Annotated in this window: 183 protein-coding genes and 2 tRNA genes (2 of these 185 running past the window's edge); 111 read left to right on the top strand and 74 right to left on the bottom strand. The window is 44.6% G+C overall.

The window, feature by feature from the left end:
* On the bottom strand, positions 1-353 hold the 5' portion of the coding sequence (locus tag ACYTPF_RS05900) for a hypothetical protein (RefSeq protein ID WP_461851505.1). Its footprint begins 118 nt before the window's first position; only the first 353 of its 471 coding nucleotides appear in the window; the start codon lies at positions 351-353; the stop codon falls past the left edge of the window.
* Between the two features lie 244 nt (positions 354-597).
* Positions 598-1,743 (bottom strand): methionine adenosyltransferase, encoded by a 1,146-nt coding sequence (gene metK, locus ACYTPF_RS05895; RefSeq protein WP_461851504.1) that lies wholly within the window; start codon positions 1,741-1,743, stop codon positions 598-600.
* A 427-nt stretch (positions 1,744-2,170) separates the two neighbouring features.
* On the opposite strand from metK, the gene tkt reads away from it, so the two are divergent.
* From tkt to ACYTPF_RS05850, 9 genes are all read left to right on the top strand, one after another.
* Positions 2,171-4,162 (top strand): transketolase, encoded by a 1,992-nt coding sequence (gene tkt, locus ACYTPF_RS05890; protein ID WP_461851503.1) that lies wholly within the window; start codon positions 2,171-2,173, stop codon positions 4,160-4,162.
* Between the two features lie 18 nt (positions 4,163-4,180).
* Positions 4,181-5,191: an erythrose-4-phosphate dehydrogenase gene (gene epd, locus ACYTPF_RS05885; RefSeq protein WP_269917316.1), complete on the top strand. Its 1,011-nt coding sequence runs from the start codon at positions 4,181-4,183 to the stop codon at positions 5,189-5,191.
* Between the two features lie 117 nt (positions 5,192-5,308).
* Positions 5,309-6,484, top strand: coding sequence for a phosphoglycerate kinase (locus ACYTPF_RS05880; RefSeq protein WP_461851502.1), 1,176 nt, complete (start codon positions 5,309-5,311; stop codon positions 6,482-6,484).
* Positions 6,485-6,785: 301 nt separating this feature from the next.
* Positions 6,786-7,685 (top strand): fructose bisphosphate aldolase, encoded by a 900-nt coding sequence (locus ACYTPF_RS05875; protein WP_461851501.1) that lies wholly within the window; start codon positions 6,786-6,788, stop codon positions 7,683-7,685.
* A gap of 165 nt (positions 7,686-7,850) precedes the next feature.
* Positions 7,851-8,165, top strand: a complete 315-nt coding sequence (locus ACYTPF_RS05870; RefSeq protein WP_015066299.1) for a hypothetical protein — start codon at positions 7,851-7,853, stop codon at positions 8,163-8,165.
* Positions 8,166-8,398: 233 nt separating this feature from the next.
* Entirely contained in the window at positions 8,399-9,487 is a 1,089-nt protein-coding gene (locus ACYTPF_RS05865) for an efflux RND transporter periplasmic adaptor subunit (RefSeq protein ID WP_461851500.1), read from the top strand.
* A gap of 10 nt (positions 9,488-9,497) precedes the next feature.
* Positions 9,498-12,683: an efflux RND transporter permease subunit gene (locus ACYTPF_RS05860; protein ID WP_461851499.1), complete on the top strand. Its 3,186-nt coding sequence runs from the start codon at positions 9,498-9,500 to the stop codon at positions 12,681-12,683.
* Positions 12,673-14,178, top strand: a complete 1,506-nt coding sequence (locus tag ACYTPF_RS05855) for a TolC family protein (protein WP_461851498.1) — start codon at positions 12,673-12,675, stop codon at positions 14,176-14,178. Before ACYTPF_RS05860 ends, ACYTPF_RS05855 begins: the two co-directional genes overlap by 11 nt.
* A gap of 186 nt (positions 14,179-14,364) precedes the next feature.
* Positions 14,365-16,491, top strand: coding sequence for a prolyl oligopeptidase family serine peptidase (locus ACYTPF_RS05850; protein WP_461851497.1), 2,127 nt, complete (start codon positions 14,365-14,367; stop codon positions 16,489-16,491).
* A gap of 112 nt (positions 16,492-16,603) precedes the next feature.
* Here ACYTPF_RS05850 and ppx read toward each other — a convergent pair whose 3' ends face one another.
* The 3 genes from ppx to ACYTPF_RS05835 all read right to left on the bottom strand — a co-directional run bounded on the left by ppx (position 16,604) and on the right by ACYTPF_RS05835 (position 20,937).
* A complete protein-coding gene (gene ppx, locus ACYTPF_RS05845; protein WP_461851496.1) occupies positions 16,604-18,166 on the bottom strand; it encodes an exopolyphosphatase in 1,563 nt (520 codons plus the stop codon).
* A 16-nt stretch (positions 18,167-18,182) separates the two neighbouring features.
* The gene (ppk1, locus tag ACYTPF_RS05840) at positions 18,183-20,255 is read right to left on the bottom strand and encodes a polyphosphate kinase 1 (protein ID WP_179982479.1); all 2,073 of its coding nucleotides are present in this window, start codon (positions 20,253-20,255) and stop codon (positions 18,183-18,185) included.
* A 175-nt stretch (positions 20,256-20,430) separates the two neighbouring features.
* Positions 20,431-20,937 (bottom strand): glycine cleavage system transcriptional repressor, encoded by a 507-nt coding sequence (locus ACYTPF_RS05835; RefSeq protein WP_179982480.1) that lies wholly within the window; start codon positions 20,935-20,937, stop codon positions 20,431-20,433.
* Between the two features lie 209 nt (positions 20,938-21,146).
* Between ACYTPF_RS05835 and ACYTPF_RS05830 the strand changes: the two genes are divergently transcribed.
* The 5 genes from ACYTPF_RS05830 (at position 21,147) to ACYTPF_RS05810 (ending at position 28,197) form a co-directional block, all read left to right on the top strand.
* Positions 21,147-23,324, top strand: a complete 2,178-nt coding sequence (locus ACYTPF_RS05830; protein WP_461851495.1) for an ABC transporter permease subunit — start codon at positions 21,147-21,149, stop codon at positions 23,322-23,324.
* Positions 23,317-24,876 carry a phosphate ABC transporter permease PstA gene (gene pstA, locus ACYTPF_RS05825; protein WP_461851494.1) on the top strand — a complete coding sequence of 520 codons (1,560 nt, stop codon included), beginning with the start codon at positions 23,317-23,319 and terminating at the stop codon, positions 24,874-24,876. Before ACYTPF_RS05830 ends, pstA begins: the two co-directional genes overlap by 8 nt.
* A gap of 15 nt (positions 24,877-24,891) precedes the next feature.
* Complete coding sequence (pstB, locus tag ACYTPF_RS05820) at positions 24,892-25,698, top strand: phosphate ABC transporter ATP-binding protein PstB (protein WP_179982483.1); 807 nt, start codon at positions 24,892-24,894, stop codon at positions 25,696-25,698.
* A gap of 170 nt (positions 25,699-25,868) precedes the next feature.
* Positions 25,869-26,585, top strand: coding sequence for a phosphate signaling complex protein PhoU (phoU, locus tag ACYTPF_RS05815; protein ID WP_014948403.1), 717 nt, complete (start codon positions 25,869-25,871; stop codon positions 26,583-26,585).
* Positions 26,586-26,925: 340 nt separating this feature from the next.
* A complete protein-coding gene (locus ACYTPF_RS05810) occupies positions 26,926-28,197 on the top strand; it encodes an inorganic phosphate transporter (protein ID WP_334057181.1) in 1,272 nt (423 codons plus the stop codon).
* Positions 28,198-28,284: 87 nt separating this feature from the next.
* Here ACYTPF_RS05810 and ACYTPF_RS05805 read toward each other — a convergent pair whose 3' ends face one another.
* On the bottom strand, positions 28,285-29,262 hold the full coding sequence (locus ACYTPF_RS05805; protein ID WP_461851493.1) for a universal stress protein: 978 nt from the start codon (positions 29,260-29,262) through the stop codon (positions 28,285-28,287).
* A 310-nt stretch (positions 29,263-29,572) separates the two neighbouring features.
* On the opposite strand from ACYTPF_RS05805, the gene ACYTPF_RS05800 reads away from it, so the two are divergent.
* A complete protein-coding gene (locus tag ACYTPF_RS05800) occupies positions 29,573-30,481 on the top strand; it encodes a hydrogen peroxide-inducible genes activator (RefSeq protein WP_179982486.1) in 909 nt (302 codons plus the stop codon).
* A 58-nt stretch (positions 30,482-30,539) separates the two neighbouring features.
* Here ACYTPF_RS05800 and ACYTPF_RS05795 read toward each other — a convergent pair whose 3' ends face one another.
* The 3 genes from ACYTPF_RS05795 to ACYTPF_RS05785 all read right to left on the bottom strand — a co-directional run bounded on the left by ACYTPF_RS05795 (position 30,540) and on the right by ACYTPF_RS05785 (position 32,330).
* Positions 30,540-31,055, bottom strand: a complete 516-nt coding sequence (locus ACYTPF_RS05795; protein ID WP_461851492.1) for a protein-tyrosine phosphatase family protein — start codon at positions 31,053-31,055, stop codon at positions 30,540-30,542.
* 24 nt (positions 31,056-31,079) lie between these two features.
* Positions 31,080-31,736, bottom strand: a complete 657-nt coding sequence (gene trhA / locus ACYTPF_RS05790) for a PAQR family membrane homeostasis protein TrhA (protein WP_461851491.1) — start codon at positions 31,734-31,736, stop codon at positions 31,080-31,082.
* Between the two features lie 153 nt (positions 31,737-31,889).
* The gene (locus tag ACYTPF_RS05785; protein ID WP_461851490.1) at positions 31,890-32,330 is read right to left on the bottom strand and encodes a MarR family winged helix-turn-helix transcriptional regulator; all 441 of its coding nucleotides are present in this window, start codon (positions 32,328-32,330) and stop codon (positions 31,890-31,892) included.
* Between the two features lie 139 nt (positions 32,331-32,469).
* Here ACYTPF_RS05785 and ACYTPF_RS05780 point away from each other — a divergent pair, with 139 nt between their 5' ends.
* From ACYTPF_RS05780 to ACYTPF_RS05770, 3 genes are all read left to right on the top strand, one after another.
* On the top strand, positions 32,470-32,898 hold the full coding sequence (locus tag ACYTPF_RS05780) for an organic hydroperoxide resistance protein (protein WP_461851489.1): 429 nt from the start codon (positions 32,470-32,472) through the stop codon (positions 32,896-32,898).
* Positions 32,899-33,042: 144 nt separating this feature from the next.
* A complete protein-coding gene (locus ACYTPF_RS05775; protein WP_461851488.1) occupies positions 33,043-34,983 on the top strand; it encodes a M1 family metallopeptidase in 1,941 nt (646 codons plus the stop codon).
* Positions 34,984-35,213: 230 nt separating this feature from the next.
* Positions 35,214-35,750 (top strand): peroxiredoxin-like family protein, encoded by a 537-nt coding sequence (locus tag ACYTPF_RS05770; protein ID WP_461851487.1) that lies wholly within the window; start codon positions 35,214-35,216, stop codon positions 35,748-35,750.
* Positions 35,751-35,900: 150 nt separating this feature from the next.
* On the opposite strand, the gene ACYTPF_RS05765 is transcribed toward ACYTPF_RS05770, so the two are convergent.
* Positions 35,901-36,503: a YigZ family protein gene (locus ACYTPF_RS05765; protein ID WP_461851544.1), complete on the bottom strand. Its 603-nt coding sequence runs from the start codon at positions 36,501-36,503 to the stop codon at positions 35,901-35,903.
* 328 nt (positions 36,504-36,831) lie between these two features.
* Between ACYTPF_RS05765 and ACYTPF_RS05760 the strand changes: the two genes are divergently transcribed.
* Entirely contained in the window at positions 36,832-37,155 is a 324-nt protein-coding gene (locus ACYTPF_RS05760; protein ID WP_179982493.1) for a DUF3718 domain-containing protein, read from the top strand.
* Positions 37,156-37,274: 119 nt separating this feature from the next.
* Here the strand turns inward: ACYTPF_RS05760 and ACYTPF_RS05755 are convergent, their stop codons facing one another.
* Positions 37,275-38,573: a methyl-accepting chemotaxis protein gene (locus tag ACYTPF_RS05755; protein ID WP_461851486.1), complete on the bottom strand. Its 1,299-nt coding sequence runs from the start codon at positions 38,571-38,573 to the stop codon at positions 37,275-37,277.
* 208 nt (positions 38,574-38,781) lie between these two features.
* On the opposite strand from ACYTPF_RS05755, the gene ACYTPF_RS05750 reads away from it, so the two are divergent.
* The 5 genes from ACYTPF_RS05750 to sstT all read left to right on the top strand — a co-directional run bounded on the left by ACYTPF_RS05750 (position 38,782) and on the right by sstT (position 48,532).
* Positions 38,782-40,074 (top strand): TMEM143 family protein, encoded by a 1,293-nt coding sequence (locus tag ACYTPF_RS05750; RefSeq protein WP_461851485.1) that lies wholly within the window; start codon positions 38,782-38,784, stop codon positions 40,072-40,074.
* 259 nt (positions 40,075-40,333) lie between these two features.
* Positions 40,334-41,920, top strand: a complete 1,587-nt coding sequence (gene sbcD, locus ACYTPF_RS05745; RefSeq protein ID WP_461851484.1) for an exonuclease subunit SbcD — start codon at positions 40,334-40,336, stop codon at positions 41,918-41,920.
* 4 nt (positions 41,921-41,924) lie between these two features.
* The gene (locus tag ACYTPF_RS05740) at positions 41,925-45,650 is read left to right on the top strand and encodes an AAA family ATPase (RefSeq protein WP_461851483.1); all 3,726 of its coding nucleotides are present in this window, start codon (positions 41,925-41,927) and stop codon (positions 45,648-45,650) included.
* 124 nt (positions 45,651-45,774) lie between these two features.
* Complete coding sequence (locus ACYTPF_RS05735) at positions 45,775-47,196, top strand: S41 family peptidase (protein WP_461851482.1); 1,422 nt, start codon at positions 45,775-45,777, stop codon at positions 47,194-47,196.
* 115 nt (positions 47,197-47,311) lie between these two features.
* Positions 47,312-48,532, top strand: coding sequence for a serine/threonine transporter SstT (gene sstT, locus ACYTPF_RS05730; protein WP_461851481.1), 1,221 nt, complete (start codon positions 47,312-47,314; stop codon positions 48,530-48,532).
* Positions 48,533-48,550: 18 nt separating this feature from the next.
* On the opposite strand, the gene hutG is transcribed toward sstT, so the two are convergent.
* Entirely contained in the window at positions 48,551-49,519 is a 969-nt protein-coding gene (gene hutG, locus ACYTPF_RS05725; protein ID WP_461851480.1) for a formimidoylglutamase, read from the bottom strand.
* Entirely contained in the window at positions 49,512-50,783 is a 1,272-nt protein-coding gene (hutI, locus tag ACYTPF_RS05720; RefSeq protein ID WP_461851479.1) for an imidazolonepropionase, read from the bottom strand. Before hutI ends, hutG begins: the two co-directional genes overlap by 8 nt.
* A 166-nt stretch (positions 50,784-50,949) precedes the next feature.
* On the opposite strand from hutI, the gene hutC reads away from it, so the two are divergent.
* The 4 genes from hutC (at position 50,950) to ACYTPF_RS05700 (ending at position 55,746) form a co-directional block, all read left to right on the top strand.
* The gene (gene hutC / locus ACYTPF_RS05715; RefSeq protein ID WP_461851478.1) at positions 50,950-51,672 is read left to right on the top strand and encodes a histidine utilization repressor; all 723 of its coding nucleotides are present in this window, start codon (positions 50,950-50,952) and stop codon (positions 51,670-51,672) included.
* 106 nt (positions 51,673-51,778) lie between these two features.
* On the top strand, positions 51,779-53,539 hold the full coding sequence (hutU, locus tag ACYTPF_RS05710; protein ID WP_461851477.1) for a urocanate hydratase: 1,761 nt from the start codon (positions 51,779-51,781) through the stop codon (positions 53,537-53,539).
* Positions 53,540-53,541: 2 nt separating this feature from the next.
* Positions 53,542-55,134, top strand: a complete 1,593-nt coding sequence (gene hutH, locus ACYTPF_RS05705) for a histidine ammonia-lyase (RefSeq protein WP_461851476.1) — start codon at positions 53,542-53,544, stop codon at positions 55,132-55,134.
* 69 nt (positions 55,135-55,203) lie between these two features.
* Entirely contained in the window at positions 55,204-55,746 is a 543-nt protein-coding gene (locus ACYTPF_RS05700) for a CreA family protein (RefSeq protein ID WP_179982502.1), read from the top strand.
* Positions 55,747-55,901: 155 nt separating this feature from the next.
* Here ACYTPF_RS05700 and ACYTPF_RS05695 read toward each other — a convergent pair whose 3' ends face one another.
* A complete protein-coding gene (locus tag ACYTPF_RS05695; protein WP_461851475.1) occupies positions 55,902-56,669 on the bottom strand; it encodes a MipA/OmpV family protein in 768 nt (255 codons plus the stop codon).
* Positions 56,670-57,080: 411 nt separating this feature from the next.
* Between ACYTPF_RS05695 and ACYTPF_RS05690 the strand changes: the two genes are divergently transcribed.
* Positions 57,081-57,977, top strand: a complete 897-nt coding sequence (locus ACYTPF_RS05690; protein ID WP_461851474.1) for a hypothetical protein — start codon at positions 57,081-57,083, stop codon at positions 57,975-57,977.
* 117 nt (positions 57,978-58,094) lie between these two features.
* Here the strand turns inward: ACYTPF_RS05690 and ACYTPF_RS05685 are convergent, their stop codons facing one another.
* Positions 58,095-59,687 carry an ABC-F family ATPase gene (locus ACYTPF_RS05685; RefSeq protein WP_461851473.1) on the bottom strand — a complete coding sequence of 531 codons (1,593 nt, stop codon included), beginning with the start codon at positions 59,685-59,687 and terminating at the stop codon, positions 58,095-58,097.
* A gap of 531 nt (positions 59,688-60,218) precedes the next feature.
* Here ACYTPF_RS05685 and ACYTPF_RS05680 point away from each other — a divergent pair.
* The 4 genes from ACYTPF_RS05680 to ACYTPF_RS05665 all read left to right on the top strand — a co-directional run bounded on the left by ACYTPF_RS05680 (position 60,219) and on the right by ACYTPF_RS05665 (position 63,243).
* On the top strand, positions 60,219-60,599 hold the full coding sequence (locus ACYTPF_RS05680) for a PA2779 family protein (protein ID WP_118490142.1): 381 nt from the start codon (positions 60,219-60,221) through the stop codon (positions 60,597-60,599).
* A 31-nt stretch (positions 60,600-60,630) separates the two neighbouring features.
* Complete coding sequence (locus ACYTPF_RS05675; protein WP_461851472.1) at positions 60,631-61,545, top strand: PA2778 family cysteine peptidase; 915 nt, start codon at positions 60,631-60,633, stop codon at positions 61,543-61,545.
* Between the two features lie 98 nt (positions 61,546-61,643).
* Positions 61,644-62,048: a hypothetical protein gene (locus tag ACYTPF_RS05670; protein WP_461851471.1), complete on the top strand. Its 405-nt coding sequence runs from the start codon at positions 61,644-61,646 to the stop codon at positions 62,046-62,048.
* Between the two features lie 94 nt (positions 62,049-62,142).
* Positions 62,143-63,243 carry a mechanosensitive ion channel family protein gene (locus ACYTPF_RS05665; RefSeq protein ID WP_461851470.1) on the top strand — a complete coding sequence of 367 codons (1,101 nt, stop codon included), beginning with the start codon at positions 62,143-62,145 and terminating at the stop codon, positions 63,241-63,243.
* Between the two features lie 155 nt (positions 63,244-63,398).
* On the opposite strand, the gene ACYTPF_RS05660 is transcribed toward ACYTPF_RS05665, so the two are convergent.
* The 4 genes from ACYTPF_RS05660 to ACYTPF_RS05645 form a co-directional block, all read right to left on the bottom strand.
* A complete protein-coding gene (locus ACYTPF_RS05660) occupies positions 63,399-63,977 on the bottom strand; it encodes an outer membrane beta-barrel protein (protein ID WP_461851469.1) in 579 nt (192 codons plus the stop codon).
* A 173-nt stretch (positions 63,978-64,150) separates the two neighbouring features.
* On the bottom strand, positions 64,151-65,326 hold the full coding sequence (locus ACYTPF_RS05655) for an MFS transporter (RefSeq protein WP_461851468.1): 1,176 nt from the start codon (positions 65,324-65,326) through the stop codon (positions 64,151-64,153).
* 589 nt (positions 65,327-65,915) lie between these two features.
* Positions 65,916-66,059 (bottom strand): hypothetical protein, encoded by a 144-nt coding sequence (locus tag ACYTPF_RS05650; protein WP_179982514.1) that lies wholly within the window; start codon positions 66,057-66,059, stop codon positions 65,916-65,918.
* A gap of 23 nt (positions 66,060-66,082) precedes the next feature.
* Positions 66,083-66,211: a class IIb bacteriocin, lactobin A/cerein 7B family gene (locus ACYTPF_RS05645; protein ID WP_461851467.1), complete on the bottom strand. Its 129-nt coding sequence runs from the start codon at positions 66,209-66,211 to the stop codon at positions 66,083-66,085.
* A gap of 1,022 nt (positions 66,212-67,233) precedes the next feature.
* Between ACYTPF_RS05645 and ACYTPF_RS05640 the strand changes: the two genes are divergently transcribed.
* From ACYTPF_RS05640 to ACYTPF_RS05615, 6 genes are all read left to right on the top strand, one after another.
* Positions 67,234-68,538, top strand: coding sequence for a tyrosine-type recombinase/integrase (locus tag ACYTPF_RS05640; protein WP_141151648.1), 1,305 nt, complete (start codon positions 67,234-67,236; stop codon positions 68,536-68,538).
* 225 nt (positions 68,539-68,763) lie between these two features.
* Positions 68,764-68,979, top strand: a complete 216-nt coding sequence (locus ACYTPF_RS05635; protein ID WP_100973171.1) for a helix-turn-helix domain-containing protein — start codon at positions 68,764-68,766, stop codon at positions 68,977-68,979.
* Between the two features lie 156 nt (positions 68,980-69,135).
* The gene (locus tag ACYTPF_RS05630) at positions 69,136-71,130 is read left to right on the top strand and encodes an AAA family ATPase (protein ID WP_461851466.1); all 1,995 of its coding nucleotides are present in this window, start codon (positions 69,136-69,138) and stop codon (positions 71,128-71,130) included.
* Positions 71,131-71,501: 371 nt separating this feature from the next.
* Positions 71,502-72,218 carry a hypothetical protein gene (locus ACYTPF_RS05625; RefSeq protein ID WP_141151650.1) on the top strand — a complete coding sequence of 239 codons (717 nt, stop codon included), beginning with the start codon at positions 71,502-71,504 and terminating at the stop codon, positions 72,216-72,218.
* A gap of 31 nt (positions 72,219-72,249) precedes the next feature.
* Positions 72,250-72,681, top strand: a complete 432-nt coding sequence (locus ACYTPF_RS05620; protein WP_141151651.1) for a DUF5681 domain-containing protein — start codon at positions 72,250-72,252, stop codon at positions 72,679-72,681.
* Positions 72,674-73,108 (top strand): hypothetical protein, encoded by a 435-nt coding sequence (locus tag ACYTPF_RS05615; protein WP_419227366.1) that lies wholly within the window; start codon positions 72,674-72,676, stop codon positions 73,106-73,108. Before ACYTPF_RS05620 ends, ACYTPF_RS05615 begins: the two co-directional genes overlap by 8 nt.
* 188 nt (positions 73,109-73,296) lie before the next feature.
* Here the strand turns inward: ACYTPF_RS05615 and ACYTPF_RS05610 are convergent, their stop codons facing one another.
* The 3 genes from ACYTPF_RS05610 to ACYTPF_RS05600 form a co-directional block, all read right to left on the bottom strand.
* Positions 73,297-73,689, bottom strand: coding sequence for a HEPN domain-containing protein (locus tag ACYTPF_RS05610; RefSeq protein ID WP_141151653.1), 393 nt, complete (start codon positions 73,687-73,689; stop codon positions 73,297-73,299).
* Positions 73,689-74,474 carry a hypothetical protein gene (locus ACYTPF_RS05605; RefSeq protein ID WP_141151654.1) on the bottom strand — a complete coding sequence of 262 codons (786 nt, stop codon included), beginning with the start codon at positions 74,472-74,474 and terminating at the stop codon, positions 73,689-73,691. The genes ACYTPF_RS05610 and ACYTPF_RS05605 overlap by 1 nt, the downstream gene beginning before the upstream one ends.
* A 270-nt stretch (positions 74,475-74,744) precedes the next feature.
* Positions 74,745-74,821: transfer RNA gene (locus ACYTPF_RS05600), tRNA-Ile, on the bottom strand.
* 594 nt (positions 74,822-75,415) lie between these two features.
* Here ACYTPF_RS05600 and ACYTPF_RS05595 point away from each other — a divergent pair.
* Positions 75,416-76,225 carry an MbnP family copper-binding protein gene (locus ACYTPF_RS05595; RefSeq protein ID WP_461851465.1) on the top strand — a complete coding sequence of 270 codons (810 nt, stop codon included), beginning with the start codon at positions 75,416-75,418 and terminating at the stop codon, positions 76,223-76,225.
* Positions 76,226-76,412: 187 nt separating this feature from the next.
* The gene (locus ACYTPF_RS05590) at positions 76,413-76,742 is read left to right on the top strand and encodes a hypothetical protein (protein ID WP_179982531.1); all 330 of its coding nucleotides are present in this window, start codon (positions 76,413-76,415) and stop codon (positions 76,740-76,742) included.
* A gap of 46 nt (positions 76,743-76,788) precedes the next feature.
* Here the strand turns inward: ACYTPF_RS05590 and ACYTPF_RS05585 are convergent, their stop codons facing one another.
* Entirely contained in the window at positions 76,789-77,508 is a 720-nt protein-coding gene (locus ACYTPF_RS05585) for a hypothetical protein (RefSeq protein ID WP_461851464.1), read from the bottom strand.
* A 315-nt stretch (positions 77,509-77,823) separates the two neighbouring features.
* On the opposite strand from ACYTPF_RS05585, the gene ACYTPF_RS05580 reads away from it, so the two are divergent.
* The 9 genes from ACYTPF_RS05580 to ACYTPF_RS05540 all read left to right on the top strand — a co-directional run bounded on the left by ACYTPF_RS05580 (position 77,824) and on the right by ACYTPF_RS05540 (position 85,614).
* Positions 77,824-78,150: a DUF3718 domain-containing protein gene (locus ACYTPF_RS05580; RefSeq protein ID WP_461851463.1), complete on the top strand. Its 327-nt coding sequence runs from the start codon at positions 77,824-77,826 to the stop codon at positions 78,148-78,150.
* 137 nt (positions 78,151-78,287) lie between these two features.
* Complete coding sequence (locus tag ACYTPF_RS05575) at positions 78,288-79,055, top strand: LytR/AlgR family response regulator transcription factor (RefSeq protein WP_461851462.1); 768 nt, start codon at positions 78,288-78,290, stop codon at positions 79,053-79,055.
* A gap of 94 nt (positions 79,056-79,149) precedes the next feature.
* A complete protein-coding gene (locus ACYTPF_RS05570; RefSeq protein ID WP_269918739.1) occupies positions 79,150-79,551 on the top strand; it encodes a CidA/LrgA family protein in 402 nt (133 codons plus the stop codon).
* Complete coding sequence (locus tag ACYTPF_RS05565) at positions 79,548-80,258, top strand: LrgB family protein (protein WP_461851461.1); 711 nt, start codon at positions 79,548-79,550, stop codon at positions 80,256-80,258. The genes ACYTPF_RS05570 and ACYTPF_RS05565 overlap by 4 nt, the downstream gene beginning before the upstream one ends.
* A gap of 278 nt (positions 80,259-80,536) precedes the next feature.
* On the top strand, positions 80,537-81,532 hold the full coding sequence (locus ACYTPF_RS05560) for a response regulator (protein WP_179982537.1): 996 nt from the start codon (positions 80,537-80,539) through the stop codon (positions 81,530-81,532).
* The gene (locus tag ACYTPF_RS05555; RefSeq protein WP_118490128.1) at positions 81,532-82,044 is read left to right on the top strand and encodes a PAS domain-containing protein; all 513 of its coding nucleotides are present in this window, start codon (positions 81,532-81,534) and stop codon (positions 82,042-82,044) included. Before ACYTPF_RS05560 ends, ACYTPF_RS05555 begins: the two co-directional genes overlap by 1 nt.
* A gap of 111 nt (positions 82,045-82,155) precedes the next feature.
* Positions 82,156-83,934 (top strand): Lcl C-terminal domain-containing protein, encoded by a 1,779-nt coding sequence (locus ACYTPF_RS05550; RefSeq protein ID WP_461851460.1) that lies wholly within the window; start codon positions 82,156-82,158, stop codon positions 83,932-83,934.
* Positions 83,935-83,936: 2 nt separating this feature from the next.
* Entirely contained in the window at positions 83,937-84,509 is a 573-nt protein-coding gene (locus tag ACYTPF_RS05545) for an Lcl C-terminal domain-containing protein (protein ID WP_461851459.1), read from the top strand.
* A gap of 310 nt (positions 84,510-84,819) precedes the next feature.
* Positions 84,820-85,614: a YggN family protein gene (locus ACYTPF_RS05540; RefSeq protein WP_014975812.1), complete on the top strand. Its 795-nt coding sequence runs from the start codon at positions 84,820-84,822 to the stop codon at positions 85,612-85,614.
* Between the two features lie 111 nt (positions 85,615-85,725).
* Here the strand turns inward: ACYTPF_RS05540 and hemW are convergent, their stop codons facing one another.
* The 5 genes from hemW to ACYTPF_RS05515 form a co-directional block, all read right to left on the bottom strand.
* Positions 85,726-86,865 carry a radical SAM family heme chaperone HemW gene (hemW, locus tag ACYTPF_RS05535; RefSeq protein WP_461851458.1) on the bottom strand — a complete coding sequence of 380 codons (1,140 nt, stop codon included), beginning with the start codon at positions 86,863-86,865 and terminating at the stop codon, positions 85,726-85,728.
* Positions 86,858-87,460, bottom strand: coding sequence for an XTP/dITP diphosphatase (locus ACYTPF_RS05530; protein ID WP_461851457.1), 603 nt, complete (start codon positions 87,458-87,460; stop codon positions 86,858-86,860). Before ACYTPF_RS05530 ends, hemW begins: the two co-directional genes overlap by 8 nt.
* Positions 87,461-87,680: 220 nt before the next feature.
* Positions 87,681-88,907, bottom strand: coding sequence for an ATP-dependent RNA helicase SrmB (srmB, locus tag ACYTPF_RS05525; RefSeq protein WP_461851456.1), 1,227 nt, complete (start codon positions 88,905-88,907; stop codon positions 87,681-87,683).
* Positions 88,908-89,146: 239 nt separating this feature from the next.
* A complete protein-coding gene (locus ACYTPF_RS05520) occupies positions 89,147-90,181 on the bottom strand; it encodes a WD40 repeat domain-containing protein (protein WP_461851455.1) in 1,035 nt (344 codons plus the stop codon).
* Between the two features lie 13 nt (positions 90,182-90,194).
* Entirely contained in the window at positions 90,195-91,373 is a 1,179-nt protein-coding gene (locus ACYTPF_RS05515; protein WP_461851454.1) for a CCA tRNA nucleotidyltransferase, read from the bottom strand.
* Between the two features lie 218 nt (positions 91,374-91,591).
* On the opposite strand from ACYTPF_RS05515, the gene ACYTPF_RS05510 reads away from it, so the two are divergent.
* The gene (locus ACYTPF_RS05510) at positions 91,592-92,503 is read left to right on the top strand and encodes an ExeA family protein (RefSeq protein WP_461851453.1); all 912 of its coding nucleotides are present in this window, start codon (positions 91,592-91,594) and stop codon (positions 92,501-92,503) included.
* Positions 92,496-93,671, top strand: coding sequence for a general secretion pathway protein GspB (locus tag ACYTPF_RS05505; protein WP_461851452.1), 1,176 nt, complete (start codon positions 92,496-92,498; stop codon positions 93,669-93,671). Before ACYTPF_RS05510 ends, ACYTPF_RS05505 begins: the two co-directional genes overlap by 8 nt.
* Before the next feature lie 122 nt (positions 93,672-93,793).
* Here ACYTPF_RS05505 and ACYTPF_RS05500 read toward each other — a convergent pair whose 3' ends face one another.
* From ACYTPF_RS05500 to ACYTPF_RS05475, 6 genes are all read right to left on the bottom strand, one after another.
* A complete protein-coding gene (locus ACYTPF_RS05500) occupies positions 93,794-94,990 on the bottom strand; it encodes an HD-GYP domain-containing protein (protein WP_461851451.1) in 1,197 nt (398 codons plus the stop codon).
* Positions 94,991-95,326: 336 nt separating this feature from the next.
* Positions 95,327-95,932 (bottom strand): 3-isopropylmalate dehydratase small subunit, encoded by a 606-nt coding sequence (leuD, locus tag ACYTPF_RS05495; RefSeq protein ID WP_461851450.1) that lies wholly within the window; start codon positions 95,930-95,932, stop codon positions 95,327-95,329.
* A gap of 3 nt (positions 95,933-95,935) precedes the next feature.
* A complete protein-coding gene (gene leuC / locus ACYTPF_RS05490) occupies positions 95,936-97,336 on the bottom strand; it encodes a 3-isopropylmalate dehydratase large subunit (RefSeq protein ID WP_461851449.1) in 1,401 nt (466 codons plus the stop codon).
* A gap of 9 nt (positions 97,337-97,345) precedes the next feature.
* The gene (gene leuB / locus ACYTPF_RS05485) at positions 97,346-98,443 is read right to left on the bottom strand and encodes a 3-isopropylmalate dehydrogenase (RefSeq protein WP_049585949.1); all 1,098 of its coding nucleotides are present in this window, start codon (positions 98,441-98,443) and stop codon (positions 97,346-97,348) included.
* Positions 98,444-100,003, bottom strand: coding sequence for a 2-isopropylmalate synthase (gene leuA / locus ACYTPF_RS05480; RefSeq protein ID WP_461851448.1), 1,560 nt, complete (start codon positions 100,001-100,003; stop codon positions 98,444-98,446).
* A gap of 433 nt (positions 100,004-100,436) precedes the next feature.
* On the bottom strand, positions 100,437-101,189 hold the full coding sequence (locus ACYTPF_RS05475) for a hypothetical protein (protein ID WP_461851447.1): 753 nt from the start codon (positions 101,187-101,189) through the stop codon (positions 100,437-100,439).
* 520 nt (positions 101,190-101,709) lie between these two features.
* On the opposite strand from ACYTPF_RS05475, the gene ACYTPF_RS05470 reads away from it, so the two are divergent.
* A complete protein-coding gene (locus ACYTPF_RS05470) occupies positions 101,710-104,667 on the top strand; it encodes a TonB-dependent receptor (RefSeq protein WP_461851446.1) in 2,958 nt (985 codons plus the stop codon).
* Between the two features lie 417 nt (positions 104,668-105,084).
* Here ACYTPF_RS05470 and eno read toward each other — a convergent pair whose 3' ends face one another.
* The 3 genes from eno to mutS all read right to left on the bottom strand — a co-directional run bounded on the left by eno (position 105,085) and on the right by mutS (position 110,837).
* Complete coding sequence (gene eno / locus ACYTPF_RS05465) at positions 105,085-106,377, bottom strand: phosphopyruvate hydratase (protein ID WP_269918844.1); 1,293 nt, start codon at positions 106,375-106,377, stop codon at positions 105,085-105,087.
* Positions 106,378-106,436: 59 nt separating this feature from the next.
* Positions 106,437-108,068: a CTP synthase gene (locus ACYTPF_RS05460; RefSeq protein ID WP_461851445.1), complete on the bottom strand. Its 1,632-nt coding sequence runs from the start codon at positions 108,066-108,068 to the stop codon at positions 106,437-106,439.
* Positions 108,069-108,224: 156 nt separating this feature from the next.
* A complete protein-coding gene (gene mutS / locus ACYTPF_RS05455; protein WP_461851543.1) occupies positions 108,225-110,837 on the bottom strand; it encodes a DNA mismatch repair protein MutS in 2,613 nt (870 codons plus the stop codon).
* Between the two features lie 144 nt (positions 110,838-110,981).
* Here mutS and ACYTPF_RS05450 point away from each other — a divergent pair, with 144 nt between their 5' ends.
* The 4 genes from ACYTPF_RS05450 to ACYTPF_RS05435 all read left to right on the top strand — a co-directional run bounded on the left by ACYTPF_RS05450 (position 110,982) and on the right by ACYTPF_RS05435 (position 115,161).
* Positions 110,982-111,521: a CinA family protein gene (locus tag ACYTPF_RS05450; protein ID WP_461851444.1), complete on the top strand. Its 540-nt coding sequence runs from the start codon at positions 110,982-110,984 to the stop codon at positions 111,519-111,521.
* A 286-nt stretch (positions 111,522-111,807) separates the two neighbouring features.
* Complete coding sequence (gene recA, locus ACYTPF_RS05445; RefSeq protein ID WP_179982559.1) at positions 111,808-112,854, top strand: recombinase RecA; 1,047 nt, start codon at positions 111,808-111,810, stop codon at positions 112,852-112,854.
* Between the two features lie 305 nt (positions 112,855-113,159).
* Positions 113,160-113,981 (top strand): ATP-binding cassette domain-containing protein, encoded by an 822-nt coding sequence (locus ACYTPF_RS05440; protein ID WP_118490106.1) that lies wholly within the window; start codon positions 113,160-113,162, stop codon positions 113,979-113,981.
* Positions 113,965-115,161, top strand: a complete 1,197-nt coding sequence (locus tag ACYTPF_RS05435) for an ABC transporter permease (RefSeq protein ID WP_179982560.1) — start codon at positions 113,965-113,967, stop codon at positions 115,159-115,161. The genes ACYTPF_RS05440 and ACYTPF_RS05435 overlap by 17 nt, the downstream gene beginning before the upstream one ends.
* Before the next feature lie 241 nt (positions 115,162-115,402).
* Here ACYTPF_RS05435 and ACYTPF_RS05430 read toward each other — a convergent pair whose 3' ends face one another.
* A complete protein-coding gene (locus tag ACYTPF_RS05430) occupies positions 115,403-115,720 on the bottom strand; it encodes an EscU/YscU/HrcU family type III secretion system export apparatus switch protein (RefSeq protein ID WP_461851443.1) in 318 nt (105 codons plus the stop codon).
* Positions 115,721-115,731: 11 nt separating this feature from the next.
* On the bottom strand, positions 115,732-118,293 hold the full coding sequence (locus ACYTPF_RS05425; RefSeq protein ID WP_461851442.1) for a flagellar hook-length control protein FliK: 2,562 nt from the start codon (positions 118,291-118,293) through the stop codon (positions 115,732-115,734).
* Between the two features lie 259 nt (positions 118,294-118,552).
* Between ACYTPF_RS05425 and ccmA the strand changes: the two genes are divergently transcribed.
* The 10 genes from ccmA to ACYTPF_RS05375 all read left to right on the top strand — a co-directional run bounded on the left by ccmA (position 118,553) and on the right by ACYTPF_RS05375 (position 126,933).
* Positions 118,553-119,176: a cytochrome c biogenesis heme-transporting ATPase CcmA gene (gene ccmA, locus ACYTPF_RS05420; protein WP_461851441.1), complete on the top strand. Its 624-nt coding sequence runs from the start codon at positions 118,553-118,555 to the stop codon at positions 119,174-119,176.
* On the top strand, positions 119,176-119,841 hold the full coding sequence (gene ccmB / locus ACYTPF_RS05415) for a heme exporter protein CcmB (RefSeq protein WP_179982563.1): 666 nt from the start codon (positions 119,176-119,178) through the stop codon (positions 119,839-119,841). Before ccmA ends, ccmB begins: the two co-directional genes overlap by 1 nt.
* Positions 119,841-120,629 (top strand): heme ABC transporter permease, encoded by a 789-nt coding sequence (locus tag ACYTPF_RS05410; protein WP_461851440.1) that lies wholly within the window; start codon positions 119,841-119,843, stop codon positions 120,627-120,629. The genes ccmB and ACYTPF_RS05410 overlap by 1 nt, the downstream gene beginning before the upstream one ends.
* A 1-nt stretch (position 120,630) precedes the next feature.
* Positions 120,631-120,840 carry a heme exporter protein CcmD gene (gene ccmD, locus ACYTPF_RS05405; protein WP_461851439.1) on the top strand — a complete coding sequence of 70 codons (210 nt, stop codon included), beginning with the start codon at positions 120,631-120,633 and terminating at the stop codon, positions 120,838-120,840.
* Between the two features lie 73 nt (positions 120,841-120,913).
* On the top strand, positions 120,914-121,408 hold the full coding sequence (gene ccmE / locus ACYTPF_RS05400; RefSeq protein ID WP_461851438.1) for a cytochrome c maturation protein CcmE: 495 nt from the start codon (positions 120,914-120,916) through the stop codon (positions 121,406-121,408).
* A 3-nt stretch (positions 121,409-121,411) separates the two neighbouring features.
* Positions 121,412-123,469: a heme lyase CcmF/NrfE family subunit gene (locus tag ACYTPF_RS05395; protein ID WP_461851437.1), complete on the top strand. Its 2,058-nt coding sequence runs from the start codon at positions 121,412-121,414 to the stop codon at positions 123,467-123,469.
* Positions 123,469-124,125, top strand: a complete 657-nt coding sequence (locus ACYTPF_RS05390; protein WP_461851436.1) for a redoxin family protein — start codon at positions 123,469-123,471, stop codon at positions 124,123-124,125. The genes ACYTPF_RS05395 and ACYTPF_RS05390 overlap by 1 nt, the downstream gene beginning before the upstream one ends.
* Before the next feature lie 2 nt (positions 124,126-124,127).
* Complete coding sequence (locus tag ACYTPF_RS05385) at positions 124,128-124,679, top strand: cytochrome c-type biogenesis protein (RefSeq protein WP_461851435.1); 552 nt, start codon at positions 124,128-124,130, stop codon at positions 124,677-124,679.
* Entirely contained in the window at positions 124,676-125,986 is a 1,311-nt protein-coding gene (ccmI, locus tag ACYTPF_RS05380) for a c-type cytochrome biogenesis protein CcmI (RefSeq protein ID WP_461851434.1), read from the top strand. Before ACYTPF_RS05385 ends, ccmI begins: the two co-directional genes overlap by 4 nt.
* A 2-nt stretch (positions 125,987-125,988) precedes the next feature.
* Positions 125,989-126,933 carry an MlaA family lipoprotein gene (locus tag ACYTPF_RS05375; protein ID WP_461851433.1) on the top strand — a complete coding sequence of 315 codons (945 nt, stop codon included), beginning with the start codon at positions 125,989-125,991 and terminating at the stop codon, positions 126,931-126,933.
* A 201-nt stretch (positions 126,934-127,134) separates the two neighbouring features.
* Here ACYTPF_RS05375 and galE read toward each other — a convergent pair whose 3' ends face one another.
* The 8 genes from galE to ACYTPF_RS05335 form a co-directional block, all read right to left on the bottom strand.
* On the bottom strand, positions 127,135-128,157 hold the full coding sequence (gene galE / locus ACYTPF_RS05370) for a UDP-glucose 4-epimerase GalE (protein ID WP_461851432.1): 1,023 nt from the start codon (positions 128,155-128,157) through the stop codon (positions 127,135-127,137).
* Positions 128,154-128,456: a DUF6170 family protein gene (locus ACYTPF_RS05365; protein WP_179982573.1), complete on the bottom strand. Its 303-nt coding sequence runs from the start codon at positions 128,454-128,456 to the stop codon at positions 128,154-128,156. Before ACYTPF_RS05365 ends, galE begins: the two co-directional genes overlap by 4 nt.
* Positions 128,457-128,569: 113 nt before the next feature.
* Positions 128,570-130,090, bottom strand: a complete 1,521-nt coding sequence (locus ACYTPF_RS05360; protein ID WP_461851431.1) for a peptide MFS transporter — start codon at positions 130,088-130,090, stop codon at positions 128,570-128,572.
* Between the two features lie 214 nt (positions 130,091-130,304).
* Complete coding sequence (locus tag ACYTPF_RS05355) at positions 130,305-131,423, bottom strand: capsule biosynthesis protein (RefSeq protein ID WP_179982575.1); 1,119 nt, start codon at positions 131,421-131,423, stop codon at positions 130,305-130,307.
* Positions 131,424-131,435: 12 nt separating this feature from the next.
* A complete protein-coding gene (locus tag ACYTPF_RS05350; protein WP_269918828.1) occupies positions 131,436-132,110 on the bottom strand; it encodes an ABC transporter ATP-binding protein in 675 nt (224 codons plus the stop codon).
* Positions 132,107-132,886 carry an ABC transporter permease gene (locus ACYTPF_RS05345; RefSeq protein ID WP_179982576.1) on the bottom strand — a complete coding sequence of 260 codons (780 nt, stop codon included), beginning with the start codon at positions 132,884-132,886 and terminating at the stop codon, positions 132,107-132,109. The genes ACYTPF_RS05350 and ACYTPF_RS05345 overlap by 4 nt, the downstream gene beginning before the upstream one ends.
* Positions 132,887-132,888: 2 nt before the next feature.
* Complete coding sequence (locus ACYTPF_RS05340; RefSeq protein WP_461851430.1) at positions 132,889-134,718, bottom strand: polysaccharide biosynthesis/export family protein; 1,830 nt, start codon at positions 134,716-134,718, stop codon at positions 132,889-132,891.
* A 4-nt stretch (positions 134,719-134,722) separates the two neighbouring features.
* A complete protein-coding gene (locus tag ACYTPF_RS05335) occupies positions 134,723-135,121 on the bottom strand; it encodes a hypothetical protein (RefSeq protein ID WP_461851429.1) in 399 nt (132 codons plus the stop codon).
* A gap of 519 nt (positions 135,122-135,640) precedes the next feature.
* Here ACYTPF_RS05335 and wecA point away from each other — a divergent pair.
* From wecA to galU, 4 genes are all read left to right on the top strand, one after another.
* Positions 135,641-136,702 carry a UDP-N-acetylglucosamine--undecaprenyl-phosphate N-acetylglucosaminephosphotransferase gene (gene wecA, locus ACYTPF_RS05330; RefSeq protein WP_461851428.1) on the top strand — a complete coding sequence of 354 codons (1,062 nt, stop codon included), beginning with the start codon at positions 135,641-135,643 and terminating at the stop codon, positions 136,700-136,702.
* A gap of 113 nt (positions 136,703-136,815) precedes the next feature.
* A complete protein-coding gene (locus ACYTPF_RS05325; protein ID WP_461851427.1) occupies positions 136,816-137,703 on the top strand; it encodes a glycosyltransferase in 888 nt (295 codons plus the stop codon).
* Positions 137,700-138,572, top strand: coding sequence for a glycosyltransferase family 2 protein (locus ACYTPF_RS05320; RefSeq protein ID WP_461851426.1), 873 nt, complete (start codon positions 137,700-137,702; stop codon positions 138,570-138,572). Before ACYTPF_RS05325 ends, ACYTPF_RS05320 begins: the two co-directional genes overlap by 4 nt.
* Before the next feature lie 296 nt (positions 138,573-138,868).
* On the top strand, positions 138,869-139,762 hold the full coding sequence (gene galU / locus ACYTPF_RS05315) for a UTP--glucose-1-phosphate uridylyltransferase GalU (protein ID WP_118490083.1): 894 nt from the start codon (positions 138,869-138,871) through the stop codon (positions 139,760-139,762).
* 132 nt (positions 139,763-139,894) lie between these two features.
* Here galU and ACYTPF_RS05310 read toward each other — a convergent pair whose 3' ends face one another.
* The 7 genes from ACYTPF_RS05310 to queF form a co-directional block, all read right to left on the bottom strand.
* Positions 139,895-140,206 (bottom strand): ComEA family DNA-binding protein, encoded by a 312-nt coding sequence (locus ACYTPF_RS05310; RefSeq protein ID WP_461851425.1) that lies wholly within the window; start codon positions 140,204-140,206, stop codon positions 139,895-139,897.
* 337 nt (positions 140,207-140,543) lie between these two features.
* On the bottom strand, positions 140,544-141,551 hold the full coding sequence (locus ACYTPF_RS05305) for an isocitrate dehydrogenase (protein ID WP_012517475.1): 1,008 nt from the start codon (positions 141,549-141,551) through the stop codon (positions 140,544-140,546).
* A gap of 219 nt (positions 141,552-141,770) precedes the next feature.
* Entirely contained in the window at positions 141,771-143,381 is a 1,611-nt protein-coding gene (locus ACYTPF_RS05300; protein WP_461851424.1) for a histidine kinase, read from the bottom strand.
* Positions 143,382-143,392: 11 nt separating this feature from the next.
* Entirely contained in the window at positions 143,393-143,767 is a 375-nt protein-coding gene (locus ACYTPF_RS05295) for a DUF3192 domain-containing protein (RefSeq protein ID WP_269918820.1), read from the bottom strand.
* Positions 143,768-143,964: 197 nt separating this feature from the next.
* Positions 143,965-145,326 carry a nucleotide 5'-monophosphate nucleosidase PpnN gene (gene ppnN, locus ACYTPF_RS05290; protein ID WP_179982585.1) on the bottom strand — a complete coding sequence of 454 codons (1,362 nt, stop codon included), beginning with the start codon at positions 145,324-145,326 and terminating at the stop codon, positions 143,965-143,967.
* A gap of 10 nt (positions 145,327-145,336) precedes the next feature.
* Positions 145,337-146,893, bottom strand: a complete 1,557-nt coding sequence (locus tag ACYTPF_RS05285; protein ID WP_461851423.1) for a GGDEF domain-containing protein — start codon at positions 146,891-146,893, stop codon at positions 145,337-145,339.
* Between the two features lie 73 nt (positions 146,894-146,966).
* Positions 146,967-147,827: an NADPH-dependent 7-cyano-7-deazaguanine reductase QueF gene (queF, locus tag ACYTPF_RS05280; protein WP_461851422.1), complete on the bottom strand. Its 861-nt coding sequence runs from the start codon at positions 147,825-147,827 to the stop codon at positions 146,967-146,969.
* Positions 147,828-147,989: 162 nt separating this feature from the next.
* Here queF and syd point away from each other — a divergent pair, with 162 nt between their 5' ends.
* Complete coding sequence (syd, locus tag ACYTPF_RS05275; RefSeq protein WP_461851421.1) at positions 147,990-148,532, top strand: SecY-interacting protein; 543 nt, start codon at positions 147,990-147,992, stop codon at positions 148,530-148,532.
* A gap of 65 nt (positions 148,533-148,597) precedes the next feature.
* Here the strand turns inward: syd and ACYTPF_RS05270 are convergent, their stop codons facing one another.
* On the bottom strand, positions 148,598-148,906 hold the full coding sequence (locus ACYTPF_RS05270) for a hypothetical protein (RefSeq protein WP_461851420.1): 309 nt from the start codon (positions 148,904-148,906) through the stop codon (positions 148,598-148,600).
* Positions 148,907-149,282: 376 nt separating this feature from the next.
* On the opposite strand from ACYTPF_RS05270, the gene ACYTPF_RS05265 reads away from it, so the two are divergent.
* Both ACYTPF_RS05265 and ACYTPF_RS05260 read left to right on the top strand, forming a co-directional pair.
* Complete coding sequence (locus ACYTPF_RS05265) at positions 149,283-149,648, top strand: DUF3192 domain-containing protein (protein WP_461851419.1); 366 nt, start codon at positions 149,283-149,285, stop codon at positions 149,646-149,648.
* A 228-nt stretch (positions 149,649-149,876) separates the two neighbouring features.
* Positions 149,877-150,524, top strand: a complete 648-nt coding sequence (locus ACYTPF_RS05260) for a GNAT family N-acetyltransferase (RefSeq protein WP_461851418.1) — start codon at positions 149,877-149,879, stop codon at positions 150,522-150,524.
* Positions 150,525-151,503: 979 nt separating this feature from the next.
* Here the strand turns inward: ACYTPF_RS05260 and ACYTPF_RS05255 are convergent.
* Positions 151,504-151,806, bottom strand: coding sequence for a DUF3301 domain-containing protein (locus tag ACYTPF_RS05255; RefSeq protein WP_179982592.1), 303 nt, complete (start codon positions 151,804-151,806; stop codon positions 151,504-151,506).
* On the bottom strand, positions 151,807-152,856 hold the full coding sequence (locus tag ACYTPF_RS05250; protein ID WP_461851417.1) for a DUF3549 family protein: 1,050 nt from the start codon (positions 152,854-152,856) through the stop codon (positions 151,807-151,809). It abuts the gene before it with no gap.
* A gap of 236 nt (positions 152,857-153,092) precedes the next feature.
* Between ACYTPF_RS05250 and ACYTPF_RS05245 the strand changes: the two genes are divergently transcribed.
* The 3 genes from ACYTPF_RS05245 (at position 153,093) to ACYTPF_RS05235 (ending at position 154,788) form a co-directional block, all read left to right on the top strand.
* Complete coding sequence (locus ACYTPF_RS05245) at positions 153,093-153,437, top strand: YqcC family protein (protein ID WP_461851416.1); 345 nt, start codon at positions 153,093-153,095, stop codon at positions 153,435-153,437.
* Between the two features lie 68 nt (positions 153,438-153,505).
* On the top strand, positions 153,506-154,285 hold the full coding sequence (gene truC / locus ACYTPF_RS05240) for a tRNA pseudouridine(65) synthase TruC (RefSeq protein ID WP_461851542.1): 780 nt from the start codon (positions 153,506-153,508) through the stop codon (positions 154,283-154,285).
* A gap of 53 nt (positions 154,286-154,338) precedes the next feature.
* Positions 154,339-154,788 carry a flavodoxin gene (locus tag ACYTPF_RS05235; protein WP_179982595.1) on the top strand — a complete coding sequence of 150 codons (450 nt, stop codon included), beginning with the start codon at positions 154,339-154,341 and terminating at the stop codon, positions 154,786-154,788.
* A gap of 93 nt (positions 154,789-154,881) precedes the next feature.
* Here ACYTPF_RS05235 and dapD read toward each other — a convergent pair whose 3' ends face one another.
* The 3 genes from dapD to map form a co-directional block, all read right to left on the bottom strand.
* The gene (gene dapD / locus ACYTPF_RS05230; RefSeq protein WP_118490066.1) at positions 154,882-155,706 is read right to left on the bottom strand and encodes a 2,3,4,5-tetrahydropyridine-2,6-dicarboxylate N-succinyltransferase; all 825 of its coding nucleotides are present in this window, start codon (positions 155,704-155,706) and stop codon (positions 154,882-154,884) included.
* A complete protein-coding gene (glnD, locus tag ACYTPF_RS05225; protein ID WP_179982596.1) occupies positions 155,703-158,354 on the bottom strand; it encodes a [protein-PII] uridylyltransferase in 2,652 nt (883 codons plus the stop codon). Before glnD ends, dapD begins: the two co-directional genes overlap by 4 nt.
* A 249-nt stretch (positions 158,355-158,603) precedes the next feature.
* Positions 158,604-159,398, bottom strand: coding sequence for a type I methionyl aminopeptidase (gene map / locus ACYTPF_RS05220; protein ID WP_179982597.1), 795 nt, complete (start codon positions 159,396-159,398; stop codon positions 158,604-158,606).
* Positions 159,399-159,809: 411 nt separating this feature from the next.
* Here map and rpsB point away from each other — a divergent pair, with 411 nt between their 5' ends.
* From rpsB to tilS, 17 genes are all read left to right on the top strand, one after another.
* Positions 159,810-160,541 carry a 30S ribosomal protein S2 gene (rpsB, locus tag ACYTPF_RS05215; protein ID WP_015066407.1) on the top strand — a complete coding sequence of 244 codons (732 nt, stop codon included), beginning with the start codon at positions 159,810-159,812 and terminating at the stop codon, positions 160,539-160,541.
* A 121-nt stretch (positions 160,542-160,662) separates the two neighbouring features.
* The gene (tsf, locus tag ACYTPF_RS05210) at positions 160,663-161,535 is read left to right on the top strand and encodes a translation elongation factor Ts (protein WP_071958698.1); all 873 of its coding nucleotides are present in this window, start codon (positions 160,663-160,665) and stop codon (positions 161,533-161,535) included.
* Between the two features lie 238 nt (positions 161,536-161,773).
* Positions 161,774-162,511 (top strand): UMP kinase, encoded by a 738-nt coding sequence (gene pyrH, locus ACYTPF_RS05205; protein ID WP_069943865.1) that lies wholly within the window; start codon positions 161,774-161,776, stop codon positions 162,509-162,511.
* A gap of 23 nt (positions 162,512-162,534) precedes the next feature.
* Positions 162,535-163,092 (top strand): ribosome recycling factor, encoded by a 558-nt coding sequence (gene frr / locus ACYTPF_RS05200; RefSeq protein ID WP_014948555.1) that lies wholly within the window; start codon positions 162,535-162,537, stop codon positions 163,090-163,092.
* Positions 163,093-163,101: 9 nt separating this feature from the next.
* Entirely contained in the window at positions 163,102-163,884 is a 783-nt protein-coding gene (uppS, locus tag ACYTPF_RS05195) for a polyprenyl diphosphate synthase (RefSeq protein ID WP_269915913.1), read from the top strand.
* Between the two features lie 54 nt (positions 163,885-163,938).
* Positions 163,939-164,802 carry a phosphatidate cytidylyltransferase gene (locus ACYTPF_RS05190; RefSeq protein WP_179982600.1) on the top strand — a complete coding sequence of 288 codons (864 nt, stop codon included), beginning with the start codon at positions 163,939-163,941 and terminating at the stop codon, positions 164,800-164,802.
* The gene (ispC, locus tag ACYTPF_RS05185) at positions 164,802-165,989 is read left to right on the top strand and encodes a 1-deoxy-D-xylulose-5-phosphate reductoisomerase (protein ID WP_461851415.1); all 1,188 of its coding nucleotides are present in this window, start codon (positions 164,802-164,804) and stop codon (positions 165,987-165,989) included. Before ACYTPF_RS05190 ends, ispC begins: the two co-directional genes overlap by 1 nt.
* On the top strand, positions 165,983-167,335 hold the full coding sequence (rseP, locus tag ACYTPF_RS05180; protein ID WP_461851414.1) for a sigma E protease regulator RseP: 1,353 nt from the start codon (positions 165,983-165,985) through the stop codon (positions 167,333-167,335). The genes ispC and rseP overlap by 7 nt, the downstream gene beginning before the upstream one ends.
* Before the next feature lie 58 nt (positions 167,336-167,393).
* The gene (gene bamA, locus ACYTPF_RS05175) at positions 167,394-169,871 is read left to right on the top strand and encodes an outer membrane protein assembly factor BamA (RefSeq protein WP_179982603.1); all 2,478 of its coding nucleotides are present in this window, start codon (positions 167,394-167,396) and stop codon (positions 169,869-169,871) included.
* Positions 169,872-169,932: 61 nt separating this feature from the next.
* A complete protein-coding gene (locus tag ACYTPF_RS05170) occupies positions 169,933-170,448 on the top strand; it encodes an OmpH family outer membrane protein (RefSeq protein ID WP_179982604.1) in 516 nt (171 codons plus the stop codon).
* Positions 170,449-170,683: 235 nt separating this feature from the next.
* A complete protein-coding gene (gene fabZ, locus ACYTPF_RS05165; protein WP_118490056.1) occupies positions 170,684-171,133 on the top strand; it encodes a 3-hydroxyacyl-ACP dehydratase FabZ in 450 nt (149 codons plus the stop codon).
* A gap of 1 nt (position 171,134) precedes the next feature.
* The gene (lpxA, locus tag ACYTPF_RS05160) at positions 171,135-171,905 is read left to right on the top strand and encodes an acyl-ACP--UDP-N-acetylglucosamine O-acyltransferase (RefSeq protein WP_179982605.1); all 771 of its coding nucleotides are present in this window, start codon (positions 171,135-171,137) and stop codon (positions 171,903-171,905) included.
* Between the two features lie 2 nt (positions 171,906-171,907).
* Entirely contained in the window at positions 171,908-173,056 is a 1,149-nt protein-coding gene (lpxB, locus tag ACYTPF_RS05155) for a lipid-A-disaccharide synthase (protein ID WP_136780681.1), read from the top strand.
* Positions 173,049-173,621 carry a ribonuclease HII gene (rnhB, locus tag ACYTPF_RS05150; RefSeq protein ID WP_014997575.1) on the top strand — a complete coding sequence of 191 codons (573 nt, stop codon included), beginning with the start codon at positions 173,049-173,051 and terminating at the stop codon, positions 173,619-173,621. Before lpxB ends, rnhB begins: the two co-directional genes overlap by 8 nt.
* A 4-nt stretch (positions 173,622-173,625) precedes the next feature.
* Positions 173,626-177,090, top strand: coding sequence for a DNA polymerase III subunit alpha (gene dnaE, locus ACYTPF_RS05145; RefSeq protein WP_461851413.1), 3,465 nt, complete (start codon positions 173,626-173,628; stop codon positions 177,088-177,090).
* Positions 177,091-177,158: 68 nt separating this feature from the next.
* Positions 177,159-178,115: an acetyl-CoA carboxylase carboxyl transferase subunit alpha gene (gene accA / locus ACYTPF_RS05140; RefSeq protein WP_012517579.1), complete on the top strand. Its 957-nt coding sequence runs from the start codon at positions 177,159-177,161 to the stop codon at positions 178,113-178,115.
* A gap of 272 nt (positions 178,116-178,387) precedes the next feature.
* Positions 178,388-179,713: a tRNA lysidine(34) synthetase TilS gene (gene tilS, locus ACYTPF_RS05135; protein WP_461851412.1), complete on the top strand. Its 1,326-nt coding sequence runs from the start codon at positions 178,388-178,390 to the stop codon at positions 179,711-179,713.
* A 164-nt stretch (positions 179,714-179,877) separates the two neighbouring features.
* On the opposite strand, the gene ACYTPF_RS05130 is transcribed toward tilS, so the two are convergent.
* Positions 179,878-180,777 (bottom strand): GGDEF domain-containing protein, encoded by a 900-nt coding sequence (locus ACYTPF_RS05130; RefSeq protein ID WP_461851411.1) that lies wholly within the window; start codon positions 180,775-180,777, stop codon positions 179,878-179,880.
* A gap of 301 nt (positions 180,778-181,078) precedes the next feature.
* Here ACYTPF_RS05130 and ACYTPF_RS05125 point away from each other — a divergent pair, with 301 nt between their 5' ends.
* A complete protein-coding gene (locus ACYTPF_RS05125; protein WP_461851410.1) occupies positions 181,079-183,013 on the top strand; it encodes a cation:proton antiporter domain-containing protein in 1,935 nt (644 codons plus the stop codon).
* A 69-nt stretch (positions 183,014-183,082) separates the two neighbouring features.
* Here the strand turns inward: ACYTPF_RS05125 and ACYTPF_RS05120 are convergent, their stop codons facing one another.
* Positions 183,083-183,310: a hypothetical protein gene (locus ACYTPF_RS05120; RefSeq protein WP_118490048.1), complete on the bottom strand. Its 228-nt coding sequence runs from the start codon at positions 183,308-183,310 to the stop codon at positions 183,083-183,085.
* A 535-nt stretch (positions 183,311-183,845) separates the two neighbouring features.
* Here ACYTPF_RS05120 and tadA point away from each other — a divergent pair.
* The gene (tadA, locus tag ACYTPF_RS05115; protein WP_461851541.1) at positions 183,846-184,385 is read left to right on the top strand and encodes a tRNA adenosine(34) deaminase TadA; all 540 of its coding nucleotides are present in this window, start codon (positions 183,846-183,848) and stop codon (positions 184,383-184,385) included.
* 133 nt (positions 184,386-184,518) lie between these two features.
* On the opposite strand, the gene ACYTPF_RS05110 is transcribed toward tadA, so the two are convergent.
* Both ACYTPF_RS05110 and mltF read right to left on the bottom strand, forming a co-directional pair.
* The gene (locus tag ACYTPF_RS05110) at positions 184,519-184,674 is read right to left on the bottom strand and encodes a hypothetical protein (RefSeq protein WP_012517585.1); all 156 of its coding nucleotides are present in this window, start codon (positions 184,672-184,674) and stop codon (positions 184,519-184,521) included.
* 249 nt (positions 184,675-184,923) lie between these two features.
* On the bottom strand, positions 184,924-186,327 hold the full coding sequence (gene mltF, locus ACYTPF_RS05105) for a membrane-bound lytic murein transglycosylase MltF (RefSeq protein ID WP_461851409.1): 1,404 nt from the start codon (positions 186,325-186,327) through the stop codon (positions 184,924-184,926).
* Positions 186,328-186,503: 176 nt separating this feature from the next.
* Between mltF and purL the strand changes: the two genes are divergently transcribed.
* Together purL and ACYTPF_RS05095 are read left to right on the top strand one after the other, a co-directional pair.
* Complete coding sequence (purL, locus tag ACYTPF_RS05100) at positions 186,504-190,391, top strand: phosphoribosylformylglycinamidine synthase (protein ID WP_461851408.1); 3,888 nt, start codon at positions 186,504-186,506, stop codon at positions 190,389-190,391.
* 257 nt (positions 190,392-190,648) lie between these two features.
* Positions 190,649-190,789, top strand: coding sequence for a hypothetical protein (locus ACYTPF_RS05095; protein ID WP_162889815.1), 141 nt, complete (start codon positions 190,649-190,651; stop codon positions 190,787-190,789).
* A 128-nt stretch (positions 190,790-190,917) separates the two neighbouring features.
* Here ACYTPF_RS05095 and smrA read toward each other — a convergent pair whose 3' ends face one another.
* The 4 genes from smrA to ACYTPF_RS05075 form a co-directional block, all read right to left on the bottom strand.
* Positions 190,918-191,505 (bottom strand): DNA endonuclease SmrA, encoded by a 588-nt coding sequence (gene smrA / locus ACYTPF_RS05090; protein ID WP_179982613.1) that lies wholly within the window; start codon positions 191,503-191,505, stop codon positions 190,918-190,920.
* Between the two features lie 158 nt (positions 191,506-191,663).
* On the bottom strand, positions 191,664-191,789 hold the full coding sequence (locus tag ACYTPF_RS05085; protein ID WP_461851407.1) for a hypothetical protein: 126 nt from the start codon (positions 191,787-191,789) through the stop codon (positions 191,664-191,666).
* A gap of 132 nt (positions 191,790-191,921) precedes the next feature.
* Positions 191,922-191,996 (bottom strand) — tRNA-Arg (locus tag ACYTPF_RS05080).
* A gap of 192 nt (positions 191,997-192,188) precedes the next feature.
* A complete protein-coding gene (locus tag ACYTPF_RS05075) occupies positions 192,189-210,872 on the bottom strand; it encodes a BapA/Bap/LapF family large adhesin (RefSeq protein WP_461851406.1) in 18,684 nt (6,227 codons plus the stop codon).
* A 247-nt stretch (positions 210,873-211,119) separates the two neighbouring features.
* Between ACYTPF_RS05075 and ACYTPF_RS05070 the strand changes: the two genes are divergently transcribed.
* The 4 genes from ACYTPF_RS05070 to ACYTPF_RS05055 are packed head-to-tail and all read left to right on the top strand — an operon-like array spanning position 211,120 to position 217,203.
* Positions 211,120-213,066, top strand: coding sequence for a TolC family outer membrane protein (locus ACYTPF_RS05070; protein WP_461851405.1), 1,947 nt, complete (start codon positions 211,120-211,122; stop codon positions 213,064-213,066).
* Positions 213,067-213,083: 17 nt separating this feature from the next.
* Entirely contained in the window at positions 213,084-215,243 is a 2,160-nt protein-coding gene (locus ACYTPF_RS05065) for a type I secretion system permease/ATPase (protein ID WP_461851404.1), read from the top strand.
* On the top strand, positions 215,240-216,607 hold the full coding sequence (locus ACYTPF_RS05060; protein ID WP_461851403.1) for an HlyD family type I secretion periplasmic adaptor subunit: 1,368 nt from the start codon (positions 215,240-215,242) through the stop codon (positions 216,605-216,607). The genes ACYTPF_RS05065 and ACYTPF_RS05060 overlap by 4 nt, the downstream gene beginning before the upstream one ends.
* Positions 216,607-217,203 (top strand): helix-turn-helix transcriptional regulator, encoded by a 597-nt coding sequence (locus tag ACYTPF_RS05055; RefSeq protein ID WP_461851402.1) that lies wholly within the window; start codon positions 216,607-216,609, stop codon positions 217,201-217,203. The genes ACYTPF_RS05060 and ACYTPF_RS05055 overlap by 1 nt, the downstream gene beginning before the upstream one ends.
* Here ACYTPF_RS05055 and ACYTPF_RS05050 read toward each other — a convergent pair.
* The 3 genes from ACYTPF_RS05050 to ACYTPF_RS05040 all read right to left on the bottom strand — a co-directional run bounded on the left by ACYTPF_RS05050 (position 217,178) and on the right by ACYTPF_RS05040 (position 221,148).
* A complete protein-coding gene (locus ACYTPF_RS05050; RefSeq protein ID WP_461851401.1) occupies positions 217,178-219,112 on the bottom strand; it encodes a bifunctional diguanylate cyclase/phosphodiesterase in 1,935 nt (644 codons plus the stop codon). The two genes, ACYTPF_RS05055 and ACYTPF_RS05050, sit on opposite strands and share 26 nt — an antisense overlap.
* A 6-nt stretch (positions 219,113-219,118) precedes the next feature.
* Positions 219,119-219,799: a transglutaminase-like cysteine peptidase gene (locus ACYTPF_RS05045; protein WP_179982619.1), complete on the bottom strand. Its 681-nt coding sequence runs from the start codon at positions 219,797-219,799 to the stop codon at positions 219,119-219,121.
* A gap of 167 nt (positions 219,800-219,966) precedes the next feature.
* Entirely contained in the window at positions 219,967-221,148 is a 1,182-nt protein-coding gene (locus ACYTPF_RS05040; RefSeq protein ID WP_461851400.1) for a flagellar assembly protein T N-terminal domain-containing protein, read from the bottom strand.
* Between the two features lie 333 nt (positions 221,149-221,481).
* Here ACYTPF_RS05040 and ACYTPF_RS05035 point away from each other — a divergent pair, with 333 nt between their 5' ends.
* Entirely contained in the window at positions 221,482-221,919 is a 438-nt protein-coding gene (locus tag ACYTPF_RS05035; RefSeq protein ID WP_269915934.1) for an LPP20 family lipoprotein, read from the top strand.
* Positions 221,920-222,061: 142 nt separating this feature from the next.
* Here ACYTPF_RS05035 and flgN read toward each other — a convergent pair whose 3' ends face one another.
* The 3 genes from flgN to flgA all read right to left on the bottom strand — a co-directional run bounded on the left by flgN (position 222,062) and on the right by flgA (position 223,728).
* Positions 222,062-222,493, bottom strand: a complete 432-nt coding sequence (flgN, locus tag ACYTPF_RS05030) for a flagellar export chaperone FlgN (protein ID WP_179982622.1) — start codon at positions 222,491-222,493, stop codon at positions 222,062-222,064.
* A 71-nt stretch (positions 222,494-222,564) separates the two neighbouring features.
* Positions 222,565-222,894, bottom strand: a complete 330-nt coding sequence (flgM, locus tag ACYTPF_RS05025; protein WP_461851399.1) for a flagellar biosynthesis anti-sigma factor FlgM — start codon at positions 222,892-222,894, stop codon at positions 222,565-222,567.
* 102 nt (positions 222,895-222,996) lie between these two features.
* On the bottom strand, positions 222,997-223,728 hold the full coding sequence (flgA, locus tag ACYTPF_RS05020) for a flagellar basal body P-ring formation chaperone FlgA (protein ID WP_461851398.1): 732 nt from the start codon (positions 223,726-223,728) through the stop codon (positions 222,997-222,999).
* Positions 223,729-223,998: 270 nt separating this feature from the next.
* Here flgA and ACYTPF_RS05015 point away from each other — a divergent pair, with 270 nt between their 5' ends.
* From ACYTPF_RS05015 to flgG, 8 genes are all read left to right on the top strand, one after another.
* A complete protein-coding gene (locus tag ACYTPF_RS05015; RefSeq protein WP_179982624.1) occupies positions 223,999-224,928 on the top strand; it encodes a chemotaxis protein CheV in 930 nt (309 codons plus the stop codon).
* A gap of 15 nt (positions 224,929-224,943) precedes the next feature.
* Positions 224,944-225,774: a CheR family methyltransferase gene (locus ACYTPF_RS05010; RefSeq protein ID WP_179982625.1), complete on the top strand. Its 831-nt coding sequence runs from the start codon at positions 224,944-224,946 to the stop codon at positions 225,772-225,774.
* 203 nt (positions 225,775-225,977) lie between these two features.
* Positions 225,978-226,412, top strand: a complete 435-nt coding sequence (gene flgB, locus ACYTPF_RS05005; RefSeq protein WP_179982626.1) for a flagellar basal body rod protein FlgB — start codon at positions 225,978-225,980, stop codon at positions 226,410-226,412.
* Positions 226,413-226,414: 2 nt separating this feature from the next.
* Positions 226,415-226,837 carry a flagellar basal body rod protein FlgC gene (flgC, locus tag ACYTPF_RS05000; RefSeq protein ID WP_179982627.1) on the top strand — a complete coding sequence of 141 codons (423 nt, stop codon included), beginning with the start codon at positions 226,415-226,417 and terminating at the stop codon, positions 226,835-226,837.
* A gap of 31 nt (positions 226,838-226,868) precedes the next feature.
* Positions 226,869-227,555, top strand: coding sequence for a flagellar hook assembly protein FlgD (gene flgD, locus ACYTPF_RS04995; protein ID WP_179982628.1), 687 nt, complete (start codon positions 226,869-226,871; stop codon positions 227,553-227,555).
* Positions 227,556-227,569: 14 nt separating this feature from the next.
* Positions 227,570-228,955 carry a flagellar hook protein FlgE gene (gene flgE, locus ACYTPF_RS04990; RefSeq protein WP_461851397.1) on the top strand — a complete coding sequence of 462 codons (1,386 nt, stop codon included), beginning with the start codon at positions 227,570-227,572 and terminating at the stop codon, positions 228,953-228,955.
* A 225-nt stretch (positions 228,956-229,180) separates the two neighbouring features.
* A complete protein-coding gene (locus tag ACYTPF_RS04985; RefSeq protein WP_179982630.1) occupies positions 229,181-229,924 on the top strand; it encodes a flagellar basal body rod protein FlgF in 744 nt (247 codons plus the stop codon).
* 46 nt (positions 229,925-229,970) lie between these two features.
* Positions 229,971-230,686, top strand: the 5' portion of a protein-coding gene (gene flgG, locus ACYTPF_RS04980; protein WP_015066437.1) for a flagellar basal-body rod protein FlgG. It continues 73 nt past the right edge of the window; only the first 716 of its 789 coding nucleotides appear in the window; the start codon lies at positions 229,971-229,973; its stop codon lies off the right edge, out of view.

Raw genomic sequence — 230,686 nt, 5'->3', positions numbered from 1 at the left:
CGCGTAAAAGTACCTACATCGTGCGGTAAATAAAGCCACTCGGCATAATGTTGAAAAGCGGTATTATTTGTTTTGTAGGTTGCATAAACCTTCTGCGGCACCCAAGTGTTGAAACGCCGGCTGGCGCTAAACATACCTTGTGAGCCCGCTGGATAGGTATAAGTGTTATCGTAGAGGTAGGTTTCGGTCGTGGATTGAACGCGGTACATACTGTTTAGCTGCCACCGAGCTATCTTCTTGCTCTTAAACTGAATTGGGCTGTAGTTGGTATTATTTACTTCCGCGAACGCGGGCAAAGCCGTTATTGAGACAGCCAGTGCAAAGGCGAGGAAAATACCAGTAACCATATTCATGGAAGAGCCCAAGATGTTGTTATCATGGCTTGTAAACAACCAGTAACTACAAGCAATAGTGTGTTCGTTATTTAAGCATAGACCCAAAAACAAAGGTTGGAAATAGCCTTTACCGTTTTTAATCTAGCTGGCTAGCTTGTTTAACTTGAAAGACTTCAACGAAAAACGCCGCCAGGCTGCATAGCTTCAATGTAAAGCGTAACAACCTAGCGGCGTTTTCAATAAGCGTTATATGCTTATTGGGTTAGACCGAAGCTTTCAGTGCTTCTGCTTTATCCGTTGCTTCCCATGGGAATTCGTTACGACCAAAGTGACCGTATGCAGCAGTTGGGCGGTATATAGGGCGCTCAAGGTTAAGCATTTGGATAAGGCCGTAAGGGCGCAGGTCGAAGTGTTTACGCACTAATGCTACCAATGTTTTTTCATCTACTACACCTGTACCAAAAGTATCGATGCTGATAGAGGTCGGCTCTGCAACACCAATGGCGTAAGACACTTGGATTTCACAGCGCTTTGCAAGACCTGCTGCAACAATGTTCTTAGCAACATAACGGCCCGCGTATGCTGCGCTGCGGTCTACTTTTGATGGATCTTTACCAGAGAACGCACCGCCGCCGTGACGAGCCATGCCACCGTAAGTGTCTACGATGATTTTACGACCTGTTAAGCCACAGTCGCCCATTGGACCACCGATAACGAATCGTCCCGTTGGGTTAATGTGAAAGCGTGTATTTCCATCAATCCATTCACTGGGCAGCACTGGCTTAATAATTTCTTCCATTACCGCTTCGCGAACTGTTTCAGTGCTTACTGAATCACAGTGCTGGGTTGAAAGCACAACCGCGTCGATGCCAACAGGCTTGTCGTTTTCATATTTGAAAGTAATTTGGCTTTTAGCATCTGGGCGTAACCAGTCTAGTTTGCCAGATTTACGTACTTCCGCTTGTTTTTGTACAAGGCGGTGAGAGTACGTGATAGGTGCCGGCATAAGTACATCAGTTTCATCGCTAGCGTAACCGAACATTAGGCCTTGGTCGCCCGCACCTTGTTCTTCTAGGCTTGCACGGTCGACACCTTGATTAATATCAGGAGACTGTTTACCAATAGCATTTAATACGGCACATGAATCGGCGTCAAAGCCCATGTCTGAGTGCGTATAGCCGATTTCTTTTACTGTTTTGCGAGTAAGCTCTTCAATGTCTACCCATGCAGAAGTGGTAACTTCACCACCTACTAAAACCATACCGGTTTTTACATACGTTTCGCAGGCCACCCGAGCGCGAGGATCTTGTTCTAAAATAGCGTCAAGAACCGCATCTGAGATCTGATCAGCAATTTTGTCCGGATGTCCTTCAGACACTGACTCGGATGTGAATAAATGCGTGGCCATAAATGCTCCGTAAGCGTTAAATTATCAAAATAGTCGTATATTGTACTAAAACAAGTTATAAATACCAGTCTTTACTTCTAGACGTCTAAAAGTCTCTTTGTTACGAATAGTTGACACAACCCGATCACTTATAGGGTTATTCAGGTCGTAATTGACGAAGTTAATGATGTATAGACAAAACTAGGTGTTAGTTATCACCGTTTTCGCTGTAGTGGGAGTACGTAATGGTCAGGTTATAGACCATTTTTTACTATAACTTTCACTATTGGCAATCAAAACCCATTGAACTGAAAGGTGGCATAGGTAAGAATAACGCCACATTCAATCGTATAAAGAAGTAGAGCGAACGCCTTACCTCTACGCTCGTCTAGCTTGGCTAGCCCGCTAAAATACGAAACAAAAGATACGAAATAAATCAGGAGACAACATGCCCTCTCGCCGTGAACTCGCCAATGCTATCCGTGCATTAAGCATGGATGCCGTTCAACAAGCTAAATCTGGTCACCCAGGCGCCCCTATGGGGATGGCTGATATCGCGCAGGTATTATGGGGTGATTTCTTATCACACAACCCTGCGAACCCGTCTTGGGCCAACCGCGATCGCTTTGTACTTTCAAATGGTCACGGCTCGATGCTGTTGTACTCTCTGCTTCACCTTTCAGGCTATGAATTGCCAATTGAAGAGTTAAAGAACTTCCGTCAGCTACATTCTAAAACGCCTGGTCACCCAGAGTATGGTTATGCGCCGGGTGTTGAAACTACTACTGGCCCACTAGGTCAAGGTATTAGCAATGCAGTGGGTATGGCGCTTGCCGAGAAAGTGCTAGCGGCACAGTTCAACAAAGACGGTCACACTATTGTTGATCACCACACCTACGCGTTCTTAGGTGACGGCTGCTTGATGGAAGGTATCTCACACGAGACATGTTCACTAGCCGGCACGCTAGGCCTTGGTAAGCTCATCGCATTTTGGGATGACAACGGCATTTCAATTGATGGTGAAGTAGAAGGCTGGTTCACTGACGATACGCCAGCACGCTTTAAGAGCTACGGTTGGGAAGTGATTGAAGGCGTTGACGGTCACGATGCGGAGCAAGTAAAAGCCGCCATTGAGAAGGCACAAGCGAACACCGCGCAGCCTACGCTTATTTGTTGTAAAACCACTATTGGCTTCGGCTCGCCTAATAAAGAAGGTACGGAGTCTTGTCACGGTGCACCACTAGGTGATGACGAAATTGTCGCTACACGTGAAAAGCTTGGCTGGAGCCACGGCGCGTTCGAAATTCCAGACGATATCTACGCAGGCTGGGATGGTAAAGACAAAGGCTCAAAAGCGGAAAGCGCGTGGAACGACGCTTTCGCAGCATACGAAGCCGAATACCCAGAGCTTGCAGCAGAATTCAAACGCCGCGTAAATGGTGAGTTGCCAGCAGATTTCAGCGACAAAGCAGACGCTATCATCGCTGAACTTCAAGCTAATCCTCAAAACATTGCTTCACGTAAAGCGTCGCAAAATGCATTAAACGCGTTTGGTCCGTTACTTCCTGAGCTATTAGGCGGCTCTGCCGACCTTGCTGGTTCTAACCTAACCATTTGGGAAGGCAGTAAAGGCGTTGAAGCAAATGATGCATCAGGTAACTACATTTATTACGGTGTACGTGAATTTGGTATGTCTGCCATGATGAATGGTATTGCCCTTCACGGTGGCTTTAAGGCATACGGTGCAACTTTCCTAATGTTTATGGAATATGCACGTAATGCGGTACGCATGGCGGCGCTAATGAAGCAGCCTGCAATTTTCGTTTACACCCACGATTCAATTGGTCTAGGTGAAGACGGCCCAACGCACCAGCCGGTAGAGCAGGTGGTTGCGCTACGAGCTACGCCTAACCTTGATAACTGGCGTCCTTGTGATCAGGTTGAGTCTGCTGTGTCGTGGAAGTCTGCCATTGAGCGCATTGACGGACCAACAACGCTAATCTTCACGCGTCAAGGCTTAGCCCAGCAAGAACGAACGGCTCAACAAGTTGCAGATATTGCTAAAGGCGGTTACGTACTTAAAGATTGCGAAGGTACACCAGAGCTTATTCTTATTGGTACCGGTTCTGAAGTTCAGCTTGCCGTTGAAGCAGCAGAGAAACTTACCGAGCAAGGTAAGGCCGTTCGCGTAGTATCTATGCCATCAACTGACGTATTCGACCGTCAGTCTGCTGACTACCGAGAAAGCGTACTGCCGTCTAGTGTTGTAAAACGTGTAGCGGTTGAAGCCTTGTCTAAAGACAGCTGGTATAAGTACGTCGGCTTTAACGGCGCTATCGTAGGTATGGACACCTTTGGTGAGTCTGCACCTGCAGGCGACCTGTTCAAGCACTTCAACATTACCACTGACGCTGTAGTAGAGGCTGCACTGTCTCTGTAAGAGGTAATAGATAAGCCTATGGTAAATATTGCCATAAATGGGTTTGGTCGTATTGGTCGTAACGTATTGCGCGCACTTTATGAAAGTGAGCGCAATAACGAATTTAAAATTGTGGCCATTAACGACATTGCTAAACCCGAGGGCATAGCACATTTACTTAAATACGATACCGCCCACGGGCGGTTCCGTTTTGATGTGGCCTTAGAAAACAACACGCTTAATGTGGCAGGCGACGATATTACGTTGCTCGCGATAAGCGATATTAAAGACCTACCCTGGAAAGACTTAGGCATCGATATTGTGCTTGAGTGTACGGGAAAGTTCGATGACAGAGCATCGGGGCAAGCCCATTTAGATGCTGGCGCTGGCAAAGTGCTGTTCTCGTCACCCGGATCACCAGATTTAGACAATACGGTCATTTTCGGAACCAACGAAGACACGTTGACCAGTGAACAAAAATTAGTCTCCAACGGCTCTTGCACCACAAACTGCATTGTTCCGGTTATTCAAGCGCTAGACGCCGCGTTCGGTGTTGAAAGTGGTACGATCACAACCATTCACGCGTCTATGCACGATCAGCAAGTTATCGATGCTTATCACGAAGATTTGCGTAGAACCCGTGCCGCGAGTCAGTCAATTATTCCCGTTGATACACGCCTTGCCGCCGGTATAGAGCGTATTCTGCCTAAGTTTGCGGGTAAGTTCGAAGCCATTGCCGTACGTGTACCTACTATCAATGTTACTGCTATGGACTTAAGCGTAACGCTTCAGTCTAAGGTAACTATTGAACAAGTGAATCAAGCACTGCGCAATGCAAAAGCAGGGCGATTGCAGGGCATTTTGGACTACACCGAAGAGCCTTTGGTGTCGGTAGATTTCAATCACGACCCTCACTCGTGTATTGTAGATGGCACACAAACGAGAGTCAGTCACAAACAGCTGGTTAAAACACTGGTGTGGTGTGACAACGAATGGGGTTTTGCAAACCGTATGCTCGATACCGCTAAAGTGATGTTCGACGCAAAATAAAGCATTGATGCTGCCAAGGGTTGGTAGCACCAGCCCGCGCAGCTTTCACAGTTAATTTGAGCGTGTTTCACTTGTTTTAACACGTTCTACTGAATTTAAATTAACATAGGAAAGACGATGGCAATTCCAAGCATGAGCGATATGGCCCTAAATGGCCAGCGCGTATTAATTAGACAAGATTTAAATGTGCCGGTAAAAGACGGCAAAGTAACTTCTGATGCGCGTATCAAAGCATCAATTCCTACGATTAAAGCAGCCCTAGACGCTGGCGCGGCAGTTATGGTGATGTCTCACCTTGGCCGTCCTACTGAAGGCGAGCCTGCTGATGAGTTTTCTCTTCAACCTGTGGTTGATTACCTTAACGACGCCCTAGACGTACCGGTTAAGCTTGTTAAAGACTACCTAAACGGCGTTGAGCTTGCAGACGGCGAATTGGTTATCCTTGAAAACGTACGTTTTAACAACGGCGAAAAGAAGGACGACGAAACGTTAGCGAAACAGTACGCAGCACTTTGCGATATTTTCGTTATGGATGCCTTTGGCACCGCTCACCGTGCACAAGCGTCTACTCATGGCGTTGCTAAATTTGCGCCAAAAGCCTGTGCTGGCCCATTACTTGCTGCTGAATTAGATGCACTGGGTAAAGCGCTAGACAACCCTAAGCGCCCAATGGTTGCTATTGTCGGTGGTTCAAAAGTATCGACCAAGCTAACCGTACTAAAAACACTGGCTGAAAAAGTAGACCAGCTAATTGTTGGCGGTGGTATCGCTAATACCTTTATTGCGGCACAGGGTCACAATGTCGGTAAATCTTTGGTGGAAATGGATTTAACCGAGCAAGCCACGCAGCTTATGAATGAAGCTCAAGCGAATGGCGGTAATATTCCAGTGCCAACAGACGTAGTCGTAGGCAAAGCGTTTGATGAAAATACCGAAGCGACGCTAAAAGTAGTCAGTGATGTTGCTGACGACGATATGATTTTTGATATCGGCCCAGATTCGTCAAAAGCGTTAGAAGATATTATTAAGAATGCGGGCACTATTGTTTGGAATGGCCCTGTAGGCGTTTTTGAATTTGAACAGTTCAGTGCAGGTACGAAAGCGCTTTCAGAAGCGATTGCAGCAAGCGACGCATTCTCAATCGCAGGTGGTGGTGATACACTAGCAGCAGTTGATAAATACGGAATTGCCGATAAGGTTTCTTATATTTCAACAGGTGGTGGCGCGTTCCTTGAGTTCTTGGAAGGTAAAACACTACCAGCGGTAGCAGTACTAGAAGAAAAAAATAAATAAGCCTAAGCGCTGTATAAAAACACAGCGCATAAAAGCTCTCGATAGCTAAGGCCTAGTGCAAAGTTGCCCCAACATGCGTCACGCTCAGTAACAGCATTTTTGAGCGTGACCATTTAATCGGAGACGATTACCCCAGCGAAACAGTGAAGTACGCTGGCATAAATACCAATTTTATTACAGATGTGTTTACTCTAGGTGCCGGCTAGCCGTGTAAGAGACAAACAGATCTTTAATAGAATTGGTATAACAATAAACCCTACACCTGTCTATTAAGGCAGTAATATACAAAAGGAGTGTTGCAATGGCATCACAAGCTCAGCAGGCAATGCTGGATAAACTGAAAACACAAACCGGTTTTATTGCAGCGTTAGATCAAAGCGGCGGTAGTACACCTAAAGCGTTACGCTTATATGGCATCGAAGAATCTGAATACAGCTCAGACGAAGAGATGTTTAATCTAGTTCACGAAATGCGTACACGCATTATCACCAGCACCCCTTTTAGCGGCGAACGCGTTCTTGGCGCAATCTTATTTGAAAACACCCTTGATAGAGAAATTGAAGGCATGTCTACTGCACACTTCTTGTGGCAGAAAAAGCGTGTCATCCCTTTCTTAAAAGTTGATAAAGGATTGGCCGAAGAGAGCAATGGTGTTCAAGTGATGAAGCCTATGCCTGGCCTTGATGCTCTGCTTGCTAAAGCGGTAGCGCAAGACGTATTTGGCACTAAGATGCGCAGTGTGGTAAAGCTTGCGAATCATCAAGGTATTAAAGATGTCGTTGCTCAGCAATTTGAAGTAGGTAAGCAAATTCTAGCTGCTGGCCTTGTCCCAATTATCGAGCCAGAGGTTGATATTCACAGCCCGCAAAAAGCAGAAGCTGAAGCGCTACTTAAGTTAGAGATCCTAACCCAGCTTAATCTTCTTAGCGAAGGTGAAGAAGTGATGCTTAAGTTAACGCTACCAACCGAAGCTAACTTTTATAAAGAGCTTGTTGATCACCCTCGCGTACTTAAAGTGGTTGCACTGTCTGGCGGCTACAGCCGTGACGACGCAAACGCAAAACTATCAGAAAACCAAGGTATGATCGCGAGCTTCTCTCGCGCATTAACCGAAGGTGTATCTGCACAGCAATCTCAAGAAGAGTTTGAAGCAACGCTAGATAAAGCGATTGAAGGTATCTACCAGGCGTCTAAAGCCTAGACTTTCTCTTAACTTGTTTATTACAAAGAGCGCTATTCAGCGCTCTTTTTGTTTAGATTAACGCATTCAATTCAAAGCCTGTTGTCAAAAAAAAGCGGACTGTGTAGCATCTCGCGCCATTGTCATTGCTTGATATCATTGAAGCCTAGTATTGGAAGTAAACTGGTGAATTTCCAACACATAAATACTCAACGCTTTTGCTACGGTTTAGCGCTGTTATTGTTTACGTGCTTGCTTACCATTAAACAAGATATTAAGCCCATCTCGTTTAAGCATCAGCTTGATGCATCCGTCTCGACCCTATCAATAGAAAGTAGCGCAGAAGAAAATGGACAAGACGACCTATTTTTGTCCGTTATCAATACGTTTGGTAACGCTGCGATTATTAGTTCACTTAGTGAAAACCCCCTCCCGTATTTAGTCTCTTGGTCTAAGAAGAGCTACGTCACCCCACTTACAAGAGCGCCACCTGCTGTTTAAGCTTTTCCTCTTGCTTTAATTTTCGAGAGAAAAGCCTTTCAATTTCAAAATTTTCACAAACGTCAGTTCTCTTCAGAGCTGGTTATATTCGTGCGTGCATGGCTGAGTGATTGAGAAGCCCGATCGGCAATAAAACTGACCGGTAAACAAAAACGAGCAGTAAATTACTCGCTATGCCGTACTAATGCTGTTGCCTGTCTATAGGCAATACCTATAAGAACGATTTTAAAATTATGAGCAAAAAAACGCTTTTAGCAGCAAGTATTCTTACCGTCATTTTAACTGGGTGTGGTCATCAAGAGCACGAAGCTCATCATAGTGGTCCGCTAGAGTTCAATGTCTCGCATCCAATAAACAAAGATACAGTTCTTGTTAAAGAGTACGTCAGTCAAATTCGCGCCATTCAACATATTGAGTTAAGAGCAATGGAAAGAGGGTACCTCGCCTCTACGTTCGTTGATGAAGGTCAGACCGTAGAGAAAGGAAGCCCTATGTTTAAAATAGTGCCTACTATCTACGAAGCAGAACTTAAGCGAGCTCAGGCAGAGGCTAAAGCTGCGCAAATGGAGCTCAAAAACACCAAATCGCTAGTTAACCAAAATATAGTCTCACCTAACGAGCTTGCTGTTGTAGAAGCTGAGTATCAAAAAGCGCAGGCTGAAGTTGAATTAGCAGAAGCACATTTGGCATTCACTGATATTAAAGCACCCTTTACTGGGAAAATGGACCATTTAGAAGCAAGAACAGGTAGTCTGCTCGAAGAGGGAGAGCTTCTTACAACCATGTCTGATTTAAGCCAAATGTGGGTTTACTTCAATGTGCCAGAGTCGGAGTATCTAGATTATGTACAAAGCGGAAAAGCAAATGAAGGGACGAGCGTTCGCTTAAAGCTCGCAAACGGCACAATTTATCCTTACGAAGGAGTGATAGATACCATTGAAGCCGATTTTGATAATCATACTGGCACAATCGAAATGCGTGCTTCATTTCCTAATCCTGATGAAATGTTACGACATGGACAAACCGGTAACATACTTGTCGACGTTGACTATCCAAACGCGCTGGTCATTCCCCAAAAGGCGACTTTTCAAATATTGGATCAGAACTATGTATATGTTCTAGATGCTGACAATACCCTTAAAACACGACATATAGAGATTGCAGCTGAGTTACCGCACATCTTCTTGGTATCAGAAGGGCTGAAAGAAGATGACACTATTCTTCTTGAGGGTTTGAGACGAGTAAGTAATGGCGATCACATAAAGCCGAACCTTATTTCTTCTGACGATACGTTAGCTGAACTAGCACTTCAGGCAGAGTAGGGGATTAAGTATGTTTGGTGTATTTATTAAACGTCCGGTGATGGCGATCATGCTATCCCTTATGATTATCTTCTTAGGCGCGCTTTCGGTTTTTACCTTACCGACTTCTCAATTTCCAGATATCGCTCCCCCCAGGGTTTTAATTTCATTGGCATACCCTGGTTCAAGTGCTGATGTACTCGTAAAGTCATCTTTGGTGACCATTGAGCGTTCGATAAATGGTGTGCCTGGCATGAAGTACATTGTGTCTGATGCCACAAGTGCCGGTGAAGCTACTATCCAAGTTATCTTTGACTTGGATGTTGACCCTAACCAAGCGCTAATAAACGTTAAAACGCGGCTTGATCAGGTAATGAACCGGCTCCCGCAGTTGGTACAACTTGAGGGAGTAGTACTTCAAAGGGTGCAGCCAAGCATGTTGATGTATATCAACGTCTACAGCACAGACGAAGAGGCCGATGAGAAGTTTCTTTATAACTACTCGAACATTAACGTTATACCAGAAATACAGCGTGTTAACGGTATTGCCAGCGCTAAAATATTGGGTAGTCGGCAGTATGCTATGCGCATCTGGTTAAAGCCAGATCGCATGCGAGCGTATAACATTTCAGTCGATGAAGTGATGGAGTCGATTGATGAGCAAAGCCTTATTGGTCGTCCAGGCCGACTCGGACGAAGCTCGGGAATAAGTGCGCAGTCTAAAGAATATGTGCTTGTTTATGAAGGACGGTACGACGAGCCTGATGAATACAAAAATATCATTATCAGAGCGGATAGTGACGGCAAGCTGCTTAAGTTAAGTGACATAGCAGACGTAGAGCTTAGCAGTGAGTTTTTCGATATCTATTCAAACAAAGATGGGTATCCTTCTGCGGCAATCGTGTTAAAGCAAAATTATGGCAGTAGCGCTAATGAAGTGATATCTCAAGTAAAAGCTAAAATGGCAGAGCTTGAAGAAACCTTTCCCGAAGGCATGAAATACGAAATTAACTATGACGTGTCTAAGTTTCTCGATGCATCGATAGAACAGGTACTGCATACCTTATTTGAGGCATTTATCTTAGTTTCGCTGGTGGTTTTCATCTTTTTGGGAGACTGGCGTTCTACCTTGATTCCTCTATTGGCCGTCCCCGTATCCTTAATTGGTACCTTCTTTTGTATGCAAGCGACGGGGGTAAACATTAACCTAATCACCCTTTTCGCGTTGGTATTGGCTATAGGGATAGTGGTAGATAACGCCATTGTTATCGTCGAAGCTGTGCATGCAAAAATGGAAGAGAGCGCTAGCTTAACGCCCTATATGGCTACGCAGCAGGTATTAGGTGAAATGGGCGGCGCTATTATTGCTATCACGCTTGTGATGACAGCGGTATTTGTGCCTTTAGTGTTTATGACTGGGCCAGTGGGCGTCTTTTATCGTCAATTCTCTATCACCATGGCATCGTCTATTATCATCTCTTGTATTGTAGCGCTTTCGCTAACGCCAGTGTTGTGCGCGATGCTACTTAAAAATCCGCACACACACACCAAAAAAGCCACGCCAATTAGTAAGCTTATCGATGTATTCAATCATTGGTTCGACAAGCTCACCGGGCGTTATACCAGCATCATAAAAGCGTTAGTAACCCGTCGCGTGGTGACTATTTTGTCGCTTTTTGCGTTTGTCGCAGGCACGATTGGTTTCAATCACATTCTTCCGACTGGTTTTATTCCCGGAGAAGATCAGGGGCAAATTTACGCCATTATTCAAACCCCTCCAGGAAGCACCCTTGAAGTAACAAATGAAGTAGCAAGAGAGCTTCAAACCCTTGCCCTAGATGTCGAAGGGGTGTCATCAGTTTCTTCACTCGCAGGTTATGAAATCTTAACGGAAGGTCGTGGCTCTAATGCGGGTACTTGTCTAATTAACCTTAAAGACTGGGCAAATAGAGACCAGACGGTAGAGGAAATCATTGAAGAGCTTGAAGCTAAGACCCATCACCTTGGCGCTGTGGTTGAATACTTCGAGCCCCCTGTAGTTCCTGGCTATGGTGCGTCATCTGGGCTGTCGTTCCGTTTGCTCGACAAAACAAATACGACGGATTACCAAGAGTTTGATGAAATAAATCAAGCTTTCATGGATGAGCTGTCAAAACGTAAAGAACTCAAAGGGCTATTTACTTTCTACGCGGCTAATTACCCGCAATATAAAATTGAAATAGACAACCAAGCTGCGATGCAAAAAGGCGTATCAATTGGTAAGGCAATGGAAAACCTTAATATCCTAATTGGTAGTACCTACGAGCAAGGTTTTACCCGTTTCAATAACTTTTACAAGGTGTATACCCAAAGTGCTCCAGAGTATCGTCGTTATCCGAGTGACTTGATGGACTACTACGTTAAAAATGAGGAAGGTGAAATGGTGCCTTACTCTGCGTTTATGAAGCTGATTAAAACGCAAGGGCCTAATGAAATCACTCGATACAATCTTTACACCTCTGCAGCCATTCGTGCGGAGCCCGCAAAAGGCTATACCTCTGCCGAAGCTATTAAAGCGGTTGAAGAAGTTGCTGCAGCAACGTTACCTAAAGGCTATGACATAGGCTGGGAGGGGTTATCGTTTGACGAGGCCAAACGCGGTAGTGAAGCCATCGTCATATTCGGTGTAGTTCTACTATTTGTATATATCGTATTGGCGTCGCAATATGAAAGCTTGCTGCTTCCTCTTGCCGTTATTTTGTCGTTACCAAGTGGCCTAATCGGATCTTTTATTCTGCTTGACCTAATGGGCTTAGCGAACGATGTCTACGCGCAATTAGGTCTTGTAATGCTGGTTGGATTACTGGGCAAGAACGCCGTGCTGATTGTTGAATACGCGGTACAGAAAAACCAGCAGGGTTTATCTATCGCAGAAGCCGCCGTTGATGCGGCGAAGCAGCGATTCCGCCCTATATTAATGACTTCATTTTCGTTTGTGGCTGGGCTTATACCCTTGGTCGTCGCTACAGGAGCAGGTGCGGTAGGAAACCGTACTATTGGTGCTTCAGCACTGGGAGGCACACTTTGCGGTAGCGTCTTCGGCATAATAGTTATTCCAGGCTTGTACTACCTTTTCGCTAAGCTAGAAGAGGGTAAGTCATTAATTAAAAACGAAGATCATGTTCCACTTACAGAAACCTACCACTACAACGATGAGGTGCTAAGCGATGAAAAATAACACGCGTCTTTTGAAAAAGCCTCTTTTTGTGGCAATTGGCAGCGCACTACTTGTTCAAGCGTGTGCAATCCCGTCAATAGAAACGCGGGACCCAAATGTAACCATGCCGGATCAGTTCAGTGTAAGCACTGAGCTTGGTACTGAGAACAGTACAGGCTTAAACGCCGACAAAAACAACGATGCCAGTAATGGTGAAGCAAAAATTGAATGGGAGGCGTGGTTCAACGACCCATATTTGACAGCGTTAGTTGAAACCGCTGTAACTAATAACAAGGAAGTTGCCGTACTTGTACAACGCATTAATATGGCGTCTAACGAGGTGTATGCGCGCGAAGGTGAGTATTTACCAAGCGTGTCTGCAGGTGCTGCTATTGAAACCGAAAAAGTGGGTGAATATACGCGAGAAGGCGCGGTGGAAGAGCAGCTTGATATCAGGGAAGGTAAAGCTTTCCCTGATCCTTTAGCTAATTTAGAGCTTGGTCTAAACGCCTCTTGGGAAGTAGATGTCTGGCATAAACTCAGGGATGCCTCGAAGGTGGCATCACTTGAATTCTTAGCTTCTATTGAAAGTAAGAATTTCTTTATCACTCAACTTGTTTCTGAAGTGACTCGTAGCTACTACGAACTATTAGCTTTGGATAACAAGTTGGCTAATATTGATGCCACCATAAAGCTACAGCGCAACGTTATTCAAACTATAAACGCACTGAAAGAATATGGTCGAGCTTCTTCCTTGCCCGTAGCACGCTTTAACGCCGAGGTGAAAAAGAACGAAAGTGAACGCTTTCTCATCAAACAAGAAATTGTGGAGAAAGAGAACACAATCAATCTATTGTTAGGGCGCATGCCTCAGCCTATTCAACGAAATAGTAACGCTTTGTTTAGCGAAGACATTGTTAAGCCTAATATTGGAGTGCCTGCTTCACTGTTAGAAAACCGACCCGATATTCGAGAGGCTGAACTTACGCTGCAGGCTGCAAACTTAAATATAGATGTAGCTAAAGCGAACTTTTACCCTTCATTAGAGCTTAAAGCAGGGGTAGGGTTGTCAGCGTTTGATAGCCGGTATTTGTTTAATGTACCAGAGTCACTGGCCTATTCGCTATCTGGCGATATTTTTGCCCCGCTAATCAATCGACGAGCTATTGAAGCTGTTTATAAAAATGCGAGTGCCGAGCAGGTCCAGGCCGCCTATGAGTATGAGCTTACGCTGCTAAAAGCGGTGACAGAAGTGTCTAATAGTTTGTCTAAGCTTGATAATCTCGAAAAAAGTGCCGACGCTAAAAAATCGCAAATTGCGTCTTTGGAATCGTCAGTGGATATTGCAAATCGGTTGTTTACGTCAGCGCATGGTGAGTATTTAGAAGTACTATTGGCGCAGCGCGAAGCATTGGAAGCACGCAGTGAGTTTATAGAAACTCGTCAGCAGCAACTGGCTGCGCTTGTTGACTTATATCAGGCCCTAGGAGGAGGCTGGCAATCTTCGTCGACCTAACCTAGATTGGCTAAGTTAATAACTATTTAAGGAGAGCAATTGCTCTCCTTTTTTTGTTTTATCGTCTTCTTTACGCATCTCAACGTTTAATTTTTATAGGCGGTGATATTTAAGTAAGATGAAAAAATTGAGCGATCACCGCCAAAAAAAACCGGTAAAACAATAACCATAATCTAAAGGTGAACTATGTCTTTTTTTAAAATCCGAGGATTACAGCAAATGAGTAAGCGGCATTGTGGGGCGTTGACGCTATTTAGTCTTGCTACACTGGTGCTGTCTTCCCCTGTGATTGCAAATTCTCAGTCGGATGAAGCTACCCCAGAGAAAAGTGCCTTTTTCCAATCGGAAGATATTTTTAACCTTGAATACGTGAGTGAAGTTCAGGTATCTCCAAACGGTAAACATATCGCCTATGTGCGCCGTTCAAACGACATCATGTCAGACAGTAGCCGGGCAAATGTCTGGCTAGCGTCGGTTGATGGCAAGTCAAACCGCCCCTTACTATCGTCGAAAAAAAGTTACTATTCTATTCGCTGGTCACCAGACGGTAGCCGATTGGCTTACCTTTCTAATGAAGAAGGCAAACCGCAATTGTATGTACGCTGGATGGATACAGGGCAAACAGCGTTAGTTACCAATGTTACTTCAAGTCCCAGTAACATTACGTGGTCACCTGACGGTAAATACATTGCTTTCACCATGAGTGTAGATGCCAAGGAAAAGCCGCTAGACGTTAAAATGCCTAAAAAGCCAGACGGTGCAAAGTGGTCTCCTAGCTTTGAATATATCACTAAGGCGCGTTACCAAGCAGATGGCAAAGGTGTGCTCGACCCGGCCTATACTCATATCTTTATTGTCCCTTCAGACGGAGGCACGGCAAGGCAGTTAACCTCGGGTAATTATCATCATAAGGGGCGTTTAAGTTTTGCGCCGAACGGTAAGAAGATTTATTTCTCTGCTAATCGCAGTGATAACTGGGAGTATGAACCCCTTGAGGCTGATATATTTTCTGTTGATATGAAGGGAGATATTGAACAGTTGACGCAGGCTAAAGGGCGAGAATCGTCACCTATTGTATCGCCGGACGGAAAGCATATTGCTTATGCGTATCGTGACGACGAAAAAGTGATGTACAAAAATAGCTATTTGTATGTAATGAATAGCGACGGCTCTGAACAAAGAAATATAACCAAAGACATTGATAACTCGGTGTCTAATTTTTACTGGAAAGACAACAAACGTATCTACTTTCAACAATCAGTTCGTGGTCTAGTACAAGTTAATACAGTGTCTCTGTCGGGCAGAGTGAAAACAGTGGCTAGTGGATTAGGTGGCACTACACTTGGTCGACCTTATGTGTTTGGTACTTATCATGCGGTAGGCGATGTCGTCGCTTACACCAAAGGGCGTACAGACCGTCCTGCAGATTTGTTTGTCACTACAAAAAACGAACGACAACTTACGGCACTTAATGAAGACGTTTTAGGACACAAACAATTAGGTGAAGTTAAGGAAATAGTCTATCAATCTTCTATTGATGGCGAAGAAATACAAGGTTGGTACATCCTGCCGCCTAACTATGACAGCTCGAAAACCTATCCGCTAATTTTAGAAATTCACGGCGGACCTAATCTCGCTTATGGCCCTGTCTTTACCGCTGAGCTACAGCGCATGGCAGCCGAGGGCTATGTGGTGTTTTATGATAATCACAGAGGCAGTACGGGTTATGGTGAGCGCTTTGCACTGCTACTTCAGGGGAAATATAGCTCTGAGTACGACTTTGCCGACCATATGTCTGGAGTAGACGCGCTGATTGAAAAAGGCATTGCCGATCCAGAACGTTTATTTATAACGGGTGGCTCAGCAGGTGGTATTGCATCAGCCTATGCCATTGGACTTACAAACCGTTTTAAAGCAGCCGTGGTTGCAAAACCCGTTATTAATTGGTTATCGAAGGTATTGACTGCCGATTCGGGCCTGTACCAGATACCTTTCCAATTCCCTGGCAAGCCTTGGGATAACGTAGAGCACTATTGGAAGCGCTCGCCATTATCGCTCGTGGGCAATGTAACTACCCCCACTATGTTGATTACTGGAGTGGAAGATAAACGCACGCCAATGTCCGAAACTGAGCAGTTCTATCAAGCGTTAAAACTTCAAAAGGTTGATAGTGTACTGGTGAAAGTACCCGGCTCACCTCATGGTATTGCCTCTAAACCTTCTAGAATGATTGGTAAAGTGGAAAACATTTTGGCGTGGTTTAAAAAATACGACAGCGCGCACTTTGATGATGCCAAAGCCAAAGCCGAGTAACTAAATCAACGTTTAGAAACGTTAGTTTCGCAAGGCTAGAGATAAATGGGGCTACTGTTCCGATTCAATCGGTTCAAGGCCCCATTTTTATAATTCGAGCCTAACGTTTTTGTCATTCTACAGTGGGATGTAACTGCGAAATATCCGGTACAACCGTAAGTTTTAGATCGAGCGCCTTCCAGTAGTGGCTTTCTCTTAACAAGTCTGCAGAGATAATAGGTTTTTCATCTAACCAGCCTTCTGGAAAAGTAATGACCAGCTCGTTCTTTTCTACGTTAACAACGAGAGCAGGTAAAAAGCCCTCTTGGCGTTTAATATTAAGCAGTACACCCAAACGAAGTAACGCAATTAAATGTTTTACCGACTGCTCGTCGAAAAGGTTGAACGTAGGGAGTTCATTAGTACGGATTTTCTTTCTATGAAAACGCACGAGTGTAGCGAGCAACAACTGTTGTTCTTGCGTAAACCCAGGCATGTCCACGTTGCCAAGAATATAGGCACTGTGTTTTTGAATACCCCGAGAGTTAATTTGCATGCCTACTTCATGAAGTAAAGCAGCCCAACCAAGCATACTTTTAAAGTCACGCCCTTTAAGTTTCCATTCTTTTTCAACATCATCGAAAAGTGACAGCGTTGTGTTAAGCACCATGGTGGCTTGGGTTGTATCTACATCGTAACGGGTTGCCAAGCTACTTGCTGTTCTGCCGCGTATATCAGCGTGATGAAGCTCATCTTCCATCTGATAGAGCACACCTTCTCGCAAGGCGGCAGGCGAATAAACCAAGCCTTCAATTTCTAGCGCTCTGAAAACAGCAATAAGAATAGCGAGGCCGCCGGCAATAACAACACGACGATCTTCACTTAAATCTGGATAGCTTAATTTGTCTATATGGCCTGCGCTTATGAATTGCTTCATTAAATTGCGCAAACTTTTAAGCGTTACCGGAATATCGTGGCCATTAGGTCTGTCTTGTTGACAAAGAGTGAACAGCGAACGAATAGTACCTGACGTACCAATACATTGAACCCAGCCAAGTCTGCGATACTTATTGTCAATTAACTCAAGTTCTTGTTGCGCTGCCGTGATAGCGCGGTTGAACGCTTTAGATTTTAGCTCTCCATTTGCAAAAAAGCGTTTGGTATAGCTAACACACCCCATTTGAAGGCTGCGGCAAAGCAAAGGCGTAAACCCTTCGCCAATAACAAATTCCGTTGAACCACCGCCAATATCAACTACCAGCTGTTGACCGTCTGCATGATTAGTATGGGCTACGCCAGAGTAAATAAGACGCGCTTCTTCTACACCAGAAATCACCTCTATAGGGTAGGGGAGGATGTCTCGTGCTGCGCTAATAAAGTCCCGGGCGTTACGGGCCTTACGCAGTGTGTGAGTGGCAACGATTCTAACCGAGTCAGGCTCAAAGCCTTTCAGACTTTCTGCCACTACCTTAAGCATAGCTAGCCCGCGCTCCATTGCCTCATCAGACAACAGGTCGTCTTCGTTGAGCCCTTCGGCCAAGCGAACTTTTTGTTTAACTCTATGCAAAATTTGCACAGACCCAGCAACAATACGTGCTACTACTAAGTGAAAACTATTCGAGCCAATATCGAGTGCTGCGACTTTACTGACTTCGCGGGTTTCCACGTCATTAAAAACTGATTCGTGCTGGGTCATGTACTAATTTTATATCCTACATAGTGTCTTCTAGCTTCTTCAAATAGTCATATATTTCTATTTGCGAGCGAAGTTTTTTGCGATTTCCCCTCGCAACGTACTTGTTGCTCTGATCCTTGTCAATCACTCGAGCTTTCAGGGTATCTTTAAATTGTAGTTCCATTATATCAACAATGCGCTGTTGAAGACCTTTATCGTAAACCGGGCATCCAACTTCTATGCGGTTGTCCATGTTTCGGGTCATCCAATCAGCAGATGAGATATACACTTTTCTCTCGCCGCCGCCTTCAAAAATCATCACGCGAGGGTGTTCAAGGAATCTATCAACGATAGAGATGATTTCGATGTTTTCACTTATGCCTTTTATTCCGGGATTAAGTGAGCACATACCACGCACAATACCGCGGATCTTTACCCCGGCTTGGCTTGCGCGATATAAATCATCAATAAGTTCTTTATCAACAAGATTGTTAATCTTAAAAGTGATTTGGGCATCTTGGCCCTGATTCAGATGTTGAATTTCTTGACGAATTAACGACTGAATTTTGGTTCTGGCATTTAAAGGTGATATTTGTAGGTGCTGGAATTTATAACGCCGGTAAGGGTATTGAATAAGATCGAATACCGCCACCCCTTCATTAGCCAACTCTTGGTTGCGGGTGAATAAGCTGTAATCGGTATAAATTTTCGCGGTTTTCTCGTTGAAGTTACCCGTACCGAAATGGGCATAGTTCACCAAACTGCCCCGTTCTTCGCGAGTCACAATGCACAGCTTGGAGTGAATTTTTAGGGTGGGCACACCAAGCACTACACGAATGCCCGCATCTGTCATGCGCTTAGACCATTCAATGTTTGCTTCTTCGTCAAAGCGCGCGCGAAGCTCTACGACTACGGTTACTTTTTTACCGTTATCTACCGCGTCAATTAACGAGTTTATTATGCGCGAATTACTCGCCACCCGATAAATATTAATGCGTATGGTTTTAACGTTCGGGTCGAAAGCGGCCTGACGCACGAACTCAGTAAAGTGAAGGAAGCGGTGATACGGATAATACAACAGAATGTCCCGTGCGGTTATCGCATCAAATACCGTGTTGTGTTTAGAAAATGCCTTGCTGTCGATAGCGGGGAGCGGTGCGTGTTCAAGATAATCCCGCCCCACATTTGGAAAACCTATGAAGTCTTTAAAGTTGCGATAGTGCCCTGCAGCGTGCATGGTATCGAGCTTGGTAATTTTAAGGCGCTTGCGAAGATCTGTCTGCATATCTTCTGGCATGTCAGTGTCGTAGATAACACGCACAGGCTCAGCAATGAGACGCTGCTTCATGCTTTCTGACATTTTTTCAACGAAACTTTCGTCAATTTCTTCGTTAATCGAGTATTCCGCGTCGCGGGTCATTTTAAATGAGAAAGCTTCAATTTCGTCAAATTTCACAAAACCGCGGAAAATATCTTCAATGCACAGCTGAATCATGTCATCGAGCATAACAATGCTCTTTTTCTTACGGCTCTTTTGCGGAGGGATCAGCATAAAGCGCGACATCTCAGAAGTGGGAACTTGAATAACGGCGAATTTAGGGTTGCGTTCTTTTCTACGTAACGCAACGTACAAATAGACAGAGTTTCCGTTTAAACGGCTTAGTAGATCTGTCTTCTTATCAATAAGAATAGGCGCAATATGGCGCAATGCTTTGTTGATAAAATAATTGCGTACCCACTGCTTCTGATAATCGTCTAAGTCATCTTTACGCAGGATATGAATATTGTAGCGGGCAAGGGTTTTGACGACGTCTTTATGGATTTGGTCAAATTTTTCAGAAAGCTGTACTACTTTCTTTTGTATTTGCGCCATAAGTTCGGTGAGGCGCTCTGCTTCTTCTTCGTTCCCGTCGTTTTGCGCAATAGTGATAAGGCGTTTAACATCCGCCGCGCGTACCCGATAAAATTCATCAAGGTTATTAGAGTAAATACCAAGAAAGCGAATGCGTTCTATTGCAGGGTTATTCTTATCCGCGGCTTCTTGCAATACACGCTCGTTAAACGATAGCCAGCTTAGCTCTTTGGGATAATATAAAACGTCGTTATCCATAATGTCTCAATTCACGTTCATAAAAATGGTCAAAGACTGCCACCAGTCAGTGACACTACTGTGACAACACGTATCCCGGCACTGAAGCCTACGTAATACGCTGCGGTGATTCCGTTACCTATGGGCATGATTCTGAGACACTGCGGTAGTCCCTCGCGCATTCATACCCCTATATTTATCGCGTTGCGGTAATATCTACGACTAAGTCGTTAGCTAACGACTCTAGTGCATCTTGTAATGCGCCGTCGTCGAAGTCTTCCGTTACCGCAATTTCAGCTTTTGCTTTGAAAATCAGGCTACCCCAGTTAGGCGCGCTTTCACAATGAGAAGCAAAAGTGAGAATATTTAAGTTAAACTGGTTAAGTACGGATGTTAGTTCCTGAACAATACCTGTCTTGTCATTGCCCATTACATCTACGGTTAGCTTAGTTGTGTTGTTATTTTTATTGCTTGCAACAGCAACAGATTGAACAGACAAGTCTTTGATGGCGTCTAGCGAATCTACTAAACCTTGCTTATTTTCATCGGCAACATGTACTTCTACAAAGCCGGTAAACATACCCGCCATATGCGCAAAGCTTGACCCTTGCCAGTTGCCTTCATGCTTATATACACACTTAGCGAGTGCGTCTACCAAACCAGGCTTGTCTTTACCCATGATGCTGATAACCAGTGATTGCATGCAAAGCTCCTTATTGGGCGTGTAGAGAAAAACTTTGATCGTCTTCCTGTAGGGTAATACCATAAGCGCCGAGTAGGTTGCGCGAAGGTAATGCTATAAACTTTTGCTTGCTATTAGCATAACAAAACTTACACTGCTCACCAGTGCAATTTAGGGTTATTCTTCTTAAAAAAGAAGAATTTCGAAAATAAAAATGACTAAACAGCCCCATGACTTTCGACAGCAACAGCACAAACAGAAAACGCCAGCGTAGAGATAGTTGGTCGCGCTATGTAGTGACGGGCTTTGGCGGCCTTGTTTTGTTGACCCTGGTTATTCTTATTACCCATCTCATTAGCCAAGCGCTTCCCCTAGCTTACACTCCTACCTTATATCATCAGTTAAGTGTTGAAACACCAGACAATGAAAAGGTGATAAGTGCAGGTGACATTATCAATAGCCAGCCTATGCTGGTTAGAAAATCAGACTGTCGATTAGGTCTTAAATTGCTCCAAGGCAAGGATCTGGTAAGTAACCACGAATATATTCGTCCATGCGAACATAGATTGTCGGCTCACAGCGTGATGGGGGAGAACTATATTGTCGACGTTTCTCCCAACGCGCAGGTACGGGTCTTACCGGTAAGGTCTTTTAACCTGTCAGGCAGTAAGGCAGTGGATATCGCCACTAATGCACCCCAAACAGCCCTATCGAATAGCATTACGTTCGCGCTTCCCAAAGATGAGTGGGATAAGCGCAGTAGCTGGAGCATGGCATTGTCTTCAAAGTGGGCTGTAGCCTCTATCGCTCAAGACGACAGCTTTTTCATTCGTTGGGTAAATCGGCATCGCCCTACGCAGGTGATAGATAAACGTTTTTACAATATAGACAGACTAGTATTGTTACCTGGCAGCGAGAGTGTGTTGCTTCAAGTAGATGACGCCCTTTACCTTAACCGGCTTAATGATAAAGGCGCTTTACTGCTTCCTATCGCGGGAGGCATATCCGGGTCATTAGATGAAACAATTATTTTTCCTTTAGCTAAAGACCGCACCTTCTTCCTAATGGATTCAGAAAATCAAACATTGACCCGCTGGGTGCTCAGTAAAAGTGAAAAAGGTCTCACCTTTGAGCAAACTTATCAGATAGCAGTTCCGGGTGAAAAAGTAAAAGCGGTAACAGAGCACGCCAGTATGAACTTAGTGGCCGTGCTAACTGACAAAGCACGTGTATTGCTAGTAAATAGGGTGTCTGGCGATGTGGTGGCTTCTCAACAAATAGAACGCACCGCTGATAATATCATTTGGTATGGAAATAAGCTTTACAGCTACTCTGACAACACCTTGTCGGTGTGGGAGGGCAAGCATTTAAGTGGTATTACTACGTGGGCATCGCTTTTTGAACCTCAGCACTACGAGGGATATGAAACGGAAGAAACTGTATGGCAAACTACCAGTGCCTCTGACTTTCAAGAGGCAAAATTCAGCTTAACCCCACTTTTAATAGGCAGTATCAAAGCGTCTCTTTTAGCACTGCTTATAGCGATACCTGTTGCTATCGGCGCTGCAATTTACACCGCGTTTTTCGCTAAAAACCGATTGCGCAACATTGTTAAACCTGCCATCGAGCTGCTTGAAGCTATTCCCAGTGTTCTTATCGGTTTTATCGCGGCCATTTGGTTATCACCAAAGGCTGAGCAGTTTTTATTCTCTTTTGCATTTTTTCTTATTGTTATTCCCTTCGTACTTATCGCGGTTGCTTTAGTGCAGCGCCCCGTTGCAGAACATTTACCAAAGAAGTTTAGGCATGGTGCAGAGCTGTTTTTTGCGATCAGTGGCGTGTTCCTTTTAGGTTTTGTCAGTGTGGAATATGCGCCATCGCTCATCTTTTCGCTGATGGGGGTTGATGGTTTTACGTTGCTAGCGGCAGAATCAGATAGTCCTATTGGAAAAACGACCATAGTGGTAGCCCTAGCGTTGGGGGTAGCTATTTCACCCAGTATTTACTCGCTAGCTGAAGATGCCATCAATGGCGTGCCTAACGACTTAAAACATGCTTCATTCGCATTGGGAGCGACCCGGCTACAAACTTTGCTGTATGTTGTTCTACATGTTGCCCTACCAGGTATTGTTGCCGCAATAATGTTAGGCTTCGGGCGCGCGTTTGGCGAAACTATGATAGTACTTATGGTAACGGGGAATACGCCAATCTCCAGCTGGGGCCTTATAGAAGGTTTGCGAGCACTCACTGCTAACTTGGCAATTGAACTTCCTGAGGCTGATGTTTCATCAGCGCATTACCAGATTTTATTCTTCACGGCGTGCATTTTGTTTGTGTTTACCTTCGTAGTAAATACCATAGCAGAGCTATTGCGACAACGTATAAGAAGAAGGGCGTACTATGGCTAATCAAGCATCTTTTGGATTAAATCCAGTCCAACGTCAATCGCTAGTCATTAGTTTAACCGCCTTTTTCACTAGTCTATTGCTGATCGCGCTCGTAAGTGTACTTATACTGATCAGTTTTCGCGGTACCGCCTATTTTTGGCCAGAGCCTATTTACACGGTAAAGGGCGAATATCAAGACGGCTCCACGTTCTCAGTACTTGCAAACCTCTTTGATGAGCCATCAAATAACGACATTACCCTTAAGTATTCTGATGCTCAGCATCCTTATGGTTTTCAAATTCAGTTATCCCGCGGCCAGGTAAGTGATACGCGACTTGCGAAAGAGAGCGCTGAAATTAAGCTGATAGATGGTAGGCGTATTTTAGCGGTACCTGAATATATCGTTGTACCGTCTAAGCCACCGCAAACCCTAGATAATATTGATGCAGTAATAGAAGAAGTAGCACAGATTAGTGCACAAATTGAAGCGCTCAATACTCGTCACCTTGCGCCTATACATGAAGCGCTATCACAGTTTGATAAACGTAACGTAGTAGAAGATGCGCCGGCAAGAGAGCGCTTAGTTGCTTCATTTAATGAATACCAAAAACGAGTAGAGGCGCTGGAAAGAACACGCGCTGAATATACCTTGCTGGTGAGTTTTGCAGACGGTGCGCCCTTTGTTATCCCCATTTCAAGCATTCAAGATGTGGATTTCGTAAGCCGTTTGAGTACATTCGAAAAATGGCAGGTAGTGTTTTCAGAAATTGGGGTGTTTCTTACCGATTCTCCTAAGCAAGCTAATACTTCTGGCGGCGTATTTCCCGCCTTGTTTGGCACTGTCCTCATGGTTTTTTTAATGACCATAATTGTAACGCCTTTTGGGGTGCTAGCCGCTATTTACCTAAGTGAGTATGCGCCCAATACCGCGCTAACTACCATTATTCGTGTGAGCGTAAGTAATATGGCGGGGGTACCTTCGATAGTATACGGGGTATTCGGACTTGGTTTCTTCGTTTATACCCTAGGTGGCAGTATTGATGAGCTATTGTTTAGCGAAACACTACCCGCGCCAACCATGGGCAGTCCAGGTGTGTTTTGGGCGGCGTTGACCATGGCAATTTTAACTTTGCCTGTGGTTATTGTTGCTACAGAAGAAGGCTTACGCCGTGTACCAGAAGGGTTGAAAGCAGGCAGCTACGCATTAGGTGCAACTAAAATTGAAACCATAGTGCGTACCGTTTTGCCTATTGCGTCTCCTGGCATTATGACTGGCGTAATTTTAGCTATTGCAAGGGCGGCAGGAGAAGTTGCACCTTTAATGCTTGTAGGGGCGGTTAAGTTTGCGCCAACGCTGCCCATAGACGGTGAATTCCCTTATCTTCATCTTGATAGACAGTTTATGCATTTGGGCGTGCTTATTTATGACGGTGCTTTCCACAGCCAAACCGATGGGAAAAGTGCAAGTATGATGTTTGCTGCCTGCTTGCTTTTACTCGTCGTGGTCTTTGTATTAAACATACTGGCAGTGGTACTTAGAGCGCGTCTGCGCAAACGCTATATCAAAGGATAATACAGGTTTTATTACATGTTGAAGTTGTTTGAACACAATACGCTAAACGTTAATGATATTAGTGAAGCACAAACTGCAGTTGAGGTGAAAAACCTCAACTTATGGTTTGGTAATAAGCATGTGTTAAATGACATCAGCATGCGAATACCCAAAAACAAAATTACGGCGTTAATTGGTCAAAGTGGTTGCGGCAAATCAACGCTAATAAGTTGTTTTAATCGCCTTAACGACTTGTATGACGGCTGTAAGTATGAGGGCGAAATTATAATAGACGGTCGAAATATCAATAGCCGTAAAGTAAACGTATCACGCCTTAGATCTAATGTAGGTATGGTATTTCAGCGCCCGAACCCATTCCCTATGAGCATTTATGAAAACGTGTGTTACGGGCTCAAGCTTCAAGGGGTGAAGGTTCGCCGACACTTAGACGATGCTGTTGAAGGCGCATTAAAACAAGCTGCATTGTGGGATGAAGTAAAAGATCGCTTATTTGAATCTGCCCATGTTCTATCTGGCGGACAGCAGCAGCGCTTAGTGATTGCCAGAGCGTTGGCGTTAAAACCTGACATACTTCTGCTAGATGAGCCCACGTCAGCGCTTGACCCCTTAACCACACTCTTTATTGAAGAGCTGATGGACTCGCTAAAAAAGCAGTGCACCATTATTATTGTTACGCACAACATGCAACAAGCAGCGCGGGTAAGCGACTATACCGCCTTTTTCCATCAGGGCAGGCTAATAGAGTATGCCGACAGTGACACTCTGTTTACTATGCCGGTTAAAAAGCAAACCGAAGACTACATTACGGGTCGATATGGATAATCAGAAATGAGTGTTTGTTCATATACGGAATTTTGCATCAATACTGTGTTTCAACGCAGCTCTTTTGACTGCTTTGAGGGCAAAGGGATTTGTGAGATCGATCAAACGGGAATTATTAGCACTTTAATCAAATGCTACTTACCAAGCTTAAGCCGCGAGGAGACATTGCCATGCGACAAGTAGCCTTAAATACGCACATCTCAGGTACGTTTAATATTGAGTTAGAAAACTTGCGTAACTCGGTATTGACCATGGGCGGTGAAGTTGAACAGCAGCTGGTGGATACCTTAAAAGCGGTAAAGCACAACCATGCCGCACTGGCTGAGAAAGTGGTGTTAAATGATTTAAAAATTAACTCCATGGAAATTCAAATTGACGAAGAGTGCTTGCGCATTATTGCCAAGCGTCATCCTACCGCAAGCGATCTGCGTTTAATTATGACCATTTCAAAAGCCATAACCGATATAGAAAGAATGGGTGATGAGATTGAACGTATTGCCAAATTAGTAACGCGCAATAAGCTGCCAAGCTCAGATACCATTAAAAGCAGCATGTTGCTTATTGGTGAGAGGGTAGCGGCTATGATGCGTGGCACATTCGACGCCTTTGCCCGCCAGGATGAAGCAGCGGCACTAGAAGTGTACGACCAAGACAACCGCATTGACAGTGAGTATAAGCGGTTATTGTCCTACACCACGTCAGAAATGCAGAAAAGCACAGACGATATGCAGGATTGGCTGGATGTTTTATGGGCAATGCGTTCGTTAGAACGCATTGGGGATAGATGTAAAAACGTGTGCGAATATGTGGTTTATCTTACTCGCGGCACCGATGTAAGGCATACGCCGCTGGAAAACATGCAGCAAAAACTGGAAGATTTGACGTAATCCTGTCCAAATGGTCAGTGTTATTTTGCGTGTCAGTATCTAAATATGAATGTTTGCGAAATTTATTTGTCATAAAACTGCAATATTTGGTGAATTTATCATCGCATTCAAATAATTCCGTATACTTTTATCGTTTTTCAGTGATTTTCGCTATGGCTTCTATGATGATTACGTTATCATGCGCCGCAGCCAAGAACAGATCGTGCAAAATTTAATCGAACCTTATGATAAAACACAATTTGTCTTTAACTTCTTTCTCTAACCCTTGGGGTGAAGAGATCATGCTACTTACTCAAGTAGCGTCCAGCCTAAATCGCGTTTAGATCGGGAGCGATTATCCGTGGAATTTTTTGAAAGTTATGGCCTAATTCTTATAATCCTTGCCGCCGGCGTTGGTTTCGTCATGGCATGGGGTATTGGAGCGAATGACGTTGCCAACGCAATGGGTACGTCAGTGGGTTCTAAAGCTTTAACCATAAAACAAGCCATTATCATTGCAATGATATTTGAGTTTGCTGGCGCCTACCTAGCAGGTGGCGAAGTAACGTCTACCATTCGAAAAGGGATTATCGACTCAACCTTTTTTATAGACATACCTGAATACCTAGTATTAGGCATGATCTCGTCACTACTTGCGGCTGGAATATGGCTAGCGGTAGCGTCTTGGTTGGGATGGCCTGTATCTACAACGCACTCTATTATTGGTGCCATCATCGGCTTTACGGCAACTGGCGTCAGTATGGACGCAGTGGCGTGGGATAAAGTGGGTGGTATTGTAGGTAGTTGGGTAGTAACACCGGCTATATCGGGCATCATTGCTTACCTTATCTTTATGAGCGCTCACAAGCTCATCTTCCAAACCGCTTCTCCGTTTGCCAATGCCAAGCGTTATGTGCCGTTTTATATGGCATTAGCGGGCTTTGTCATGTCCCTTGTCACTATTAAGAAGGGGCTTAAGCACGTAGGTTTAGAACTTAGCGCTGTCAACGGTTATTTGCTAGCAATTGGCATAGCTGTAGCACTGGGTTTCTTGGGTAAATGGTTTATAGGCCGTATGAAATTCAGCGGTTCTGAAGATGCAGACTTACAGGCAGCAAACGTTGAAAAAGTATTTGCTCTGCTCATGGTAGTAACTGCGTGCTGTATGGCATTCGCCCACGGCTCTAATGATGTAGCTAACGCAATTGGTCCTCTTGCGGCTGTAGTAAGTGTTGTTACCAGTGGCGGCGAGATTAACTCAAGTGCCACATTGGCTTGGTGGATTTTACCACTAGGCGGTCTAGGGATTGTTGCAGGTCTTGCGTTATTTGGTCATCGCGTTATTAAAACCATCGGCCAAGGTATCACACACTTAACGCCAAGCCGTGGCTTCGCCGCAGAACTTGCCGCAGCGTGTACGGTAGTTATTGCATCAGGTACTGGTTTGCCTATTTCAACTACGCAAACGTTAGTGGGTGCAGTTTTAGGTGTAGGTTTGGCACGTGGTGTATCTGCACTGAACCTAGGTATTGTTAGGAATATCGTTGTGTCTTGGATTGTGACCTTGCCAGCAGGTGCCCTACTTTCAATTATCTTCTTCTTTATATTGAAAGCAGCGTTTGGCGTAGCTTAGTAAGCTCACCTGATTGTTACATGCAAAAAGGCCGCGCTTTAATGAAGCGCGGCCTTTTTAGTTTAAATCGATAGTTAATTAACCGTATCAATCTCGTGAGATTGGCGATTCAAATCCTCTTGGTTTAACACCTACCACAGCACACTTTAACTGGTGAATAGTTTCTTCGGCAGTATCACCCATGATGTAGCCGGGCACGCCAAGGCGCGATACTGTGCCCATAACAATTACATCGGTATCTAGCGATGTGGTTGTAGCTGCAATTTCTCGACGGGGGTAACCGTGCACAATATGGTTCTTGGGCTGTAAGTATTCCCAGACATTGTCGTCGAGTTCATCAGAAAGTTCAGAAAGTAGCTTCTCTAATTCCTGTTCACGCTCAGCGTGAATTTTCGCTAGATCAGTTTCCATTCTGTCGTTATCGACGGTAATAAAGCCATCTCTGGCTATATTTTCCGGTACCGCATCAAATACGTGAACAATATGCAGCTGGGCAAATTCTAATAAGGCTATTTGGCTAGCGTGTCGCAGTATATCGCGGTTAAGGTCGCGTCTTATTGAAACTTCGTGTTTCGGGTAATGATAGTTAAGATCTAGTGCGGCTACTACGTTCTTGTATTGGCTGCGAGGCTTGTGGTTTATCACCCACAAAGGGCAGGGGCATTTGCGAAACAGCTGCATATCTAAACTGCCAAACAGTTTATCTAAAAAGCTTTCTTCTGCTCGCTTTATGACTAAGTCGATATTGTTATTCATTACATAGCGAACGATATCAATTAACGGGTGCCCCACCGTTACTGCTGTTGACACTTCATATTGTTTACTCCAGCTTTCAGCCTGCTGCTTCAACCAAAGCTGAGCCTGAGTTTCCATGGTTTGCTGAGAGTCCACGTAAGAGAATGACTCCATGACCATACTCGCATTAGGTGGAAGTGATTCGAGAGATAGCATAATGGTAAGCGAGGCTTGGTGAGCTTTGGCGATATGCAGTGCTTGAGCAACTGTGTCATCTTGACGATGTGAGTCGCTCAACACACATAAAATGTTTTTATAATGTCCTTTCATACTGCCCTCAATAGTGGTTCGCTTAATTGATTGAATGATACAAGAGCGGGTCTTACTTCGCTGTAAAAATATGTGGTAATTAACGCACTTCTTTAATCCTAACGTTACTTATAGGGGCTTTCCAGTTGGGAATGGCAAATTCTTAAAAGCTTCTTATAGAAGGAAGCAGACAAGCTAATATACAAACGCGTTCTTAAATAATAACTTGTAAGTGTGGTTAACCGTAAGCAACAGCCCTAGGCTGTATTTAATCTTTATGTTAGATTAATCCAATATTTTTTAATCCCTTTTTAATCATTGTGAGATATTCATGAAATGGCCTAATCTTAAGCACCTGCACTATTTGGTGACGCTACATCAAGAGCAACATTTTCACCGTGCTGCCCAGCGCTGTAATGTAAGTCAGTCAACACTGAGTACGGCCATTCAGAACTTAGAAGAACACTTTGGAAGTCAGCTTCTAGAACGTGAACACAAAACGTTTGTGTTTACTTCACTGGGTTTAGATATTGTTGAGCGCAGTAAGGTGCTACTCCAAGAAGCCGGTGAGCTAGTTGAATATGCGCAAAACGCGGGTAACTGGCAGCGAGGCACGTTAAAGCTAGGTGTTATACCAACCATCGCGCCGTTTTTATTCGAAGGTATGATGGGCGCGTTTTCTGCGTTTCTACCTGAGATCAATCTAGAAATGCAGGAAGACACCACAGAGAAGTTACTACAGCAATTAACCGACGGTAGGTTAGATTTACTAATCTTAGCGCTGCCAATGGACACCCCTGGGTGTAAACAAATGGTGTTGGGACACGACCCGTTTCATCTAATCGCTCATGAAGATATGGCCGAGCAACTGCCTAACCCTGTCGATATCTCGAACTTGCCTAAAAAGAGCATTTTCTTACTTCAGCAAGAACACTGTATGACAGGCCACGCCGTAAGCGCGTGTAACCTTCAGCATAGCGACCAGATTAGCAGCGTGGCAGCAAGCAGTCTGTACACCCTGGTGCAATTGGCGAATAGCAAAATGGGCTACACCTTTTTACCTGAGCTGGCGATTAATCAATCTATTCTTGAGCACACTGGCCTTAAAAGCTTCCCAGCAGAAGAACAGGGCTTTAGAGAAATTGGATTAGTATGGCGTTCAGGCACAACGCGTATGCAGCTGTTTCGTCGTATTGGAGAAATCATCTCGCCTCTACTGCCAAAGCCAACGTTGAAATAGTTATCGCCTAACAACACGCGCGGTTTAGTAATGTTTATTGCCGCGCGTTTTTAATGGCCTACATTTTAGGTGCGATATGCCCTAATTCTGCAGCCCAAGTGAGTTCGGATCTTTTAAGATTATTTGCCGCACTAGCGCCAAAGCTGTGCAGCGCATTGTAAGCGCTGTTTGATGGAACACGACAATAGTGGCAAAGTGCGTAGAACAAAAGACTACAGCGGTGTTGTGAACCGTCGCAGTGTAAATATATTTTAGCCCCCTCAGTCAGCATTTGAGACAACTCATGAAGGTATTGATGTAGATGTACATCTTCGGTGGGGGACTCAGAAGACGGGTGTAAAAAAGGAACCCATAACCACTCTAACCCGGCCGCATTCGAACGGTCCCGAATAACCGGTGCATTTTCTTCACTGGTCTGTACCGTAGCAATGTGAGTTACGCCAAGTGATTTAAGTCTTTCAAAATCACTTTCAACAGGTTTTTTACCAAGGCATATATGCCCGGCGCGCAAAGAAAACCACGCGATATTTGGTTTTGCTGTTGTACTATCTTCTTGTTTCTCAGCTTCTTGCATAGCTGTGTTATCTAAAACCTTTTGTTAAACGACGAAATAATAAATAGAAAAGTAATGGCAACTGCATCCACCAATTACGAATAAATGCCAAATTGCATGGGTATACTTTACCTTTTTTGCCACGTAAAAGCACACGCCTACGCTGAAACACAGCCCGCCTGCTACCAGTAACCAGAGTCCAGCGCCTGGCATGGCGACATAGAGTGGGTAAATAAGACCTAGAGCAATCCATCCCATTAATAGGTAGGTCATTACCGACACTTTTGGAAACCTGTGCTGAGCGATAAGTTTAAACGCGACGCCACCTAGCGCTAAGCTCCAAATAATAGCGGTCATGGTAATACCTAAGACGCCACCAATTGAAACCAATAGTAAAGGTGTGTAAGTACCTGCTATCAATAAATAGATTGCACTGTGGTCGAATAACTTAAGCCATCCCTTAGCTTTTTGGTGCGAAATTGCATGGTAAAGCGTGGAGCTTAAAAAAACGAGAATGAGGGTAGAGCCGTAAATGGCGGCTGTGGTTAGCGCTAATGTATCTTCAGCGCGGTACAGCATAAATATTAAACCCACAATAGCCGCTATAAAGCCAATACCGTGAGTAATACTATTCAACCACTCTTCTAAAACGGAGTAGGCTTTGGCAGAAATAGCTTTTGTTTGTTCTTTTACGTCTGTCATCACGTCTCCTGCTTTGTAATCAGTAGAAATATGCGCACCTCTTAATTATCTATCGGCATATCTATGACAATTATAGCGCACACTTGTTCGCTGAATGTGAAAATATTAACAGAATACGCCAATGGTTTAATGACGATAAAATTACAAAGGGGATTATAAATCGGGGTTTTCGAAGCAGCCGCTCAATTTATCCAGAAGGTGTTTTAATGTTCTACTTTCTTCTGTACTCATACCATTGAACTTGCAAAGCATTTGCGTGGGGACGTCTTCTGCTATGGATTTCTGTTCCTTCCCCATTTTTGTAAGCTGTACACGCTTAACGCGTTTGTCGACCTCATCTTTAGTCACGACTAAAAAGCCCTTTTCTTCTAGCTTTTTTAAGATCAAAGACATGGCTCCACCGTCAATCACTGTTTTTTCAAGGAGCTCAGCAATAGTGATGTCATCGGTTTCCCACAGGGCCATTAAGGTTACGTATTGAGGGTAGGTGATATCTAATGCTTTAAGAAGTGGACGATAAGCGCGAGTGAATGCATTCGACAGCGTATAAAAACGATGACAAAGCTGATTTTCCAACTTTAATAATTCTGACATGACACTTAACCCTTATTGTTACTAGTCTCTGAATACCATTTATATTTTGCATACAAAGTACTTGATCTGCAACTGGGGTCGGTGTTAATTTATTTTGCATGCAAAGTAAATTAACAGTTCATTATTGAGGAGAGCAACTATGCATAAGCTTCAACAAGTCGTTTATACCGGAACCGCAACAGCAACCGGCGGTCGCGAAGGTACAGCAAAATCTAGCGATGGTAATTTAAACCTTAAATTGTCTACGCCTAAAGCGCTAGGTGGCGCTGGCGGTGAAGGTACTAACCCTGAGCAAATGTTTGCGGCAGGTTATTCAGCGTGTTTCATTGGTGCGTTAAAGCATGTGGCAGCATCGCAAAAGATAAAAGTGGCTGATGACATTAGCGTAACGGGTGACGTTTCAATTGGCCCTATCGAGCAAGGCTTTGCTATTGCGGTTAAACTAACCGTAGATTTAGGTGATATGGATAAAGCTCAAGCACAAAGCTTAGTCGATACTGCCCATCAGGTATGCCCATATTCAAATGCGACTCGTGGCAATATTGAAGTAGAAATTAGCCTAGCCTAATTTCACTTCCATTTGTTTAGGTGTTAACGCCAATAAACACAATAATAACGCCCGCCGTAGCGGGCGTGCTTATTGAATTAGATTCGCCAGTCATATAACAGCTTGATACACTAATTTAGTATCAATCATCCTTTAGGAAGTTATATGAAAAAGTACGGATTACTGGCTACGTTCTTGTGCGTGCCTGTGTTATTCGCCTGCAGTGACAATAGCAATGTAGACACAGCAACAGCAGCAAAACAACAAGCCGCTAATGTAAGCGCAAACGCTACAGACGAGAATGCAAATGTGGAACAACGGGCTGATGCAGCCATTGCTTCTGGCGTAGATTACCACTCATTTGCGAACCCAAGTGAAGTCAAGGTTACCCACTTAAATCTAAATTTAACTGCTAACTTTGAGACCAAGCAGCTTGTTGGTGACGTAACGCTTGATATAAAGCGCACAAAGCCTGAAAACAATACACTAATCCTAGATACCCGAGCTCTAGACATTAAAAGTGTAACCGTTGACGGTGAAAGCGTTCCCTTTGAAATGGGAGAGACGGACGCGGATTTAGGTACGCCGCTTAGAATTACACTGCCTACCGCGGCAAACTCGGTGACGGTAGCGTATTCAACCTCGCCAGACGCGTCTGGCGTACAATGGCTAACGCCAGCGCAAACTGCGGGTAAAAAGCACCCGTTCCTGTTCACTCAAGCACAAGCAGTGCATGCGCGAAGCTTTATTCCGCTTCAAGATTCTCCACAAGTACGGGTAACTTATGACGCAACCATTAAAACACCTGAAGCGCTATTGGCGGTGATGAGTGCGTCGAACGACCCTACAACTGCGCGCGATGGAGAATATGAGTTCACCATGCCGCAACCTATCCCTTCGTATCTTATTGCGTTAGCAATAGGTGATTTGAAATTTAAAGCCATGGGCGAGCGTACGGGTGTGTATGCAGAGCCCGCACTTCTTGAAAGCGCCGCAAAAGAATTTGAAGATACCGAAGCCATGTTGGAGGTAACTGAAGAAACCTATGGTCCTTATCAGTGGGACCGTTACGACCTTCTTATTCTCCCGCCGTCGTTCCCGTTTGGCGGTATGGAAAACCCTCGTTTGTCGTTCATCACGCCGACAGTTATCGCAGGGGATAAAAGCTTAGTGTCGTTAATAGCTCACGAACTGGCACATAGCTGGTCTGGTAACACCGTCACCAATGCTACATGGCGCGACCTTTGGTTAAATGAAGGCTTCACGACCTATTTAACCTACCGCATTATGGAGATGATCTACGGACACGATCGCTTCAAGAAAGAAGCCGTGCTGGGTTATCAAGATTTAGAGAACGATATTGCAGCCTTAGATAAGAATGATGAAATCCTTGCCATCGACCTTCGTGGCCGTAACCCAGACGATGTTTTCTCTAATATTCCCTATGAAAAGGGCGCACTTTTCCTACGTGAAATTGAAAAAAAGATTGGTCGCGAAAACTTTGACGCATTTTTAATGCAATACTTCAAAGACTTTGCCTTTAAGAGTATTACCACCGATACATTTATCGCCTACTTAGACGATACGTTATTGAAACAGTACCCAGATAAGCTAGACGCAGAGCGAATTAATACTTGGATCTTTGAGCCTGGTATTCCAAAAGGCGCACCGCAGCCAGAATCTGATGCTTTCACTAAAATCGATGAAACACGAAGCGCTTGGCTTTCAGGCGATGTGAAAGCGGCAGATATTGAAACAGCACAGTGGACTGTACATGAGTGGTTATATTTCTTAAACAACATGCCTGAAACGTTAAGCAAAGCCCAGCTAGCTGAACTTGATTCAGCGTTTTCATTAACCTCGACCAAAAACAACGAAATTGCGCATAGCTGGTTGATGATCGCGGTAGAAAATAACTATCAGCCTGCGTTTGAACGTTTGTATAGTTACCTGGTTTCGATTGGTCGAAATAAACTGGTTAAGCCGCTTTATCGTGAGCTTTCGAAAACGCCAGAAGGCAAAGCGTTTGCAAAGCGCGCTTTTGAAGAAGCCAAATCGGGCTACCACCCACTTACGGTGAAAGCGAATGAAGGCTATGTGAATTGATCATCAGTCGTTCTGTTAAGTGAGTAACAATTAAAGCAGCGCATTAGGCGCTGCTTTTTTATTTCTACTAAGAGTAAAACTCATATATAAAAATTGAACGATTGTTCAAAAAGGCGATCTTAAAGTTAAGACAAGCGTATTAACGTTACCTAGTGTAATTCAAGTGCAGCTGAGTAACTTATTTGCTAGCCGCACGCTGAAGGATTTGGATTAATCGTTAAGGAGTTTTTATGTATACACAAAAGATGCACCCAGCTACTACTTTTCCTGAAGTAAAAGCGACGCTATCAACTGGTGAAACTATATCACTGGCTGACAAGGGCGAAGGATGTGACTGGAAGATGGTGGTAGTGTACCGTGGTAAGCATTGCCCGATTTGTACTAAATACCTAAACAAACTTGAAGATTTCACAGGTCGACTACGTGAGCTTAATATTGATGTTGTTGCAGTAAGTGGCGACAGTAAAGACCAGCTAGAAGCGCATCTAGATGACTTGTCGATAAACTTTCCTATTGCATACGGATTGTCGCAAAGTGATATGGAAAAGCTAGGTTTGTATATTTCCGAGCCACGTTCAGAAAAAGAAACGGATCATAATTTTGCAGAACCAGCGTTGTTCGTGCTTAACGGTGATAACGAAATTCATATTGCTGAAATTGCTAATGCGCCTTTTGTTCGCCCTGATCTAGAGCAACTAGTATCTGGACTAGAGTTTATTCGCAACCCAGAGAATAACTATCCTATTCGCGGTACGTTTAAAGGCTAAGATTACGAGTCAGTAATAGTGATATGTCGTTCAAAAGTGCGGCTCTAGTGTTTATGAAATATCCCCATACAGTTGAGCTCATTTTTTAAACGGCAACCAAGGCCTGATTTCGATATTGTATCGGACTCAGGCCCTTTAGTGTTTTTGAGCTTACTCGTTTTTAGCAGATACTGAAAAAGCAATGGGCGCCATCTGCTTTCTAAAGTCACCCAGTGCATCTAAAGGTAGCTCAACCTCTATTGCTACACTGCTTCCATAGTTGCAATTGGCAATTTTACCTTTGGCTTGTTCTACCAAGTGACGTACGAACTGTTCATGTTTAAAGTCGATATCCACGCTAAGTGCTTCTAGCTTAATTTCTTGTCTTATTTCAAGAACGTCAATGGCTTGCTGAGCCGCTGCGGAGTACGCGCGAACCAAGCCTCCTGCACCTAATTTAACGCCACCAAAATACCGCGTAACAATAACCATAATATCGCCAATATCTTTGTGCTGAAGCACATTCAATATGGGTTTTCCTGCTGTTCCGCTAGGTTCGCCATCATCGGCCATAGCCGCACTAGTAGGCGCGTTAGGGTTTCCGAAGACATAAGCCCAGCAGTGATGTCTGGCGTCAGGATACTGCTGTTTAACACTTTCCAAAAGCGCCATTGCACTTTCACGAGAGTTGGCAAAGCCGGCACAAGCAATGAACTTGCTTTTTTTTATTTCGTACAGGGTTTCAACCTGTTTAGAAGGAACGGGATAAGTCATCGACACATTGTAAGCCAAGTCCGTTTTTTATTTAAGCTCAATCAGCCAGGTGAAGCAATCTGTCGTCGAATAGCGGATAGTTCCAATAGCAGGACGCAATTATGAAAATAGGGTGGTCAAAAATACTACTATTTGGCTAATTATCTTGAAAGATGGTTTTTCATATGCGGTAAAGAGGAAAAATTTTTGTTATTGTTTTAGTTAAATTTATGAATTTATTGAATTTATCAAAGTTGGCGTAGTGATTGTAATAGCAATGTTAGTTGTGAATGTGGCTAAGAGGTAATGCCACAACAAGGTAACTTCATCTCCAAAAGGAAATAATGCTATGAAATCACGTACCACTGCTATTGCTATTATTACTCTTACAACACTTTTCACTGGAAGTGCTTTTGCTTCCGTAAAATTTACCCCTACTGACGACTCGGTAACGTCTAACCTTTGCGTAACGGCGGCTTCGGGCAACGTATTGAAGTTGCACAATCAAATAAAAGATTCAGCATTAGGCAAAAAGTACGTTGCAAAAGAAATGACATGTAACGGATTAACAGTCTCTGCCTTCGTCGATCAGTACGGTAATAACGCAGATAGTATTAAAAAATACCTGAATATTCACCAGCAGCATATCGCCAGTGTCGAATACAATAAATAGTACTGTCGACTTAAGTTATTGCGCAATTAATAGACTTAAAAAAGTAAATACCATCGAGACTTAACAAGAAAGGGGCTATTGAATATCAATAGCCCCTTTGTATTTCTCACCAACGTTTCTTAACGCAATATACCCGAAACCGTCTCCGATACATTCAACGCACCTTTTTGAATTTCGTCAATTATGCTTTGAACTTGCGCAATTTGCTGACTGTTTTGGTCCACGCTATCTTTTACTCCGGCCATCTTCTTCGTAGACTTGTCTGCAAGTTTCCTGTTCTCTGCAACCACGCTTTCTATTTCCACCGTCGAGTCGCTAGTGCGTTGTGCAAGCTGTCTCACTTCATCTGCAACCACGGCAAAACCTCTGCCTTGATCGCCAGCTCGTGCTGCTTCAATCGCAGCATTTAAGGCTAACAGGTTGGTTTGCTCTGCAATACCACTAATGGTCGTAACGATGGTTTCAATCTTAAGCGACTGTTCACTGAGCTCGTGCATGAGTAAATTGGTTTCTTCAACTTCTGAAAGAGCAGCGTCGAAAGTCTCTACGCTGCGCTGTAAAGAAGAGGCACCATCGGCAGCGATCTGCGAGGTTTCTTCTGCTGTTGATACCGCTAACTCTGCCGCTTGAGCAATGGCATGTTTTTCGTTCACTGCTTCGGTAATATTTGAAGCGAATTTAATAACTTTAGTAACGCGACCTGAGGCATCGAAAACAGGGTTGTACGTTGCTTCTAACCACAACGTATTACCGTTAGCATCGACGCGTTCGAATTGACCTGAAGAGAAGTTGCCGCGAGCAAGGTTATCCCAGAAATTGGGATTATCTTGATAAAATTTATCATTGCAAAACATGCGGTGGTGTTTGCCCTGAATGTCAGACAAACTGTATTTTACTGTGGCAGTGAAGTTTTCATTCGCCGTGATAATTGTGCCGTCTGGTTCAAATTCGATAACTGCCATTGATTTGTTTAGTGCATCAGTGACTGCTTTACCTTCAAAGTACGCTTGTTCGTGCTCAGTAATATCGTGATAAATAGCGTGTATTTCCACACTACCGTTTCTATTCACGGTAACATAGCTTGCTTTAAGCCATTTGGTTTCACCAAGTGCTGACTTTCTTGCAACCGTGTCGCTAAAACTGCCACCATTCACAAGTTGTTGCCAAAACGCTTTGTATTGAGACTCGGTTTGAATACCTTCCACACGCATCGCAGCATGGGAAAACGAAGCTACAGTGGAGTTTGGATAATTCAAAATGGAAAGTAATGCTTGAGAGGCATAGGTACACTGCCCATCGGTGCTGTAGATGGCATAAGCCATATTATTTTTGAACGCATCCAGCGTACCAAGCAAACCTTGACTCTCATCCCTAAGAGCCGACATGTCATTATTGTATCGAGAGCTTGATACGAACATAACGTCTCCTGAAGTTATATGCATAGTTTTGAATAAGTGTAGTATAGATTATCTATGTTGAAGAAATATTTCGTTTAGACATTAGACGGATTTCAAGCTTTACGTATTATCCATTGGGCTTAATTCCGCCAAGAATGGTTGTGTTTTGATTACAGTGAAGTAACTATCTGCATTGAGCTAGAATTTATAAAACTGATAAGACCGCCCGATGCCATTAGAACGATTTATTCCTTTTCGTAAACGCGATGTCGCTAATTTATGTGAGGGATTGCTCTCTCTCGATTCTGCGGTTTTCCGCACTTTCTCTACGTTGTTAGTCAGCCGTATACACTACCAGTACCATGAACAATTAGAGGCGTTGAAAAACAGCTATAGCCATTTCGACCCTAATAAAGACACACGTGAATTACAGCCTTCGAATGAAAGGGTACGCAAGCAGAACCAAAAAGCGTTTGCAAAGGGGTTTGCGAGCCTCTTAAACGCAGCAAATTTTGAAAAAGTCACAGACGAAGATTTGGAAGCTGCACTGAATGAAGAATCCTTGTTCAAAGTACGTCTCGCGGTAAGCTTCGATGACTTTGAAGATGTAGTGTTTTATCGCCGGGGCGAGTCTATAAAAACGGAAACTGTGCGTACTTTTTTCGGGTTGCGAAAAAAGCAGGTGTCATTTACCAACTACGACAAAGTGGCTGTTTATATCACTTTTAAAGATGAAGCCTACTTCAAAGAGAAAGGGCAAACGCCAGTTACCTTTAAACCTGGTTCCACCATAGTAAAGCTGTTCCAAAACGTACCTAAAGCAGACTTGGAGATGCTGTTTCCCAATAGCGAAGTCAAAATGCGTCCGCTAGATAAGTTGATCATTAGTGCATCGGCGGCAATAGGTGGCACCGTGGTGCTAGTGACTAAGTTAGGCGCATCGCTACTTCTCATGGCATCTTTTCTGGCCTTTTGGCTTGGCTTTAAAGACGATGAAGTGGAATTGACTAAGCAAAGCCTAATAACTTTTGGTATTGGCATGGGTGTATTCGGCAGCTTTATCTTTAAGGAATGGACAAAGTTTAAAAACAGAAAAATCAGGTTTATGAAAGCCTTGTCTGACAATCTCTATTTTAAAAATTTAGACAATAATGCAGGCGTGTTTCATACGTTAATTGATGCAGCAGAGGAAGAGGACTGCAAAGAAGCTTTGTTAGCTTATACTTTTTTACTGAAATGCAGTCGTGTATCCGGTGAAGGCTCTGCGGCATTTTGTAAGATGCAATCAGACAGTGAAATAGCTGCTGGTGGAATGACATTAGCAAACCTTGATAGCGCAATAGAAACCTACTTTTTAGAAGAACTCAACTGCGCTCTCGATTTCGACGTTACCGATGCAATTGAAAAATTGGTCGCCATGCAGTTGGTCGAGCAAAACGGTGATGTTTTTGTCGCTCGAACGCTGAAAGATGCTGTGAAGATACTCGATGATTTCTGGGATAATATATATCAACCTGTTTGATTGTTTATAGTACCGACTAATAGGTTGTGCACACTAGGTTGTTCCGTCTAATTTTCTTTCAAAGTCTACGCTTAAATAGGCGAGGCGTTAAGCAGGTATTAAGATAGGCGACAGAGTTACCAAACCATTGTCATAAAACCATAAAATCTCTATAGTTGCTGTACGGTGCGTTGATCAACATCGACACTCCATAGCAGCAGCGCCATTGCGCCGAATGCGTTTCTCTATCTCCAATGTAACAAGCCTGGTTCACTTCTACATGAAAATATTGCATACATCTGACTGGCACTTAGGTCAGAGTTTTTTTACGAAAAGTCGCAAAAACGAACATGCCGCCTTCCTCAAATGGCTTCTTCAACAAGTAGAGGCGTATCAAATAGATGCGATTATTGTCGCAGGTGATGTGTTCGACACGGGCACGCCGCCTAGCTACGCCAGAGAGCTTTACCATGCGTTTATCGGTGAACTACAGGGCATGCAGTGTACATTGGTGGTGCTGGGGGGAAATCACGATTCAGTGTCGGTGTTAAACGAAAGTAAGGCGCTACTGAAATACCTAAATAGCCACGTAATAGCCAGTACCTATGGCGAAATAAGTGAACAAGTCATCACGCTGAATAATCGCAAGGGGCTGCCCGGTGCCGTATTGTGTGCTGTACCCTTTATTCGCCCACGTGATGTGCTAGTCAGTGAGGCAGGACAAAGCGCCACTGACAAGCGTCAAGCGCTGGGCGATGCGATAAAGCAACACTATGCCTCACTTTTTAATGAGGCCTTGTCATTGCGTGCCTCAATAGAAGAAAAGCGAAGAGAAGAAAGTAGTGAAAATAGCGCAGCCATTCCTATTATCGCTACAGGGCACTTAACCGCTTTAGGCGTGAGTCAGTCAGAGAGTGTGCGAGATATCTACATTGGTACTCTTGAAGGCTTTGATGCCAAAGGGTTTCCGCCAGCTGATTACATCGCGTTGGGACATATTCACAGGCCACAAAAGGTAGCAAAAACTGAACACATTCGCTATTCAGGCTCTCCCATACCGCTTAGCTTTGACGAACTGAATACACAAAAACAAGTGGTGCTAGTCTCGTTTGAATGTGAAAGCACTACGCCCACAATCTCAACCCTTCCAGTTCCACGCTTTCAAGCCATGGAAGTTATAAAAGGTGACTTAAAAGCGATTGAGGCGGCCATTAATAAAAGCGAGGCCATCGCCTTAGCTTCTCAAACAGATGATGCCGTTAGCGAAGTGGATAAAGCCGTTAGCGAAGTGGATAAAGCCCTTAGCGAGGTTAATAAACCCCTTAGCGAGGTTAATAAACCCCTTAGCGAGTTTAATAAAGCCATTAGCGCAACGGATAACGCCATTAGTCCTAAAGATCCTGTGTGGTTATGCATTGAAGTTGAAACAGAAGACTACCTGACTGATTTGCAGCAGCGTATTCAGGGCTTGTTAGAAGGGAAAAACGCTGAGATTTTACAGTTGAAACGCAAGCGTAAGCGCATGGTAAATAGCCTAACAGAAAAGCAAAACGTTCAGCTTAGTGAACTATCGGTAAACGATGTATTTGAAGCGCGTTTGGCATTGGAGAGCATAGAAGATAATCCAACAAGTGAGTCGGCACAGAGCGGGTCGGTATCAACTGAGTCGGCACAAGCAACCCTGCTAGATGACGACCAAAGCACCCGAACAATGGAACAAGCCGGTTCAGAGAAAAACGCTCCACGCATTAACCGGATAAGGCAGCTGTTCAATGAAGCAGTAGAGCAAGTGCACACTAATGATGAAGATGCTGAAGTACCAGTAGAGACCTCATTGGCAAACACAACAGAAAATAAAGGCGAGTAATACAATGAGAATATTGACCTTACGCCTTAAAAACCTAAACGCCCTAAAAGGGGAGTGGAAGATAGATTTCACCCAGTCGCCGTTTATCGACAATGGCCTGTTTGCCATAACTGGCCCAACAGGGGCAGGTAAAACCACGCTACTTGATGCCATTTGTTTAGCGCTTTATCACCAAACCCCTCGCTTGGGGCCAATTTCAACGTCTAACAACGACATCATGACCCGCGGCACGGCGGAGTGTTTGGCGGAGGTTGAGTTTGATATTAAGGGGAAAGCATACCGTGCGTTTTGGAGTATGCGTCGGGCCAGAGGGAAAGTTGACGGTAACCTGCAAAGTGCTGATGTTGAGCTGGCCGAAGTTGAAAGCGGCAAGGTATTGGCTACCCAAGTTAGGCCGAAAAGCGAAGAGATTGAAAAGCTGACTGGCCTTAATTTTGCCCGTTTCACCAAGTCTATGATGTTGTCGCAAGGGGATTTTGCTGCGTTTTTAAATGCTAACGAGGCCGACCGAGCCGAACTGCTTGAAGAGTTAACTGGCACCGAAATTTACGGGCAGATATCACAGGCAGTACATCAGCAATTTAGTGACGCTAAACAAAAGAAAAAAGAGTTTGCGATAAAGCTAGAAGGCGTAACTTTGCTAAGCGATGAGCAAATTACCCAGTTGGAAGAAGAGCAAACTCGTATCAATGGTCAAGTTTCAGCGTTCAATCAAACACTTGCTGAATTACAGCAACAGCAGCAGTGGCAACAATCATTCAACACTAATGAACTCGCGCTTAAAGAGGCAAAAGAAGCCCAGCTCGCTGCGAATAACGCCATCAATGAGGCGAAACAAGAGCTTGATCTTCTAACTCAAAGCGAGCCGGCTGAAAAGCTTCGCCTGCCATTTTTGCAAAAAAGCGGGCTTCAGCAAGACGTAACTCGTTATAAAGAAAGGCTCGATGAGAAGGCGGCTCAACTGCCCGACTTAAAAACGAAAAAGGCACAGCTTAGTACAGAAGTAGCTAATGCTGAACAAGCGCTAGCTCATACAAAGCAACAAAGCAGTGAGCTTGAAAAGCGCATAAACGAGCAGGTGGTTCCGCTAGATAACCAAATAGCGCAGCTGACTACTGAACAGCAAAAAGCAAACGAAAGCGCGGCAAGTTTAAGGCAGTCAATAAACGCGTTAACACTAAAGCGCACAGAAATCGAAAACGCCTCGGCCGATAATAAGAAAAAACTGAGTGAACTGGAAGCATACCTAAATGAACATCACTCACTAAGCAAAATGGCTGAGTTTATCAGCGGCTGGAGTGAAACTGCGCGGCATATTGAGAGTGATCAGCAGCAATTAGCGACAGTTAAACAACGCGCGGAAGACGAGCGCCACGCGCTATCGTCACTTGATGAAGCTATTGCAAAGACGAATCGATCGCTACAAACATTAACGCAAACTTTTGATAATAAAACCGCCCAGGTAGCTGCTTGTGAAGAGTCGTTAAATGCTGCGCTTTTTAACGCTAATGAAAATAGCGATACTAGTAAGGCAAGTCTTCAGCAAGAGCGTAATACCAAGCTTGATCATTGGGATAACGTGTTACAGATAGGGCATATTCAACAGCAATATTTGGCACTAGAGCAAGACAAAGTATCGCTGAGTACGCAGAAGGAAGACTTGGCGAAGCAACTAGCGAAGCAGCAATCTGAGCGCCAAGCCTTGGTTGATGCTTACAAGCAAACTCGCAGTAATTTAAAAGACATAGAGGCGCTTATCGCTCTAGATGCTGAAGTTGCACACCTGCGCGCCCAGCTAAAAAGTGGCGAGCCATGCCCAGTATGTGGGGCTAACGAACACACCACGTCTAGCGTGGCGATTGATGTACCTGAAACTATCCAAAAGCGAGATAGCTTAAAGCAGCAGTTAGATGATATTGAGCAGCAGGGGGCGCGGGCAAAAGAAAGTGTTACCCATACTGAATTCACACTTGCTCAGGTTAATAAGCAGCTAGAACAGGCAAGCGGGCAACGAGATACGCTGTTAGAAAAGTGGCAGCAGATTTCAAGTGTACTTAGCGCTGATATACCAAGCTTTGATAACGTCGACATTAATACATCGCAAAGCGTAGCCCAATTCACCGAGCAGTTTAAAACCCGACTTGATGACATTAGCGCACAGTTAGCGCGTATAGAGCAATGCGAGCAAGCCCTCAATGCCGCAGTGCAGAGCAAAAATGAAGCACAACAAGCGTTACAAACCAAACAGTCTGAACTTGCAGTTTCTTTACAGCAGCGCGAAACCTTGGATAAGCAATACACTTTACGCAATGCAGAGTTGGCGGATAAAACCAAAGTGGTTAACGATAGGATCGCAACGCTTCGTGAGAGCATGACATCGCACAATGCTGAAGTTCACAACCTGACTATTGATGCTATTGCTACGTGGTTAAATGAAAAAGCCGAAGCGCTTAAAACCTATAAACACAATCATCAGCTACACGCCAAACTTAAAGATGAGTTGCAAGGGGTAAGTAGCACCTTGCTTGTGGTTAATCGTGATATCGAGAGCGCCGAAAATCAGCTTAAGGGCGTATGCGAAGAGCTTGTGCAGCTAGATAATAGGCTAAAAGCGCTGCAAGACTCGCGCAAAACCGTATTCCCAGAAGGGGATATTGCTGAAACAAGGAATAAGGCAAGCGCTGCCCAAGAAATGGCTGAGCGAAACGTAAATGAATGCAAATCTCGCCTGCAACAAACGGACACTATTTTGTCTCGTTTAGAAGCAGAAATTGCCCAGCTTAGTGAACAACTAAACGAGAAAGAGCTGGCGCTTAAAGAGGCAACAGAGCACTTTAACCGTCAGTTGGCGAGTAGCCCATTTACCGACGAGCAAGCGTTCAGTAGTGCGCTTTTAGACGAAGATACTCGCAACACCTTGCTTGAACTGCAAAAGCGATTAACACAGCAAAAACAACAAGCAGACTTAAAGCTAGAAAATGTGCTTGCTACACGGCAATCGCTAAAAGCCCATGCTAACGCAGCGCAGTGGCAGCGAGAGTTAGAAGAACACGGTGCACAGTGGCTTGATACGAAAATATCCCAACTAGCACAGCAGCGGGATACATTGTTATCTTCCTTAGGACAAATTGAACAGCAGCTAAACGCTAACAATCAAGCCCGCGAAAGGCAGCAGCAGCTTGTGGATGAGATGGCCGCGTTTGAGGCCTATTACGACGATATTACTTACCTGCACTCGTTAATTGGTTCGGCCAGCGGCGACAAATTCAGACGGTTTGCCCAAGGGCTTACGTTAGACAACTTAGTGCAGCTTGCAAATCAGCAGCTTGATAAATTACACGGTCGCTATCAGCTAATGCGAAAAGAAAACGAAGGGTTGGGTTTAAGTGTATTAGACACCTGGCAAGGTGACGTAGTGCGAGACACCAAAACCCTGTCTGGCGGAGAAAGCTTTTTGGTGAGCCTTGCACTGGCATTAGCTTTATCTGACTTGGTCAGTCACAAGACCAGTATCGATTCACTGTTTTTGGATGAAGGCTTTGGCACCCTTGATGCAGAAACGTTAGATGTGGCCCTTGATGCACTAGACAACTTAAATGCCAGCGGAAAAATGATTGGTGTGATAAGCCATATTGAAGCCATGAAAGAGCGTATTCCTACTCAGCTTAAAGTGATCAAACGCAATGGCGTAGGTTTAAGTGCACTAGAAAAGCCTTATGCGGTGGGGTGACCTCACCGCACAAGGTAAAATTTATCAAATGTTTACTTACAAATAAGTGCGTAGCAAACACTCGCAAATTCATGGATGTATGATACGTTATTCGTCCTAAATGTAGATATGGACATCATAAATAGTGAAACGATTTGCAATATTTCCTCTTGTCGCCTCTTTCTGTTCGTTTGGTAGTACCTTTCAGTGCGAAAGTGAGTTTAAATGGCTAAAAGAGACGTTCGAAAATAACGATGCCGGTTTTCAATATAGCGTCGAGAAAAAAGGACAGGACCTTTATTCCGCCCACAACAATGCCATCTTGGCTCGGGTACAAAGCGCGAAGAACGAACCGCAATGCCACACAGTACTTATCGACTGGCTTGAATTTTTTCGCAAGGGGCATATTGGTCTTGCGCTAAATACAAATAATTCAAACGAAACGGTAACCGAATCGAAAGTACATGATTTCGACTTATCAGCATTTAAACAGCATTTAGAAACTAAAAGTGATGAACCTCTTGAGGGGATTTGGCAATTTTCCAGCTATACGGTTGCGTTAAAAAAAGAAGGCAATGTCCATAAAGGCTATATCGTTGAAAGTACCAATCCGTCATGGAAGGCAGGGCAAGTAAAGTTCATTGTTAACGACCCTGAAGACGACAATGCCGCAAAAGTAACGTTTTTTATGGGCGATCACTCTGCAAGACAAATAAATAACATGATGTTCTTGGGTAATAATCATGTGGTACTGGGAAACAGCTTTATCGTTATGTCCCGTCAGGAACCGCGACAAGAATCATCGCCTGAAGTAAAGCGTTATGTAAGCCTACTTAGTGCAAAAGCCCCGCTATTTGAGAAAATTTCTGAGAACACAGTGCTAGTTCGCATACCGTCTTTCAACCATGCCTTCAAAAAAGATATCGACGCCGTTATCGCTGAGCACCTGGACACAATTATAAAAACCGAAAACCTCATCATCGACATCCGGGGAAACGGTGGTGGTAGTGATGCAAGCTATGCTTCTTTACTACCAATTTTATACACCAACCCTATTCGCACTGTAGGCGTGGAATACCTATCTACCGAGCTTAACAACTCTAGAATGCTCGGCTTTTTGCAAAACCCTCATTTCAGTGAAGAAGAAAAGCAGTGGGCTAAAGACGGATATGACATTCTTCAGCAACATATTGGTAGCTACATCAATATTGGTGAAGATGTAACGGTAGAGACATTTGATAAAATTGAACCCTTGCCAAAAAGTATAGGCGTACTTGTTGATTCAAGTAATGGCAGCACCGCTGAGCAGTTCTTGCTGGCGGCTAAACAAAGCAAGAAAGTAAAGCTGTTTGGGCAGACCACTGCGGGTGTGCTCGATATCTCTAATATGTATCAAACTAATTCGCCGAGCGGTGCTTTTACCTTGCATTACAGTTTAACCAAAAGTTTGCGTATTCCCCACATGGCCATTGATGGAGTGGGCATTCAGCCAGACTATTATATTGACGAAGAGATTCCTATTTACGAGTGGACGTCTTATACGCAAAAGATACTTGAAGGCATGTAAACCCTTATAAACGGCAAGCATACGGTTATTTGCGAGTAACTAAGACCAAACTGGTTCATTTGTCTGGGGTTTTACATTATGGTGCGTCGTCAAAAATAATAATGGACCAACATTTATGGATTCAACGTCACGCCCTAGCCTGTTTCAGCGCTACATGAATGGCAGTTTGGTACTGCAAATTATCATCGGTATTGTATGTGGTATTGCGATAGCGAGTTTTTCACCTTCAGCTGCTCAATCTGCAGGGCTGTTGGGGAGTTTATTCGTAAAGGCCCTTAAAGCGATAGCGCCTCTATTAGTGTTTGTTTTGGTCATGGCGTCCATTGCTAACCACAAACAAAACGAGCAAACTTTTATAAAACCGGTACTAGTACTGTATTTATTAGGTACGTTACTGGCTGCGCTAACTGCCGTATTAGCAAGCTTTGCTTTTCCCACAAGTTTAAGTTTAGTGACCTCCGACATTAGCCAAGCTGCACCAAAAGGGGTGTCGGAAGTGCTTACCACCTTGCTTTATAACATGGTGGATAATCCGGTAAATGCATTAGTAAATGGAAATTACATTGGTATTCTCACGTGGGCTGTAGGTCTAGGTTTAGGTCTACGTCATGCTAGCGAGGCAACGAAAGCGCTACTTCAAAACATGGCAGATAGCGTAACAACCGTAGTGAGTTTTGTTATCAGGCTTGCGCCATTTGGTATTTTCGGTTTGGTAGCTAACACTATTGCTACAACAGGCTTCGAAGCTTTGCTTGGCTATTCCCACTTATTAACGGTACTCATTGGCGCAATGTTATTTATCGCACTTGTAACCAACCCGCTGTTAGTCTTTTTAGCAACGAAAAAGAACCCCTATCCTTTGGTGTTCAAGTGCCTGAAAGAAAGCGGCATTACGGCATTTTTTACCCGAAGTTCGGCAGCGAATATTCCGGTAAACATGGCGCTGTGTAAACGTTTAAAGCTTGATGAAGACACCTATTCGGTATCTATTCCGTTAGGCGCCACCATTAATATGGCTGGGGCTGCGATCACAATTACCGTGTTGACGCTAGCTGCGGTTAATACCTTGGGAATTTCTGTAGATTTCCCTACTGCTGTATTGTTAAGCGTTATCGCTGCGGTATCAGCATGCGGAAGTTCAGGCGTTGCTGGCGGTTCGCTATTGCTTATTCCGCTTGCCTGTAGCCTGTTTAATATACCCAATGAAGTGGCTATGCAGGTGGTCGCGGTGGGCTTTATTGTTGGCGTATTGCAAGACTCTGCTGAAACCGCATTAAATAGCTCTACCGATGTCTTGTTTACCGCCGCTGCGTGTGAAAGGGCGGGTGGCGAGTAAACGCAAATGTTTAACGCATCAGGTTTGCGAACTTATTGCATCTACCGCCTCAAAAATTAGCCGTGCAGCCAGCTTTGCTGTACGGCTATCAATATCATAATTGGGGTTCATTTCCGCAATGTCACACAGTCTCCATTGATACCCGTAAGTAAGTTGGTGCTGTGCTAAATAGTGTAGTGTGTTAATAACAAGAGCCGGAGAAATACCCAATGCGCTGGGAGCACTAACACCAGGTGCTTGTGCTGCTGGAAATGCATCTAAACACACCGTGATGTAAAGCTCATCGATGTCTTTTAGCATGGGAGATAGCAGCTCATCTATTCGCTGCATACAAAGCGATTCATCACTTAATGCTACGTCGGTTAAATAGCGCGTGTTAGATGTGTTAGCAAAGTCAAACAGTGCTGGTGTATTAGCCGCTTTCGATACGCCCAAACAAGCATAATGAAACGGTGTATCGTGTAACTGGCAGTGCTCATACACTTGCCTGAACGGCGTACCTGAACTGGTGTTGGGAGAAGGTTTTCTTAAATCAAAATGGGCGTCGAAATTAATAATACCAATGCGAGATGTTTTAGACTTAGCATTGAAAACGCCTTGATAGCTACCCCAAGCAATTTCATGTCCCCCTCCCAGCCCAATGACCAATCCATCACTTTGCTTGAGCGCATAACAAATGGCGTCGGCATATTGGGTTTGTGCCTGGGCTAAGTTCTCCTTGGCGGTAACATTCCCTAAGTCAGCTAATGATGCGCTTGGCCAGTGCCAGGGTAAATTTGCAAGCGCCTGGCGAATAGCGTTTGGACCAGCAGCTGCACCTACGCGGCCTTTGTTAAATGCCACACCTAAATCACTTTCAAAACCAACAAGGGTAACGGCGTTGGCTAATGAATCATCTTCGCCCACTTCAAGTTCGTTAACTTTTTGATGCCAACGTAGGCCCTCAATGCCGTCTTCACTGTCTATTCTGCCTTGCCACCTAAACATGTTTCCCCTCCTTGTACACGGCAATAGGGCGATGGCCATTAATACAGTAGGTAAGCTCTGCGGGGGTTTCGACATCCCATAAGGTGAAGTCTGCCAGCCTTCCTACATCGATAATACCTCGGTCTTGTAGCCCAAGTGCGCCCGCTGCATGCACTGTAGCGCCGCGAATTGCTTCTTCTGGGGTTAACTGAAACAACACGCAACTCATATTCATCGCGGTAAGTATAGAGGCTAACGGTGAACTTCCAGGGTTAAAGTCTGTCGCTATCGCCATTGGAACATTGTGGGCCCGAAGTGCATTTACCGGCGGCTTTTGCACTTCACTTAGATAATAAAACGCGCCCGGAAGCAATACGGCAACGGTACCACTTTGGGCAAGTAAGGGGATATCGCTGTCAGCTAAGTATTCGATGTGATCTACTGATAGTGCACCGTATTTAGCCGCCAAGATAGCACCTTTACTGTCGCTAAGCTGCTCTACATGAGCTTTAATTGGCAGGCCATGCTTTTGTGCACTGGAAAATACACGTTCTGTTTGTGAAGTTGAAAAGCCGATGGTTTCACAAAATACATCAACGGCGTCAGCCAATTTTTGCGAAGCAATATGAGGAAGTGCCTCATTGCAAATAAAATCAATATACCCGTCTGGGTCATCAGTAAATTCATTTGGCAGGGCGTGGGCGCCTAAATAGGTAGTTTGAATATTCACAGGAAGGTGTTGCTCAAGGGATTTAGCCACACGCAACATACGCGCTTCAGTGTCTAAGTCTAATCCGTATCCTGATTTTACTTCAATGGTGGTAACACCTTCTTCGCATAGTCGCTTTGCTCGCTTTATCGCTGTATTACGCAAAGTGCGCTCATCAGCACATCGCGTTTTTTCCACTGTACCTTTAATGCCGCCGCCTCGCTGGGCTATGTCAACGTAACTTGCGCCCTGTAAACGCATCTCAAACTCTTCAGCGCGGTTACCGCCGTACACTAGATGAGTATGACAATCGATGAATCCAGGCAATAACCATGGGGGCTTGGCGTTTGCTCCTTCATCTTCACCTTCATCTTGAGAAATAAGCGTAGTGGCATCAAGTACGTTTTTGGCTTGCTTAAGCACGTCGCTTAGTGAATTGTCGCAGGGAATTAGTGCAGCAATTTTTCCGTCCTTTAGAGCAATGGCATGTGAAGGTAATTCGCCATAAGGCAACCCATTGTTTTGCATAGATGCAATGCGAACGTTGTAAATAACCGAGTCGTACTGATAAGCCATAACGTGTTCCACCTTAAGTCACCTATTGCCTAGCTCTTTGCCTAGTTCTACCCAGTGCCATCACTGAAACATAGCGCAAATTTTAAAAATCAGTGTACTTGTGCATACTTGTATATACAAGTATGCTGTTAGCATATTATTAACAATTTAGTTGTGAACCCACGATATGCAACCTCGATACAGGGTAATTAAAACGGCAATTTTAGATGCTATTGAAAGTGGTGTAATGAAGCCGGGTAGTCAAGTGCCCTCAGAAAACCAACTTGCTCAGCAACATGGTGTTAGTCGAATGACTGCACGACGTGCGTTAAGTGAAATGGTGGACGAGGGCATTTTAATGCGCAGCCAGGGGATTGGCACGTTTGTGTCAGATAGTCGCCCTATGAGCTCAATGCTTGAAATCAAAAGCATTCGCGATGAAATAGAGCGGCGGGGGCATAGATACACTAACGAGATATTGGTGCTTGAAACTACACCTGCCAGTGATGCTATTTCACAGCGCCTAGCCGTTGATGTAGGAGAGCCTGTATTTCACAGCATTATCGTTCACTGTGAGAACAACTTGCCCGTTCAGTACGAAGACAGGTGGGTTAATCCAGCTTGGATTAACGACTACTTAGATAAGGATTTTAAAGCGCAAACCGCAAACTTTTATCTGAATCAAGTCGCGCCCCTTTCACAGGCGGACCATAGCGTAGAAGCTGTAATTGTTGAAAGAGATATTGCACAAGCGTTACTGATAAAGCCTAAAGAGCCTTGCCTAAAGATTACTCGAAGGACATTTTCCCGTGGGACGGGGAATGAAAATGGGTCAGCCGCTGTGGTTAGCCACGCTGTGTTGTTCCACCCTGGCAGTAGATACCGACTGGGAGGACACTTGGAGTTTTAAGTGTAAACGCGCCTAAGACGCTAACTCTGAAGTCGCTTTTTATAAAGCTACTGCTTCTTATAACAACAATATTTCAGTAAAAGAAAAAGACGCCTAGGAGAAGTTTATGAAACGCCTCGACCCTACAAGAGAAATTCGTGCCCCAAGAGGCAGTACGTTAAACGCAAAGAGTTGGCAAACCGAAGCGCCGCTTCGCATGTTGATGAATAACCTGGATCCAGACGTGGCGGAACATCCACAAAACTTGGTAGTTTACGGCGGCATTGGGCGCGCGGCCCGAGACTGGGCGTCATACGACAAAATTGTTGAAGTGCTTAAGCGCTTAAATACTGACGAAACATTACTTGTTCAATCAGGTAAGCCTGTTGGCGTCTTTCCCACCCATGAAAACGCACCTCGCGTGTTAATTGCTAACTCTAACCTTGTTCCGCACTGGGCGAATTGGGAGCACTTTAACGCTCTAGATAAAGAAGGTTTGATGATGTATGGGCAAATGACGGCAGGGTCGTGGATATATATAGGCTCTCAAGGCATTGTGCAAGGCACGTATGAAACCTTTGTGAGCGTGGCTAAAACCCATTTTGAGGGTAATGCTGAAGGGCGCTGGATTTTGACGGGCGGCTTAGGCGGTATGGGTGGAGCACAGCCACTTGCGGCTTCCATGGCTGGCTTTTCAATGGTGGCAGTGGAAGTTGATGAAACCCGTATAGATTTCAGAATTCGCACAGGCTATCTAGATAAAAAAGCCCATTCGTTAGAAGAGGCGATACAACTACTAGAGAAAGCCAAACAAAACGGTAAACCAGTCTCTATAGGCTTGCTCGGCAATGCTGCTGAGGTATTTCCCGATATGCTAGAGAAAGGGATCATTCCTGATGTTGTGACCGATCAAACCAGTGCTCACGACCCGCTTAATGGCTATCTGCCGGTTGGATGGACGCTAGATCAAGCCGAAGCGCAGCGTACAAAAGACGAAGCTTGTGTGATTAAAAAAGCGAAGCAGTCGATGGCATTACAGGTTAAAGCCATGCTGGGTTTTCAACAGGCAGGCGCGGCAACGCTCGATTATGGCAACAACATTAGGCAAATGGCTCTGGAAGAAGGCGTTGAGCATGCTTTTGATTTCCCGGGTTTTGTACCCGCTTATATTCGCCCGCTGTTTTGTCAGGGTATTGGCCCCTTTAGATGGGCTGCTTTATCTGGCGACCCAGAAGATATCTATAAAACGGACGCTAAAGTTAAAGAGCTTATACCCGATAATCCGCATCTACATAACTGGCTAGACATGGCCAAAGAACGTATACAGTTCCAGGGCCTGCCTGCGCGCATTTGTTGGGTTGGACTAGGTGAAAGACAAAAGCTTGGACTGGCCTTTAACGAAATGGTGCGCCGTGGTGAGCTAAGCGCACCAGTAGTGATTGGTCGAGATCATCTCGACTCTGGTTCGGTAGCTTCCCCAAATAGAGAAACCGAGGCCATGCTCGATGGTTCAGATGCGGTTTCGGACTGGCCGTTATTAAACGCGCTATTAAACACAGCAGGTGGTGCGACTTGGGTGAGCCTTCATCATGGTGGTGGCGTAGGAATGGGCTTCAGCCAACATTCCGGCGTGGTTATTGTCTGTGACGGTACTGATGCCGCGGCCGAGCGTATAGCTCGGGTACTTCATAACGACCCCGCTACAGGCGTAATGCGTCATGCCGATGCTGGCTATGACATTGCAAAAGATTGTGCCGCCAAACACGACCTTGACCTTCCTATGGTAAATTCCATGGCTAATAATCAAGGGGCTGGCAATGAAGGTTCGAGTTCTAGCTGTCATTCACACCAAAATAGCTCACACCAAAACTTAGGCGGGGAGGCGTAGTTATGTCCCAGACGTCTTTTTTCACTAAGCAAGACGGTGTTCAAAAGCTAACCCTTGTTCCTGGCACACTGACCCTAGAACAGTTAAGAGAAGTGCATCGAAACCATATTTACTTGTCGCTGGTTGAAAGTGCGATACCTGCCATAAACGCTGCCGAGCAAGTAGTGCTGAACGTCATAGAAGAAAATCGAACCGTGTACGGCATTAACACGGGCTTTGGGTTATTGGCTAATACGCGAATTGATGCCGATGAACTGGAGTTATTGCAGCGCAGTATAGTACTTTCTCATGCGGCAGGTACCGGTGACTTTATGCAAGAAGATACAGTGCGTTTACTTATGCTGCTGAAGATTAATTCGCTAGCACGGGGTTATTCGGGCATTCGGTTGAGCGTAATAGAGGCGCTGATTACCTTATTTAACGCACAGGTTTACCCTGCCATTCCTGAAAAAGGGTCGGTAGGGGCTAGTGGAGACTTAGCGCCTTTAGCACACATGAGTGTAGTGCTTTTAGGAGAAGGGGAAGCCTTCTACAAAGGAGAACGTATTAGTGCGGCCAAAGCATTAGAAATAGCTGGTATGCGGCCCATTGCGTTGGCACCCAAAGAGGGCTTGGCACTGTTAAACGGTACACAGGCATCAACAGCGTTTGCACTTCAGGGGCTGTTTTATACTGAAAATGCGCTTCATAGTGCTATCGGTATTGGTGCGCTCACGGTTGAAGCCGCGTTAGGTTCTCGGGTGCCCTTCGACCCGCGCATTCACGAAGTACGAGGCCATAAAAGCCAGTGTGATGTGGCGACTGCGTTTAGAGCATTGTTAGATACCTCAGAGATTGGTAACTCACACCAAAGATGTGAAAAAGTGCAAGATCCGTATTCACTGCGCTGTCAGCCGCAAGTAATGGGGGCCTGTTTACAGCAAATGCGATACGCCCAAGATATTCTAGTGACTGAAGCGAATGGCGTTAGCGATAACCCGCTAGTTTTTGTTGAAAGCAGTGATGGTTCGAATGTTAGCGAAGCGACCGCTGGCGATATTTTGTCTGGCGGAAACTTTCATGCGGAAACGGTGGCGATGGCAGCAGACATGTTGGCTATAGCGCTGTCTGAAATTGGCGCACTGTCAGAGCGCAGAATGTCGCTAATGATAGATACTCACTTAAGCGGCTTGCCTCCATTTTTGGTTGAAAACGGTGGGGTAAACTCAGGGTTTATGATTGCGCAGGTGACCTGTGCTGCACTTGCTAGTGAAAATAAAACCTTGGCGCACCCAGCATCCATTGATTCTTTGCCTACGTCTGCTAACCAAGAAGACCATGTGTCTATGGCGACATTTGCGGCAAGGCGATTAAGAGACATTTTTGACAACGTAGCGGGCATTTTAGCCATTGAATGGTTAGCGGCCTGCCAAGGTTTAGATTTTAGAAAACCCTTAACAACGAGTGAAAAGCTGCAGAAATTAATGCAGCTACTAAGAAAGCAGGTGCCTTTTTACGACAAGGACCGCTATTTCGCGCCAGACATAGAAAAAGCCAAGCAACTTATAAAACAATATGCGCTTATGGATAAAATACAGCTTAACCTGTTAGGCTAAAATGATCACAGACTCGGTAATTCGAGTAGGTACATAAAAGGTTATAATTAGCATAGAGGCGATAAAGGTATGAAAACAAGCGGACGTTGGATGAAGCGTAAAAAACACCGTGCTTTTTCAAATAAGATTTCAATAAAAAGCACCGCTTTCAAAGGTTCTGTACTTGGGCTACTCACTGCTTCGCTTTTTACATTAGCAGGCTGTAGTGATAGCGAAGTTGGCGATGTATCGCTTGGGCTCTTTACCACAAAAGATATCAAAATTGATGCGCTTCAAGACCCTGTTGTCACTGGCGTTACCTGTCATATTTCAAGTATTGAAGCGAATTTGGATTTGTCTGACCCATCAGACAGCTCTATTGCGTGCAGACAAACCGGCCCAATCACAGCAGAGATGCTAGAGGCTATTGATAAGTCAGATTCTGGTGAAGTGATATTCAAAAAATCTAAAAGCGTGTTTTTCAAAAATATGAAGCTTCGACGAATTTATGATGCAGACTCGAAGACGCTGATTTACTTATCTTACAGTACTAAAGAAACATCAGGAAGTTACAAACATAGCTTGTCTACTGTTCCCCTGTGGGAGACGCTTGCCTTCAAAAAGTCAACGTAAATACAAACGTGTAAATAACGCGAATGCCCTCGAAAGTGAGGGCATTTTTGATGATGTTCATAGCTTTTGATGCTAAGCGTGATAGCGTTTATGTACTAGTAAAGGAAGCTCAGCTATGAAACTTTACACATCTTTGGTGAGAAGGTGGCAATCGCTTAGAAAAAGCGCGTGTAAACCAGCATGGCGTTTAATGCAGTGTCATCGTCGGTTAGCGGGCTATCGCTAATGCTATCGTCAAAGAAAGTAGCGCCAACCTCTAAACGCGTCATACCGCCTAGAAACTGGCGGGTAGAAACAGCAATGCGGACTTCTGTATTAAGTGCGCTATCGCCGTTATATGTGTTTCGAAACGCAGTAGTTTCCTCGGGACGTACACCGTAATAATAGTCGACATAATTACTGTCTTGGTAGGTAACGCCGACTGATGGCTCTATCATGAAGTTATCTACTCTAAACTGTTTGCCTATTCGAGCAGACGCTTGATAGCCGTCGAACTTACCCAAAATATCCGCATTGGTTGATAATGAATATACCCAGCTGCCCGCATTATAGTTGAGGCCAACGCCAGCCGCATAGCTAAAGTCTCTATCTTCCATGCCGGTAAACACGGCGCTGTCATCTTCTTCATAACCTGCAAATACCGGCACAAGTTGGGCATCAAGGGTGAGGCCCTTTTCTCTAAATAACTCGTAACCTATGAATGGCCCGTAAACCCTAAGCTTTTCACCTGTGTAGCCAATAATAGGAATAGGCACAATACGGTTATCAAAGTCGGTATAAACGTCTTGAGATGCGGCAACACCAAAACCCCACATCCAGCCTTGAGGCTGTTGTGGTCTTGCTGACTGCTGTGCAGAAACGGTGGAGGAGAACACGAGTAATGTTGACAGGCTTACTGAGCCTAAACACTTTAATAGAGTCATTAATTAATTTCCTTTTTAATCACAATACAGCCTAAACTTCAGGTTCGATCAATTCTTTGCCTGCTCTTCACGTACAGTGTTTATTCAAAGGTGTAATCCAAAAGGGCTATATCTTTCTCAAAATGAGTGGCTACTAAATCAACTAACTCACTATTGCAGTAGCGGCGATAATCCCCCTCTATTGTTAGCTTTTCCTTTATGAAAAATGAAATCACTGGAAGCAGTGTGAAGGTTGTTTGTTACAGTCAAATTTAAAGCGATTTGGAAAGTTAAACTGTGCGCGAGAATGCTTAAAGTAACTTTCTATCGATAGAGAAGATTGCTTGTAATAAACTGAGAAGAGGTTTAGTGCAAAACCAGAATAGTCTAAATTCAGTATTAAGCTCATTAGCTTTGAAATAGGGAAGTGTTATGAAGTTTGTGACAAAGTTTAGTGTGCTGGTTGCCATATCAATGCTGGCAACAGGATGTGTAACGCAAAGAGGTGTGGAGCCAAGTGAAAGTGTTCCTACCGAGATTAATGTCGATAAATCAAGTTCAGGTGATCAAACAAATAATGATGCGCTAGATAAAGAGGTTGATGGTTCAGAGCAAGCAAGCGAGGACGAAGCAGATAAAGCTAATGAGCCGACAGAATTACCGAAGCAAAAGATAGGGGTTTTCATCAATGCTAATGAATTCCCATCGCACACCCATGTTGGTACGACTAAGTTTAATAACTTCTCGAAAGAGTACGCATACGACTGGCAGATAGCATCTACGCTTTTTACTAAACTTAAAGCAGCAATAGAGCAATCAAGCCGCTTTGAAGTGGTTGATGTATCACCCAAAGTTAAAGGAGCATGGCAACTAGATTTTGTGGTGAAGCAAGACAATAGTTGGTCTTTTAATGAAAATCAAAATGCACTTAGAAAATCGCTGTTAGCTGACGGTGTTACAAAAATTATTATTGTTCAAGAGGCACCAACAGTAGCCATCACAGAATGCGGTACTTATGGTTGCTCAGAACATCAAAGTGAAGGTTTCGGCCTTTTTACGCGGAGCTTCTTGGGAACCGATTATTACATCGCGTCTGCAAGTTTTGACATCAGCATTGAAAGCTTAGACAAGCCCGTAGACATAGCGTCGAAACCTTTGTTTAAAGAGTTACAAGATGACGCAATGAAGAACGTGCGCATTGAAGAATTTGTCCCACCTGAAGATTTTGATGAAGTGACAGAAAAAGAGCTAGCGCCTATCAAAGATTCAATCATTAGTTACTTCGATCGTTTAGCTGAAACGGCGGCCAAGTACTTTTCCAATAAATAGATTATAAAAAAACAAAAACGGGCACTTAATTAAGTGCCCGTTTTTTTGGGGTTCACCATCCAAACCTAAAAAGCGTGTAGGTAACGTTAGTGATTTTTACGCCCCTTTTTACGTTACTTATGCGTTTTCTTTATGGGCCAAAAACTCTTCGTAGTTTCCGTCGAAGTGGTTCAGCTGTTTGTCTTTTATTTCAATGATCTGGGTAGCCAGTGATGAAACAAACTCGCGGTCGTGGCTAACGAAAATCACTGTGCCATCAAACTTATAAAGTGCATTGTTTAGCGCTTCAATCGATTCCATATCCATGTGGTTGGTAGGCTCGTCCATTACCAATACGTTGATGTCTTCAAGCATAAGCTTTCCGAACAATAAACGGTTTTTCTCACCACCAGAACATACCTGCACACGCTTATTGAAATCATCAGAAGTAAACAATAAACGGCCTAACATGCCCTTAATTTGAAGGTCGTCGTGTTTCGGACTGCGCCATTGGCTCATCCACTCAAACATAGTGATATCTTCAGCAAAGTATTTGGCATTGTCCTGCGGAATGTAGCCGATTGCGGCATTTTCTGCCCACTTATAGCTACCAGCGGTAGGCTCAATGTCATTCACTAGGCATTTTAAAAGCGTAGTTTTACCTGCGCCATTTTCACCGATTATGGCTAAGCGCTGCCCTGCTTCCAACAATAAATTAGCGTTGTCGAACAACGGAAGGTCTGGATAGCTATGTCCCAGTTCTTCAAGGGTGATAGCAAGGCGGTGAAGTTTCTTGTGCTGCTTAAACACAATATAAGGCTTACGACGGCTGGACGCTTTTACTTCAGCCAGTTCAATTTTCTCTAGACGACGTGCACGCGAGGTAGCTTGTTTTGCTTTCGACGCGTTGGCAGAGAATCGCGCTACGAAGCTTTGCAGCTCTTCAATTTCCGCTGATTTTTTAGCATTTTCTGCATGAAGCTGCTCTTGAACTAGCATGGCTGCCTGAATGTAATCGTCGTAGTTACCTGGGTAAACACGTAGTTCACCATAATCGATATCGGCCATATGTGTGCACACAGAGTTTAAGAAGTGTCTGTCGTGCGAAATAATAAGCATAGTCGACTTACGCTTATTAAGTTCCTCTGCAAGCCAGCTGATAGTGTAGATATCTAAGTTGTTGGTTGGTTCGTCTAAAAGCAGAATATCAGGCTCAGCAAATAGGGCTTGGGCTAAAAGTACACGTACTTTTTTACCTGGAGCCACTTCTTTCATTAAACCGAAGTGATAATCTTCATCAATGCCAGCAGATGTTAGAATTTCACCGGCGCGGGATTCGGCTGTATAGCCATCCATTTCGGCAAACTGGGTCTCTAAATCTGCTACGCGCATACCATCTTCTTCGCTCATTTCAGCCTTGCTGTAAATGGCGTCGCGCTCTTGCTTAACTTCCCATAATTCACGGTCACCCATGATCACGGTGTCAACCACACTGTATTCTTCGAACGCAAATTGGTCCTGACTTAATATACCTAGCTTCGTACCCGGTGCCATCGAGACGTTGCCCGAGGTTGGCGTAAGTTTACCGCTCAAAATTTTCATAAAGGTAGACTTACCACAACCGTTTGCGCCAATAAGGCCGTATCGGTTGCCGTTGCCGAATTTTGCGGAAATATTTTCAAATAATGGCTTAGAGCCAAACTGCATTGTGATATTTGCGGTGGTAATCAAAACAGGTATCCAGGGGTAAAACGATGAGAAGAGATAGTAGTGAAAGCGTTTATCGCTCCACTAATATATAAAAGCGCGCGCACTATAAGGAATTGAGCGCTTTATGTCGAGGAAATTTTGAGCAGCTTTTGCACGGGGTTCACAAGAAAGAGTGACGCGTTGTATTTGTTTACCGCCTAATCTCTATATTAACGTTGAGCAAATCATTCCATCATAAAGAAAATATTACATAAAAGTGACTGCATGGTGAATGCTTAATTCAGGAGGGAATGAATTAAATTTTTCATCCGTCTTGGTGCTAAGAGTTCGCTTAAACTACTATTTTAGCATGAAAAAAGTAGAGCCTTGTCTATTATAAACAATAGACTTTATTAGTTGGTCTTAATCTTGCTGCATCTATCGATTGAAAATAAACCGCAGACTGCAAACGCGTCTGCTGAATCAGTGCGAAGTTTTATTTCACTCTTGTTTACCGTGCGATAGGTAATGCAAAAGAAGAATAAAACTGTGCATTTTATAGAGGGAAACATCATGAAGTTTTTGAAAAAAATTGCGATTGGTTGCTTTTCGGCAACAGTTCTAATGTCTGGTAGTGTTCACGCAGAAGCAATTAGCTCAGACTCTGTAATGCAAACTCAAGCCGCTCACTACAATAAGCAGCAGCTTATTGACATGGTCAACCGTTCAGACGTGCAGAGTAAACTAGTGAGCTTAGGTGTAGATAGCAACCAAGCTATTGCCAGAATCAACGGTATGACCGACAGCGAGATTGCGCAACTAAATGATGAAATCAATCAAGCGCCAGCGGGTGGTGTTGTAGGCGCAGTGCTGACTGTACTTGCCATTATAGCAATTTTGGATCTCATTGGTGTAACTGACGTTTACCCATTTATTCGTCCAGTTAACAGCTAATTGGATGATAAATTCAGCTAAAAAGGCCTGCATGTTAGCAGGCCTTTCGCTTCTACTTTTGCTTTCAGGTTGTCAGTCCACTCCTCAAGCTGACAAACTAAGGCAAGAGGGACTCGCCTCATTGCCCGATTCCCACACTATTGAGTCTGTACCGTTTTTTCCCCAAGAACAGTTTTATTGCGGGCCTACCACACTTTCTGAAGTGTTTGGTTACTATGGAAAAAGTACCTCACCAAACGACATTGCGCCTAAGTTGTTCATTCCCAATAAAGAAGGGAGTCTGCAGCTAGAAATGGTTAGCGCCACACGACAATTTGGTTTCTTGCCATATACTGAGCGAGGAACATTATCGTCCATTATGTCGTTAGTTAAAGAAGACATCCCGGTGATTGTTTTTCAAAATTTATCTATCCAATTAATACCCCAGTGGCACTACGCCGTTGTTATCGGGTTCGATAGTGATAGGGGAACGGTCACTTTACATACGGGCCTTACGCCTAATCACGAAATGTCGCTTGAGCTTTTTGAACGAACCTGGGCAAGAGGAAATTACTGGTATTTAGCTCCGGTTCCTCCCAAAGTGACGTCTTCTGAGATGACGCCTTTTACTTATGTAAGTGCAGCCTACGATATGCTTAAAGTAGGAGACAAAGCGCAGTCGCTAGCGTTTTTAGAAACCGCATCCCAGACCTGGCCTTCTTATTGGTTAAGCTACTTTCTGATTGCTAATTATTATCTCGAACACCCTGATATCGAAGGCAACAACAAACTGGCGATAACCTGGTTTGAAAAAGGATATGACGTAGGCCAACATCAACAAGCATATGTGCATAACTATGTTATTGCATTGCGTAAAGGCAATAGACTTGAGTCAGCAAACGATGTGCTTAAACAAGCACTTGCACGCTTTCCAGATAACGACAGGTTGCTAGCACTAATAGAGTAGCAACTTTCAGTGAACCTTAGTGAGAACTTTACGAATTCAATGCCAACGTTATTTTTTCAGCTATCCTTTAGTAGGGTTTAGAAAAACTAACGTTGTATATGTCAAAGAATTTAAGCAACGCTTCGATATCCCACGCAAATGGGATTATTACAACTAAGCTTTATGGCACTTTTAATGAAAGTAGCGCCGAAAGCTATCGAGCAGAGCTTTTCAAATTAGTTATGGGGTTGAAGGGAAAGCCTTTTGCCTTACTTGCCGACATTAGCCAAGTAGAAGGCGCTACGCCCGAAGCGTTTGATATGGTTAAGCACATTATTAATCGTCTTCCCGAAATGGGGCTCGTTGCAAAAGCCTATGTATACAAAGGACCAGTGATCCGCGGGATAATGTATCAACGTATCCCAGAGCTTGCTTCAATGGATTACTTGTTTTTTACGGATAATGAAGAAGCTTCTCAATGGCTTTCAAACGAATATCAACAAAAGCTTTCTAAACATCCCTAGCAACAATTGGTGCATCTTTTGCGTCTTCTTTCCCGTATTAACGTATAGCTAATTATAAAAGCACCATACTTTTTACGCAGGAGCATAGTCAGCCGTGGATAGCACCCAACTTCTTGAAAATAAGCAGGTACTTGCAATAGCCGGATTAGTCGGTGTTGTTATTGTGCTTTTCATCATTAAGCGCCTTATATTGGTGCGCTTGAAAGCCAAGGCGCGTTCTGAAAGCAGCAGCATGTCTGATATTTATCGCGTGCTAGTTCTATCACTCAATGCCCCGCTTAATTTGCTTATTTGGGTTATCTTTTTGCTGTTAGTGAAAAGTATTGTTTCAGTATTTCAGATAGAAGATGAAAGGGCTATTGAGGCGTTAACTATTGTTATTGAAGCAGGTCTTATAATTACCCTGTTTCTTTTTTTCGAGCGCTTTGTTACCTATTCCTTAAGTCGCTATCGCGACCAATCAACTATTGTAAAAAACACCAGCGCTATTGCTGGTGGTGCAGTAAGAGCAGTGTTTGCCGTACTCGCCATTTTAATCATATTAAGCACAATGGGAGTATCGATAACGCCCATTGTTGCTTCATTAGGTATTACGTCTCTTGCAGTAGCATTAGCCTTACAGCCCACGCTTGAAAATTTCTTTTCAGGCATTCAACTAGTAATGGATAAGCCCATTCGCATAGGCGACTTTATTGAACTGGATTCGGGGGAGCAAGGATTTGTCGAGAAAATAGGGTGGCGCTCTACGTGGGTAAGAATGCTGCCTAACAACATTGTTATTATGCCGAACAGCAAGCTCTCTAATTCAAAATTAATTAACTACTATTATCCTGAACGCGAACTATCAGTACCCGTTGAAGTGGGCGTGCACTATAGCTCTGATTTAGACCATGTTGAAAAGGTCTGTTTAGAGGTGGCCAATACGATTTTAGAGCAGCATGAATTTGGTGTTGAAACCTACCAACCTTTTGTGTTGTTTCACACCTTCGACAATTCGAGTATTAACTTAACTGTTATGCTGAGAACCCGTGAATACTTTAATCGCTTCTTTATAAAAAGTGCGTTTATCAAAATGCTGAAAAAGCGGTTTGATGAAGAGGGTATTGTAATACCATTCCCAATTACTGCGCTCAATATGGATCAAGAAGGCGCGGCTAATGGGTTATCGACAGCACATGAGCATACAAGGCCATGAGGCTGAGAAAAATTGATGGTATTAACGTAGCACTTTGCAAATTGCAGATTCGTACCGCGTTATCTCATCAATAAAGGGTAATAACCTCTGAGCATAAAAAAGCCACGTTTGAAAACGTGGCTTTAATGCGATTACGCCTTCTTACTGTTAGCGTATTAGAAAGTGTAGCGCGCTGATACACCTAGTAGGTCTACATCGTCAGCGATGACATAAGTTGCACCGAATGAAAACTGCGGCGTAAAGAAATAGTCTGCGCCAATTTCAAAGGCAGTATCATCTTCTTCAATGTCGATATAGCGAATCGCACCGCGAAGCTCAAACTGCTCTGTTAGCATTGAGCGTATACCGGCAGTAATGCCATAGCCGTTATCGTCAGCTTCAGCAGAAGCAAAGCTTGAATCTAGGTCAACATCTACATACTCATACGTTAACTCACCAAAAAAGTCAGTTGTTGTAGTTAAACCATAGCGGTAACCAACCCCTGCAGAGATATAGTCAAGTTCACCGTCAACACCATATTCGTCTTCACTTAACTGACCATAACGACCTGTCAGGTATACATTTTCATTAAGTGATTTAAAGCCCTGAATTTGAAAACCTGTTGGCTCGAAGTCGCCTGCGTCTTCAATATCTGCTTGTACATATCCAGCTTTAACGAAGTCATATGAAGGCGAAGCTGCGAATGCATTTAAAGAAAGCGCGCCAAAGATACTGGCGAGAATAGTACGTTTCATTGTTTCTAATATCCTTTTAACAAAAAAATTCCAACCACTTTTGGAAGCTTCAACATTATGGGGATGAGTTTTGAGAAACCAAATAGGTTAGTACAAGAAGTTTTCGTTTATTGGCTATAGCCAGCGCGGTTTTTAACGCGTGATTGTAATTACCTTGTCGGGAGAATGATCAATTAGAGCTTTTTCAAAGTGAAGCAAATAGCGATACTGGCAATACTTAACGCGCTAGTCGCTAAACTAAAAGCCTCGGTAGGCCCTAGAGTTAGTAGCGTCACTGCGTAAGCGCCTATGGCGGCCCCTGTCAGATGGAAAAAACCAGTGAGTGCAGCTAAAAAACCAGCAGATGTTTCAGAATAGCCCAGCATAATAGTTACGCTACAGGGCATAGCGATACCGATGAAAAAGAACGTGACATAGCAGTAAGCCAAAATACTGACTAAGCCACTTTGGGAACTCAAGAAAACGGTCAAAGCAAAAAGTACGGAAAGAGCCGCTAAACAGAGACTAGATACCCTGAACTTTTGCAAAGGCGACAAAGACGTCCGCCGAATATTGAATACGCTGCCTGCAACGAACGACAAGGTGGCTAGCAGTGAGTATACCGAGAACAGAGTTTTAGAAAGCCCGAACTGCTGCATTACCATAGAGGGCGCGATGGTAATGAAGCAAAACACAATGCCATACAAAAGCCCGCTAGCCATGCCTACTGTAACAAGCTTTACTATTGTGCTTTTTATAAGTACTAACGTATGACTAAAAACGTTATCAGATACTGGCGGCGTAAAATGTCTAAGAATGCTGGAAACTGAGAATAGCAAAAATAGGGCGAGTAGCCCCATTAACAGCACGAAATAAAAAATAGCGGAAATACCCAATGACTCGCCAATTATAGTGCCTATTAGCGGTGCTATTGCTGGGGCAATAGCAAAGGCAATATTGATGAGCGAAAGTGAAGTATTTAGCTGCTTTTCGCTAAATATTTGACGTGACAGCCCTCGCGATACTGATACGCCAACGCCCCCACCTAAGCCTTGCACCACACGTCCTATAAGAAAAGTAGACTCTTCACTGGCAAGCGCCACCATAAGTGTACCTGCAATAAATACTAAAATTCCGCAGAACAAAAATTTTTGCTTGTTTACGTAGTCGCACACTATGCCAGAGGTTAACTGTGAAAGTGAGAAGGCGACTAAAAACACAGCTACGCTCTGCTCAATTATGCTCACCTGACTGCCATACATAGTCGCTAAGTCAAAAAAGAAGGGGCTATAAATGCTGGTAGAGACTTGGCCAAGAACAGACAAAATAGTGAAGGTAACCGTTAGCGAGTAAAACGCATGGCGCGACATGGGGTGCTTCATCTAATTAGAAACCGGTAACAAAGTAGACTAATAATAAAGATAGGCTACAGATGAGGTATTACAGTTTTAATAAAGGTGCAGCCGTGAACTGAACCATTGTGAATTATTGGCTGGAAAGATATTTTTAAACTCTCTAAAGCAGAAATTGAGCGGGATCCGGTTTTGCACAATACCTAACCTAGTTATTCATCAACTTTATGAGCCGCTGTACGCCATTGATTAAAAAGTCATTCAGGCCCTCCGGAAAAGTTTGAAAACAATCTACAAAAAAATAGTGGAATTATAGGGCCTAGCCGAAGCGTCGATTATCTTTGTTTAGAGAAGTGCAATTTGAACGGCTAATCTTTCTGTTTGGAAACTATTTCCTCAGTAGGTGCATATAACTTGCCTGTAACCACAAAAAGTAAAGCAGTTTGAAGTTCTAACAAATATAATTGCCTATCCCCTATTACAAAATAAGTCCATATAGCACTTAGTAGGTATATTCCAGATGCAATGTTAAAACCAATACTTGCGTGTTTCCTTTCCATTTTTTCTTCTCTCCAAAAAAGGGGCATTTCGCCCCTAGATACTGCATTTACCAGTGATTTTTATTTGTATTTCCGTACTGCGCATAAATTGCATCACTTGCGTTTGAAACTTCAGCAAAAAATGCGCCTAAATCGTAGAAAAAACCAGCACCAGATATTGATTCTACTTGGGTTGTGTTTAGTTCAATCATTTTAACTTCCTTATTGTTGAGTGTTATTTTCTGTGGTCTGAATAACCTTGATAAAAATCGTATGCTGCATCTGCTATAGCTACAGCGATTGCGATTTGGTTCCAATAACCGCCAGAAATGTTACGCAGCTCTTCTATTTTGATTTCTTCCATAATTCATTTTCCTTTAGTAACGACCCGAATTGGTCGAAAACAATAATTGCAGTATCTTTCGCTTGATTAAACTGACCCATGTAACTGTTTTTATGTTTCTTAGATCTAAACTGCACTTTTCAGGATGACCAACGGTAATGAGATATGCCACCACAGCGGTGGAGGGAGTTAAAAATACAGTGGCAGCCAAACGTCGCTAAATTAACTATATTTAGCGTCACGGCATTGGGGTAGGGAAATAACCATGCTTGTATAAGCTAAACTAAGTATTTTGATAATTGCAGTTAAATTTTTTGGTCTCATGAGAAACATCAATGTCAGGTACACCAATTGGCACCTATAACGACGCTATCATTACCAGTTTGTGACTGGCTACTGATATCAATATTCATATAAGAGCAAATACTTGACGACGCATCCGAGAGTTTAGGCGCAACACGCAAACTTGAATTCAGCCAATGAAGGAGGAGCATTTTAAGAACGCTTTTTCATATTTTCCCTCAGTTTGCCCCATTGTAGAGCTGTACTAAGAACTTATACTTACCCGACTCAAGCTGAAGTGTAAGGTGAATGCTGATCCCCCGTTTATGGGGTAGAGCCGGTGTTATCAATCGTGTAAGGTGAATGCTGATCCCCCGTTTATGGGGTAGAGCCCTATCGTCGAAGAGTAGGAAAAATGGTGGCCCCACCCTGACTTGAACAGGGGACCTGCCGATTATGAGTAAGTTGCGTTGTGGTTATTTGAACTTATATGTAATTCGTTGTCTTTATAAATTCCAATAAATTCAGCGTCTTATTTTTATATGTAGTAATGCGTTCTAATGTGTCTTTATAATAAAAATGCTTACACGGGGCGTACATGAGTCTCTGGTGTAAGTAAACAGAAGCGGCCGGCGACTGCTGCAACAGTCCCGACCGCATGAGCGACGATAGACATAGGAGAACCGCCGATATGGCAATTCTAACTCATCTTTTAGTTATTTCAGAGCAGCTAACTCCTAACCACAAATTAGGGGTTACATATGAGTAAGAAATACAACATCACTGATACTAGAGCAGCTAGTTTCCCTATCCCCGAAAAAGGGCAGGCAATCTATTGGGACGAAAAGCAAAGTGGTCTTGGCTTACGTGTAACAGCTAATGGCGCAAGAAGTTGGATCGTTCAAGGTTACGTTAATGGAAAGTCGAAGCGCTTCACATTAGGGTTGCTAGATGAGCTTGATTATAAAGAAGCAAGGGAAGAAGCTAGCTCTACAAGAGCATCTATGCGCAAAGGAGTAAATCCTTTAGAAGAGAAAAAGAAGCGGCAGAATGTGAGTGAAGCTGAAACCGTCACCTTGGCTGAAATCAAAGACGACTATGTGAAACACAAAAGAACAAAGGGGATGCCTCTACGCCAAGCTTCTATTAACGGCATTGAGAGCTGTGTTAAGAACGAGTTTTCAGACTGGGCAAGCAAACCAGTGGCAAATATTACCCGAGATGCGGTAATTGAACGTTTCAGGAATATCTCCAAAAAAGCCCCAACACAAGCGAACCTAGCATTTAGAAACTTACGTGCCTTGTTAAACTGGGCTAAGGAGAAGTATACCGCTCCTGATGGAAGTTACACGATATTGAACCCAAACCCCGTGTCACAAGCAATCAAATCTAATGGTCTTGCACAATGGAACAAAGAGACAAAACGAGATACAAGGATTCCAGAAGATAAAATAGGGGAGGTGTGGTTAGCGCTAAACGCTCATGCAGACCCAGAGAGAAATATCGCTACGACTTGCACCAGTGCTGACCTCATAATGTTTATGCTCCTAACTGGTACACGTATCAGCGAAGCAAATCAGCTCACTTGGGACAGAGTGAAATTGCATGACGACGTTCCAACTTTTCATTTGGATGTCACGAAGAACCACAATTCGATAACTCTCCCAATTAGCAAGGAACTCAGGAAAGTATTGTTAAGACGAGAATCTCAAAAATTGTCTAATAACCCCTATGTCTTTCCTGCTAAGCGGGGCAAAGCTGGTTACCTCAAAGACCCCCGTGCTTTATTCGTCAGGGTTTCAGAGATTACGGGGTGTCATATTCATCCTCATGCAATGCGTCGAACCTTCGAAGAACTTGCGGTAAGGTCAGGTGTGGATTCAGATAGGCGTCGAATATTGCTTAACCACATATCAGGTGATGTTCATGCTCTGCATTACGGTAATAACAAAGACCCGAAAGTGTTGATTCAAGAGGTGAATAAAGTTGGTGACTTTGTACTTCGTTTAGCCCAAATAGCTGAGTCGGCAGCTAAAGCTGATAATGTTGTGCAAATGGTGAAATAATTCTCTTTGCAAATGAATATAAAATTGTATAACTTAATACGCAGTTACCTAATGTAGGTAACACACCATTCCAACTCTTTGAAAGTGAGCGTGATGCTTTGTCACTCCGGTGATTCGCTTCAAAGAGGCAAAGATCTGCATGGGCAGTGTCGCGGAGTTCATAATCGAATTCGCTGCATTGCCTTTTTTGTTTTGGGCTAGCGGCAAGTGAATATAGGCAACCCCATGACAACTCAAACTATAACCACAGTTAATACTCAACAAGCAGCCGAGCTCCTTGGGCTTTCTCCTAATACTCTGAACCAATGGCGACACATTAAGCGTGGCCCAGCATTTCATAAATTCGGCAAATCAGTTCGATATAGCTTGCAAGAATTAGAGGCTTATATGGAACAAACACGCCGAGAAAGAACATCCCGTTTTGGTGACCAATCCTATTAGAACGACTTACTAGTTGTAATGGGCGTTCACCGAGAAAACTAGAAGTTTTTCATACGCATTTGAATGCTCTCGCATCAACAAGTAATTCACCTGTAACTCATTCAAAAAAAAGCGCTGTGCCCATCGTGGGTTAGACAAAGCGCTTTGGAGTGATTCATGTTAAACAATAATGATGAAACTAATTACAAACAAGATAATACGTGGGATCCCACAAAAGCTGTACATGCAGAGATCGGCAGCCAGCAATACAATAGGGATAGCGAAAGTGAAAGCGCAGCCACAGCCAGCGTACAGCACGAACAATTTCTTAAAATCCCGCAGGAATTACGTAATAGAGCCCAGTGGTGTTTAGCTGGGGATGATAAACGCCCTCTTCAGCTTAATAAGACAAATGCGAGCACCATTGATCCTAGAACTTGGTCTACATTCGATGCGGTCTATGCCAAAGCTTTAGAGTACAGTTTGGGCATGGGGTATGTGCTTTCTAAGCTCGATCCATTCACATGTATAGATCTAGATATAAAAGCTAATAGCTCCGATGAGCATAAAAACCGAGTTCATAAAATCGTTAATGAATTCGCCAGTTTCACAGAAAGGTCAGTAAGTGGAAATGGATATCATATTTGGTTGAAAGGAAATGTAGAGCAAGGGCGCAAAAAAGACGGAGTAGAAGTTTATTCATCTGAACGGTTTATTGTATGTACTGGCAACATTGAAAAGAATTTTCCTATTGAGAACAGGCAACCATTACTTGCAAGTTTGTACTATCAGATGTCGCCAGAAAAAGAGGGGGTTGAGCTGCCCCCAGATCAGCCACAAGTACAATCAGATGACGAAATACTTCAAAAGGCATTTAACTCTGAAAATAAAGACAAGTTTATTAATCATTGGAATGCAAATTGGGATCAGATAGGCCATCAAGATCACAGTTCTGCTGATATATCATTACTTCAAATGCTAGCTTTTTACACTCCTAATAATGAGCAGCTTAAGCGGCTATTTTTATTATCAGAACTTGGTAAGCGCGATAAAGCTAAACGTGCAGATTATCTCCCTAGAACTATCCGAAGAGTAAGGTTGAATCAGGCAAAGGAAAGTCAGGAGAATAGGAAAGCTATTGAACATGGAAAGCAAAATGCTGAGGCAATAATAAGAAACTGGAAAGCTAAGCGAAGCAGCCGTATCAAGGTCTATTCACCACAAGAATTAGCCAAGCGTCCATCGTTGAAGTGGTTAGTCAAAGGCATATTACCTGAAAGTGGATTGGTCTCAATCTACGGAGCGCCCGGTGCAGGTAAATCATTCCTCGTGTTGGACTTATTAGCTCATGTGGCTGCTGGTGACTATTGGTTTGGCCGAAAAACAAAAGTATGTAATGTTGCTTACGTTGCTTTTGAAGGGATGGGCGGTATACCGCAAAGAGCGCAGGCTTTCAAAAAACATTACCGACCACTTAAAAGCATTAAGTTCGTTGAAGCCCCAGCCATTAACCTACTAGAAGACAATGACAGAAAGGACTTTATTGCTGTATTGAAAGAGCATTTATTAACGAATGGTGTTATTTGCTTAGATACTCTAGCTGCAAGTGCGCCTGGGATGGATGAGAACTCAAGCGAGGGTATGGGCAAGCTAATAGGAGAAGTTACTAAAATACAACAAGAGGTTGGCGGATTAATTATTTTAGTTCACCACAGTGGTAAAGACGATAAAAGAGGGCTGCGAGGTTGGTCGGGTCTGCTTGGGGCTTTGGATTGTGCCATTAAAGTTACTAAAAATGCTGATGGAAGATGTTATTGGGAGGTCACCAAGTCAAAAGATGGTAAAGACGGTATAGGCAGACCATTTCAATTAATCACAGTGCTGTTGGGACATGATGAAGATGGTGAGCCTATTACATCATGTGTAGTGGCTGGATCTGACATCGGAGATAAATTAGAGAATATAAACGAAGAAGATGATAAGCATGTTTTCGGTGTTATTGAGTGTCAGCTAAAAGCTGGGAATCCAGTAAGTCAAAATAGACTTGAAAAAGGCGACTTAAAACAGCTCATTAAAATCCCTCAAGCTCGCTTAAGAAGTTCTATAAAAAGGCTTAAAAACAAAGGTAAGATCTCTGATTCAGGTAATGATGGTTTTAAACTAGGGCGTTAGCGCGTTGGGGGGCGTTAAGGTGCGTTAAGCGATTTACAACGCCCCTAACGAGCACAGCCAAACGCACAGCACCCAAGGGTGCGTTGGTGCGTTAACCCTATATAACGCCCCTATTTTAACGCACCAAACAGGTGTGGTTAATTCTGTTATCTCCAACCTTTAGGGGCGTTAAAGTTTTGCCCCTACTTATTGGTAGTAGTGTGCTTTAATTTTTAAATTTAGAAGTAGGTTATTGTTACCTAAATAAAAAGTTTGTAGATGTTTTTTGTTTTAGTGTAACGTGTAACTGTTATGTACTGTTAACAAGCGTAACCACACTGTTTTTCACGTGTTCCTTGCTTATTTTTTTTCGAAACAGCGAGGAATACAAAATGGAAATCAATTCAAACATCACTCCTTCATTACACCCTCAGAATATTACTTCAATTGATGGGTATGACGACACGACAGCAGGCTATGTTGAAAGCGCTAAAGCTGCACTAGAGTTAGCTTATAAATCTCTTGGCGCGGTTCATAGTGCGCGAGCAAAAGTTAATGCTAATTCTGCGTGGTCAAAAGAAAAGAAGATCCTAGAACTTGCTGAATTTGGTGAAAAGAATATGGACAGAATTTTGCCCGTATTTGATCGCACAAGAACTAATCTTGAATCTGGTATCAAAAGTGTCGAGCAGGCAATGAGCGAGTCACTAAGCAAAACTACCCCTGCACTTGCCCAAGAAATCAGATCGCACATTAAAACTTTGGACAGAACAGCAAGAGCTGAATTAGTGCAAAAGCTATTCGCAGAAAAGAATTACGATGTAGTGACTGCAATAATTGATGCACCAGCATTTTTGTCTGGGATTACCACAGAAGAACGTGAGAACTACAAACGCAAGCTACACGAGACTACTAACCCCGAGCTAGTTAAACGCGTAAAAGTTATGAAGTCGGCACTTTCTATTATTGAAAGTAGAGGCCCACTTGTGATGCTCCAAACCGAAAAAGCTATTGGCGCTAACTTTGACTTAATTGCCAAGTTACGCAACGAAGAAAGTGCAACACGACGCGCCCTTATTATTAAAGACCACGAAGAAAACCAAGCCTGATCTAGTGTTGATCTTATCAAGAGGGGGAATTATGTCAGAGCCAGCAGTAAGTGGAAATAAAGCTTGGGTGAAAGGAATGAAGTCGCCTAATCCTAAAGGTCGTCCAAAGGGAATAGTAGACCGAAGAGCTAAGATTACCGAAAGCATGTTAACCGATGCTTCGGATATAGTTGAAGCTGTTGTAGCAAAAGCAAAGCAGGGTGATGTGCAAGCTGCACAATTAATTATTTCGCGGGTATTACCCACATTAGCAGCACAGAGCGAAAAGGTTGAGTTCGAGCTCGATACCGCTGCTTCTCTTGCTGAACAAACGGAGCAAGTGTTAGCGGCAACCTCAAAGGGGGTATTGTCACCTGACAGTGCGCAGCGAATAATTCAGATAATTGGGGCGCTTGGTGAAATCCGACACCTTGAAGATATTGAGGATCGTTTAGCTGCTTTGGAGGGGAATACTAATGCCTAAGATAAATATAGAAGAACGCTTCATCATCCCAACGAATCATATGAAAGAGTTTGCACCTCTCTTATACAGATATGCGCCAGAGGACTGCTTTCGGCTGACTAAGTTCTATGATGATTGTGGTCAAATGTTCTGGCCGCATGACAAGCATCTGCGGACAGTGCGTTGCCTATTTCTTCAAACAGGGCAGGGTGAGTTTAAGTTGGTAGTGGCAGAGGACATAGAAAAGTTATTCGATTACAGTGATAAGAATATTCCAGCTACTTGTATTCGCTGTGATGTACCTGCAAATGAGCTTGCCAGTTTTATGGAACCAGAGCTTGGGATTGCCAGTTTTATTTCTGTTCGCCATCCACATCACAACCAGCGTGTTGAGATGCTATGTATGCTTGCTGATATTTACTTCCCGAGTAAAGATAATGCGGCATAGTGCTAGAACAAAAGTGCTGCAACGAATTGCAGCACTTGAGAATCAGCAGCATAAGGACTTAAACAAGCCTTATGCTCTTTTTCCTGTCAGGAAGTCACTTGTGGAGTGGGAACTACTTGCTGCCCCTATGCAAGCTCACCTGAAAGCGAATATTAAGACAGGTGAGCCTGTTTATTACACAGATTACTTTAGGCGGCTTGACTAGAGAGTGATTGACAAATAGAGCACACCTTCATCGCTTGCTCAATACAGTCTTCAGCCGTAGTTTTCGTTATTGTGTCTAAGTCAAGCTCGTAGTCAGCATCGCAGCGAAGATCTCTCTGTTGCCTTAAAATGTAGCTAAGCCGCCTTAGCTGGCGTTTATCAAATCTTTCTGGGCAGCTTGGGTCACCCAAGTATTGAATCAAGCTAGAATGAGAGCCGCCGCCAGAATAGTTTGGAATTTGTTGTTCAACTAAAGATAAAACGGTGTGATAGATTGAGTAATAAGATCGGCTGACTGCATTTCTGTAACCAATTTCAGTGCCATTAGCTACTGCGTTCTTCGCAAAATCTAAGAAATCCTTTCCTTCGACAGACATTATATTATTCCAACCTCAGATTTACACACTTCAGTTGGAAGTCTTACAAACTTAACTACGACTGGAAGTCTATCCAAGTCCTTATCGATTAACGCATCCGCAACGTCAAAGTTTAGTTCACAAACTTGTGATGAAGTGTAGCGTTCTTCATCAATACCATAGGTGACCGCTATATGATTACGTTCTTTAAGATGTTCTGATACACCAAATGATATCTTTATTCCCTTACTCTCAATGAGTGACAGGACAGCATTACCAATAGAGTTCAGCTCTTCCTTCGGAAGATTTCCCTTAGTGAAGAATTTGTCTAACATATTAAGTTCCATCTCAACCGAATCGATTGCTTCGGCATAATTTTCATCATTGAACGAACGACAGAATTCAAGTAACTCAGCAGCATCATCAAGTTGGAATAATTTGGTATACCAACTAACTAACTCGACACCTAGTTTGAGATGCGTGTAAGAAAGAGTTAATTCCTTAGCTCTTTTCAGGCATTCAGGTGTTAGTCCTACTAGTTTCATCGATACCCAGTAGTTCCAAACATCAGTCTCGTCTGCCATGCTTGATAACAAAGCGTTCTCAAAAGCTTGCTTCATCTCGGCTCGCTTTTTTTGTGCAGCGTAGAGCATTCCAAAAGCGTGCTGTTGCTCGTTCACTGTTGGCAGCTTCAATATATCTCGTCTTAACGATGCGACTTCGAAAGGGGAAACATCTCCGCCTTTATTATGAATGTCAATTATAGATGATAAAATATCATTCAAGATCGTTTGAGTTTGCTGCACACCAATTCCTTCAGATTACTTCAAGCAAATTCCACCAACTCCAAAGTTTAAACTACTCTGAAATTTTGAAATGGGCAAGTATTATAAGGTTATTACAGCTAAATCCAAGATAAAGTCTATTTAATAAACAAATTGAAGTTGTTGTTTTTCGTTACTTACTGATTTTCTTGTTTATTATTTTGGTGGGAAGGTTTTCATCAGAAATACTGAAAATTTAGTCTAAGCGTTAAATAAAAAAGCCCCGCGAATTTAGAATCGCGAGGCTTTATATGGTGGCCCAACCCTGACTTGAACAGGGGACCTGCCGATTATGAGTCGGATGCTCTAACCAACTGAGCTATTGGGCCGAAAACTTTTTATCTTGCTTACAACAGGCTTACATGATTTTCGAGTTGGTTTTTACTCTTTAGTAACCTATTGTATTTAATCTATTTTATCTCTAACTAAATGACCAGTGCAACTTATTATGAGTCGGATGCTCTAACCAACTGAGCTATGGGGCCATTTTGAGATGTGCTGTGTAATTACGTCCGCAAATTGTTTTGCATAACAATCACAAGCGAGCGCAAGTATAAGCAGTTTTATTTACCTTGTCACGCCTAGCTGATGGCTTTGTGAATTGTTTGCTTTATTTTTGTTCATTTTGTCGCTGTTTTGCTTGTTTTATGAATAGAGTTAGCAAACGTTATTCGAAATCCAATACTTTCTACCCCCTAATTACTAGAAGAAAGCACTAGAAAAAAGTACTGGAAGAAAAGCTAACACTTTCTTTGCCCAATAACGCTTATTTACTCTTTTTGTATGTTAGTCCGCCTTGACTCACAAACGCTAAAAGCAGCACTATTGCGTTTAATAGTCATGCACTCATTTTATCGATTATATGGTGGGTGAAAGTGCAGCGGTTTCTGGCTGCGGAATATTTGAAGGAATTATTGAAGTAAATGAAGATACCTTTTCGCATGAAAGCTGTATATACGTTGCTTTTCCCTGCATTGCTTACATTGGTAGGGTGCGACGTGATTAATCTGAAAGGACGCGAAGCTGGAGAAATACCCTTTAAACTTGTGGGTGTAGACACAGGCGCGTGCCCAATGATTATGAGCATTGGTCAGCAGCGTTGGAATATCGATTATTTCGGGTTCTATCTTAGCAAACCCGAAGTGCGCATAGATGGAAAATGGCAGCGGGTGAAGTTCAAGCAAACACAGTGGCAAACTCCAAATGAAGCACTGTTGAAATTTCACAATAAGTGCAGCAACCCAGACGATGCTAACAGCAAAATAGTGTTAGATGTGTCAGAGGAACTCTTAAAATTAGCAACTAACCTTCGTTTTACTATGGGGCTACCTTTTAACGTTAACCATGCTGACCCCCTTACGCAACCAACGCCATTAAACGATAAGTCAATGTTTTCGAGTCGTCAAAACGGGCACCGGTTTTTAAGGTTAGATGTTTCAAAAAGCGGTAAAGAAACACCTAAATGGTCTTATCACCTAGGAAGCGTAGGGTGTGCATCTGAATCAGCGTCGACTGCACCTGAAAAGTCATGTGCATTCACTAATCGCGTTGAGTTTATTTTGCCAATGACTCAGTTAGATACTGACTTAGACTTAGAGGTTTCTGTTTCCAACATAGTAGCTCAAGTTGATATCAACGAAGCTGAAAGCTGTGTTTTTAAGTCTCCTGAAACTAAGCCCTGTGAGAAGCTTATTCATAATCTGGTTTATAGACCGTGGATAAAATGGCAGTAAAATTGAAATAAACCTACTTAAACACTAAAAATTAGCGATTTATTGCTCACATTTCGTAATTTATGTTTATACTTTGCACACATATATCAACCAAATGCTTATGTGCTGATTATTAACATCGTGATAGACTCAACCCTCACATTCTATGTTAATTATAAAAAGCAGGTAAGCGGTCGCGGAGATGAGAATGACTGAAAAACCCTTCATTACAAGTGGTCGAAACACCATCATTCATAAAATTAGAAAGTTAGATTTATTGGTTATCAATGGTGATGAGCACCCGCCAATTCTTGTAACTTACAAAGGCATTAAGCAATATGAAGGTAAAATACCTGAGAATAAGCGCGATGCGAAAATGATGGATATGGAACTAGTTGATGTAACGACTAGCGACGTTTTCGGTGACGAAAAAACTTTAGTGTTTATTCAAACGCTAAATGGAAAAGAATATAAAATTGACTACTCGAAAATTGGTACGGGTATGTTTATTAAAATTCACCAAGACAGTATTTTCTAAAAGCAGAACTGCCTTTTCAGGTAAATGAGCTTTTAGCGAGGTGGGGTTAGGCAATCTGACCCCAATTGTCTGGCACTAAAGAATTAAAGCCTGCAATAACTCGACCTTCCCCTTTAAGCTGCACATAACGTTTTTTAAAGATATTGAACCGGCAGATGTCAACTGGGGTTACCTCGGATGAGTTTACACCTGTTACCACACCCGCGGTCTTTAGGCCTTCAGCAATAAGCTCTGAACAAAACCAACTGCTAAAATCCTCGTTATTATAGCTAATACTACTAAAAAGAGGGTGATCATCGAGTGCGTCTACAGCCGAACCGAATAGCTGGAGTACGTCGTAGGGCTTTCCTTCTTGCTCGCACATAAAGTTAAAGAATTTGTGTTTGTTTTGTTCGAATATACTACGCGATGCTCTTGATAGGGGCAGCCACCAAATATCACCGTCATACGACGCAACACGCTCGCTTAGCCGGTTTGTCATAACGCCCCGTTTACCCTTGAAAGACGTAGCCTCCATAACATGATTGTAATACTGGCTTCTTTCCTGGGCGTGCACCATGGATTGTGTAGCTTGGGTATGCGTAGCTGTGGTGTGCGTAGCTTTAGTATGTGTATTTTTAATATGTGTAACTATGGCAACATGGGTAACGGCGGAGCGCGTAGTAAGCTTTGTCCATCGGGAAAACAAACTGTTTCCGCCAAACGCAATGATGTCGCCTGGCTGCATGTGTTCTCTTATATGGTGATAGTGCTGCTGCTCTAACATTTCTCTTCCTTGAATTAATGCTATTGGCTTACGACATGCCTACTTTAGATTTACGTTTTTCGATATTTTAGCGCTTCTTAACATTAGCTAGCAATTTTAAAATTGTTAGGTTGTTTCAAAGTGTGTGTTAAGCGCGACTAATAACAGTTTAGATAGATAGTTAAACCTTATCTTTTGTGCGCTTATCGCTACAACTCAGGTAACCGTATTTTAACGCTTCTGTAGCGTAAACATCATAAAACTTAACTAGCTTATGGGGGCGGCGACAAGTAGAGGTCGTCACCGCGTTGCCTAATACTATCAGAGGAAATTGTTATGTTTACGTTACGCCGTGTTACCCAAATCGCTTTACTAGGAACCACACTTTCTTTAACTGCTACTGCTGCAAATGCTAGCTCTTACCCAGCCGAGATAGAAGATAAGCTAATTGCTGTATGTGAAGCCGTAAAGAGCGACAGCCGCTTTAAACTACATCGCGCGGTAAAAGCAACAGGCTTGAATATAAAACACCTGCACGAAGGTTTGGTTTGTAATGGCCAAGATATGTTGACCTTTGCAGCTACTCATAACGCGTCTAGAAATGCTCAGCATATAGCGCGTCGTGTTAATGCAAGCCAAAGCGTATTGACCGCTAAACGCTAATTTGAGTTTTCGCCCTGGACTTAGGGCTATGTTTTGCATAGCCCCTTTTTTTCATCTTTCTTCAGCTATTCCTTTAAACCGCAGTGCCATAGGGCCTAGAAAGTTATAGCATCAATTAAATTGCAAAGGGAGTGCAGATGATCTCATTAGTATTCTTACAATCTGCATCTAAGCAAGCTTCACTTTGCAAAATCTTGAAGCAACTAAATCTGTTTAGCAATGTGTTTGGGGCTGAGTCGGTGGGCCACTGTTTAGCTTTGGCTGAAAAGTACCCTCAATCAATCGGTTTCTATTCAGTTTCAAAGTCATGTCGTAATCTAGCTTCAAAGTATTGGTTGGCGGTGGGCGACAATGATGAAGAGGCACTTTTGGCGTTCTCGCACAACGCATCGGGTTTTATTACACCGCCTTTTGAAGAGGACCAGCTAATACGTGCTATCGGATACGTTAAAAGCAAATTTGACTGTTTTGAGCGTGATTTCCAATTCAACACAATGGTAAAAGGGCTGTGCAAACAGTACGGTGTATCTAAGCCCGCATTATTAGCGACATTACGCCAACAGTTAAGCAAGACTAACAAACCTAATGTGGTTGGTATTAGAACTGAAAATGGATGGTGTTGCTTAAACCCTGCCGATATTAAATGGATAGAAGCAGCAGGGGATTACATGTGTGTACAAACACTATCTGAATGTTATGTGGTTCGCACAACCTTGTGTGAATTACTGAAACGTCTTGGCGAGCAGCATTTTAAGCGCTGTAATCGTTCAGTAGCAGTAAATGCCAAACACGTGGCGCATTTAGAGCAAAGGTTAAATCAGCAAAGAGTGGTTATGCAAGGTGGCGAGATCTTCAAAGTTACCCATAAATATTACTATCAGTTTTGGCATGTAGAAGGTCAATAAAAATCGAGGAAGATCATACGACCATGGTCCCGCTGGTGGTGGAACTCGCTAATCGTTACACTTAGTACTTTATACTTAAAGGCAAGGATAGAAAGTGCGAAATGTAAGTAACGCGGTAGTGGGTGCCATAGTAGTTTTCGCTGCGTATTATGCTGGGCTTTTCGCCGTTACCATGTTGGCGTTACCTATTCCAGGGCCATTGGTTGGGCTTTGTCTGCTGCTTGGTATGCTCTTCACTTTTCCAAAACTGGAAGTGCCTACAGCTAGGTTTGTTACCTTTCCCTTAAAACATATGTCATTGTTTTTCGTTCCAGCAGTACTAGGGGTGTCTATTTATTGGGACGATATTCAAGCCAATGGGCTGGCAATCGCCATTGCCATTATTCTTACTACCTCATTAAGCTTAGGCGTCACCGCTTGGTTCGCACAGAAGTTATTTTGTAGCAAATTGGATAAACCTTCCAGCGCTTCACAAAAGGAAGGGGAGCTTGAATGATTGATGCATTAAATCAAGTGATTAGCTTTAATGGGCTGTTATGGCTATGTATCACTGTTATCGGTTACCTTATTGCGCTTTGGATTAATAAAAAGTGTAACGGTCACCCCATTGCACACCCCATTGTCTTTACGGCTGTCTTTGTTTCTGTATTTCTCTATTTGACCAATACTGAAGTGGTGAAGTATCAGCATTCAGCTTCATTACTTCACTGGCTCTTAGGGCCTGTCACTGTAGCGCTCGCATTACCAATTTATCGCCAATGGCAGTGTTTAAAACACTACGGATGGAGGTTAATAGTCAGTATTGGCTTTGGTGGAATAATTGCGCCTGTTACCGCATGGCTCACGCTTTTTGCGTTAGATGCACCATCGGCCCTAAAAATGACCATGTTAGCTAAATCAATCACCACTCCTCTTGCGATGGAAGCTAGTGCTCATATTGGCGGGATTCCAGCGCTAGCAGCTGTTTTTGTTATCACTACAGGCATTGTGGGCGCTATTGTAGCGACCGGGGTATTCTCTGTATTCGACGTGCGTGACCGACAGGCACAGGGCATTGCTTTAGGTACTGTTGCGCATGCTATTGGCACTGCTAAATCAATACAAATGGGTGAGGACGTCGCCGCTATGGCTACCCTTGGGCTTTGTGTTAACGGGATATTTACGGCTTTGATACTCCCCCTAGTCTTTGGAGCTTTTGTTTAAACTTTCAGCCAGAGACTTCAAACTTATAGCTTTATCGTAAGCTGACAGCTAAATACAAAACACGCTGGCAATATTCCCCAAAAGTGCTATTTCTTAGTGAGGTGTTTCGTATCACCATATAAGGATTATCTGTTTATAACATCAATAGGGCACTACCGCTTACTGTACCTGATACAAAAATCATTACTTCAGTTCACAGTAGTCGTGCCGATACAGTTGAAATTACTAGAAAATACCAGCGGTAGCTGGTTGTTAAAGCTAGGTGGTAAAAGAACTTAATGTTTTCAGTACTCGTATGTGACGACTCTTTAGTTGCGCGCAAGCAAGTGGCTAAGTGCCTTCCTCAAGATTGGGACGTAGCCGTGCACTTTGCAAAGAATGGCCAAGATGCTTTGACTGCGCTCGCCGATGGTAAAGGCGATCTTTTACTCTTAGATTTGAACATGCCTGTTCTTGATGGATACGGCACGTTAGAAGCAATTCAACAGCAAGGCCTTAAAACTAAGGTTATTGTGGTGTCTGGTGACATTCAACCGGAGGCGCACGAAAGAGTGACGTCGCTGGGGGCGTTAGACTTTATCCGCAAGCCAGTGGACCCCAAAAAGCTTGCTGAGGTTCTTGATAAATATAATATTCTTCACGCCGAGGAAGAAGAGCCAGAAGAAATTACGCCCCTCGACCCTGATATTCGCGATTGTTACCAAGAGATAACTAATATCGCAATGGGCCAAGCAGGCGACCACCTCGCGCGCACCATGAATGTCTTCGTAGAACTTCCTATACCTAACGTTAATCTCATTGAAGTTTCAGAGCTTCATATGATGCTTTCTGATATAGAGAGCCATGAACAAGTTACCGCGGTTTGCCAAGGTTTTTTGGGGCCGGGGGTAAGTGGCGAAGCACTGTGTATTTTGAGCGATTCAAGCTTTGACGATGTTGCAAAGATTTTAAACGTTGAAGGCGAAGTAGACGATCAACTTCAATTAGAGCTGCTTATGGATGCAGCTAGCATTCTAATTGGAACCTGTTTGACTGGGTTAGCAACTCAGATGGATATTAACTTCAGCCAAGGTCACCCTATTGTGCTTGGTCAGCACCGTGCCATCACTGAAATTATTAGTATGAATCAAATTAAGTGGAAGCGAACATTGGCGATAGAGCTTAGCTATGGGCTTGAAGGCTATAACGTTCAATGCGATTTGATTTTACTATTCACGGAAGAGTCCATGAAAATGATGAATTCAAAGCTTGCCCACTTGTTGGAGGATTTCTGATGAGCCAGCATCTAGATGAGTTACAAGAATTCCATTGGATGATGGACATGCTGCAAACGGTAGATGTGGGGATCGTTGTACTTGATCGTAACTTCACCGTACAGGTATGGAATGGCTTTATGGAAAGTCACAGTGGACTTTTACCAAGTGAGGTAAGAGACAAAACATTATTTTCGCTTTTCCCTTCAATTAAGCAAGACTGGTTTATGAAAAAAGCTAAGCCCGTCTTCGACTTAAAAACTCGCGCTTTCATGACCTGGGAGCAGCGCCCGTATTTGTTCAAGTTTCCTAACTACCGGCCGATTACAGGTAGTGAGTCATTTATGTATCAAAACATCACGCTATCTCCACTTACCTCGACAACAGGAAAGGTGGACTTCATTAGCATGATGATTTACGACATGACTGATGTGGCGGTAGGTAAAAAGCAGCTCGAGGCTCTGCAAGTTACGATGTCCGAAGAGCAAGAAGCGAGATTAGTCGCGAGTAAATTGAAACACACCTTATCTTAACCGCTATTTGTACCGCAGCAGAGGCTGAAAGCCGCTTTGCGATTCCATCTATATAGAGTTTTTTCATGCACTGTGCCTGGGGTTTCAGCATCAAGTGCGATGGGAGTATGTATGCAATTAATTATGTCTTCATTTTTAGGCTATTTACCACGTAATGTGGCGCGTGGGCTAGCCATTCTTGGCGGCGCATTTATTCTGGCTGCCTGCGGTGGTGGCGGAGGCGGTGATGGTGACTCAAGCGATGGGGGATCGGGCAATGGTAATTTAGTGATAAATGCTGGCCCTGATGCAACAGTAACAGAAGGCGTAACCTACTCGCTAAGCGCGGAAATAAGCGGAGGCGACGGGACATACACTTACAACTGGAGTGCGTCTCCTTCATTAACGATTACTCATGAAGATACAAGCGCTTCTGCTGCAAGCTTCGTTGCGCCACTAGTGGATAGTGCTACTGAATACACGTTGACCGTATCGGTTAATGATCAGAGCGGTAATACAGCCAGTGATTTTACCGTTATCACGGTTGCGCCTGTGAATATTGCCCCTGAAGCCAGTATAGAGGTGCCCGAATGGGACGATTTGCCGGCTAATACATTCCCTGGTGGGGTAGAAATTGTCTTTGATGGCACTGGAAGTAGTGACGCGGATTCCGATGCCACAGAAGGTGAAATAGCCGATTACATGTGGTCGCAAACCAGCGGGACTAATGTGATAACTGGCGTGGAAACTAACCTTTCTACGTTGACTATCGTAACGCCCATCGCCAATGATGCACAGCAGCTTACTTTTCAGTTAGAGGTGACCGACAGCGAAGGCGCGACTGATACTGATACCGTCACTATATCCGTTCAGTCAGAAACTGAAACCTTGCCGGTTGTTGATGCGGGTTATTCTCAAGGCGTATTCAGTGGAGAAGTCGTTATTCTAGATGGCGAGGCCAGTACTAGTATTCCTAGCGCGTTACCGCTTACCTATTCGTGGGAGCGCAGTGCTAATATTTCCTCAAGCACTACGTCAGCTTCAAATGCCGAAATTAGCGCAGTAGATGACAATGATGCACTATCCACATTTGCTATAGCACCTTCGGTATCGTCCTCTACTGTTGTGGCCTATACCCTTACTGTCACCGACGCCAACGGCAATAGCGTTGAAGACACGATTAACGTAAATATACGCCCAATGCCAACACCGCTTTTAAACGATACAGGTTTTTTACAGCAAGCGACCAATAATGCATTAACCGAGGCACAGCAAAACGACTTTCCTGGGCAGGACGGGCAGCGTGGCGCTGATATTATCGAGCAAAACGGTTTGATAGAAAAAGCAGGGCGGGGTAAAGCTGGGTTTGACTTCACGCGCTTAAACGCTAACGGTGATGAGCAGGATGCCAGTGCTGATACATGGTCGTGCGTTCGCGATAACGTAACTGGGTTAGTTTGGGAAGTGAAGACCGACGACGGTGCATTTCAAGACAAAGACTATACATATTCTTGGTATAGCGACGAGGTGAATGGTGGCTTTGAAGGTGATGAAACTGGTTCGAATGCGACCTGTTTATTAACTAATTGCAATACCTCTGCTTATGTTGAAGCGGTAAATGCGCAAGGCTTGTGTGGCTTTTATGACTGGCGTTTACCTACTCATCATGAACTGTTCTCTTTAATGCACTTGGGCATTGCCGATGATGTTGCTATTGATGAAGATTATTTCCCTAATACAGGTGCAGTATCAACCGAACCGCTTTGGTATTGGACATCCGTGCCTAGTGCTGACGGGGTAAATAGCGACGACGCGCAAAATGCCTGGGCATTAGACTTTGACTCGGGCGTAGATAACTTTCTTAACAAGTCGTCAGCCGCACGTGTTCGTTTAGTAAGAGCAGGGAGATAGTCATGAGTAAACCAGTTAATACGATCGCCAAAAAAGTGATGAAAAAAACAATGATTACTTCAATTAACCTGTTCGCTGCATCAGCATTGCTTATAGGTGCTTCGATCTCAGTTCATGCTCAGGAATGTCTATCTGATGGGCTTGAAACAACACCAGATGATAATTTTGAAGCGGTTACCACTAGTACCTTACTAGATACCACAACAGATTTGGTGTGGATGCGTTGTTCGGAAGGTCAAACGTGGGATGGCTCTACGTGCAGCGGTGAAGCGGTAAAATATACGTGGCAGCAAGCTTTACAGCTAGCGCAGCAAGCAAGCAACGATGATTTATTGGGGTGGCGCTTGCCTAACGTTAAAGAGTTGGCAACGTTAACAGAACGAGACTGCGTGCGACCCGCCATTAATAGCTCACTTTTTCCGGCAACGCCGCCAGATGACTTTTGGACTTCTACCCCTTCAGCGGACGATCCAGACCGAGCATGGGTTGTTGCGTTCTTTAACGCTAGCCATTCTATTAAGGAAAAAGACCGATTCATATATGTACGTTTGGTGCGTACTTACACCGATGAATAGGTGTAGGGAAAGATCTACATCCTTTCTTATTAGTCTTTCGTCTAGTATCTGATGCCGAGACTTTTTATCAACAAAGCACGCTCTATAATGCGTGCTTTGTTTTTTGGTTTGAACGTCAATTTTAAAGAAAATCGACACTCTTGCTTAGAGCCTGTTGACCTTTGGTGAATAACAAAAGTCTACAGGCCCTAGTATCAAGCTGCGTTTTGAGTAGATTGATAATATCGACATGTTCAACCTGATTTTTAGCACGTTAGACTCATGATGGCTTTTTATTTCCCAGTAAGCTAGCCACAATGTTGGTATGAAAATGATATCGAGCCTTAAGGCTGCCCTTTTTACAATTTGTTTATTCGCTGGACTTAGCACATCGGCGCAGGCTGAATATACCTGTAATATCGATTTTGCTTACGGTATTGCCGTTAATAACGAACAGCTTCGCGTAATGGATAAAACCCGCACCGTAGTTCAGATTAATGACCAAAACCAGCTTTTTGTAGGTGGACGTTGGCAAACCTTGAATGAGCAAGAACGGCAGTGGCTAGAAGAGTATTCTTCAGGGTTACACTATGTAGTACCAAAAATGATTATTTTGGCCACCGAAGGTGTAGATTTAGCTATTGATACCATTGAACACGTGTATTTAGGTTTAGTTGGTAGCGACCACGATAGCTATGAACGTTTAAACGCTGCTATGAAGCGCGTTCAAAATCGCGTGAAAGATAAATTTAGGCACGCCAGCAATCATTACTTTATCGGCCCTGGGTCGCTGGAAAGCGTGGATGAATTTGTCGATAGTGAAATTGAAGCGCAGCTTGAGGAAGCAATTTCTACTTCAGTAGGCGGTATATTATCGGCGATCAGTGGTATCAACACTGGAAGTGGTGAAGTAAATCAAGAGAAAGTAGCGGAAATTACTCGTCAGCTTAACAACGTAGGTGAGCACCTTGATGTAGGTGATAAAGCTACGACATTGCGTAAAAAGGCAGAGTGGTTTTGTGAAAAACTCAAACGCTTAGACGTAGCGGAAGAGAACCTTCGAGCAAGTGTGCCTGCTTTTAAGCCTTACAATATCATTACGCGACATGATAAGAGTGAAAACTAGCTGAAATAAGTATTACGTGTACTAATTCTGGTTAAAGAATGATTAAGACAGAAAAGCCTGCGTGAGCAGGCTTTTTTGATCTAGCTTTTTGGTTGGCTCAAAACGGCAAGATTATACGAAACACGACAGCAGAGAGTTGAGATATCTACGTCCTTTAGCAGTTACCTGCCAGTGGCTATCTGAAATAGAAAGTAGCCCTTGTTGGTGAGCATCAGACAGTGCGCGTTTAACATCGCTGGTAAGCTCAATCCCCGTAAAGTCACTGAAATCGCTGATAGGGCAGGGCTCTACTAAACGAAACCTATTCATAAAGAACTCAAACGGCAGGTCGTCTGCGTTAACCTGCGTTTGCGTATCTAAATACGGTCGGCTCATTTCCATGTAGCCTCTTGGATGCTTCACTTTGACGGTACGGTGAATTGTGCCATTAGCGGCATCGGTAATCTTTCCGTGGGCACCACAGCCAATGCCTAAGTAGTCGCCAAAGCGCCAGTAATTCAGGTTATGGCGGCATTGATGCCCTGCTTTAGCGTAGCCTGAAATCTCGTACTGGTGATAGCCCGCACGCTCTAGAAGGCTGTGGCCTTTTTCCTGTATTTCCCACAGAATGTCGTCGTCAGGTAGCTCTGGTGGTTTTGAATAGAAAGGCGTGTTTGGCTCTATAGTAAGCTGGTACCAAGACAGATGGTAAGGGGCTAGCTCAATGCCTTGCTTCAAATCTGCCATGGCATTCTCTACGCTTTGGTCGGGTAGGCCATGCATGAGGTCTAAATTAAACGTGGGTAGCCCTGCGCTGTGAGCCTGTTTTACCGCATTTTCAGCTTGGCTTTCATTGTGAATACGGCCTAGCACTTTTAAATGCTTAGGCTGGAAACTCTGAATGCCCACCGATATTCGGTTTACGCCTGCCTGATAAAAGCCCGCAAACTTGCCGGCTTCAACGGTACCAGGGTTGGCTTCCATGGTTATTTCAGCTGTGTCACTTAAATTAACACGCTGCTTAACGCCGTTTAAGATGTCAGCCATGGCCTCGCTTGAAAACAAACTGGGCGTGCCACCGCCTATAAAGATTGTCTCGACAGGGCGGTCGCCAATACGTTTTGCATCAATGGCTAAATCGTCCAGTAGATGCGCCACATACTCTTTTTCGGGTAAGTCAGACTTAAGCCCGTGAGAGTTAAAATCGCAGTACGGACACTTTTGAACACACCAAGGGATATGGATATAAAGGCTAAGCGGGGGATTACGCAAAAGTCGCTCTCATATTATCAAGCAGAATCGCTAGGGCGTTGCCGCGATGGCTAATGCGGTTCTTTTCGGCTTTCTCCAATTCTGCGGCAGTGCAACCGTGAGTTGGCACGTGAAATACCGGGTCGTAACCAAAACCGTCGTTACCAGAGCGAGCGGTTAAAATTTCACCTTGCCACTTACCTTGACTAACTAATGGTACTGGGTCGTCGGCATGACGCATAAACACCAAGGTACAAAAGAAGTGCGCTTTACGCTGAGTCTCACCATCAAGGGCAGCTAATAGTTTGTCGATATTGGTATCGTCAGTAGCATCAGGGCCAGCATAGCGGGCTGAATAAATACCAGGTGCACCGCCAAGCGCGTCAACCACTAAGCCTGAGTCATCAGCAATGGCGGGCAGGCCAGTTACTTGCGCCGCATGACGCGCTTTAATAATGGCATTTTCAACGAATGTTGTGCCTGTCTCAGGTACATCAGATACACCTAATTCTTTTTGCGCCACAACGTCTACGCCGTAGTCTGCAAACAAGGATGCAAACTCACGTACCTTGCCTTGATTACCTGTGGCTAAAACAATTTTTTCTGGGAATTTCATTGTGCCAGACTCCTCGTTTTTTCTTTGCTCCTGAAATAAGCTCAAACACATTCATCGGGTTACTTTAGGTTATTCAGGACGAACGTTGGGAGTGGTTTGAGCAAACCCTCTGCCGCAGGGATGCGGCAGCGGAGCGCACATGGATGTGTTTACCGCGTGCTTGCGAAAGCCACTCCCAACCTTCGGCCATCGCATCGCTCACCCTCTACGTGCTCAAGTTTTACTTTTTCTTTTTAGGCTTAGCTTTTGCCTTGGCTTTGTCTTTGGCCTTCACTTTCTTCTTTTTCGGGCCAATTTTAGGCGTTTTGTTTTTAGGGCGTAGCTCGTCAATAACGCGAGCTTTAAGTGGCTCGCCCATGTAACGTGCGGTTTTGGCCACCATATCAAAATCGTGGGCTTCAACCAAAGATATTGCAGTACCTTTAGCACCAGCACGACCGGTTCTGCCAATACGGTGTACGTATATGTCAGCTTTGCGTGGCATGTCGAAGTTAATAACGTGGCTTACATTAGGCACATCAATACCGCGGGCAGCAACATCCGTTGCCAGCAAGATAGGTACTTCACCACTTTTGAAACGGGCTAGCGCTGCAATACGTTTGTCTTGTGGCATTTCACCCTGTAGCCAGCACACTGGAATATCTTTCGAGGCTAAGAAGTCCTTAAGCATTTGCAGGCGTTCGCGGGTTTTCACAAACACAACCGCTGACGTCGTTGTTTCTTGCTTCAAAATATTCACCAGCAACGCTTGCTTGTGATTCATGTCGTCAGCAAGGTGATACCACTGATGAATTTTGTTCTTCTCTTTGCGCGATGGGTTCGCTTCAATCACTTCAGGATTGTTAAGAATGTCATGAGCGAAAGTCTTAACGCCTTTGCCTTCAAGCGTGGCTGAGAACAATAGGTTTTGCTTGCGCCAGCGCGCTTCGGCAGCAATTTGGTTAACTACCGTTGAGAAACCCATATCCAACATGCGGTCAGCTTCATCAAGGATCAAACACTCGATATCACGGCAATCTGCGGCTTCTTTTTCGATATGCTCAAGCAAACGACCTGGCGTGGCCACAAGAATATCGAGATTCTTGCTTAAGGTTTCTTTATCGGTACCGTAGTTAATACCACCGGTTATTACCCCGCACACAATTTGTGTATGCTTTGTTGTGGCTAGGGCTTGTTCGTAAACCTGTAGCGCTAACTCGCGGGTAGGCGTTAGGATCAAAATACGTGTAGCACCAGGCTGTCTACGCGGGTAATCAAGTAAAAACTGGCACGCAGGCAATAAGAATGCGGCAGTTTTACCGGTACCCGTAGGAGCAGAGGCCAAGATATCTCGCCCATCTAAGGCATGGGGGATGACCAGTTCTTGAATGCTAGTTGGAGTTTCAAACCCCATATCGGCAGCTGCGTGACACAGTGCTTCGTCTAATTCGAGTTCTTCGAAAGTCATAGTATAAAAAACGCTCTAAATGAATGGGGCGTATTGTAGCATTGCTACACCAAAACATTGAGAAAAACTGGCGTTAAATTCGCACACCGTAGGTAAATACACATTCTGACGCTAACGGGTTGGTACTATTGGCGTTACGCTCATGCATTTGCGTTAAATCGAACTTACTCATTTTACTTTCAATTTCAGGCTGCAAGATTTCAAAATAGTAGTCAGTTTGCAGCCCTTGCCTGAAGGAATTAAAGGGGGTTGGCTATTGTGCGGTAATCCCAGCTTTGAAGCACGCCATCAGAGGAGAGGGTAGCAACATCACCATCCTCGTTAAGTGTAATAGCGTGAGTGGTGGCTTCGCTTGAGTAGCGTTTAATTTCCCATGAGGCTATCTCTTCGCCAGAGTTAGTATGCCATAGCGTCACCACTGATTTGGGTGATGTTGTTATTAGGTAGTCACCGTTCTCTAAAAATAACCCTTTTCGGAAAAAGCGGAAACGTTCCATAAATTGCAGTTCAGACACTACTTCATGGGTGGCGAGATCAATAATTTCGTGGCTATTTAGCGCATCGGAGATAAAAGCGAGTTGAGCTCTATTGTCTAGTACAGAAGCGGTAACTCGACTGCGATATTGCCTTTCCAGCAACACATCGTTTTTGTCTAAATCCCATAGAAACCAGCGCTTATCTATCCCTCCAGAAAACGCATAGTCATCAGAAAAATAGCCGACATGAAGCACTTTCATTGTATTGTGCTGGTATTGCAATGCAGTGCCGTTATCAAAATTTAGTAGCAATACGGTACCATCGGTCATACCAACTAGTGCGCTGTCACCATGGTGGGATAGGGAAGTTGATGACGCTGTGGCGCCGGGATCTTTACCACTAAAATGCCAACTACCTACCACATCACCTGAGTGCAAGTTAATCAGTGTAGTGCTCCAATAGCCTGTGAGCGCTAACCATGCCTTGTCTTTGGAAAACGAAATGAGGTGCAGTGACTCTTCATCAAGCTCGTCACTATGCCACTTGTAGCGCTCTCGTTTTTCATCAACATCCCAAACAGACACCGAGGAGTCGTCGAAAATGAATGCCGCAAGACGGGCATCCTCTGAAAGCGCAGCTTTCCTCACTGGCTTTTGGGTAAAGCGAAACTCGTGAACAGGTAATACGCGCGTCTCTTCAGTGCAACCAAAAAGCGCTAGGAGAACGGTGAAAAGTAAATAAAAAAGTCGTGACGCTAAAGGTGAGAGAAAGCGTCCGTACGTTTTTCTTTCGATCATTGCTTTAGCACAATTATGTATTAATAGAGGCAATAGCGGATAGCTTTGCTTGGTTAAGCGCGTCTTTTATTTCAGGGCCTTTAACGCCCGTGGCAATGATGTCTTGCACGTTCACTTGGTTGGCGGCGGCTAACGCATTTTCAATGCGTTTTTGTTGGTGTTGCCAATCTACGCCCTTGTTGTGAGCATAAGGCGCAAAAGCGCTAAGTAATAATGTGAAACGTTCCTCTCTACGCCACGCATCACAGCCATTAAACAAGGCCAGTAAATCGGCGGGCGAGTTCTGCGCGTTTAAAAGAAAGCCTTTGAATTTACAGGCAAGGCTGACGATTTCACTAACTTGGTTTTGCACTTTGAGCCGACTGCATAACTGTTTCGCTTCTTCCTCATTAAGGTGAGTGAGCAGGGCAGTAAACCTTGTTATCAGCCTAGCGGTTTCTGAATTGCTGCTTTCAGGTAATGGGGTTTCTGAACCCGTGTCTTTAACAAGGCTCTCGTTTTCAACCTTTTCTAGGTCTACCGCCGTTTTTAACGTTTCCAGAGCAGAATCTACGTTTCTTTCAAGCTCAGTAAACCAGTCATTGAGGCCATGGGCTTGGTGTAATACCGTGAAAAAAACATGCGGTGTTTTCTCTAAAAGACTGCGCTTTGTTTCTTGCCATACCCGCTCTGCACTTAGCGTGCTTAGCTCGCCGCTTTGCGCCATAGACTGCATAAGTGCCATGGTTTCAGTGGCGATAGTAAATCCTAAATAAGCATAGCGGGTTGCAAACCGAGCAACGCGAAATACGCGTAGAGGGTCTTCACTAAAGGCTTCAGATACGTGGCGAAGTATGCGGTTTTCTAAATCTTTTTTACCACCATAGGGGTCGATAAGGTTTCCAAGGTTATCTTGCGCTATCGCGTTAACGGTAAGATCCCTGCGTAACAAATCTTCTTCTAACGTGACCGAGCTTGACGCATCGCACACAAAGCCCGTGTAACCTTTTCCTGACTTACGTTCTGTACGTGCAAGTGCGTATTCTTCCTGTGTTTTTGGATGTAAAAAAACAGGGAAGTCTTTGCCTACTTGGGTATAACCCTGGCTGAGCATTTCTTCTGGCGTGGCGCCCACCACGACATAGTCGCGTTCAACAACTTTTCTGTTTAACAGTGCGTCACGTACTGCGCCACCAACGAGATATACTTGCATGCTCTTCCAACGATTTTTTATCAGTAATACTTTTTAGATTGGGAATGCATCGACTTATGACGTGTAACGAAAATCAACCCTCCCAAGGTAACAGAGGCGCAGTATAGCAATGTTACAAATAAAATTCGTCGCCACATCGTTATGCGCTTTCACTTCAAGGTTGCGTCTGGTAGTTTAATCGTCGTTAAAAATTAAAACAGATAGGCGCTTCAGCAACCATGTATTTGAACTACTTCGGGTTAAATGACAATCCTTTTTCGATTGCGCCTAACCCCGATTATTTGTATATGAGCCCAAGACACAAAGAGGCATTAGCCCATTTGACCTTCGGCCTTAGGGAAAGCGGTGGCTTCGTGATGCTTACCGGAGAAGTGGGCACTGGGAAAACCACAGTTTCAAGAAAATTGTTGCAGCAGCTACCGGACAATACCCAGGTAGCTATGATATTAAACCCTACCTTATCTGCTCTTGAGCTATTAGCTACGGTTTGTGATGAACTAGGCTTACCCTATACACCAGAGAAAGCCAGCCTTAAGTATTTTACTGATTTAATTTTGTCTAAACTGGCAGAAAATCACCAAGCAGGCATTAACACGGTACTTATGGTAGATGAAGCGCAGCATCTACTGCCTGAAGTATTAGAGCAACTTCGTTTATTGACCAACCTTGAAACAAACCGTGAAAAGTTGCTGAAGGTCGTACTGATTGGTCAGCCTGAATTACAGCAGTTGTTAAAGCGCAACGAGTTACGCCAGCTTGCCCAGCGTATTACTGCTAGGTATCACTTACTGCCCTTAACTGCGCCCGAGGTAAGTGCCTATATTGCTCATCGCTTGAGCGTAGCCGACGGTGATATCAGTATTTTCAGTAAGTCTACCTTACGCGCGGTGCATCAAATTACTGGTGGAATTCCAAGGGTAATTAATTTGCTGTGCGACCGAGCCTTAACCTTATCTTTTACTAAGCAGCATGCCGTTGTGCAAAAGCCTATATTCTTGGCCGCGGCAGAGCAAATTCTTGGCGCAGATGTAGTAAGTCAACGGGTGCAAAGTCAGCGTAAATGGTATTTAGCATCGGCGTTTGTTTTGGCCATTCTTTTTGGTTACGGGTTAGGGAGCTTGTATGTCTAATATCGTTACCATTGAAAATTTAACGCCCGGCATGGTGATTGTCCAAATCATAAAGCAGAACGGGCCTGTGAAAATTAGGAAGTCGGGCTTAGTGACCAGCGAGGCCATGGTACAGGGCCTGTCTGAAATGGGTGTGCAAGAAGTTGAAATAGACCCTGAGCAAACCGTGGAAATAGCACCTGCAACAACACACCACAGAACGCAAACCCAAGCTTTGCTTCGCGGAGAGCACGATACAAGCGCCACGTTTGATAAATCGCTTAATGAGCAGTTTAATCGCAGTTTGTTTTTGCCAACAGTAGAGGGATTACCGTCGGCCTGGAAGCTGTACACCAAGCAAGTAGCGCTTTTTGCTATAGTTATACTTGGCGGCTTATGCATTGGCTTTTCCGCAGCTACCGCCAAGCGCTGGTGGCCGATGTTAACGGCGCCCGCGGCGGCACCTACGACAGCGTCCGAAGCCAGTGCTTCAAAGAAAGACAAAAGCGATGACACTTCGGAGCTTGTCGCTACGCAAAAAGGTAGCGAAATGCCCGCTACTTCGAAAAATCAAAGTGAACAAACACAACCTACAGACCAGACAGGTACACAAAGCGGCAGTTCGAATGTTCCTAAAGACGAAGCTGTCGATATAGTTGCCAACACGCCCTCTTCTAGCGAAGCAGCCATTGAGCCAAATACCCAGTCTGACATTGCGCGAAGCAATAAAGCAGATGAAAATGTAGCGGCTACAAAGGGTGATAATTCAAGCGACACTCTGTCTTCGCAAGATTACGAAGGAAAAGTGTTAAACGAATCCGAAGCTCAATCTGACGTATCGGTGTCGCCAGAGCTTATGGCGCGCTTTAACGCTGCTGTGGCAGCTTTGGATTCAAAAGCGCAAGACGATACACCCGCCGAGGAAGAAACAAAAATCACAGTTAAGGACGACCTGCCTCGTGTCGACCAGTTGCCCGTTCGCTTATTAACGCACCTTCCTACGATGAATTTTAGTGCGCACATGTATGCTTCTCGACCAGCCGATAGGTGGGTCAGAGTAAATGGGCGTCAGATAGGCGAGGGCGACTGGATTGCCGATAGAGTGCAAATTGTGAATATTGAAGCGCAGCGCGTGGTGCTTTCTTTTGAAGATGAAATTTTTACCATGGCTGCATTAACTGACTGGTAGTCGTTTCATCGATTAGAGTAGAAATACCCGTCAGAAATACTGTGCTTACTATGTAAAAAAGGCCCTGTATCCAGGGCCTTTATGCAATATTTTTCTTTGCCAACAATATGCCTGAAATGGGTTTACCGCGGCATTTGATTTACGAAAACGTCTTTGAAAAATTTAGGCAGGTTTAAGCTGAACTCTTCTGGGCGCACCCCTGAAACAATCTCATCATCATATTGGCTTAAATCAATTCGTTTCACTTCATTAAAATGTTGTGAAGTAACGCTGTAGAAAGTCATAACGTGAGGGCTTACTGGATCTTTAGGGTTAATTTTACTTACGATCCCTAACTTTCCGCTTTTAAGGCGAACCAATGAACCTACAGGGTGCACACCAATACATTGTATAAATTGCTTTACCAGCTCCTGATCTAAGTTCTCCGTCGCCGTAAGGCGTTTAAGAGCTTGTGTAGGAGTAATGCTTTTTTGATGAATGCGGTTAGATGTCATGGCATCGTAAGCATCTACGATAGCGGCAATACGGGCGAACTCTGAAATCTCGTCACCGACCAGCCCATTAGGGTAGCCGCTACCATCCACGCGCTCGTGATGTTGTTTGATAATGCAAAGCGATAAATCAGATATATCACCGAATTGTTCGACTAAGTCTGCACCAATTTCAACATGGGTTTTCATTACTTCCCAATCGTTGCTAGACAATTCACCTGTGTTGTTGCGAATTTCATCAGGTAGTGAAGACATGCCGATGTCCATTAAAAGAGCACCTAAACTCACCTGCTCAGTAGTGTCTCTGTCAAAACCTAGAAACTCACAGAAAATACCGCTAAGTACACTGCAATTGATGCTGTGCTCTAAAAGGTATTGGTCGGTATCTTTGATCATGGTAAGGCAGCTGAGCGCGTCCTTATTGTCAAATACACTTTCTATGAGGCTGTGGGATAGCGACTCCATGGGAGAAAGATCGGTCACTGCACCTTTTTGAAGTGATTTTAGAAAGCTACTCTGTATAGTAAGCGCACTATTGTAAAGTTCACTAGCCTCATTAATTGAATCGCGGCCTAATGACTTAACCGGTGCTTTTGTAGGTTGTGGTGTTTCTTCTTTTAATGGCTCTGGGGCTTCTGGCGTTCTAGGAAGCTTTGACTTGGCTAGGTCTACTTCTACTGTAAGAATTCCCTTAGCTCTAAGGCTATCAATGATAGCTTGAGTTTTTACAATGCCCTTAGAGCGCATTTTAAGTGAACCCGTTTGTTCAAGTACTTGATTGACGTACATCCCAGGCTGCAAATCATCAATGGGTACCTGTTCTAACATTATCTCTCCTGTACGGCACAGTGTTGCCATAGCCTTTTACTACATTAGAGACAAATAATACGATATTCCAGTGGAAAAAGTGAGGGGTTTATTAACCTTTAGTATAGTTAAGTCTTGCTGTTTCAATGCATATGCTTTTTATTAAGGCACACAAGAAATAAGAACCGTTGCTTCTTATTAGGCAGCAACATTTAGCATTTAGTCGTGACACACTTCGAAGCAGCGAGAAGTTTAGATAAATGCTTGGAAGGAAAAAATAAAAAAGCGCTACCTTGCGGTAGCGCTCTTTTTCAAGCTCTAGACGTTTTATGTTTTACGTCACACGTTGTTTAGCGCTTACAACCAAGCTGGCTGCTTGCCTTCAAAAGCTTCAATTGTACTTGCAAGCTCCAATGTTTGACCGATGGCATCTAAACCCTTAATCAGGTTGTTCTTGTGATGCTCTGCAATGTCAAAACTGAAGCTAGTATCGTTAAAACTCACGGTTTGCGCAGGAAGGTCAACAGTTATCTTGGTTGTTGGATCTGCTTTAACAGCCGCAAATAATTCGTCCATTTGTTCGCTAGATAGCGCCACGGGAACTAGCTGATTGTTAATGCAGTTGCCGTAGAATATATCAGCAAAGCTGGTGGCAATCACAGTTTGAAAACCAAAATCGGCCAATGCCCATGGCGCGTGCTCACGACTAGAGCCGCAGCCAAAATTCTCTCGCGCTAACAAAATGCTCGCGCCTTTGTGCTCAGGCTTATTAAGCGCAAAAGCTGGGTTTGGCTCTTTCTCTTCTAAATCCAAATAGCGCCAGTCGTGAAACAAATGTTTACCGTAGCCTGAACGTGTAACACCCGTTAAGAACTGCTTCGGAATTATTTGGTCGGTATCGACATTGGCCTGATCAAGTGGCGCAGCAATGCCTGTGTGTTGTGTAAAACCTTGTTCAGACATAACTTACTCCTGATAATCTCTAACGTCAGCAAAGCGACCGGTAATTGCAGCAGCGGCAGCCATTGCTGGGCTTACTAAATGAGTACGTGCTCCACGACCTTGACGGCCTTCAAAGTTACGGTTGCTGGTAGAAGCACATCTATCGCCTGCCACTAGCTTGTCATCATTCATACCAAGGCACATTGAGCAGCCCGGCAAGCGCCATTCAAAACCTGCATCGGTAAAAATTTTATCTAAGCCTTCAGCTTCTGCTTGGCGTTTAACATTACCTGAGCCTGGTACTACAATGGCAGTCACTGAGTCAGCGACTTTACCGCGCTTGGCGATGTGTGCTGCTGCACGCATATCTTCAATTCGACCGTTGGTACACGAACCGATAAACACGTGGTTTACTGCAATATCGGCAAGCTTTTCACCAGGTTTCAAGCCCATATACTCTAGAGCTTTTACCGCGCTTTCTTTTTCAATCGGGTCGCTAAAATCTTCAGGGGCAGGTACAGGCGTGTTTACGCCAATAACCTGACCTGGGTTGGTACCCCAAGTAACCTGAGGAGCGATACCCGCCGCCTCAAGTTCAACCACAGTGTCAAAGGTAGCGCCTTCTTCGGTGTAAAGGGTTTTCCAATAAGCGACAGCGTCTTCCCAGTCTTGTCCTTTAGGCGCGTATTCCCGACCTTCAAGGTAAGCAAAGGTTTTTTCGTCTGGCGCAACAAGGCCAGCTTTTGCGCCAGCTTCAATACTCATGTTGCACACAGTCATGCGCTCTTCCATGCTTAGACCGCGAATAGCTTCACCCGCGTACTCAATAACATGACCAGTAGCGCCAGCGTGACCAATTTTGCCGATGATGGCAAGAATGATGTCTTTTGCGGTAATACCGACAGGAAGCTTGCCATTTACGTTGATAAGCATGCTTTTCGCGCGGCTTTGTTTCAACGTTTGTGTAGCCAGAACGTGCTCTACCTGAGAGGTGCCAATACCAAAGGCCAGCGCACCAAATGCACCGTGGGTTGCAGTATGTGAGTCACCACACACCACCGTCATACCAGGCTGAATTAGACCTAATTCAGGGCCCATAACGTGCACAATACCTTGCTTCTGGTGGCCCACTGGAAATAGCTGAATGCCGTGTTCTTCACAGTTTTTTGCCAAGGTTTGTAGCTGAAGCGCATTGGCTGGTCCACAGGCATCAATTGCCAGTGAACGAGTCGAAATGCTGTGATCCATTGTGCCAACCGTGCGATCAGGACGTCGTACTTTACGGCCTTTTTCATTAAGGCCAGCAAATGCCTGAGGAGACGTTACTTCGTGAATTAAGTGACGGTCGATATAAATTAAGCTGTCTTCACCGATTTGGTCAATAATGTGGGCTTGCCACACTTTGTCATATAAGGTCTTGGCCATGAGGTTTTTTTACTCCTGCGCCATTAATTGTTTAACGATTTCATCGCCCACTTGCGACGTGCTTGCCGCTTGGCTGCGTTTGTCTGCAGGTAATAACTCGCCTGTAAGTACACCTGCTTCTAGCGTTGCCACTACTGCCTTTTCAATTGCGTCGGCAGCATCATTCAAGTTCATGCTGAAACGCAGCATCATGGCGGCTGATAAAATTTGTGCGATAGGGTTAGCAATGCCCTGACCAGCAATATCTGGGGCTGAACCGCCTGCTGGCTCATAAAGGCCAAAGCCATCTTCGTTCATACTTGCCGATGGCAACAAGCCCATAGAACCGGTCATCATAGCGCATTCATCAGAAACGATATCGCCAAAAAGGTTTGAACACAGCATCACATCGAACTGCGCTGGGTTCTTCATTATTTGCATAGTGGCGTTGTCGATGTAGATGTGGTCTAGTTCTACATCTGGATAGTCTTTTGCTACTTCTTCAGCAATTTCACGCCATAAACGGCTGGTTACCAGTACGTTAGCTTTGTCTACTGAAGTCACTTTGCCGCGACGCTTCTGTGCCGCTTCAAACGCTGCAATCGCAATACGGCGAATTTCACGTTTACTGTAGCGCATAGTGTCATACGCGAATTCTTCTTCGCCTTCACCTTCTCGGCCCTTAGGCTGACCAAAGTAGATACCGCTGGTTAGCTCACGCACAACTAAAACGTCTACGCCTGATTTAGCAATGTCTTCACGAAGGGGAGACAGGCTTTCAAGTCCCGGGTAAATACGAGCAGGACGTAAGTTACTGAACAGGTCAAAATGGCTGCGAAGGGTAAGTAGTGCGGCGCGCTCTGGACGTTGTTCAAGCGGTAAGGTGTCCCATTTAGGGCCGCCAATACTACCAAACAAAATTGCATCGGCTTGCTCGCAACCTAATAGCGTTTTCGAGGGAAGCGCTTCGCCTTCAGTATCAATGGCGTAGCCACCTACAGGATATGCAGTACGGTTGAGGGTGACGTTAAACTTCTTTTCAACAGCATCTAAAACCTTATTGGCTTCCTGCATAACTTCTGGGCCGATACCGTCTCCGGCTAATACGGCAATTGAATACTGGCTCATTTATACTCCTGCAACGCGTTCTTGTTGGTTTTTTTGCTGATCAATTTGATCGGCCAAATAAGTGTTATTTAATACGAAGATCAAAGCTTTTACGCCGGCTTCTACAATGTCTGTAGCAAGCCCGATCCCGTGGAAACGGCGACCTTTATATGTGGCGATAACGCTCACTTGCGCCAAGGCATCGGCGCCTTCACCTTTTGAATCTAGTTTAAAGTCGACAACTTCTAAATCTTCGTGACCCAGTATAGACATAATAGCTTTATACGCCGCATCTACAGGTCCATTTCCAATACTGGATTGGGTAATTTCTTCATCGCCCACTTTCATTTTGACCGTAGCGCTTGGGATGATTTCACGGCCTGAATTAGCTTGAAGATAAAGCAACTGGAAGTGTGCTTGGTCGTGCTTTTGCTTATCGAAGAACAACAAGGCTTCAAGGTCGTAATCGTATACTTGACCTTTCTTATCCGCTAGTTTCAAAAAGGCGACGTACACTGCTTCTAAATCGTAGTCTTCAGCTTTATAACCAAGCTCAGTCAATCGGTGCTTGATTACATGACGGCCAGAGCGAGACGTTAGGTTTAGGTTATTCTTATTAATGCCCACACTTTCTGGGGTCATAATTTCATAGGTATTTTGCGCTTTTAAGACACCATCTTGGTGAATACCTGATGAGTGACTAAACGCATTGGCACCTACGATGGCTTTGTTTGCCTGAACCGGCATATTACAAAGCTGGCTCACCAATTTAGAGGTACGTGAAATTTCGGTTGAATTGATATTGGTGTCAATGCCTAACATGCTCTTACGGGTTTGTAAGATCATGGCTATCTCTTCAAGCGATGCATTACCAGCACGCTCGCCAATACCGTTTATCGTACATTCAACCTGTCTTGCACCTTGCTCAACGGCTGCCAATGAATTCGCAACAGCTAAACCCAAGTCGTTATGACAGTGAACAGAGATTGTGGCTTTGTCGATATTAGGTACACGGTTAAACAACTGCTGGATGATACCGCCAAACTCTGTGGGGGTAGTGTAGCCCACTGTATCTGGGATATTAACGGTAGTTGCACCGGCATTAATCGCAGCTTCTACCATGCGGCATAGATAGTCGATGTGAGTACGGCCAGCGTCTTCACACGAAAATTCTACGTCATCTGTGTATTGACGAGCATGCTTAACCGCCTTCACCGCCATTTCAACAATTTCATCTTGTGACTTGCGAAGCTTAGCGCCAACGTGAATTTCGGAGGTAGCAATAAAGGTATGAATACGGAATTGTTCGGCAACGCTTAGCGCTTGACCACAGGCATCAATATCGCCTGGCAAAGCACGAGATAGGCCACAAACAACGGAGTTTTTAACCTCTTTTGCAATCATTTGTACAGAGCGGAAGTCACCAGGAGAAGACACGGGAAAACCCGCCTCAATAATATCTACGCCTAAGCGTTCGAGCGCCAGCGCGATCTGTAATTTCTCTTTGGCACTTAGGCTTGCAGGTAAGGCCTGCTCACCGTCTCGCAATGTGGTATCAAAGATCTTCACTTGATTTGTCATGACGCTCTCTCAGTTGAATAGTTAAAAAAAAACCCGTGCTGAGCACGGGTTTTTGTGAAATTAAATCGCTGGTCGCAATCTACCCGTGCAGTCTGGCTGCCATAAGGAGTAGAGATAGAAGAAGAAAACGAATACGCATTTGCTGTTGTTTCTTTGCTGACCAAGTTGATAGCGACAATGTACCCATGTGACGGGGAGAGGTCAACCATTGTTTACGATAATGAGTATATTTTTCGTATATAAAAGCTATCTTTTAATTATTTAGGATGATCATCCTAATATCTGCTCTTTAGGCTGAAGGTGTTTCACACTTTACGTTGTATTCGGCAAACCTTAATATTGCTTAAGCAAATCGTTAGGATGCATATACTAAAAAGCTTAAAAAGATGATATTTGGATTGGTGGGATACCATGCAGTAAAAGTGAATAATTATTACTTATTACGTGTTGAAGTGAAACTTTTCCAATCGAGCCGGGTGGATAAGCGCATTTCTCGTAACGAAAGAGAACGCGGGTTAGTTTTTGATTTATAGTTCCACATATGACCGCAGCAAGCACTACTCATTATAGCTTTAGTAGGTTTTAACAACGTAAGTGTGGTGCATGATAGTTGGGACGAAGAAAATACGCTTTTTGATATTTCATCAGTAGGTTGAGTGTTAATAGTATCTAGTGTCGAACATTTTTTAGTTAGTTGGCCTTCGCCTAAATCGAACCAACCATGTTTATTTAAATGAATCTTGTCTCTGGACTCCCGAAACATATCAATAGAGTCAAGTTCAATGGTAAGCCCTTCAATGCTTTGAACAAGTACAGGAACAACTAAACCGTAATCCGTATTTTTCTTAAACCATTGTACACATTTTTCATTATCTTGCGTTAAACCAGGGCACTTACCCGGTTGCTTAGAAAACCAACTTCCGTTGTGCGTATCGACTTTCAGCGGAGGAGACAATTGAAGTTGTGTAACCATAAAGCGAGCAACGCTTCGAATATGATAGGGCAGACCGCCCATTCGACGTTTCAACATTGACGCGTTGTTTGTGTTCATATGAGCGAGTGTCAATAATTCTCTCTCATAGAGCGCAGTACAAATTTCGGTGAACTGCGCATGGCTTCCCCCTAATTCACCCGATTCACTGAAAAAGCCTGTTTGAGATCGAGAAGAAGGTTTCTCTGATGTCATTACTTATCTGCACATGTGTTTGATTATTGTTTAACCGTACCAAGAAACGGCAATAAGCGCCACATAGCGATTTCAATAGGCATTGCCTCCAATGAGCTGAGCGATTGACAAACTTAAGTTTCATCCATTTTTTAACAATGGATTGGCATACTACTAATTAACGAAAAATCTGTATGACCAATTATGTTGCAAGGATTGCGGCATGTATAGGCAATGTTAAAAAATAAGAATAATACGTTTAAAATGTATAACCTGTTGTATTTTAGAGTTTATTTTATATTTAATATGACGTGGAACCTTATTGAATTATCCTTTGTAAATATTGGTAATGCCAAAAATATAAACAAAATTGACCATTTTTTAACATTTTGTGTTGACCAATGTAAAAACTTGTCTTACTTTTGTAACTGTCTTGTAAAGTAGGTGTAAGACAAGTTTGCAGGGCGGGTAAGTTGCAAATCAATTAAGTGGTAAGGAATGAGTGATTAGACATTCCTCAATCCTTAAGAGGAAAACACACATGGCACACAAGTTATCAAAGATTACACTTGCGGTACTTTCGGCTACGACACTAAGCCTAACCGCATCAGTAAATGCACAAGAAACACAGCAAGAACAAAACGAAGATGTAGAAGTCATTGAGGTATCGGGTATCCGTGCGTCGCTCGCGAGCGCAATGAATGAAAAGCGTTTTAAAAATAACCTTGTTGAGGTTATCGAAGCAGAGGACATTGGTAAGTTACCAGACCAGAACTTAGCAGAAGTATTAGAGAACATTACCGGTATTCAGATTACGCGTGAAGCGGGTGTTGGTACGGGTGTTCAAATTCGTGGTACCGATGCCAACCGTACTGAAATCAACGGTGTTTCAACAGTTGGCTCAGGTGCAGGTCGAAGTGGTATTGACTTTGAGGACGTTTCAGCAGCGATTATAGCAGGCCTAGAGGTTACCAAGTCACCTGATGCAAAAACCATTGAAGGTTCAGTGGGTGGTACGATCAACCTAAAAACAATCCGCCCCTTACAGCTTAATGAACAGCTTGCAGCATTTCGTGTACAAGGTGAGAACAGCAGCCTAACTACTGATAGCAACTTTCAACCTCGTATTTCAGGCACGTTTGGTGATAACTGGGATACCGACCACGGTACCATTGGTGTTGTAATAAGTGGTAGTTATGCTCAGCAAGACGTAACTGCATTTCGTCCTCGCGCAGATAGAGATAACTTAGTTGCTTCAGATAGTGGCGTAGCAAGTGCTCAGTCTTTTGATTTTCTACCTATCCAGTTCTTCGTTCAAGATTATGATAACTTCGAGTACGAAACTAAAAACCTAGTAGGTACTATTGAATGGGCGCCGAATGACAACACTAAGTTTTTCTTTGACGCCATTATTAATGATCAAGAACGTTTGCAAGAGAGTTCTCGAGTTCAAGCATCGGGTGTAAGTGCGCTAAATGACATTTCTGTTCCAGACGAGTTTGAAACTATCGATTTTGGTTCTTTAGGTGGTACAAACCTAGGCTCTATCCAGGCGGCACTACGTGGCGTTATACCTGTAAACCTGGAAAACGATGACGACGATCCGAACCTACGTTTATCAACAGATACAAATTCTCGTGTAACGAAGAGTGAAATTTTCCGTCTTGGTGGAGAATGGCAGGGCGAAAAGTGGAGCGTATTTGCAGAGGTAGCCTCTTCATCGTCTGATACTACTACGCCAAGCTTTAATACAACGCTTAACTTTATCAACCCGAATGCGCCGTTAGATGCCGGTGGTGCGAACGATAACTCAGTACCATTTGCGTACGATCTTAGCGGAGGTGCACTAACATTTGGTATTGCTGAGGGAGCAGAATATGCCCCAACTGTAGAGCAATTATTAGACCCTTACAACGTAGTACTTCGTGACGTTAACATCGGGCGTGATGTTGTTGAAAATTCTGAGGATGCGTTCAGAGTCGATTTCACCTATTACGTTGACTCGCTTATCACATCTGTTGATTTTGGCTATCGTTACAACAAGTCTAGCAGTATGATGCAGGACATCAGTACTAGTGTAGGTTTGCGAACAATGGAAGATAGTCCGCGTGGTGACCTCTTCTCTGATTTACTAGTGGCTGGCCCAGACAACTTTAACGAAGCTGATGGTAGAGAGTTATACGTAAAAGATTTTCTTCTCATCGATCCTGAACTGGTTTCTTCTGACCCAGACGGTGTATTAGCAACGCTACAAAGTGCGCTTGAAGCACACGGCTCTTCACGGTCATTAGGTCAACCAACGGCAAGTTCGTCAGGTTTCTTTGATATCGAAGAAGATACGCACGCACTTTATGCTCAAGCTAACTTCGAGTATGAAATGTTTAGAGGTAACTTCGGTTTTCGTTACGTTCAGACTGATCTAACTTCAACGGGTAACTCTGTAACAGAGGATGATGCTGGCAACGATATTGTTTCTACAATTGTATCTGAATCTGATTATAACTACTTCTTACCACGTTTTAACTTAGTTGCTGATGTGGCGGATGATGTTGTGTTGAGGTTTGGTGCGGGTAAAGATATTCGTCGTCCTAACTTTGACGACCTTTCTACATCGGTAACATTCAGTACTAGCCCTAACCCGAACGTAGCTATCGGTAATCCTAACTTGAAACCTGAAGAGGTTATTTCTTACGACATAGCCGCTGAATGGTACTTCGCTGAGGCGAGCGTGTTGAGTGTTGGCTTTTTCCACAAGACGCGTAAAGAGTTACACGTAGACCAAATCGTAAGTGCTTTTGAGGATCCTACAACCGGTTACCGCGATCTCACTGACCCATGTGAAGGCGGTGGTATCTTCAACCCTATCGCTGATATTAACGTGTTTGGCCCAGAACTAGGTACAGGTGTTTGTGTTGGTACTGAGACAAAAGTGAACGATCCTGCTGAAACAACACAGAAGGGTATCGAAATTGCTGTTCAATATGACCTTTCCAGCTTTGAACAAGAACTAGGCTGGGCATCAGGGTTCGGTGTGCTTGCTAACTACACAATACAAGAATTCTCTGGTGGTAAACTAGAAAATTCTGCGACAAGTCGTGCAGACGCGGTATTCGCTGCTACTACGGGTGTCGAAGATATCGACGTAACGGCAGTTCAAGGTCTTCTTAACCTTTCAGAAAACGCTTACAACATTACGCTTTACTACGAGAAGTTCGGTTTATCTGCTCGTATGCGCTACACATGGCGTGAAGCTTACCGTACCAATGACTTCGGCAGTACGTCTAGCTTCCCATGGGGCTTCCCTGCGGTACAAGCTGACCGTGGTCAGTTAAATGCAAGTGTGACTTACGATGTTAACGAAAACCTTAATATTGGTGTTGAGGCAGTAAACATTACTGAGTCTGAAGTAGAGCAGTACTGTGTCAACGAAGGCTCACTTCTGTGCTTCCAAGGTCTTACTGACCGAAGAATTACTGTAGGTGCAAACTATCGTTTTTAATTTGTAAAACAACTGCCGTGGCACGCGGCAGTATATACACCCTGGATCACAAAGTGTGGTTGTGATGTGTGCATTAGCCCTAACGCCAGTTAGGGCTTTTTTTGTTTTTTTAAAAGCCCTTATATTGTCGCTATTTATCTATTTTTGACGACTTGCCTTTCCTATTGAATTCATGTGCGAATGTAGTTAACTGAAATTCTCATATCGTCACTGAGCTAGGCAACTTCACTGAGTAGCTAAAAACCATAAGTGATTGGTTGAAGGGGCTGTGATTCGCTTTAAGCTTTCTGGAGAACAGAGAACAGAGAACAGAGAACAGACTCGACGAGAGTATTGTTGATTATCAAATACAAAAAAGGCACCGCGTATTACGCTGGTGCCTTTTAAAAAGTGAGTTAAGCCACTTTGGGGCTAAACTTATTGACCTTTAATTTCGCTGCGGCCTTTATAAGTTGCTGCGTCGCCAAGTGCTTCTTCAATACGAAGCAATTGGTTGTACTTAGCAACACGGTCAGAACGACATAGTGAACCAGTCTTGATTTGACCCGCCGCTGTACCTACTGCAAGGTCAGCAATGGTCGCATCTTCAGTTTCTCCAGAACGGTGAGAGATAACCGCTGTAAAGCCAGCGTCTTTCGCCATTTTAATCGCGTTAAGGGTTTCAGTTAGTGAACCAATTTGGTTGAACTTGATAAGGATTGAGTTACCAATACCGTTATCGATACCGCGCTTAAGAATCTTAGTGTTGGTAACAAATAAGTCGTCGCCAACTAGCTGTACTTTGTCACCAATCTTTTTAGTTAGGCTTGCCCAGCCGTCCCAGTCGCTTTCGTCTAGGCCGTCTTCAATTGATACAATTGGGTACTGTGAAGAAAGGTCTGCAAGATAGTCGCCAAACGCTTCTGAATCGAAGCTCTTGTCTTCGCCAGAAAGTACGTATTTGCCTTCTTTGTAGAATTCAGACGCCGCACAGTCTAGTGCTAGCGTGATGTCTTCATTCATTTTGTAGCCAGCATTTTCAACGGCTTCTACGATTACCGCTAGTGCTTCAGCATTTGAGCTAAGGTTAGGTGCAAAACCACCTTCGTCACCAACTGCCGTGTTAAGGCCTTTAGCAGAAAGTACTTTCTTAAGTGCGTGGAAAATTTCAGCACCCATACGTAGTGCTTCTTTGAAGCTCTTCGCGCCAACTGGCTGTACCATGAACTCTTGAATGTCTACGTTGTTGTCAGCGTGCTCACCACCGTTGATGATGTTCATCATAGGTACAGGCATTGAGTATTGACCAGCAGTACCGTTTAGGTCTGCAATGTGCTCGTAAAGCGCTACGCCTTTTTCCGCCGCTGCCGCTTTAGCTACAGCAAGAGAAACAGCCAAGATCGCGTTTGCACCAAGTGTTTCTTTATTTTCTGTGCCATCAAGGTCAATCATGATGCCGTCGATATCAGCTTGTGCTAGTGCATCTTTGCCGATAAGTGCTGGCGCGATGGTATCGTTAACTGCTGCAACTGCCTTTGTTACACCTTTACCTAGGTAACGAGACTTGTCGCCGTCGCGTAGTTCTAGTGCTTCGCGGCTACCAGTAGAGGCACCTGATGGTGCTGCAGCTCGGCCCATTACGCCCGATTCTAAATATACGTCTGCTTCTACAGTAGGGTTACCGCGTGAATCTAAGATCTCGCGTCCGATAATGCGACTAATTTTCGCCATGTTTTTTCCTCAACAATTGAATGGGGCGCAACGGGAGAGAGCGCCCCTTTTATTAGAAATTAGTGATTTTCTTTCTGGTATTTTCCTGCCGCAGCAACGAAACCAGTAAATAGTGGGTGTCCATCCCGAGGAGTTGATGTGAACTCAGGGTGGAATTGGCCCGCAATGAACCATGGATGATCAGGGATTTCCACCACTTCTACAAGTCGCTTGTCAGTGGACAAACCACTTACCTTTAATCCTGCCGCTTCGATTTGGTCGCGCAGGTTGTTATTTACCTCGTAACGGTGACGGTGACGCTCGTAAATCTCAGCATCGCCATACATCTCGTGAACTTTTGTGCCTTCAATAAGGTGGCAAAGCTGGCTACCTAAGCGCATAGTGCCGCCCAAGTCAGACGTTTCGGTACGTACTTCAGTGGTACCCGCAGCGTCTAACCACTCGGTAATAAGACCTACAACAGGATAAGGTGTGTCTGGATTAAATTCAGTACTGTTCGCGTTTTCCATACCTGCCACATTACGTGCATATTCGATAAGCGCGACTTGCATACCTAAACAAATGCCTAAGTAAGGCACCTTGTTCTCTCGAGCATAACGGGCTGCTGCGATTTTACCTTCAATACCGCGTTCACCAAAGCCGCCAGGTACTAAGATAGCGTCCAACTGCTCTAGAATTTGCGTGCCCTTGCTTTCCACATCTTGTGAGTCGATGTGATGGATGTTCACGGTAAGGCGATTTTTAAGACCGGCGTGCTTAAGCGCTTCATTAACTGACTTATAGGCATCAGGCAATTCAACGTACTTACCAATCATACCGATATTTACTTCAGCTGTAGGGTTAGACTCAGCGTAAAGCACTTGTTCCCATTCAGATAGGTCTGCTTCGTTGCACTCTAAACCAAAGCGGTCTACAACCAGCTGGTCCATACCTTGCGCTTTAAGTGCAGCAGGAATACGGTAAATGCTGTCTACGTCTTTAAGTGAAATAACCGCTTTATCAGCAACGTTGGTGAACAGCGCGATTTTAGAACGTTCGCTGGCTGGTAATGCACCAACTGAACGGCACACAAGAATGTCTGGCTGAATACCAATAGAGCGCAGTTCTTTTACCGAGTGCTGTGTAGGCTTAGTTTTTACTTCACCTGACGCTGGCATATAAGGTACTAGCGTTAAGTGCATGAACATAGCGCGCTCACGGCCCACTTCCGTACCAAGCTGGCGAATTGCTTCTAAGAAAGGTTGTGACTCAATGTCACCCACGGTTCCGCCCACTTCAACAATAGCCACATCGTGGCCTTCAGCACCTTCAATTACACGGCGCTTAATTTCATTGGTAATATGAGGGATAACCTGAATAGTTGCACCAAGGTAATCACCGCGACGCTCGCGCTTTAACACTTCCTCATATACACGGCCGGTAGTGAAGTTATTGCGCTTTGTCATGCGGGTGCGAATAAAACGCTCGTAGTGACCAAGATCGAGGTCGGTCTCAGCGCCGTCATCAGTAACAAATACTTCACCATGCTGGATAGGGCTCATAGTGCCCGGGTCGACATTGATGTAAGGGTCGAGTTTTAACATGGTTACGGTGAGACCGCGAGCTTCCAGAATTGCGGCCAGCGATGCTGCAGCAATACCTTTACCTAGCGATGAAACTACACCACCTGTGACGAAAATATAATTTGTCATGCGAAACCTAGAACGTTTGGGTTGTATGGTAAATATAGGCTGAGTTTAGAACAAAACCAGCTACACTTTGGACGGGGCGATAGTATACGCAAAATCATGTGGGCAGACAATCAATTTGCCCACATGATGCGCAATTTATACGCGCTTAAGCTTGGTTTAAGACTGGCTTAGACGCTTAAGTGTGTAAATAAGGTCTAGCGCTTGGCGCGGTGATAGCTCATCGGGCGATAAGTTTTCAAGTGTCTCTACCACTGGGTGTGGTTTATCTGGAAATAGCATTTCCGCTTGGCCTTTTGAGTTTGTCTTGGCTTTGCCTGAGGCGCTTGTTTTACTTAGGTCTTTACGAGTACGCTGTGACTCAGTTGATTTACCAGCAGTTTCAGCCTCGTCACTGGTCATGAGATGTGACGACTCTAATACGGCAAGCTTTTGTTGGGCCGCTTTTATTACCGCTTTAGGCACACCTGCAAGTTGAGCAACCTGCAAACCGAAGCTTTTACTCGCTGCGCCTTCTGATACCGTATGCATGAAGCGTATGGTATCTTCAAATTCTATCGCGTCTAAGTGCACGTTCACCACGCCACTTTGTGTTTCAGGAAGCTCAGTAAGTTCGAAATAATGGGTAGCAAAAAGCGTATAAGCATTAAGCTGCTTTGCTAAGTAACTTGCACAGGCCCAAGCCAGTGATAAACCATCATAGGTACTGGTGCCGCGTCCTATTTCATCCATTAATACTAGCGAGTTTTCTGTGGCATTGTTTAGGATGTTCGCCGTTTCTGTCATCTCGACCATAAAGGTAGAGCGACCTGAGGCTAAATCATCCGATGCGCCAATACGCGTAAATATGCGATCAAGCTTTCCTATATGGGCGTTTTCAGCAGGTACAAAGCTACCAATACAGGCTAGTAACGCAATCAGCGCAGTTTGTCGCATGAAAGTTGATTTACCGCCCATGTTAGGACCGGTAATGATTAACATGCGGCGTTCGGTATCTAGCTGAAGTGGGTTAGCAATGAAAGGGTCTTTCATCACGTTTTCAACTACAGGATGGCGACCAGCGTCATAGGTAAGTACGCATTCTTGGCTTAGGTTTGGGCGATACCAATCAAGTGACACGGCACGTTCAGCAAAACAGCACAGTACATCAAGCTTAGCTAGCGCAGAAGCCGTTTCAATTAACCTGTTTAGGTATGGTGCAAAATTGTCGAACAGTGCTTCATAAAGTTGCTTTTCAAGGGCAAGTGCAGCGCCTTGGCTACTTAATACTTTGTCTTCGTGCTCTTTAAGTTCTGGTGTTATGTAGCGCTCAGTGTTTTTAAGGGTTTGTCTGCGAATATATTCAGCAGGCGCTAATGCACTGTTGGCCCGGCTAATTTCAATAAAGAACCCGTGAACTTTGTTATATCCCACTTTTAGCGTAGAAATGCCGGTGCGCTCGCGCTCACGTTGTTCCATAGCGTCTAAGTAGTCGGTAGCTCCTTGTGATAGCTTACGCAATTCATCAAGTTCGGCGTTGTAGCCCTCGGCAATTACGCCGCCATCGCGTATTACCACTGGTGGGTTATCGATAATGGCATCATTTAACAGGGCTTGAAGCTCAGGGTAAGTGCCAATGGTTTCGCTAATACTTCTGATTTGGCCTGTGTCGAATCGAGCTAGGGCATCTTGTAAGTCAGGCAATGCATTAAACGCATTTTTTAGGCGAGCAAAGTCCCGTGGCCGCGCTGAACGAAGGGCTAAGCGCGCCATAATACGTTCTATATCACCAATGTGCTTTAACGCGGTGCGAATATCTTCAGGGTCATCATTAATGAAAGTTTCAACAGCATCTAAGCGGCTGTGCAGTTCGTGCTGATCGGTCAACGGCGAGTGAATAACACGCTGTAGCATACGACTACCCATGGCCGTAGTGGTGGTATCCATCACGCTGAACAGCGTATTTTCCTGTCCGCCCGACAAATTATGGGTAAGTTCTAGGTTTCTGCGGGTGGCAGCATCAAGCTGAACGCGGCTGTCTTGCTGTTCGGTCTGGATGCGGCGAATGTGAGGCAGAGCAGTGCGCTGGGTATCCTTTACATATTGTAAAACACAGCCGGCTGCGCCTAAGCCTTTAGTGACGCCTTTTATTCCAAAGCCATCTAATGTTTTGGTTTCAAACTGTGCGTTTAATTGCTCTGTAGCGGTGTCTATGTCGAATTCCCATTCAGGACGGCGTCTAAGCCCTTTGCGGTTTTCAACCAATGCCAAACTTTCAAACCCTTCAGGGTAAAGAAGTTCTGCTGGGTTAATGCGCTGAATCTCCGCCAATAGGCCTTCATCACTATCGCTTTCAAAGATAACGAACCTGCCACTGGTGACATCTAATGTTGCCAAACCATAATGCATACTATGACCGCACACTGCCGCAAGAATATTGTCGCGACGTTCTTCTAGTAGCGCTTCATCGGTCACTGTGCCGGGAGTAACAATACGCTGCACTGCGCGTTCAACAGGGCCTTTACTGGTGGCAGGGTCGCCAACCTGTTCACAAATGGCAACCGACTCGCCCATCTTGACTAAGCGCGATAGGTAGCTCTCAACCGCATGGTAGGGCACACCCGCCATAGGGATAGGTTCGCCGCCAGATTTCCCTCTTGCTGTTAGCGATATATCCAGTAATTCCGCAGCTTTTTTGGCATCGTCGTAAAACAACTCATAAAAGTCGCCCATGCGATAAAATAGTAGAATATTCGGATGCTGCGCCTTAATAGTCAGGTATTGGCGCATCATAGGAGTATGTGATTCCAAAAAAATGCCTCTGCGAATTTGTTGCTGGGTTTAATGCCTGTTAAGGGGAATAAATGATAAACTCACGCCCACTAAGATCAAGCGAAGATCTGATAAAGCACAACAGGTGTAACTAGGTATATCCAAATGAGCACAACATTTTCAACTGATTCGACGGCAAACGCCAGCCCTTTAAAGCTTGATAGCGCATTATCTGCGCAAGTTCAGGCATTAGGAGATGCACTTAGAGCAAAAGGTTGGAGTGTATCTAGTGCAGAATCCTGTACAGGTGGGGGGATTGCTTTTGCTTTCACCAGTGTGTCGGGAAGCTCTGACTGGTTTAATCAATCTTGGGTGACCTACTCAAATGATGCGAAGCAGAACATATTAGGCGTTACCGAGCAGACGCTTAATGAGCACGGTGCAGTGTCGAAGCAAACGGTAAAAGAAATGGCAGAAGGCGTGCGACGTAATAGCGGTGCGCAGTTAGTTGTGACCGTAAGCGGCATCGCTGGACCTGGCGGAGGCAGCGAAGAAAAGCCAGTAGGCACTGTGTGGTTTGGCTTTTTATGTGATCAGAAAGAAGAACAAGTTAAAAAGGTGTTTAGTGGCGATAGAGACGAAGTGCGAGAGCATGCTATTACGTTTGCCATAACACACTTAGTTAAAATGTTGAGCGAAATTTAAAAACATTGGTTGAAACTGTATGCTTGTACAGTATAGAATGTGATCATTATTTGGTACGTTTACTTTCTAATTAGCGAAATCATTAACGCAAGTATGTAACAAGTAATTGAGTGTTCAGGCTATTGAGTGTTACAGGCAATTGATTAATGTGTAGCCAGTTAACGAACAATTAGTTGATTAAGGTGAAGCAGGTACAGCGTTTTCCAACATTACAGCTGCCTTCGTCATCAAGAACGTAAATTAGTACTAAGAAAGAATTTAACCGCAAATCCTAGAGGATACATACGTGGACGATAACAAATCAAAAGCTTTAACCGCCGCAGTTGGCCAAATTGAAAAGCAGTTTGGTAAAGGCGCTATTATGCGCTTAGGCGACAATCAAGCCATGGATATTGAAGCGATTTCTACTGGCTCACTAACCATTGATATCGCTCTAGGTATAGGTGGCTTACCTTGTGGACGTGTAGTAGAAATTTACGGTCCTGAATCGTCAGGTAAAACAACGCTTACGCTTCAAGTTATTGCTGAAGCGCAGAAGAAGGGTAAAACCTGTGCGTTCGTAGATGCTGAGCACGCTCTAGACCCAGTTTACGCTGAAAAGCTTGGCGTAAACATCGATGAACTATTGGTATCTCAGCCTGATACTGGTGAGCAAGCGCTAGAAATTTGCGACATGCTAGTACGTTCAGGTGCAGTAGACGTTGTTATCGTTGACTCGGTAGCAGCGCTTACACCTAAAGCGGAAATTGAAGGTGACATGGGTGATTCTCACGTTGGTCTTCAGGCCCGTCTAATGTCACAAGCGTTGCGTAAGCTTACGGCTAACATTAAACGCTCTAATACGCTATGTATCTTCATCAACCAAATTCGTATGAAGATTGGTGTAATGTTCGGTAACCCAGAAACCACTACCGGTGGTAACGCGCTTAAGTTCTACTCTTCTGTTCGTTTAGACATCCGCCGTATCGGCGCAGTGAAAGAAGGCGACGAGGTAGTAGGTAACGAAACCCGCGTGAAAGTAGTGAAGAACAAAGTCGCGCCTCCGTTTAAGCAAGCCGAGTTTATGATTCGCTACGGTGAAGGTATTAGTAAAGAGGCTGAGCTTATCGACCTTGGTGTTAAGCAGAAGCTTGTTGATAAAGCCGGCGCTTGGTACAGCTACAAAGGCGATCGCATTGGTCAAGGTAAAGCGAACGTAATGAAGTATCTTAAGGAACACCCTGAAACCGCTAATGAGATCGAAACCAAGATCCGTCAAGAGTTATTGCTCTCTAAAACCATGCAGGCTGAAGAAGCCTTGCCACAGGGCGAAGACGACGTTCTTCCTGAATAAGATAGGTTTTACAAGTATCTTAAAAACCCACCGAAAGGTGGGTTTTTTTATGCCTTTGCTACGCAGGGTATATTAAGAAATATTTACTAACACTTAATATCCGGTTGAAACTTGTACAAAAAATAAAAACAGGGAATGCTGTAATAAAGTACGATAAGCGAAGACTACAAAGAAAGATTGGCTTTTGGGGTATTTCCAAGGTTCAACATTTCGGAATATGAATAAGGGAAATTTGCGGCTACAGCAAATAATGCCTTGAACAACGATTAATATTGAGAACAGCTTACATCAAGAGGGAAAAGGGAATGATTGAAATATCAGGTCTCGCTAAACGCTTTACGGTGGAAAACCCGAAAAAGCTTAGCGAACAAGAGAAGAAGGACCCGCGTTTAAAAGGGCGTTATTTTCAGTCAGTAAGGGATGTGTCTTTTACTTGCGAAAAAGGTCAGGTTCTGGGACTGCTAGGGCCTAACGGCGCAGGTAAAACCACTACATTGCGTATGCTTTCAACAGCGCTTAAACCCGACAGCGGTAAAGTGCTCATAGGTGGCGAAGACGTACTTTCTAACCCAAACATTGCGCGAAAAAAGATTGGTTTTCTTTCCAGTTCAACGGGTCTATACGGCCGTTTAAGTGGGCGTGAAAATATTAGCTACTTCGGTGAGCTACACGGCATTTCAAAAAATGTGATTAATGCACGTATTGAAGAGTTAGCTGACTTGCTCGATATGCAAACCTTCCTTGATAGAAGAGCGGAGAATTTTTCATCAGGCATGAAACAAAAAGTGTCGATTGCCCGTGCGGTTATTCATGAGCCAGAGTTGGTGGTTCTCGATGAGCCTACAACTGGCCTTGATATTATGGCGACTAGTACCGTAATGGAATTTATCCAACGTCTTAAGGATAAAGGTACACCGGTAATTTTCTCTACTCACCACCTCGACGAAGTACAAGCTCTTTGTGACAAAGTAACAGTCATTAATCAAGGAGAAACAGTATTTAACGATTCGCTTGCCGCCTTTAGTGCACTTTCTGGTAATGGTGCAGAGGCTGGGCAAATGCACAAGAGCTTCCTAAAAACACTTTCAATGGATTCTGAGGAGATGGGTAATGTGGTTAATCTTTAAAAAGGAGTTCAAAGAGCTATTACGGGATAAGAAAACCATCATATTTATGATTGGTTTACCACTTTTATTATTCCCTGCCATCTTTGGTGTCGCATTCTTTTTTATGAGTTCAGCGGCGGACAAAGCAGAGAACGCGGTGTTGAAATACGCGATTGTTGGCGAAACCTATGCACCGGAAATTGTGCAGTCTTTTAACGACGCTTCTGATAAATTCGAGCCAGTTATGATTGGCGATGAGACTGACTATGCCAAACTCATTAAAAACGAAACGTTGGACTTTGTGTTGGTTATACCAGAGAGTTTCGATAGTGATGTATTAAGTTCAGGGCAACATAAGATTCAGCTTTATTTAAACGATGCAGGCCTAAACAAAGTTATGGGGCGTGTTTCCGATATTATTGATGAATATACAGACGCGTTTCAGCAAAGCGCGTTTGCACAGCTAAACCTTGATGAAACCCAGCAAGAGGCTTTACTAAAGCCCATTAAAATAGAAAAGCAAAATGTGGCGGATGATCGCGAAGTGTGGGGTGAACGTTTAGGCGGTATGCTGCCTTACTTTATATTCATCTTGTGCCTACAAGGTGCCATGGCGCCAGCCTCAGACTTGGGCGCAGGTGAAAAAGAACGTGGTACCTTAGAAACCCTGCTTATATCGCCAATGGATCGTCACAAGTTGGTATTAGGTAAGTTCTTTACGGTAGCTACCGCAGGTATTGTTACCGCGCTAATAACGGTGTCTTCCATGGCGATATGGGGGCTAGTGTTATCCCAAGGCATGGCTGTTGAATTCGTCGTTGAGATCATGTCAATGATAGGTCTTGTAGACTTCTTACTGATTTTCTTGATGTTAGTGCCAGTGGTCGCAGTATTTGCGGCGGTATTGTTATCGCTTTCTATTTATGCCCGCTCTTTTAAAGAAGCGCAAAGCTATATGGGGTCACTAATTATGGTGGTTATCTTCCCCGTAATCATTGCGATGATGCCGGGAGTAGAGCTAAAAGGTGGCTGGGTTTGGGTACCGCTTACTAACGTAGCCCTTGCCATGAAAGAGCTGTTCAAAGGCACTATGGATTACTTCGCGCTATTTGGCATATTTACGTCTACAGCAGTCATTGCGGCAGGTCTTATTTTCTTTTGTATCCATTGGTTTAACAAAGAAAAAGTACTGTTTAGATAGTCTGAAAAGTATTGAGTGAATAGCAAAAGAGCTCGCTTAACGCGGGCTCTTTTTTAAATAGATGTCCCGTCCTGAAATACGTTGACATAAAGAGGATTTCTTTATGACAACTTCAAGTAGTCAAAGACCTAAGCGTACACAGTAACGAGCTTGTCATTAACCAATCACTTATGAAAAAGAAGTGGGTAGTTTGTCGATATAAATGACGTTGTGTAATTACCTATTGAAATTGGTATTACCCTCACACTTCAAAATCCACCCGTTTAATAATACCTTCCCACCCAGGAGGAATTTTTCCCTGCAAAACGTACGAGTAAGCAAGAAGTTCAGCGATGACGTAATAAAGTGACTCGGGTATGTCTTGTCCTACATCTAATGTGTTGAGAACTTCACTTAAGTAAGGGTCTTCATGAATAAGAATTCCAGTTTCTTCAGCCATGGCGATTATTGCCTCAGCTAAGTCTCCATATCCCTTAGATACTACCTTCGGCGCATTTTTCTTGTCGCCGCCATCGTATTTTAGGCCAATAGCGCGTTTTGTCTTTTGAGAATCAGTCATACTCCTTCTACCTAAACCCTAGCTTCAAATATCTGATGAGGGCGTGTGTTTAACGTTTCAGGGATATGGCCTCGCTGGTAACTTGTGTTTTCAACCACAAGTCCGAGAGAGGAAAGGCGTTTATGCAGGTAGGGTAGTGTGTCGCCAATACGCCTGAGCACTTCATCGTTCGATGCATATAAGTCTAAGTTAATCGTGTCTTTATCAATCTTTGACTTCGCCAATACTTGCCCGCTATCTCCAATGTCTAGTTTCATCGTGATATTCCAAAGCGAGCGCTGGCCTATTTGTGCGTGTTTATGTTTCTGCCCGCTTTGGTCTCGACTTATCAAGAGCTCGGGCGGACTGTGATGTTGTGAAAGCGACGGTAAAACGTAATAGAAACTATCTTGTCCTTGAATACGGGAATCGACATTCGCTACTTTGCTTTGCTGATGACTGCTTAGCAAGGTTTTGAGTTGAGAAAGCAACTGCTGGCGCCCGTCTAACTGGTTCATGTCTTGGCTAACGCGACTTGGTTGAGTGGTCACTCCCATATTCGATAGCGTCTTTGAAACGATAGAGTCAGGTGCATCTATTTGGGTTTTTAAGCTAGGCTGTCTTTGCATGGCTCGGCCTGCTAGCGCCAACTGAACTAAAGCAACCATGCCTTGTACGAAGCTCGATGAACTTACAGGCGATGTTAAATTAACCGGAGTAGTCACCAAGGCTTGTGTTGAGATAAGCTGCTGCAAGCGTTGAGATAATCCTTGGTCGTTCATGTCTAGTGCGAGCTTTTTAGGCCCGCTATTAACGTCGTTGGCAGTATTTACGCTCTCTCCCACGAAGCTTTCGCTTGCTTTTACGCCAGCAAGAAGCTTGTCGGTGTCTGAAATAATAGGGGAGGCTTCTGCCCCCTTACTTTGTATAGCTGCCAACTGTTGAGCAATACTACTCAGTAAACTATTTGATAACCCTTTTGCTTGTGTGCTTAAAGACTGAGCTAGGGAGGCAAGTGATACCTGTGATACAGAGGGTGATTTACTTCCACTATCCTTTCCTTGTATTCCCCCCGTTTCTTCAGACCCATTGGTCTTCGATTGCTTTAACGCATTTGACGCCGCCATCAATTGCTCAATAGTAGGCTTGGGTGGTCCGATAAAGTCCCCATTAAACGCTCTGGCTTGAGAAGGTTTGCTGTTGAGCGCATCAAGGCCTTTTAGCTGCTGTAATATCTTATCAATATGCTGTACATCAGGCGCTTTGGTCGCACCGACATCTTGAGATAACTTTCCATTCTCAACGATAGTGACAAGCTGGCTTAACGCTTGGTTTGTATTGCCCGTCTGGCTTAGTAAGACTCGGGAAAGGGCGGTGATCGCCCTGTGTACATCCGAGCCTTTAAGTGATGTGGGGGCTTCTTTATTAATGTGCGCAACAGTAAATGGGATACTTCCAGCACCCTTATCTAAAACGGTATCGATGCCTTTTGCGGTTACTTTTGGGAGTTGTGATAGGTCGAGTTTGTTTACCTGTTCTGCCTTTAAAGAAGGAATGGCAAAGGAAGATGAGCTGCTCTGAGGCAAGCTTATTTGTACCACCGGACTTTGTTGCACTGTACGTATTGAAAGCTTGCTATCAATCAAGGTTAGCGCAGATACAGCTTTTAATGCGTCGGGTTTGGTGCCTAAACTTTTTATAACAGTATTAAGACTGGGAGGGTTATTGGAATTGTGTTCAATGGCGACGCCACCTTGTCTAATCGAACTTGCAATAACCTGCTGTTGCAAATTAGCACTTATATTTTTGTGTGTAATGGTGGCGAGATTACCGGCGTTAACTCTTGGATCATTGCCTGCTTTTGAGAGCTCCTGAGAAACCTGAAGTGTGATATGACCATTACTTTCTCTACTTAGACTTAAGACAACTTGCTGTCCAAGCAGCTTTTGAAGTGCGGTTTTAGCACCACTATCAAGCTTTTCAGTACTAATGCCGTTAAGGGGCAGGACGTCGCTTTTGGAAGTGTTAATTTGAAGCTGCCCGAAGCTCTCGCTTTTTGTTGAAATAGCGAGTTCACCTTTAAGGGTCACGGCAGCATTATTTGCAGCGAGCGCCTTTGCCACGGCTTTGAACAAATTCGCTTTATCAGAGGGCGTTAATACGACGTTCTGTTGCGAGGAACGTGTAAAAAGCAATACCGCACGCTGAGAACCAGATTGGTCAGATAGAGTACTTTGAGGCACGAGAGCAAGCTGAGCATTGTTAATTGCTTGCTTTGGCAGTTTTGCATCTGTCTCGGCGGGTAAAACAATATTTAGTGTTTGCGGTGCTGAAACAGCGCTACTTGAAGGAATATTATTTACCGGGGCGCTTATCGCTAATACGCGTTCGGGCAAGCGTTCAACTATTACTTTTGCCGCATTATCTAACGCGGCTGCCTGAGACAATGTGGCATTAGTAATAGCGGGAGACGTACTTCCTTTTTGCCCATGAGCCGCAGCGTTTACACTTCCTGTTTGTGATAAGGATTCTGAAGCCGAGCCAGAAGATGGATTCGAAGCGGCTGCCAATAGTGATGATAATGGTGTTGTCATGTTTGTAATATCGGCACGGTGGCGCTTTTCCTTACTAATTAAAGTATAGCAAAGCTATTAAGGGCTGTTTCCAATTTACGCAGGGCCACCAATAGGAAAAAGAAAAACTTCCCATCAAAGGCAAGATAACCTAAGTGAAAATGCCTTTGTCGTTGAAGTAAATCATATTTAATTGGAATTCGCGACTGCGAAAAAGCGTTCATGTGGTAGACTAGCGCCATTTTTTATAACCTCTTCTGAACGTTGGAGTAGCTAGGCAGTGTTAGAGGCGCGCGGGTTAACATGCAGCAAACGAGACAGAACCCTTTTTGAGGGTCTTTCACTTGTCGTTAGTGCTGGTGAATTGCTGTATTTGCGTGGACCTAATGGCGCGGGGAAAACCAGCTTGCTTCGCATTCTCACCGGGCTAAGCTCACCTGATCTAGGTACCGTTTTTTATCAAGGAATAGACGTATCTAAGGACAAGTCAGGCTATTACCATGATCTCCTTTATCTAGGTCACAAAAGCGGCACTAATGGTAGCCTTTCGGCATTAGATAACCTGTCGTTCTGGTTAGCCCAGCACAAGGTATCGGTACCAGTTAATACACTATATGACGTTTTAGAAAAAGTGGGGTTAGTTGGTCTTGAAGACGTGCCGGTAAGGTATTTATCTGCAGGGCAACAACGTCGTGTTGCGCTATCAAGACTGTGGCTAAAGCCGTCAAAGGTATGGATATTGGATGAACCGTTTACGGCGCTAGATGTGAAAGGGGTTCATATGCTTGAAACTAGTATGGAAGAGCACATTAGCGGCGGCGGTCTCATTATCACCACTTCACACCAACCTTTGTCAAAGACGGCAGGTGAACACCGCGTATTCGATTTGGAGTATCGCTTCTGATGTCACTATACCGAGGAATTTTCAAGCGCGATATACAGATTGCGTTTAAGCAAAAAGCAGAGTTAGTGCAGCCACTAATGTTTTTAACCATGGTAGTGACTTTGTTTCCGTTAGGCGTTAGTCCGTCCCCCGATACCCTTCAGCGCATTGGGCCAGGGGTAATTTGGATTGCCGCCATACTGTCCTCTCTCATGGCGATGGAAAGGCTGTTTCGCGATGACTTTCAAGACGGTTCGTTAGAGCAGTACATACTTTCTGGCATGGCGTTGCCAGCGGTAAGCGCGGTGAAAGTGACCGTACATTGGCTGGTTAGTTTCGTGCCCTTATTTTTGCTTTCCCCGTTATTAGCAATGTTCTTGAATTTAACAGTGGATATGTATATCGCGCTTGTTTTAACTTTGCTGCTGGGTACGCCGCTACTTTCTTTAATTGGTGCCATTGCGGTAGGGCTTACCGTTGGATTGCAAAAAGGCGGGGTACTTTTAGCACTGTTACTTATCCCTGTCTTTATTCCTTTACTAATATTTGCCACGTCGGCTGTGGATTCTGCCGCACTGCAATTACCTTATCATGCGCAACTTGCTATTATTGCCGCCATGCTTTTATTGGCTGCGGCATTGGCACCGTTTGCCATCGCGTATTCTTTAAAAGTGAGTCAAAACTAATGTGGAAGTGGTTACACCCCTACGCAAAAACAGAGCGTGCTTACCAGCTTTGTCTAACTTTACAGCCTTGGTTTTGGGTTGGTGCTTTAGTGTGTTTGAGCATAGGCACTATATGGGGGCTTGCCTTTGCGCCCCAAGATTATCAGCAAGGTGATTCGTTTCGTATTATTTACATTCACGTGCCTAGCGCCATTTTATCTATGGGAACTTATGTTGCTATGGCAATTGCAGCCCTCGTCGGTATGGTTTGGCAGTGGCGTACTGCTTATATGAGCATGATTGCCATGGCGCCCATTGGCGCAGTAATGACCTTTATCGCTTTGTTCACAGGGGCGGCTTGGGGTAAACCTATGTGGGGTGCTTGGTGGGTATGGGATGCGCGCCTGACATCAGAGCTTATTCTACTTTTCTTGTACATGGGGGTTATAGCCCTTTACGGTGCATTTGAAGACAAGCAACAGGCTGGTAAAGCCGCAGGCGTAATGGCTCTTGTTGGTGTTGTTAATATCCCCATTATTCATTACTCAGTAGAGTGGTGGAACACGTTACATCAAGGCGCAACAATCAGTAAATTTGACAACCCTTCGATTGCGCCTGAAATGTTATGGCCGCTGTTAATTAACTTACTGGGTTTTGCTTTCTTTATTGGTGCTGTGACCACAGTGCGTCTACGCAACGAAATTGTATTACGAGAAATGCACAGGCCTTGGGTACAAACGTTGGCAATGAAAGCAATGTCAAAGCAGCAAAGCGATACGGCAAATACATTTGGAAAAGAGGGCAATTAAGATGCAGTTTGAGTCCTTTGCCGATTTTTTAGCTATGGGCGGCTATGCGTTTTACGTGTGGCTGTCGTTTGGCGTTACTTTTGCGGCAATGGCTATTGTCGCCGTACAAAGTTTTATTAAACATCGCGGCCTTTTAAAGCAGGTGGTGGTGGAAAAAGAACGCAAAGCGCGCATTAAAAAAGCGCGACAGCAACAGCGAGATAACGCTTAGTTTAGCGTTAAAATTTAATTTGGCATTTGTTTGCGTTTTTATCGTTTATTAGTTTTTTCGAAGTGAGAGTTGCATGAACCCGAGACGAAAGCAGCGATTGGCCGTAGTAGGAATTATCGGTTTTTTAGTAGTAAGTGCAATTGGATTGATGCTTTACGCTCTAAACGACAGTATTGACCTTTTTTATACGCCCAGCGAAATTATTGAAGGCAAAAATGGACAAAAACCACAGGTTGGCCAGCGTCTTCGTATAGGCGGTATGGTGGTACCTGGCAGTGTGAAAAGAGATCAAGAGAGTTTGGCTGTGAGCTTCGACCTAATCGATACTGGTCCAACGGTTACTGTGACATATACAGGCATCTTGCCTGATTTGTTCCGCGAAGGTCAGGGCATTGTGGCAACGGGGATACTTACCGGCGAGAAGAATATCAAAGCGCAGGAAGTACTTGCTAAACATGATGAAGAATACATGCCACCTGAGCTGGCAGAAAAAATGAAAGGCATTAAACACGTTAAACCTGACAATATGCCTTCCTACGAGTCGTCTAACGGCACTGGAGGCAAATAATTTATGGTGCCTGAGATTGGAAATATAGCGCTAACGCTAGCGTTGGTATTGTCTATTTTATTAGCGGTTTATCCTTTATGGGGGGCGCATCGTCAGCATGAAACGTTAATGGCTACTGCCAAGCCGTTAGCTATTGGCCTATTTACGTTTACACTTATTGCCTATGTCTGCTTGACCTATGCGTTTGTTACCGATGATTTCAGCGTGGCTTACGTTGCGCAGCATTCAAATAGCCGGCTTCCTATCTATTATAAAATTACCGCTGTATGGGGCGGCCACGAAGGCTCTTTCCTACTGTGGGTACTGATGCTTTCAATCTGGACAGTGGCTGTGGCGATATTCAGCAAGGGTATTCCACTTGCTATGGTCGCTAGAGTACTGTCGGTGTTAGGCATGGTAGGCATTGGTTTTTACTTATTTATGCTGCTTACCTCAAACCCTTTTAACAGCATGCTGCCGTTTTTCCCAGTCGACGGGCGAGATCTGAATCCGCTGCTACAAGATTTTGGTATGATCATTCACCCGCCTATGCTTTATATGGGCTATGTTGGCTTTTCTGTCGCGTTTGCCTTTGCAATTTCAGCATTAATTTCAGGTCAGCTAGACTCAACCTGGGCACGCTGGTCAAGGCCTTGGGTTATCTCTGCCTGGGCTTTTCTTACCGTAGGTATTGCGCTGGGCAGCTGGTGGGCGTATTACGAACTTGGCTGGGGTGGCTGGTGGTTCTGGGATCCAGTAGAGAACGCCTCTTTCATGCCTTGGCTGGTCGGTACTGCGCTAATGCATTCGTTAGCCGTTACCGAAAAGCGTAAGGCGTTTAAGTCGTGGACCGTACTGCTTGCTATTGCCGCATTTAGTTTGAGTTTACTTGGCACTTTCCTAGTGCGTTCAGGGGTAATTGTTTCGGTGCACTCGTTTGCAAGCGATCCTACTCGAGGCTTATTTATACTGGGAATATTGATTGTACTTAGTGGCTTTGGCTTACTGCTTTACGCTATGCGTGCTGCTTCACTTAAAAGCCCAGGCCGCTATCAAGCGTTTTCCCGTGAAGTGTTGTTAATGGGAAATAATGTCTTTTTATGCGCAGCAACACTGGTTGTATTGTTGGGTACCCTGTTGCCACTTGTACATAAAGAGTTAGGCCTAGGCAGTATTTCGGTAGGCGCTCCGTTCTTCAATCAAATGTTCACCTTATTGATTGTGCCTTTTGTACTAATGCTAGGTCTTGGCCCGCTTACGCGCTGGAAACAGCAAAAAGCCAGTGAATTACAAAAACAGCTATTAATCGCTGGCGGTATTGCGCTAAGTGCAGGTGTGTTAGTGAACTTTGCCTATGATGAACCAACTTATATGGGCGTTTTAGGCATGGTGTTGGTGTTTTGGATCTTAGTCACTACAGTGCAAGAGGTGATGCAGCGTCTATCGGCTATGCCATCAAGTAACAGTGATAATGCATCGGTGCTAGCTAAACTTCGCAAGCTTACGCCAAGTCACTGGGGAATGGTGCTGGGCCATGTGGGTTTTGCTATCTGCATTATCGGCATTACGCTGGTTTCAAACTACGAAATGGAGCGCGATGTGCGCATGGACATCGGCGATACCGTTTCTCTTGGCGGTTATGACTTTAGTTTTAGAGATGTCGTCAAAGTTCAAGGTCCGAACTTTGAGGCGGACAAAGGCGTATTCGACGTTTATCAAGACGGTGAATTAATCGCGCATTTAGAGCCGGAAAAGCGTTTGTATATCGTACAGCGTATGCCAATGACAGAAGCGGCTATACATTCAAACCTAGCACGAGACTTATTTATTGCTATGGGTGAACCGTTAGACAACGGTGCTTGGGCCATTCGTATTTACATTAAACCGTTTGTTATCTGGCTATGGGCTGGCGCTGTAGTAATGGCGATAGGCGGCATTTTTTCCATTAGTGACAAGCGTTACCGTATGGCTAAGGTGAAAAAGATAAAGCGAGTATTTGGTGGCAATAATGACGTGAACTCATCGACAGGCAATGAGCAAGCATCCGTTGTTTCAAATACTTCAGTGAAAGGAGACGCGTAATGAAAAAAGCTCCACTTGTTGCGATTCCATTGGTGTTGTTTTCTTTGCTGGTTATTTTCTTATTCAAAGGGCTTTTTTCTGACCCTAGAGAGCTAGACTCTCAAGTTCAAGATAAAACATTACCTGCTTTCTCACTTCCAGATCTTATGCAGCCAGATATAATCTATACCCCAGAAGATTTAAAAGGAAAGGTGACTATCTTAAATGTATGGGGGGTGTGGTGTGTGACTTGCGCTGTCGAAATGCCGTATCTTACCCAGCTTAAGAATGAGCAAAATGTTCACATTGTGGGGTTGTATTTCGACCAGGATTTAGACCCAGACTTTGGCACAAAAACACTTAGTCGCGTTCAGCAAGAAGTCACAGACATGCTCAGCCGCTATGGCAACCCCTACGCGTACAATATCTTCGATGTTTATCGCGATACCTCCCTTGACCTTGGCGTTACTGGTGCACCAGAGCACTTTGTGATTGATGCTGAAGGCATTATACGTATGCATCACATAGGCGATATTAATGAGCGCGTGTGGAATTCAAAAGTTGGTCCGCTTTACAATAAGCTAGTTGCCGAAGCGTCTGGCAAAGTAAGTGAAGATAGGAAAGTGGACGTTGACGCTGTAATGAGTGACGCCCAAAGTGTTCAAGGAGGTGAGTGAGGATGTTAGCTAGCAAAGCTACCCATATACCTTGTGAAGCCTATAAGGTTGATACAGATGTGCATGTTGCTAACAATATAACTATCAACTTTTCCGTTTTTAAAACGCTAGTGACTAGGGTTTTTGCCCTTTTGCTGATAGTTGGCGCTTTCTCGGTACACGCCGCTGAAGATAAATTTACCTTCGACACTTCAGCGCAACGTGAGAGCTTTTTAAAACTTACCGCTGAACTGCGTTGCCCAATGTGTCAAAACCAGAATATTGCAGATAGCGACGCCATGATTGCCCACGACATGCGCCGAAAAGTATACACCTTACTTAAACAGGGCAAAACAGAGCAGGAAGTCATTGAATTTATGAAGTCGCGCTATGGCGACTTTGTACATTACCAACCGCCTGTTACGGCTGCGACACTGTGGCTTTGGGCTGGCCCCGTATTGTTTATATTCATTGCCTTGTTGGTTGTAATTCGCCGGAAATCGGTAACGCCACCTGAAGATATGGCCGCTAAGTTAGCCAAAGCAGACAAAATGTTGGAGCAAGAGAAAGAATGAGTTGGTCTGAGTTTTATATCATTGTTTCAGGCTTAATTACGCTTGTTCTATTAATTGTCGCTTTCCCATGGCTGCGTAATAAAAATCACGCAAAACAAGATAGTTTAAGCAATACGCAAATTGTTAAGCAGCGCCTTGCAGAGCTCGACCGTGAAGTGCAAGAAGGTTTGATCAGCGAACATGATAAGCGCCAAGCTGTTGATGAACTCAAGCTTGCGCTGGTAGATGAAAGCGCGTTCCAATCTCATAAAACGGGTAATGCAAAACTTCCGCTCGCGATTGGCGCCGTGCTTTCGATAGCCTGCGGAGTGATTGTATATGCACAGGTAAACCAAATGGGCCGTGTTGCCCAGGCAGCACAAGCCATTGAAGCGTTACCCGAATTGAGTAAACAGCTTGCCAGCGGTAATGCGAATAACCTGACCCAACAAGACATTGCTAGCCTTGCTCTTGCTATACGCCAGCGTTTGAGAGAAGAGCCCGAAGATGACACCGGGTGGATGTATTTTGGCAGATTAATGCTCAGTATTGGCCAAGAAGTACAGGCCATTGAAGCTATTGATAAAGCGGTAAGTTTGGCACCGTCTAACTCTGCTAATCGCATTACGCTTGCTCAGGCCTTGATGACCACAGGGGATGTAAACAACTTAGAACGTGCACAATCTATCTTGTTGGGCTTGCTAAACGACAATCCTGAGAATGATAATCTTGCGCTGATGATGGCGGTGGTCTCTGCTCAACTTGGCGACCTTGAAAATACTCAGCGTTTTTATAAGCAAGTTGAAGGTAAGTTGCCAGCTGATAGCGATATGGCGCAGCGTTTAGTTGAGCGTATAAAAGAGCTACAAGGGAATACCAGTGAAATGGCAGCGCTACAAAATACAGCTGCTGAAATTACTGATACACCAACAGCGCAAAATGCCAGTAGCGAAGCGAAAAATACTAGTAGCGAAGCGCAAACCGGCTTTAATATTACGGTGAATTTATCTGACGACGCTTACATAAAAGCGCCTAAAGATGGTTTCTTGATAGTGTTCGCTCAAGATGCGAACTCTGACAACAAAATGCCTGCTGCTGTGGTTAAACTGCCGATAGATGACTTCCCCGTTTCCGTTACTCTAACCACAGAGAACGCAATGATGCCACAATTCACGCTGGCCACACTTTCTGATGTGATGGTTACCGCAAGACTATCCAAAGATGGTAATGTGGCAGTTTCAAAAGGCGAATGGCAAGGTAGTGTGAGTGCAAGCGTTACTGCCAACGAAATATCTTCACTAAGCGTTATTATTGATAAGGAATTATAAGTATGGAACTGTCTAAATCACTCGCAACCGGGTTGATTATTGCCGCAAGTCTTTTAGGTGGCTGTGCGAGTAACCATACTCAAGATCAGGCTCAAGCGTATTCTCAAGACGCTGGGGCGAACCAGGCTGTAGTGGATACTTCAGACCCCCGTGACCCATTAGAGTCAGTTAACCGCGAGATTTGGGATTTTAACTGGGATGTGTTGGATGCCTATATCTTGCGCCCAATAACGGTTACCTACGTGACTGTGATGCCTCAGCCTGCGCGAACTGGTTTGGTGAACATCACGGACAACCTACAAGAACCTGCGAACTTTTTGAATAATATGTTTCAAGGCAAGGTTGATGATGGCTTAGATAGCTTGGCTCGTTTTTTAATTAACACCACAGTAGGATTAGTTGGCACCTTTGATGTTGCGTCAAAAATTGGCATTGAGCGCAAGCGTGAGCAGTTTGGCGAGACACTGGCCGTGTGGGGTTTAGATACTGGGCCTTTCTTAATGTTGCCCTTTTTAGGTCCAAGCGACCCGCGAAGCTTTACCGGTGACTATGTTGACGGTTTTGCTTTTCCTATGTCTTTGCTCGAAGGGTCAGTAAACTTAGCGCGTATCGGTATTTCGGTGCTTGAAACAAGAGCGCAATTACTTGATCAAGAAGCGCAGCTTGAGCAGTCGGTGGACGATTATGCGTTCGTTAAAAATGCTTATTTTGAGAATCTAGAATTTCGCGTTACAGACGGTAAAAGCGGCGATAAAGCAATTAATGATGAGCAGCTAGACGACTTTGCTGATTTTGAAGCAATGTTAGAAGGTAATGACTTTGATAGCTATGAAGAATCGTCGGAAGAAGCAGTTGATGAGCCTACAGATTCAGAAGACACGTCAGCTGATGGTAGTGAGAAAGCTAAGCTAAAAGAAAAAGACGTTAAGTCGAAAGACGATAAATAGAGAATAGAGCAATAAATTGAACGAAGTCGGATAAAGTTCGGGGGAAGGGGTTATTTATTATTATCTAATCTCAACCCCAACCTCAACCTTTACTTCAACGTCACCCAAGCTATATATGCTCAAACAAAAAAGCCATGCAACAGCATGGCTATTTTATTCTTGGTATGTGAACATGCCTACTGGCAGCGTTCAAACGACAAACTAGTCCTTTGGATAGCCCATCGGGTTTTGCGACTGCCAGTTCCATGTGTCTGCGCACATGTCTTCTAAGCCTTTTTCAGCATGCCAGTTAAGTTCTGTGGCAGCTTTAGTTGGGTCGGCATAACAGGCTGCCACATCGCCGCTTCTACGGGGTGCAATCTTATAAGATACGGTTTTACCCGAACCTTTTTCGAACGCTTTAATCATTTCGATTACAGAATAGCCTTGACCCGTACCTAGATTGTACTTATCTAGTCCCATGTTTAGGTTAAGTCGATCGAGCGCTTTTAAGTGACCGTTTGCGAGATCTACAACATGGATGTAGTCGCGAACACCAGTGCCATCAACGGTATCGTAATCATCACCAAATACGCTTAGTTGCTCTAGCTTACCGGTAGCAACCTGAGAGATATAAGGCATTAAGTTGTTCGGAATGCCGTTAGGGTCTTCACCAATTTGGCCCGACTCGTGCGCGCCAACTGGGTTGAAGTAGCGAAGCAACACTATGTTCCAATCGCTATCTGATACATAAAGATCACTGAGCATATGTTCAACCATCAGCTTAGACATACCGTAAGGGTTTGTCGGTTGGCCTGTAGCCATATCTTCTCGTAGCGGAAGCGATGCAGGGTCACCGTAAACCGTAGCAGAGGAGCTAAACACAATATTTTTCACATCGTGCTTCTGCATGGCTTTACATAGCGTAAGTGTACCGTACACGTTGTTTTCGTAGTACGAAAGGGGCTTTTGTACAGATTCGCCAACGGCTTTTAAGCCCGCAAAGTGAATAACAGCAAAAATACTATGCTCGCTGAAGATGTCATCTAATACAGCAGTGTCGCGAATATCGCCTTGAACAAATGTCACCGACTTGCCCGTCAGTGTTTCCACGCGACGCAGCGACTCAGCACTTGAATTGGCTAGGTTGTCGAGTACGACAACACCGTAGTTTTGTTCAAGTAACTGTAGAACTGTGTGGCTACCTATATAGCCGGCACCACCAGTGACTAGGATGGTCTTCATGCATTCTCCTTGCTAGACGGTTGCGCAATGTATTTAGCGCATATGGAATATTGAATAGGTTTTATAACCAATGGATAAACTAAAAATACCACAAAAGCCCAGAGTAACGAGGTCCAATTTGATGCGGTTTGAAGAATAAGAGCAAACACAGGCACGATAACGAGTAGCTTTAGAACATTCAGTAAGGTCTTTTCTGGAACAGTAAGCCGTTTTGCTGCCTTGTCGAGCAACTTAACGCGCTCTGTTAAAGGAAGACCTTTTAAAGCAGGAATGTCTCTTGTAGAAAAATAAAACTTCATAGGTTTGCTCTAAGCCTTTATTTCGAAACCTTAAATAAAAAACCGCCGGAACGTTACGTTGCGGCGGTTATTGTAGGGTAATTGGTTAACACTTAAAACATGCTAACAATAAATTACGCTTTTTCTTCAATACCTGCTTTTTCCCAGAAACGAGACTTAAAGCTCATTAAACCAATCACGATAGCAATAGCTATACTGAATAGGGCAATTTGAAGATACAGGTCAGGCATTTGCTCAACCTTCTCTGGATCAAAGTTACCAGAAAGCAGGCCAGCAATAATGTTACCGATAGAGTAGGTTAGTACAAACACACCCATCATTTGCCCTGCAAAACGCTTAGGCGAAAGCTTACTTACGGCGCTTAGTGCAACTGGGCTTAGGCAAAGCTCACCAACCGTATGCAAGAAGTAGGTTGTAACAAGCCACATAGGCGCAACTTTAAGGCCTTGAGCAGCGTATTGTGACGCCATAAACATTACCAAGAAGCCCGATGCCATAATAACGATACCAATAGCACACTTAATGGTGTACGACGGGTCTATCATTCGCTTAGCAAGGTTAATCCAAAGGGCGGCGAAGAAAGGCGACAAAATTATAATGAATAGCGAGTTTGAAAGCTGGAACCATACGGTTGGAATTGCATCCATTCCGAATAGAGAAGTGATAAGCGAACCGCTTTCAAGTACACGGTCGGTATAGTTCTGCGCGAATAGGTTTAACGAAGAGCCTGCTTGCTCAAAACCAGACCAGAAGCACGCAGATGCAACACAGACTAGGAACAGCGCCCACATGCGCTTCTTCTCGTTGTCGCTTAGTTGGCCTTTAAAATAAATAAAGCCGAAGTAAAGGAAGAAGATGACCGTAAAAGCAACGGCAACTTGCTGAGCAAGGGCAACAGGCTCAATAACGATGGTGCCCATGTGCGCAAGAACTATAACCACAAAAGCTAGTGCTACTACTGCCCATACGCACATCCATGCACGCTGTTTGGCCGCTCCTTGATAAGGATTTGCTGGCGCCACAGAATCAGCCGATAATGAGCGGTTGCTGAAGTAATATTGAATTAGGCCAATAGCCATACCAATAGCAGCTGCACCGAATGCATAGTGCCAACCCCAGTTTTCTTGTAAATAACCAGTCACTAGGTAGGCGATAAGAGAACCAATGTTAATACCCATGTAATACAGCGCATAGCCACTGTCACGACGGCCATCATCCTCACCATATTGCTGACCAACCATGGCTGAAATATTGGGTTTAAGTAAGCCTGTGCCGGAAGCAACAAGAATAAGACCCACGAAAAATAAGTTTTGTAAGTCTATAGCAAGTACTACGTGACCTGCGAAAATGATAATGCCGCCGTACCATACAGCGCTTTTACCACCGATTAAGCGGTCAGCTAGCCAACCTCCAGGCAAACCTAAAAAGTATACCGCACCAGTATACAGGCCATAGATAGCGCCAGCGGTTGCAACAGTAAAGCCCAAGCCTTGAGTTTGTAAGCTTGCTGTCATGAAAAGAACAAGTAGCGCGCGCATACCGTAGTAACTCATGCGCTCCCACATTTCTGTAAAGAATAGCGTTCTTAGGCCCCCTGGATGGCCGAAAAAGCTAGTATCGTTAGATGGTTTCATAATTATATTTTAATTCCATATTGCTTATGGTTGTTATTGTAGAGCACTTATAGGATAGGCTCTTTGATAGTCGTCCGTAAGGCGGATAGCTTCTTATACTAGAGCTTGCTTAAAGACACAAGATTTGGGCGACAAACTTCATTAAAGCGGTGTCAATTGACTAAGTCTTAATCGACTTAGCCAATTGATATAAGGGTTTGGTGAAAGGTAGACCCTAAAGTTCGCGTATGGTAGCAACTACGATTCTTACAATTCCGTAAATAAGCAGCAATGACACACCGAAAAGAACCAGGTTATAGATTACCGTTGGGTAAGCATTATCGTCTGGAAGGGTAGGCGATTCTACCGTGACCAAATGTTGCAACTTTTGATACGCCTCTACACGTGCATTTTCGAGGGTGATAAGCGATGAAGAATACGCTTGAATGGCGAGCTGTAGCTGAACCTGAAGGTTACTGTATTGCGCCATAAGCTCACTCACTGACAGGGCCTCGCTTTCCCCTTCAGCGGTACTGATACGCTCTTTCTGCTTTTCTACTTCTTTTTGTAGGGCGGCTATTTCACGTTTGATGTTAATGACTTCAGGTGCGACGTTAGACATCATAGTGGACATGGTGCTTAGCTCGGCCTTTTTCTGGGCAAGGGTTGCTTCTAATGAAAAAGCAATCTGTTGAAACGCTGCGCCTTCAGCTGTAGGGTCAAGCACGTTGTATTTAGATTGAAAACCTAAAATTTCCGTCTTTGCTTGTTGAAGCTTTTGCTCAACAATCTCATGCTCGCCTTTGGCAAAGGTAAGCTTTGATTTCGCTAAGTTGTTATTGATGTTGTTGATAAACTCTTCTGCCTTATCAACAATAGCTTGGTTGATAATTTGGGCATATTCTGCGTCAAAAGCACGGGTACGCAGGCTAATTACGGAAGACGCTGAATCGACGCTTACCTCAATATGGTTTAAGTAAAACTGATAAAAGTCTTCTTGCTTATGAGAGGACGATAGGCCGCTAAACATATCAGCTTTGTCTGACATGTAATGCTCTCGAAGACCAATAGTGTCATCCAGATACTTAATCATATCGGCAGATTGAATATACGCTTCCACTAGCTGACTTTCTGTACCGCCAGATGCGCCAGATACGCCGGCTGCCATTAATAGAGAAGACGGGTCAAAGCTGCTGCCGCCATCGCTTGATTTAACGATAAGCTGACTTTTACTTTCGTATTGCGGTGCCGCCCATAGAACAAGATAGGCGGCATACAGTACCCAAGGAAGTACAAGCAACAGCATTTTGTGTTTACTTAGAAGGGCATTGAGCTGTGTAAGAGATTTTTCCACTGTGATTTGAACCTATTTAAGTGATTTCTTATTGTCTGCATCCTGCGTATAAACGTCGATGCCTTCTTCGAGATCGTGATAATAAGTGAGTTTTCCATCGTCAATGATGACGGCAGAGGTACAGAATTCGCGAATTTGGTCAAGCTCATGGCTCACCATGATAACGCCGGCCTGCTCGCTTTTTTCCTTAAGCGATAAACGCGCTTTTTTTCTGAAAAGCGGATCGCCTACTGATGTCGCTTCATCGATAAGGTAAATATCGAAATTAATATTCATGCAGCATGCAAACACCAATTTGGCGCGCATGCCTGACGAGTAAGTTTTGACCGGTAAATCAAAGCGTTTGCCCAACTCAGCGAACTGTTGCACCTTTTCTTCGTATTCAGGAAGCGATTTAACATTGTTGATTCTTCCCACAAAGCGCGTGTTTTCACGCCCGGTCATTTGCGGGTGCACACCCGTTTGCAGAGCCACCGGCCACGACATAGATTTGTTTGTTAAAACGCGGCCTTTGTCGGGGTATTCACTTTTCGCTAGCATGCGGAAAAGGGTTGACTTACCCGCACCATTTTTACCTAAAATTGCGACGTTATTCTCGGTTGGAAAATCAAAATTTAAGTTTTTAAATATATACTGAGGGCCCATTTTACTGGGATAGCTCTTTGTTAAGTTTTCTATTCTGATCATCGAGATAGCACCCTCTTCCACGTGATGTGGTACATCGAAAGGCTTAGAAATAGGGCAACCGTTGTTACTTCTAAAATATAGCCTAACTCAACGCCGTGTTTCCCGTATGACTCGAAGCATGCGAATCTGGCTAACTCGTTAAAGTGGACTAAAGGGTTCCAAGTTAAATAAGGCCAAACTTCTTCAGGTACGTCCTGAAGGCTAAAAAATACACAAGAGATGAATAGTAGAGGCCTAGATAGCATAGACTTAATTTTGTCTACTTCGGGAACAAATGCGCTGGCGATAGCGAATACTATACCAACCGCGACACCGAACACCCACAATAACGTGAAGAGAAATATGAGAAGTAGAGGATCATTAAGAACAAATGTTTCATCTAAAAGGTACAGGGCAATGTACAAAAGGAAAACCACGGTAGTTTTTATTATTAACTCTAGAAACCCAGCAGTTAAAATTGCAGCAAATGGCTGAACTTGTCTAAAAGCGTAGAGCGGTTTATTCCTTCGTATTGAAGTAGAAACACCATTCATACAGGAAGTGAACGTTTGCAGCCCCATCAATCCAATCATCATAAATATAAAGAGTGGTATTGAATGAACATCTCCGTCGTGTAGAAGGCTTCTAAAAAATGAAAGAGCAAAAATGAAAATAAAAGGTTCGAGGAATGCCCAGCCCAAGCCAAACTTATCGTTAAATTTACTTTGAAGCTCACGCAGGAAAAGCGCAAAAATTACGCCCCTCCATGCATAGAGCTGATCTTTAAACGTTACCATGTCTAGTTAGTAGCAACGTTAGCTGCAATAGCAATTTGATAAACGATTTGGGTGATATCTTTAACCGCTTGCAGTACTTTGGTATCAATTGCAGGCAGAACGATAATCTGATCCCCCGGCTCAAGCTTGTTTTCGTCGCTTGAAAGGAATGAGTCGCTCACACTTGAAAAAGTGACGTTACCGTTTTTGCGAACAATAAGTATACGCTCGTCTTCAGCGCGTTCGGTAAAGCCGCCAGCCCAAGCTACATAATCTTCAGTCGTTGCATCTGGGTTAAATACTACAGATTGCGGTAGTAGTACTTCACCGCCTACATGTATCAAGTCAGTTACTTCAGGAATGACGATAGTGTCGTTAGGTTCAAGCAAAATATTAGCTATGTCGCCGTTTTCAGATACAACAACACGGCCTTGGGGCTCTACTTGCCTTGCTCGAGCAATAAAGTCTGCAACAAGCTGTGCTTCTTGAGCGCGTATAGCACCTTCACCAGTCGAGCTTATCGGTGCGGTATACATGCTTCTCTCAAGACGCTGTAGGCCTTCTTCAATAATTTCCTTTTGTTTGACGGCAACACTTTCTCTAAGTAGGTAGATATTTTGTGTGTCAGAGAGCGTGGTATCAGCTTCAATATGGTCTAACACGTCAAGTAAGCGTGCGCCTTTATCAACCATGATTTGTGATGCGCCTGCGAAAGCGCCTGCAACATTGATTCGGTATATTTGCGGCTCATGATCCGCAATGTATTCTACCGTGTCGCCTGCGCTTAGCTCTAAAGAAGCGAACTCTTTTAAATCTAAATAACGTGCGAACTGTTTATTATTGCGAACACCTGATACTGAGGCATGAGAAGCGAATTCACCGGGACGTGCAAAGTAGTTAACCACACCACCGTTAAGCTCTTCATTTAAAAATTCAAAGGTAAAGCTATTACGGGCTCCGGTTTCAACAACGATAGTGTTGCCAATTGGGTGCACTAAAATGGTGTCGCCGTCTTTAAAGGATACCTCTGGAAGCTTTCCACTTCTAAAAAAAGCATACAAGTCTGCAGATGCGACGACCTTACCATTGCGAACGACATCTATTTGCCTAAAACTGCCGCGCTGGAAGTCGATGCCGCCTGCACGTTTTAAATAATAGAGCACACTATCTGAAGCAAGGCCTGCGTATTGGCCGGGGCGCAATACTGGCCCTGATACAAATATAGATACTGGTGTCGATGTCAGTAGGTTTACGTAGACATTCACGTCGTTTGTGTAGACTTGTCTAATTTTTGCAGTAACTGTCTGGTTTACACTACCTGCCGGTGTATTCGCAACGCGGATAGGACCGATGTTAGGAATAAAGATATTGCCTTGGTTGTCGACGGTAACTACGCTAGAGAAATTGACTGCGCCCCATAACCAAATATTTATCTTGTCACCAGGCGCAACCAAGTAATTGTCGTTTAAGCCTGAACTGCGCTCTGACTCAAAGCCACCAATAAATAGGTTCGCAGCAAATGGAGGATTTTCCATAGGGGGTTGGGCAGGGAAAACCGTATCAATAGTAGGCTCTCCAGGTAAATTTACACCGTTTCGCGGCTGAGTAGAAAATTGCCCCATAGAACTTGCTGAGCCTGTAGCGCCAGGTAAAGTTCGTTGCGTTGATATACTCAGAGGAGAGACCGATTGTGTAACACCTCCGCTCTGCGATTGTTGAGCCCTTTCTCTTAGCTGCTGCAGTTGTTCGACACTTTGTGCGAAAACAGGTTGCAAAAGAAGGCAGCCAACTACTGCTGAACACGCTGTTACTGAAAGCGTTTTGATTGTGTTTTTTATATCCATAAACTTCATTAACTTATTCACCTTGCGCGGCTGTCGAAACTACGAGAGGAGAAACGACTTTCCATCGCCCATCTCGCTGGCAAGTGGTTACTTTGCGCTGCGCGCCCGGTTGAACAGAGTCACCGTCTTGTAAAGAAAAGCGGATACACTTGTTGCCGGTGGCTGAAATGTAGTGTTTGGTGGCTGCGTAATCATAGCCGCCAAAGCGTATTGAAAAAGATTCTTTTTTATCAAAATAAATATTGGCTTTTGGAATATTTATTGCAGACTCTTTTTCCGGTGCTAGGGAATATGCAAGAGAAGAGTGCACCAAGGGTATGTCAGCTTCGGTAACTGTAGGTGAGTTAGTACACCCTGCGGCGCTCACAATTAGTGCGAACGGCAAAATTAAACGTTGGAATTGTTTGAACATTAGCTTTCATATCCATATAGCAATTTCGCGCTAGGATAACATAAGTTTTAAAAAAAGCATGTTTGCTATCGCAGTGGCGCTAAGGTTTAAGACTTCAAAATGACTATATTGTTAGTGGAAAGTTCACAATGAGTAGGAAATTTAATACTTAGTGAAATAATTGCGCTTGTGGTACGTCTACATTTTGTATTTGCGAGTAACTGAAATATCACGAAACGGCTTCATGTGGCAATTAGCGTAATCGCTGTGCGGGGAGATCGCAGCTGTAACTGTAACTATTAAGAAATGTTTTGAAACGATAATTTTGTAATTGGGGTGGTTACTTAAACAAATGTTTTATATCATATGGCAGTTTTCGACCCGCATAGTTATAAAGATAAACCCTCACCGCGCTGGAAGAAATGGAAGTTGTAAAAATATGGAATCGATATTGAGCTTTTTAAACAAATTTACAAGTGCATTGGTCAAGCTGGAAAACTCGCGTGTTTCGGTAACCGGTGACGAGAGGTTGTGTGTTTTATGCTAGCGTACTTGCAGTTCGTCCCGCTTTTTACTGCATTTTTCGTAGCCCTAATTCTTTTAGTGGTGATGACGCCTCTAGCGCATCAGTTTGGCTTAGTTGATCAACCTACAGCACGTAAACGCCACGCAGGTATTGTCCCTTTAACAGGTGGCGTGGCTATATTTATGGCCGTACTTGTCGCAAGCGTCGCCACCGATGTGTGGATGAAAAATAACCCGCTGTTCTTTACCGCATCTGCTTTCGTAGTATTGCTTGGTATGCTGGACGACCGCTTTGACTTAAGTGCGAAAGGTCGCCTTATGTGTCAATTTGGCGTGGCTGCCATTATGGCATGGAGCGCGCAAAATTATATTACGTCATTAGGCGACATCTTTGGCACCGGCGAGGTGCTGCTCGACCTAGGCGGGTATTTCTTCACCATCATTTGTGTTGTTGGCGTTATCAATGCATTTAACATGATAGACGGTATTGATGGTCTTGCAGGCGGTATGAGCTTGGTTATATTGCTTACTGTGGCAGGTTTTTTAATTTTCACTGGTAATGGCGCCTCTATTATGGAGCCACTTATTATTGTAGCAGCTATCGTTCCTTTCTTGGCGTTTAACCTGAGTTGGAAAGGGTTCAAAGGGAACAAGATATTTATGGGCGATGCCGGCAGTATGTTTGTCGGTCTCACTATTGTATGGCTGCTTGTTGATCATACCCAAGGTGAAACGGCTGCGTTTAGGCCTATAACGGCAGTGTGGCTTGTTGGGCTTCCTTTGATGGATATGGCTGCAATCATGTATCGCCGTGCGCGCAAGGGGCAGTCTATGTTAAAACCAGACAGGCAGCATCTTCACAATATTTTCATGCGAGCAGGGTTAAGCAGTCGGCAGTCATTGGTAGCAATATTGTGCCTAGGTGCGTGCTATTGCCTTATCGGTATTCTAGGCGAAGTTTATCAAGTACCTGAAGCGGCTATGTTTTATGGTTTCATTGGGCTTCTAATTGTTTATAGTCTAGTGATTCAGCATATATGGAGCGTACTTCGCTTTATTAAGCAAGTCAGGACGTAGATTCGGTAAAACTCATAGCAGGTTGCATGAAATCTCTGTAACATACCGTCGAAAAAGAAGCGCATAAAAGCGCTTTTATTTTCTCTGTTATTTTTATTGCTGGTAAATAATTCTTGATAAATCAATTCTCCGTCATTCACAACGAAAACAAAAAAAAGCATGTTGAATCGATTGTCGCAATGGCCGTTTATCAAGCCGACAATGCGAGATGGCTGCGAGAGGCCGTCGAAAGTATAACAGGCCAGACCTATACCGATTTTCTCTTCATCATTGTTATTGACGGGCCGGTACCAGAGCCTATAACTCAAGTACTTCAAGAAGCTGCAGAGAATGACGATAGAATTATTTTAGCGCAAAATAGCCAAAATATCGGCCTTGCAAGTAGCATGAACTCTGCTATTGATTTTGGTTTGCAGTTTGACCCCTCTTATTTCGTGAGAATGGACGCAGACGATATCTCTGAAGAGTATCGACTTTTGCGCCAAATCACTTACCTAAATCGGCATAGCAATATTTCCGTACTCGGTTCAGCGCTTACTGAGATAAACGAAAGTGGAAAAAAGGTGGGTGCGAGAGTAATGCCCTCTTCGCACAAACAAATAACCCGAATACTACCTAGGCGCTGCTCGCTAAATCACCCTACAGTGGTGATCCGTTACAGTGTGTTTCATGATGGCCACAGATACAATGGCGATTTACTTAACACGCAAGATTATTTTTTCTGGGTTTCGCTAGCTTCGCAAGGTTATATCTTTAGAAATCTGAAGGACCGATTATTAAAGTTTAGAAGAGTGAATAACTTCTATAAGAGACGTGGGCTAAGCAAGTCTCTCAATGAGTTTAAAGCGCGCATCTTTGCGATCACCAAATTAAAACAGTTTTCACCCTATAACTTTTTTTATGCTTGCGGTGTCTTATCACTGCGCTTAATGCCAGGGAAAGTGGTTAAATTAGCATACAAACTCGACAGACATTTGTTAGAGAGGTTTGGTAAGCATTGAAAACAGGGATTGTCGTAATACTCTATAACCCCGATATAGGGCATCTTACTAATGTGATTAAGGCTTTTTCGGCGCCTAAGTGGGATTTAGTATTAGTTGATAATTCTGCCAATGCTGATGAGCGTTTGAATACATCTCTCTGCACTTACATTCATTGCGGAACCAATTTGGGTATTGCGAAAGCTCAAAACATAGGTTTGAAAAAGCTCTTTGATAAAGGTGTTGAATACGCTTTCCTGCTCGACCAAGACAGCCAGTTTACACCTAGCATTGCCAATGAATTATTACGCCAGTTTACTACTTTGGAGCAAGAAGCGCCTATCGCCGCAATAGGCCCCTCTATTTACTGTCAATTTTCTGATTGTGTTGATCAGGGTGTGCTTCAAAAAGGTAAAAAAATTTCCAATAGCTTGAAAGAAGTGAAACAAATTATTGCCTCGGGCATGCTTATCTCTCGTCGGGCTTTTGAGAGAGTGGGCGGAAAGGAAGAGGCACTTTTCATTGATGGTGTTGATCATGAGTGGTGCTGGCGAGCTCGAGCAAAGGGTATGGCCATTTACCAGTCATTAAGTGCTTGTATGCCTCATCGGCAAGGCGATGATAGGGTAAAAGTATGTGGCGTTATGTTTAAACAAGGTGCTCCAATTAGACTCTACTATCAATTTCGCAATGTGCTTATTCTAGCCCGACGTAGCTACGTTCCGCTTTATTGGAAACTTCGTCATGTTTGTGCAATACCCTTAAGGTATCTTGTTAATCGATTTTGCTTTAAGCAGGGTAAAGCGAGAGGTCAGTATATGCGTCACGGGTTAAAAGATGGTTTTATGCGCACCGGCGGTCCTATTCAATCAAGCAAGTGTGCTAAATAAGCGTCGCTAATCAGCTACTTCTAAACGAATGGTTCGTAAGTAAAGTGAAAAATATACTCACTGCACTTTCACTGTATTGGTGCATTAGATATTATTTATCCCAAATTTTGTGCATTAATGAGTGAAAAATAACCGTAATGCCCATTTTCAAGACACAAATGCTCTAAAAGGGTAATTGGAACATCGATTGCATTACTCTTTTGTATAATAGCGAATATAGATAAGCTTAAGAAATAAGTGACGGCAAAGCGCCGTCTTAAGCGAGTAACTAGGATTTTAAAAAAGGATATTAACTTATGAGTCAGGTTAAAAAAGCGGTAATTCCTGTAGCAGGTCTTGGGACGAGAATGCTTCCGGCAACGAAAGCTATCCCTAAAGAGATGTTACCTGTGGTTGATAAGCCACTAATTCAGTACGTTGTTAGTGAATGTGTTGCGGCTGGTGTAAAGGAAATTATTCTAGTAACTCACGCTAGTAAGAACAGCATTGAGAACCACTTTGATACTTCATTTGAACTTGAAGCAACGCTTGAAAAGCGTGTTAAGCGTCAACTTTTAGAAGAAGTTCAGTCAATTTGTCCGAAAGACGTGACTATCATGCATATCCGTCAAGGCGTAGCTAACGGGTTAGGTCACGCTGTATTATGCGCTCGCCCGTTAATCGGTGATGCTCCATTTGCTGTCGTGCTTCCTGACGTGATAATTGACGATGTGGCAAGCGATCCTAAGAAGGATAACCTTGCTGATATGGTAGCTAAATTCAATACCAGTCGTGTAAGCCAGGTTATGGTTGAGCAGGTACCAGAAGAAGATATTTCTAAGTTTGGTATTGCTGATCTAGACGGCGCCGCGATCACTCCAGGTGACTCAGCGAAAATTCACGCAATGGTTGAAAAACCACCTCGTGACGAAGCGCCTTCAGACCTAGCAGTAGTAGGTAGATATGTGCTTTCAGAAAAAATTTGGGATTTGCTAGAGTTCACACCACCAGGTGCGGGCGGCGAAGTTCAACTTACCGATGCTATTGATGCACTGATGAAGCTTGAACAAGTAGATGCTTACTACATGAAAGGTAAGAGCCATGATTGCGGAAGCAAGCTAGGCTACATGAAAGCTAATGTCGAATATGCACTACGTCACCCATCTTTAGGTGATGAGTTTAAAGAGTACCTAGCCTCTGTAGTGAAATAATAGAATATTTCGGAAGCTACAAGAAATATAAAAAATGCGCCAATATTGGCGCATTTTTTGTTTTTTAACACTCTTTGAACGCAGCTACTATAACTATTAGATTATCGTTTAGAGTCGTTAAGCAAATGTCATTTACTTAACACGCACATAATTTTCTATCTTGCTTAGCATTTTTTCGCCAATGCCTTTTACTTGGGTTAGCTGCGCGACTTCTAGAAACGGCCCCACTTCCTCGCGGTACTTAATAATCGCTTTTGCTTTGGACTGACCGACACCTGGTAGCGAAATTAACTGCTCCACGGTCGCTGAGTTTAAGTCGATGCGCTGCTGTAGGTTTGTTTCTTTATGCTGTGTTTGCATACTACTTTCTACTGCAGCATGAACCACAGGAGTTTGAATAGCTATCGCTGATAGAACGAGTAAGCCAGAGATTAATTTTTTCATCATCTTTCCTTGTATGTGTTGCTAAATACGCGACCTTTTTTTCTGGTATTACGTTTTAGCTAAATGGGATTAAAGTTATGTACCCACAGTGCTCGACGCTTTCTAGTCTTAAAACTATCGAATCTAACTTGGCATAAAGATTAGAGTCTATTCGATGTAGCTATTAGTAATAAAGCGCGAAGCACCTTTGCGTGTACAAGCAAGATAATAGAGGCGGGCTAAAAAAGCGGAAGTCCAGTTTTAGTACAGTTTTTATTTGGGAAGTGGAGGGTAATGTATAAAAAAACGGGCTAGAAAGCCCGTTTTAAAATAATAACAGTGCTACAGCATAAGACGCTTATAGGCGATCAAGAAGCGCTTGGGTAAATTCTGTTGTACCGGCTTCACCACCTAGGTCGCGAGTGGTGCGGTCACCAGATTCAATAACGTCTTTCAATGCTGCGCGAATTTTCTCTGCTTTATCACCCATGTTTAGGTATTCAAGCATTTGCGCTGCAGCAAGTACTACAGATGTAGGGTTCGCAAGGTTTTTACCCGCGATATCTGGAGCACTACCGTGAACAGCTTCAAAGATTGCACAGTCTTCACCAATGTTTGCGCCTGGTGCCATACCAAGACCGCCAACAAGACCCGCACACAGGTCTGAAAGAATGTCACCGAAAAGGTTAGTGGTTACGATAACGTCAAACTGGTGAGGATTCATCACAAGCTGCATGCAGCAGTTATCGACAATCATTTCAGCAGATTCGATGTCTGGGTAACGCTCGCCAACTTCACGGGCAACTTTTAGGAAAAGACCTGACGTCGACTTAAGAATGTTTGCTTTGTGAACCGCTGTTACTTTCTTACGGCCTTCACGACGTGCTAGCTCATAAGCGAAAGTTACGATTTTCTCAGCGCCGTCACGAGTAATCTTACTCATTGCTTCAGCTTCGTTGCCGTCTTCTGAAACAACTTGCCCAAGACCAGAGTACATACCTTGCGTGTTTTCACGTACAGTGATGATATCAATATCTTCGTAACGTGCTTTTGTGCCTTTAAAAGACATTACTGGGCGTAGGTTAGCGTACAGCTTAAACTGCTTGCGAAGACTAACGTTGATAGACGTAAAGCCTTCACCAACTGGCGTAGTTAAAGGGCCTTTAAGCGCAACTTTATTTTTTGCGATAAGGTCTAGTGTTTCTTGAGGTAGAAGCTCGCCATGTTCTTCCAGTGCAACTAAGCCCGCATCGGCATAGTCATAGGCAAAGTCACAGCCAACCTTATCTAAAATTTTTGTGGTCGCATCGATAATGTCCGGGCCAATGCCGTCACCGCGAATGACTGTAATACGTTGCTGAGTCATGTGGAGGGATCCTCTGGTAATTCTGTTATCAAAATCGTTAGGTTTATTCAGTTATTAGTTCGGCGCGTGAAGTGCCAAATTTTGCCTGCTTATATATTATAATGGAAAATGTAGGGAAAAAGGGTAAAGCACAGCAAAAGTAGCAGTATTTTACCCGATAGCTGGCCCAAGTTATAGCCATTCGTAAAGATAAATTGAGGTGGTAAGGTTCTCAATCCGCTATAAAGGGAGGGGACAAAAAAGTAGCTGTCCGTTAGACTCAAGCGCACTGAGAACATCATTGGGTTCTAAGCTTAAAATCCTTAAAAGGGTTTTCACGTTAATATCTTGCAGTAACGTATAAACATCCTGATTAAATAAGCATGCTTTCGCAAGTGAAAAGCTCAACACTAAGACTGCCTGTTCTTTTTGAATCGATTTTGGAACTTCGGTGCTCGCTTTTCCACATTGATGTATTACCGCGCGCCAGGTAGAACTCTGGTGCCAACTACCAGCGAGTTCCGACGCTATTGCTAGCCAAGGCGTATCGGACTTCACTTTAAACGCGTTATTAATAGATACGATATTGTCGAGGCGAACAGGCAAGGATTTAGATACTTTGAAACCTGGGAGTGTGAATAGGGGAGTGCAAATAAAAGTCATCGTTAAGGCTGCCGACTGCGGCGTAAACTTCGAATCTACAATTTGTCCAAAGTAGCTAGAAAATGAGCACGCTAGTAAAGTTACTTGCTTACACATTCCCATAAGTGGAAATTGATTTTGCGTAAGCCGCTCTAAAAGAGCGAACTGAATAAGCATGTCGCCCACTCGTTCTATACCGTAGGTTAATACAGCCTGTTTTATGCTTTTTACTGGCAGTTGTAACCTGTTGTCTTGACTCGCAGTGAGCATCAAAAAATGATTAAAAGTGGGGACTTTTTCAATTTTTTCACACAGCTGTTCAATCACCACATCTTGCTTTTGCAATTCGTCAATAATGGTAATAAGCGCTTTTGGGGGGTGTTGAATAGCGAATGTTGAAGGCAGGTACGGAGTGCCGCCCTGATTCGCTCTGGCATTGGCAGTGTCTGTATACAGTGCTATAAAGTGCTCAAAGGGTAATGATAAATGCACCGGAGCTTGAATAGCCGATAAAGGAAGCCATTTACCATCTTCGTCATCCTTGCTGAGCGTAAATACATAACCATGATTTTGCTGCACATCTACCAACGCGCCAGGCACACCATTAGCAAAAACTTTTGCTCCAGGAAGCAAACCTTCGAATAGCTGAATAAGCGGTGCAATATGATGGCGATGATAGGCAGGTAGGCGACAGGCTATGTGGGTAAACACCGTTTGGTAATCGTTTTTTTTCGCATTTGTTGCGAAAACACCAGAGAGAAGGCTAAGTCTCTGCGCTAGGTTTAGTCGGTTATCTGCAATAAAGTTAATGTGTTTTCCCGTCTGAAAGGCTTTTTGCAATTTTACCGTATCTTGCCAAATGGCCAGATTGTGTTTACGCAAAAAGCGAATGACTTCAGGAATGCTATCTCGTGGTGTTTTAGCGCTTGATAGCCAAAAGGTGGCAAGTAGAGACGCGAGAACGTGCTGTAGGTAATGGTCGTTAAATCGACAGAGCTTGCCAAACAGTGCCAATAGCAAAAGTTGTTGCGTGTCTTTAGGTAAGTCGTTATCGATGTGAAGCGTGGCCGCAGCTAGGGCTGGGTTTGCATTAACTAACGTCAATATCCGTTTTGCGTTTTTTAACCAATGATTAATACGCTGCTCGACTGATAACTCAGCTTCGCCTATATGAATAAGGCGTTTAAGTGTGGAAATGATGTCGGTCACTCCCCATCCTTTTAACTTTTTTGATAGCTAGAGTAAGCCCCTTCACCCCAAGCTATAAGCTTATCGTTTTCGAACAGTAAAGGCGTACACTCATCTTGTGTTGTTAATCCGTCTGCACGTACATGCTGGGTTCTAAAAAACATAACCTGAATTGCTGTAGCACCTTGCCTTTTAGCTTCTGTGATGTCAGGAGAGCCAAGCAAAGCAAGTACCTCTTCTCGTGTACTGCCCAACTTCAGCTTAGTAATTTGAACGCGGTTGTACTCTTCACGGTCTTTCCAATCCATATTTTCAGGTTTATCAGGGTAAAAGGCGATGACCATAAAAACAAACACCGCGTATAACGCGACGCCAGCTAAAATTAGACGAATAACCTTGGTATTCATGACCGTTACTTCTCGTTTTCTGTACTCAAATGTTAGTGAGGGACATCAGTGCCCAAAAGCATGACCATTTAACAAGGTAAACTTGCAGCTCGTAACATTTTTCTGTTTAACAATACACTAGGCAAGTGTACCTTAAAACGCCTATTAAACATAAGTAGTAAACGTAAGCAAATGCGTCACCTTCTTAATTTGCTTGGTTAGCCATTTTTTACAACATAACAAGGTTCGTAGGCACTGCCGGGAAGCTTCATTCTGTGCTGTTTTACAAATGACTCTAATAATGTATCCACTTTGTCCATAAGTGTACTATCGCCGGTAAGCTCGAAGGGACCGTGTTCTTTAATTTGTGCGATGCCTTCGGCCTTTACATTCCCGGCAACAATGCCTGAAAATGCTTTACGCAAATTTGCAGCAAGATCGCTTTTACTTTGATCTAAATGAAGCTGTAGTGCTGCCATGCTTTCGTGAGTGGGTATGAAGGGTTGTTGGAAGTCCTGTTCGATTTTAAGTGACCAGTTAAAGCTGAAAGCATCACCCATCGCCCCTCTAAATTTTCGGACTTTTTCAAGGTGTTTACTCATAGTACGGGCGACTTCTTCAGGGTCATCCACGATAATCTGATATTTTGACTGGGCTTGTGCGCCTAGCGTGGCCCCTACAAAAGTATCTATAGCTTCGAAATACTCTTCGCTGCCTGCAGGACCGGTTAGTATAAAAGGGAATGGTTGTTGCGCATTGCGCTCATTCATCAATATCCCAAGTAAATAAAGCAGTTCCTCAGCTGTTCCTACGCCGCCCGGAAATACAATGATACCGTGCCCTAATCTCACGAAGGCTTCTAAACGCTTTTCAATATCTGGCATGATAATGAGCTCGTTCACAATTGCATTAGGTGGTTCTGCAGCAATAATACTGGGTTCAGAAATACCAATGTATCGACCGGATTTGTGACGTTGCTTGGCATGACCTATCGTCGCCCCCTTCATAGGGCCTTTCATTGCGCCCGGTCCGCACCCAGTGCAAATATTCATATCGCGCAGGCCCAGCTGATAGCCTACTTCTTTCGTGTATTTATATTCGACTTGACTGATAGAGTGGCCGCCCCAGCATACTATAGTATTCACGCTATCGTTACCTTCAAGGGCTTTAGCGTGACGTAGCATGTCAAACACCATATCGGTGATCTCACTTCCTTCAGCAGGCGCTGTTTGATGGAGAAATGCATACTTGTTGCCCATGTAAAGTAAATCACGCAGTACAGCAAACAAGTGTTCATGAACACCGCGAACAAGCTTTTCGTCTACAAATGCAACTTCTGGTGGATTAATAAGTTCGATCTTTACGCCTCGCTCACGGCGGATGAGTTTTATTTCAAAATTTTCAAAAGGGGCGAAAAGCGCTTCAAAATTGTCTTCATCCACACCGCTGTTTAATACTGCGAGGCTGCAGTTTCTAAACATGGAGAAGAGCTCGCTATTTGTTGCATCTTGGAGGCGGGATACTTCCACTTGCGAAAGCTGACTCATTGAGCCAACGGGATTGAGCTGAACTTTCTTCATACTTCACACCTTATAAGTCAGTGCTTAAATCAGTTACTACAAGATTGCGGCCGTTTCGCTTCGCTTTGTAAAGGTATTCATCCGCGCGTTCGAAAACCGTTTCTGTTGTGTCTTCTTTACCAAAGCAGGTCGCGCCAAATGATGCAGTAATTTTGACTTTCTCTTGCTTAAATTTAAACGGCATAGCAGCTAGTTTAGTTCTAATTTCATTAAGCTTTTCGTCAATCTCTGTCATCTGTGATTCAGGCAGTAGCATCACGAACTCTTCGCCTCCCCACCGTGCGACAAAGTCTTTTTCAGAAAGGTTCTGTTTCAAAAACTTACTTACCACTTGAAGGGTTTTGTCACCGGCGGCATGACCAAATCTATCGTTGATCGATTTGAAATGATCGATATCTACTACGGCAACGGCGAGTGTTGTCCCATCTTCCTTATAGTTAGCGAAAGCGGCATCCAGTTTCTCGTTATAAGCTTGTCTATTTGGTAAACGAGTGAGCGGGTCGGTACGACTTTGCATCGCTTGTTCAGCTAGCTTCTTTTTATAAACGCTGGTTTGCTGTTGCAATGTATCAATGCGCGATTGCATGGACGATAGCAGTGCCAAAAGCGCTTCTTGCCCCTGCTCGTCGTTGTCTTGCTGTTCGCTTAACGTTGCTACAAGTTTTTCTACGCGAAGCTGGGTTTGCTCTTTCAGTGATTCTAATGACTCACTCTCTGAAACAGATTCTTCAATATAACTAATGTGCCGTTTAATCTGTTCTGTACCGGCTTTGCGCTGTTCGAACTGCGCTTGGCTATCTTCTATAGCTATATTAACGTCGTTACTGACTTCACCAAGTGAACGATGAAGGCTCTGTATAACTTTACCGGTCAGGCTTGCTTCAGACATTGCATCTTGCACAATCATTCGCAAAATAACTACGCAGCTTTTAAGCAACTGGTCTTCACTCATGCCCTCATCAAGACGTTGCTTGATATCGTTTAGCTGCTGGTCGTTCTGTTTCTTTTGTGCATAAGAAGCGATGAGATGATTGAGTTCAACGAGAATTGAACGGTAATGTGGGTTGTCGTCTTGTACCGAACGAGCAGGGACATTTTGCTGTACCTCTGCGGAGCCTCCAATCTCATTAGAAGGTTCAAGCCCTATCATTTCTTTATTCAGCGCAATGCGGTGAAGCGCAATGGCTTTGGCGTAAAGCTTATAGATACTGAAGATATCGCCTACAGGCTGGTTTAGTTTAATTAACTCTTGTGTAGTAAGGCTTTTCAATTCGTTGTCTTCAAAGACAATTTTCTGCAACTGTTTCATTGCATCTTCCAGCGACGAAACGGTGTCAACACTGTACTTTCTTAAAGTGATTTCTTGACGCTGAAGAGATTTGTTGAGCTTCTCAATGCTTACAGCGGCAAGGCTAAAATTAGGCGTACCTGAAAGATGACCGCGCAGCACTTTGAGTTCGGAATCTATTTTATCGGAAAAGCCCTCATAAAATGCTGAGAGCCTCACGATAAACTGACAAAGAAGCGCGTTATTTTGTTTTAGGGCTTGTAGTTGTTTTGCTTCCATAATCTCGTCTTTGTTCTAACTCGCAATTAACGTTGCGATTTAGTTAGCTTTGTTTGTGTGCTTCATCGCTGTATTACTGACGCGCCTGACGATGGTTAGCATAAGGTGCTTCGAAATTCGAACGGAAAGGGTTGATATCTAACCCCCCGCGCCGGGTATAACGAGCACACACTGTTAACTTAGCGGGCTTACAATGCTGCATAATATCGTTGTAAATACGCTCAACGCATTGCTCATGAAATTCATTGTGCTGCCTAAAGCTAATCAGATATTTTAAAAGCCCTTCGTGATCAATGGCTTTTCCTTCATATCTAATCTGAATACTAGCCCAATCTGGCTGACTTGTGATTAAACAATTAGATTTAAGTAAATGAGAAACCAAGGTCTCCTTGGTATCAGCATTATTCTCGGCAACCGCTAAATATTGTGTGTTAGGTGAGTATTGCTCGATTTCCACATCAAGGTTATCTAATAAAATTCCCTCGAATTCCTTAAACTGCAATGCGGTAAACTGTTGAGGAAGAATCAGTTTTACCTGAACCTGCTCCCCTGCACATTTAGATAGATCAGCTTGAAGAACGTTTTGAACCTCTTCTGGTGAAGCAAGCTTTGATTGGTTGAAACTGTTCAAATATAGCTTGAACGACTTTGATTCAATAAGGTTTGGGGAAGTAATTGGAACGTGACACTCCAAAATTGCCACATTAGGCTTCCCTTTTTCATTAAGCCAAGAAAGTTCATATCCCGTCCATGTGTCTATTCCGTCAAACGGTAATTCAGAATCGTTAAGGGATAACGTATCTCGACTTAAACTGCGAGGTACCCCTTGCAATAAGCTTGGGTTGTATTCAAATTCATAATCGACCTGTTTGCCCAGAGACAGGTCATCAGGTGCGGAGATAATAATTTTTTGAGGCGAATTGTCAGTCGACATAAGAACCTTTCATCTATCTACTTAAAGTGCTAACTGGCGTGCTGCTACAGCGTAATTTTACGAGGGTGCGTTATGAACTAGCAGCACAGCCTAAGAAAGCCGAGTATTGACTTAACTGTTTAGTTGTATAGTGTACCCCAAAAATACGAGGGTAACGTCAAAATGGCTCTAACAATTCCTGCACAATTAGATAAATTTGTATCATCTTATGTCGAACAAGCTGAAGCTAAGGGATTAAAAATCGCATTTGACAGCGAGTGGCCATCGCCTTGCTATAAAAATAGTGTAAATGACGGCGAGCTTGTCACTTGGGCTCCCGTGCTGCAATCTCCTCCACACTCTTTCGATAATGTTGAAGATGCACTGGCCTTAACGCTCAACCCAGATTATTGTCAGTTTTTCACTCGTTATTACAGTGACAATTTAAAGGCAATGGCACCTCAAGGTAACTGCGAATTGCTTCAAGTGTTTAATAGCGAAGACTTTGAAAGGCTACAACAGAATTTAATCGGCCACTTGTTAATGAAGCAAAGGCTCAAACAAGCACCTACGTTGTTTTTCGGCTTAACAGACGAAGAAGATTTCATATTAACGGTTGTCAACGAAAGCGGTGAAGTTGCATTGGAACAAGTAGGAAGAGAGCCTGCTAAAATACTTGCCCCGTCTCTAGCCGTATTTCTTGAGCAACTCACTCCTCGTGCTTGAAAATAACGCCTTTATACAACCTACCTACAAACAGTCACTACTTTCTTTGTTCGCATTAGTGTTTACTAAGCATGCATCAATTTAAGTAGTGCCTGTTTTAATTCAGCGACTTCCTTTTCTAATGTTTCCACACGCGCTTGAAGACTGTCTGGTCGATGTGTATTTAACGAAGTACTTTGTGAAGGTTGAGCTTCTTTGCCCGTGGCGTCAAACTGAGGCTTATGTGCATTGAAACGCTTAATTGCTTCAATAGCTTCTGTTACTGACACCTTGAATGGGGCTTTAGACCTTAAAATGCCTACCGTTGGCGTTTTGCCCTCTTGATACATTTGAAGACATAAAACGTGAAGTTGCTGTAAGTTCGAATTTGACATGAGAGTAAAAAGTTTTTAGATCGCGATTATAGCTAGTGTAGCTTGTTCACATAGTCAATTTCACTAATAAGTTGCTAATTTCACTATTTTTCAAATGTGCAAAAGTTGAGTGGTAAATAAAGTTTATATAAATCAGAGGGATATGCTTTTGGTACTATTCTTGTTTATTTAGTTTTGCATCACGTTTTTTCACACCATCAAGTGGATGAAAAATAAACGGTGCAGTCAGTATTCAGTGTCGATTCACATAGTAGGCGTAATAATCTACATGGTTATAAGTACTGACAATGTTTGCAATTGTAAGGTTTGCAAACAAAAGGCCATTAGGCTGTTAATTTAAAAATAAAAAACAACACACAATATTTAAGGAATTCACATGAAAACGGTTCTTCTTTCTGTAGCTTTAACATCTTCTGTTTTGCTTTCTGGCTGTGTCGTATCTGTAGGGGGCGGGTCAGATAGCCACTATGGCGCTGATTGGGAAGATAGAGAGTTTAATAATCGCAAACATATCGCAAATCTTGAGACGGGCACGAGCTATGAAAGTGTTTTAAGAAAAATGGGCGTTGCAGACTTTAACGAGCTGTTTGAAAAGCAAGATGGTACATATCGCGTACTATATTACCGCACGCAAAAAACAATGGGCGATGGTATAACAACGAAAGATGAGTGTACGCCCCTTGTTTTTAGAAATAGTAGCTTAGTCGGGTGGGGCGATAGCGCATACAGCCTAATGCACTAATTGGTGATTTTGCGAATGTATAGCGATGTAGAAATTGATGAAAAAGTTAAATGTTAATTAAAAGTTAACATGAAAGGGGTTTTCAAGTAGGCTAAAGTTTAGACAGTGTGAGTGGGTGATGGCGCGAAGATAAAGTGAGTGCCGTGTTGACCACTTTTTCTTATTTTACCGAGCTTTTACCGAGTCTGGTAAAAATAACTAAACAGCTTTGCGTACAAGGAGCCCCTTATGAATACCAATGCCCGCAATAACGCGTTAGCCCCCTTGCAAGACACAGTCAAAGCGATTTACCTTTCAGTCGACGATCTCAAAGTTGCAGCATCCATACTTTACAATGCGTATGTGGACGACCCCTTATTTATCGATATCTTTCAGGCTGAAAAAGAAGGTTATGAAAGTCGCCTTCGTTCAGCCATTCGCGAGGAACTTAACGCATTTTGGGTAGCAGAGCAGCCCATGATTGGTTTATTTGACGAAGATAGATTGATTGCAGTGGCATGCCTTACCGCACCAGATGCGGCATTTGGTGCAGGGCGTTACTGGCACTGGCGATTGAGAATGCTGCTAACCGCAGGTTTATTCGGCACCAAACAAATGCTGGAAAAAGAAGAGAAAGTAAGAGCGTTAGTACCTGCAGATAATTTTCATATGTTGAGTTTTATTGCGGTGCATCCTGATTATCAACACCACGGTCTTGGGCATATATTGCTAGGCGCCATCGACAGTGTTGTCGAAGAAGACGACAAAAGCGAAGGCGTTTCGGTATTTGTGACCGTAGATAAACATCGTACGTTTTTTAACGACGATAACTACCAGGTTGTTGGACAACTAAGCCTTTCCCATGTTCAAGGGGAAGTTATGTTTAGACAAAAGTGATGCTTTTTTATTTAACATGTTACCCCTATTAGAATATCGCCGAAAACAGTTCCAATCTTTACGCCAAATTTACCACAGCGTTTGTAAGACATTTCCTACAAATGCTGTGAGTGATCTTACCTAAATTCTGAAAGAATAATTCATACTAAAGTATATAGACCTTGTTTTTAAAAGGTTTTTTTTCGTTAGCCAAAAGTCGTACAAAAACTTTTCTTAAATCTCTGTAATTCAATATGGCGGTAATATTTGGAAGGGATACTATGAACATGTCACAAGGAAACACGACGAGTCAGGGATTGAGTCAGGAATTCATTAAAGGATTAAATTAGGACAACTTAAGGAAGAGATTCTCACAAGGTTGTGAGTAAAAGGAAGGGACGCAGTAGGGAGTTGCGAAACAAGGAAGTGACAAAGGATTGAAGGGAACGAACGGATTTCATGGATGGCATGTGTGATAGGAATGTCACAGACAGGACGTAGCATGGATAAGGACAAAGCTAGCAGGGAGCTAGTGGCACGGAGCCAAGGGCAAGGCGGCCTTAAAGGGATTTCTAGTTTGCATGGACGAGCAAACCAAGGATGAAAGAGGGACATGCTAAAGGATTAGCAAAGCTGTAGCAGGATGTGCAGCAAACAAAGGACGAAGGAAGGGAAGGTCAGCGGAGTCTGACAAGGACAGCCTCAGGATGAGGAACACTGCATGTAGGATGTGCAGTAACAAAGGAAAAAAGGAAAGGGACCTACGCATGGAAGTGTAGCTCGCACAGGAAGTCGCGAGAGTAGATGGAAAGGGGCGTATACGGATTTTAATCGGGAAGATTTTAGTCGCAAAGGATCGCGGAGAAGGATACTCAAAATTCCAGGAAAAAGGGGAGCCGTCAGGTTCCCCTTTTTTTTGCGGTGTGGGAAACCTATTTTCCAGTTTTCTAAAAATTATTTCTTAGTACTGAAGAGTCTGTAAACCCCTGAACATAAGCACCTACACCCTATGCGGTGGTACTTCGGTTCGCATAACCCTCACGCCTATCAATTCGACTTCGCCGGTATACCTGTCTTCACCATTACTTGAAAACTCAAAGTGGAATAAGCTGTGCCAGTCCGGTTTACCAAACTTAAATGAGAACCGAGTTTTAGCTCTTGCCACACTTAACAACTGTAAACCATGTTTATCGCAGTATTGGTTTAGATAAGCGTTTGTGCGTTCTGAAATAGCCCGTATACGCCAAAATTGATAGCCAGTAAAACCAATTGTTAACCATATGACCAATTCAAGTAATGTCATCTACTTTCTCGCCTGTGCAAACAACCGCTGAAATGCCTTGCTAAGAATATCCGAGTTGGCGTCTGAGTGTAGCAGCGTAAGTACTTGTCTGCGCAATTTCGGAATTTGGACTAAATCAGAAAAGAAACCAGCAAATAAGGCACCTTGGTGACCTTCTTTTTCGTCAACTTTTGCAGCTTGTTCTAAAAAGTTACTAAGTAGGAGCGGTTCCATTTGCTCAAAATGCCGAGCCGCTATAACACTTAAAATATCGAGACGCTGTGTTTTTTCATTCTTCAATAAGTCTAGTAGCTTACTATTTACCGCTGGGTTGAAGTTTCCTTCAGACGTGCCTCTCAAAGCCGCTAGATTGATGTCGTCGCCATCATCAATTTTGCTCAAATACATAGCCAATAAGTTATCTGACAAAGAAACGCTCTCGCTTGTCTCCATAAGCGTATTAACAAACACATCTGAGTAAAGTGCTACATTGGCTTTAATTGCTTTTTCTAACACATCTCGCTTTGCGTGCCTGCTGAAACCATGTATAAAATCTGCCACGCTTTGCATAGATATTTGTTGCCAATCCACAAGCTGTGGGGCTTGGATGTAAGCTTCAACTTTCTGCGCTTCTTCGCTTAAGGGGTGGTTTAACGTGCTTTTGACTAGCGCATTAAACTGAGCAAGTTGCGATTGGTTCGGAACGAAGGAATAAGGGTTGTCGGGCAATTGCTGTGCATTTTCGGTATCTTCTGCAATCGACTTCCCTAATGCATCCACAATAATTTCTAGAAAATGATTTCTAGCAGCTGCAACGACCAAGCCTTGCTCATCAAGTGGTAGCTTTATAAACCAAATATAGTGTTGCGAAGAAGCATTTTTGTTCCAAAAAACAATACCGAACCACGCATGTTGTTGACGAGGGTAGGGCGCGTAAGCACTGCCATTTTCTATTTCTAGAAACGTTTGATTATCTGTGGGTTCAATACGTCGACCTAAATCAAAAACATGATATTCAGTGCCTGCGTGTAACAAAAACTCACTGATAGAATTGATACTGTTAGCGCTCATAACTCGTTCCAAAATACTGCTTTAATTAAATGTTACTAGGCCCGTAGACCTTTGATGTTCAGCAAAGATCAACCGCCTCTAGGACGTGCTTATATTCGCGAGGGTCATCGGTAAACGTCATTAATGGTATCACAGCAGAAGAATTTCAACGATACAACACACTGACTTATGTTGACCTTAAGCCCCTGATATACTGCGCGCTATAAATTGAAGCATATTAGGATAGCGGAGAAGTAGTGAATCAAGCAGATAGTAGCCGTCATTTAGCTTTCATCAACGCACTTGAGCAACTAGAAGCTGTAATGCAGCAAGATGGTGTTTGGCCAGATGAAGTACCCAATGACCAAGCGCTTAAAAATGCAATAGGAAGTAAAGTACCTTTCGCAGCAGATTGTTTTTCTTTTGAAGCTTGGCTAGCTTTTGTTTTTATACCCAAAATGCGCATTTTATTGAGCCAATCGCACCCTATACCGGCGATGCAAATTACACCCGCAGCAGAAGTATATTTATCACCCGCGAATCAAAGTACTCTGTCCGCGCTAAAAAATATTGACGATATTGCCAGCGGAGACATTGGATGAGTAAGCTGGGCCAAGCTTCAGGTATCCCACAAAAGGGCCTGTCAGATGATGCAATAGAGCGTCTAGAAATGCAGTTTAGTGAAAAAGCCAATGTTGAAGAACAAGATAGCGCGAGCTCTCTTCACTTACCTGTTTTATACCAAGATGAGCATATCATTGCGATAAATAAGCCCCCAGGCTTGCTAGTGCACAGGAGTCCTATAGATAGGCATGAAACCGTTTTTGCGGTGCAGACGCTTAGAGATCAAATCGGCAAGCACGTATTTCCAGCTCACCGCTTAGATAGACCTACATCAGGTGTGTTGGTGTTTAGTTTTAGCTCAGAAATTGCGGCAAAGCTAGGTCAACAACTGATGGATAAGCAGGTGGCTAAGGTATATCACGCTGTGGTTAGAGGCTTCGTCAACCATACCGGCTTTATTGATTATGCCCTTAAGTACCGTTATGACAAAATTGCAGACAAACACAAAAGGCCACAGCAAGCTCCCCAGCCAGCGTCCACCATGTATGAGTCACTAGCAAAGTTTGAATTGCCCGAGCCTGTAGGTAGATATCAAAGTGCTAGATATTCGTTAGTAAAACTTTCTCCCAGTACTGGGCGTAAGCACCAGCTTCGAAGGCACATGGTACACATTCGTCACCCCATTATTGGCGATACAACTCACGGCGATGGGAAGCAAAACAAATTCGCTAAACAGCACTTTAATTTTAATAATTTGGCCTTAAGTTGTACTCATATGGGCTTTTCTCATCCTGTTAGCGGTAAATGGATAACGATTAATGGTGAGATGCACAATGAAATGCAACAATTCGTAAACAGGTTAAAACCGTTTAGCTTGATAAGATAGAAATACTTTCCGCCTGTCGACATGGGCGACGATCATTGTTTTAAGAGGTAAAAATGGCAACATTGAAAATTATTGCGGGTACAGTATACGGTAACGCGCAACACGTAGCTGAGCAGGTGGAAGAAAATTTAGCTGAGCAGGGAGTAGATTGTTCACTCGAAAGCGACCCATCAGTAGCGGATTTTACTGATGCTGACGCACTGTTAATTATCACCTCAACGACAGGTCAGGGCGATGTTCCACCTAACCTAGAGTTTGTGTTTTCAGATTTAAAAGACGAATCACCGATGCTAACGGGCAAGCCTTTCGCTGTTGCAGCGCTAGGTGATAGTAGCTATGGCGAAAGCTTTTGTGGAGCAGGTAAACAATTCCAAGAGTTACTTACTGAACTGCAAGGTAACGCGGTTACTAATATGTTAGAAGTTGATGCTATTGAAACCTTAGAGCCAGAAAAAGACGTGGTAGAGTGGGTTAACACCATCAAGGACAAGCTTTTGTCTTAAGGGTTGATGGCTTTACTGGTTATAAAAAAGAGGCGCTAAGGCGCCTCTTTTTTATATGCGAACGTCGTTAGTTACCTAACGATGCATAAATTTTTATTCAACACCGCGAAGTAGAGCGTTAATACCTACTTTAGCGCGGGTTTTCGCATCAACTTTTTTCACGATGATTGCTGCGTATAGGCTGTATTTGCCATCTGCGCTAGGTAGGTTACCCGCAACAACCACAGAGCCCGCTGGTACACGGCCGTAGTGAACTTCACCGGTCTCACGATCATAGATACGCGTGCTCTGACCGATATAAACGCCCATTGAAATCACTGAGCCTTCTTCAACGATAACACCTTCTACGATTTCAGAACGCGCACCGATAAAACAGTTGTCTTCAATAATGGTAGGGTTTGCTTGAAGTGGCTCTAATACGCCACCGATGCCTACGCCACCAGAAAGGTGAACATTTTTACCAATCTGCGCACACGAGCCTACTGTAGCCCACGTATCAACCATAGTGCCTTCATCAACAAATGCACCAATGTTTACGTACGAAGGCATAACAACTGCGTTTTTGCCCACAAAAGTACCCGTGCGTACAGCAGCTGGTGGAACAATGCGCGCACCGTCAGCGGCAAATTGCTCAGCGGTGTAGTTGGTGTACTTAAGAGGAACCTTGTCATAAAACTTGCTCTCTGCGCCTTCAATAACATCATTGTTGTGAAGACGGAAGAAAAGTAGAACCGCTTTTTTCAGCCACTGGTGTACTACCCATTCGCCAGCAATTTTTTCTGCAACGCGGCCTTTTCCGCTATTAAGTAGGTCGATAGCTTGCGCTACCGCATCTCTTACTTCATCAGGTGCTGATGACGGGCTAATGCTGTCGCGATTTTCGAAGGCGTCTTCAATAATGGCTTTCAATTCATTCATGGTATTGTGATATCTTCAAGTTGGTCGAGTTTAAACAGGATACGCTTTTTAAGGTTTACCTGTTGTTCTTGGGTTAATGCGATGCCAGCTTCATTGCTGACGATAAAAATGTCTTCGGCTCGCTCGCCAATGGTGGCAATCTTTGCAAGCTTAAGTGTCATATTAGTATCAACGAATGCATGACCAATTTTAGCTAAAATGCCCGGTGCGTCTAGGGCTTCTAACTCGATAAGCGTGGCTTCATCGTTGATATTGAAAAAACGAACCTTGGTTGGCACGTCTAACTGTTTCATTTGGCGGGGTAACTTTCGTTTGTTTTCGTGAGAGCGTCCCGGCTTTTCTAATTGGGCAGAAATGGCATTCTCAATAGAAGCAATGCGCGACTCTGAGCTTATACGACTGCCGTCGTTTTCAAGAATAAGCATGCTGTCAAATACATAGCCATCTCTGGTCACGGTTACGTGAGCATCGTGGATAGAGCAATTGCGACTATCTAAAACCGACGCTACTTGAGCGAACAAGGCCTTTCTATCTTTGCCATACACAAAAACTTCAGTGCCGCCTTTGGAACTGTTGTCGTTCGCTTTTACCAATAGTCCGTTGTGTTCAGGTGTCAGCCATTCACCTTGTGCTTTAATAATTTCATCTGTATGCCACGCAATTTGAGTCGGCTTGAAGCGAACAAAATAGTCGTCATCAAAACGAGCCCACAGTGCATCTATTGCATTAGTATCGATAGCGCGCTCTTGCAGTATTTGTCGAGCTTGATGTTTGTGAGTGGTTACTCGCTCGTTGAGTGTAACCTGACACTGTAGTCCATTATCTAACGCTTTTTGCGTCATTAAATACAGTTCGCGAAGCAAAGACGCTTTCCAATCATTCCAGAGGTTATCGTTAGTGGCGCGAATATCGGCAAGGGTCAATGTATAAAGTAAATTAAGGTGGTTATGGCTTCTTACCGCCCCAGCAAACTCACTAATTACATCGGGATCGTAAATGTCGCGGCGTTGGGCAACCACTGACATTAGCAGGTGGTTTTCGACTAGCCATGCAATCAGTTCTGCATCTTTACTTGGAACGTCGTGCTGTGCACAGAACTTAGCAACATCTTGCGCGCCTAGAGTGGAGTGGTCGCCATTACGACCTTTCGCGATGTCGTGGAAAATTGCAGCAATGTAGAGTATTTCAGGTTTGTCTAGGTTGCGGCAAATTCGGCCGCACCTTGGAAAATCTTTGTTCTCTTTCGAGAAAAAGTAGTTTACATGCTTTACTAATCGGTGAGTGTGTTCGTCCACCGTATAGGCATGAAACAAGTCAAACTGCATCATACCTACAATGGTATCCCACTCTGGAAGGTAGGCTTGTAAAATACCGTACTGGTGCATAATGTCCCAACCGAAATCAAAAAATTCAGGTTGCTTCATTAATCGCATAAATTTTTCGCGGCACAGAGGGCGCTCTACGTAATATTCTGCCTCAAAGGCCCGGTGAGCGTTACGCAATTGTCGAATACAAATAGTACTTAAGCCTTTTACTTCTGGCGTGTTTGCCACCAAATGTAAAAAGTCTAAAATTGCTTCCGGTGATGAAAATACGGTTTCGTGACGTGGCGAAATCATATTGTCGAGCAGTTCAAAATCTTCGTTTATGATTACGCTTTTTTGCACGCTTTGATTCAGCATGTCGTACTTGAAGCGTTGTAGTAACATTTGGTTCAGTTCAGAGACGCGCGCTACAGTGCGGAAAAAGTCGCGCATCATTTTTTCCACAGACGCCTTACCTTCTTCACCGTATCCCATCATTTGTGCAACATCGGGTTGATAGTCGAAAAGCAGTCGGTTTTCGCTTCTGCCAGCAACTAAGTGAAGCGCACAACGCATTTTCCACAGGTGCATACGACAGGCGATTAATTCACTGTGTTCTTGCTCGGTGAAGTAACCGTGACCCACCAAGTTCCATCCGTCATACTCTTTAAAGTGCTTTTTCGCTACCCAACCGATAGATTGAATGTCTCGCAAACACCCTGGGTTTTCTTTAATGTTCGGTTCAAGGTTGTAAGCGGTGCCGTTAAACTTGGCATGGCGCTTTTTTTGCTCGTCATATTTAGCCGAGAAGAAAGATTTACTCGACCAGGAATTGCGACCGTTTACCTCATCCCACAGTTTGTCGAATGTAGTTTCACTTCCACAAAGCAGACGGCTTTCAACGAGATTTGTCGCTATCGTAATATCGTCTTTTGCCAGTTTAACCGTTTCTTTAATTGTGCGTACCGACTGTCCAACATCTAACTTGATATCCCATAAAAGGGTGATGAACATGCCAATTTTTTCTTGTACTTCAGGCTTTAGCTTCTTCTTGCTGACAATGAGTAAATCGATGTCTGAGTGGGGTTGTAAATGGCCGCGACCGTATCCGCCCACCGCGCAAAGGGAAAGCTCATCCACGGTATCTAAGCCGTAAAGTTGCCAAAGGTGACAAAGCAATGCGTCGACAAACTGCGCACGACCAGTAACGAGCTGATTAACTGGCGTAGCGTCGAAAGACTCTGTTATCCATGTATAACTGGCTTCCACGCATGATTTAATGACGGGAATTTCATCAACAGAGTTAATTGTGTCGATATTCTTTATCAGTGATTGCAGCGTCAAAATGCACCTTTGAAATAGACTTCTATTAAAACGCTAAGAACAATAGCATGAATTGATAGTAGTTCGCAGTAGCAAATTTATGCATAAGTTAGGTTGAATTGTGAATATTTATGGTTTTTTGTTATAGGTGTGTAGCCCGTTAAATAGGGTCTTTGTATGAGGATGAAAAATAAAGATTTAGTATGCGGTTTTAAATGAGGTAAAGGGGCAAACGAAGCGGCTGTTTGCTTAACAGCCGCAATGTAAAAGTTATCCGTGTGAAATAACACGCTCTAGGCTTTCTTCCTCACGCAGCGTTAGAATTTCAACACCGGTCTCGGTAACTAAAAGAGTGTGTTCCCACTGAGCACTTAAACTTCTATCTTTGGTTACAACAGTCCATTGATCTGGCAAAACTTTTGAGTAACGTTTGCCTGCGTTAACCATAGGTTCGATGGTGAAGCACATCCCAGGCTCTAACACATCACCTGTACCAGGCTTTCCATAGTGAACAATTTGAGGCTCTTCGTGGAAGCTTGCACCAATACCGTGACCGCAGTATTCGCGTACTATTGAATAGTTATGCGCTTCAGCATGGGTTTGACAAATATGACCAATGTCGCCGAGACGCATGCCCGGCTTCACTTGTTCAATTGCTTTATATAGGCACTCTTGAGTAACGCGAATAAGGCGCTCGGCAAGAATAGATGGCTTACCCACAACGAACATCTTCGAAGTATCACCGTGATAACCGTCTTTTATAACAGTTACGTCGATGTTGATAATGTCACCGTCTTTTAGCTTCTTGTCAGAAGGAATGCCGTGACATATACAATGGTTCACCGACGTACAGATAGACTTTGGAAATGGTGGGTGACCATAGTTTAATGGAGCGGGCACTGCCTTTTGCTCGTTTACTATATAGTCGTGACAAATAGTATTCAGTTCATCGGTGGTTACGCCTTTTTTCACATAAGGCCCGATCATAGTAAGTACTTCGGCAGCCAGTTTACCGGCTACGCGCATTTTTTCGATTTCTTCTGGGGTTTTGATAATAGCTGTCACAGCGCCTCTCAAATCGTTTGAAACTAGTTTGGTGAAGAATTTAAATTACTTACGCAGTATAACACTATTCAGGTCATTCTTAGTAAGGTGCTGATATTAAAGGTATTTAATTGATGATTCTTAAGGCTGATAGCAATGGGGTGGGTAGTCTTAATAAAGGTTAGCAAAAATACTTAAAAGCCGGGCTTTTTAACGTTAAAACTTGAGGCTGTGATGGTATTGTGGTATAAAGCGCGCGCCCTGACGGAAAGCTCATTTTGCTATGTGCATTAAGCACCGTTTTAGAGGGTAAATTTATTTTATTAAAACACACATATACCGACACTTCGTATCGGGGTGTTCAGTTCAACGCAGGTTGGCCTGAATCGATACAAGGGGTATATGGAGGCCTAACCCCAAGAGGAAAATAAAATGGCTAATGTTTCTATGCGTGACATGCTGAAAGCAGGTGTGCATTTCGGTCACCAAACTCGTTACTGGAACCCAAAGATGAAGCCTTTCATCTTCGGTGCTCGTAATAAAGTTCATATCATCAACCTTGAAAAAACGGTTCCACTTTTCAACAACGCACTTAACTACCTTTCAGGTGTTGCGTCTAAGAAAGGTAAAATCCTATTCGTTGGTACTAAGCGCGCCGCTGGCGAAGCAGTAAAAGACGCTGCTCTTAAGTGCGACCAGTACTACGTAAACAAGCGTTGGTTAGGTGGTATGCTGACTAACTGGAAAACAGTACGTCAGTCAATCAAGCGTCTTAAAGATCTAGAGCAACAAGCTCAAGACGGTACGTTTGAGAAGCTAACTAAGAAAGAAGCACTTATGCTTCAGCGCGAAATGGACAAGCTTGAAAACAGCCTTGGCGGTATCAAAGACATGGGCGGTCTTCCAGACGCAATCTTTGTTATCGACGCAGATCACGAGCACATTGCTGTAACAGAAGCTCGTAACCTAGGTATTCCTGTTGTTGGTGTTGTTGATACTAACTCTAACCCAGACGGTGTTGATTACATCATCCCTGGTAACGACGATGCTATCCGCGCTATCCAACTTTACTTGGATGCTGCTGCAAACGCTATCAACTCAGGTCGCGAAAGCAACCTTGAAGTACAAGCTGAGCAAGACGACTTCGTAGAAGCGGCAGAGTAATTCTGATTGCTTACTGTCATATCTAGATAATATGGCGGTACTACAATACGAAACGTATTGAGAGGGGCGATATCGCCCCTTTTACCTAACGAATTTATATTTAATGCTGAGGAATTGAAAAATGGCAGTGACTGCAGCACTAGTTAAAGAACTGCGCGAACGTACTGGCGCAGGTATGCTGGATTGTAAAAAAGCCCTGGTTGAAACGGATGGTGACATTGAGTTAGCCATTGAAAACATGCGTAAATCAGGTCAAGCGAAAGCGGCTAAAAAAGCAGGCCGTATCGCAGCTGAAGGTGTTATCCTTACTAAAGTTGAAGGTGGTCGCGCGACCATGCTTGAACTAAACTGTGAAACTGACTTCGTAGCACGTGACGAAGGTTTCCTAAAGTTCGGTAACGAGCTTCTAGAAGTAGCAGCAGCTAACAACATCAACGACATCGACGCGCTTAACGATGCAGAACTTAACGGTTCTAAAGTAAGCGAAGTTCGTGACGCACTTGTTGCTAAAATCGGTGAAAACATCTCTCCTCGTCGCGTTATCAACGTTGAAGGTGACACGCTAGGTGCATACGTACACGGCGGCCGTATTGGTGTTATCTCTATCCTTACTGGCGGCGACGAAGAGCTAGCGAAAGATATCGCAATGCACGTTGCAGCTGCTAGCCCGCAGTTTGTTAAGCCAGAGAATGTTCCGGCTGAAGTTGTAGAGAAAGAGAAAGAAATCCAAATCGAAATCGCTATTCAGTCTGGTAAGCCAGCTGAAATTGCTGAGAAAATGGTTGCAGGCCGCATGAAGAAGTTCACTGGCGAAGTGAGCTTGACTGGTCAGCCTTTCGTTAAAGATCCTTCAATCTCTGTAGCTGAGCTTCTTAAGAACAACAGCGCAGACGTAATCAACTTCGTACGTTTCGAAGTTGGCGAAGGTATCGAGAAGAAGACTGAAGACTTCGCTGCTGAAGTAGCTGCTCAAATGGAAGCTGCTAAGAAATAATTGAGCGTTTATCTTTTGCATTACGCAATAGTTAGATAAACTACAAAGCACCTCTTAGGAGGTGCTTTTTTATAGCTGCATATCTTTAGTATTGCTAATGCAGTGCGCAAGTGTGAAGCTAGGCGAGTTACAAGCGTGCGCCTGCCAAACAAACGAAAGCGCTTTGTCCTATGTTTTTTACGTCAATGCTTTATTGAAAGACATAGGACAAAACGGGTTTACGAGGACAATTCAAACTATGAGTATCACACCAAAATCAGCATATCGACGCATTCTGTTAAAGCTTAGTGGTGAAGCCCTAATGGGCGAAGAAGGCTTTGGCATAGACCCTAAAGTGCTAGATAGAATGGCACAAGAAATAAAAGAGCTGGTTGAACTTGGTGTTCAAGTTGGTCTTGTTATCGGTGGTGGTAACTTGTTCCGTGGCGAAGGCCTAGCAAAAGCGGGAATGAACCGTGTTGTTGGCGACCACATGGGCATGTTGGCTACGGTAATGAACGGCCTAGCTATGCGCGACGCGCTTCATCGTGCATTTGTAAACGCGCGTATGATGTCTGCTATCCCATTAAACGGCGTGTGCGATGCTTACAACTGGGCAGAAGCTATTAGCCTTCTTAAGTCGGGCCGCGTTGTTATATTTTCTGCCGGTACTGGCAACCCTTTCTTCACTACTGACTCAGCGGCTTGTTTACGCGGTATCGAAATTGAAGCCGATGCGGTACTTAAAGCCACAAAAGTAGACGGCGTATACAGCGATGACCCAGTAAAAAATCCTGAAGCGACATTGTATGATCAATTGTCTTACCAGGAAGTATTGGAAAAAGAATTAAAAGTAATGGACTTGTCAGCTTTCACTCTAGCACGAGATCACAGCTTACCAATTCGCGTATTCAACATGAATAAGCCGGGTTGCCTTAAGCGTGTGGTGATGGGTGAAAAAGAAGGTACCGTCATTTGCCACGCTGACAATGATTAATTAAGAACAATAGGATACAAAACGTGATTGATGAAATTGAATTAGATGCGCAAGAGCGCATGGAAAAAAGCCTAGTTTCTCTAAAAGGCCAATTCAGCAAAATTCGCACTGGTCGTGCGCATCCAAGCCTTCTAGATGGCATCATGGTACCTTATTACGGTGTAGACACGCCGCTAAAGCAAGTCGCTAACGTAGTTGCGGAAGACAGCCGTACTCTAGCGTTAACTGTTTTCGATAAAAGCGCTATCCAAGCGGTTGAAAAAGCAATTATGCAGTCTGATCTGGGGTTAAACCCAATGAGTGCAGGCGGTTCAATTCGCATTCCTTTACCTCCTTTAACGGAAGAGCGTCGTAAAGACCTTATCCGCGTTGTACGCAACGAAGCGGAAGGTGGTCGTGTTGCTATCCGCAATATTCGTCGTGACGCTAACGGTGACATCAAAGATCTTCTAAAAGAAAAAGAAATCAGTGAAGATGAGAGCCGCGCAGCGGAAGAGAACATTCAATCTATTACTAACGATTTCATTAAGAAAGTTGACAGCATGCTTGCTGACAAAGAAAAAGAACTAATGGAAGTATAAGTAAGTATTATGATTGGAAAGCGTTTAAGCGCAGCCAAATCGTCAAAAGCCGAGGTGCCAGCAGAGTCTGCTGGCCCGAAGCATGTTGCAATCATCATGGATGGCAATGGTCGATGGGCGCAAAAGAAAGGGAAAATTCGTACCTTTGGTCACAAAGCCGGGGTAGAGTCTGTACGTTCTGTTGTGCGCTTTGCACGTCAAAACGGTATCGAATCACTAACGCTATTCGCGTTTTCAAGTGAAAACTGGAAACGTCCTGAGGAAGAAGTCAGCGTCCTTATGGAGTTGTTTAATCTCGTCCTCAATAGTGAAGCAAAACGCTTACACAAAAATGGTGTACGCTTGCAGGTTATTGGTGATGTTGAGGCTTTCGACGCCAAGCTAGTCGAAAAAATTCGCAAAGCTGAAGACATGACCAAAGACAACAAAGATTTGGTCTTAAATATCGCAGCAAACTATGGCGGTAGATGGGACATCGTAAATGCGGCCAAGCAACTCGCATCGCAGGTTAAAAGCGGCGAGCTTGATGTAGATAACATCAGTGAAGAAGCTCTTGGTTCGCACATTTCTACAGCTAACCTTCCAGAGTTAGATCTTCTTATTCGCACTGGTGGCGAGCACCGAATTAGTAATTTCTTGCTATGGCAGTGTGCTTATGCCGAATTGTATTTCACCGATGTACTATGGCCCGACTTCAATGAAGACGTGTTTCAATTAGCCGTAGACGATTTCAATGTTCGTCAAAGAAGATTCGGTCTAACCGGTGAACAGGTAGTCACAGCCGATGGTTAATACCATGCAGGCAATTATCAGGCTAGCCCTGGTAACCAAAGCCAAGGGCAAATTATGCTAAAACAACGGATAATAACTGCATTAATTCTCGCGCCGCTGGCGCTCTACGCTATCCTTTTTCTTCCTATTTTTTGGTTTGAAATAGCCATAGCCGGTGTTGTCGGCATTGGTGCCTATGAGTGGGCGAATATGTCAGGCGTGTGTGAGCGTCCTAAAAAGCTTATCTACATGGCTGGAGCCTTTGCAATATGTATTGCTCTATCGCTCACTGTTGATGCCAGTACCATTTGGTATCAGGGCCAATTGCATGGCCTGTATCGCGCAATTTTAACCATCGCTGTGTTGTGGTGGATAGCCTCTTTATTTATGGTGCTTGCCTATCCGAAATACTCAAGATTCTGGAAAGACAGTCGCAGTGTAAGAACCGTATTTGGCGCACTTACGCTTATACCAACATGGGTAGCCGTAGTTGCACTTCGCACTAGCCTGCATGATGTTGATCCGTTTTATGGCGCATCGCTGATCTTTTATGTATTGGGTATCGTTTGGGCGGCTGATATAGGCGCGTTCTTCGTTGGCGTCAAATTTGGTCGACATAAGTTACGCCCTAACGTATCGCCTGGTAAAAGCTTAGAAGGCTTACTGGGTGGTATCGCGGCTTCATTCGCCATTATCGCTTTTGCGGCACTGCACTATCAGGTAGAGCCTTCTCGCATTTGGCTACACCTTGCAATTGGCGGTATAACCGTTGCTGTTTCTGCACTTGGTGATTTGAACGAGAGCATGCTGAAGCGCTGCGCTGGCATTAAAGACAGTGGCAAGATACTACCTGGCCATGGTGGTGTGCTAGATAGAATTGATAGCCTAACTGCAGCATTTCCAGTATTTGCCTTCTGCTATGTAACTTGGATGGCGTAATGCAAACAGTAACAGTGTTAGGGGCCACAGGCTCCATTGGTTGTAATACACTCGACGTAATAAATCGCCATCCCGACAAATACCGCGTTTTTGCTATTACTGGTAACACTCAGCTTGAACTGCTTATGGAGCAGGCGCAAAAATGCGCGCCCCGTTATGTAGTGATCGCCAACGATGCTCACTATAAAGCCGCCTGCGAGCTAGCTTCTCAATACGGTGTAGATGCTGAAATTCTTTCAGGCACCAAAGCATTGGAAGAGGTATCAAGCGCACCTGAAGTTGATGCTGTTATGGCAGCAATTGTTGGGGCAGCAGGCCTTTTGCCTACAATGGCGGCGGTAAAGGCAGGAAAACGCGTTTTGCTTGCTAATAAAGAAGCCTTAGTCATGTCTGGCGCTTTATTTATCGAGGCTGCAAACCAAAGCGGCGCTGAAATTCTTCCTATCGACAGCGAACACAATGCTATATTCCAGTGTCTCCCGCACGATTACGAATATGGTAACTTTGCTGCTTCAGGTATTCGCAAAATCTTATTAACGGGTTCTGGTGGCCCCTTCAGAGAAAGGCCACTTAATAGCTTTTCTTCAATTACCATTGATGAGGCCAGTACTCACCCTAACTGGTCAATGGGCCGAAAAATAACAATCGATTCGGCAACTATGATGAACAAGGGCTTGGAGTTCATTGAAGCCTGTTGGTTATTTGGTGCCGGCGCTGAAGATATTGATGTTGTTATCCACCCACAAAGTATTATTCATTCTATGGTGCAATATGTTGATGGGTCGGTGATCGCACAAATGGGCAACCCTGACATGCGCACCCCTATTGCCTATGGCTTAGCTCATCCAGAGCGAATCGAAGCGGGCGTAACGCCACTAGATTTTTCTGACATTGCCAATTTCAGTTTTCAAACCCCTTGCTTTGAACGTTATCCTAATTTGAAACTGGCTATTGATGCGTGTAAAGAAGGGCAGTGTGCAACAACACGAGTGAACGCGTCAAACGAAGTGGCAGTCGAGGCCTTTTTAGAAGGTAAGATTCAGTTTTGCGATATTGCCAAAGTTAATGATGCCACGTTAAATGCTATGCCACACGTATCGGTAAGTTCTATTCAACAAATACTAGAGCAAGACAGCCTTGCAAGAACAAAGGCTAACGAGATTATTCGAGGTAAATTCCAGTGCTAGCATTTTTATGGAGCCTTGGTGCATTCATTGTAGCCCTAGGTATTTTGGTTGCCGTACATGAATGGGGACACTTTTATGTGGCTCGTAAATGCGGTGTACAGGTAGAGCGCTTCTCAATTGGTTTTGGGAAGCCGATTTGGCGCAAGTTAAGTAAGTCCGGTACAGAATATGTTATCGCTATGATTCCCCTTGGTGGTTACGTTCGCATGCTCGATGGACGCATTGACGATGTACCGCCTGAGTTAGAAGATAAAGCCTTCAACAATAAACCCGTATTGCAGCGCATGGCGGTTATTGCAGCGGGCCCTGGTGTAAACTTCATATTTGCATTTTTTGCTCTTTGGCTAATGTACCTTGTCGGTTTAGAAACCGTTAAACCCGTTGTTAAAGCTGTCGAGCCTCAAAGTGTAGCTGCTGTAGCAGGCGTTCAACCTGGTGATGAAATCATTAAGGTCGGTGACAGAATTACACCGGACTGGGAAGCGGTTAATTTAGAAGTTGTTTCTAACATAGGGTCAGAAAAAACCACAGTTACGGTTAAAAATTCATCAAATGTCGAAAAAGAACTGACATTTACACTGGGTTCTTGGAACTTTGACCCAGATAGCGAGTCTCCATTAAGCAGCTTAGGCCTAACCCCATATCGACCGGATGCAACGTTAACTGTTGGTTTTGTTGGTGAGGGAAGTGCGGCGCAGGAAGCTGGGTTGAAACCCGGTGATGAACTTGTCGCACTAAATGGCGCTAAATTGACGTCGTGGGAAGGTTTGGTTGACGTTATAGTTGAAAGCCCCGGTGAAAGTATCTCTCTTGATATACAAAGGGATGGACAGCAACTAACGTTAAATGCCACGATAGCGCGCCGCGATACACCACAAGGGCAAAGTGGTTATTTAGGTGTGAGCCCAACATTCGAGCCTTGGCCTGAAGGGTATGTGTTTACTCATCAATATGGCATTATAGAGGCTATTGGGAAGGCGCTAGATAAAACGTGGCGTCTAATGACATTGAGTGTCGACATGATAGGAAAGCTCATCACCGGCGATGTTTCGGTGAAGAATTTGAGCGGTCCTATCTCAATTGCTCAAGGTGCGGGAACAAGTGCTGGGTATGGACTTGCGTACTTTTTGAGTTTTCTTGCCTTAATAAGCGTAAATTTAGGCATAATAAATTTATTACCCTTGCCCATGCTTGACGGTGGTCACCTCATGTTTTTTATTGTGGAGTGGATCACTGGTAAGCCTGTGCCTGAAGCGGTGCAGGAATGGGGTTACAGAATAGGTGGCGTGCTTCTGTTTATGATCATGGGTATCGCAATTTTTAACGATATCGCTCGCATAACCTGATACAAATCAGGAAGTACAAAACAGCTAATACAAAACGCGGCCAGGAAAAGAAAAATAGATGAAGTTAAAACAGTTAGTAGCAGCCGGAGCCATTCTTTCCAGTGCTAGCTTTGCCAACGCTGCGGCGCAAGACAGTGAATTTGTTGTTGAAGACATTCGCGTAGAGGGTTTGCAACGAGTTGCACTTGGTGCAGCCTTAACCTACTTGCCCGTTCAAGTTGGCGACGAGCTTAATACATTCAGGGTAACGCAGCTTATTCGCTCGCTTTACTCTTCAACTCACTTTGAAAATGTAGAAATCCTTCGCGACGGCAATACCCTTGTGGTTCGTGTGGCGGAGCGTCCAACCATCAGTAATATTATTTTTGACGGCAACGATGATATTAAAGATGAGCAGCTTCAAGAAAGCTTGGATGGCAATGGGGTCCGCATCGGTGAGCCACTTGATAAGACCGTACTAACCTCTATTGAGAATGGCCTTAAAGACTTCTTTTACAGCATAGGTAAATACAATGCTGATGTAACGGCTATTATTACGCCATTACCGCGTAACCGTGTCGATTTGAAACTACTTTTCGAAGAAGGCGATGCCGCCGAAATCGAGCAAATTAATATTGTAGGTAACGAAATCTTCTCAGACGAAGAGCTGATGGAAGCGTTTGAGCTACAATACGATACGCCTTGGTGGGATTTTCTATCAGAGACTCGCTATCAGCAACAAACGTTGCAAGGGGATATGGAAACCTTGCGTAACCACTATTTAAACCGTGGTTACCTGCGATTTAACGTTGACTCTACCCAAGTGTCGATGACCCCTGAAAAGTCGGGCATCTACATAGCCATGAACGTAACAGAAGGTGAGCAATACACCATATCTGAAGTAGAACTCGTGGGTGATGTTCTTGGTCATGAAGAATACATCGAGCGCGTACTGCCGTTAACAGAAGGCGAGCTATACAACCAAGCGGAAGTCACTTACACAGAAGAGTTTATCAGTAAATATCTTGGTCGCTTTGGTTATGCATATCCGACGGTAACCACTGTGCCTGAGATTAACGACGAAGACAAAACGGTTAAGTTGACGCTATCTGTAGACCCCGGCAAGCGTATCTACGTTAATCGTATTAAGTTTAACGGTAACGTGGTCACCGCCGACAGTGTACTTCGTCAAAACGTAAGTCAGATGGAAGGCACTTGGTTATCTAATAATTTGCTAGAGTCTTCAAAAAATCAGCTTTCTCGTCTTACCTATATGGAAGAAGTAGAGTTTGAAACAGTACGTATTCCAGGCTCTGAAGATAAGGTTGATGTTAACTATAATGTTAAAGAGCAGCCTTCGGGCTCGTTTAACGCAGGTATCGGTTACGGTGACAGAACCAAGTTAAGCTTACAGGCGGGTATCCAACAGGATAACTTCCTAGGGACAGGTAAACGTGTAGGCCTTAACCTAAGTACGGTTTCGTATCAGCGCAGTGCGCAAATCACCTATAATGACCCTTACTTCACCATTGACGGTATCAGCTTAGGTGGAAGCATTGGTTATAGCGAGTTCGACGGCTCTGACTTTAACGTTATCCAGTACAACTCTAAACGTTGGTCAATTGGTGCAAACATCGGTTATCCAATCAACGAGTTTAATCGTATCAACTTTGGCTTAACCTACAGCAATGTAGAGCTATTTAACCGTGGTTACTACGAGCAAACTGAGCAGTTCTATAACCAGTTTACCAATGGCGAAGACCCGGATGCGGCTATTAAATACGATAGCTATCTTGCTAGCGTAAGCTGGAGTAGAAGCACGCTAAACCGTGGTCTATTCCCAACGGCGGGTTCGTCTCAACGTGCATCGTTTAGCATTACCACGCCAAACTCAGACGTTAACTATTTTAAAACCGTATTCGATGGTAAGTGGTACTTTCCATTATCACGTAATCAGCGCTGGTCATTCTTAACTCGCATCCGTCTCGGATATGGTAATGGTTATGGTGATATAAACGGCAATGAGCAAATTCTACCGTTCACTGAGAACTTTACTGCAGGTGGTTCAGATTCACTGCGCGGATTCGAGAATAATACGGTTGGCCCTCGCGGTATCTTCCTCGGTAACACAGGCACCATTTCTGGTCCTGATGGGGAATTATTCCCGGCGGACCCAGCAGACGCTGCACTTTCTTGGTCGTCGCGAAGCCTTGGTGGTAACGCAATGGCACTCGGTGGTATCGAGCTAATCGTGCCTACGCCGTTTGTTGAAGAAGAAATGGATAACTCTGTTCGCACAAGTTTGTTTGTGGATGTGGGTAACGTGTGGGATACTGAGTTCGACTATGACTATTATCGTCAGTTCGACATAGCATCCACTCAAAACGGTGAGCTATTGGACTATTCTGACTGGAGTCTGTATCGTAGCTCGGCAGGTATATCGGTTCAGTGGATTTCACCAATGGGACCGATGGTATTTAGTTTCTCGAAAGCGATACAGCAACGTGATGGTGATGATGCTAGATTCTTCACTTTCAATATTGGTCAAACTTTCTAAGACATTAAAACGAGCGCGTTTTAAGCGCGCTCTATAATAAGATTCACAAAAGGAGTTCCCTTTGAAACAGTTGGTTAAACATATCGTTGCAGGAGCAATGTTGGGTAGCGCTTTAGTAAGTACATCTGTAATGGCAGAACAGAAAGTGGCTGTTGTTGATGTGCAAGGTATTTTTCAAGCGATGCCTCAAGCGGCTGAGATTCAAAATGCTATTCAAGCTGAGTTTAAAGACCAGCTTGAAGAAGTGAATCAGCTACAGCGTGACGGTCAGTTCTACGCAGAGCGTCTTCAGCGTGATGCAGCAACAATGAGCGATGCCGAGAAGAAAGAACTAGAACAAAAAATCTTGTCAGTACGTGAAGAGCTATCTAAAAAAGGTCAGCCTCTACAACAAAACATTCAACGTCGTAGCAACGAAGAGCGTAACAAGTTGCTTGGCCTTATTAAGCAAGCTATTGACTCTGTTGCGTCGAAGCAAGGTTACGACCTAGTGCTTAATGCGGGTGCAGTTGCTTTTGCTAAAGAAGAGCACGACCTATCTGAGCAGGTACTTCAGCAAGTTAGCAAAACTAACTAATTAACTTAACACTGATTGCTCTTGGCTCTAAGTCAAAGTTCAGCAATCGCTGGTTAGTTATAAAATTTGTCAGGCCAACTCCTTCAAAGGTGTTGGTCTGATTTGTTTTTCGCGCTTTACAGCGTATGGTTGCCGCCGTTTTTAGTTTTTACGGCGAGTTTGACCCAAATACCAATGTATCATCTGTATTGGTATAACATAGCTAAAGGTCATGCTTGTATACAGGAGAAAGTTTTTGGCCAATTCACTTAATACCATCGAAATCCAGGAAATATTGGAACTGCTACCACACAGATATCCTTTCCTACTTGTTGATCGCGTTACTGATTATGTTTTGGGTGAGTCTGTAAAGGCTTACAAAAATATTACGATCAATGAGCCATGTTTCATGGGGCATTTCCCTGGACAGCCAATTTTTCCGGGCGTTTTAATTCTAGAGGCCATGGCGCAAGCAGCCGGTGTTCTAGGTTTTAAGACCATGGGCAACAATGATAAGTTATACTTGTATGCAGGGATTGATAACGCTCGCTTTAAACGTCCCGTTGTTCCGGGTGATAAGCTTGAGTTTGATGTTGCTCTGGTAAAAGAGCGCAGAGGGATTTGGAAATTTAAAGGTACTGCAAGTGTCGATGGCGATATTGCTTGTAGTGCAGAGTTTATGTGTGCGATGAGAGAGATAGCGTAACGTGATCCATCCTACTGCGGTAATTTCAGAAAGTGCAACGATTGGTGATAATGTCACCATAGGTCCATTTTGTGTGGTAGACGACAACGTCACCATAGGCGACGGCTGTATTCTGAAATCACATGTGGTGGTACGCGGCCCGACGCGTATCGGTAAAAACAACAAGTTTTATCAGTTTTCTTCAATTGGTGAAGACTGCCAAGATAAAAAATATGCGGGTGAGCCTACTGAACTCGTTATTGGTGATGATAACGAGTTTAGAGAAGGGGTAACCGTTCACCGAGGCACTATTCAAGACAACAGCATTACCATAATTGGTTCTCGCTGTTTATTTATGGCCAACTCTCATGTTGCCCACGATTGTGTTCTTGGCAACGACATTATTATTGCAAACAGTGTTGCGATTGCTGGCCATGTACACATGGACGACCACGTCATTGTTGGCGGTGCCGCAGGTATTCACCAGTTCTGTAAGATTGGTGCCCATTCGTTCTTGGGCGCTGGCGGCATTATTCTGCGCGATGTGCCTCCCTTTGTAATGGTCAGCGGTCAGAAAAATATTCCTCAGGGTATTAATTCTGAAGGACTTAAGCGTCGTGGCTTCAGCAAAGAAGAAGTTATGGCCATTAAACGCGCTTACAAAGCAATATACCGTGAAGGCAATACCGTAGATGAAGCCATTGAAAAACTTGCCGAACCCGCGCAGGAGTTCCCTGGTGTGGCCCTTATGGTGAAGTTCTTACAAGACTCGAAGCGAGGCATTATTCGCTAATTATGTCTAAACCAATTCGTATCGGCTTGGTTGCCGGAGAGCCCTCTGGTGACATCCTTGCCGCAGGAATGGTTGCCGAGTTAAAACGCCAATACCCAGATGCTATTATTGAAGGTATTGGCGGTTCAAATATGATAGAGGCGGGTTTCCATAGTCTATTCGATATGGAAACCTTGTCGGTTATGGGGCTTGTTGAAGTTCTCTCCCATCTACCTGCCATCTTGAAAGTTAAAAAGCAGCTTCTTGCTCACTTCGAGCAAAATCCGCCTGATATTTTTGTGGGTATTGATGCGCCTGATTTTAATCTAAGAGTAGAAAAAGCGCTTAAAGCACGCGGTATCAAAACCATGCACTATGTAAGCCCTACCGTGTGGGCATGGCGTGAGAAACGCATTCACAAGATAGCGAAAGCGGCTAATCGCGTATTGGGGTTGTTCCCTTTCGAACAACAGGTATACGACAAATACAACGTTCCCTATACCTTTGTGGGGCATACCATGGCTGACGCTATAGCCATTGAGCCCGACCAAAATGCGGCAAGACAGGCATTAGGGGTAGATAGTCAAGCTAATGTATTGGCTGTTCTACCCGGTTCACGAAGGGGGGAAGTAGATACGTTGCTTCCCGTGTTTCTGAAAACCATCGAAGCTATTCATGCTAAACGCAGTGACATTCAATTTCTTATCCCTGCGGCAAACGAGCATCGTCTTTCGCAAATTAAAGCATTATTGCTTGAAGCTGATAATGCTGAAGCACGCTTACCCATTCAGGTAACCCAAGGCACTTCTCGAGATGCCATGATAGCGAGCGATGTTATCTTACTTGCATCCGGGACAGCCACGTTAGAAGCTATGTTGTGTAAGCGCCCAATGGTAGCCGCTTATTTACTTGCACCGCTTACATATAAAATTATGCAGCGCTTGTATAAAGCGCCGTTCTTCACTTTGCCAAACTTATTGGCTGATGAGGCAATTATTCCTGAATTACTTCAAGATGAAGTAAACGCAGAGAATATGAGCAATCAGTTACTTAACTTCTTCGAAAGTGATAATTCTGCGCTTATTTCCCGTTTCACCGATCTCCACCATACGCTAAAATGCAATGCTGATAAAACAGCAGCAAAAGCTGTCGTGGAGGAATTGTTTGCATAAGTTAATTGCCGGTGTTGATGAAGTAGGGCGTGGCCCTTTAGTTGGAGATGTGGTTACTGCTGCGGTTATACTAGACCCAGAAAACCCCATTGAAGGGCTAACCGACTCTAAAAAGTTGAGTGAAAAGAAACGTGTAGCCCTTGCTCAAGAGATTCGTGAGAAGGCGCTTTACTGGAATATCGGTAGAGCAAGCCCTGAAGAAATAGACAAGCTTAATATACTGCACGCTACCATGCTCGCCATGATCCGAGCGGTAGAAGGCCTGCCAGTAAAACCAGATTTTGTGCGTGTAGACGGCAACCGCGTCCCAGCTTGGAATTTTGAGTCTGAAGCGGTAGTGAAAGGTGACAGCCTACACGCTGAAATTTCAGCGGCTTCCATTATTGCCAAAGTAGAGCGAGACAACGATATGATTTCGCTTCACGAGGCTTACCCGCAATATAACTTTGCCGGGCACAAAGGTTACCCTACAAAAGCACATTTTGAAGCTATCGCCGAATATGGCATCTTAGATTGCTATCGCAAAAGTTTTAAACCCGTAAAAGCGCTACTCGAAGAGAAATAACATCATGTCATCGCCATTTATTCATTTACGTGTTCACAGCGACTTTTCGATGATGGACGGCCTGAATAAGGTTAAGCCTATTCTAGGTAAAGTGGCCGCGCTTGGCATGCCTGCCGTGGCGATCACCGACCAAATGAATATGTGTGGCTTGGTAAAATTCTATTCCGAGGCACATAATTTAGGTATCAAGCCCATAATTGGCACCGATTTTTGGGTGACTAATGAAGCTTTTGGCGATGAACCTTTCAGACTTACCCTCATTGCGATGAACAACGAAGGGTATAAGAATATTACTATTCTTATCTCCAAGGCCTACCTTCGTGGACATTTGGCACACCGTGCGGTTATCGATCAAGCATGGTTAGCAGAGCATAGCGAAGGCGTTATTGTTTTATCGGGCGCACAGCACGGCGATATCGGCGTAGGTTTAATGAAAAATAACGCCAAGCTTCTTGAAGATGCGCTTGAGTTTTATCAAACCCATTTTCCCGACCGGTTTTATTTAGAGCTTATTAGAACTGGTAGACAAGGCGAAGAAGATTATTTACACCATGCGGTAGAGCTTGCTGAGCAGCGCGGTTTACCCGTGGTTGCCACTAATGAAGTATGCTTTATTGACCAAGAGGGTTTCGACGCGCACGAAATTCGAGTGTGTATCCACGATGGCTATACGTTAGATGATAACCGTCGCCCTAAGCGCTATAGCGACCAGCAATATCTGCGCACAGCAGAGGAAATGGTTGAGCTATTTAGCGATATTCCTGAAGCCATAGAAAATACGGTTGAAATTGCCAAGCGCTGTAACGTTACTGTTCGGCTAAATGAATATTTCTTGCCACAGTTTCCAACCGGCGGTATGACCACCGAAGACTTCTTGGTTAAGGTGTCTGAGGAAGGCTTGGAAGAACGTCTAGAATTTCTATTCCCCGATGAGGAAGTGCGCAAAGCCAAACGCCCAGAGTACGATGACCGACTTCGCATTGAGCTTGAAGTTATCAACCAAATGGGGTTCCCGGGCTATTTCCTTATCGTTATGGAGTTTATCCAGTGGAGTAAAGATAACGGAATTCCGGTAGGGCCAGGGCGTGGTTCAGGTGCGGGCTCACTGGTGGCCTATGCCTTAAAAATTACCGACCTAGATCCGCTTGAATTCGACTTGCTATTCGAACGTTTCCTGAACCCAGAACGTGTATCAATGCCCGACTTCGACGTCGACTTCTGTATGGACAGACGAGATGAGGTAATCGACCACGTTGCTGAGCTTTACGGACGTCAGGCGGTATCGCAGATCATTACGTTTGGTACCATGGCGGCAAAAGCGGTAGTACGCGATGTTGGCCGCGTGCTTGGTCACCCATACGGCTTTGTAGACAGGATCTCAAAGCTTATTCCGCCTGATCCAGGCATGACGCTTGAAAAGGCGTTTAAAGCAGAGCCACAGCTGCCAGAAGTTTATGAAAGCGATGAGGAAGTGAAAGACCTTATCGATATGGCGCGAATACTTGAAGGGGTTACCAGAAACGCTGGTAAACACGCCGGTGGTGTTGTTATTGCGCCAACCACAATTACTGATTTCTCGCCTTTGTATTGTGATGACGAAGGTAAAAACCCCGTAACCCAGTTCGACAAAAACGACGTTGAAACGGCGGGCTTGGTAAAATTCGACTTCTTAGGTCTTCGTACGCTGACTATTATTCAGTGGGCGATAGATATGATCAAAGAAGGGAAAAACGTTGATGTAGATATCAGCGCCATTCCGCTTGAAGATCCTAAGAGTTTCAGAACCCTTCAAAACGCCGAGACAACTGCGGTATTCCAGCTGGAATCTCGCGGTATGAAAGAACTAATTAAGCGCCTTAAACCTGACTGCTTCGAAGATATTATCGCACTGGTGGCCCTGTTCCGTCCGGGCCCGCTGCAATCAGGCATGGTAGATAACTTTATTGATCGTAAGCACGGACGTGAAGAAATTTCCTACCCCGATGCAGAATATCAGCACGAGTGCTTGAAAGAAATTCTAGAGCCTACCTATGGCATTATCTTGTATCAGGAACAGGTAATGCAGATAGCTCAAGAAATGGCGGGCTACTCGCTGGGCGGCGCTGACTTGCTTCGTCGTGCTATGGGTAAGAAAAAGCCAGAAGAAATGGCGAAGCAGCGCGGCACCTTTGCTGAAGGTGCGAAGGGCAATAATATTGACCCAGACCTGGCGATGAAAATATTCGACTTGGTAGAAAAGTTCGCAGGTTACGGCTTTAACAAATCTCACTCGGCAGCCTACGCCTTGGTGTCTTACCAAACCCTTTGGCTGAAAGTACATTATCCAGCGGAATTTATGGCTGCGGTAATGTCTGCGGATATGGACAACACCGATAAAATCGTAACGCTTGTCGATGAATGTGAGCGCATGGGTATCGAAATACTGCCACCAGATTTGAACGCAGGTAAATACAAATTTACCGTCGATAGCGAAGGTCGCATTGTTTATGGTATCGGTGCAATTAAAGGGGTAGGTGAAGGCCCGATTGAAGCGATTATTGAAGCGCGGGAAACTCAGGGTGCATTTAAAGACCTTTTTGATTTCTGCGCCAAGATAGACATTAAGCGTGTAAACAAACGGGTACTTGAAAAGCTAGTGTTAGCAGGTGCAATGGATAACTTAGGCCCCCATCGGGCTAGTCTTATGGCGAGTTTACCCGAGGCCCTTGCTGCCGCCGGGCAGCATGCAAAAGCTGAGTCATTTGGTCAGTCAGACATGTTTGGACTACTGACTACCGAGCCAGAAGACGTGAAGCAAGCGTTTGCCGACGTCCCTGAGTGGCCTGAGAAAGTATGGCTAGAAGGTGAAAAAGACACGCTAGGCTTGTACTTAACCGGCCACCCCATCAATCAGTACGCGGAAGAATTGCGTTACTACACCGACGGACGTTTAGTTGATTTAAAACCAACCAACAAAGACCAAATGGCCAGTGCGGTAGGACTGGTGCTTGGCGTGCGTGTTATGACGAATAAACGTGGGCGCCGCTGGGCTATAGTGACACTGGATGATAAGAGTGCCAGAATAGACGTACGTTTCTTCCCCGATATGTACGAACAGTTCGAAAGTGTGTTAGAAACTGACAGAATATTGCTTATAAAGGGACAGGTCAGCTTTGATGATTTCTCTGGGGGCAATACAATCACCGCCCGTGATGTAATGGACATTGTTCAGGCACGAGAGAAAAACGCGAGAGCGCTGGCACTAAATATTGATACCCAGTTGCTTGAACCGAAGAAAATGAGTCAGATGCAATCTATCCTGCAGGCATTTAACGGTGGAAGTTGTCCTGTGCAGTTAGCGGTAACCCATCCAGACGCTGAAGTAATCTTAGCGTGTGGCGCAAGATGGTACGTTACGCCTGAAGACCAACTTTTACACGATCTCAAGCAATGTTTGGGAGACAAAGCCGTTTCAATTCTCTACCATTAGGGTTAAGAGTTCGATAGATTGGACATCTCGCGTTTGCATAGACGAGCGTAGTACGAATAGGACATGAAATGAGTATACAGTTTTTGGACTTTGAACAGCCAATAGCCGAACTAGAAGCAAAAATTGAAGAGCTTAGATTGGTAAATCAAGGTGGCGAGTTTGACGTTGGTATTGAAGAAGAAATCAATAAGCTTCGCGGCAAAAGCGCGGAGCTAACTAAGAAGATCTTTTCTGATCTTGGCGCATGGCAAGTTTCTCAACTTGCACGTCACCCAATGCGTCCATACACGCTAGATTACATTCCTCGTATTTTTACAGAATTCGACGAGCTTGCTGGCGACCGTGCGTTTGCAGACGATAAGGCAATTGTTGGCGGCCCAGCAATGCTAGATGACCAGCCTGTGATGATTATAGGCCATCAAAAAGGCCGTGACACCAACGAAAAAATTAAGCGTAACTTTGGTATGCCTAAACCAGAAGGCTACCGTAAAGCCTTGCGTCTTATGAAGATGGCCGAGCGTTTTAACATGCCTATCATCACCTTTATCGATACGCCGGGAGCGTATCCTGGTGTTGGCGCTGAAGAGCGTGGTCAAAGTGAAGCCATCGCGAAGAACCTATTCGAGATGGCTGAGCTTACCGTTCCAATCGTGTGTACCGTTATCGGTGAAGGTGGTTCAGGTGGCGCACTAGCAATTGGTGTTGGCGATCGTGTTAATATGCTTCAATATTCTACGTACTCGGTGATTTCACCAGAAGGTTGTGCGTCTATTCTGTGGAAAAGCGCAGAAAAAGCCCCACTCGCTGCTGAAGCGATGGGCGTAAGTGCGCCACAAATTAAAGAGCTAGGCCTGATTAACAGTATTGTTGAAGAGCCATTAGGTGGTGCGCACCGCGATCACAATGGCATGGCGGCTAATTTGAAGGCCGTCATTAAGCAGCAGCTTAATCAGCTTAAAGAGCTTGATAAAACAAAGCTAATGGAAGAGCGTTACGAGCGTTTAATGTCGTTCGGGTATTGCTAATTCTAGTTAGGGCTACGACTTCTAAAACTGCGAATAGTCACGTCACGATACGAAGCGGTGTACGATTAGACGAAGCGGTGTACGATTAGCAAAAATGCTTGTTGTAAAAGTCTATTAAGCCTTTGCTGAGTTCATGTCGATTTAGATTAGTTCAAGGGGGTTGTTTACCATTGGTAACAACCCTTTTGCGTTATTAGAAAGTAAGTAATTAGCAGATACAAAGCTGAACCCTAATAAAACATAAAGTTGAAACAATAAGGTATTACTGGTCTGTGACCCCTCTACAATCCCCCACTATTGAACATATCGTCAACCGCATCGCGACATCTCTCACCGATGTAAAGCTACCACGTCAAACGCCACTCGTTGTTGCTTACAGCGGTGGTGTCGATTCGACCGTTCTGCTTCAAGCCGTTATTGCGTATAGGGAACAGTTTGATAGCCCAATTCATGCTGTACATGTACATCATGGCTTAAGCGAGAATGCTGACGACTGGGCCCGTCACTGTGAACTCCAGTGTCGTCTTGAAGATGTTGAATTTCATCAATATCGCGTTGCTGTCGATAGCAGCTCTAGAAAGAGTTTAGAGGCTGAGGCGCGTAAAGTTCGATACAACGCACTATTAGAAGTGTGTGAACAAATTGGCGGTGTACTGCTTTTGGGACAGCATGCAGAAGATCAGCTTGAAACCGTATTACTTCAGCTTAAACGCGGTGCAGGCCCACAGGGACTAGCGGGTATGGGCGAAGTGCAGTACCGGGGTGATACGCTAATAATGCGACCTATGCTAGCCCTAGAGAAAAATGACATCATCGCTTATGCCGAAGAGGAAATGTTGCAGTGGGTTGAGGATGAATCTAATCAGCAAAATAGCTTTGACAGAAATTTCTTGAGAAACGAGATAATACCTCATTTGCTTGAGCGGTGGCCCCAGTTAACTAAAACAGTTGGGCGAAGCGCTGAGCTTTGTGCAGAGCAAAGTGAGCTAGTCAGCGAATCTGCACAGCAATACTTCAAAGACTGTAGACGTGCGGATGCCAGGTTAGATGGACAAAAGCTTGCTGCATTATCTACCCCCTGGCAGGCTATGGTAATTCGCGCCTGGTTTAAAGCGCAGGGACAGCTTGCACCTTCAAAAGCGCAGACAGACCAAGTACTTGCTATGCTGGGGGCGAAACATGATGCTACCCCTGAAGTAAATTTTAAGTGGGGCCGGGTTATACGTTTTGACCATGACCTTTACTGGGTAGTTAATGATACTTGCGAGATACCAGAGTGTCTCGAGTTAGTGTTAGACCAGTACATTCCTCTTCCTTGGTTACATGGGCAGGTGAGGGTAACAGTAACAAAAGACAAAACTAACGATACCGTCTCTTTGCAAACTAATGCGCGTAATCTGCGGATGAAACCTGAAGGCGCCAGCGTATCAAAGCTATTGAAAGAGTGGTTCAAAGTATGGCGAGTGCCTCGATGGAAAAGGGATGGTGTACCCACTATCTTTTTAAATGAAACTCCTGTGGCAATTATTGTTGATGACAAGGTTGTTTATCTACAACCTAAAGTTGAGCGTATTAATATAGCTTTTAAACCTGTTTAAGCGCTAATTGGCCATATCCACATTACTTATAAGGTTTACTGAGCCAAATTCTTTGTATTCGCGAAGAGCAGCAAGGCTTTTAATCTTTTAAATTTTTTCGGCAGATTATACTGATAAAGCGGCATTGAATTGCCGCTTTATTTTAAACAAGTAAAAGTTACCAGCTAGGCAGCGTCATAGCTGTTTTTGCCAGAGTTTTTCACCCGATACAGCGCGTTATCAGCGCGGTCAAATAAACTATCAACACTGTCGCCATCTCGATAGATTGCGCCACCGAGACTTGCCGATACACCTAATCGTGATAAGTAGGCAGAACTATTAATACTCATTTGGATTCTCTGGGCAGCACATGCTAATTGCTGCTGTGTTTGGCAGTCTAACAAACAGCAGAATTCATCGCCGCCATAGCGAAATGCTTCGTCTTCATCGCGCAGAACATTTTCAAGATGCGTTGCCACATGAACCAGTACTTTGTCGCCCTCACCGTGTCCAAAGTTATCGTTCACATATTTGAAGTTGTCTAGGTCGATAACTAAAAGTGCAAATGGCTCATCATGTCTTTGTGCCCAGCCCAGTTGTCTTGTCATAGACTGCTGAAAGCCCGCGCGGTTGCCTAAGCTAGTCAGTACATCTTTGGTTGCCATTTGTTGAACACGCAATAAAGACAACGCATGCTTAACTTGTTTTCCAAATAAATCATGCAGTTGGAATAGGCTCTCCCTTTGCGATAATGACAAGGGTGAACTAATGTAATAATAGACATGGGCTTGCTCGCCATTAACAGAGCGTGCGCCTTGTAGTGGTAAATCAATCAGTGTTGACGATATCTTAGCGTTACCGTAGACCCAGCGGGAGTCGAAGTCGGATAAACTGAATCCAACAACAGGCAACAGCATATTAAGCTGCTGAAAATACACGCCTCCCAACTCTTGAAGTTCAAGCGTAGTCAGGAGCTGTGTTACAAAGCCCGATAATTCACTGAATGAAAGTGACTTACCTGTGCTCTCAGCAGGATAAAAATTGTTGTGTTGTGTGCTATCGTAGACTGACGTTGAAAAATCCACAGTAGTGCCCCTATACAAAATGCGTTGATATGCCGCAGAAATGAAACCAGTGTCAAAGCCCTGACGTTTCTGTGGTCATGACCGCATTTTCGCGAAAATTATGACGATCACAGCGGCAAAACTTGCCGGATCTGCATTTACATAGGGAATTTTGCAAACTGAATGCCAACAAGATATCTGTCGCATTAGTCTTTAGTTTAAGTGCAAAGCCGAAATGGTTATCGCGCTTATTTTACAAACGGAAGTTGATGTCGCTCTAGGAGGTTATGTGGGGACGAGTTTTTTAAATATTGTAATATTGATGTTTATATCGGTATGCGCAGTCGCCCTATTTAAACGGATTCATCTTCCACCTATTCTTGCTTATCTTTTTGCCGGTGTACTCGCAGGTCCACAGCTGCTATCTGTCTTTGCGCACCCCGAAGAAATGCACTTGTTGGCCGAAGTAGGTATTGTTTTTCTACTCTTTTCCCTCGGGCTAGAATTCTCCCTTCCTAAGTTGTTGGCTATGCGCTCTTTGGTGTTTGGCGTAGGGTTGGGGCAAATGTTGTTTACTACAGCGATATTTACCTGTGTACCGCTTTTAATGGGGATCCCAATTAGTGCATCTATCATTATTGGCGGTACGCTGGCGCTAAGCTCTACCGCTATTGTTATTAAACAAGCAACCGAAATGGGCATTCTCAATAACAGGCGTACACAGCTCGCCGTCAGTATCTTGCTCTTTCAGGACTTAGCCGTGGTCCCATTTCTTATAGCAATCCCACTGCTTGCGCAGACAGGCGAGGTGAGTATTGCCCTTGCTCTTGGAGAAGCACTTCTTAAAGGCGTATTCGTCATTGCGTTTTTAATGTCAGTAGGTAAGTGGTTACTTCCCTGGGTGTTTCGGGAAATTGCGAGAACCAGAACCGATGAGCTGTTTGTATTGACCACTATTTTGATCGCGCTGTTAGCTGGTGGACTCACCTATTATTTTGGTTTGTCGATGGCGTTAGGCGCTTTTTTGGCAGGGATGATGTTAGGGGAAAGCCAATACAAATATCAACTTGAAGCCGACATCCGCCCGTTTCGCGACATTTTGATGGGCTTGTTCTTTGTGACCGTGGGTATGCAGCTGGAGCTTACGGTGCTCTGGAACAGCTTATTTGAAATCGTATTCGGTGTTTTCGCGTTAATGATAGTTAAAGTTATCTTAGTCAGAGTTGCATCTATGTTAGTTAAAACTGACGCTATTGACGGCTGGTCCGCAGGCGTAAAACTTTGCCAAATAGGGGAGTTTAGCTTCGTTATTGCGGCGCTTGCCACCACCCACGGCGTATTAACTACTGAGCAGTCATCGTTAATAGTATGTATGGGGGTAATAAGTATGGCGTTAACCCCATGGCTTATGAATAACAGTGTGACTATCGCTAAACGCATTGTTAATAATGATATTTCCTTTGATGACAACGCTAGCTTTGGCAATGTCGGGCAGCTGACTAACCATGTCATTATTTGTGGATTTGGTCGGGTGGGCCAGTCGGTAGCGCGCATGTTGAAAATGGAAGGTATTCATTTTGTCGCTATAGATATGGACCCTGTCAGAGTGCATGAAAGCAGAAATGCGGGGGAACCCGTGATCTTCGGCGATGCCAGTCAAAAAGATATTCTGATCAATGCTAATGTAGAAAATGCAAAGCTTGTGCTTGTGACGTTTGACCAGGTCGATAAGGCCAAGCAAGTCATTACCCAGACCCGAAGTATAACAAACACTACAGATGTTATGGTTCGTACCAAACGAGACTACCAACTAGAAAGTTTGTACAGCGCAGGAGCAAACCAAGTAGTGCCTGAATTACAGGAAGGCAGTTTGATGCTGGTCTCGCAAGTGTTGCATTATGCCGGTGTACCTATGTCACGTATTTTAAAGCGGGTGCGGGCCGAGCGAAAAGGCCGTTATGATCATATGCACGGCTTTTATCCTGGAGAAACCACAGAAATCTCTTACGGGACGGAAGATAAACTGGAGTTTATTCATGCAGTAGTATTGTCTGAACGCGCCTCTTGCATTGGAAAAGCAATAAAAGATATCGACTTCACACGAATGCGCGTGGCCATTAAAGGCTTAAGACGTAATGGCAATGAAGTGAAAGACCCAGACCAAGACGCTATTTTACAGGCTCATGATGTACTGGTAATTGCAGGTAAACCCCGACGAGTTGAGCGGGCTGAACGCAAACTCTTAGAAGGGAATTGATGTTTAACTGCCAGCGCAGGTACACTATAGGCGTAGGTTGCGCTGGCAGAGGAATTTATTTCACTAAACTTAAGCGACGCGGTCTTTCTCTAAATCGGCAAACTGCTTTTTTAAGTCGTAGCGTTCATCAGTGACAATCTTTTCGAGTACAGATACACGCTCTTTCAAATCTGCAATTTCCTGCTTGTAAGCTTCAGCTTCTTTATTGCTAAGTTTCTTTTTGCTTTTGTCTTTTGCACTTTCGACAATGGTAACTAACGCCCACGCACAAATGGCTACTATTGCAATCGCTGTCATGTTCACGGTGGTATCCCTCACAAATGGCTTTAAAAGAGTTTAGGTGAAAATATGGTCAGTTGCCTAATTCACCTAGTATTTAGTTTTTATCTCTAATAAACAGAAACTAAATACTTATTAGTAAAATTACTGCTGCGCTTGGAGTACTATAACGGTTATTAAACTAAGTTTTCTTCAAAAAGTGTAACCAGTTAAGTCCTTAACACCAGCAGTGTTATAATGAAATATTGCAAGTAGGTTGCCAAGTGACAAAAGTCATTACTTTCTAGTTAGTTAGAATGTTTACCTAGATTTATGCAGAATTATTGTTAACTAATTTCACTAAATAAAGTAGCAAAATTGACTAATGAGTGACCAAAATAGCGACCTTTCGGCACCAGGTATCGACACTGGAAAAGCTCGGTCTAAAGAGCACAGCACCGAGCATGTCACAACGCAAGCATTAACGCCTGATGTGCTCACCGCTGAAGAGGCGCTCGCAAAAGTAAGCGCTTCAAAAGAAAGCTTTTGCCAAGAGAACCCAGTTAAAGAGAGGATGAGCCAGGAAAACCTTATTAATGAAACGGTTACTCAAGAAGACATGACGTGGATGAAGCATGCATTAACCCTTGCAGACAAAGCTGAATCTATAGGGGAAGTACCGGTAGGTGCCTGCGTAGTATTAAACGGTGAGCTTATCGGTGAAGGTTACAATACGCCAATAACAGATAACGACCCGTCTGCTCATGCTGAGTTGCGCGCTGTCAAAGAGGCCGCTTCTAAGGTGCAAAATTATCGACTCATTGACGCTACCCTATATGTCACTTTAGAACCCTGCTCTATGTGTGCCGGTATGCTTGTGCATGCGCGAGTAAAGCGGGTGGTGTTTGGTGCTAAAGATGCGAAAACAGGCGCTGCGGGTTCGGTCATGAATCTACTGCAACACCCAGCACTTAATCATCAAATTGAAGTGGTATCTGGCTTGCTAGCTGACGAGTGTGCTAACAAGTTGTCAGATTTTTTTCGAAAGCGCAGGAAAGAGATTAAGGCAGCCAAAAAGGCGAAAAAACAGCTAGAGGGGGATGCTTCAAGCTAATACTTACTCGGTTGGCTTGAAGATATGTTGTTTAGTGTTATTCGCCAGTTTGGTTTGCTGCGCTGGCAGGTTAAAAAAGAGCGCTTACTATTAATTGATTTCTATCAATGAAAGCAACCAGCTTATATATATTTTAGCTAGGTTTGCGGGTCAACTGAGTGAACATATCACTTGTAACAAATAGCTTGCGACGTTGAAGTACTTTCTGATGGCAACGCTTAAGCATAAGTCTGCGTCTGTTGTTGTTTTTCAATTTTATTCCTTTTTTCATAAAGCGATTTTTTTTCATTTATTCTCCTTTCTCACATTGAGGTTATTTTCCTCGTTGTGACCACATTTCCCCGTTAAGAAAAATGCTCTGTCGTTTGAACTAAGTTCTCATTTTTCGAGAGTCACTGTTCTTTTAGAGATTAATAATCTTTTAGAAAAATAAAAGTTCTGAGAAAGCGAGTTGGTTAATTACCAACTCGTTCAAAGGGTACATTATAAAGATGACATCGAAATGACAGTTTTCAATAGAGAAGCAAAACGAACTAGATTAAATTTTTCCTTGTTCATCTAACCAGACTAGGCTGTCGTAGTAGCGGCGAATGTTTTCTACGTATTGCAAAGCCTCATCACCTCTCGCGTAGCCATAGCGGGTGTTGCGGTAATACTTTTTTTGCCTAAGCTGTGGCAAGCGGCGTTTCACATCTACCCACAAATCAGGGTTACCCCCTTGTTGCTCGGTAAGAACCCTCGCATCTTCCAAGTGCCCCATTCCAATATTATACGATGCCATAGCCATCCAGGTTCTATCGGGTTCGCTAATTCGTGCGGGTATGCGGCTTAGCAAACTGGCAAAGTAACGAGACCCGCCGCGAATACTTTGCTCTGGGTTGGTTCTATCATCTACATCCCAGTCACTTGCTGTATCCAGCGTCAGCATCATTAAACCGCGAACCCCAGTTCTAGATACAGCGTTACTATCCCAATGACTTTCTTGATAGCTCATTGCCGCAAGCAGTCGCCAGTCTAGATCTCCTGCGTATTTTTGAAATAGAGGTTTATATTGGGCTAATGCAGTTTCAGCTGCGTAGTTGAAAGCCCGGCTGTCTACGTAATCGAACTGTCGGATATGACCGAAATACTTATCCTCCAGCACCGTAAACCAACCAGATTGATGTACGGTTCCAAAATACTCAATAAGCGCAGCTTTCACTGAATCGTCTTGATGTAATGGCAGCGCCCAAGCCATTGGCATATTTTCGTCAAGGGTTTTTGCTACAGCCAAGTTTGGATAACGTCTGCGCTGTAAAGCTAAACGGTTGCTGTCGGCTACTGTATAAGCGATATCACCATTGGCCACTTGTTGCAGCAGTTCTTCAGAATCTGAATCTTCGGTGGTAACTAGCTCGGTCTTTATCACTACTTTTTCACTATCAGTTGCTTGGTCGCCTAAATCGCGTAAAAGATCAGAAAGTAAGTGAGCTTGGCTGCTTTCTGCAACTGCAATTATAGGGGCATCGAGATCTAAAAGATCTCTAGGTCTGGATGTGCCTGCTTGGAATACGAGCTGCTGTTTAACATGTTGATAAGCCGGGCCATACGTGAAGCGGTTTTTTAGTGAAGGTGTCACCGCATCCCCCGTAGCAACAATGTCTAAGTTACCTTCCTCTAATTGCTCGAGCATGACTTCATAGCTGTAAAAGGGGTACAAATCGAGAGTGACCCCAAGGTAATCGGCAAACCCTGCCAGCAACTCGTACTCAAACCCCTGGGGCCCTTCAGCACCGTTATAAAAGGTTCCTGCGCCGTATACGGTTCCTACGCGGATGGTTTCCCGTTCTAATAATGAGGAAAGGGCCGTGGGGACCGAGGGCACGCCACAACTCATAACAGCAATGGATAAAATGATTATTAGTTGTAGTTTTAATCGTTTTTTATAGTCTTGTGACTGCATAGACCTTTACTTGTTGTCATCAAACTCGCTAAGTTTAAAAAAAAGTTCATGTTAGCGCGTTATGAGGTTACTTACTGTGCATAATTGCTCTATAATCCGCGCCGAAATACTCATCAATCCAAGAGACAACGCGTCGCATTGGTGGTCGTTGTTTCTAACAAACCAGGTAAATCAATATGTTGGTCCTTCGAGGCGCTCCTGCACTATCAGAGTTTAACCAAACTAAACTGATTGCAAAGCTGGGTCAATCCGGCGTTAGGGTTAAAAACCTATATAGCGAATATGTTCACCTAGTCGATTCCCAAGGTGACTTGTCTAAGCAGCAAATAGAAATACTTGAAAAGCTGCTCACTTACGGCCCCGCGAGGCAAGCACAAACACCTTCTGGAACCCTCTTCCTTATTACTCCTCGCCCCGGCACTATCTCTCCCTGGTCTTCTAAAGCCACCGACATCGCTCACAACTGTAGTTTAAAAAGTATCAATCGCATAGAGCGTGGATGCGCGTTTTATATCGAAATAGAAGATACATTAAGTGACGATGACTTTGCGCTTATCGCTAGTTTCTTACACGACAGAATGACTGAGTCAGTATTTACTAAAACTGACGATGCAGCGGTACTGTTTGCACAAACCGAAGCTAATACTTTCACCAGTGTAGACGTATTAGGGGAGGGCAAAGAAGCGCTGGTTAATGCAAACGTGGCATTGGGCCTGGCATTAGCTGATGATGAGATTGACTACCTGTTTGATAGCTTTACCAAGCTAGGCAGAAACCCGACTGACGTTGAGCTTTATATGTTTGCGCAAGCAAACTCTGAACATTGTCGGCATAAGATTTTTAACGCAAGCTGGACCATTGACGGCGAAGATCAAGAAAAGTCGCTGTTCAAAATGATCAAAAACACTTACGAGTTATTACCTGATCATGTGTACTCAGCTTACAAAGATAACGCAGCAGTAATGGAAGGCTGGGAAGCAGGGCGCTTCTTCCCGAACCCGCAGTCACACCAATACGAATACCATCATGAAAATATCGATATTTTAATGAAGGTAGAAACCCACAACCACCCAACGGCAATTTCACCGTTCCCTGGTGCCGCAACCGGCTCTGGCGGTGAAATTCGCGATGAAGGTGCTACAGGTCGTGGCTCAAAACCTAAGGCAGGTTTAGTTGGTTTTACCGTATCTAACTTACGTATTCCTGGCGCCGAGCAGCCGTGGGAAGCCGAGTATGGTAAGCCACAGCGCATTGTGAGCGCTCTCGATATCATGCTTGAAGGCCCACTAGGTGGTGCAGCCTTTAATAATGAATTTGGTCGCCCAGCGCTACTTGGTTATTTCCGTACGTACGAGCAAGAAGTTAATAGTTTTAACGGCGTAGAGGTAAGAGGCTATCACAAACCTATTATGCTAGCTGGTGGTTTAGGCAACATTCGCCGTGACCATATTGAAAAAGGCGAAATCACGGTAGGCGCTAAGCTTATTGTGCTTGGCGGCCCTGCAATGAACATTGGTCTTGGTGGTGGTGCTGCATCGTCAATGGCTTCTGGACAGTCAAACGAAGATTTAGACTTTGCTTCAGTGCAGCGTGACAACCCTGAGATGGAGCGTCGCTGCCAAGAGGTAATAGATGCATGTTGGCAGCTTGGCGATGACAACCCTATTCAGTTTATCCACGATGTCGGTGCTGGTGGCCTTTCAAACGCTCTGCCTGAGCTAGTTAACGACGGTGGTCGTGGCGGTAACTTTGAGCTAAGAAAAGTATTGTCAGATGAGCCTGGCATGACACCGCTAGAGCTTTGGTGTAACGAATCGCAAGAACGCTATGTTATGTCTGTTGCACCGGAAAATATGCCGGTATTCGAAGCAATTTGCGCCCGCGAACGCGCGCCGTTTGCTGTGGTTGGTGAAGCCACTGCCGAGCAGCACTTAAACCTGAACGACAGTCAGTTTGAGAACAAACCTATTGATATGCCGCTAGATGTGCTTTTAGGCAAGCCGCCTAAAATGCATCGCGACGTGAGTTCAACCAAGGTAAGCTCGCCAGCACTAGATGAGGCAGGCATTACCTTAAGTGATGCAGCGAATCGCATTTTATCTTTGCCTACCGTTGCAGAGAAAACGTTCCTTATCACTATAGGCGACCGCTCGGTAACCGGTCTTGTAAGTCGCGACCAAATGGTTGGGCCATGGCAAGTGCCAGTGGCGGATGTAGCAGTAACCGCTGCGGCATTTGACACTTATCACGGTGAAGCGATGACAATGGGTGAACGCACCCCGGTGGCTCTTTTATCACACGGTGCGTCTGCCCGTCTTGCGGTAGGTGAAGCGCTAACCAATATTGCTGCAGCAAACCTTGGTGATATTAAGCGTATTAAACTGTCTGCTAACTGGATGGCAGCAGCTGGACACCCAGGTGAAGATGCAGGTCTTTATGAAGCGGTGAAAGCTGTGGGTGAAGAGCTGTGCCCAGAGCTAGGTTTGACCATTCCTGTAGGTAAAGACTCTATGTCGATGAAAACTGCTTGGAATGAAAACGGTGAAGATAAAGCAGTAACCTCTCCGTTGTCACTGGTTATTTCAGCGTTTGGTGCAGTAAAAGATATTCGTAAAACAGTTACGCCTCAGCTACGCACTGATAAAGGTGCAAGCCGCTTATTGCTATTAGATTTGGGCGAAGGTAAAAATCGCTTGGGCGCTAGCTGTTTAGCGCAGGTCTATACACAGCTTGGCGATAGCCCAGCAGATGTGGTTTCTGCTACCCGTCTTAAAGGCTTCTTTGACGCTATGCAAGCGCTTATCGAAAAAGGTTTGGTGCATGCTTACCACGACCGTTCAGACGGCGGCTTATTTACTACAGTGGCAGAAATGGCCTTTGCGGGTAAAACAGGTGTGAGCGTTAACCTTGATAGCCTTAAAGGTAATGACATTGCTGTACTATTCAATGAAGAATTAGGCGGTGTTATTCAAGTGCTTGAAAGCGACCTAGATGCAGTTAACGCGGTACTGGCTAAGTTCGATTTAACTGAGTTGACTCACGATATCGGTACATTAAATAGCACAGATATGGTTGAGTTTAACCGCGACGGTTTAGCTGTACTTGCGGATAGTCGTGTATCAATGCGTACTACCTGGGCGCAAACTACGTTTGAAATGCAAAAGCTTCGTGATAACCCAGAGTGTGCTGAACAAGAACACGCTGCGAAGCAAGATGCTGCCGACCCTGGTTTGCATGCTGCGTTGTCTTATGATGTCAACGAAGACGTTGCCGCACCTTACATTGCCAAAGGCGTTAAGCCAAAAGTGGCGATTTTAAGAGAGCAGGGTGTTAATTCACATCTAGAAATGGCAGCAGCATTTACCCGTGCAGGCTTTGATGCTATCGATGTGCACATGAGTGACGTGTTGGCGGGTCGCATTACCCTTGAACAGTTTGCGGGTCTTGCAGCTTGTGGCGGTTTCTCTTACGGCGACGTATTAGGTGCAGGTGAAGGTTGGGCGAAGTCAATTCTATTTAACAGCATGGCGCGGGATCAGTTCGAAGGCTTCTTTAACCGCAACGATACGTTCAGTTTAGGTGTATGTAACGGTTGTCAGATGCTATCGAACCTAAAATCATTGATTCCTGGCACTGAGCACTGGCCGCACTTTGTTACTAACCAGTCAGCGCGTTTTGAAGCTCGCGTTGCTATGGTTGAAGTGATGGAGTCTAAGTCTGTGCTGCTAGATGGTATGGCAGGCTCGCGTATGCCGATTGCTGTGTCCCACGGCGAAGGTCAGGCTGAATTTGCAAATGAAAACGCGCTATCGCAGGTTAGCGGTCAGGTAGCCATGCGTTATGTAGACAACTATGGCAAGCCAACTATGCAATACCCGGCTAACCCGAACGGTTCACCGCAAGGTATTACTGGTTTAACGTCTGTCGATGGGCGCAGTACTATTATGATGCCTCACCCTGAGCGTGTATTTAGAGCCGTTGCAAACTCATGGTGCCCAGACGATTGGCAAGAAGACGGTGCGTGGATGCGTATCTTTAGAAACGCCCGTAAGTTTGTTGGTTAATATTACAGTGTGACCTTGATAAGCAGGGGGAAACCCCTGTTTATTTTCTATAAAAATACTGTTTAATAAATGCGCATACCTTAAATGGGTGTCAAAGCTTTGGCAAAGTGTCAAAAATCTGATTTTTGCCCTTGTCATCAGTTTGTCACTGATCTATTGTAGTGCAAGCAAGGATTGCAATTAGGTTACAGGAGTTGAGTTAGGGTTGTACCAGTGTTTAGCAACTGCTTACTGGTTTTAATAATAAGAGACGACCAATGAATCGTTCTTCAAAAGGGTTTGGCTTAACCGGAGTGGCTGTAGCTGTAGTGCTGATGTTCGTAACTGCTGTTTTTAGCACATCTGCGAAATCTGCCGAAGCTCCAACAACGCTAAGTGTGCAGTCTTCAGTTAAGTAGTCTGAAAGAAAAATTCTAACGCCCGTATCAAGTTACTTGATACGGGCGTTAATCATTGGGGCTATTAAAAAGCTTAAAACGAGACGAACCCAATGCTCTGCCGTAGCCCGCAAAACTTGTCTCTCACTTTATCCTTTCTTATTTTTTTCTCTGTTTATTAGTTTTTGCTGAGGGTGCTTTTTCAGCAACACATAGGTGGCGCCAAATCCGCCGTGCATAGGCTGTGCTGTATGATAGGCAATCACCTCATCAAGTTCACGTAGCCAATGATTTACGTAGCTTTTTTTCAGCGCAGGAAATGGCTTACTATTTTCACCCGTTCCATGTTTTATGAGCAGGGCACGAACCCCACGTTCGTGGCTTGACTTAATAGTGCTATAAATCAGGTCCCGGCTTTGTTCTAGGGTTTTTCCTGATAATGTGACATTGGTTTCCAACGGATATTTGCCAAGGCGAAGCTTTTTAAATACGCCGTCTTGGATCCCCGGTTGTTGATAATGTATAAAATCATCGGGCGGCACCGGCTTTACACCTTCCATACTTAACGGGTTAGCAAGCTTGTCGCGAACACTGACTTTCAACGCAGCCCGTTTTTGCTTTTCGGCAAGCGCCTTTTCAGGATCGTGTAATAAAGCCTTATCATCTGAAGCGATTGGTTTTACATCTTGCATTTCAGCAAAAAACGAATCGATATCGTCGTTTTCAAAATGGCTCATACTATTCCCCGTATTAACTACTACATAATATTTATACGTTATTTTTTGCCTGAAGGTCTATGCGAAGTGCACTTATTGGAAAGCTAAAGGCGAAGAAAGACAACGCATAAAATAGGCAACGGCTATGAAAATGGGGATTAATTTTGAAATTTCATCGGTTAGTAGATGGCACCTGGCTCAGATAGTGCCTCTATGGCAAACCATTCCTCTTCGGTAAATGTTGAATCACTCGGTGTTTCAACATCATCGCCAGTTTCTTCTTGGGGGGACGAATCGAAAGTCATTGTGCTCTCCTGTTTAGAAGAGTATTGCGCAATTCGATTAAATTACAACCAAAGTAGAAGAAATAAACATAATGATAAGGGAGTGGAATGTATAGGAAGGTTTACTCTATTTTGGGTTTAAGCCAGCTTAAATGGCGTCCCCAGCTGGAATCGAACCAACATCTAAGCCTTAGGAGGGCCTTGTTTTATCCATTAAACTATGGGGACCTAATGCGTAGGAAACTTTATTATACGTAGTTCCAGAAAATACGAAACCCTTTGATTAATCAATAAGGTGTAGTGTTTTATAACGCCGCGCTTATGCGGCTAAAATGTCTTGCTAAATATCTTGTGATACTAGGCACACAATAAAAAAGCCCCCGTTAAATACGAGGGCTTAATGCTGGCTTCATGACCAAACTAGATATCCGTTGGTGGAAGTTTATCTATCGCTGTCTTCAGCACTTCAGACTCTGTCGGAGAAGCTGTTGTCACTTCAGCGCTACCTTCTTTAGATGTATCACCCACTAAGTCACTACCAGTATCAGACAACGTATTTTCGCTGCCCGAATCAGTGGATGTAGGCTCAGTTGAAGGCAGAATTAAATCTTCTGGTGGAAGATCTATATCTACCACATCAACAGTTACCTCTGTCACTGGGCCAGCGGTTACAATATCGCCTTCTTCTGGAAGGGTAATTGTGTCTTCTGGTAATGTTCCAGAGGTGATAGGTTGTGGCGCTGTGCTTTCTGGCGTTAAAACTTCAGGCGAAAGCGGGCTTGTACCCTCGTTCGGCGCGGTGGGTATAGGACCGCCAATATCAACCGTATCAAGCTTAGTACCAGACAAGTCGATAGTGTCGCCACCGCCAAAACCATCGCCCACATCAGTACCAAGCGTGCTCACTTCCTCTTCAGGTAGCGTAATGATTTCAGGTGTACTCTCTACAGGTGCAATGCTTTCTACTGGCTCCGTGCTCAATAGCGGCGCAGTAGCCTCGTTTTCTGGCGTTACCAATCGAGTTTCAGCAATCAGGTCAACTGTTTGAAGCGTTTGCCCTGTTAGGTCAATCACGTCAGGTGCTGTAGGCTCGTCAGTAACAACGGTGCCGCTGCTATCTGACGCACTTACAGACTCAGATGAAGTGGTCGTCACTACTTCAGGTACACCTTCACCCGATGCCTTCACAAACACGTTAAACTCTGCCTGCTCGACAGTACCGTCTGGATACTCTATACGATAAGTAAAGGTATCCGTTAAGGTGCCACCAAATACGGCTAGCGTGTTGTCTGGGGTATAAGTGTAATCTCCATTTACATCTATTTGTAACGTCCCATATTGTCCTTGAACAATTGTGGTGCTGGTGAAACTGTTGAAGTTTGTACCATCGGCCGAGATATACACTTTATCTACGGTACCCTGGAATATGTCATTCTCGAATAGGTTACCTGTGGCTGTTTGTACTTCGTCTACCACAAATTGATTTAAGAAGTGAACTGTTGAGCTTAAATCGACACTAACGCCACCAAGAGCACTGACTGCTCCTGTATCTACGTCCATTGTCACTCTGTACTCACCTTCCGTTAGACCATAAGAAGTAAATACACCATTACCGTCGAGGCCTAATAGGCCTATTAACTGATCGCTGGAAAATGTATCTACAACTTCCCACGTGCCGTTGTTATTTCGTTCAATGAATAGATCGAGACCTGAGCCTAGAGAGAGCAGATCACCACCATCTACGGTTAGAGTGATATCTTGGACGGTATTTTCGGCAACGATAATGCTATTACTTACTGTATCTACATTAGAAGGTATAACAATAGTCAAACCTAAGAGATCAACCCCTAGAGTCCATTCATAGGTGAGTGCATCTGGCTCTGACACACCAACCGCAGTGGCAAAATCATAGGTCAATTCCGCGCGGGCCGAGTCTGCCGATACCCCTTGCCCTGACAAGTTAAAGTTAAGATTGGCGGTAGAGGTATTCCTGCCATCTGAAATGGTGTAGCTAAAGCTATCTGTACTACCCAAGCCGTCGCGCACACCGTTAGCTACGTAGGTGTAGCTGCCGTCTTCAAATATGGTGAGGTCGCCATAATCACCTTCAATAGTAATGCCCGATAGCCCAGTGCCCAATACAGTCACCGACTCACCATTGGTATGGGTAACTTGCGTCACTACACCGCCCTCAGCAATACTATCAGCAACATCGCCAGTATTAGCGGCATCAATAACATTCCCCGACGTTGTCGTGCTACCTTCAAACTGATACTCCGTTAGTGTTGAAGTTATATCGGTAGACTGAAGCAAGGTAAGTGTATTACTCAGCAATGCTGCCGCGACCGCATCCAACACACTATCGGCTAGAAGGCCCAACCCAAGAGCGTTAAGACCATTAGTTATAGTGCTGACCAAGTCGCCAGCGCCTATGCTATCTGCTGCACCTAAAGCTGGTTCCAAAATGAAGTTGCGTACAACTGTACCTAAACCAAGCCCATTTAATACGCTGGCGTTAGTGCCGTTTAATGCATCCTCAACAGCAGTTAGCACCACCTCTTGGTTCTCTTCACCCAGTACTACGCCACCATCACCTAACTCCGTCAGCGTAATCGAACCGTCGCTATTTTGATCGAATAGTGTCTCAAGGGCACTTTCATCATTGCGCACAACCACGGTGTAATCACCGGCAGGTAGCCCAGAGAATTTTGCAACCAGCGTATCGTCACCGGTTATTCCGATTAGGTTTACGCCAGCTACATCACCTATTAACGGATTGTCCGGCGTCATAGCTGAGGCGACCACGTTGCCATCGGCATCTATAATATCAACACGATACGCATCAGCGACGGCGACTAACGCTGTTTGGCTAACTTCTACAACCACTTCGCCAAAGAAACCAGCATCAACGGTGAGCGTTGTGCTAGCCTCTGGCGAGCCCGCTGCTGGTGAACCTTCGGTTAAGCCAAGCACTTGGAAATCACTGTCGCTAACTGGTGCATTCACAATGGCCGTTTGTGCACCTAGCTCCATGTCATTGTTATCGGTTTGGGCTACTACTGGCGGGAAGTCGCTGCCAGATATGTTGATGGTAAGTGCCGCAATATCAGAAGTTTCACCATCTGATAAGGTGTAGTTAAACACTTCGTCTTGGCCAATTGTACTGCGGTCACCATCGGCGGTATAGGTGTATGTGCCGTCTGCAGCAATTTCCAGTACGCCATAGTCACCTTGAATAGTAACAGTACCAGTAGCAGGAACAGCCACACTATCACCAGAGGCGTTGGTAACCAGGGTTACTTGTGCGCCGTCTAAAATGGTGTCAGCACCCACGCCACTAATATCACCGTCAATTAAGTTACCTTGGGCTACTAAATCACCCGTATAAGTGTATTCGGTTAATGTGGTGGTGATATCAGTGTCTTGCAATAAGGTTAATGTATTGCTGAGCAATGCATCGGCAAGAACATCGGCCACAGCGTCGAGGAGGCCTGTGATACCAAGCGCGTTTATTGGCGTAGTTAGTAGACCAACCAGCTGACCTGCGCCAATTACTGTAGTTGTATCAAGCAGACCTTCAAGGATCCCTCTAACTTGCGTGCCAACGGTTCCGGGCAAGACGACATTTAAAATTCCACCGTTTAAAGTTGTTTCTACGAAATTAAGAATTTCCGTTTGGTTATCGGGCCCAAGCACGACACCTGCTGTCCCTAGTTCATCAAGGTCAACGTCGTTACTGTTGTCATTGTCTAATAAATCTTCCAGTATATTTTCATCATTTCGGACCACCACGCTGTAGTTGCCAGCGTCAAGGCCTGCTAACGAGAACGAAATAGTCTCATCGCCAGTCACATTAAAGATGTCTAGGCCACCGACATCGGCAAGTTGTGAGTTTGCGCTTACTCCTTTGTAAACAATTTGACCGCTCTCGTCATACACTTCAACAATGTAGGCATCGGCAACAGCCACTAGTGCTATTTGGTCAACCTCTACCAGCACTTCACCTACATGGTTAGGGGAAACGGTAAAGGAAGCACTTGCATCAACACCGCCTGTAGACTCTGCTAAGCCAATCACCTGCACGTCGCTGGTGGTTTCCGGTGGATTTACAGTAACTACAGGCTCACCCATATCAACGGCGTTACCGTCGTTTATAGCATCAAGAGCCTGTACAACAACATTTTGACTTGCTGTGCTCGCCGAGTTACCTGCTTCGTCGGTGACTGTTGCCACCACCGCGTAGGTACCTGCTGGTAGCGTTGTGCCTGTTAAATCAAGGCTCCAATTACCGCTGCCATCAATGGTAAGTTCAGGGTCAGTGCCAAAAATATAGGACGTGCCATCAACGGTAACGGTTAGAGTAGTATTGTCACCAAGGTCAACCGTGCCATTAAAGATTAGCGTGCTGTCGCTAGTAATAAAGTCTCCAGCCACCCCGGAGTCATTTGAGATACTATCGAACGTTACTGTTTGACCATTATTGTTTTCATCAATACTGGTATCGATAACAACGGTACCTGTATCAGTTGCAACATTGCCTACCGCATCTGTGGCGGTAACCACAGCCGTATAATTACCCTCAGCAAGCAGGGCGACGATATTATCAGCCAGTGTCCAGGTGCCGTTACCATTGTTGGTAGCGGTGTAATCATTGCCGTCAATCGTTACCACCACAACCGCATTGGGGTCGTTCACCGTACCGGTAAGCTCTGGCGTGGTGTCGTTGGTGGTAAGATCGTTTATTGCAACGGTAGGCGCGGTTGTATCAATTATCACTGTACCTGTGTTGGTCACCGTATTACCTGCGGCGTCTGTTGCACTTACCGATGTTGGGTAGCTGCCTTCTGCAAGCGTGGCGACTACATTGTCAGCTAACGTCCAGGTGCCATCACCATTGTTGGTAGCGGTGTAATCATTGCCGTCAATGGTCACCACCACAACCGCATTCGGGTCGTTTACCGTACCGGTAAGCTCAGGCGTGGTGTCGTTGGTGGTTAGATCGTTTATTGCAACGGTAGGCGCTGTGGTATCAATTACCACTGTACCTGTATTGGTTACCGTGTTGCCCGCGGCGTCTGTTGCACTTACCGAAGTGGGGTAGCTGCCTTCAGCGAGTGTAGCAACTGCGTTATCAGCCAGTGTCCATGTGCCGTCACCGTTATTGGTAGCGGTATAATCGTTGCCGTCAATGGTCACCACCACAACCGCATTCGGGTCGTTCACCGTACCGGTAAGCTCTGGCGTGGTGTCGTTGGTGGTCAGGTCGTTTATTGCAACCGTAGGTGCGGTGACATCAATTACTACAGTACCAGTGTCGGTATCGGTATTACCCGCATCGTCAGTTGCAGTAACAGATGTTGGGTAACTACCTTCAGCGAGTGTGGCGACTACGTTATCAGCCAGCGTCCACGTACCGTCACCGTTATTGGTAGCGGTATAGTCGTTGCCGTCAATGGTGACTACAACAGTAGCCGTTGGGTCATCAACCGTACCCATTAGCGCAGGCGTAGTGTCGTTGGTCGTTACATCATTGATGGTTACAACAGGTGCCACGGCGTCTACCGTGTCAGATGCCGGCCCACTGGCGTTGCCCGCTTCATCAGTAGCCGTTGCCGTTACTACAACTCCATCTGCCAATGGTGTATCTGGCGTTACGCTCCAATTGCCGTCGCCATCAGCGATCACGGTGAAATCTGGCGTGCCGTCTCCGTCTACATCCACATTTACCGTTGCGCCCGCTTCGGCTGTGCCGGTAATTTCAGTGCCGTTGCCCGCTTCAACGGTAGGCGCTGCTGGTGCTGTGGTATCAATAACCACTGTACCAGTATTCGTACCCACATTACCTTCTGGGTCGGTTGCAGTAACCGTTGCGGTATAGCTACCTTCAGCAAGTGCCGCCACCGCATCGTCAGCCAGTGTCCACGTGCCATCACCGTTATTGATGGCGGTATAGTCGGCACCGTTGATGTTCACAATCACAGTGGCTGTTGGGTCGTCGACCGAACCAGTAAGTGCCGGCGTTGTATCGTTTGTTGTTACATCGTTGAAGGCAACTACTGGTGCAGCCGCGTCAACCGTGTCTGAGGCTGGGTTGCTAATGTTACCCGCTGCGTCAGTTGCCGTTACGGTCACAATTACGCCATCGGCAAGCGGTGTATCAGGCGTAATGCTCCAATTACCGTCGCCATCAGCGATGATGGTGAAATCGGGCGTGCCGTCGCCATCCACGTCTACATTTACGGTTGCGCCTGCTTCAGCGGTACCGGTAATTTCAGTGCCGTTGCCCGCATCCACAGTAGGTATGGCAGGTGGTGTAGTATCAATCACTACGGTTCCTGAATTTGAACCTACATTGTCATCGGCATCAGTGGCAGTAACGGTAGCGGTATAGCTACCATCTGCAAGTGTAGCCACTGCATCGTCAGCCAGGGTCCAACTTCCATCGCCATTGTTAGTTGCGGTGTAGTCCACACCATCAATGGTCACTACTACGATAGCGCTTGGATCGTCAACCGTTCCGGTTAGCTCTGGTGTAGCGTCATTAGTGGTTAAGTCATTGATTGCAACGACTGGCGCAACAGCATCTACTGTATCTGACGCTGGTGCACTGACATTGCCAGCTTCATCAACCGCCGTTGCCGTAACAACTACGCCATCGGCCAGCGGTGTAGTGGGTGTTACTGACCAATTTCCATCGCCATCTGCGATGACGGTAAAGTCTGGCGTGCCGTCGCCGTCCACGTCCACATTTACGGTTGCGCCTGCTTCAGCGGTACCCGTAATTTCAGTGCCGTTACCTGCATCGACGGTAGGCGCTGCTGGAGCAGTGATATCAATCACCACAGTACCAGAGTTAGTTCCGGTGTTACCATCGGCATCAGTAGCAGTAACCGTAGCGGTATAGCTACCTTCAGCCAGCGCGGCAACGATATCGTCAGCCAGTGTCCAGCTGCCATCACCATTGTTTGTCGCGGTATAGTCTGTACCGTTAATGGTAACGACCACGATGGCGGTTGGATCGTCTACCGAACCGGTAAGTGCAGGTGTGGTGTCATTAGTCGTTAGGTCGTTAAAGGCAACGATTGGCGCAACAGCGTCTACCGTATCAGACGCCGGGCTACTCGTATTGCCAGCTTCATCGGTTGCTGTTGCCGTGACAACCACGCCATCCGCTAGCGGTGTTGTGGGTGTTACTGACCAGTTACCATCGCCATCAGCAATAACCGTGAAATCAGATGTGCCATCACCGTCAACGTCTACGTTTACGACAGCGCCTGCTTCGGCTGTGCCGGTAATTTCGGTACCATTGCCTGCATCAACCGTAGGCGCAGCTGGCGCAGTAGTATCGATAACACCGCCATTTTCGTTTGCGGTTGCCGTATTACCCGCGCCATCTGTTGCACTTGCGGTGACTGAATAATTACCTTCAGATAGGGCTGCTGGCACATCTACAGAGAAGGTGCCATTAGCTTGAACAATGGCGTCAAATGTTTGCGTATTACCAGCAGCATCGGTAACGCTGATGGATACGGCGCTGCCTGGCGCAATATCTGTAGTACCGGAAATGTTTGGTGTTGTGTCGTTTCCTGTGCCAAGCGAGTCCAAGGTTAGGTTTGGCACGGCTGTATTGATATTGCCGCTGGTAGTATCAGACGCCGAGTTTCCAGCGGCATCAGTGGCGGTAGCAGTAACATCGAAGTTTCCGTCTGCCATTGCATTGGGCACGTCGGCGCTAAAATTACCAAGGCTATCGACAATAGCCGTAAATGTCTGTTCTGCTCCCGCGCTGTCAATGACGGTTATGGTCACTGAACTACCTGGGCTTAAATCGGTGCTACCGGTGATCGTTGGCGTAGTATCGTTACCTGTGCCTTGTGCATCTAAGTTGATAGTCGGCGCGGTAGTGTCTACGCTACCGTTTGTTTCAGCGGCAGTAGTCTCATTGCCTGCTGGGTCTTGGGCAAAGGCGGTAACGGTATACCCTCCTTCAGCCATGGGGCTTGGCACATCGGCCGAGAAACTGCCGTCTCCCTGAACGGTTGCATCGAAGGTTTGACTTACACCTGCGTTATCCGTCACAGTAATCGTTACCGTTGCACCTGCAGGCAGGTCAGTATTCCCGGATATTGTAGGTGTAGTGTCACTGTCTGGGGCTAGTGTATCTAACGATAGAGTAGGGGCTGTCGTATCAATAACGCCTGTATTGTCTATGACGGTAGTGCTATTACCCGCTTCATCACTCGCCGTGGCTTCAACACTGTATGCACCTTCAGCTAAAGGCGCAGGCACATCCACTGTAAAGTTTCCATTTACATCAACCGTAGCTGTAAGGGTTTGAACATTTCCGGCGCTGTCAGTTACCACAAGCGTAACTTCACTACCCTGCGCAAGGTTTGTGCTACCAGATAGAGTAGGCGTTGTGTCATTGCCTTCCTCAAGTGGCGTTAAGGTTAATGATGGTGCTGTAGTGTCTATGCTTCCAGCATCACTGGCTGTTGCTGTATTACCTGCCTCATCACTAATGGTCGCGCTTACCGTGAAGTCGCCTTCAGCTAAATCCGTACCTGGGGAGATAGAGAAAGAACCATCGACCTGTACCACTGCACTTAAGGTCTGGGTCGCACCAGCGCTATCCGTTACCAAAATAGTGACCACAGAGCCCGCAGGTTCATCGGTTGTACCGGTAATGAGTGGCGTCGCGTCGTTAGTGGTATCGGCAACATCTATAGTAAGTGTAGGTACTAGAGTATCAACTACGCCTGCCTCGTTATCGGTTGTACTGTTGCCAGCTGTATCAGTGGCGGTTGCTGAAACAGTGAAGTTTCCTTCAGCCATCGCCGCTGGTACATCGGCAGAGAATACGCCGCCTGCGGCAACCAATGCAGAGAACACCTGTGTATTACCCGCACTATCAACAACAGTTATTTGCACTGTAGAACCTTGCGGCAAATCTACAGTACCGCTTATGGTTGGGGTTGAGTCGCTAACTGTACCTGGCTCGTCCAGCGTAATAACAGGTGAAATTGTGTCGATTACGCCGGTTTCAGCGTCGGACGCTGTATTGCCTGCTTCATCAACGACTGTTGCCTGAACTGTGAAGTTACCCTCAGCCAAAGTGGTCGGAACGTCTACGCTGAAAGAGCCGTCGCTTTGCACGGTTGCTGATAAGGTTTGTATATTGCCAGCGTTATCGGTGACGGTAATTGAAACTGTGCTTCCGGCTGGCTGGTCTGTCGTGCCGCTAATGGTTGGTGTTGCATCATTGCCAATACCCGGATCTGCCACATCAATAGCCGGTGATGTGGTATCTACCACACCGCCAGTTTCAGAGTCAGAACCTGTATTTCCGGCGCCGTCAGTCACTTCTGCGACAACTGTGTAACTACCTTCGGCCAAGTCTGACGGTACGCTTGCGCTGAAGGTGCCATCTCCTTGGACTGTTGCAGTAAAGGTTTGAACTGATCCAGCACTATCTGTCACTGTTAAAGTGACGGTAGCACCAACCGGCGCGTTAGTTATGCCTGAAATAAGAGGCGTAGCATCGTTTGTCTGGCCAAGGGCATCTAGGGTAATGTCCGGGGCGCTTGCATTAATATTGCCGCTATCCGTCACTGTCGTGCTATTGCCCGCAGCATCGCTCGCACTTACTGTTACATCGTAATCGCCATCAACAAGCGCGCTGGGTACTTCAACTGAGAAAGTGCCATCCGCGTTTACCGTAGCGGTAAGGTTCTGTACGTTACCGCCTGCATCGGTGACGACCAGTGTAATTGTTGCTCCCTCAGGCAAGTCGGTAGTACCGCTTAATACTGGCGTTGCGTCATTGCCGCTGGCCACTGGATCTAAGTTGATAACAGGTGGAGTGGTGTCAACTGTACCGTTGTTATCAACCGCTGTGTTTTGATTGCCTGCATCATCAGTTGCCGTCACTTCTACTGTGTAATCGCCTTCAGCAAGGTCAACCGGCACATCAGCGCTAAAGCTACCATTCCCTTGAACGGTAGCAGTGAAAGTTTGCGTATTGCCCTGGTTGTCAGTCACGCTAATGCTTACCGTGTTGCCCGCAGCCAAGTCGGTGGTTCCCGATATAGTCGGTGTAGCGTCGTTGGTCAGGCTTTGTGCGTCTAACGTTATGGTGGGGGCTGCTGTATCTATGACACCGTTGTTATCTATTGCCGTTGCTGAATTACCCGCATCGTCAGTCGCAGTGACAGTCACACTGAAACTGCCTTCAGCTAAATCGGCAGGAACATCAGCACTGTAAGTGCCATCGTTTTGAACAGTTGCTGTGAATGTTTGGGTATTTCCAGCGTTGTCTGTCACGCTTATGCTAACCGTGTCGCCAGCATTGAGGTCTGTGGTGCCAGAGATAGACGGCGTTGCATCATTGCCAAGCCCTTGTGTATCGATGGTTATCGATGGGGCTGTGGTATCGATATTACCGCCATTTTCGGTTACCGATGCACTGTTGCCAGCGCCATCTGTGCCGGTGGCAGTAACAGAATAGTCACCTTCAGGTAGGCTCGCAGGAACATCAGCCGTAAAGCTTCCATCACCTTGCACTATGGCACTGAATGTCTGTGTGTTTCCAGCACTGTCAGTCACAGTTAGCGTTACAGTACTACCTGGCGCTAAGTCGGTATTACCTGAAATAGTCGGCGTCGTGTCGTTGCCCGAACCAAGAGGATCAAGGGATAGGGTAGGCGCGGCAGAGTTTATGTCGCCGCTCACTGTATCTGTAGCAGTATTGCCTGCAGCATCAGTGGCCGTTGCAGTAACGTCGAAGTTTCCGTCAGCCATAGGATTGGGCACATCTGCACTGAAGTCGCCGTTAGCATCAACAGTTGCAGTAAACGTCTGCTCAGTGCCAACGCTGTCAGTTACTGTAATGGTTACTGTGCTTCCTGCGGCTAGGTCGGTACTTCCGCTAATGGTAGGCGTGTTATCGTTACCTGTACCAAGCGGATCCAAAGTGATAACAGGTGCTGTGGTATCTACGCTGCCACCCGTTTCAGAATCAGAACCTTGGTTGCCTGCCGCGTCTTGAGCGGTTGCGGTAACCGTATAGTCACCTTCAGCTAGTGGCGAAGGTACGTTGGCGGCAAAACTGCCGTCGGTTTGTACCGTTGCGGCAAAGGTTTGCGTGTTACCCGCACTGTCGACCACCGTTAGTGTGACAATGGCGCCAGCTGGAAGGTTTGTGGTGCCAGAAATGGTTGGCGTAGCGTTATTCTCTGGCGTTAATTCGTCAAGGTTTAGCTCAGGTGGCGTGATGTCGATAACGCCTGAATTATCAAGAACCGACGTGCTGTTGCCTGCTTCATCAGTGGCGGTAGCTTCAACACTGTACGAGCCTTCAGCAAGTGCCCCGGGCACATCAACCGTAAAGTTTCCTGCAGCATCAACTGTTGCTGTAATTGTTTGAATGTTGCCTGCACTATCTGTGATAACCAAGGAGACCACGCTACCTTCCGCTAGATCTGTACTTCCCGAAATAGTTGGGGTTATGTCGTTGCCTAACCCTTGAGGGTCTAAGGTTAGGGTAGGCGCTGTGGTGTCTATGGTACCTGTTGCATTGGCTGACGCACTGTTGCCAGCATCGTCGGTGGCCGTTGCAGTAACCGTATAGTCACCTTCGGCCAGTGCGGCTGGCACATCCACAGTAAAGTTGCCGTTTGCATCAACCGTTGCGGTGACAGTTTGTGTATTGCCAACGTTGTCGGTGATCGTCAGTGTTACGCTCTCACCTGCTGCTAAGTCCGTAGTGCCTGAAATGGTAGGCGTAGTATCGTTATTTGAACCCAGCGCATCTAGTGAAATAACGGGGGCGACAGTATCGACGATACCGTTATTGTCGGTGACAGAGGCACTATTTCCGTTGCTGTCAGTAGCGGTGGCGGTTACTGAGTAATCACCTTCGGCAAGAGGCGCTGGGACATCAGCACTAAAGTTACCGCTTGCATCAACAAGTGCAGTAAAGGTTTGGGTGTTGCCTGCACTGTCAGTGACAAAAAGCGTCACGGTTGAACCCGCGGGTAGGTCAGTCGTACCTGTAATGGTTGGTGTAGTATCGCTAACCGTAACTTGCGCATCTAATGTCAACGCAGGGGCGCTGGTATCTAACGTACCGGTATCAGAAGCGGTGGTTGTATTACCTGCATCGTCTGAGGCACTTGCTGTTACCGTGTAGCTGTCGTCTGGTATAGCGTTTGGAACATCCGCGCTGAAGTCACCGTTTGCGTCCACAATGGCGTCAAAGGTTTGTGTATTGCCTGCGCTATCTGTGACGGTTAACGTTACCGTGCTTCCCGGTGCTAAATCAGTGCTGCCCGATATGTTAGGCGTTTCATCGTTGCCTGTGCCCTGCGGATTTAGCGTAAGTACAGGGGCGGTGGTGTCAATATTGCCACCGTCCTCAGTTGCGGTTGTTGAATTACCAGCATCATCTGTCGCGGTAACTTCGACGCTGTAATCTCCTTCAGGCAGTGGAGACAATACCTCTGTTGCAAAGTTACCATCTGCATCAACCAATGCGTTAATGGTTTGCGTGTCGCCATTACTGTCAGTCACGGTGATCACAACGACAGCACCTTCAGGTAAATCTGTATTACCTGAAATAACCGGCGTAGTGTCATTACCTGAATCTAACGAGTTAACGTTAACAACAGGCGCTTGTGTATCAATACTTCCATTTGTTTCGTTTGCCGTCGCGGTGTTGCCTTGTGCATCGCTTACTGTTGCCGTAACGGTAAAGTCGCCTTCAGCTAGAGCGCTAGGCACATCGGCACTGAATGTGCCGTCTGCTTGCACGGCTGCTTGGAAACTTTGCGAGTTACCGTTGGCATCTACCACAGTAATGGTAACCAATGTGCCAGGTGCCACGTCGGTAGTACCCGTGATAGTTGGTGTAACATCGCTAGTAGCGCCTAGCGTATCAAGGGTTAACAGTGGCGCTTCGCTATCTACATTACCTGTTGTATTGGCATTCGCGGTATTGCCTGCACTGTCGGTTGCAGTGGCAGTCACAGTAAAGTCGCCGTCAGCTAGTGCGTTTGGCACATCTACGCTAAAGTTACCATTTGCATCGACCAAGGCATTGATAGTTTGCGTGTTTCCAGCGCTATCTGTTACAACAAGTGTAACCGTGCTTCCTTCAGGAAGGTCTGTCGTGCCTGAAAGTGTTGGTGTGGTGTCACCCGTGCTGCCAGGGTTTTCTAGGGTAAGCGTAGGCGCGGTGGTATCTACAACGCCGCCATTGTCGGTTACTGTTGTGGTATTGCCATCGCCGTCAGTTGCGCTGGCGCTAACGGTGTAAGCGCCATCAGCGAGTGGGGTGGTAACATCCGCACTAAATGTTCCGTCTGCACCTACTGTCGCGGTAATCGTTTGCGTGTTACCTGTGCTATCCGTCACGGTTAAAGTAACCGTGCTTCCTTCAGGCAAGTTGGTGGTACCTGAAATAACGGGCGTGCTGTCATTCGTCTCGCCTTGTCCATCTAGCACTAACGTGGGTGCATTGGTATTAATATTACCCGTTGCGTTGTCTGTAACTTCATTGCCTGCCTCGTCTTCTGCCGTGGCAGTAACAGTAAAGTCTCCATCAGCCAGTTCTTGAGGGACGTCGACAGAGAAATTACCGTTAGCATCGACTAAGGTGTTGATAGTTTGAATGTTACCTGCGCTATCTACGACCGTTAGCGAGACAACACTCCCCTCAGGCAGATCGGTGCTGCCCGATAAAGTTGGTGTGGGATCGTTGCCAGACCCCACTGGATTTAAAGATAGCGATGGAGCGGTTGTATCTACAATGCCGCCGTTTTCTGTCACGCTAGCGGTATTACCATTTTCATCGACAGCGGTTGCTGTAACGGAGTAGTTACCTTCTGCTAATGCGCTAGGTACTTCAGCGCTAAAGCCTCCGTTTTCATCAACAACGGCTTCAATAGTTTGCTGGTTACCTAAGCTATCGGTGACCACCAGTGTTACCGTGCTACCTTGTGGTAAATCTGTCGTGCCACTAATAAGTGGCGTGGTGTCGTTGCCAATGTCTTGTGGGTCAAGCGATAGCGTTGGTGCTGCGGTATCAATATTGCCCTGTGTGGATGCAGAGTCTTGATTACCCGCATCGTCAGTGACCGTCGCGGTAACAGTAAAGTTGCCGTCGGCCAGTTCTGCCGGCACGTCAACAGAGAAAGTACCGTCATTTTGGACAAGAGCGTCAAAGGTTTGCGTATTGCCTGCACTGTCTGTAACCGTGATTGATACACTGCTACCCGGTGCCTGGTCTGTGTTACCTGAGATGGTTGGCGTAGTATCATTGGTACTGCCTTGAGCATCCAAGTTAACCAGCGGCGATGTAATATCGATATTACCGCCAGTTTCCGTTGCCGTTGCAGTATTGCCGTTCGCGTCGGTCGCTGTAGCCGTTACGCTATATTCACCTTCCGCTAGCGGATTGGGCACATCGACACTGAAATTACCAGAACCGTCTACCGTTGCCGTAAATGTTTGCGTATTGCCAAGCGCATCGGTAACAGACAGTGTAACAGTGCCGCCAGCGGGTAAATCGGTAGTACCTGAGATAGTAGGCGTGGTGTCGTTATCATCACCCAGTGGGTCAAGGGTTAAGCTTGGCGCATTGCTGTCCACGGTGCCAGTTTGTGATGTCGAAGCACTATTTCCCGCAGCATCGGTGGCTGTTGCTTCAACAGTGTAGTCGCCGTCAGCGAGTTCAGCAGGCACGTCTGCGCTAAATTCGCCGTTCGCGTCTACTGTGGTAGTAAAGGTTTGGCTGTTTCCAGCACTATCGGTAACGGTAAGTGTAACCGTGCTTCCTGCTTCCAAGTTTGTAGAGCCGCTAATTGACGGTGTCGTGTCGTTACCTGTGCCAAGTGGCTCTAGTGATATGGTGGGGGCTTGCGTATCAATGTTGCCGCCATTTTCAGTAACAGTCGTTGTATTGCCGGCCTCGTCTGTTGCACTGGCCTCTACGGTATATTCACCCTCAGTAAGCGGCGTTTGTAAGTCCACGCTAAAATCACCGTTTTCATCAACGATGGCATCGATAGTTTGTGTATTGCCCGCACTGTCGGTCACTACAATGGATACTGTTGAACCAGGTGGTAAATCGGTAGAGCCAGAAATTGTTGGTGTGGTGTCGCTGCCGTCAGTTTGCGGGTCTAAAGAAAGCGCTGGTGCGGTAGTGTCTATGTTGCCACTGTTGTCGACAGCGGTAGTTGTATTACCCGCTGCATCAGTTGCTTCGACAGAAACCTCATAGTTGCCTTGTGCTAGCGCTTCTTCGACATCGGCGCTGAAATTACCATTTTCATCAACAATGGCGGTAACAGTTTGCGTATTACCCTGACTATCGGTGACGGTAATAGCGACCTCGCTGCCCGCTGGTAAATCTGTATTACCTGAGATAGTCGGTGTTGTGTCGTTAGTATCCGTTTGCGGGTCGATGTTCACAATCGGTGGGGTGGTATCAAGTACAGTAGTGGCCGTGGCGGTAGAGCTATTGCCATTTTCGTCTGTCACCGTCACTTCAATCTCGTATTCGCCCTCTTCAGAGCCAGGAGGGAATGCAACATTGAAGTTGCCATTCTCATCGGTTGTCCCCGTTATTGTCTGGCTGTTGCCGTCGCTATCGGTGATAACAACCACAACCTCTGAATTAGGGGCGTCTGACGAACCCCCTATGCCTTCACTACCGTTGGTAGGAGAGCCGGTTTCAATAACAACATTAGGGCCTTGGGTATTAATAACCGCATCGATGGAGGTTGAAGCGGTATTGCCCGCCACATCAGACACAGTAGCGGTTACCGTGAAGTCGCCATTTGCGAGCGCTTGCGGGACTTCAGCGCTGAAGCTACCGTCTTCTTGCACTGTTGCAGTAATGGTTTGCGTAGTGCCATCTGAATGCACGATATCTAGTGTTACTATCGCACCCGGTTCTGCGTCGGTGTCGCCATTTATCACTGGCGTGTCATCATTGGTTGAGCCAATAGGATCAAGGCTGATTATCGGCGCCGTGGTGTCAATCTCGCCAGTCACTGTGGTGGTAGAACTGTTACCTGCTGGTGTCGTCACAGTAACATCTACCGTGTACTCGCCTTCGCTAAGTTCCGCTGGAACATCTTCGTTGAATGTGCCGTCAGCGCCCACTGTAGTAACGATTGTTTGTTCGTTACCCTCGCTATCTGTTACAACAATGACCACTTCACTGCCAGGAGGGGCATCGGTTTCACCAGAAACGTTGGGCGTAGTATCGTTCGTTGGCGCAGGTTGATTTACGGTCGTCGAAGGACTTGTAGAATCATAATCGCCGCTTGCTGTTGCTTGTGCGGTGTTACCCGCACCATCTGTCACCTCGGCAGTTACGCTGTATGTACCTTCAGCCACCGCATTTGGAACTTCAACGGTAAAGGTACCATCGGCAAGCACAGTGGTGGTAAAGGTTTGAGTAACGCCAGCACTATCGGTAACGGTAAGGGTTATCGTGCTTCCGGGCACGGCATCCGTTAATCCCGAAAGTGTGGGTGTAGCATCGCCATTTATTCCCGGGTCGTTTAATGAGATGGTTGGCGCCGTCACGTCGATAGCACCCTGAGCGTCAGCATTGGCCGTATTGCCTGCTTCATCAGTCACTCTGGCGTTAACCGTAAATTCACCTTCAGCTAGTTCAGTAGGTACGTCAACGCTATAGGTGCCGTCTGCTTGCACAATGGCAGTCACGGTTTGAGTAACGCCTGCACTATCGGTAATGGTTAATGTTACTGTGCTACCAGGCGCGGCATCGGTAGTACCTGAAAGGGTCGGCGTTGTGTCGTTACCTGTCGCTATGGTGTCGATAGTGACTGACGGTGCAGTAGTATCAATCTCGCCGGCAGTATCTGTGGTTGCTGTGTTGCCCGCCTCATCGGTCACGGTGGCACTAACCGTAAATTCACCTTCGGCCAATTCAGCGGGCACATCAACGCTATAGGTGCCGTCAGCCTGCACAGTGGCGGTCACGGTTTGAGTAACGCCTGCACTATCGGTAATAATTAATGTTACTGTGCTACCCGGCGCGGCATCGGTAGTACCCGAAAGGGTCGGCGTGGTGTCGTTACCTGTCGCTATGGTGTCGATAGTTATCGACGGTGCACTGGTATCAATTACGCCCGTGGTGTCTGTGGTCGCTGTATTGCCAGCCTCATCAGTCACGCTGGCATTAACGGTATATTCACCTTCGGCTAATTCAGCGGGTACATCAACGCTATAGGTGCCGTCTGCTTGCACAATGGCTGTCACGGTTTGCGTGTTGCCCGCGCTATCGGTGATAGTTAGTGTAACTGCACTACCCGGTGTAGCATCCGTTGTACCTGACAAGGTTGGCGTAGTGTCGTTACCTGTCGCTATGGTGTCGATAGTGATCGACGGTGCTGTGGTATCAATTTCGCCGGTAGTGTCTGTGGTTGAGGTATTGCCCGCTTCGTCGGTAACGCTGGCGTTGACGGTGAATTCGCCTTCGGCTAATTCGGCAGGTACGTCAACGCTATACGTGCCGTCTGCTTGCACAATGGCAGTCACGGTTTGCGTATTGCCCGCGCTATCGGTAATGGTTAATGTAACCGTGCTACCCGGCGCGGCATCAGTGGTACCTGACAGGGTAGGTGTGGTGTCGTTATCTGAACCCGGCGCATTAATGGTAATGGTTGGGGCGGTGGTATCAATTTCACCTGTAGTATCAGCGGTTGCTGTATTGCCAGCCTCATCGGTCACGCTGGCGTTAACGGTAAATTCACCTTCCGCTAATTCAGCGGGTACATCAACGCTGTAGGTGCCATCGGCTTGCACAATGGCAGTTACGGTTTGAGTATTGCCTGCACTGTCGGTAATAGTTAGCGTAACTGTGCTGCCAGGAGTGGCATCGGTTGTACCTGAAAGGGTTGGCGTGGTGTCGTTATCAGAACCCGGCGCATTAATGGTAATGGTTGGGGCGGTGGTATCAATTTCCCCTGTGGTATCAGCGGTTGCTGTATTGCCTGCTTCATCGGTCACGCTGGCGTTAACGGTAAATTCACCTTCGGCTAATTCAGCGGGTACATCAACGCTATAGGTGCCGTCTGCTTGCACAATAGCTGTCACGGTTTGAGTATTGCCTGCACTGTCGGTAATGGTTAGCGTAACTGTGCTGCCAGGAGTGGCATCGGTTGTACCTGAAAGGGTTGGCGTGGTGTCGTTATCAGAACCTGGCGCATTAATAGTAATGGTTGGGGCGGTAGCGTCAATTTCGCCGGTGGTAGAGCTATCAGCTGTGTTGCCGGTAGGTTCTAGCACGGTGGCGTCTACAGTAAATTCACCATCGGCCAATGCGTTTGGTACGTCTACACTAAATGTGCCATCGCCTTGTACGATAGCAGTAACAGTTTGGATATTCCCAGCACTGTCGGTAACAGTTAGTGTGACTGTACTACCCGGAATAGCTGAAGTAATACCGGATAAGGTGGGCGTGGTGTCGCTTGTTAAACCGATTGCGTCAAGAGTAAGAGAAATGTCTTGCGCTTGTTCACCTGTTTCAGAAAATTCAACGGGCGCAACATCGTCATTATCGTTTGCATTTTGATCGAACTGGAAACCGGCTGGGTCAACATCTTCATTTATGCGGTCAACGCGAACAAAATTACTCCCTCCGCCTGCTCCAGCACCGCCATCAAGGCCGGCAGCGGTAGCTTCCAATGACTCTAAGATGTCGCCGTCACCAGAAAGCGCGTCAAGAAAATCAGCATCGCCTGCTTGGTTCTCACCTTCGATACTCTCCGCGCCATCAACGCCGTCAAGTAATGCGGCAAGCTCATCTACACTCTCATCAAAGACAGCAAATTCATCGTCAGAATTGTTTTCTGTAAAATCTAATTGGAGCGGGAAAGTGACACTTTGCCCAGCTGGAAGTGTGCGAAGTTCGCCATCAACACTAACGGTGACGAAACCATCAGGTGAGACATCTAACACATCACCCTCATAAACAGTCATTCCGACAGTAGCAGTAACTTGTTCACCTGTGTCACCACGAACAATAGAAGCCTCACCATTTACTTCTGCAATGATTACTTCAGCCATATTTCCCTCTCAATCAATAAAAATCACGCTATATAAAAAAGCGTAGCAGAGGTTTTTAAATCGGTTACCGGACCGTGGTACGGGGGAGATATATCCTTTGGTATAGGTTATAGGTAGTTCCCCCTAATTTATTCATTTTTAGATTAAAAAGTGTCGCATCGGTTTGCAGAAAATTTTTTAGCGTCTACTTTTTAAATGTAAGAAACGACACAAATGTCGCTTAGTTTTTATATAGTGAGACGCATATATGAAGTTGATTAAATCAGTGCTTACTAAGGTTGTTATTGGAGCAACTGGCGCTGTGCTTGCTCATGCTGCTATTGCTCAAAGCAATGGTGTTGGTAACTCGTCAGTCAGTTTGGAAGACTATGTTCGCAAGGTAGTAAACGAAAATCCGGAAGTACAAGCCAGCTGGCGTCAACTTCAAGTGGCGATGTCAGATGTTGACATCGCGAGAGGCGGTTTTCGCCCACAGGTCGATGTATTGGCGTCGAGCGCGTACACAGATAGAAATTATGGTTTGGACCGTGAATACATGGGCCATACTGCTCAAATCACCCTAACCCAAATGTTATACGACGGTTTTTTAACAAGCAGTGAGGTAAAGCGGTTTAAACAAGCGCAAGTTGTACGGTTTTTTGAACTAATGGGCGAAATTGAGCAGAAGTCTCTAGATACATCTCTAGCTTATATGGACGTGCAGTTGTTCCGGGAGCTTTTAAAGCTCGCTGAAGAAAATTTGATTACTCACGTAGATGTATTCAAACAAATTGAAGAGAGTGTTGAAGCCGGGGTAGGTCGTAGAGCTGACTTAGAGCAAATCAGCGGCCGTCTATCACTTGCCGAATCTAATGTACTCACTGAGTTATCGAATTTACATGATGTTACCGCACGCTTTTTGCGGTTGGTAGGTGAAAAGCCTGCTCAAGACCTCCAATCAGTATCGATAAACTCTGCTTTCGTTGATGCAAACGTCACAGGTATACAATCTTTACTTACTAGCGCATATGGCACTAATCCACAATTTAATGCTGCTATTTATAACATAGATGCACAGCGTTATGCGGTCGATAGTGCAAAGAGTCTCTACCATCCTCAGGTTAATTTGACCGCAAGTTATGGTGCGCAAACACGAGACCAAGCTGCACTAAATAACACCATTACCGAAGCGAGTGTCGGCGTTAATTTTTCTTATAACTTGTATAACGGTGGGTCGGACAGTGCGGCTATAAGACAGGCACTGTCACAGGTGGACTTAGCAAAAGACTTAAGAGATAAAGCCTGTATCGATATGAGACAAACGGTACAGATTGCTTACAACGACATCATCAATATTACAGAGCAACTTCCAGCGCTGAATGCACATAGACTATCTTCAGACAGAGTAAAATCAGCATATATGGACCAATTCACTATAGGTGAACGCTCTTTATTGGATTTGCTAGATTCAGAAAATGAGTACTACGAATCGAGTCGTGCTTACTTGGAAGCGCAGTATACGCTAGAAAAAGCACGAGTAAGACTGCTTGCGGCATCGGGAAGCTTAGCGCAAACGTTAGGTATAACTAAGGAAGGCGTACCTGATGTGCTAAATAAAGCAGAAGAAAAAATTAGCTACGACCCTAACTACGTATGTCCTGTAGTTCGCACTAACTTTGAAGATGAGCTAAATATTCTAAAACGCGATTCTGATGGTGACGGTATTGTTGATTTATGGGATGACTGTGTTGATTCAACGCCGGGTGCTATGGTCGATGACTTTGGTTGTGAAGCGAAAGAGCCTGAATTGGCGCCAGAACCAAGTGCTGCTGACTTCACCTTGGACAACGCAAATATAATAGAGTCATTTAACGTAAACATTGAGTTTGCCTCTAATTCTACCGAGGTTTTACCTGAGTATGAGAACTCACTTCAAGAGGTTATTGATGCGCTTAATAGTGACGCTAATTCTGGAGTGATCATTCATGGTCATGCATCTTTAGATGGAGACGCCTCCTACAATCAGCGTCTATCTGAACGTAGAGCGAAAGCTGTCGCATCAATGCTTATGACTAAAGCAAATATAGAGGCTAGAAGAATCACCGCTGTCGGTTATGGGGAAACTCGTCCGCTTGTCGATGAAGAGTCAGAAGCGGCAAATGCCCGTAATCGTAGAATTGAGGCGGCTATCATCCAGCTTCCTTCAACGCAATAGTGGTGTGGTAGACCTATATGAAGGAAAAAAAGGTCGACAGCGACATATCATATCTCGAGAAACAAGGTGGCGTATTGATGGATTGTTTAATAACAGTCTGCCATGCCCACCATTTGGATGTATCTCGAGTTAGCCTGCTTAGCGGACTGCCCTTAGACCACGGTGAGTTGTCTCCTACGGGGTTTGAACGCGCAGCAAAACGAGCAGGGCTCGCCAGTAGAACAGTAAAACGCGATTTCGACCATATCAATACAGCAATATTACCCGCTGTTTTAGTGTTAAGTGATAAGCAAGCTTGCGTATTACACGGGCTTGATAAAACGCATGCCAGAGTCTCATATCCAGAGCTAGATGACGCTGTGGTCGAAGTACCAAGAGATGAGCTAATTGCCAGTTATACAGGGTATGTCATTTTTGCTCGTCCCGAGATGAATGCACAAGAAACCAATGCCCAAATAGACAAGTCATCAGTAGGACATTGGTTGTGGTCATCCATTAGAACGGCAAAAGGTTTGTATCGCGATGTTCTTTTAGCGTCCGTTTTTATCAGTTTGCTTTCTATCGCATTGCCCCTGTTCGTGATGAATGTTTACGATAGGGTAGTGCCAAATGCTGCGCTAGAAACCATGTGGGCACTAGCTATTGGCGTTTTACTTGTGCTAGCCGCAGATTTTTTATTGCGCATGCTTAGACAGTATTTTGTAGAGTTGGCGGCAAGTCGATTAGATGTCACGCTATCAGCGAAAATAATGGAAAAAGTGCTGTCTATAAATTTAGCGAGCAAGCCTGCTAAAAGTGGCTCATTCATAAATAGCCTACAGTCTTTTGAAAGTATTCGGCAGTTTTTTGGTTCGGTCACCTTAGTGGCGTTGGTTGATTTACCCTTTGGCCTACTGTTTGTAGTCATTATCGCCATGATCGATTTTTATCTGATCATTCCAATACTTATTGGTGCTACTGCGCTTTTCCTTTATGCGATGAAGGCGCAGCGGGTAATGCGCTCTTTGTCTGAAGAATCGATGGAAATTAGCTCTCGTAAAAGCTCCCTTGTAACTGAAAGCGTAACGTCGTTAGAAGACGTTAAAGCGTTTGGTTACCAAAGTAGAAATCAAAGTGCGTGGGAAAAGCAGACGATATTTCTTGCCAAAGTTAACGCTAAACTTCGCTTAGTATCAATGTCGGTCAATAATGCTGCGCTCTGGATCCAGCAATCGGTGGGTGTGGTTATCATCCTCACTGGCGTTTACCTTATTATTGAGGGTGTGATTACACAAGGTGGTCTAATAGCCGCTTATTTACTATCAAGCCGAGCTATGGGGCCGGTTTCTCAGGCTGCCGCATTGCTTGCTCAATTCCATCACGCTGAAACCGCAAAGAATGCCCTTGATGACATTATGTCTCTGCCAAGTGAAACAGGTAGCAACAAACAGATTAAAAACAATGTCGTGCTAAAAGGGAATATTGACGCTAACCAGCTTTGCTTCAAGTATCCAGATGAAACCGTTCTCGCGTTAAAAGACATAAACTTCTCTATCAAGCAAGGAGAGCACGTTGCTATTTTGGGCAAAAACGGGTGCGGAAAGTCAACGTTAAACAAGCTTCTCATGGCTTTTTATCGCCCTGAATCCGGGCAACTTTTGTTGGATGGAATAGACCTTCAGCAGTATGACCCAACGCTGTTGCGTAAACAAATAGGCTATGTACCGCAAGATGTGAGCCTTTTTCACGGCTCATTAAAAGACAATATTTTGCCAGAGGATACACATATTGACGAGGCTGAGTTTTGGGAAGTCATTACCCAATGTGGTTTGGCAAAGTTAGTTAACGGAAGCGCCAGTGGCATAGAGCAAAATGTGGGCGAGCGCGGCTGCTTGCTGTCAGGTGGGCAGCGTCAGGCTGTGGCGATGGCAAGGGCCATAGTACGAGACCCTGCAATTTACATTATGGATGAACCAACTTCAGCCATGGATTCAACTAATGAAGCGCAGATGAAGGAAACGATTAAGGCGGCAACGGCAGGTAAAACTCTCATCATTAATACGCACAGAACCACATTACTAGACTTGGTAGAGCGGGTCATTGTTGTAGAAAACGGAAAGGTGATTGCCGATGGTAAAAAGGAAGAGGTACTCGTGCAGTTTAGACAACCCAGTCAAGTATTGAAGAGGGCGCCATGATTTTGAAAAGTGATGGTGAAAAAAAGGACTGGTTACAGCGGCTAATGCGAGGCTGGCTTGCGCCGCCCCCAGGTCAAGATTGGGTGTTAGAAGCGGAATGGTCGCGCATTATGCAAACGCCGGTAAAGGCCCGGGGCCTGCTCTATGTCGTATTAATAGTACTGTTTTTGTTAGTGGTGTGGTCTTATTTCGCCGAAATTGATGAAGTGGCTAAAGGTGATGGGAAGGTTATTCCGTCACAGCAACTGCAGGTGCTTCAGTCATACGATGGAGGAATAGTACAGGAAATCTTAGTACGTGAAGGACAGACAGTAGAAGCGGGCCAGGTGCTATTAAAAGTTGATCCAACGCGCTTTTTGTCCAGCTTAGAGGAAAATACTACTCAGTTTGCAGCACTTGCCGCTAAGGTTCAGCGCCTGTCTGCGCTTACCCAGGGCGAGGTGTTGCGGTTTAATAGAGAGCTTCAAGAGGAAGCGCCTACCATCGTTGATAATGAGCGAAAACTCTATAACTCAAATTTAGCTGAGCTTGATGAAATCGCGGCGGGTTCTGACTCTCGCATCTTACAACGCCGACAAGATGTTGAAGAAGAGCGAGCTAGTCTTTCCCAATATCAAAATGTGCTGACACTTTCTAAAAAAGAGCTGGCGGTGACTAAACCATTGTTAGCATCTGGAGCTGTGTCGGAAATCGAAATTCTTCGATTAGAGCGCCAAATTGTTGAGCTTGAAGGCAACATCAGCAAATCTAAAGTGGCAATTGAGCGTGGGTTAAATGCTATTGAAGAAGAAATTATTAAGAAGGAAGAAGCCCGCCTCAAGCTAGTTAATCGATGGAATCAAGAATTGACCGATGCGACTGGTGAAATGGCTATGCTACAGCAGTCTCAAACAAGTTTAGAAGATGTGGTGTCGCAAGCTGATTTGCGTTCGCCTATCAATGGAACGGTTCAACGGCTACTTATCAACACGGTTGGCGGCGTTATTACACCGGGTAGCGCCGTTGTCGAGCTAGTACCTCAAGACGACCAGCTCATTGTTGAGGCGAAAGTTTCTCCGAAAGACATCGCTTTTATTCGAGAAGGGCAGCCGGCTATCCTGAAATTTAGTGCATACGATTTTACTATTTATGGTGGCATGTCGGCGGAAGTACAGCACATTAGTGCAGATGCCATCACCAATGAAAAAGATGAAACCTACTACCTTGTCAGACTTGAAACAAAGCGAAGCATTGCAGATGAATCCTTAGATATTTTGCCCGGTATGATTGTGCAAGTAGATATTTTAACGGGTAAGAAAACGGTTCTTAACTACATTTTATCGCCCTTATTTAATGTTACAGCCTCTGCGCTGAGGGAGCGTTAATGAGACATTTTATTGCAGAAAAAGACTTACAAGGGGCGCTTACTCAATACTCTTGGTCTAGTTATAGTAGTGTCAATGAATTAAAGTGCGATAGTAGTGACTGCGTATGGATTATGGCAAGTGATAAAAGCTGGCGTCAGTTACTGATTGAGGCAAAACAGAAAGTCGATAACCTTGTTTTACTTACGTACAAATATGACCGCCTAGAGATGCAAACAGCACTAATGTTAGGTGCTAGAGCATATTGCCATGCGCTTGGGACACAATCTTTACTGTCTTCTGTAGCCCGAGTTATAGAAGCTGGCGGCATGTGGTTGCCCAACGAGTTATTGACAGTGACTACTTCAAATGTCGCTGCTAATTTACAGGCGAAGCGGAATCTACCTGTGCTGCGAGAGCTAACCAACCGAGAAAAAGATGTATTAAACGGTATTTTGGAAGGGTTAAGCAACAAGGAGATAGCACGAGAACACGGTATTACCGAGCGTACCGTTAAAGAATATGTTGGTACGCTTCTTCACAAGTTTGAAGCGAAAGACAGGATAAGCTTATTGCTTCGTATAGGTGAGTTTAGTCATCTAAAAGATGCTCTATAACTTCGATGTGTGAAACCACACCATCTATCCCTAATTCAATAAATAGCTCTTGGTGATCTGAGCGCTTAACCCCGTCTGCATAAACTTTTATACCAAAAGTATGCGCAAGAGAGCAGAACCCACGTATGAAGGCGTGATTGGCAGGATTGAAATCGATATCTGCCATAAACGCCGAATCGATTTTCACATAATCTAATCCCATTTCCTGAACGTTTAACAGTTGCGAGAAGGATTCTCCAACTCGTTTCAAGCCTACTTCGCAATCTTTGGCTTTTAACGTTGTGCAAAAATCTCTAAATTCATCAGGGAAGCGTGTTGCGGTAGATTCTCGCACCTCAAGACACAATTGCTTAGCCGCTTTTTCGTTGGTTCCAATTTGATAATAAAGTTGAGCAAGAATTTCTGGATTCAGCATAAACTGTTCAGAACAGAGAAACGCGAATTTTGAGTTTGTTTTAGTGTTATTAATATAGTTGATGAGGCTAGTAACCGTTGTTAGCTCTACTTGGGGTAAAAGCCCTAAATAGCGCGCCCAATGGGTATAATAGCCACTTTTCCTTAGTTCGCCATCTATCGTTACCCCAGCCCAACTCTGATAGTGAACCAAGTTGCGGTCAATATCTAAAACCGGGAAGTTAAAGGTTTCTACACCACATTCGTCAATCGTATTTTGTAGCTCTTTTTCCCAACGCTTTTGCTCTACCAAGCTAATAAATTCTTTGAGGGCCGACTCGATAAAGGGTTCATCCATATCTAACATTTCTGCTTCATCAATCATCGCATCTGCACGCATTAGTAAAGCAGAGAAGCTATCGTCTGGGCGAAGTTTAACAACAGACTGAAATACCTTCGGATCACCTACGTCGCTAAACGCGCTTAAACACGCGCCATGGACTGCTTCTGAAATAGCAACAGCATCATGGGTTTCAGTAAGTAAAATAGCAAACTCGTTTTTTTGCATTCTAGCTATACGGCTGTCAGTAAACTGATGATGATGTAGTGAAAGGCAGTCGTTAATTTCCTCAACAAAATCGCGTATACGTTTTTTTCTGATATTCGCAGGTGAGCGCAAAAAGCCTTCGCCTTCGGTGAACCTCACAAAGAAAAGGCAGTTCACGCCTTCGGTGTCTCTAAAAGCTAGCTGCCCTTTCAAGATTGAAATGAAGTAATCTCTGTTAGCAACGCCAGACTCGTCATCAAATTGTGTTTTGTAGCGCATAAGATCAAGGCGTGTATTTTCTTCATCCATGATCTTTCTAGAGTTTGTAGCAAGAAAGTTCATAGCGCGCACTACACGCTTAAGTTCTAATGTACGAGGCTCTTTTAGCTGGATAAATTGCATTTGCTGAAATGATTCAGCTTGGCGCACAACACCGTCTAGAGGTCTAATAATAAAGCGCAGCGCCCAGCCCCCTAAAAAGCCTGAAAATATGCCGACCAGTGATAAACCAAAAATAAGTCGTTTAGTGGCGCGCCACATTGATGCAACGGCAAAGCTGGTATCTGTTTCGACATAAACCGTACCATATTGACCCCAACCCTCGCTTACTTGGGCAATACCTGGTTTCACAATAGGAGAAAAGTTATCTGAAAACCACTTTGGGGTATTTTCGTCCAACTGCACTTCATGAGTATATTCAGAGACAATTTCACCGTCAGATTTTTGAAGTACAATAGAGGCGTAGTGACCAATGTCGAATTGTGACATTATGAAGAGATCTAATGAAACAGGGTCTTTATCCAGTCCACTAAGTGTTAGGGCAAGCATGCTCGCGTTGTCTAGGTTTTTTGAATAAAGCTGCTCTTCTACATAGTGTTTGGTAGTTATACCATGAATTGTGACACTACCTGCAATTGCAACAAGGACAACAACTGCTATGGCGAGCCATAATTCTCTTGTTATTGACATAGACTCCTAAGACCTTCTGCTAATCCCCTCCTGTTTCATGCGCTCAATAACATCACGCCACCTTGATAGCCTGCTGGTGGACGAAGAAACTTGTGCAGTTTTACCCGGCTGCCAAATACCCGAATCATTAAAACTGAAAACAGGAATTAAATCCGTCCGCTGAGAGCCTGGCAACACATTAGACACTAAGCTGTCGAGCACCAAAGGATCCGATGAAGGGGAATCATAGTATCCTAGTACCATATGTGCTTGTGTTACTCGGCTTCTACCAATCTTCGCTTTTACATAAATTAGGCGAAGTTTAGAACTATCGATACCTAAGTGTAGCAGAGCTACGTATTTTGCAATGGCATAATCCTCACAATCTCCGCGAGAATGGCCAAAAAGTTCAGAAGGCGTGGCCCAATAGTCTTTTTGTTTGAAAACGATATCGTCGGTTGCGTACTGGATATGCTCGTCAAAGAAAGCGTTTACACCGATAAGCTGCTCTTTAACTGCCTTATTTTCAAGGTCGTGAAGTTTAGTTTCTAACGCACTGACATGTAAGGCTTTGTCAGCGCCAAAATTATTTTTAACTTCCTGTTCGAGCTTTGGAAACTCGATAACATAGTGATCCCTCAGTTGTTGTCCAGCCAGTAGCAAGGCTACTAATGCTAAGCAGTGTGACGCAAACAGAGAAAGGGTCATATTTTTATTATGTAGGTCATACTAAAGTATAAGAGAGAGTACTTGTCTCTATCTGAAGTTTAAGTATTGGATACTATACGTAGTTATAGGTATAACACGGGTATGTTGATATTCCAACCCTGTTCCCCCAACGTCAGTGACTTACATTTGATAAAGTGAAAGCTAATTTACTTCTTAACTACAAAATCGTTTTCCTGAATATTCGCAGTAATTCCCGACGTAGCGTTGACTATCACAGACGAATTGCCATATGCACTATCAACAATAAATGTACCGGGGTAGAGCGTATATTGAAGATATCTTCTACCTCGATTATCGACCACCTCTTTGGCTTGATAAAGGTATAGTTCATCTTTTTCAGATATGCCATTATCTCGTCCAAGAGATACCGAAATTTTATTGTTCGCAATGCTGATCACTCGCCCCGTAACAGGTTGGCAAGCTGTTGCTTCTTTAATATCTTCTATCAATTGACTTATTGACGTATCAATTGCTTGGCCGTAGCGTGATTGCCAAAAGGTTGACGAAAATTCGTCAACGTCTTCAAACCTATCGAACGCCCATTCCTCATTAGTATCGTAAGAGGAACTGAACAGAAGACCGCCGTTTATCCCGTCATAAACTTGTACAGACATTGCGAACGCACGATATGAAGTGTCGCTTCGCCAAGGTGTAAATACAGATACTTCTTTTTGCGCAACACTTAAATCATCAATAACCCCGATAATGACAAATTGCGTGTTACTTTGATCTGATAGAGTACGTACGTTTTTGTCGGTATAACGGCTATCAAACTTTGCAGTATGGGGAGCAACGTAAGTAAGGCTCAGATTATCTGTCTGTTCTTGCATTGCCTTAGCTAATCGCTGTGTAAACGCCTTATCAAATTGCGGAATATTTCCTTGGGTCAACTGTGCTCTGTTTCTTATCCTAAAGTGAGTAGTGGCAAAGTGTTTTTCGTCCCGCTGCGCTGAACATACTTCTCCTCTAGGAAAAATGTCTGCACGTACACTAACTGTGACTACATCACCGTTATAAGTTTCGCTCACGAGCTCTAATTGCTCGACCTCGCCTGTCGAACGGATCGTCATTTCTTCGTTTTTCAGAAGCCCATTAGTGAGTTTGGCTACACTTTGCACTGACGCCCCAGCAAATAACATCGCTTGTTTGAGCGCATCCTGTGTCGCTGCGCGTTTTGCTGCTTCCTTGTTACCGTTCATTACCACAGCCTGTCCTGTGGCTTCATACCAAACGGCATGGGCTTGCCCAGCCATTAGGCCAAGTAGGCAAACAGCGGCCATTGCTCTGCTTAAACATGCCATTAGCGTTGTTTTGCTTGCTTGTCGCACGTGACACCTCTGCGGTTGTTTAGTTGTTGCGGTTGAATAATGTCGTAACCTTTGCGAGAACTATGCGAAAAAAGTGCCAATTAAAGGAGGAAGTTATTTTTAAAAACAAACGGGCGCATATATTGCTTACTTCCTTCGTATCAGGGTATATGACTGCAAACTGTCGTTATGGAATCTGATGTTATTCATAACGCTTTGTTGAAATGTTATTAGCCTATAAAGGCTATAAAGGTAAATATTTAGGCGTCACTAACTCGTTATTGATGCACAAAGAGGTTTTAAATTATGTGGTTGAGTGGACTAAAAAATTCGAGATTACTTTTGCGGTCTTCCATGTTTGGCCTAGCAATCTCTTTGAGTGGTTGTGGCATTATTGATAAACACGTCGAATGGGAAACCGTTGAGCCTGAAACTTACCCTGTTTTAAAGGCGGTTGGTTACGCACCGATTTCATCGCAAAAAGGCGAGTCTGACAGTATGAAGCTAATAATGGCGATGAAAGCGTCAAAATTAGATGCATACCGCGAGTTGACCGAGCAGGTATACGGTCAAAAAATAGAAGGTAGTCAGTCTGTATCACGCCTTGTTGTTGACAGTGAAACGTTGCGCGCGTCTGTTGAGGGAGTAATTAGAGGCGCCGAGGTTGTTAAGACTTATCCCGTGGGTGAGGATACCTACGTTACGGAGCTTTCTTTAGATATGCAGCAAGTCTACGATATTTATTTGTCGACGGCTAAGCCGCGCCGAGTGAAAGATGTAAAGTATTACTAGGAAATAAGTTAAAGGCGGTTCGCGCTAATTACTTTGCAGTGGGATGCTAGAAAATACGTGATAATAGAGTGAACTTAGCTGCCGATAAGGTGAATGTACTGCGTGGTTAATGCTCTGCGACGATACAAAACTATTTAAAAGCCTAAGCACTCACTCCAGAGCCTAAAGTTCCGCCTTTCGGCTTACCTTTCTTGTCATAAGTGAGTGATTCTTTTGCTCGAACTTCCATCATCAAATTCCGCAAATGTGTGAGGCGTAGCTGTCCTTGCTCTACGGCTTTTTGATTAACCTGTGTTCGATATTTGCAATCTTCCAGAAGCTTCTTGGCGTCAGCCATTAATGCTTCATCGTCATCCGACATCGCATTTTCGTTGTCGATAGCATCTTCAATGCTTGCATCCAGCGATTGAATAGAACCCAGAAGGGCTGTTTTTTCGTCTAACAAATTCATCAAAGATTCAGCGTCACGCGAGCTAATAAGCTGCAGCTCTTTTTCAAGCAGTGACGCAAGTGAAGTCATTTGCTCCACTTGACGAGATAATGCTTGTGTTAACTGGCTTGCTTGTTCTGTCACTATACTTGTCTCATTGAACGTGTTTGATAAATTCTCGCTGATTTTTTAACACCAAACTATTTAGCATCAAATTATTTAGCTCCAAATATTTGGGATTCTAGTTTCGCGATTTTATTAGCAAGCACTTCAGGGTTAACCTTGTACTCACCACTTTGGATCGCTTTTTTAAGACGATCAACTTTTTCCTGATTCACTGGCGCCTCAGACCCTTTTTTCTGAACTTGATTCAACTGCTGAGCAGATTGCGTCAGCGAAACGGAATCTTGTCTTGGCGCTTGTGCTGTTTGCGCAGACTGTGCTGAAGTCTGCTGTTGAGATTGTTGCGTCTGGTTCTGCTGCGCAACTTTCCCGTTATCAACGGGGGTTTTAGGTAACCCATTGTTTATATTGTTAATTGCCATAATCAGTCCTCACTACTTTTTGCCTCTAGTATGTATATCGGCCTTTTGGCAAATATCTTTAGCTAAATTAAGAACAAAATAGTAGATATTTATAGCCCACTTTTACAAGTGTATCACGACTTCTTCAGGGCTTGCGACTTTAGCAATAATGGCCTTCTGACTACTGGCATTTAAGACTTTTATGTTATCGCCAACCACACCATCTTGTTGCGCTATTCCTGCTGTCTTAACTTCCATTCCCGCAACCTCGGCGGTAATAGTGATTCTATCGCCTTTGCATACAAAGCATAGCATATTCGACTGTATCGCTTGACCATCGGTAACCCGGCGTTTCATTCTAGCGCCAATTAACGACTCTAGCTCGGTGAATGCCGTGTAGCGTAGACGTCTCACGTCTACTTTTGCCTTCGTTAAATTTGATGAGGTTAATACAGTTCCAGGGCTAATTGCGCCCTGCGTAACTACAATTTCTTTCGTTCTCATTACTTGGCCGCTGGTAAACAAATACCACTCATTGTTTTTACAGCTTACTCGAACAGATATGTAAGATTGGTTCAGCGCTTCCTGTGACGCATTATATTGGAAACCGGTTGGACAGTCTGGGATATTTATCCGATCGTCTATCTTCACAATATCCACATCAATGTTAGTATCCTGCGCATTATCGTTAAGTTGATTTATCAAGTACTGCTTGGCACCTTCTTCAACTTGTTCATGATTGGACGCCGCTGCATAGCAATGTTTACTTAGTAAGCTGATTAGCAAACCGACTACTAAACGGGTGAACGAGCGAGTGAATTCAGTACGCATTTTTTCGTTTATCTTTTTCATCATGACATTTCGTGTTTCAGTTTGCGATTAATTGACTATGCTTAGGGAAATCTATGTTTGTAAACAGCGGGTTTAACAACAATGCTTAGCTCAAGGTGTAAAAGCACACGCTTCAACATGACAAGATTTAACTGGCAGTATTGAAAGGTGAGTAACGCTTAAACAAACCTTAAGTGTCATTTTTCTGTCGTTTGACCTGCAAAAATTTAGTGATATTGTCTACTCTTATCATAAGAGGCAATGATCATGCCCAGTATTACTTAGAGGTGACCTATGTCGGGTATTTTAGATTCGGTAAACCAGCGAACGCAGCTTGTTGGGCAGAACCGCTTAGAGTTGTTGCTGTTTAGACTGAACGGCCGTCAGCGGTTTGGGATTAATGTGTTTAAAGTAAGAGAGGTGTTGCAGTGTCCTCCGCTTACGGCTATGCCAAAATTAAACCCATTGGTTCGTGGGGTAGCACACATTCGTGGCCAAACTATTTCGGTTATTGACCTAAGTATGGCTACACGTGGTCGTAAAATTGAAGACCTCTCTAATGCGTTTATCGTTATTGCCGAATACAACCGTTCGGTTCAAGGGTTCTTGGTTGGCGCTGTTGAGCGCATTATCAATACCAACTGGGATGCCATCATGCCGCCGCCACAGGGCACAGGGCGGGCCAGTTATCTTACGGCGGTTACTGAGGTAGAAAACGAACTCATTGAAATACTAGATGTAGAGAAAATTCTCAATGAGATCTCCCCGCTAAACGCTGAAGTTAGTGCTGACGTTGCCGAGGGGCTAACGACAGAGGGTCAAGAAAACAAAATTATCTTTATAGCGGATGACTCGGCGGTAGCGAGGAATCAGGTGAAAAAAGCGCTTACGTCATTAGGCCTTGAAATCGAGCTTGCTAAAAATGGTCTTGAAGCGCTTAATCGTCTTAAACAAATCGCTGAAGAGTATGGCGACGTAACCAACCGCGTTGGTGTGCTAGTTTCTGATATTGAAATGCCCGAAATGGATGGCTATACCTTGACTGCAGAAATTAAAAATACGCCGGAGCTTCAAAAACTTCACGTTGTTCTGCACACGTCATTAAGCGGGGTATTTAACCAAGCAATGGTACAAAAAGTTGGAGCGGACGACTTTATAGCGAAGTTTCACCCAGACGAATTAGCAACTGCTGTACAGAAGTGGCTAATGACCGAGTGCGAATAACGGAGCAGGAAAGGATTGGCTAATAAAGACGTTTCGCCCGCGAGCTACCAAAAGTTCAGAGAGTTTCTTGAAAAGCAATGCGGCATAGTTTTGGGTGAGAATAAACAATACCTCGTCCGCAGCCGTTTGGCTTCATTGCTGTTTAAACATAAGTACGAATCTGCAGATGAACTGATTGATGTTGTTGTTCGTGGTTTTGATCGCACCTTGTTACAAAGTGTTATCGACGCAATGACAACCAACGAAACCTTATGGTTTCGCGATAATTATCCCTTTGATCTTCTTTTAAAGGACCTATTGCCATCCTTATCTACTAAAAATCAGAAGGTTCGCATTTGGAGTGCTGCTTGCTCGTCGGGGCAAGAGCCTTATTCCATCGCAATGTCTGTGCTTGAGTACCAACGTCAACGTCCAGGCGCGTTGAGAGCGGGCGTTGAGATTGTGGCAACCGATTTATCATCAGAAATGCTGCAAAAATGTGAATCTGGCATTTATGACGAGCTCTCTCTTGCCAGAGGCTTATCTCCGCAGCGAAGACAAGCTTTTTTCCAACAAAATGAAAAAGGGCTTATGCAAGTGAAGCCTGAGGTTCGCCGTATGGTAAGCTTCAGAAGTTTGAACCTGCTTACGAGCTATGCTGCGCTTGGTCGGTTTGACATCGTTTTCTGCCGCAACGTATTAATTTATTTTTCGGCAGAAGTGAAACAGCGGATCCTGCAACAAATTGCCGGACAACTGCAGCCTAACGGCGTTCTATTTCTTGGCGCGTCAGAGTCTATAAGTGCTGCCAGTGATATCTACAGCATGGTGAAGTGCCACCCTGGTCTTTACTACCAAAAAAAATGATCTAACTTATCGGCTTGATAAATAAAGTTTTTTAAAACTCAAGCCGATTTACTGACCTCTATACCTTCCGTCAAAATCCCATTGTGGCATCTGCCTTGCTAACTATTTAAACAAACGACAGTAAAACGGCAAAAGGTTAACGCTTATATTTCCGTTTAGCTTGTCTACACGAAACGTTTTTAAAGTATGTCAGAGGTCATGTTATGGCTATTAACCTAGATAAGCTGGTGGGCTTTCACGAGTCAGCACTAAAAATACGCACAGAGCGTATGGAGGTTATTTCGGGGAATCTAGCTAACGCAAATACGCCTGGTTACAAAGCCAGAGATATTGATTTTAACAAAGCCATGCAGTCTGCAATGAGTGAAGCATCTGGTGGCGCAACAAGTCGTGCTTCATCAGGATTAGTGCGGACAAATGAGCGTCATCTAGGCGGCAATCCTTCGTCTGTTGCGGCAAATTTTGACATGCAGTACCGCGTACCTACTCAACCTGATACTGGCGACGGTAATACGGTAGAAGTCCAAGCGGAAAGAAACAGATTTTTAGACAATGGATTGCGCTACCAAGCAAGCCTTGAATTTTTGAATGGGAAAATTAAAGGCATGAAAAAAGCACTTAGCTCAGGAGGTCAATAGTCATGAGTTTATTTAACGTAATGCAAATTTCGAGTACGGGTATGGAGGCAGAAAATGTCCGTCTTAATACCACGGCGAGTAATATTGCTAATGCAAACTCGGTAAGCAGCAGCTATGACGAAACCTATCGAGCTCGTCACCCTGTTTTCGCAACAGCATTACAAGACGCCATGCGGGATCACTCGAAGGGCGCAGGTGTTCAAGTTAAAGGGATAGTAGAAAGTGATGCTCCACTTCAGGTGGAGTATGCACCTAATAACCCAATGGCAGACGAAGAAGGCTATATCTATAAACCTAACGTCAACATTGTAGAAGAAATGGCGAATATGATGTCAGCGTCTAAAGCGTATGAAACAAACGTACAGGTAGCGGACACCACCAAACGAATCTTCCGCCGCGTACTGCAGTTAGGTCAAGGGCAGTAACTTGCCGCTTGAATAATGTGAGGATTAATCAGTGAACACCATAAACAACACCGGCCTAAATACCGACTTGTACTGGCAGGAAGAAACTGTAAAAGTCGCCGATGGTACCGAGCAGCAGTTAACCCAAGAAGATTTCTTTTCAATGTTAACTGAACAGCTTGCTAACCAAGATCCTACGGCACCGGTTGATAACGATCAGATGGTGGCGCAGATGACGTCGTTTACGATGGCAGACGGCATCTCCCAGCTTAACGAGAAATTCGAATCGTTTGCGGCCTCAATGACATCGAACCAAGCTCTACAGGCATCGAGTCTCATCGGTCAAAACGTGTTAGTTCAAGGCAATGTCGGTTACATGGCGAATGAAGGGGAAGGCCTTTCAGGCGTTATTGTAAACGAGAAAACGGTTCAAAACATGACGATAAACATTGAGAACCAGTTTGGAGAAGTAATCAAAACCATTGATGCAGGTACACAAAGTGCGGGCAACATTGAGTTTGAATGGGATGGCAAAGATAAACACGGCAACCAGATGGAACCTGGAGAATATGTTATCAGCGCTACCGGCGAACTAAACGGTGAAGGTGTTCAGCTGAATACTGCCGTCAATCGTCATGTTGGAAGTGTCAGCTTGGCCGGCAGTGGTCAGGGCGTAATTTTGAATTTGGATGGTGATGTCAGTATCAATCTTGATGACGTCATCCAAATCGGCAGTTAGTAGGAGAATCAATAATGTCTTTTAATATTGCACTGAGTGGCGTATCGGCCGCACAAAAAGATTTGGATGTAACCGCCAACAACATCGCAAACGTTAATACAGTTGGCTTTAAAGAATCACGAGCTGAATTTGGCGACGTTTATGCGGCATCATTGCTTTCAGGCGGCAAAACGAAAGTGGGTGACGGTGTACTTACTCAAGAAGTTGCTCAGCAATTTTCTCAGGGCAGCCTTCAGTTTACCAACACGTCGCTCGATTTAGCGATTACAGGTAACGGCTTTTTTGCTACCGTACCTGAAATTACGTCACGGGATTTCTCGTTCACTCGTGCTGGGCAGTTTAAATTAGATAGTGATAACTTTGTGGTTAACAGTAACGGCGACAACCTTCTGGGTTTCCCAGTAAACTCTGACGGTACAAGTGCATCAGTTGCATTAAGTACGACGGAACCTGTGCGTATACCTGATTCATCCGGTTCGCCAGCACAAACCACAGAAGTTGATATTCGTATGAACTTACCGGCTGGCGATGCTGCGTTAGATCCGCAAGATTTTGACCCAGAAGATCCATTAACATACAACGCAGCTACGTCGGTTACTGTATATGACTCTTTAGGTGATAGTCATGTAATGACTTATTACTTTATCAAGGATAATGCAACAGGTGTAGACAACGAGTGGTATGTTGCTACCGCGATAGACGATACCCTTGTAGACATGACTGATTCGACGGGTGCCGATACCGACCCTACTACAGCAGTTAACTCGGTGGGCGGTAATACAGGTAATGCCGTAACCGCATCTAAACTTATTTTCTCTCAAGGTGGTGATTTCTCTGGTATGGAAACGCCAGATGGCTTACCCACGCTAGATTTTAAAATGCAAACTGAAGCGCTAGGTGCGGGTATCCTTGCAAATGGCTCTGATCCTACGCAGCAGATAAGCATAGATTTTAATCTTGATGTAAATAGCGCTACGCCTAATGAGCCGACTCAGTTCGCTTCTGCTTTTGAAGTAACGTCATTAGAGCAAGATGGTCTGCCAGTAGGCCGATTAACAGGTATCGATATCGGCCCTGATGGCCTAGTTCGCGCTACTTTCTCTAACGGAACCTCTGAGCCTATTGTTCGTGTTGCACTGGTGCGTTTTTCTAACGAACAAGGCCTAACACAAGAGAGCAGCACACAGTGGAAAGAAAGTATTCTTTCAGGTGAGGCTCTAGCGGGTGAAGCAACAACCGGTACCTTCGGTGAGATTAATTCATCGGCCCTTGAACAAGCCAACGTTAACCTGACCACCGAGCTAATCGACATGATCATTGCTCAGCGTAACTTCCAGGCTAACTCAAGAGCGCTCGAAGTTAACAACTCACTGAACCAGACTATTCTGAACATTCGATAGTTAAGGTAAAGCGCCGTCTATTAGAATATAAAAGCGGCAATACGTTGGCGTTCAAGCCCGCCATTATTGCCGATGTTTACAAGAGCCGCACAACAGCGGCTCTTTTATTTTCCTTTAAATATCAATTTAATACCTTTCATATTTTCTACTTGGGTTAAAAATCCACAGGTTGGCATCGCCTTTGCAAAATCTTGCTTAAGGTTTAATCAGAGTCAAAAGTCAGTCATGGACAAACTTCTCTACATTGCAGCAAGTGGCGCATCCCAAGACCTATTAGGAACTGGGGTTAGAGCCAATAACTTAGCCAACGCGCAGACAACCGGGTTTAGAGCTCAATTAGAGCAAGCGAGATCGATGCCGGCTTACGGCGAAGGTTTGCCAACCCGCGTGTTTTCTATGACTGAAAGCCCGTCTAACAATTATGAGTCGGGTCCAATGATTAAAACGGATCGAGATTTAGATGTGGCCATTCAAGGGGATGGGTGGTTTGCGGTGCAAGATCAAAATGGTCAAGAAGCTTATTCCCGTGATGGCAACTTCAAACTAGGCGATGACGGAATTTTGACAGACATTCACGACCGTGTGGTGCTAGGCGATAACGGCCCTATTTTTCTTCCAGTACCTTTGGACAATCTTAACATTGCCGCTGATGGCACCTTGTCCATGAGGCAGCTAGGAGCCCCAGCCAATGTTATCGAGGAAGTAGGACGTCTCAAGCTAGTTTCTCCAAACTACGCTGATATGGAGCGAGGCACCGACGGCTTATTTAGAATGGAAGATGGCTCAATTGCGCCCGCTAACGCTAACGTAAAAGTGGCGTCTGGCATGCTTGAAGGTTCTAACGTAAATGCTGTTGAAGAGATGGTAGACATGATAAGTCTTCAGCGTCACTACGAGCTTCAAGTAAAAGTGATGAAACAAGCGGAAGAACTTGATACCCGTGGCAATTCTTTGTTGCGCATACTGTAAACGAATTTTAAACACCGTTGCCCTTTGAGCAACGTCGGAGGTTAACATGCATCCAGCACTATGGATTAGTAAAACCGGACTAGACGCCGCACAAACCGATGTGGCAGTGGTGTCTAACAACCTAGCAAACGCATCAACCGTAGGCTTTAAAAAAGACCGCGCAGTATTTGAAGATTTGCTTTATCAGAATATCAACCAGCCAGGCGGTCGTTCCTCTGCTGACACCGAACTACCATCTGGACTAATGCTTGGTTCAGGTTCAAAAGTGGTCGCTACGCAAAAAGCACATACGCAGGGTAACTTGCTGACGACTGAAAATGCGTTGGATATGTCAATTCAAGGCCGCGGCTATTTTGAAATTTTGCAGCCCGACGGCACTATTGCTTATTCACGGAATGGTCAGTTTTCACTTAACGACCAAGGTCAAATTGTTACTTCTGGCGCTGGCTTTTTACTTCAGCCTGAAGTGGCTGTTCCAGAAGATGCTCAGCAAATCACTATCTCACAAGATGGTGAAATAAGCGTGAGTATCCGAGGACAAGCAGAGCCTCAGGTATTGGGTCAGTTAAATATTTCAGATTTTGTGAATCCGACGGGACTTCAACCTACGGGACAGAACCTTTTCGTAGAGACAGCGTCAAGCGGTGCGCCTATTCAAGGTATACCTGGACTTCAAGGGTTAGGTTATATCTCGCAAGGAACCCTTGAAACGTCAAATGTAAACGTAACTGAAGAGTTGGTGAACCTTATCGAAAGCCAGCG

Source organism: Alteromonas sp. HB246098 (genome assembly GCF_054890645.1).
This window is presented reverse-complemented; position numbering and strand designations above follow the sequence as displayed.

Excerpts from the sequence above, each read along its gene's own strand:
- ACYTPF_RS05335 (WP_461851429.1), bottom strand. The coding sequence starts at position 135,121 with ATGTTCAAACAATTCCAACGTTTAATTTTGCCGTTCGCACTAATTGTG.
- ACYTPF_RS05660 (WP_461851469.1), bottom strand. The coding sequence starts at position 63,977 with ATGAAACGTACTATTCTCGCCAGTATCTTTGGCGCGCTTTCTTTAAAT.
- ACYTPF_RS05750 (WP_461851485.1), top strand. The coding sequence starts at position 38,782 with ATGCCATTAGAACGATTTATTCCTTTTCGTAAACGCGATGTCGCTAAT.
- purL (WP_461851408.1), top strand. The coding sequence starts at position 186,504 with ATGTTGGTCCTTCGAGGCGCTCCTGCACTATCAGAGTTTAACCAAACT.
- ACYTPF_RS05035 (WP_269915934.1), top strand. The coding sequence starts at position 221,482 with ATGTTTGGCCTAGCAATCTCTTTGAGTGGTTGTGGCATTATTGATAAA.
- ACYTPF_RS05560 (WP_179982537.1), top strand. The coding sequence starts at position 80,537 with ATGTTTTCAGTACTCGTATGTGACGACTCTTTAGTTGCGCGCAAGCAA.
- tadA (WP_461851541.1), top strand. The coding sequence starts at position 183,846 with ATGAGCCAGGAAAACCTTATTAATGAAACGGTTACTCAAGAAGACATG.
- truC (WP_461851542.1), top strand. The coding sequence starts at position 153,506 with ATGCAGTTTAGTGAAAAAGCCAATGTTGAAGAACAAGATAGCGCGAGC.
- ACYTPF_RS05795 (WP_461851492.1), bottom strand. The coding sequence starts at position 31,055 with ATGCAAGAAGCTGAGAAACAAGAAGATAGTACAACAGCAAAACCAAAT.
- uppS (WP_269915913.1), top strand. The coding sequence starts at position 163,102 with ATGATTGGAAAGCGTTTAAGCGCAGCCAAATCGTCAAAAGCCGAGGTG.
- syd (WP_461851421.1), top strand. The coding sequence starts at position 147,990 with ATGGCTCTAACAATTCCTGCACAATTAGATAAATTTGTATCATCTTAT.
- ACYTPF_RS05470 (WP_461851446.1), top strand. The coding sequence starts at position 101,710 with ATGGCACACAAGTTATCAAAGATTACACTTGCGGTACTTTCGGCTACG.
- ACYTPF_RS05125 (WP_461851410.1), top strand. The coding sequence starts at position 181,079 with ATGTTTATATCGGTATGCGCAGTCGCCCTATTTAAACGGATTCATCTT.
- ACYTPF_RS05640 (WP_141151648.1), top strand. The coding sequence starts at position 67,234 with ATGAGTAAGAAATACAACATCACTGATACTAGAGCAGCTAGTTTCCCT.
- flgA (WP_461851398.1), bottom strand. The coding sequence starts at position 223,728 with ATGATGAAAAAGATAAACGAAAAAATGCGTACTGAATTCACTCGCTCG.
- ACYTPF_RS05295 (WP_269918820.1), bottom strand. The coding sequence starts at position 143,767 with ATGAATACCAAGGTTATTCGTCTAATTTTAGCTGGCGTCGCGTTATAC.
- ACYTPF_RS05855 (WP_461851498.1), top strand. The coding sequence starts at position 12,673 with ATGAAAAATAACACGCGTCTTTTGAAAAAGCCTCTTTTTGTGGCAATT.
- pyrH (WP_069943865.1), top strand. The coding sequence starts at position 161,774 with ATGAGTATCACACCAAAATCAGCATATCGACGCATTCTGTTAAAGCTT.
- ACYTPF_RS05770 (WP_461851487.1), top strand. The coding sequence starts at position 35,214 with ATGTATACACAAAAGATGCACCCAGCTACTACTTTTCCTGAAGTAAAA.
- ACYTPF_RS05805 (WP_461851493.1), bottom strand. The coding sequence starts at position 29,262 with ATGAAAGGACATTATAAAAACATTTTATGTGTGTTGAGCGACTCACAT.
- ACYTPF_RS05680 (WP_118490142.1), top strand. The coding sequence starts at position 60,219 with ATGAAGTTTTTGAAAAAAATTGCGATTGGTTGCTTTTCGGCAACAGTT.
- ACYTPF_RS05880 (WP_461851502.1), top strand. The coding sequence starts at position 5,309 with ATGGCAATTCCAAGCATGAGCGATATGGCCCTAAATGGCCAGCGCGTA.
- ACYTPF_RS05865 (WP_461851500.1), top strand. The coding sequence starts at position 8,399 with ATGAGCAAAAAAACGCTTTTAGCAGCAAGTATTCTTACCGTCATTTTA.
- ACYTPF_RS05450 (WP_461851444.1), top strand. The coding sequence starts at position 110,982 with ATGAGCACAACATTTTCAACTGATTCGACGGCAAACGCCAGCCCTTTA.
- ACYTPF_RS05500 (WP_461851451.1), bottom strand. The coding sequence starts at position 94,990 with ATGTTAGAACAGGTACCCATTGATGATTTGCAGCCTGGGATGTACGTC.
- ACYTPF_RS05050 (WP_461851401.1), bottom strand. The coding sequence starts at position 219,112 with ATGTCAATAACAAGAGAATTATGGCTCGCCATAGCAGTTGTTGTCCTT.
- ACYTPF_RS05410 (WP_461851440.1), top strand. The coding sequence starts at position 119,841 with ATGTGGAAGTGGTTACACCCCTACGCAAAAACAGAGCGTGCTTACCAG.
- ACYTPF_RS05250 (WP_461851417.1), bottom strand. The coding sequence starts at position 152,856 with ATGAGCGCTAACAGTATCAATTCTATCAGTGAGTTTTTGTTACACGCA.
- ACYTPF_RS05505 (WP_461851452.1), top strand. The coding sequence starts at position 92,496 with ATGTCTAATATCGTTACCATTGAAAATTTAACGCCCGGCATGGTGATT.
- ACYTPF_RS05580 (WP_461851463.1), top strand. The coding sequence starts at position 77,824 with ATGTTTACGTTACGCCGTGTTACCCAAATCGCTTTACTAGGAACCACA.
- ACYTPF_RS05260 (WP_461851418.1), top strand. The coding sequence starts at position 149,877 with ATGAATACCAATGCCCGCAATAACGCGTTAGCCCCCTTGCAAGACACA.
- ACYTPF_RS05095 (WP_162889815.1), top strand. The coding sequence starts at position 190,649 with ATGAATCGTTCTTCAAAAGGGTTTGGCTTAACCGGAGTGGCTGTAGCT.
- ACYTPF_RS05595 (WP_461851465.1), top strand. The coding sequence starts at position 75,416 with ATGAAGATACCTTTTCGCATGAAAGCTGTATATACGTTGCTTTTCCCT.
- ACYTPF_RS05530 (WP_461851457.1), bottom strand. The coding sequence starts at position 87,460 with ATGAAATTCCCAGAAAAAATTGTTTTAGCCACAGGTAATCAAGGCAAG.
- ACYTPF_RS05285 (WP_461851423.1), bottom strand. The coding sequence starts at position 146,893 with ATGGAAGCAAAACAACTACAAGCCCTAAAACAAAATAACGCGCTTCTT.
- ACYTPF_RS05755 (WP_461851486.1), bottom strand. The coding sequence starts at position 38,573 with ATGTTCGTATCAAGCTCTCGATACAATAATGACATGTCGGCTCTTAGG.
- ACYTPF_RS05575 (WP_461851462.1), top strand. The coding sequence starts at position 78,288 with ATGATCTCATTAGTATTCTTACAATCTGCATCTAAGCAAGCTTCACTT.
- ACYTPF_RS05635 (WP_100973171.1), top strand. The coding sequence starts at position 68,764 with ATGACAACTCAAACTATAACCACAGTTAATACTCAACAAGCAGCCGAG.
- ACYTPF_RS05615 (WP_419227366.1), top strand. The coding sequence starts at position 72,674 with ATGCCTAAGATAAATATAGAAGAACGCTTCATCATCCCAACGAATCAT.
- ACYTPF_RS05555 (WP_118490128.1), top strand. The coding sequence starts at position 81,532 with ATGAGCCAGCATCTAGATGAGTTACAAGAATTCCATTGGATGATGGAC.
- ACYTPF_RS05675 (WP_461851472.1), top strand. The coding sequence starts at position 60,631 with ATGTTAGCAGGCCTTTCGCTTCTACTTTTGCTTTCAGGTTGTCAGTCC.
- ACYTPF_RS05610 (WP_141151653.1), bottom strand. The coding sequence starts at position 73,689 with ATGTCTGTCGAAGGAAAGGATTTCTTAGATTTTGCGAAGAACGCAGTA.
- srmB (WP_461851456.1), bottom strand. The coding sequence starts at position 88,907 with ATGACTTTCGAAGAACTCGAATTAGACGAAGCACTGTGTCACGCAGCT.
- bamA (WP_179982603.1), top strand. The coding sequence starts at position 167,394 with ATGAAGTTAAAACAGTTAGTAGCAGCCGGAGCCATTCTTTCCAGTGCT.
- ACYTPF_RS05550 (WP_461851460.1), top strand. The coding sequence starts at position 82,156 with ATGCAATTAATTATGTCTTCATTTTTAGGCTATTTACCACGTAATGTG.
- ACYTPF_RS05585 (WP_461851464.1), bottom strand. The coding sequence starts at position 77,508 with ATGTTAGAGCAGCAGCACTATCACCATATAAGAGAACACATGCAGCCA.
- smrA (WP_179982613.1), bottom strand. The coding sequence starts at position 191,505 with ATGAGCCATTTTGAAAACGACGATATCGATTCGTTTTTTGCTGAAATG.
- ispC (WP_461851415.1), top strand. The coding sequence starts at position 164,802 with ATGCAAACAGTAACAGTGTTAGGGGCCACAGGCTCCATTGGTTGTAAT.
- ACYTPF_RS05365 (WP_179982573.1), bottom strand. The coding sequence starts at position 128,456 with ATGAAGTTTTATTTTTCTACAAGAGACATTCCTGCTTTAAAAGGTCTT.
- lpxB (WP_136780681.1), top strand. The coding sequence starts at position 171,908 with ATGTCTAAACCAATTCGTATCGGCTTGGTTGCCGGAGAGCCCTCTGGT.
- ACYTPF_RS05545 (WP_461851459.1), top strand. The coding sequence starts at position 83,937 with ATGAGTAAACCAGTTAATACGATCGCCAAAAAAGTGATGAAAAAAACA.
- flgC (WP_179982627.1), top strand. The coding sequence starts at position 226,415 with ATGAGTTTATTTAACGTAATGCAAATTTCGAGTACGGGTATGGAGGCA.
- ccmI (WP_461851434.1), top strand. The coding sequence starts at position 124,676 with ATGAGTTGGTCTGAGTTTTATATCATTGTTTCAGGCTTAATTACGCTT.
- ACYTPF_RS05780 (WP_461851489.1), top strand. The coding sequence starts at position 32,470 with ATGCATAAGCTTCAACAAGTCGTTTATACCGGAACCGCAACAGCAACC.
- pstA (WP_461851494.1), top strand. The coding sequence starts at position 23,317 with ATGGCTAATCAAGCATCTTTTGGATTAAATCCAGTCCAACGTCAATCG.
- ACYTPF_RS05345 (WP_179982576.1), bottom strand. The coding sequence starts at position 132,886 with ATGGTAACGTTTAAAGATCAGCTCTATGCATGGAGGGGCGTAATTTTT.
- mutS (WP_461851543.1), bottom strand. The coding sequence starts at position 110,837 with ATGATGCGCCAATACCTGACTATTAAGGCGCAGCATCCGAATATTCTA.
- ACYTPF_RS05700 (WP_179982502.1), top strand. The coding sequence starts at position 55,204 with ATGAAAACAAGCGGACGTTGGATGAAGCGTAAAAAACACCGTGCTTTT.
- ACYTPF_RS05515 (WP_461851454.1), bottom strand. The coding sequence starts at position 91,373 with ATGCAAGTATATCTCGTTGGTGGCGCAGTACGTGACGCACTGTTAAAC.
- leuD (WP_461851450.1), bottom strand. The coding sequence starts at position 95,932 with ATGTCTGAACAAGGTTTTACACAACACACAGGCATTGCTGCGCCACTT.
- pstB (WP_179982483.1), top strand. The coding sequence starts at position 24,892 with ATGTTGAAGTTGTTTGAACACAATACGCTAAACGTTAATGATATTAGT.
- ACYTPF_RS05475 (WP_461851447.1), bottom strand. The coding sequence starts at position 101,189 with ATGACATCAGAGAAACCTTCTTCTCGATCTCAAACAGGCTTTTTCAGT.
- ACYTPF_RS05775 (WP_461851488.1), top strand. The coding sequence starts at position 33,043 with ATGAAAAAGTACGGATTACTGGCTACGTTCTTGTGCGTGCCTGTGTTA.
- ACYTPF_RS05440 (WP_118490106.1), top strand. The coding sequence starts at position 113,160 with ATGATTGAAATATCAGGTCTCGCTAAACGCTTTACGGTGGAAAACCCG.
- ACYTPF_RS05305 (WP_012517475.1), bottom strand. The coding sequence starts at position 141,551 with ATGACTCAGCAACGTATTACAGTCATTCGCGGTGACGGCATTGGCCCG.
- ppnN (WP_179982585.1), bottom strand. The coding sequence starts at position 145,326 with ATGAAGAAAGTTCAGCTCAATCCCGTTGGCTCAATGAGTCAGCTTTCG.
- ppk1 (WP_179982479.1), bottom strand. The coding sequence starts at position 20,255 with ATGGATAACGACGTTTTATATTATCCCAAAGAGCTAAGCTGGCTATCG.
- ACYTPF_RS05540 (WP_014975812.1), top strand. The coding sequence starts at position 84,820 with ATGATATCGAGCCTTAAGGCTGCCCTTTTTACAATTTGTTTATTCGCT.
- ACYTPF_RS05590 (WP_179982531.1), top strand. The coding sequence starts at position 76,413 with ATGACTGAAAAACCCTTCATTACAAGTGGTCGAAACACCATCATTCAT.
- ACYTPF_RS05265 (WP_461851419.1), top strand. The coding sequence starts at position 149,283 with ATGAAAACGGTTCTTCTTTCTGTAGCTTTAACATCTTCTGTTTTGCTT.
- metK (WP_461851504.1), bottom strand. The coding sequence starts at position 1,743 with ATGGCCACGCATTTATTCACATCCGAGTCAGTGTCTGAAGGACATCCG.
- ACYTPF_RS05085 (WP_461851407.1), bottom strand. The coding sequence starts at position 191,789 with ATGACTTTCGATTCGTCCCCCCAAGAAGAAACTGGCGATGATGTTGAA.
- ACYTPF_RS05390 (WP_461851436.1), top strand. The coding sequence starts at position 123,469 with ATGAAAAAAGCTCCACTTGTTGCGATTCCATTGGTGTTGTTTTCTTTG.
- hutU (WP_461851477.1), top strand. The coding sequence starts at position 51,779 with ATGAAACGCCTCGACCCTACAAGAGAAATTCGTGCCCCAAGAGGCAGT.
- flgB (WP_179982626.1), top strand. The coding sequence starts at position 225,978 with ATGGCTATTAACCTAGATAAGCTGGTGGGCTTTCACGAGTCAGCACTA.
- ACYTPF_RS05270 (WP_461851420.1), bottom strand. The coding sequence starts at position 148,906 with ATGTCAAATTCGAACTTACAGCAACTTCACGTTTTATGTCTTCAAATG.
- ACYTPF_RS05620 (WP_141151651.1), top strand. The coding sequence starts at position 72,250 with ATGTCAGAGCCAGCAGTAAGTGGAAATAAAGCTTGGGTGAAAGGAATG.
- ACYTPF_RS05860 (WP_461851499.1), top strand. The coding sequence starts at position 9,498 with ATGTTTGGTGTATTTATTAAACGTCCGGTGATGGCGATCATGCTATCC.
- ACYTPF_RS05520 (WP_461851455.1), bottom strand. The coding sequence starts at position 90,181 with ATGATCGAAAGAAAAACGTACGGACGCTTTCTCTCACCTTTAGCGTCA.
- ACYTPF_RS05255 (WP_179982592.1), bottom strand. The coding sequence starts at position 151,806 with ATGACATTACTTGAATTGGTCATATGGTTAACAATTGGTTTTACTGGC.
- wecA (WP_461851428.1), top strand. The coding sequence starts at position 135,641 with ATGCTAGCGTACTTGCAGTTCGTCCCGCTTTTTACTGCATTTTTCGTA.
- ACYTPF_RS05650 (WP_179982514.1), bottom strand. The coding sequence starts at position 66,059 with ATGATTGAACTAAACACAACCCAAGTAGAATCAATATCTGGTGCTGGT.
- ACYTPF_RS05760 (WP_179982493.1), top strand. The coding sequence starts at position 36,832 with ATGAAATCACGTACCACTGCTATTGCTATTATTACTCTTACAACACTT.
- ACYTPF_RS05015 (WP_179982624.1), top strand. The coding sequence starts at position 223,999 with ATGTCGGGTATTTTAGATTCGGTAAACCAGCGAACGCAGCTTGTTGGG.
- ACYTPF_RS05075 (WP_461851406.1), bottom strand. The coding sequence starts at position 210,872 with ATGGCTGAAGTAATCATTGCAGAAGTAAATGGTGAGGCTTCTATTGTT.
- phoU (WP_014948403.1), top strand. The coding sequence starts at position 25,869 with ATGCGACAAGTAGCCTTAAATACGCACATCTCAGGTACGTTTAATATT.
- ACYTPF_RS05435 (WP_179982560.1), top strand. The coding sequence starts at position 113,965 with ATGTGGTTAATCTTTAAAAAGGAGTTCAAAGAGCTATTACGGGATAAG.
- hutG (WP_461851480.1), bottom strand. The coding sequence starts at position 49,519 with ATGTTTAGGTGGCAAGGCAGAATAGACAGTGAAGACGGCATTGAGGGC.
- ccmE (WP_461851438.1), top strand. The coding sequence starts at position 120,914 with ATGAACCCGAGACGAAAGCAGCGATTGGCCGTAGTAGGAATTATCGGT.
- sbcD (WP_461851484.1), top strand. The coding sequence starts at position 40,334 with ATGAAAATATTGCATACATCTGACTGGCACTTAGGTCAGAGTTTTTTT.
- ACYTPF_RS05310 (WP_461851425.1), bottom strand. The coding sequence starts at position 140,206 with ATGAAAAAATTAATCTCTGGCTTACTCGTTCTATCAGCGATAGCTATT.
- ACYTPF_RS05395 (WP_461851437.1), top strand. The coding sequence starts at position 121,412 with ATGGTGCCTGAGATTGGAAATATAGCGCTAACGCTAGCGTTGGTATTG.
- hutI (WP_461851479.1), bottom strand. The coding sequence starts at position 50,783 with ATGGCTTATCAGTACGACTCGGTTATTTACAACGTTCGCATTGCATCT.
- ACYTPF_RS05385 (WP_461851435.1), top strand. The coding sequence starts at position 124,128 with ATGTTAGCTAGCAAAGCTACCCATATACCTTGTGAAGCCTATAAGGTT.
- hutC (WP_461851478.1), top strand. The coding sequence starts at position 50,950 with ATGCAACCTCGATACAGGGTAATTAAAACGGCAATTTTAGATGCTATT.
- ACYTPF_RS05375 (WP_461851433.1), top strand. The coding sequence starts at position 125,989 with ATGGAACTGTCTAAATCACTCGCAACCGGGTTGATTATTGCCGCAAGT.
- ACYTPF_RS05695 (WP_461851475.1), bottom strand. The coding sequence starts at position 56,669 with ATGACTCTATTAAAGTGTTTAGGCTCAGTAAGCCTGTCAACATTACTC.
- leuB (WP_049585949.1), bottom strand. The coding sequence starts at position 98,443 with ATGAGCCAGTATTCAATTGCCGTATTAGCCGGAGACGGTATCGGCCCA.
- ppx (WP_461851496.1), bottom strand. The coding sequence starts at position 18,166 with ATGACCCAGCACGAATCAGTTTTTAATGACGTGGAAACCCGCGAAGTC.
- trhA (WP_461851491.1), bottom strand. The coding sequence starts at position 31,736 with ATGACAGACGTAAAAGAACAAACAAAAGCTATTTCTGCCAAAGCCTAC.
- ACYTPF_RS05510 (WP_461851453.1), top strand. The coding sequence starts at position 91,592 with ATGTATTTGAACTACTTCGGGTTAAATGACAATCCTTTTTCGATTGCG.
- ACYTPF_RS05655 (WP_461851468.1), bottom strand. The coding sequence starts at position 65,326 with ATGTCGCGCCATGCGTTTTACTCGCTAACGGTTACCTTCACTATTTTG.
- ACYTPF_RS05045 (WP_179982619.1), bottom strand. The coding sequence starts at position 219,799 with ATGACCCTTTCTCTGTTTGCGTCACACTGCTTAGCATTAGTAGCCTTG.
- ACYTPF_RS05565 (WP_461851461.1), top strand. The coding sequence starts at position 79,548 with ATGATTGATGCATTAAATCAAGTGATTAGCTTTAATGGGCTGTTATGG.
- ACYTPF_RS05360 (WP_461851431.1), bottom strand. The coding sequence starts at position 130,090 with ATGAAACCATCTAACGATACTAGCTTTTTCGGCCATCCAGGGGGCCTA.
- eno (WP_269918844.1), bottom strand. The coding sequence starts at position 106,377 with ATGGCGAAAATTAGTCGCATTATCGGACGCGAGATCTTAGATTCACGC.
- ccmB (WP_179982563.1), top strand. The coding sequence starts at position 119,176 with ATGTCACTATACCGAGGAATTTTCAAGCGCGATATACAGATTGCGTTT.
- ACYTPF_RS05625 (WP_141151650.1), top strand. The coding sequence starts at position 71,502 with ATGGAAATCAATTCAAACATCACTCCTTCATTACACCCTCAGAATATT.
- ACYTPF_RS05740 (WP_461851483.1), top strand. The coding sequence starts at position 41,925 with ATGAGAATATTGACCTTACGCCTTAAAAACCTAAACGCCCTAAAAGGG.
- ACYTPF_RS05830 (WP_461851495.1), top strand. The coding sequence starts at position 21,147 with ATGACTTTCGACAGCAACAGCACAAACAGAAAACGCCAGCGTAGAGAT.
- galU (WP_118490083.1), top strand. The coding sequence starts at position 138,869 with ATGAGTCAGGTTAAAAAAGCGGTAATTCCTGTAGCAGGTCTTGGGACG.
- ACYTPF_RS04985 (WP_179982630.1), top strand. The coding sequence starts at position 229,181 with ATGGACAAACTTCTCTACATTGCAGCAAGTGGCGCATCCCAAGACCTA.
- ACYTPF_RS05765 (WP_461851544.1), bottom strand. The coding sequence starts at position 36,503 with ATGACTTATCCCGTTCCTTCTAAACAGGTTGAAACCCTGTACGAAATA.
- ACYTPF_RS05835 (WP_179982480.1), bottom strand. The coding sequence starts at position 20,937 with ATGCAATCACTGGTTATCAGCATCATGGGTAAAGACAAGCCTGGTTTG.
- ACYTPF_RS05425 (WP_461851442.1), bottom strand. The coding sequence starts at position 118,293 with ATGACAACACCATTATCATCACTATTGGCAGCCGCTTCGAATCCATCT.
- ACYTPF_RS05850 (WP_461851497.1), top strand. The coding sequence starts at position 14,365 with ATGTCTTTTTTTAAAATCCGAGGATTACAGCAAATGAGTAAGCGGCAT.
- rpsB (WP_015066407.1), top strand. The coding sequence starts at position 159,810 with ATGGCTAATGTTTCTATGCGTGACATGCTGAAAGCAGGTGTGCATTTC.
- dnaE (WP_461851413.1), top strand. The coding sequence starts at position 173,626 with ATGTCATCGCCATTTATTCATTTACGTGTTCACAGCGACTTTTCGATG.
- ACYTPF_RS05645 (WP_461851467.1), bottom strand. The coding sequence starts at position 66,211 with ATGGAAGAAATCAAAATAGAAGAGCTGCGTAACATTTCTGGCGGTTAT.
- ACYTPF_RS05235 (WP_179982595.1), top strand. The coding sequence starts at position 154,339 with ATGGCAACATTGAAAATTATTGCGGGTACAGTATACGGTAACGCGCAA.
- ACYTPF_RS05630 (WP_461851466.1), top strand. The coding sequence starts at position 69,136 with ATGTTAAACAATAATGATGAAACTAATTACAAACAAGATAATACGTGG.
- tsf (WP_071958698.1), top strand. The coding sequence starts at position 160,663 with ATGGCAGTGACTGCAGCACTAGTTAAAGAACTGCGCGAACGTACTGGC.
- sstT (WP_461851481.1), top strand. The coding sequence starts at position 47,312 with ATGGATTCAACGTCACGCCCTAGCCTGTTTCAGCGCTACATGAATGGC.
- tkt (WP_461851503.1), top strand. The coding sequence starts at position 2,171 with ATGCCCTCTCGCCGTGAACTCGCCAATGCTATCCGTGCATTAAGCATG.
- leuA (WP_461851448.1), bottom strand. The coding sequence starts at position 100,003 with ATGACAAATCAAGTGAAGATCTTTGATACCACATTGCGAGACGGTGAG.
- dapD (WP_118490066.1), bottom strand. The coding sequence starts at position 155,706 with ATGAATGAATTGAAAGCCATTATTGAAGACGCCTTCGAAAATCGCGAC.
- ACYTPF_RS05110 (WP_012517585.1), bottom strand. The coding sequence starts at position 184,674 with ATGAAAAAAAATCGCTTTATGAAAAAAGGAATAAAATTGAAAAACAAC.
- ACYTPF_RS05340 (WP_461851430.1), bottom strand. The coding sequence starts at position 134,718 with ATGAAGTTTATGGATATAAAAAACACAATCAAAACGCTTTCAGTAACA.
- ACYTPF_RS05785 (WP_461851490.1), bottom strand. The coding sequence starts at position 32,330 with ATGTCAGAATTATTAAAGTTGGAAAATCAGCTTTGTCATCGTTTTTAT.
- ACYTPF_RS05190 (WP_179982600.1), top strand. The coding sequence starts at position 163,939 with ATGCTAAAACAACGGATAATAACTGCATTAATTCTCGCGCCGCTGGCG.
- ACYTPF_RS05070 (WP_461851405.1), top strand. The coding sequence starts at position 211,120 with ATGAAGTTGATTAAATCAGTGCTTACTAAGGTTGTTATTGGAGCAACT.
- epd (WP_269917316.1), top strand. The coding sequence starts at position 4,181 with ATGGTAAATATTGCCATAAATGGGTTTGGTCGTATTGGTCGTAACGTA.
- flgM (WP_461851399.1), bottom strand. The coding sequence starts at position 222,894 with ATGGCAATTAACAATATAAACAATGGGTTACCTAAAACCCCCGTTGAT.
- galE (WP_461851432.1), bottom strand. The coding sequence starts at position 128,157 with ATGAAGACCATCCTAGTCACTGGTGGTGCCGGCTATATAGGTAGCCAC.
- ACYTPF_RS05670 (WP_461851471.1), top strand. The coding sequence starts at position 61,644 with ATGTCAAAGAATTTAAGCAACGCTTCGATATCCCACGCAAATGGGATT.
- ACYTPF_RS05460 (WP_461851445.1), bottom strand. The coding sequence starts at position 108,068 with ATGACAAATTATATTTTCGTCACAGGTGGTGTAGTTTCATCGCTAGGT.
- accA (WP_012517579.1), top strand. The coding sequence starts at position 177,159 with ATGAGTATACAGTTTTTGGACTTTGAACAGCCAATAGCCGAACTAGAA.
- flgE (WP_461851397.1), top strand. The coding sequence starts at position 227,570 with ATGTCTTTTAATATTGCACTGAGTGGCGTATCGGCCGCACAAAAAGAT.
- ACYTPF_RS05690 (WP_461851474.1), top strand. The coding sequence starts at position 57,081 with ATGAAGTTTGTGACAAAGTTTAGTGTGCTGGTTGCCATATCAATGCTG.
- ACYTPF_RS05350 (WP_269918828.1), bottom strand. The coding sequence starts at position 132,110 with ATGATCAGAATAGAAAACTTAACAAAGAGCTATCCCAGTAAAATGGGC.
- ccmD (WP_461851439.1), top strand. The coding sequence starts at position 120,631 with ATGCAGTTTGAGTCCTTTGCCGATTTTTTAGCTATGGGCGGCTATGCG.
- mltF (WP_461851409.1), bottom strand. The coding sequence starts at position 186,327 with ATGCAGTCACAAGACTATAAAAAACGATTAAAACTACAACTAATAATC.
- ACYTPF_RS05060 (WP_461851403.1), top strand. The coding sequence starts at position 215,240 with ATGATTTTGAAAAGTGATGGTGAAAAAAAGGACTGGTTACAGCGGCTA.
- ACYTPF_RS05065 (WP_461851404.1), top strand. The coding sequence starts at position 213,084 with ATGAAGGAAAAAAAGGTCGACAGCGACATATCATATCTCGAGAAACAA.
- leuC (WP_461851449.1), bottom strand. The coding sequence starts at position 97,336 with ATGGCCAAGACCTTATATGACAAAGTGTGGCAAGCCCACATTATTGAC.
- ACYTPF_RS05800 (WP_179982486.1), top strand. The coding sequence starts at position 29,573 with ATGAAATGGCCTAATCTTAAGCACCTGCACTATTTGGTGACGCTACAT.
- queF (WP_461851422.1), bottom strand. The coding sequence starts at position 147,827 with ATGTCGACTGACAATTCGCCTCAAAAAATTATTATCTCCGCACCTGAT.
- ACYTPF_RS05875 (WP_461851501.1), top strand. The coding sequence starts at position 6,786 with ATGGCATCACAAGCTCAGCAGGCAATGCTGGATAAACTGAAAACACAA.
- ACYTPF_RS05055 (WP_461851402.1), top strand. The coding sequence starts at position 216,607 with ATGAGACATTTTATTGCAGAAAAAGACTTACAAGGGGCGCTTACTCAA.
- hutH (WP_461851476.1), top strand. The coding sequence starts at position 53,542 with ATGTCCCAGACGTCTTTTTTCACTAAGCAAGACGGTGTTCAAAAGCTA.
- ACYTPF_RS05120 (WP_118490048.1), bottom strand. The coding sequence starts at position 183,310 with ATGACAGCGATTGCAATAGTAGCCATTTGTGCGTGGGCGTTAGTTACC.
- ACYTPF_RS05430 (WP_461851443.1), bottom strand. The coding sequence starts at position 115,720 with ATGACTGATTCTCAAAAGACAAAACGCGCTATTGGCCTAAAATACGAT.